The organism is Sorangium sp. So ce1014 (assembly GCF_051521505.1).
In the GTDB taxonomy this organism is placed as follows: Bacteria; Myxococcota_A; Polyangia; order Polyangiales; family Polyangiaceae; genus Sorangium.
The window spans coordinates 12,301,514-12,479,487 of record NZ_CP150356.1 but is presented as its reverse complement, the minus strand read 5'-3'; the positions used below and the strand labels follow the sequence as shown (position 1 = coordinate 12,479,487).

At 71.5% G+C, this 177,974-nt stretch carries 128 protein-coding genes and 2 pseudogenes; 60 read left to right on the top strand and 70 right to left on the bottom strand.

Annotation, left to right across the window (positions count from 1 at the left end; genetic code table 11):
- Positions 1–800 precede the first annotated feature (800 nt).
- The 11 genes from WME75_RS46965 (at position 801) to WME75_RS46915 (ending at position 14,299) form a co-directional block, all read left to right on the top strand.
- Complete coding sequence (locus tag WME75_RS46965; RefSeq protein WP_437485107.1) at positions 801–1,874, top strand: hypothetical protein; 1,074 nt, start codon at positions 801–803, stop codon at positions 1,872–1,874.
- 139 nt (positions 1,875–2,013) lie between these two features.
- Positions 2,014–2,610, top strand: a complete 597-nt coding sequence (miaE, locus tag WME75_RS46960; RefSeq protein WP_437485105.1) for a tRNA isopentenyl-2-thiomethyl-A-37 hydroxylase MiaE — start codon at positions 2,014–2,016, stop codon at positions 2,608–2,610.
- A 6-nt stretch (positions 2,611–2,616) separates the two neighbouring features.
- A complete protein-coding gene (locus WME75_RS46955) occupies positions 2,617–4,074 on the top strand; it encodes a hypothetical protein (RefSeq protein WP_437485103.1) in 1,458 nt (485 codons plus the stop codon).
- Positions 4,075–4,330: 256 nt separating this feature from the next.
- Positions 4,331–4,807 carry an ATP synthase F0 subunit B gene (locus tag WME75_RS46950; RefSeq protein ID WP_437485101.1) on the top strand — a complete coding sequence of 159 codons (477 nt, stop codon included), beginning with the start codon at positions 4,331–4,333 and terminating at the stop codon, positions 4,805–4,807.
- Positions 4,804–5,811 (top strand): F0F1 ATP synthase subunit B family protein, encoded by a 1,008-nt coding sequence (locus WME75_RS46945; RefSeq protein ID WP_437485099.1) that lies wholly within the window; start codon positions 4,804–4,806, stop codon positions 5,809–5,811. The genes WME75_RS46950 and WME75_RS46945 overlap by 4 nt, the downstream gene beginning before the upstream one ends.
- The gene (gene atpH / locus WME75_RS46940; protein WP_437485097.1) at positions 5,808–6,350 is read left to right on the top strand and encodes an ATP synthase F1 subunit delta; all 543 of its coding nucleotides are present in this window, start codon (positions 5,808–5,810) and stop codon (positions 6,348–6,350) included. Before WME75_RS46945 ends, atpH begins: the two co-directional genes overlap by 4 nt.
- A gap of 117 nt (positions 6,351–6,467) precedes the next feature.
- Positions 6,468–8,366 (top strand): F0F1 ATP synthase subunit alpha, encoded by a 1,899-nt coding sequence (atpA, locus tag WME75_RS46935; RefSeq protein ID WP_437485095.1) that lies wholly within the window; start codon positions 6,468–6,470, stop codon positions 8,364–8,366.
- 6 nt (positions 8,367–8,372) lie between these two features.
- A complete protein-coding gene (atpG, locus tag WME75_RS46930) occupies positions 8,373–9,362 on the top strand; it encodes an ATP synthase F1 subunit gamma (RefSeq protein WP_437485093.1) in 990 nt (329 codons plus the stop codon).
- A gap of 209 nt (positions 9,363–9,571) precedes the next feature.
- Positions 9,572–10,177, top strand: coding sequence for an L-threonylcarbamoyladenylate synthase (locus WME75_RS46925; protein ID WP_437485091.1), 606 nt, complete (start codon positions 9,572–9,574; stop codon positions 10,175–10,177).
- 541 nt (positions 10,178–10,718) lie between these two features.
- Positions 10,719–12,089 (top strand): hypothetical protein, encoded by a 1,371-nt coding sequence (locus WME75_RS46920; RefSeq protein WP_437485089.1) that lies wholly within the window; start codon positions 10,719–10,721, stop codon positions 12,087–12,089.
- A complete protein-coding gene (locus tag WME75_RS46915) occupies positions 12,014–14,299 on the top strand; it encodes a tetratricopeptide repeat protein (protein WP_437485087.1) in 2,286 nt (761 codons plus the stop codon). Before WME75_RS46920 ends, WME75_RS46915 begins: the two co-directional genes overlap by 76 nt.
- 59 nt (positions 14,300–14,358) lie before the next feature.
- On the opposite strand, the gene WME75_RS46910 is transcribed toward WME75_RS46915, so the two are convergent.
- Together WME75_RS46910 and WME75_RS46905 are read right to left on the bottom strand one after the other, a co-directional pair.
- Positions 14,359–15,297 carry a DNA-methyltransferase gene (locus tag WME75_RS46910; RefSeq protein WP_437485085.1) on the bottom strand — a complete coding sequence of 313 codons (939 nt, stop codon included), beginning with the start codon at positions 15,295–15,297 and terminating at the stop codon, positions 14,359–14,361.
- A complete protein-coding gene (locus WME75_RS46905) occupies positions 15,294–16,178 on the bottom strand; it encodes a penicillin-insensitive murein endopeptidase (RefSeq protein WP_437485084.1) in 885 nt (294 codons plus the stop codon). The genes WME75_RS46910 and WME75_RS46905 overlap by 4 nt, the downstream gene beginning before the upstream one ends.
- Positions 16,179–16,434: 256 nt before the next feature.
- Here WME75_RS46905 and WME75_RS46900 point away from each other — a divergent pair, with 256 nt between their 5' ends.
- Positions 16,435–18,015, top strand: coding sequence for a hypothetical protein (locus WME75_RS46900; RefSeq protein ID WP_437485082.1), 1,581 nt, complete (start codon positions 16,435–16,437; stop codon positions 18,013–18,015).
- Between the two features lie 195 nt (positions 18,016–18,210).
- Here WME75_RS46900 and WME75_RS46895 read toward each other — a convergent pair whose 3' ends face one another.
- Positions 18,211–19,254, bottom strand: a complete 1,044-nt coding sequence (locus tag WME75_RS46895; RefSeq protein ID WP_437485080.1) for a hypothetical protein — start codon at positions 19,252–19,254, stop codon at positions 18,211–18,213.
- On the opposite strand from WME75_RS46895, the gene WME75_RS46890 reads away from it, so the two are divergent.
- From WME75_RS46890 to WME75_RS46860, 7 genes are all read left to right on the top strand, one after another.
- Positions 19,214–24,748: a tetratricopeptide repeat protein gene (locus WME75_RS46890; RefSeq protein ID WP_437485078.1), complete on the top strand. Its 5,535-nt coding sequence runs from the start codon at positions 19,214–19,216 to the stop codon at positions 24,746–24,748. The genes WME75_RS46895 and WME75_RS46890 overlap by 41 nt on opposite strands.
- Before the next feature lie 165 nt (positions 24,749–24,913).
- Entirely contained in the window at positions 24,914–26,416 is a 1,503-nt protein-coding gene (locus WME75_RS46885; RefSeq protein WP_437485076.1) for a protein kinase domain-containing protein, read from the top strand.
- A 170-nt stretch (positions 26,417–26,586) separates the two neighbouring features.
- Positions 26,587–28,980, top strand: a complete 2,394-nt coding sequence (locus WME75_RS46880) for a hypothetical protein (protein WP_437485074.1) — start codon at positions 26,587–26,589, stop codon at positions 28,978–28,980.
- Positions 28,981–29,087: 107 nt separating this feature from the next.
- A complete protein-coding gene (locus WME75_RS46875; protein ID WP_437485072.1) occupies positions 29,088–31,175 on the top strand; it encodes a serine/threonine-protein kinase in 2,088 nt (695 codons plus the stop codon).
- Positions 31,176–31,264: 89 nt separating this feature from the next.
- A complete protein-coding gene (locus tag WME75_RS46870; protein WP_437485070.1) occupies positions 31,265–32,377 on the top strand; it encodes a serine/threonine-protein kinase in 1,113 nt (370 codons plus the stop codon).
- An 8-nt stretch (positions 32,378–32,385) separates the two neighbouring features.
- Positions 32,386–32,997, top strand: a complete 612-nt coding sequence (locus tag WME75_RS46865; protein ID WP_437485068.1) for a hypothetical protein — start codon at positions 32,386–32,388, stop codon at positions 32,995–32,997.
- Between the two features lie 8 nt (positions 32,998–33,005).
- Positions 33,006–33,977: an MBL fold metallo-hydrolase gene (locus WME75_RS46860; RefSeq protein WP_437485066.1), complete on the top strand. Its 972-nt coding sequence runs from the start codon at positions 33,006–33,008 to the stop codon at positions 33,975–33,977.
- Here WME75_RS46860 and mobA read toward each other — a convergent pair.
- The gene (gene mobA / locus WME75_RS46855; protein ID WP_437485064.1) at positions 33,956–34,648 is read right to left on the bottom strand and encodes a molybdenum cofactor guanylyltransferase; all 693 of its coding nucleotides are present in this window, start codon (positions 34,646–34,648) and stop codon (positions 33,956–33,958) included. The two genes, WME75_RS46860 and mobA, sit on opposite strands and share 22 nt — an antisense overlap.
- 189 nt (positions 34,649–34,837) lie before the next feature.
- On the opposite strand from mobA, the gene WME75_RS46850 reads away from it, so the two are divergent.
- The 3 genes from WME75_RS46850 (at position 34,838) to WME75_RS46840 (ending at position 38,493) form a co-directional block, all read left to right on the top strand.
- Entirely contained in the window at positions 34,838–35,818 is a 981-nt protein-coding gene (locus tag WME75_RS46850; protein ID WP_437485062.1) for a deoxyhypusine synthase family protein, read from the top strand.
- 144 nt (positions 35,819–35,962) lie between these two features.
- A complete protein-coding gene (locus WME75_RS46845; RefSeq protein WP_437485060.1) occupies positions 35,963–37,006 on the top strand; it encodes an NAD-dependent epimerase/dehydratase family protein in 1,044 nt (347 codons plus the stop codon).
- A gap of 239 nt (positions 37,007–37,245) precedes the next feature.
- Positions 37,246–38,493: a CapA family protein gene (locus WME75_RS46840; protein WP_437485058.1), complete on the top strand. Its 1,248-nt coding sequence runs from the start codon at positions 37,246–37,248 to the stop codon at positions 38,491–38,493.
- A 222-nt stretch (positions 38,494–38,715) separates the two neighbouring features.
- On the opposite strand, the gene WME75_RS46835 is transcribed toward WME75_RS46840, so the two are convergent.
- Both WME75_RS46835 and WME75_RS46830 read right to left on the bottom strand, forming a co-directional pair.
- The gene (locus WME75_RS46835; RefSeq protein WP_437485056.1) at positions 38,716–39,009 is read right to left on the bottom strand and encodes a type II toxin-antitoxin system RelE/ParE family toxin; all 294 of its coding nucleotides are present in this window, start codon (positions 39,007–39,009) and stop codon (positions 38,716–38,718) included.
- Positions 39,006–39,863: a zinc-binding dehydrogenase gene (locus WME75_RS46830; RefSeq protein ID WP_437485054.1), complete on the bottom strand. Its 858-nt coding sequence runs from the start codon at positions 39,861–39,863 to the stop codon at positions 39,006–39,008. The genes WME75_RS46835 and WME75_RS46830 overlap by 4 nt, the downstream gene beginning before the upstream one ends.
- 281 nt (positions 39,864–40,144) lie before the next feature.
- Here WME75_RS46830 and WME75_RS46825 point away from each other — a divergent pair, with 281 nt between their 5' ends.
- From WME75_RS46825 to WME75_RS46800, 6 genes are all read left to right on the top strand, one after another.
- A complete protein-coding gene (locus tag WME75_RS46825; protein WP_437485053.1) occupies positions 40,145–41,620 on the top strand; it encodes a hypothetical protein in 1,476 nt (491 codons plus the stop codon).
- 18 nt (positions 41,621–41,638) lie between these two features.
- Positions 41,639–42,094, top strand: coding sequence for a hypothetical protein (locus WME75_RS46820; protein ID WP_437485051.1), 456 nt, complete (start codon positions 41,639–41,641; stop codon positions 42,092–42,094).
- Between the two features lie 23 nt (positions 42,095–42,117).
- A complete protein-coding gene (locus WME75_RS46815; RefSeq protein ID WP_437485049.1) occupies positions 42,118–42,393 on the top strand; it encodes a hypothetical protein in 276 nt (91 codons plus the stop codon).
- 235 nt (positions 42,394–42,628) lie between these two features.
- Positions 42,629–42,958, top strand: coding sequence for an ArsR/SmtB family transcription factor (locus WME75_RS46810; RefSeq protein ID WP_437485047.1), 330 nt, complete (start codon positions 42,629–42,631; stop codon positions 42,956–42,958).
- A 10-nt stretch (positions 42,959–42,968) separates the two neighbouring features.
- The gene (locus tag WME75_RS46805) at positions 42,969–43,478 is read left to right on the top strand and encodes an SRPBCC family protein (protein ID WP_437485045.1); all 510 of its coding nucleotides are present in this window, start codon (positions 42,969–42,971) and stop codon (positions 43,476–43,478) included.
- Positions 43,479–43,602: 124 nt separating this feature from the next.
- Positions 43,603–44,271, top strand: coding sequence for a glutathione S-transferase family protein (locus WME75_RS46800; protein ID WP_437485044.1), 669 nt, complete (start codon positions 43,603–43,605; stop codon positions 44,269–44,271).
- A gap of 160 nt (positions 44,272–44,431) precedes the next feature.
- Here the strand turns inward: WME75_RS46800 and WME75_RS46795 are convergent, their stop codons facing one another.
- The 5 genes from WME75_RS46795 to WME75_RS46775 all read right to left on the bottom strand — a co-directional run bounded on the left by WME75_RS46795 (position 44,432) and on the right by WME75_RS46775 (position 47,990).
- The gene (locus WME75_RS46795; RefSeq protein WP_437485042.1) at positions 44,432–45,013 is read right to left on the bottom strand and encodes a hypothetical protein; all 582 of its coding nucleotides are present in this window, start codon (positions 45,011–45,013) and stop codon (positions 44,432–44,434) included.
- Between the two features lie 878 nt (positions 45,014–45,891).
- Entirely contained in the window at positions 45,892–46,206 is a 315-nt protein-coding gene (locus tag WME75_RS46790; RefSeq protein ID WP_437485040.1) for an SDR family oxidoreductase, read from the bottom strand.
- A complete protein-coding gene (locus WME75_RS46785; protein WP_437485038.1) occupies positions 46,203–46,709 on the bottom strand; it encodes a hypothetical protein in 507 nt (168 codons plus the stop codon). The genes WME75_RS46790 and WME75_RS46785 overlap by 4 nt, the downstream gene beginning before the upstream one ends.
- A gap of 858 nt (positions 46,710–47,567) precedes the next feature.
- On the bottom strand, positions 47,568–47,723 hold the full coding sequence (locus WME75_RS46780; protein ID WP_437485036.1) for a hypothetical protein: 156 nt from the start codon (positions 47,721–47,723) through the stop codon (positions 47,568–47,570).
- 24 nt (positions 47,724–47,747) lie between these two features.
- Positions 47,748–47,990, bottom strand: coding sequence for a hypothetical protein (locus WME75_RS46775; protein ID WP_437485034.1), 243 nt, complete (start codon positions 47,988–47,990; stop codon positions 47,748–47,750).
- Positions 47,991–48,454: 464 nt separating this feature from the next.
- Between WME75_RS46775 and WME75_RS46770 the strand changes: the two genes are divergently transcribed.
- Entirely contained in the window at positions 48,455–49,120 is a 666-nt protein-coding gene (locus tag WME75_RS46770) for a dihydrofolate reductase family protein (protein ID WP_437485032.1), read from the top strand.
- Between the two features lie 142 nt (positions 49,121–49,262).
- Here the strand turns inward: WME75_RS46770 and WME75_RS46765 are convergent, their stop codons facing one another.
- From WME75_RS46765 to WME75_RS46700, 14 genes are all read right to left on the bottom strand, one after another.
- Positions 49,263–50,105 (bottom strand): hypothetical protein, encoded by an 843-nt coding sequence (locus WME75_RS46765; protein WP_437485031.1) that lies wholly within the window; start codon positions 50,103–50,105, stop codon positions 49,263–49,265.
- Between the two features lie 64 nt (positions 50,106–50,169).
- Positions 50,170–52,020, bottom strand: a complete 1,851-nt coding sequence (locus WME75_RS46760; RefSeq protein WP_437485029.1) for a vWA domain-containing protein — start codon at positions 52,018–52,020, stop codon at positions 50,170–50,172.
- Between the two features lie 134 nt (positions 52,021–52,154).
- Positions 52,155–53,831, bottom strand: coding sequence for a serine/threonine-protein kinase (locus tag WME75_RS46755; RefSeq protein ID WP_437485027.1), 1,677 nt, complete (start codon positions 53,829–53,831; stop codon positions 52,155–52,157).
- A gap of 150 nt (positions 53,832–53,981) precedes the next feature.
- A complete protein-coding gene (locus WME75_RS46750; RefSeq protein ID WP_437485025.1) occupies positions 53,982–58,058 on the bottom strand; it encodes a kelch repeat-containing protein in 4,077 nt (1,358 codons plus the stop codon).
- Between the two features lie 38 nt (positions 58,059–58,096).
- Positions 58,097–60,418: a kelch repeat-containing protein gene (locus WME75_RS46745; RefSeq protein ID WP_437485022.1), complete on the bottom strand. Its 2,322-nt coding sequence runs from the start codon at positions 60,416–60,418 to the stop codon at positions 58,097–58,099.
- A 140-nt stretch (positions 60,419–60,558) separates the two neighbouring features.
- Entirely contained in the window at positions 60,559–61,524 is a 966-nt protein-coding gene (gene gspC, locus WME75_RS46740; protein ID WP_437485020.1) for a type II secretion system protein GspC, read from the bottom strand.
- A 216-nt stretch (positions 61,525–61,740) separates the two neighbouring features.
- The gene (locus WME75_RS46735; protein ID WP_437485019.1) at positions 61,741–63,294 is read right to left on the bottom strand and encodes a BNR repeat-containing protein; all 1,554 of its coding nucleotides are present in this window, start codon (positions 63,292–63,294) and stop codon (positions 61,741–61,743) included.
- Positions 63,295–63,506: 212 nt separating this feature from the next.
- Positions 63,507–64,736, bottom strand: a complete 1,230-nt coding sequence (locus tag WME75_RS46730; RefSeq protein WP_437485017.1) for a molybdopterin molybdotransferase MoeA — start codon at positions 64,734–64,736, stop codon at positions 63,507–63,509.
- A gap of 40 nt (positions 64,737–64,776) precedes the next feature.
- Positions 64,777–65,361, bottom strand: a complete 585-nt coding sequence (locus WME75_RS46725; protein ID WP_437485015.1) for a Uma2 family endonuclease — start codon at positions 65,359–65,361, stop codon at positions 64,777–64,779.
- 116 nt (positions 65,362–65,477) lie between these two features.
- The gene (locus WME75_RS46720; protein WP_437485013.1) at positions 65,478–67,382 is read right to left on the bottom strand and encodes a DUF2330 domain-containing protein; all 1,905 of its coding nucleotides are present in this window, start codon (positions 67,380–67,382) and stop codon (positions 65,478–65,480) included.
- A 256-nt stretch (positions 67,383–67,638) separates the two neighbouring features.
- Positions 67,639–68,724 carry an ABC transporter ATP-binding protein gene (locus tag WME75_RS46715; RefSeq protein ID WP_437485011.1) on the bottom strand — a complete coding sequence of 362 codons (1,086 nt, stop codon included), beginning with the start codon at positions 68,722–68,724 and terminating at the stop codon, positions 67,639–67,641.
- 82 nt (positions 68,725–68,806) lie between these two features.
- Positions 68,807–69,685 (bottom strand): ABC transporter permease, encoded by an 879-nt coding sequence (locus WME75_RS46710; RefSeq protein WP_437485009.1) that lies wholly within the window; start codon positions 69,683–69,685, stop codon positions 68,807–68,809.
- A 13-nt stretch (positions 69,686–69,698) separates the two neighbouring features.
- The gene (locus WME75_RS46705) at positions 69,699–70,784 is read right to left on the bottom strand and encodes a polyamine ABC transporter substrate-binding protein (RefSeq protein ID WP_437485007.1); all 1,086 of its coding nucleotides are present in this window, start codon (positions 70,782–70,784) and stop codon (positions 69,699–69,701) included.
- A 60-nt stretch (positions 70,785–70,844) separates the two neighbouring features.
- Entirely contained in the window at positions 70,845–71,690 is an 846-nt protein-coding gene (locus tag WME75_RS46700) for an ABC transporter permease (RefSeq protein WP_437485005.1), read from the bottom strand.
- Between the two features lie 332 nt (positions 71,691–72,022).
- Between WME75_RS46700 and WME75_RS46695 the strand changes: the two genes are divergently transcribed.
- From WME75_RS46695 to xylB, 7 genes are all read left to right on the top strand, one after another.
- Positions 72,023–72,472 carry a DUF2203 domain-containing protein gene (locus WME75_RS46695; protein WP_437485003.1) on the top strand — a complete coding sequence of 150 codons (450 nt, stop codon included), beginning with the start codon at positions 72,023–72,025 and terminating at the stop codon, positions 72,470–72,472.
- Between the two features lie 13 nt (positions 72,473–72,485).
- On the top strand, positions 72,486–73,064 hold the full coding sequence (folE, locus tag WME75_RS46690) for a GTP cyclohydrolase I (protein ID WP_437485001.1): 579 nt from the start codon (positions 72,486–72,488) through the stop codon (positions 73,062–73,064).
- Positions 73,061–73,747, top strand: a complete 687-nt coding sequence (locus WME75_RS46685) for an SDR family NAD(P)-dependent oxidoreductase (protein ID WP_437484999.1) — start codon at positions 73,061–73,063, stop codon at positions 73,745–73,747. The genes folE and WME75_RS46685 overlap by 4 nt, the downstream gene beginning before the upstream one ends.
- Before the next feature lie 144 nt (positions 73,748–73,891).
- Positions 73,892–74,557: an LON peptidase substrate-binding domain-containing protein gene (locus WME75_RS46680; protein WP_437484996.1), complete on the top strand. Its 666-nt coding sequence runs from the start codon at positions 73,892–73,894 to the stop codon at positions 74,555–74,557.
- A gap of 135 nt (positions 74,558–74,692) precedes the next feature.
- Positions 74,693–75,679 (top strand): hypothetical protein, encoded by a 987-nt coding sequence (locus WME75_RS46675; protein WP_437484995.1) that lies wholly within the window; start codon positions 74,693–74,695, stop codon positions 75,677–75,679.
- Positions 75,680–75,832: 153 nt separating this feature from the next.
- The gene (locus WME75_RS46670) at positions 75,833–76,843 is read left to right on the top strand and encodes a zinc-dependent alcohol dehydrogenase family protein (RefSeq protein WP_437484993.1); all 1,011 of its coding nucleotides are present in this window, start codon (positions 75,833–75,835) and stop codon (positions 76,841–76,843) included.
- A 36-nt stretch (positions 76,844–76,879) separates the two neighbouring features.
- On the top strand, positions 76,880–78,436 hold the full coding sequence (gene xylB, locus WME75_RS46665) for a xylulokinase (RefSeq protein ID WP_437484991.1): 1,557 nt from the start codon (positions 76,880–76,882) through the stop codon (positions 78,434–78,436).
- A gap of 204 nt (positions 78,437–78,640) precedes the next feature.
- Here xylB and WME75_RS46660 read toward each other — a convergent pair whose 3' ends face one another.
- The 29 genes and pseudogenes from WME75_RS46660 to WME75_RS46520 all read right to left on the bottom strand — a co-directional run bounded on the left by WME75_RS46660 (position 78,641) and on the right by WME75_RS46520 (position 121,413).
- Complete coding sequence (locus tag WME75_RS46660) at positions 78,641–79,450, bottom strand: metallophosphoesterase family protein (protein WP_437484989.1); 810 nt, start codon at positions 79,448–79,450, stop codon at positions 78,641–78,643.
- 6 nt (positions 79,451–79,456) lie between these two features.
- Complete coding sequence (locus WME75_RS46655) at positions 79,457–80,410, bottom strand: diacylglycerol/lipid kinase family protein (RefSeq protein WP_437484987.1); 954 nt, start codon at positions 80,408–80,410, stop codon at positions 79,457–79,459.
- Positions 80,411–80,699: 289 nt separating this feature from the next.
- Complete coding sequence (locus WME75_RS46650) at positions 80,700–82,469, bottom strand: sensor histidine kinase (RefSeq protein WP_437484985.1); 1,770 nt, start codon at positions 82,467–82,469, stop codon at positions 80,700–80,702.
- A 68-nt stretch (positions 82,470–82,537) separates the two neighbouring features.
- Positions 82,538–83,194: a hypothetical protein gene (locus WME75_RS46645; RefSeq protein ID WP_437484984.1), complete on the bottom strand. Its 657-nt coding sequence runs from the start codon at positions 83,192–83,194 to the stop codon at positions 82,538–82,540.
- Positions 83,195–83,309: 115 nt separating this feature from the next.
- Positions 83,310–83,612, bottom strand: a pseudogene (locus WME75_RS46640) (hypothetical protein); the annotation flags it as partial.
- Positions 83,613–83,934: 322 nt separating this feature from the next.
- A complete protein-coding gene (locus WME75_RS46635) occupies positions 83,935–85,644 on the bottom strand; it encodes a cytochrome-c peroxidase (protein ID WP_437484981.1) in 1,710 nt (569 codons plus the stop codon).
- 382 nt (positions 85,645–86,026) lie between these two features.
- Positions 86,027–86,986, bottom strand: a complete 960-nt coding sequence (locus WME75_RS46630) for a hypothetical protein (RefSeq protein WP_437484980.1) — start codon at positions 86,984–86,986, stop codon at positions 86,027–86,029.
- Between the two features lie 477 nt (positions 86,987–87,463).
- Positions 87,464–89,977, bottom strand: coding sequence for an RHS repeat domain-containing protein (locus WME75_RS46625; RefSeq protein ID WP_437484979.1), 2,514 nt, complete (start codon positions 89,975–89,977; stop codon positions 87,464–87,466).
- Between the two features lie 34 nt (positions 89,978–90,011).
- On the bottom strand, positions 90,012–90,521 hold the full coding sequence (locus WME75_RS46620; protein WP_437484978.1) for a hypothetical protein: 510 nt from the start codon (positions 90,519–90,521) through the stop codon (positions 90,012–90,014).
- Between the two features lie 11 nt (positions 90,522–90,532).
- Positions 90,533–97,291, bottom strand: coding sequence for an RHS repeat-associated core domain-containing protein (locus WME75_RS46615; protein ID WP_437484977.1), 6,759 nt, complete (start codon positions 97,289–97,291; stop codon positions 90,533–90,535).
- A 315-nt stretch (positions 97,292–97,606) separates the two neighbouring features.
- A complete protein-coding gene (locus WME75_RS46610) occupies positions 97,607–97,867 on the bottom strand; it encodes a hypothetical protein (protein ID WP_437484976.1) in 261 nt (86 codons plus the stop codon).
- Between the two features lie 343 nt (positions 97,868–98,210).
- Complete coding sequence (locus tag WME75_RS46605; RefSeq protein ID WP_437484975.1) at positions 98,211–99,059, bottom strand: carbohydrate ABC transporter permease; 849 nt, start codon at positions 99,057–99,059, stop codon at positions 98,211–98,213.
- Positions 99,056–99,937: a carbohydrate ABC transporter permease gene (locus tag WME75_RS46600; RefSeq protein WP_437484974.1), complete on the bottom strand. Its 882-nt coding sequence runs from the start codon at positions 99,935–99,937 to the stop codon at positions 99,056–99,058. Before WME75_RS46600 ends, WME75_RS46605 begins: the two co-directional genes overlap by 4 nt.
- Positions 99,934–101,286, bottom strand: coding sequence for an ABC transporter substrate-binding protein (locus tag WME75_RS46595; RefSeq protein WP_437484973.1), 1,353 nt, complete (start codon positions 101,284–101,286; stop codon positions 99,934–99,936). Before WME75_RS46595 ends, WME75_RS46600 begins: the two co-directional genes overlap by 4 nt.
- Positions 101,287–101,323: 37 nt before the next feature.
- On the bottom strand, positions 101,324–102,448 hold the full coding sequence (locus WME75_RS46590) for an ABC transporter ATP-binding protein (protein ID WP_437484972.1): 1,125 nt from the start codon (positions 102,446–102,448) through the stop codon (positions 101,324–101,326).
- 9 nt (positions 102,449–102,457) lie between these two features.
- Positions 102,458–103,279 carry an HAD family hydrolase gene (locus tag WME75_RS46585; protein ID WP_437484971.1) on the bottom strand — a complete coding sequence of 274 codons (822 nt, stop codon included), beginning with the start codon at positions 103,277–103,279 and terminating at the stop codon, positions 102,458–102,460.
- Positions 103,280–103,473: 194 nt separating this feature from the next.
- Complete coding sequence (locus WME75_RS46580) at positions 103,474–104,805, bottom strand: aspartate kinase (RefSeq protein WP_437484970.1); 1,332 nt, start codon at positions 104,803–104,805, stop codon at positions 103,474–103,476.
- A gap of 125 nt (positions 104,806–104,930) precedes the next feature.
- Positions 104,931–106,184 carry a YkgJ family cysteine cluster protein gene (locus WME75_RS46575; RefSeq protein WP_437484969.1) on the bottom strand — a complete coding sequence of 418 codons (1,254 nt, stop codon included), beginning with the start codon at positions 106,182–106,184 and terminating at the stop codon, positions 104,931–104,933.
- A gap of 565 nt (positions 106,185–106,749) precedes the next feature.
- Positions 106,750–108,336 carry an MSCRAMM family protein gene (locus tag WME75_RS46570; protein WP_437484967.1) on the bottom strand — a complete coding sequence of 529 codons (1,587 nt, stop codon included), beginning with the start codon at positions 108,334–108,336 and terminating at the stop codon, positions 106,750–106,752.
- Positions 108,337–108,602: 266 nt separating this feature from the next.
- Positions 108,603–109,073, bottom strand: coding sequence for a hypothetical protein (locus WME75_RS46565; protein WP_437484965.1), 471 nt, complete (start codon positions 109,071–109,073; stop codon positions 108,603–108,605).
- 743 nt (positions 109,074–109,816) lie between these two features.
- The gene (locus WME75_RS46560; protein ID WP_437484963.1) at positions 109,817–113,308 is read right to left on the bottom strand and encodes a DUF4215 domain-containing protein; all 3,492 of its coding nucleotides are present in this window, start codon (positions 113,306–113,308) and stop codon (positions 109,817–109,819) included.
- A gap of 138 nt (positions 113,309–113,446) precedes the next feature.
- Positions 113,447–114,088 (bottom strand): NAD(P)-dependent oxidoreductase, encoded by a 642-nt coding sequence (locus WME75_RS46555; protein ID WP_437484961.1) that lies wholly within the window; start codon positions 114,086–114,088, stop codon positions 113,447–113,449.
- Between the two features lie 264 nt (positions 114,089–114,352).
- Positions 114,353–115,126 (bottom strand): endonuclease/exonuclease/phosphatase family protein, encoded by a 774-nt coding sequence (locus WME75_RS46550; RefSeq protein ID WP_437484959.1) that lies wholly within the window; start codon positions 115,124–115,126, stop codon positions 114,353–114,355.
- Between the two features lie 18 nt (positions 115,127–115,144).
- The gene (locus WME75_RS46545) at positions 115,145–116,383 is read right to left on the bottom strand and encodes a phospholipase D-like domain-containing protein (protein WP_437484957.1); all 1,239 of its coding nucleotides are present in this window, start codon (positions 116,381–116,383) and stop codon (positions 115,145–115,147) included.
- Positions 116,384–116,482: 99 nt separating this feature from the next.
- Positions 116,483–117,049, bottom strand: coding sequence for a cytochrome c maturation protein CcmE (locus tag WME75_RS46540; protein ID WP_437484955.1), 567 nt, complete (start codon positions 117,047–117,049; stop codon positions 116,483–116,485).
- Between the two features lie 125 nt (positions 117,050–117,174).
- On the bottom strand, positions 117,175–117,828 hold the full coding sequence (locus WME75_RS46535; RefSeq protein ID WP_437484954.1) for a hypothetical protein: 654 nt from the start codon (positions 117,826–117,828) through the stop codon (positions 117,175–117,177).
- A gap of 511 nt (positions 117,829–118,339) precedes the next feature.
- Positions 118,340–119,905 carry an RNA polymerase sigma factor gene (locus WME75_RS46530; RefSeq protein ID WP_437484952.1) on the bottom strand — a complete coding sequence of 522 codons (1,566 nt, stop codon included), beginning with the start codon at positions 119,903–119,905 and terminating at the stop codon, positions 118,340–118,342.
- A gap of 106 nt (positions 119,906–120,011) precedes the next feature.
- Complete coding sequence (locus WME75_RS46525; protein ID WP_437484950.1) at positions 120,012–120,548, bottom strand: RNA polymerase sigma factor; 537 nt, start codon at positions 120,546–120,548, stop codon at positions 120,012–120,014.
- 400 nt (positions 120,549–120,948) lie between these two features.
- Positions 120,949–121,413 carry a hypothetical protein gene (locus tag WME75_RS46520; protein ID WP_437484948.1) on the bottom strand — a complete coding sequence of 155 codons (465 nt, stop codon included), beginning with the start codon at positions 121,411–121,413 and terminating at the stop codon, positions 120,949–120,951.
- A gap of 832 nt (positions 121,414–122,245) precedes the next feature.
- Here WME75_RS46520 and WME75_RS46515 point away from each other — a divergent pair.
- Positions 122,246–123,457: a hypothetical protein gene (locus WME75_RS46515; protein WP_437484946.1), complete on the top strand. Its 1,212-nt coding sequence runs from the start codon at positions 122,246–122,248 to the stop codon at positions 123,455–123,457.
- 159 nt (positions 123,458–123,616) lie between these two features.
- Here the strand turns inward: WME75_RS46515 and WME75_RS46510 are convergent, their stop codons facing one another.
- From WME75_RS46510 to WME75_RS46500, 3 genes are all read right to left on the bottom strand, one after another.
- On the bottom strand, positions 123,617–124,687 hold the full coding sequence (locus WME75_RS46510; protein ID WP_437484944.1) for a hypothetical protein: 1,071 nt from the start codon (positions 124,685–124,687) through the stop codon (positions 123,617–123,619).
- Positions 124,688–124,953: 266 nt separating this feature from the next.
- A complete protein-coding gene (locus WME75_RS46505; protein ID WP_437484943.1) occupies positions 124,954–125,400 on the bottom strand; it encodes a hypothetical protein in 447 nt (148 codons plus the stop codon).
- Positions 125,401–125,632: 232 nt separating this feature from the next.
- Positions 125,633–125,923 carry a hypothetical protein gene (locus tag WME75_RS46500; RefSeq protein WP_437484941.1) on the bottom strand — a complete coding sequence of 97 codons (291 nt, stop codon included), beginning with the start codon at positions 125,921–125,923 and terminating at the stop codon, positions 125,633–125,635.
- A gap of 148 nt (positions 125,924–126,071) precedes the next feature.
- On the opposite strand from WME75_RS46500, the gene WME75_RS46495 reads away from it, so the two are divergent.
- Positions 126,072–126,857, top strand: a complete 786-nt coding sequence (locus tag WME75_RS46495; protein WP_437484939.1) for a right-handed parallel beta-helix repeat-containing protein — start codon at positions 126,072–126,074, stop codon at positions 126,855–126,857.
- A 316-nt stretch (positions 126,858–127,173) separates the two neighbouring features.
- On the opposite strand, the gene WME75_RS46490 is transcribed toward WME75_RS46495, so the two are convergent.
- Entirely contained in the window at positions 127,174–127,464 is a 291-nt protein-coding gene (locus WME75_RS46490) for a hypothetical protein (RefSeq protein ID WP_437484937.1), read from the bottom strand.
- A gap of 544 nt (positions 127,465–128,008) precedes the next feature.
- On the bottom strand, positions 128,009–128,782 hold the full coding sequence (locus WME75_RS46485; RefSeq protein WP_437484936.1) for a phosphoenolpyruvate--protein phosphotransferase: 774 nt from the start codon (positions 128,780–128,782) through the stop codon (positions 128,009–128,011).
- Positions 128,783–129,298: 516 nt separating this feature from the next.
- Between WME75_RS46485 and WME75_RS46480 the strand changes: the two genes are divergently transcribed.
- The 3 genes from WME75_RS46480 (at position 129,299) to WME75_RS46470 (ending at position 135,525) form a co-directional block, all read left to right on the top strand.
- Entirely contained in the window at positions 129,299–132,808 is a 3,510-nt protein-coding gene (locus tag WME75_RS46480) for a hypothetical protein (protein ID WP_437484934.1), read from the top strand.
- A gap of 132 nt (positions 132,809–132,940) precedes the next feature.
- Complete coding sequence (locus WME75_RS46475) at positions 132,941–134,104, top strand: acyl-CoA dehydrogenase family protein (RefSeq protein WP_437484932.1); 1,164 nt, start codon at positions 132,941–132,943, stop codon at positions 134,102–134,104.
- A 230-nt stretch (positions 134,105–134,334) separates the two neighbouring features.
- On the top strand, positions 134,335–135,525 hold the full coding sequence (locus tag WME75_RS46470; RefSeq protein WP_437484930.1) for a glycosyltransferase: 1,191 nt from the start codon (positions 134,335–134,337) through the stop codon (positions 135,523–135,525).
- 121 nt (positions 135,526–135,646) lie between these two features.
- Here WME75_RS46470 and chrA read toward each other — a convergent pair whose 3' ends face one another.
- From chrA to WME75_RS46455, 3 genes are all read right to left on the bottom strand, one after another.
- Positions 135,647–136,834, bottom strand: coding sequence for a chromate efflux transporter (gene chrA / locus WME75_RS46465; protein ID WP_437484928.1), 1,188 nt, complete (start codon positions 136,832–136,834; stop codon positions 135,647–135,649).
- 101 nt (positions 136,835–136,935) lie between these two features.
- Positions 136,936–139,101 carry a VWA domain-containing protein gene (locus WME75_RS46460; protein ID WP_437484926.1) on the bottom strand — a complete coding sequence of 722 codons (2,166 nt, stop codon included), beginning with the start codon at positions 139,099–139,101 and terminating at the stop codon, positions 136,936–136,938.
- 231 nt (positions 139,102–139,332) lie between these two features.
- On the bottom strand, positions 139,333–139,527 hold the full coding sequence (locus WME75_RS46455; protein WP_437484925.1) for a DUF5522 domain-containing protein: 195 nt from the start codon (positions 139,525–139,527) through the stop codon (positions 139,333–139,335).
- Between the two features lie 132 nt (positions 139,528–139,659).
- Here WME75_RS46455 and WME75_RS46450 point away from each other — a divergent pair, with 132 nt between their 5' ends.
- Positions 139,660–141,621, top strand: coding sequence for a hypothetical protein (locus WME75_RS46450; protein WP_437484923.1), 1,962 nt, complete (start codon positions 139,660–139,662; stop codon positions 141,619–141,621).
- 35 nt (positions 141,622–141,656) lie between these two features.
- Here the strand turns inward: WME75_RS46450 and efp are convergent, their stop codons facing one another.
- On the bottom strand, positions 141,657–142,220 hold the full coding sequence (efp, locus tag WME75_RS46445) for an elongation factor P (protein ID WP_437484921.1): 564 nt from the start codon (positions 142,218–142,220) through the stop codon (positions 141,657–141,659).
- Positions 142,221–142,405: 185 nt separating this feature from the next.
- On the opposite strand from efp, the gene WME75_RS46440 reads away from it, so the two are divergent.
- Positions 142,406–143,266 carry a tetratricopeptide repeat protein gene (locus WME75_RS46440; RefSeq protein ID WP_437484919.1) on the top strand — a complete coding sequence of 287 codons (861 nt, stop codon included), beginning with the start codon at positions 142,406–142,408 and terminating at the stop codon, positions 143,264–143,266.
- A gap of 55 nt (positions 143,267–143,321) precedes the next feature.
- Here the strand turns inward: WME75_RS46440 and WME75_RS46435 are convergent, their stop codons facing one another.
- Both WME75_RS46435 and htpG read right to left on the bottom strand, forming a co-directional pair.
- A complete protein-coding gene (locus WME75_RS46435; RefSeq protein ID WP_437484917.1) occupies positions 143,322–144,344 on the bottom strand; it encodes a hypothetical protein in 1,023 nt (340 codons plus the stop codon).
- 170 nt (positions 144,345–144,514) lie between these two features.
- Entirely contained in the window at positions 144,515–146,506 is a 1,992-nt protein-coding gene (gene htpG, locus WME75_RS46430) for a molecular chaperone HtpG (protein ID WP_437484915.1), read from the bottom strand.
- A 387-nt stretch (positions 146,507–146,893) separates the two neighbouring features.
- Between htpG and WME75_RS46425 the strand changes: the two genes are divergently transcribed.
- Complete coding sequence (locus WME75_RS46425; RefSeq protein ID WP_437484913.1) at positions 146,894–148,045, top strand: hypothetical protein; 1,152 nt, start codon at positions 146,894–146,896, stop codon at positions 148,043–148,045.
- A 207-nt stretch (positions 148,046–148,252) separates the two neighbouring features.
- Entirely contained in the window at positions 148,253–149,050 is a 798-nt protein-coding gene (gene hisN / locus WME75_RS46420; protein WP_437484911.1) for a histidinol-phosphatase, read from the top strand.
- A 43-nt stretch (positions 149,051–149,093) separates the two neighbouring features.
- Here the strand turns inward: hisN and WME75_RS46415 are convergent, their stop codons facing one another.
- Positions 149,094–149,789 (bottom strand): TetR/AcrR family transcriptional regulator, encoded by a 696-nt coding sequence (locus WME75_RS46415; protein WP_437484909.1) that lies wholly within the window; start codon positions 149,787–149,789, stop codon positions 149,094–149,096.
- Between the two features lie 117 nt (positions 149,790–149,906).
- Here WME75_RS46415 and WME75_RS46410 point away from each other — a divergent pair, with 117 nt between their 5' ends.
- The 3 genes from WME75_RS46410 (at position 149,907) to WME75_RS46400 (ending at position 154,387) form a co-directional block, all read left to right on the top strand.
- A complete protein-coding gene (locus WME75_RS46410) occupies positions 149,907–150,530 on the top strand; it encodes a hypothetical protein (RefSeq protein ID WP_437484907.1) in 624 nt (207 codons plus the stop codon).
- A gap of 397 nt (positions 150,531–150,927) precedes the next feature.
- Positions 150,928–152,514: a serine/threonine protein kinase gene (locus WME75_RS46405; protein WP_437484906.1), complete on the top strand. Its 1,587-nt coding sequence runs from the start codon at positions 150,928–150,930 to the stop codon at positions 152,512–152,514.
- A 58-nt stretch (positions 152,515–152,572) separates the two neighbouring features.
- Positions 152,573–154,387 carry a PEGA domain-containing protein gene (locus tag WME75_RS46400; protein ID WP_437484902.1) on the top strand — a complete coding sequence of 605 codons (1,815 nt, stop codon included), beginning with the start codon at positions 152,573–152,575 and terminating at the stop codon, positions 154,385–154,387.
- 57 nt (positions 154,388–154,444) lie between these two features.
- Here the strand turns inward: WME75_RS46400 and WME75_RS46395 are convergent, their stop codons facing one another.
- From WME75_RS46395 to WME75_RS46385, 3 genes and pseudogenes are all read right to left on the bottom strand, one after another.
- Positions 154,445–156,361 (bottom strand): OmpA family protein, encoded by a 1,917-nt coding sequence (locus WME75_RS46395; RefSeq protein ID WP_437495078.1) that lies wholly within the window; start codon positions 156,359–156,361, stop codon positions 154,445–154,447.
- 14 nt (positions 156,362–156,375) lie between these two features.
- Positions 156,376–158,379 (bottom strand): thrombospondin type 3 repeat-containing protein, encoded by a 2,004-nt coding sequence (locus WME75_RS46390; RefSeq protein WP_437495076.1) that lies wholly within the window; start codon positions 158,377–158,379, stop codon positions 156,376–156,378.
- Positions 158,380–158,409: 30 nt separating this feature from the next.
- Positions 158,410–158,517 (bottom strand): annotated as a pseudogene (locus WME75_RS46385) (hypothetical protein); the annotation flags it as partial.
- A gap of 1,319 nt (positions 158,518–159,836) precedes the next feature.
- Between WME75_RS46385 and WME75_RS46380 the strand changes: the two are divergent.
- From WME75_RS46380 to WME75_RS46345, 8 genes are all read left to right on the top strand, one after another.
- Entirely contained in the window at positions 159,837–163,403 is a 3,567-nt protein-coding gene (locus WME75_RS46380; RefSeq protein WP_437484901.1) for a Kelch repeat-containing protein, read from the top strand.
- Between the two features lie 280 nt (positions 163,404–163,683).
- On the top strand, positions 163,684–165,927 hold the full coding sequence (locus tag WME75_RS46375; protein WP_437484899.1) for a type VI secretion system Vgr family protein: 2,244 nt from the start codon (positions 163,684–163,686) through the stop codon (positions 165,925–165,927).
- Between the two features lie 10 nt (positions 165,928–165,937).
- Positions 165,938–167,233: a TIGR02270 family protein gene (locus tag WME75_RS46370; RefSeq protein ID WP_437484897.1), complete on the top strand. Its 1,296-nt coding sequence runs from the start codon at positions 165,938–165,940 to the stop codon at positions 167,231–167,233.
- 3 nt (positions 167,234–167,236) lie between these two features.
- Positions 167,237–168,370 (top strand): DUF2169 family type VI secretion system accessory protein, encoded by a 1,134-nt coding sequence (locus WME75_RS46365; RefSeq protein WP_437484895.1) that lies wholly within the window; start codon positions 167,237–167,239, stop codon positions 168,368–168,370.
- Between the two features lies 1 nt (position 168,371).
- A complete protein-coding gene (locus tag WME75_RS46360) occupies positions 168,372–169,445 on the top strand; it encodes a hypothetical protein (protein WP_437484893.1) in 1,074 nt (357 codons plus the stop codon).
- Between the two features lie 32 nt (positions 169,446–169,477).
- Complete coding sequence (locus WME75_RS46355) at positions 169,478–171,109, top strand: PAAR-like domain-containing protein (RefSeq protein WP_437484891.1); 1,632 nt, start codon at positions 169,478–169,480, stop codon at positions 171,107–171,109.
- Between the two features lie 8 nt (positions 171,110–171,117).
- Complete coding sequence (locus tag WME75_RS46350; protein ID WP_437484889.1) at positions 171,118–172,116, top strand: hypothetical protein; 999 nt, start codon at positions 171,118–171,120, stop codon at positions 172,114–172,116.
- 177 nt (positions 172,117–172,293) lie between these two features.
- Positions 172,294–172,743 carry a DUF6484 domain-containing protein gene (locus tag WME75_RS46345; protein ID WP_437495074.1) on the top strand — a complete coding sequence of 150 codons (450 nt, stop codon included), beginning with the start codon at positions 172,294–172,296 and terminating at the stop codon, positions 172,741–172,743.
- An 8-nt stretch (positions 172,744–172,751) separates the two neighbouring features.
- Here the strand turns inward: WME75_RS46345 and WME75_RS46340 are convergent, their stop codons facing one another.
- Positions 172,752–175,010 (bottom strand): DUF2169 domain-containing protein, encoded by a 2,259-nt coding sequence (locus tag WME75_RS46340; protein ID WP_437484888.1) that lies wholly within the window; start codon positions 175,008–175,010, stop codon positions 172,752–172,754.
- A gap of 255 nt (positions 175,011–175,265) precedes the next feature.
- Here WME75_RS46340 and WME75_RS46335 point away from each other — a divergent pair, with 255 nt between their 5' ends.
- The 4 genes from WME75_RS46335 to WME75_RS46320 all read left to right on the top strand — a co-directional run bounded on the left by WME75_RS46335 (position 175,266) and on the right by WME75_RS46320 (position 177,851).
- On the top strand, positions 175,266–176,063 hold the full coding sequence (locus WME75_RS46335; protein ID WP_437484886.1) for a hypothetical protein: 798 nt from the start codon (positions 175,266–175,268) through the stop codon (positions 176,061–176,063).
- A gap of 386 nt (positions 176,064–176,449) precedes the next feature.
- Entirely contained in the window at positions 176,450–176,833 is a 384-nt protein-coding gene (locus tag WME75_RS46330; protein ID WP_437484884.1) for a (2Fe-2S) ferredoxin domain-containing protein, read from the top strand.
- Positions 176,834–176,847: 14 nt separating this feature from the next.
- Positions 176,848–177,291, top strand: a complete 444-nt coding sequence (locus WME75_RS46325) for a hypothetical protein (RefSeq protein WP_437484882.1) — start codon at positions 176,848–176,850, stop codon at positions 177,289–177,291.
- A 2-nt stretch (positions 177,292–177,293) separates the two neighbouring features.
- Positions 177,294–177,851, top strand: a complete 558-nt coding sequence (locus WME75_RS46320) for an isochorismatase family protein (RefSeq protein ID WP_437484880.1) — start codon at positions 177,294–177,296, stop codon at positions 177,849–177,851.
- Positions 177,852–177,974: the final 123 nt, after the last annotated feature.

The following is a 177,974-nucleotide window of genomic DNA, read 5'->3' as shown; positions in this document are numbered from 1 at the left end:
CGCTGCTCTGAAGTCCGCTCCACGAAAATAGGTTTCGGGGGCGACCGAAGAACCGTCGCCCCCAACTTATCCACAGGTCTCACAGCGAGGACTCGCCTCTAACTCCTGGAGATCTCTATGTTATTCTGAATGTAATCGAAGGGCGTGTCGACTTTTCAACAGTCCGCCCACGGCCGCTTCGCCCTCGGGAAATCGTCCGCATGCCTCCACAGAATGCGGGTCGATGGTACGGCCCCACTGCACCGGCGCCGGGCTCAGTCTCAGCCGAGCACGCCGATCGAGGTGGGGGTGCAACCGTCGCGTCGAGGTCCATTGCATTGGAAGACAGATCGGCACAGCCGTCCCCCATACCGCCTCACAGAGCTCGGTAGCCCGCAGCGCCCCTTTCGAGGCCACCCTTTGGAGGACCCGGTGCGGCACAGGACCGCCCCGAGGACGAATCCGAGGTAGCACCGGGTGAGTCCGGGCGTCTATCCCCAACTGCGAAACTTGATTCAAGTATCGAATATAACTGGTGTAAATTCAGTCCGTGGCGCACTGCGAAAACGGGTTCGCGTCCGTTGCGCTCTGGCCCTCGGACACAAGGCGCCAAAACTCCCGACACGGGTCGGTGATTTTCACGACGCGCTCACGATGGCAGAGCAAAACCCGCTCATCTCGTCGTCAAGAGACTAAAAGGGGCGGATTTTCCTGCTTTTTTAGGAATGCGGAGGCCGTCCAGCACAGAGCGACCGGCCGGAAGCCATTTTCGGGGGCCGAGAATTTGCCCCCAGGGCCCCGGTCTGGGGTATGGCGAAGCGATGGCGTCGGGGATCCGGTTGACAAGGGGGGCACTCCTCGCTCATCGGCCGGAGCGGCCGTCGTGCCGGTCGGCGAGCGCCGCGCGGGCCAAGGCCCTCTCGGCAGCCGGCGCGCTCGCGCTGGCCGCGGCCGCGGGGCCGGCGGCGGCCGAGGAGCTGCCGCCCCAGCTCGCCTACGCCTACGGCGAGAACGAGACGCCCCGCGCGGCGGCCCTCGGCGGCGCGCTGCGCGCCCTCGGGAACGGGACCTCGGCCGTTTTCCTGAACCCGTCCGCCATGGTGGAGACCCGCGTCTACCACCTCCAGGCGCTCTTCCAGGGCAGCCCGGAGGCCGGCCGGCACACCTACGGCGGCGTCGTCGTCGACTCGGTCACAGGCAAGCTCGCGGGGGCGATCTCCTTCGTGGGCGGCTTCGTCGACGGCGACGGGATCGACCGGTCGTTCCTCGACGCGCGCGCGGCCCTCGCCTACCCCATCAGCGAGCGCCTCTTCGTCGGGGTCACCGGCCGCTACGCCAAGATCACGCAGGACGGGACGCTGCGCGAGGGGGGCCTCGGCGACAGCTACGTCTCGCGCGGGCTGCGCGAACGGGAAGACGGAAAGGTCGTCGGCCGGCACTCCTTCGTCGACGAGTTCACGTTCGACGCCGCCCTCACCGTCAAGGCGACCGACAACCTCTACATCGCCGCCGTCGGGCAGAACCTCACCTACCCGGACCACGGGCTGCTCCCCACGACGGTCGGCGGCGGCATCGGGTTCGGCACCGAAGACCTCTCGATCGAGGTCGACGGGCTCGCCGACCTCAACTCCTACCGCGACACAACCTACCGCCTCATGGCGGGCGGCGAGTACCTCGTCGCCGATCGCTTCCCGCTCCGCGCCGGCTACCGCTTCGACCAGGGCGCCGACCAGCACGCGCTGTCGCTCGGCGCCGCCTACGTGGGCCCACAGTTCGCCGTCGAGGGCACCGTGCGGCGGGCGCTCGCCGGCGGCGGGCCCACCACGTTCGTCGTCGGGCTCTCGTACCACCTCGAATCGAGCGGGCTGACCCGAGCGACGTCCGACGGCTTCTAGTCCCCTCGTCCTGACGGCGCCTCCGGCGCGCGGCGGCGGGCGCGAGCGCGTCGCGCGGCCCGACCGCAGGCCGCCGCGCCCCCGTCGAGGCCCGCCTCCCCCTTCTCGCCGCGCCGCGCCTGCTCTAGGTCGGCCCCACGTGCTGTGCCTGACCCTACCGACCGATCCACGCTGGGCTGACGTGGCGCTCGCCGACCTGCCGGCGCTCCTGACCGACCACGCCCACTGCGAGATGAAGGCGGCGTCCAACGCCCTGTCCCTCGCCGCGCGCTGGCCGTCGATCCCGCGCCTCGCGCGGGCGCTCGTCGATCTCGCCGAGGAGGAGCTCCGGCACTTCCGCGCGCTGCTCGACGTGATCGAGCAGCGCGGCCTCGCGCTCGGCAAGCCGGAGACCGACGTCTACGCGAGCGAGCTGCGCAAGGCGGCCTCCAGCACCTGCGCGCGCAACGCGAAGGCCGCGCTCATCGATCGGCTGCTCGTCGGCGCCCTCATCGAGGCCCGCTCCTGCGAGCGCTTCCGGCTGCTCGCCGACGGGCTCGCGGCGCGCGCGCACGAGCTCGCGCCGCTCTACGAGGAGCTCTTCGCGTCGGAGGCCCGGCACTACCGGACCCTCGTCGACCTCGCCGTCGAGATCGCCGGCGACGAGGGCGCGACGCGGGGCCGGCTGGCCGAGCTCGCGCGCGCCGAGGGCGAGATCGCCGGGCGGCTCGGGACGGCACCCGCGGTGCACGGGTAGGTGACCATGGACATCGATCTGATCCGCCTCGATCAGGACGTCGCTCGGGCGGCGCGCGCGTGGCGCGCGGCGCTCGACGACCTCACCCGGCGCGGCCCGGCCCCGCCCGCCGCCGACAAGGACAGCCCGAGCGCCGCCGAGGCGAGGGCCCGGCTCGAGAACCCGCTCGACCCGTTCCGTCGCGTCAGCGCGCGGACGACCTACCTCGAGCTCACCGGCAAGACCCCCGGCCTCGGCGCGGAGCTCGGGCTCGCGAGCCCGGCGTCGCCCGCCGCGCCGGACCCGCTCGGCCTCGCCGCCCCGCTCGCGGACTGGGTCTGCCTGCTGACCCTGGAGCGGGTCGTCTGGGCCGATCGCGTCCGGCTCGCCGCCGCATGGCACGCGGCGTCGCTCACGATCGACCTGCCCGAGCCGGCGCGCGTGTCGCCCCACGAGGCGCGGCTCCGGCTGCTCGCCGACCCGACCGACGCAGGCCGGCAGACCTTCGCCGAGGTGCTCGCCCGCGGATCCGGAGCGGTCGCCGACGCCGCCCGCGTCCTCGTCGAGCGGCGGCACGAGGCGGCGCGGCTGCTCGCGGAGGACGGCCTCCGCGCCATCGAGATCCCCTGCGATCCTCCGGGCGCCGCGCTCGGCGCCGCCGAGGCGCTGCTGCACCGGACCGAGCCGATGCTGCAGCCCGAGCCGACCTGGTACGGCGCGCTCGGACGCGCCGTGGGCCGGGACGCCGCGTCGGGATGGCCCGCGCGGCTCAGCTCCCGGTGGATCGAGGAGCTGTTCCGCCCGACGAAGCTCACCGAAGGCCTCGCGATCGATCTCGGATCGCTGCCGCGCCCGCTCGGCGCGGCCTCGTTCGCGCGCGCGCTCGCCCGCTTCGGCGCGGCGCTCGCGGTCGCCTCGGGGCGCGGACCGTTCGCGCTCGCCCACGCGCCGTTCGATCTACGGCGCGCGCGGCGCGCCGCGCTGTTCGGCGGCCTCGTCGCCGATCCCATCTTCTGCGCCCGCGCGCTCGGGCTCGGCCAGGGCCGCGCGCTCGATCAGGCGCGCGCGACCGCCCGCAGCCTCCTCCTCTCGCTCCGCCTCGACGCCGCGACCGTGGCGCTCGTGCTCCGCTCGGGCCAGGACGGAGACGGGCACGTGCTGCTCCGGGCCGCGCGCGACCGCAGGGATCGCTTCGAGGAGGCGACCGCGCGCGCGCTCGGCGCGCCGATCCCGGGAGCGCTCGCCGGCGTCGTCCCGGCGCTCGATCCCGGCGCGGCCACCCGCCTCGCCGGGGCGCTCCTGGCCGCGCGCGATCGGCGCGACCTGATCGAGCGCTTCGACGAGGACTGGTTCCGCAATCCGCGCGCCGCCGAGGCCCTCCGCGACGAGGACAGCGCGGCGCGCTCGCCGGCGTCGCGGCGCGCCGGCGAGGCCGATCTCGAGGCGGGCCTCGGCGAGCTCTTGCGGTCGCTCGCGCACCTCTAGCCTGGCGTCTCCTCCCACGCCCGACGAACCGCGCGCGGCGAGGCGCGTGCTCGCGCCGACGAGCGAGCGCGGCGCGCGGCGAACGCCGGAGTTCGCGGGCGCATCGCGCCTCGACGAGGCGGGCCCCTCCGCCCTGCCGAGAGCCCTTCCAGCTTTGACTGACACGTGCTAGGTGCCGGCTCGCGAAACCGCCCCTCCCGGGGGGCGCGCGGCGCGCAGCTCCCGCTGCGCCGCCCTCGTCGCCGAACAAGCACCCGTGAACCCGAACGCAATGCACCCTCTCCTCGCGTCCGGCGCCATCGCCGTCGACTTCGATCTGACGTTCCTTGCGCAGGTCGTCCTGTTCTCGACGTTCATCGTCGTGCTCAAGCCGCTGCTGTTCGATCCGCTGCTCCGCGTCTTCGAGGAGCGCGAGCGGCGCACCGACGGCGCCAAGCGGGAAGCGCGCGAGATGGACGAGCGCGCGGGCGAGCTGCTCACCCGCTACGAGACCGAGATCGAGAAGGTCCGGCGCGAGGCGGGGGTCGAGCGCGAGCGGCTCCGCGCCGAGACCGCGAAGATCGAGGCGCAGATCATGACCGAGGCCCGCGTCGAGACCGCGCGCATCCTCGAGGACGGCAAGGCGAAGATCGCGGCCGAGGTCGCCCGCATGCGCGGCGAGCTCGCCGCCGCCCAGCCCGCGCTCGCGGCGGAGATCGCCGCCAGCATGCTCGGTCGCGAGGTGCGCCAGTGAAGAAGCCGCTCCGCCGCTCATCGCTCGCCCTCGGCCTGGCCGCGGCGCTCGCCGCGGGCACGGCCCTCGCGCAGGAGCCGGCCGCGCAGCCGGCGATGCCTCCCGGGCACCCGCCCGTCGGGGCCCAGCCGGCCCAGCCCGGGGCAGCCCAGCCGGGCTCGCCGCAGGTGCTGCCCCGCCCGCGGGATGCGCAGCCCGGCCGGCCGCTCGGCCCGGGCGGCCGCCCGCTCCCGCCCGGCCACGGGCTCCGGCCGCCGCAGGGCGGCATGCAGCGCGCGCGCCCGGCGCCGCCGCCGGCGCCCGCGGAGCACGCGTCTCACGGGGAGGAGCACTGCCCCGGGCACGGCCCGACGGATCCGCCGCCGCACGTCAACTGGTGGCAGGGGCTCATCGGCGTGAACAACGAGGCGGCCGCCAAGGGCGGCATCCACTCGCTGCTCTGGCGCTACAACAACGAGAAGAACCCCTGCGACCCGAAGAACCAGCCGCCGCCGTTCCTCGCCTCGGTCCTGAACGTCGGCCTGCTCGGGCTCATCCTTGTCCGCTTCGGGAGGAAGCCGATCGCCGAGGCGCTGAAGAAGCGCAAGCAGACGATCATGCAGGAGCTCGACACCGCGTCGCGCCTCAAGCAGGAGGCCGAGAAGCGGCTCGATGACTACGAGGACAAGCTCACGCGCCTCGAGGAGACGCTCGCGGAGCTCAAGGCCGAGCACGCGGCGCAGGCCGAGCTCGAGAAGGCCCACGTGCTCGCCGAGGCGGAGCAGCGCCGCGTCCGGATGCGGCGCGACGCCGAGTTCCGCATCGAGCAAGAGCTCAAGTCGGCGCACGCCATGCTCCTCCAGGAGGCGGTGCAGAGCGCCGTCGCCGCCGCCGAGGCGCTGCTCCGGCAGCGCGTCGGCGCCGAGGACCTCGATCGGGCCAACGAAGAGTACCTGAAGGCCATCCCCGCGGCCGTCTCCGCCGGCGCGACCCGCGGGGCCCAGACCACCGGAGCAGCGATATGAGCTACGAGGCCGTCGCCCGACGCTACGGGCGCGCGATCTTCGAGATCGGCAAGGAAACCGGCACCCTGGCGGCCCTCGCCCGGGAGCTCGGGGACGCCAGCGCGACGTACGCGGCGAGCGAGGAGCTCCGCCTGGTCCTCGACAACCCGCTCATCCCGGAGGCCCAGCGCGAGGAGGTGCTCCGCGAGGTCGGCGCCCGCGCCGGCCTCGCGGACGTGACGAAGAACACCCTGCTCCTGCTCGCGCGTCGCCGGCGGCTCGCGGCGCTGCCCGAGATCGCCCGGCAGCTCGCGCTCCTCGTCGATCGAGAGCAGAACCTCGGCCGGGCCGTCGTCACGAGCGCGGGCCCGCTGAGCGACGGCTACCTCGACCGCCTCCGGGCCGAGCTCGAGAGGGCCACCGGCAGGAAGATCTCGATCATCCACAAGCAGGATCCCTCGCTCATCGCGGGCGTGGTCACCCAGATCGACGATCAGGTGATCGACGGCAGCCTCCGGACCCGGCTGTCGACCTTCCGTGACAACCTGCTCCGAACCTGAGGGGGACGCGAGCGCGCGCCCCTGTTTCACACGAGGTCGGGGCTCGGCGTTCGCCGCCCCCTTGCCTTGACCGACGTTGATTCCGAAGCCCAAGCGTCTCCGGAAAGAGGACTCCGCATGCAGCTCCGCGCCGAAGAGATCTCTCAGATCATCAAGAAGCAAATCCAGAACATCGACAAGGCCGCTCAGGTCACCGAGACGGGCACCGTGCTCACGGTGGGCGACGGCATCGCCCGCGTGCATGGCCTGAGCCGCGCGATGGCCGGCGAGCTCATCGAGTTCACCGGCTCGGACGGGGGCAGCCTGATGGGGCTCGTGCTGAACCTCGAGCAGGACAACGTGGGCGCCGCCCTCTTCGGCGACACGAGCATGATCAAGGAGGGCGACTCCGTGAGGCGCACCGGGCGCATCATGGAGGTGCCCGTCGGCGAGGCGACCCTCGGGCGCGTCGTCAACGCGCTCGGCATGCCGATCGACGGCAAGGGGCCGCTCGACACGAAGGAGCGCCGCCGCGTCGAGGTGAAGGCGCCCGGCATCATCCAGCGCCAGCCGGTCACCGAGCCGATGCAGACCGGCATCAAGGCGATCGACGCGATGATCCCTGTCGGCCGCGGCCAGCGCGAGCTCATCATCGGCGACCGGCAGGTGGGCAAGACCGCCGTCGCCGTCGACGCGATCCTCAACCAGAAGGGCAAGGGCGTCGTCTGCGTCTACGTCGCGATCGGCCAGAAGCTGTCGACGGTGCGCCAGGTCGTGGACCGGCTCGATGCGCACGGCGCGCTGGAGTACACGATCATCGTCGCCGCGACGGCGAGCGAGACCGCGCCGCTCCAGTTCATCGCGCCGTACACCGGCGTGACCATCGGCGAGTACTTCCGCGACAGCGGGCGCCACGCGCTGTGCATCTACGACGACCTGTCGAAGCAGGCGGTCGCGTACCGCCAGCTCTCGCTGCTGCTCCGCCGCCCGCCGGGCCGCGAGGCGTACCCGGGCGACGTCTTCTACCTCCACTCCCGGCTCCTCGAGCGCGCGGCGAAGATGGCCGACATCTTCTACGTCGTGGCGAAGGGCACGAAGATCGAGGGCGGCGACCCGGCGTACCGCGGCGTCGACGGCAAGGCGCACGTCGGCGCGCACGGGATGCACCTGGCGAAGGACTCGCTCTGGAAGACGGTCGACGCGGCCGTCTTCGAGAAGCTCGAGCTCTCGCGCAAGGAAGAGAAGAAGGACGAGATCAAGAAGCTCGAGCAGCAGCTCTCGGACAAGGCGAAGGCGAGCGACTACGAGATCGTCCGCGATCCGAAGTCGGGCGGCTCGCTCACGGCGCTGCCGATCATCGAGACGCAGGCCGGCGACGTGTCGGCGTACATCCCGACCAACGTCATCAGCATCACGGACGGGCAGATCTTCCTCGAGGCCGACCTCTTCTACTCCGGCGTCCGCCCGGCCATCAACGTCGGCATCTCGGTCAGCCGGGTCGGCGGCAACGCGCAGATCAAGGCGATGAAGTCGATCGCCGGGACGCTCCGGCTCGACCTCGCGCAGTACCGCGCCATGGCGGCGTTCTCCCAGTTCGCCTCCGATCTCGACGCGAAGACGCGCGCGCAGCTCGAGCGCGGCGCGCGCCTCACCGAGATCCTGAAGCAGGGTCAGTACGTGCCGCTCGCCGTCGAGAAGCAGATCCTCATCATCTACGCCGGCACGCAGGGCCTGCTCGACGACCTGCCGGTGAGCTCGCTCTCGCGCTTCGAGGACGAGCTCTACAAGTTCATCGATAGCAAGCACGCCCAGATCTTCACGGACATCCGGGAGAAGAAGGCCCTCGACGACGACCTCAAGTCCCGGATGACGAAGGCCATCGAGGCCTACAAGAAGCGGTTCGTGATGGACGCGAGCGGCGCGAAGGCCTCTGGCGCCGCCGAGGCCGCGGACGAGGCGAGCGACGAGGACGAGCCGCCGGCGCCCAAGGCGAAGTCGAAGAGCGGGAAGAGCGCCTCGAAGGCCCAGGAAAAGTAGGCAACCGTGCCCAGCCTCAAGTCCATTCGCAAGCGGATCTCGAGCGTCAAGTCGACGCAGAAGATCACCCGCGCCATGAAGATGGTCGCGGGCGCCAAGCTCAACAAGGCGCAGCTGCGCATCACCGAGCTCCGGCCCTACGCCGTGAAGGTGCAGGAGGTGCTCTGGGAGATCACGCGCGACGCCGTCACGGCTGCCGCGGCGGCTGTCGCGGCGGATGCGGCGGCGGGGACCGGGGCGGAGGGCGAGGCGAGCGCGCTCACGGGGAGCGACGGGGCGCCGCATCCGCTGCTCGTGGCCCGCCCGGAGCGGCGCGTGCTGCTCCTCGTGCTCACGAGCGACCGCGGCCTCTGCGGCGCCTTCAACACGAACATCAACAAGCGCGCCGAGCGCGAGTGGAAGAGCCGGACCGAGGCCGGTCAGGAGGTCCAGCTCGCGATCATCGGCCGCAAGGGGCGCGACTACTTCAACCGCCGCAGCGCGCCCATTCTCGAGTACCTGCCCGGCGTCTGGGACAAGCTCAGCCTGGAGACGGCCCAGGCCGTCGGCGCGAAGCTCCTCACCCCGTTCAACAAGAACGAGATCGACGCGATCTACCTCGTCTACAACGAGTTCAAGAGCGCCATCACGCAGACCGTCGTCGTCGAACGGCTCCTGCCCGCCGGCGGGCCGGCGCAGGAACAGACGCAGGAGCAGGGAGGCGAGGGCGGCCACGCCTCGCCCTCCGGCGCGACGTCGGAGTTCCTCTACGAGCCGGACAAGGGCGCGCTCCTGGAGCGGCTCGTCCCGATGTACCTGGACATCTCGATCCTGCGCGCGCTCTACGAGTCGATGGCCAGCGAGCTCGGCGCCAAGCTCACGGCGATGGATGCCGCGAACAAGAACGCCAAGGAGATGATCGACAGCCTGACGCTCGAGTACAACAAGGCGCGGCAGGCGGCGATCACCAAGGAGCTCATGGAGATCATCGGCGGCAGCGAGGCGCTCAAGGAGTAGCGCCGCACGTCGGCGGCCCTGTCAGGGCCCCTGACGGCCTCCGCGCGCGCGCCTTGCCCAGCCGCCCAGCGCGCAATCAGCTCGTCTCTCGGGGTCTCGCCCCCGCCCCTTTTCACCCCAGCTCCCGCTCCTCGGCTATCCAGCGCCGGCCGCTCCTCGCGCGGCCAGCACTGGCCGAGCCGGTCCGGCGGCCCCATGGTGTCGGTCCCGTGCTTCAGCCCATCAACGCCGATCATCCGGAACCGCGCAAGATCGCGCGAGCGATCGACCTCATCCAGAAGGGGGAGGTCATCGGTTACCCGACCGACACCGTCTACGGGTTCGGGTGCGACCTGATGAACAAGCAGGCGATCGAGCGCGTTTACCAGATCAAGGGGATGCGCCAGAACAAGAACCTGGCGTTCATCTGCCCCGATCTGAGCGACATCGCGCGCTACGCGATCGTCGAGAACCAGGCGTACCGCATCCTCAAGCGCTTCCTGCCCGGGCCGTACACGTTCATCCTCCCCGCCACGCGCGAGGTGCCGAAGTACGTGCACCTCAAGCAGAAGACGGTCGGCATCCGGGTGCCGAACCACCCTGTCGCGCTCGCGCTCGTCCGCGCGCTCGGGCGGCCGCTCATCAGCACCACCGCCGCGCCCCCGGGCGAGGATCCGATCATCGATCCCGGCGAGATCGACGACCGGTTCCCGGGGCTCGCGCTCGTCCTCGACGCGGGGACCGGCGGGCTGGTGCCGACGACCGTGGTCGACCTGAGCCAGGGCGATGTGCAGGTCGTCCGCGTGGGCGCGGGACCGATCGACGATCTCGTCTGACAAGGGACCGCGCTCGGTGGAGATCCGGCCCGCGCGGCGCTCGAGGCGTCGCCGCGACGACTCCGGTGGGATGGGGGTCGCGGGCTCAGCGCCACGTTGCGCGCGTCGAGGAGAAGGTGCCGATCGTTGCAACGCTTGATGCAAGCGTTGAAACGGCCTTCTCGGACGCCAAGGGGACCCTCTCACGCGTTGAGAACGATGACTCGGCGCCAGAGTGAGCCATCTCAAGCGTTGAAGTGGACGTCTGGGCGCCAGAGTGAGCCATCTCAAGCGTTGCAATGCGCCACTCGGTGACCGAGCGGGCCCTTCCAAGCCTTGAAACCGGCGTCTGCGCCTCCCGGGACGGCTTTTCAACGGCGGGATGCCGCGGCGGCGCGCGATCCGAGCGGAGTTGCCGGGCGCAGCAGAAGGAGGTCGCCCCGAGGGGGAACGCGGCGCCGCACACCGCGCCCCTCGTGCGAGAGCCGTGCGGCCTGGCTCCGTCGCCCGCCGCGCGGAGGCGGCGCCGGTGCTCCGGTGCTGGCTCTGCTAAGGTCGAGCCGTGTCGCGCCGGGCCATCTGGGAGACCGTCTACAAGCGATTCGACCCGTTCCGTCCGGCGGACAAGCCGGCGTGGCGGGCCGAGCGGGTGCGGAGCCCCGCGAGCCGGATCGTCCAGCGTGTGGCCATGCCGTTCGGAGACACGCGGGCGCTCGTCACCGGCACGACCGGCACCGGGAAGTCGACCGAGCTCCTCCGCATCGCCGAGGCGCGCAGCGGCCAGGACTTCGTCATCGTGCTCGACCTGCACCGCCATTTCGCCGAGGTCGTCGGCGACGAGCAGGCCCTGCGCAACGTGGGCGCCTGGGAGGTCGTGTTCCTCGCAGGCCTGGCGCTCGTCCGGGCGGCCAGCGAGCTCCTCCCCTACCCCATCCCCCCCTCGCACGTCACCGATCTCTCGGCCGCATGGGAGAAGGTCGCGCGCGCCACCGAGACGCCCGGAGCGCAGGCCGCCGTGGACGCGGGCGCGCTGGCGAAGGCGATGGTGGTGCTGGCCTCGGCAGGCCTGCCGCTGCTCGGCGCGCCCGCCGCGGCGGCAGGAGCGGTCGGGCTCAAGGTGCTCGAAGCCGCGTCCGGCGCGCTCAAGTGGAACCTGCCCATCGGCCAGGCTGCACGGCGGAGGCGCGACCAGGACGCCGAGATGCAGACGCTGCTCCAGGCCGTGAACGTCCTCATCGGGCACGTGCAATCGAAGGCGATGCGGATCCTGCTGCTCATCGATGGGCTGGACCGGATCGTCGAGCTCGATCGGGCGGAGGCGCTGTTCATCGAGTCGGAGATGATCGCGCAGCTCGAGTGCCGCGTGGTCGTGAGCGGCCCGTTCGCGCTGCGGTCGAGCCCCGTGGCGAGCGCGATCCCGCGCTTCAACCTGATCCTGCCGCTCGTCAACGAGCCGGTCATGGATCACCGCGATCCGACGCAGCGCGGGCCCGGGCTCGATTTCTTCTGCGAGCTCTACGCGCGGCGCACCGCCGACCTGGGCGCGCCGGATCTCGTTGCTCGGCCGGAGCTGGAGCGGCTCGCCTATTACTCCGGCGGCAGGGCGCGCGATTTCGTGAAGCTGGTCCGGGCGCTCGCCGAGCAGGCCTGGCTCGAGGACGCGCCGCACGCGACGCCGGCGCTCGTCGACGCGGTGCTCGACAGCATGCGCCGGCTGCTCGAGACCGGCCTCGATGAAGGCCATATCGAGGTGCTCGAGGCGGTGATGGCGAACTCGCGGCACCGCATCCCCTCCGACGAAAGGGCGCGGGAGCTCCTCACGTACGGCCACCTCCTGCCTTACCCGAACGAGTCCGAATGGTATTACCCCCACCCGCTCCTGACGATGCACCTGCTCCGGCCGATCGCGCGCTCCACGAGCGGCTCCGCCTGATCTTGCGGCTGGGCGAGGCGGGCGTCCTCGTCCTCGTCGATGGGGCGCGGGCCGAGCGGCTCGGGTCGCTCGTGCGGGCCCTCGTGGCGCACGAGCCGGGGCTCCTGGTGCACACGGACGCGACGCAGCTCGCCCGCGCGCCCAAGGGGGCGGCGGTCGTGCTCGTGCCGGACGCGGCGCAGGCGGGATGGCTGAACCTGGAGCGGCCGATCCTGGCGGAGCGGGCGCTGCGGGTGATCCTGTTCAGCGACGCGGCGACCTCGGCGGCGCTGGCGAGGAAGGCGCCGGATTTCTTCCACTGGATCTCGCACCGGCTGGAGTGCCCGGAAGGGCCCTGGCCGCCGGCGGTCTGGTCGATCCGAGCGGCGAACGAGTGGGGCTGGGGGATGTTCTGGGGAGGGGGAGAAAGAGATCTCGACGGGGCGTTCGCGGCGGCGCTGCCAGCGAGCACGCGGGTGCGCGTGTCCGCGACGGCGCCGTATGCGGCGCTGGTCGAGGCGATCCGGGCGGCGGACGACGCCTGGATCGAAGCCTGCGAGGTCGACAGCTTCTTCGAGCTGCGCCGCCTGCGCTGGGCGCTCGTGGAGGCCGGGCGGAGAGAGCCGCTCGTGACCGCGCGGGTCGTGGCGCGCGGTCGCGCCGTGACGCTCGGCGCCGGCACGACGGGCCTGCTGGAGATGGACTCACGTCGGATGCCGCTCGCGCAGGCGATAAAGGAGCTAGAGGCCGCGGGAGCCGAGAGCGCTGGACGGCTCGCGGCGCTCCTCGATTTCGAGCGCAGCGCGGTCACGACGGCCGTCAGCCTGCTCGAGGCCGGCCTCCCGCAGGCGCGATTCGATGACGTCACGCGCGCAGCAGGTGATCCCGTGCAGCGGCTATGGCCGCTCTGCAGCGCGCATGGCGTCTCGCCGGCGAGCGGACCGGGGACGTCCCTGCTGCGCACGAACTTCGTGCCTCGGCGGGATCTCCATTTCCAGTGCGAGGAGCTCGTCTCCGAGCGCCGCTGGCTCGACGCTGCTCGCGGCGCCATCGCGTCGGGGGATCCGATCGTGGCCGTCCACTGGGCGCAGCGCGCGCTGGCGGAGGACCGCGGCAGCGTCGATGCCGCTCGCACGCTGGGTGTCGCGCTGGCTGAAGGAGGGCAGCTGGGCAGGGCCCGGGAGATCCTGCGCGCCGTTTTCGGCGAGGGCGAGCAGGAGGAGCACGTAACGCTGATCGACGAGTTGGTCGGTGTGATTCAGTCGACTGATCTCCTGGGAGCCCGCCAGCAGATCGAAGAGGCGCTGACACTCTTGGACGATCACGACGTCGAGCCCTCCCCTGGAGACGCGGGCATGCTTCGCCGGCTGGCTCAGCTGCGCGTCGCCGCAGGCGATCTGACCGGCGCGCGCACGAGGCTGGAGGAGGCCTCATCTCTCCTTATGAGGATGCACGGGACCGAGGAGCATCCACGCGTCGCAGCCTCCCTGCGCGACCTCGCCCGCGTCCTCTTCGCTCAAGGGGAAGTGCCGCGCGCACGCGAGCTCCTGGAGCAGGCGCTCCGCGTCGAGACGAAGGCTTACGGAGACGAGCATCCGCGCGTCGCAGCCTCCCTGCGCGATCTCGCCCGCGTCCTCCTCGCGCAATCGGATCCTCGTGGGGCGCGCGAGCTCCTGGAGCGGGCGCTGCACATCCAGCTGCGGGTCTACGGGACGGGGGAGCACCGCGGTGTCGCCGATTCGCTTCACCAGCTCGCCCGGGTCCTCTTCGCGCAAGGCGAGCTGGCGGGCGCGCGTCAGCTGCTGGAGCAAGAGCTGCAGATCAGGATGAAGGTCGATGGGGCGAACGCTCCCGAGGACATCAGCGCCTCGCTCGAGACGCTTTCCATGGTGCTCCTGTCCCAGGGCAACCTCGGTGGAGCGCGCGAGGCGATCGAGCGCGCGCTCCCGATGCTCGAGCGCATTCACGGGACCGCCGGGCACCCCGAGGTGGCCGTCATGGAGGGGAACCTGAGCTCCGTGCTCCTGGCCCTGGGCGAAACGGAACGCGGCCTCGCGCTGCGCCGTCGAGCCTACGAGACGCTGCGCGTTCAGCTCGGATCCGATCATTCGTTGACACGCGACCTGGGAAAGCGGCTTCCACGCGCGGTCAACCAGGCCGACGCTGCGGAGCCTCATGCCGTCGAGGCCGTAAACCGCACACCGGGAGCACGCGACGCGCCAGGCTCGTGAAGGCGCCTGGTCCAGCACGCCGAGCTGCGCTCACCGGGTCGCCTCACGCCATTCGGCCGCTAGGGCACGGCGCCGCCGTCGCCCGGCGCCGCCGGGAGCTCGTGGACCGCATACGCGACCCCCTCGCGGTCGAGCCGCTCGCGCGCCGTCGCGAAGGCGAGCGGGCTCCTGTCGCCGCCCACGAAGCGACGGCCGAGCCGCGCCGCGGCGACGAGCGTGGTGCCGCTGCCGCACATGAGATCCGCGACGGTCGCGCCGGGCGCGGACGACGCGCGGACGATGCGTTCCAGCAGCCGCACCGGCTTCTGCGTGGGGTAGCCGGTGGCCTCGCGGCGCAGCGGGGTGTTGGCGACCATCCCGGGGATGTCGGTCCACACGCTCCCGAGCCGGCGGCCCTCGTCGGCGTAGTACCGGTACGCCTTGCCGCCGAGGACGCGCTCGCGATAGAGGCGGCCGTCGTCGTCGCGGTGCTTGAAATGCATCGCGAGGCTCGTCTCGGCGAAGGGCTCGCGGAGCGTCGGATCCGCGGCGTTGTAGACGACCTGGCCGCGCTCGCTCGCGGCGCGGGCATAGAGGAGGATCGTCTGGTGCGTGACGGAGAACCCGCGCGCGCCGCGGCCGCCGTTGCCCGGAGCCCAGATGATCTCGCCGAGGAACGCGCCGCGGCCGAAGAGGCGATCGCACGCGACCTTCGCGTCGTGCACCGCGCGGTGATCGAGGTGCAAATACAGCGTCGCGCCCTCGGCCATGCGATCGCGGATGGCCTCGAGGCGCGGGGCGAGCATCGCGACGAGGGCGTCGGCGCTCGCGCGATCGTCGTACGCGTCGGGGCCGCTCTCCGGCCTGCGCCGCCCGCGCGCCTGGCCGCGCGCCGCCCGCGCGGTCATCGTCGTCCCGACGCCGAAGGGAGGGTCGAGGTAGACGAGATCGAACCGCACCTCGGAGGGGAGCGCGGCGCAGACGTCGGCGGCGTCGCCAAGCGCGAAGAGGTGGCTCACAGCGCGCTGTCGGGAGCCGCCACGCGGGAGCCCGCAGCGGCGCCTCCGGGCAGGAGGTCGTCGAGGAGCGCGGCGGCGAGGTCGTCGTCCGACGGCGCGACGAGCTGCGGGACCGCAGGGAGCCACGGCCAGTAAGGGCCGCCGCCGAGGCAGCCGGACAGGAAATCGTCCGGCGCGCACGCGACGCGGAGGTGGATGTGATCAGCGTGCGCCGTGCTGTCGCCCGGCTGGAGCAGCACGCTCTCGGCGTACCAGATGAGCTCCGGGTCCTCGCCGAGCGCGCGGGCGTACTCGATGATCAGCGCCTCGATCCAGCGGGCCAGGAAGAGCCACTGGACGTGCGCGTCGGGCGAGCGGACGAGCGACTTCACGAGCAGCCACTCCCGCTCGACGTCGAGACGGACGTACCCGTCTGCGCCGGACGAGTCGCCGAGCCGCGCGAGCCCGTCCGGCCCGAACTCGACGAAGCCGGGCGAGCGCACCGAGCGGCCGTCCGGGGTGAGCGCGTACAGCAGGAGATCCGCGTCACGCCCGGTGCGGTGGGACCGGTGCCCCCGGGTGGCGCCGCCGTGGCGCGCGGAGAGATCGCCGACGAAGAGCGGCTCGCCGCCAGGCCGCGCGCGCGCCACCTCCGCGGCGGCGCGCTGGACGGCGGCGACAAGCCCCGCCGTCCCCCACCGGACGCCGTTGCTGCGGAGCAGGCGGTAGCCCTCGCCCTGCCTCGGCAGCTCGACGGCATCGGTGATGACGCCGTGGTGCGGGACGCCGATCGAGCCGCGGAGCGCAGGGGCGAGCGGCGTGGGCGACGCGCCGACGCAGGCCGCGCAGCAGAGCGCGACGAGCCCGAGGAGGAAGGGGGTGAAAAGAGCACGGCTGGGCATGACGAAGATCCGACGCGCCTTCGGCCCCCGCCGCGCCCGCCCGCGCTGGAGGCCCGCGGCGACGCCCCGGCGTCGCTCTCGCCGGCGATACCCTCGCCGGCGCCGGAGGGAAAGTTCTCGTGGATGCGGCCCCGCCCGCCGCGCCCGCGCGCTCCGGATCGACAGCAGAGGCCGGGCCGGACCGGCGCGCTCCGGCGTCGAGCAGACGCGCCACCCCCTGCCCGCACGCCGCGATCAGCGCTAACACCCACCGCCCATGGAGCCCAACCACCGCGCCCCCCCGGGGAACACGAGCGCGGATCGCCGCCCGCCCACGTCGGATCGACGCCCGCCCACGCCGACGGCGGATCGACGCCCAAAGGCGGAGGACGAACCCGAGGGCGTCGCCTGGAAGGGAGCCCTCGCCATCGCGCTCGCCGTCGGAGGCCTCGTGGTGTGGCGCGCCTGCTCGACACCGGATCGCGCCGCGAGCGACGCCGCCGCCGCGCCGAGCGCGATCCCCGGGGCGAGCGATCCGGGCGATCCCGCCGCGAGCGCGGCGAAGGCGCCGCGCTGCGCGGCCGCGAGCGCGGCGCCGTTCGTCATCGGCGACGCGCCGCCGCCCGCGCGCGGGCCCGACGGCGCGGGCGGCGGCGCGGCGGACAGCGCCGAGGACCTCGCGCCGTTCGCCGTCGAGGTCGGCCGCGGAGCGGCGTTCGCCGGCGGGTTCGCCGTGGGCGCCCAGCGGGAGGCGGAGGGCGGGACCGTCGCGATGGTGGCCACGCTCTCGGCCGACGGCGCGCAGGGAAAGCTCATCCGGCTCGCGCGATCGCGGGGCGACATGGATCCGCCTGTCGTCGCCGGCGCAGGCGGCGCGATCCTCGCCGCGATGCTCGAGCCGAACGCCGGCGGGCGCGCCATCAAGGTCGCCAGGGTCGAAGGGGAGCACGTCACCTGGGGGGCCGAGCTCGCCGAGGGGCGGGACGAGTCGCTCGCGCTCGACATCGCCGCGTCCGGCGAGCGCGCGGTCATCGTCTGGGACGACGTGACCCGCGACGGCAAGCGGTCGCGGATCATGCTCGCGTCCGCCGACGTGGGCACGCTGCGCTCCGTCACCTCGGCCCGCCCCGTCTCCCAGCCGAGCACCGACGCGGAGATGCCGCGCGTGATCGGCCGGCCGGGCGGCTACTGGCTCGCGTACATCGCGCGCGCCGAGGAGCCGGCGCGAAAGGCCGCGACCGAGCCGAGCGACGGCAACGAGGACACCGCCGCGGCTGGCGAGACGATCACCCACCAGTGGCTCGAGGTGGTCCCGCTCGACGAGACCGGCGCGCTCACCTCCACGCCGCGCGCGGTCACGCCCAGGGACGGGCACGTGCTCGCCTACGACCTGACGCTCAGCGACGACGACGGCCTCCTCCTGGCCTTCCGCGACGACGACACCCCGAGCGGCTCGATCGGAGGGCGCATCAGCGCCGTGCTTGTGCGGCTCGGCGGCGCGAGCGAGCCGCGCGTGCTCGTCGGCGGCGCGGGCGAGCAGGACGCCCCGCCCGAGGCGGCGCTGGGCGTGGGCGCCGGGGTCCCGGCGCTCCTCCCCAGCGCTCGAGGGACAGGCCCCGGCGGCGCGCGCGAGGGCGCCGCGGCATGGCTCTCGATCGCGAACGCTTCCGGGCCGACGCAGCTCGCGGCGCTCACCGCGAGGGGCGAGCTCGCAGACGGGCTGCACGCAGAGCCGGCGCTCGGGCGCGGCGAGCCCATCGCGGCCTCCGCAGAGGCGCTGCTCGTGGCGCACCCGGCCGGAAAGGCGATGAAGCTCGGCGTGCTGCGCTGCACGATGACAGCGCCACCCAACAAGTAGACCCGCACCGGATCGGCAAGCGCGGCGTCGCTCGCGCGGGCACCTGGACTGTGGATTGAGAGCGCGCGGATGTGTAGCATCCGCTGCGGTGGCCCACGGTGATGATCCGCAAGACGGAGCGTCGCGCCGGCCTGGTTTCCCTAGCTTGCCCGGAACGCCGGACGAAGCTGGCTGGGAAGCCAACGCCGGCAACGCTCAAATGACGCGCGCAAGCGCGCAACCGCATCCGGGCGCGAAGACGCTGCTCGTCGGCACAGGCACGCCGAAGCTCGGCGCGCTGCCGAACGCGAACGCGCCGCCGGAAGGCGAACCGCCGCCGGCCGCGCACGCGCCGGCGACCGCGACGCCGCTGCCGAGCGCGGCGGCGGCGACCGCGACGCCGATGCCGAACGCGACGGCGGCGACCGCGACGCCGCTGCCGAGCGCGACGGCGACCGCGACCCCGCTGCCGAACGCGACGGCGGCGACCGCGACCCCGCTGCCGAGCGCGGCGGCGACCGCGACCCCGCTGCCGAGTGCGACGGCGACCGCGACCCCGCTGCCGAATGTGACGGCGACCGCGACCCCGCTGCCGAGTGCGACGGCGACCGCGACCCCGCTGCCGAGTGCGACGGCGACCGCGACCCCGCTGCCGAATGTGACGGCGACCGCGACCCCGCTGCCGTCGCCGAGCGCGCCGGAGGACGCGAGCCCGCTGCCGCCACCGAACCCGCCGGCAGGTGCGAGCGCGCTGCCGCCACCGAACCCGCCGCCGCCGCCGAGCGCGCCGCCGCCGGGGCCGAATCGGACGCCGGTCCCGAGCGTGGCGCCGGCAGGACCGAGCAGGCCGCCGCCGCTGATCCGCCGCAAGGACGGCAGCGTCGCCAGCGGCTCGATGCCGCCGCCGCTGGCGCCGCCGTCGAGGCCCCCGCCTCCGCTGCCGAGCGGCGCGCCCAGGGCGCAAGCGTCGGGGCCCGGCTCCAGCCAGGCCGGCGCTCCGGCGTCCGCGTCCCGCGAAGAGCTGCCGCCGCCGCCGGTCCGCTCGCCTCGAGGCCCGGCCCAGCGCCCGCCGAACCCGAACCGCGCCGCAACGCACCCCGGGGGCAGGCCGGCGCCGAGCTCCCAGCCGGGCGTACCCACCCAGGCATCGCCGGCGACCGTCGCCTTCGACCCGACCGCGACGCCGATGCCCATCTCGGTCGACCCGACCGCGACGCCGATGCCCATCTCGGTCGACCCGAGCTCGTCGCCCACGCCCATCTCGGTCGAGTCGATCGAGCCGATCGCGGCGCCAGAGCCTCCCGCCGCGCCGCCCGCCGCGCCCGCGCCGGCGCCGCCCGCCGCGCTTGCGCCACCCGCGCCGCCCGCCCCGCTTGCGCCGCCCGCGCCGCCCGCCACGCTCACGCCCGCCACGCTCACGCCCGCCGTCCCGCCCGTTCAGCCGTCTCCGGCGACGGCGCGCTCGGTGGCGAGCGCGCCGCTCCCCGCGAACCCGCGCTCGGCCGCGAGCGCGCCGCTCCCGGCGAACCCGCGCTCGGCCGCGAGCGCGCCCGAGCCGCCCCCGCAGAGCACGCCGGACCTCGTCACGGAGCTCCAGCAGCGCGCCGAGCGGCGCAAGAGCAGCGATCCGGTCGGCGCGGCGCGCGCCCTCGTGGAGCTCGGCATCCACGAAGAGCGCGTGCTCAGAGACCCCACCGCCGCGCGCCGGTCCTACGAGCAGGCGCGGCAGCTGTCCCGCAAGCTCGAGCCCGCGCTCTCGCGGGTCCATCGCCTGCTCGACGCGCGCACCGAGCTCGCCGTCGCGCTCGAGGTCGTCGAGGACAAGCTCCGCGTCGCCGAGACCGACGCCCTCCGGGCCGACCTCCTCGCCGAGCGGGCGCGCCTGCTCCAGGCGCTCGGACGGACACCGGAGAGCTGCGACGCCTTCACCGAGGCGCTGCGGCTCGTCCCGCTCCACGCCGCGTCGCTGCGCGGGCTGGAGATCGCCCTCCGTCGCGAGAGCGCGCGCGGCACCGAGCAGGCCGCCAAGGACCTCGCGGTGCACCTCGATCGCCTCTCCGACGCCTACGCCCCCGGGCGCGGACGCCCGGACGGCGACAGCCAGCTCACCGCCTGGGTCCACGTCGAGCGCGCCGCCGTGCTCGATCGGAAGCTCCACAAGCCGGAGCTCGCCCTCGCGTCCCTCGAGGGCGCGATCGCGTTCGATCCAGGGCCCGGCCCCGTGCGGGAGGCGCTCCGCCGTCACCTCGTGCACCACGACGGCATCGTCGGCCTCGTCGGCGCGCTCTCCCTGGAGGCCGAGCACGAGCGCGACGACGAGCGCGCGTCGCGGCTGCTCTACACGGCGGCGCGGCTGCTCATCGACAAGATCCGCTCCCCGGCCGACGCGGTGCCCCTGCTGATGCGCGCCTCCGCGCGCGCCCCGGCCGGCTCGCCGACGGCGCGGCGCGTGGTCGGCGAGCTGATCCGCCTGCTCGAGGCGAGCGGCGCGCTCGAGCTCGCCGCCAGCGTGCGGCAGAAGGAGCTCGCGCTCCTCACCGACAACGAGGCGATCGTCCACGAGCACGTCCGCCTCGCGGAGCTCTACGACACCCTCGGCGACGCGGAGCAGGCCGCGCTCCACGCGACGCGCGCGCTCGCGCTCGATCCCGAGGACAGCTCGACGCGGGAGCGGCTCGACCGGGCCCTCCAGCGCCTCGGCCACCACGCCGAGCGCGTGGAGGTGTGGACCGCCGTCGCCAACGCGGACCGGCCCACGCACGTCCGCGTCGCGGCGCTCCTGCGCGCCGCCGACATCTCCGAGCACCACCTGAAGCGGCGCGACGAGGCGCTCGCCATCCTGCGCGCCGCGTGGGCGATCGACCCGGGCAACAGCTCCGTCTTCGACGCGCTCTCGGCCCTGCTCGCGCCGGCCCCCCTGGCCGTCGAGGAGGATCCTCGCGGCGTGCAGGCGCGGCTCGACCTCTACACGCAGGCCGCCGGCGCGACGGAGGACCCCGCGCGCAAGATCGGGCTGCTCGAGAAGCTCGTCTCCATCTGGGAGGACGAGCTCGCCCAGCCCGCCCGCGCCGTGGAGGAGATCGAGAAGATCCTCGAGATCGACCCGGAGCGGCGCGCCGCGATCCTCGCGCTGCAGCGCAACGCCGCGCGGGCAGGCGACGCGCAGCGGCTCGCGCGCGCGCTCTGCGCCGAGGCCGATCTCACGGAGAGCCCGGGCCAGCAGCGCAGGCTCCTCCTGCGCGCCGCCGACGTGACCGAGCTCCGGCTCGGCGATCGCGACCGGGCCTCGGCCCTCGTCGACCGCGCCCTCGCGATCGATCCGTCGGATCCCGACGCCCTTCGCGCGCGCGTCCGCCTCGACGAGCGCGCCGGCCGGTACGAGGAGGCGCGCCGCGCGCTGCTCAAGCTCATCCAGCGCGATCCCGCGACCGACGCGGCGTTCAGCCTGTGGCTCGAGGTGGCGTCGCTCGACGAGCGGCGCCTCAAGCGGCCGCACAGCGCCGTCGAGTCGTACCGGGAGGCGGCGCGGAAGCGGCCCTCCCACCCGCTGCCCCGGATCGAGATCGCGCGGCTGCTCCGCGAGACAGGCAACTACGAGAAGCTCGTCGAGGTGCTGAGCTCGCTCGCCGACGAGACGCAGCGGCCCGACGACCACGCCCGGCTGCTCTTCCAGGCGGCCGAGGTGCAGGAGCTCGCGCTCGGCCGCGATCAGGACGCGCTGCGCCTCCTCGCCCGCGCCGACGCCGCGCTCGCCAGCAGCCAGCCCGACCCGGCGATCCTCGACGCCATGGAGCGCATCTACGTCCGCGCCGGCGGCGCCGGCTTCGGCGTGGGCCTCGGCGCGCCCGCGGCGCAGCGGCCGGCGTTCGGCGCGCGCGCGGCGTCCAGCCTGCCGGGGATGTCCCACTCCATGATCGCGAGCGAGCTCGCGGGGCTCTACGCGCGCTGGCTCGAGCGCAAGCCGCCGGCGCTCGTCGATCACGCGCTCCGGATCTCCCTCGCGCTGGTCCTCGCCGAGAACAGCCCGCGCCAGGCCGTCGAGATCCTGGAGGGGCTCGTCGCCGTGGTGCCGAACCACGTCCCCGCGCTCCGCATGCTGGAGCAGCTCTACCGGCTCCTCGAGGCGCCGACGTCGCTCGCGACGGTCCTCCGCGCCGAGGCCGACGTGCTCACCTCCACGATCGCGCGCGGCGGCGCCCTCTGGGAGCTCGCGTCGCTCGAGGAGCAGCTCGGGCCGGGCGCCGCGCTCGAGGCGCTCGCGCGCATCGTCAAGGAGGCGCCGCGGGACGCGGCCGCGCACCTGGCGATCCTGCGCATCGCCGGCAAGGACGGCCCCTCCGATCCAGCCGGAGCGCGGGTGCAGGTCCTCTTCGCCAGCGCCCTCCGCGACAGCCGGGAGCTGACGAGCGATCCCATCGCGCGCGCCCTCTACAGCATCGAGGAGGCGCTCCTCGCGGAGGCGCAGGCCGACGCGGACCCCGCCGCCGCCCACGCCGCCCTCGCCGGCTTCCGCAGCGCCCTCTCGCTGTGGCCGGAGAGCCTCCTCGCGGCCCGCGGGCTCGACCGGCTCGCGCAGCGCCTCGGCGACCGCGCGGGCGTGGTCACCGCCCAGCTCGCGCTCGCCGACCTCGTCCTCGGGGAGCCCGCGCGCGCGATGCACCTCGTGCGCGCGGCGGAGCTCACCGCCGACGACGCGTCCCCCGAGGGCGCCGCGCGCGCGCTCGAGCTGTACGAGAGCGCGCTGCGCGCGGATCCGGGCTGCGTCGCCGCGGCGCGCGCGCTCGCCCAGCGGCTCGCGGGCGACCCCCACCGGCTCGCCGACCGCCTCGGCGAGGCGCTCGGCAAGGCCGCGAGCCGCGAGGCGATCTCGCTGCTCGGCAACGAGATCGCCCGGTCGGTGCTGCAGCACCACGGCCGCCCGGGCGCGATCGACCCCGGCGTGGGCATCGCGGCCGTCCGGCGCGTCATCGCGACGATCCCGAACGACGCGGCGGCGCTGCTCCTCCTCGCCCGGCTGCTCACCGCGCAGCGCGTCTGGCTGGAGGCCCGCGACGCCCTGAAGCGCGCCGTGGCCGCGGCGACCGACGCCGAGACAAAGATCGCGGCGCAGTTCCTGATCGCCGATCTGTACGAGGGGCCGCTCGCGAACCCGGCGCTCGCCCAGGACGCGCTCCAGGCGGTCCTGTCGCTCGACGCGCAGAACCGGCCCGCGCTGGAGCGGCTGCACAAGCTCGGCGTCACGCGCGGCGACCACGCGCTCGCGCTGCGCGCGCTCGGGCGCCTCGTCGAGCTCTCGCCCGACGCGGGCGCGCGCGTCGAGGCCGACCTCCGCCTCGCCGACGCCCACCGCGACGCCGGCGACACGGCGGGGATGGTCCGCACGCTCTGCGACGCGATCGTGAGCGCGCCGAGCGGCGACACGCGCGGGTGGACGGCGCTCGCCCGCCTCTACCGCGTCGAGACGAGCGAGGGGGCGGCGGCTTACGCCAAGGCGCTCGCGCAGCTGCTCGAGCTCGCCGGGACCCGCCGCGTGCCGCTCGATCCGCGCTGGCTGACGACGCTCGGCCTGCTCGAGTCGACGCTGCTCGTCCGGCCGCGCGACGGGCTCGCGCGCCTCCAGCAGGCCGTCGCCCTCCCGGGCGCCCCGCCGGAGTCGCGCACCGCCCTCGGCCGCGGCCTCGAGGCCGCGGGGCGCAACGCGGAGGCGGTCCAGGTGCTGCGGGACGTCCTCACGGCCGACCCGGAGGTCATCACGCGGCTGCCGGACATGGGCCCCGCGCTCGCCGCGCTCGAGGCGGCGCTCGCCAAGGACGGGCGCGCCGAGGAGCGGGTCACCGTGGAGGAGGTCCGCGCCTGCCTCGGCGAGGTGACGCCCGATCGCATGCTCCGGCTCAGGGGCCGGCGCGTCCCGTCGGAGGCGCCGTACGCCGGGGCCTTCGCCGGCCCCGAGATCGGCCGGCTGCTCCTCCCGGAGGCCCGGAGCTCGTGGATCGACGTGGCGCTCGCGATCGCGCCGATCGCCGCCAAGGCGATCCGCTTCGAGCTGAGCAACCTCGGCGTCAGCTCGCGCGAGCGGATCGGCCCGCGCGACAACCACCCGACGCGGCAGCTCGCCGAGCGGGTCGGCCGGGCGCTCGGCATCGAGGCGTTCGAGCTCTACCTCGTCCCCTCGTGGCAGGGCGCCGCCCGCGTCTTCCCGGGCGATCCCCCTGCCCTCGTCGCGCCGACCTCGTTCACCGAGCTCCCGGAGCTCGAGCAGACCTTCGCGCTCGCGCGCCTCTTCGCGCGCGTCGCGGTCGGCTTCACGTTCCTCGACGAGATCCCGGCCGAGGCCACCGACGGCCTGCTGCTCGCGGCGATCCGCACGATCGATCCAGGCTTCGGCACGGGCGCCGTCTCGCCCGCGCGCGAGCACGCCACCCAGCAGATGCTCCCCGGCGTGCAGCGGGCGATCGGCCGCCGGCAGCGCAAGATGCTCGAGGAGGTCGCGTCGACCGTCGCCGTGTCCTACGACGCGCGCGCGTTCGTCATCGGCCTGCGCCGGAGCGAGTACCGCATCGGCTATCTGCTCTGCGGCGACGCGCTCGCCGCGATCGACTACCTCCGCCGGTACGATCGCGACATCGCCCGCTCGACCGAGGAGCCGCGCCTGCTCCTGCAGCACCCGGTGTCGAACGAGCTCCTGCGCTACGCGCTCTCGGCCGACGCCTACGCCGAGCGCCGCCGCGCAGGCTCGGTGTGGCCAGCCGTGTAGACGTACTCACCAGCTCATCTCCAACGACAGCAGCGCACACACACATCGCGTCTCCCGGGCTCGGCGCGCTGCGTCTCTCGCATATTTGTCCGACCTGAGCGGCGTTATGGCGTGTCCGGCGCGTGGCGCCGGCCGCGCGGACGGCGCGTGGTATCCTGTCTGCGCGTGACCAATCACCTGGTCCCGGGCGCCCTGGTGGCGAGTCGCTACCGGGTCGATCGCCAGCTGGCCGAGGGAGGCATGGGGGTCATCTGGGCCGCCACCCACCTCGCGAGCGGCGAGCGTGTGGCGTTGAAGCTGTTGCGCCCCGGCGCGACGGAGGACGCCTCGATCCGCCGGCGCCTCCTCCGGGAAGCGCGCGCGGCGGCCGCGGTCGATCACCCGAACGTGCCGTCCATCCACGACGTGCTGGAGCTCGACGACGGGACCCCGTTCCTTGTCATGGATCTGCTCGAGGGGGAGTCGCTCCGCGACAAGCTCGTGCGAGAAGCGCAGATCCCCCTCCCCGAGCTGTCGCGCATCCTCTTGCCGGTCATCTCGGCGGTCGGCACCGCGCACGCTCTGGGCATCGTCCACCGCGATCTCAAGCCCGACAACATCTTCCTGCTCGCGCCCGACGTGGCCGCGTCGCAGGGCGCGCCCGGGCCCGACCCCCGCGCCGCCGGGGAGCACTGCAGCGCCGCGCCGGTGCCCGGTGTCCCGGACGAGCGGCATGACGACGCGAGCGCCCGGGTCAGGGTGCTCGATTTCGGCATCGCCAAGCTCACCGCAGCGCACGGCGAGACCGGCTGGACCTCGGGGCGCACAAGCACCGGCGAGATGCTCGGGACCCCATATTACATGTCGCCCGAGCAGATCCTCGGCGAGCACGACGTCGATCACCGCGCCGACATCTGGTCGCTCGGCGTCATCCTCTACGAGTGCCTCACCTCGGTCCGGCCCACCGAGGCCGAGAACATGGGCAAGGTGCTGAAGCGGATCCTCACCGGGACCATCCGGCCGATCGGGGAGATCGCGCCCGGGCTGTCCGCCGACGTCGCGGCGATGATCGATCGCATGCTCAGCCCGGACCGCGCGCAGCGCCCCGCGGATCTCCGCGAGGTCGGCGCGCTCCTCGCGCGCCACGCGGCCGCCGCGCTCCGCCCGTTCGGGCCCCCCGCGGCGCCGCGAGAGCCGGAGGGCGACGCGCACGCGCCCGAGGCCCGCATCAGCGGACCTGTCTCGGCCAGCGCCGCCGATCTGGACGGGGAGGCCTCGACCGCGACGCTGCGCGCGGGCAGCCTCCTGCCAGCGCCCCCGTCGAGCTCTCCGCTGTCCGCGCGCCGCGCCGGCGCGGTCGCCCTCGAGGCGCCGCGAGGCGACGCGGCGCGCTTCGATCGCCCGCCGCCGGCGGCGTCCGGCGATGCCGCCGCGCTCGTGGACGAGGGAGCGGCCGCCTCGCCGGCGAGGGAGCGCGGCGCGATGGGCGCGGGGCTCAAGCTCATCGCCGCCGGCGTGCTCCTCGCCGCCGGAGCAGGCCTGTCGCTGCTTCGCTGTTCGACCTCCGGGTCACAGGAGGCGCCGCGCCTCTTCCTCGTCCCGCCGGCGGCCAGCGCGCCGAACGACACCGACGCGCCGCCGAGCAACGAGGTGCGCAAGCCAACTCCGGATCAACCGGAGATGCCTTAAGGGAAAACCCCGAAGCCCCGAAGCCCGAAGCCCCGAAGCCTGAAGATCAAACATAAGGCTCTCCCTGACCGCTGTCGTGACGGGCTGAGACGGCGTTCGGGCAGAGTCGGATTCCTGTTGCGCCGGCTCCTGGACAGGGTGACGTTCTCTCACCTGCTCAGGAGAGAGGCATGCCTACCGAAGTCATCGTCCGGATCCGTTCCCCCCACGGGATCGTCGACCTGCCTGGCACGGTGGATGCCGTAGGGCCGGCCGCGTCCTCCGCTTTCGAAGAGCGCAAGTCCACGCCGGGCATTCACCTGCTCGCAGCGGCGGTGAGCGACAGCGACTATGCCATCTCGCTGCAGGCGCCGGTGCCCGCCGAGAGCCTCGCGGCGCTCCGGGAGCGCGAGGGCAAGGCGGTGCTCATCGCGTTTGCCGGGCGCTCGCCGGTGCGCCGGCGGCTAGAGGCCGTGGCCGTCTCCTCCGTCGAGGTCGTCCCGGATCCGGGCGTGGCGTCGCATGCGGCCCCGATCGATCTGACCGCCGGGCGCGAGGGCGCCGCGCCGCTCTGGCTGCTGCCCGTCGGGGTGTTCAGCGCGAGCCCGACCCACGGCCCCGACGGGTCCGCCGCCCGGGACACCCTCGTCACCGCCGCGCGGTGGATCTCCTCGAGGCGGACGAGCACCTTCACGCAGCTCTTCCCGCCGAGCGCGTTCCATCCGGAGGAGCCGGTGCGCAAGGAGCGGCTCTCGGCGGGCCGGGGCATGGCGCTCCTGGATCAGGCGCGCGCGGCGCTCGAGCTCGCGGTCGTGGGCGGCGAGGAGGCGAAGCGCGACCCGGTGGGGGCCGCGACCCTCCGCTCGGCGGCGGTGACCGTCCTGTCGCACCTCATCGCGACGTCGCTGGACGACCGCGGCTTCTCGTCGGTCGCCGAGCGCGCCGCCGAGCTGATCTTCGCGCTCATCGACGAGGAGGCGGGCGACGAGGCGGCCCGGCCGGCGCTGCGCGCCCACGCGATCCACCTGCTCCAGCTGCGCGCCCCGGCGCTCACGGCGGCCCAGCAGGAGCGCGCGCGGGGGCTCGTCCGCGGGCTGCTCCGCGAGGCGCCGCCCTATGACGAGCTCACGGGGCCGTGGAGCTTCGCCGTGTGCAGCGCCTCGGAGTTCCACGAGGGCGAGTGCCGCATCCTCGAGTCGACCCACGGCTTCAAGCAGGTCGCGCTCCCGCCCGAGACGCCCCCGTCGCCGAGCGGATCGAGCCCTTACCGCGCCTTCGAGGCCCCCTTCAAGACGCCCGCCGGCGAGCCCATCCGCGTCTTTGCCCGCACGGCCACGCCGCGCGACGAGAACCTCGAGATGGGGATGACGTTCTTCATCGGATTGCTCATCAACCGGCACGCCCAGCTCGGCGCCTTCGACCTCCGCGCGGCCGCGGTGAAGGTGCGGCAGGAGGGCTACAAGCTGATGATGAACTCGCAATGCGCGGGGCTCACCACGCGCTTTGCCATCTCCCAGATGTTCCCCGACGCGGACATCTACTCTTCGTGGGATTCGACGTATTTCCATGTCGGGTCGGACGGCGTGGTCAGCTCCTCCGAGGGGATCGATTGCTTCGTCGCCGCGCTGCGCGGGATGAGCGAGCGCGCGTCGCACACCGAGCTGGACGCCCGCGTCCGGAAGGCGCAGTGGCGCCACCCCCAGGCGCAGGTCTCCGGGTTCTCGCAGTTCGTCGGGCCTTCGCACCCGCTCGTCGTCGCCCGCTACTCCGACGTGAACCGCGACGGGCGCGCCGATTACTACGACGGCTTCCTCGACTTCCAGCTCACCGAGATCGCCGAGGACATCGAGGGCTCGATGACGCCGCGCGACCCGGGGGTGAGCGCGTCGCAGATCAGCGGCGACGCCGCGGCGGGCCTCAACTGGGCGGCGGGCAGCCTCAATCGCGTCGCGCAGTACTCGGACATCTGGGCCGGGCTCGCGGGCCAGAGCGAGCTCTACTATGCCTTCCAGTCGGGGGGCTTCTACAGCCACCGCGAGCCGCCGCACGACGTGCCCACCGGCAAGGCCGCGCAGCAGGACCTCGGGCGGCTCCCGGCCGTCACCCGCTATCAGGAGGCCGAGGGCGCGCTCGGCGGCCTCTCGGTCGAGGTCATGTTCCACAGCCACCTGAGCCACGCGGCCCAGGAGCTGAAACGCCTGCTCTGCGCGGCCGACGCCATGCGCCGCGCCTTCGATCTCGGCCATCTCTCCGGCGGAGAGGCGCTGTCGACGCCGCGGGGCCAGCGCTGCGCCATGCTCCTCACGATGGCCGGTCTCCTGGAGTTCCCCGCGGATCAGAACTTCATCGACGGCCTGTGGTCGATGGCGCTCAAGGCGCTGCGGCTCCCGCAGGTCTCGCGCAGCGCGGTGCGCGCCTGCATCACCGACGAGGATCACGAGATGTCGAACTACTACGGATCGCGGCGCGGGCTGGGCCAGCTCCTGGCAGCCCTCGAGAAGAGCGATCCGGTCAGCTTCGAGCAGCTCGGCGCCGACGACCCGCTCGTGGGCCGGCTCACCGAGCTCGACCCCGGCGGCGCCTGACGAGGGCGCGTCCGTTGACACGATTGCCCCGATTCACTCGATTCACCTGATTGACACGAGCGCGCGATGCTTGAGGCCGCCTGGTCATCGTCGTACACTCGACGGGAATGAGGTTATCGCAGGCCATCGCTCGGATCGGGCTGAAGCCGGGGGACGATCCGGGGCTGCGCCAGCACAAACGGATTCTCACGCTCACGGCCGTGCTCAAGGCGGGCGCGTGTCCCGTCTGGGTGGTCGCCTACGCGGCGAGCGGGGATGTTCGCTCGGCGGCGATCCCGCTCGGCTACGTGATTTGCACTGTCCTGAGCCTCGTCCACTTCGGCCGGACCAAGGCGTTCTCCGGGTTCCGCTTCCGCCAGGCGCTGCTCATCTTCGCGCTGCCGTTCCTCATGCACGCGAGCCGGGGAGGGTTCGTCGCCTCGAGCGGCGTCGTCCTGTGGGCGCTCCTCGCGCCGCTGACCTTCCTGCTGTTTCACGGGTCGCGGGCGTCCATCCCCTGGTTCACCGCCTACGCGCTCCTCGTGGTGATCGCCGGCGCCGTCGATCCCCTGCTCTCGGCGCACGCGCCGGCGACGCCCCCGGCCCTCATCGCCTGCTTCTTCGCGATGAACATCCTCACGGTGTCGGCCATCGCCTACGCCGCGGTGCAGTACTTCGCGCGCCAGCTCGCGGAGGAGCAGGAGAAGCTCGCGGAGCTCGCCGCCTCCTCGGCGCAGGCGCTCGACGACGTGGCGACGTGGTCCTCCGCCGCGGCGACGCAGGTCGCCGAGGCCATCGGGGCGCTCGAGGTCGCGGTGTGGAAGGCCGAGGAGCAGCGGATGGTCAGCCTCACCGAGACGACCACCGAGGCCCCGTCGACCGAGTCGGTCCGCAGCGCCGCGCTCACCAGGCAGTCGTTCCTGCGGTCGTCGGATGTCGTGGTCCCCGTCGTCGGCCTGTCGGGCGACATCCACGGCGCCCTGGTCGTCGTCGGGAGCCGCCTTGTGTGGAGCGACACGACGAAGCGGCTCGTCGACTCGTTCGCTCACCACCTCGGCAGCGCGCTCGAGCTGTCGCGCCTGCGCAAGGAGCTCGCCGGCGCGGCGGAGCGCCGGAGAGCGACCCTCGAGGACATGGTGGATCGCGGGATCGACGTCCTGCACATCTGCCCGCGCTGCCACCGCTGCTACGACCAAAACACGCAGCAGTGCAGCGACGACGGCGCCCCGCTGACCATGCCGCGGCCGTTCCCTTACCGCATCGCGGGGCGATATCGCCTGACCCGGGTCGTCGCGGAGGGCGGCATGGGCCGGGTGTTCCAGGCCCAGGACGAGCGGCTCGGGCGCAAGGTCGCCGTCAAGGCCATCCGGACAGAGCTCTTCCACAACGACGATGTGCGCGCGCGCTTCGAGCGCGAGGCGCGCCTCGTCGCGCGCATCCAGCACCCGTCGGTCGTCGAGGTGTACGACTCGGGCGAGATCGAGGACGGCTCGCTCTATATCGTGATGGAGTGGCTGGACGGCTGCAATCTGGCGCACGCCATGCAGCACAACGGGCCCGGGACGCCGCCCCAGGTCGCGCTGCTGCTGCGCGAGGGGGCGTCGGCGCTCGGGGCCGCGCACGCGGCGGGGCTCGTGCATCGCGACGTGAAGCCGGAGAACATCCACCTGGTCCCGTCGACGTCCCCGGGCGGTTTCCGCGTCAAGATCCTCGATTTCGGCATCGCCAAGGAGATGTCGGCCGACGTCGGCGTGACGTCCGTGGGCCTGTTCCTGGGGACGCCGCTGTACATGGCCCCCGAGCAGGCGAGCGGCAAGCCGGTGGACGCGCGCTGCGATATCTACTCCTTCGCGGCGGTCGCCTATCAGGCGCTCACCGGGCGGCGCGTCGTGGCCGGAGACGAGCACGCCACCGTCCTGTCGAGCCTCTCGCGCGCTGTCCCGCCGCCTGTCTCCTCGCTCCTCCCGGGGACGCCGCCGGCGGTCGACGACGCGTTCACCACGGCGCTCGCCCTGTCGCCCGACGAGCGCCCGGGCGACATCGAGGCGTGGGCGAGCTCGTTCATCGACCAGCTCGACGGGCTGCCCCGGCGGTGCCGGGGCTGGCGCGTCTCGGGCGCCACGCACAACCTGGACGACTTCAGCCTCGTCGAGACGGTCCGGATCAACGAGCAGCCCGCGGCGAAGCTCGCGTCGGAGACGCCGCGCGCGCCGTGAGCGCGCTGTAGCCCCCGTTGCCCCGCGGCGCGGGAGGTGGGGCCTTGCAAAGAGGGCGGTGGAGGGGCTATGCCCGGAACGGGACCTCCATGCTGTGCCCTCGTTGCCACCGGCGGTACGCGGAAAACCACCGCTTCTGCCCGCATGACGGGGAGAAGCTGGTCCAGAGCCTCGACATCCGGCGGATCCGGTCGAGGCCCACCGAGCACGTGGGCTCCGTCGTCGCCGAGCGGTACCGGGTGCGGGGCCTGATCGGCAGCGGCGCCATGGCGCAGGTGTTCCTGGCGGAGGACACGCAGAGCGGCGGCGCGCCCGTCGCGCTGAAGCTGCTGGAGCCGAGGCTCCGCCGCGTGCCCAAGCTGAAGGCGCGGTTCCTCCTCGAGGCCAAGGCCGCGGCCACGGTCGAGCACCCGAACATCGTCGCGGTCCTCGACGTCGGTCTTCATGAAGAGTCGCCGTACCTCGTGATGGAGTTCCTCTTCGGAGAGTCGCTGAGCTCGCTGCTCGTGCGCGAGAAGCGGCTGTCTCCGGAGGCCGGCGTCCCCATCCTCCTGCAGGCCGCCGCCGGGCTCGGCGCGGCCCACCGCGCGGGGATCGTCCACCGCGACGTGAAGCCTGCCAACGTGTTCCTCGTGGGCGAGAAGGGGGACACCTGGACGGCCAAGGTCGTCGACTTCGGGTTTGCCAAGCTGTACGAGCACTCGGGGCTCACCCAGGCCGGGGTGACGGTCGGCACCCTGGAGTACATGGCGCCGGAACAGACCGTCAGCGATCCGCCCGACGCGCGCACGGACGTCTACGGCTTCGGAATGCTCATGTACCGGATGTTCTCCGGCCGGCTCCCCTTCAGCGTCACGCGGAGCTCGTCCCCGGCGCTGGCGCCTGCGCCGGCCATGGAAGATGCCATGGTGCTGGCCCATCAGCTCACGACGCCGCCCCCGCCGCCCAACCTGGGTGGGGGCCCGGTGGCGAGCGCGCTCGAGGCGGTGATCATGAAATGCCTGCGCAAGCGGCCGGAGAACCGGTATCCCTCGATGGAGGCGCTCTGCGAGGATCTCGGCCGGCTCGGCCGGCCGGGCGCGCTGGCGGCGAACGCGCCGATCGCCTCGCCCGACGTGTACGCCCCGCAGACGCCCTATGGAGAGCACGCGGCGCGATTCCTGTACAAGCAGCTCGGCCGGGTGTTCGGCGAAGCGCCGTAAGCCGCGACATGCCCCGAGCGCGCCGCATCGCCCGACGCCGCGCCCCCGCGCTGGCCGCCTGCGCCGCCGTCCTCGGCTGGCCGCTCGCGCACGCGGCGCCTGAAGGGCCGCGTCAGGCCGCCGCGACCGCCGCCGCCACCGAGCCCGGCATCCGCCTCACGGCGGCCTGGCTCTTCGTCCAGCTCGTACCGAGCCCCGGGCTGTGGATCGGACCGGGCGAGGCGCACCTCGGGATCCGCTGGCAGGTGACGCCGCTGCTCTACTCGTTCGGGATCAACCGCAAGCTCTCGCCGTGGCGCGCGTTCGTCGTGGAGCCGCTCACGCGCCACGCCGGCTCGATCGAGCTCTTCGGCTCTCCCGAGTACATCGCCCGTCCGGGCGCGCTCGGCGAGCGCTGGATGCTCCGGGGCGGTGTCCGCGCCTATTTTCCGCTCCTCCACCGGGGAGACTACATGTCCTGCTCGCTCGGCGGCTCGGCGGTCTACGCGCGCGAGCGGCTGGGCGCCTCGTACGAGGCGGGGGTCTATACCCTCTTCGGCGCCCTGGGCGTCCAGGTGACCCATACGCCGACAGCCGCCTTGCGATCGACGATGTTCACGCTCAGCATTCGATATTTCTGACGCCGCGCATGGCCCCGCGCCCCTCCTCGCCGCCTGCTCGACTGCTCGCCGCGGCGCTCCTCGCGCTCGCGGGCCTTTCGTGCAGCGTGCCCGCGCGCATCCTCGAGGGCAACGTGGCGAGGCTGTTCGCGAGCCCGCGGGCCGTGCCGGGCAAGGTGCGCGCGCCTTACCGGCCCGAGGCGCGGCTCGCGGTCCTCTGGGTCGGGCACGCGACCGCGCTCGTGCAGATCGACGACAAGCTCATCCTGACGGACCCCGTCTTCACAGACACCGTGGGGCTCATCGTGAAGCGGCTCGTCGAGCCGGGGCTCGACCCGGAGGACCTGCCGCCCATCGACGCCGTCCTCATCTCGCACATGCACTTCGACCACCTCTCGCTCGGCTCGCTGTCCCTGATCGAGCCGAAGGTCCGGACGCTGCTCGTGCCCCGGGGCGGGCTCGTCTACGTGCCCAATTACCGCTTCGATTCGGTCGAGGTCCCGACCTGGACGACGTGGCGGCAAGGCGATCTGAAGGTCACGGCGGTCCCGGTGCGGCACTCCGGTTATCGCTACGGGCTGGACCGGGACTGGATGACGGAGAGCTTCACGGGCTATGTCGTCGAGTACCACGGGATCACCGTCTACTTCGGCGGCGATACCGCCTATGATCGCGATCTCTTCGTGAAGACGCGCGCGCGATTCCCCACGATCGATCTGGCCCTCATGCCGATCGCGCCGGTCGGGCCGCGCGAGTTCATGGAGACAAAGCATGTCGATCCGGCGGAGGCGGTCCAGGCGTACCTCGATCTCGGGGCGCGGCGGATGATGGCCATCCATTTCGACACCTTCATCAACAGCACCGACACGCTCGGCGAGGCGCCGCGCGAGCTCCGGCGCGTCATGGCGGCGCGCGGGCTCGGGCCGGATCAGGTGGTCCTGCCCCGACACGGCGAGCAGCGGATCCTGATCGCGAGGGATCAGCCCGGCGGCGCGCCGTAGAGCTCGCGCAGCGCCGCCGCGTAGTCCTCGGGCGTGTTGACGTTGCGCAGCGATCGCAGGTTTGGATCGGCGGCGCGGAGCCCCGGATCCTCGAGCAGCAGCTCCGGCCCCGCGACCCGCGTGCGCGCCCGCTCGAGCAGGGTGGTCAGCCGCAGCTGGCCCTCGGCGAGCAGGGCCTCCGCCTCGCCGCGCACCGAGCAGGCGTACACCGCGCAGAGCGGGTGATGGCGGCCGTCCGCCCGCGGCACGGCGATGGCAGGGCCGCCCGCCTGGAGCTCCGCGAGGCGCCGCACGAGCGCGGGGTGCAGGAAGGGGGCGTCGGTCGAGGTGACGACCGCCCGCTCGGCCAGCGGCGCGACCGCCTCGAGCCCGACCGCGATGCCCTGCATCGGCCCGCGGCCCTCCACCGGATCGCGCACGAGCAGCACCCCGTCCGGCAGCGGCGGCAGCGCCTGCCCCGGCGCCGCGACAACCGCGATCGGCCAGGCCGCCTCGCCGAGGCGCCGCACGACCCGCTGGAGGAGCGCCTCGCCCCCGAACGGCAGCCACGCCTTGGGGCGCCCCATCCGGCGGCTCTGCCCGCCGCACAGCACCACGCCCGCGAGCCCGGCGACGCGGCCCGCCCGCTCGCCATCCTCCGCGGGCGCTGTCACGGTCTGCTCCTGTGTCATGGATCCACCCGCCCCGGAGCATGGACCCGCGCCCCCGCGCCGGCCACCGCCGCCGGCTCGCCCGGCTCGTCCTCGCCACCGGATGTCCTGTGTCACGACACAGACAGGTCGTGCCACAGATCGACGTGCGTGCTATGGGGCAGCTCGCCTGTTCAGGCGATCCCTCCGAACCTACAGAGTAATGAAGCCATGAGCCAGACCAGGGGCCCCGTATCCGAGTTCATTCGACACCACTATCGGCACTTCAACGCCGCCGCGCTGGTCGACGCCGCGGCCGGATACGAGCGCCACCTCGCGGACGGGGGCAAGATGCTCGTGTCGCTCGCAGGCGCGATGAGCACCGCCGAGCTGGGGGTCTCCCTCGCCGAGATGATCCGCCAGGGGAAGGTGGACATCATCTCGTGCACCGGCGCCAACCTCGAGGAGGACATCATGAACCTCGTGGCGCACAAGCATTACAAGCGGATCCCCGGCTGGCGCGACCTCACGCCGGCGCAGGAGTGGGAGCTCCTCGAGAGCGGGCTCAACCGCGTCACGGACACCTGCATCCCCGAGGAAGAGGCTTTCCGGAAGATCCAGCACAGGGTGGTCGAGCTCTGGAAGGACGCCGACGCCCGGGGCGAGCGCTTCTTTCCCCACGAGTTCATGTACAAGCTGCTCCAGAGCGGCGTGATGGCGGGCGACTACGAGATCGATCCCAAGGACTCCTGGATGATCGCGGCCGCCGAGCGTAACCTCCCGATCGTGGTGCCCGGCTGGGAAGACTCGACGATGGGCAACATCTTCGCCAGCTACGTCGTGAAGGGAGAGCTCAAGGCGACGACGATGAAGAGCGGCATCGAGTACATGACCTCGCTCGCCGCCTGGTACCGCGCGAGCTCCGGCGGCAAGGGCGTCGGCTTCTTCCAGATCGGGGGCGGCATCGCGGGCGACTTCCCCATCTGCGTCGTGCCCATGATGTACCAGGATCTCGGCTGGAAAGACGTCCCCTTCTGGTCCTATTTCTGCCAGATCAGCGACTCGACGACGTCCTACGGCTCGTACAGCGGCGCCGTTCCCAACGAGAAGATCACCTGGGGAAAGCTCGGCATCGACACCCCCAAGCACATCATCGAGAGCGACGCCACCATCGTGGCGCCGCTCATCTTCGCCTACGTGCTCGGGTTGTAGCGCGACGCAGACCCATGCACACGGCGAGCGCGGCGCCGGCGATCACGGCGCCGGCGCCGCGCGCTCGTCAACGGTCATGATCCGGAGCGCCGGACGCGCCGGAGCCTCGTGAAACACACGCATTGAAGGGAGTTACAGTCCTCGATGGCACAGCAGAAGGTCTTCATCACGGGCGGTTCGGGCTTCTTGGGGATCAACCTCGTACGCTACCTGCTCGATCGCGGGTTCGGGGTCGTGTCGTTCGACGTCCTCCCCTTCGACTATCCGGAGAAGGACCGGGTGGTCGCCGCGCAGGGGGATATCCGCGACGGTCGCGCGGTGGAAGCGGCGATGACGGGCGCCGACCTCGTCGTCCACACGGCCGCGGCCCTGCCGCTCTACACGCCCGACGAGATCCACACGACGGACGTGGAGGGGACCCGGACGGTCATGGATACGGCCCTCCGGCTCGGCGTGAAGCGCGCGGTCCATATCTCCTCGACGGCGGTCTATGGCATCCCCGATCATCACCCCCTCGCCGAGACCGATCGCCTCGTGGGCGTGGGGCCGTACGGGCAGGCGAAGATCCAGGCGGAGATGGTGTGCCTCGAGGCGCGCGCCCGGGGGCTCGTGACCTCCATCCTTCGACCGAAGTCGTTCATCGGGCCAGAGCGGCTCGGCGTCTTTGCGCTGCTCTACGACTGGGCGCTCGACGGGCACAACTTCCCGATGATCGGCGACGGCAACAACCGCTATCAGCTCCTCGACGTCGAGGATCTCTGCGAGGCGATCTACCGCTGCCTGACGCTCGACGCGTCCGCGGTGAACGACACGTTCAACATCGGCGCGAAGGAGTTCACCACGATGAAGGAGGACTACCAGGCCGTGCTCGATCGAGCAGGCTTCGGGAAGCGGATCATCCCGCTGCCCGCCGCGCCCGCGATCCTGTCCCTCCGGGCGCTGGAGGCGCTCAAGGTGTCTCCCCTGTACAAGTGGGTTTACGAGACCGCCTCGAAGGATTCGTTCGTGTCGATCGACAAGGCGGAGGAGAAGCTCGGCTTCACGCCGAAGTACTCCAACAAGGACGCGTTGCTCCGGAACCTCGAGTGGTACAGCAGCCACCGTGACAGCTTCGCGTCCCAGTCGGGGATCACGCACCGCGTCCCCTGGAAGCAGGGCGCGCTCGGGCTCGCGAAGAAGCTCTTCTAGCGCCTCGGGCAGCTCTCCCGGCCGCGCCGCGCCCCGCGCGCGGCCGCGCCGCCTCGGTCCTCCTGGTCTTCAAGGCATTCACGTCGAGCCTCCTGGCGTTCAAGGCATTCACGTCGAGCGACAGGCGGCGCTCGGGTGCGGAGGTCAACGCCGCTGGGGGATCGGACAGGTCTGCCCGATCGGGATTCTTGGATGCGGCGGTGCCCCGGTGGATAATGCGCGCCGAGAAGCCGCTCGAGATGCGCCCCGCCCCTTTCTTCCTCGCGATGTGCGCCGCGGCCGCGCAGATCGGCTGCGAGCAGCCCGCGAACGTCGGCGCCGGGCTCGCCCCACCGCCCGCCGTCGCGCCGGCTGCGCGCCGCGACGCCTCCGCGGCGCCCCGCGACACGCCCGCCGCCGCCACCGCATCGCCCGCCGCGCCGCCCGCGCCGCCCGCGCCGGCCGACGCGATCACGCTCCTCGCGGGCGGCGATGTCTGCCTCGGCAAGGCGCTCGGCCAGGAGCTGCTCCGCAACCCGGCGCACGACCCGTTCGCCCCGGTCGCGGCGCTGCTCGCCTCCGCCGACGTGCGCTTCGTCAACCTCGAGAACCAGCTCAGCGACCAGGGCGGGGAGACCCAGCACCGGCTCCAGCCGCTCGTGTTCACGGGCCCGCCGGCCGGCGCGGACGTGCTCGCGCGCGCCGGCATCAGCGTTGTGTCGCTCGCGAACAACCACATGTGGGACTACGGCAAGAGCGCGTTCCTCGAGACGCTCGGCCACCTGGAGCGCGTGGGCGTCGCCTACGTGGGCGCCGGCCGGACGCGGCTCCAGGCGTACGCGCCGGCCATCATCGAGCGCCGCGGCTTCCGCGTGGCGCTGCTCGCCGTGACGGGCATCTGGAACCAGGGCTCGCTCTGGCAGCACCCGGGGCGGGAGTTCGTCGCGGCCGCGGAGCGGGACGGGCTCGCCGCCGCGGTGCGCGCCGCGCGCAAGCAGCCCGGGGTGGACGCGGTCATCGTGAGCTACCACGGCGGCACCGAGTACCTGGACACGCCGCTGCCCCAGGCGCGCGCGCTCGCCGGCGCCGCCATCGACGCGGGCGCCGACGCCTTCGTCGGCCATCACCCGCACGTGCTCCAGGGCATCGAGCTCCGCCGCGGCCGGCCCATCTTCTACAGCCTCGGCAACTTCATCATGAAGGTGAAGAGGACCGGCCCCGCGCCCGAGCTCGCGATGCTCGCGCGCCTGCGCCTGCGGCGGGGCGCCCCGCCCCTCGCCGAGATCTGCCCGGTGCGCAGCGAGGGCCTCGGGACCGTCCCGCTCGCCGCCGACCCGCGGCGCGCCGAGACCGAGGCGGCGTTCGCCGAGCGGATGCGCCGCGTCTCGGCGTTCGTCAAGGGCGAGCCGGCGATTGGCCCCTTCGCCGCCGACGGCTGCGCCCCGCTCGAGCCGGCCGCTGAGGCGGCCCCCGCCTCGCCGTCGAGGGTCGCCGGCCCGATCCGCTGAGCGATGCTTTGCGGCCCTGCCGCGGGCACGCGCGCGAATCGCGCGGCACCGTCGGTCGGCGCCGGTTGTTGGGCGTTATCACGCGCCGGGCTCCTCCTCCGAAAGCGGTGGCCGCTCGAATCTCGCGCGCTCGGACGCTGCGAGGACGTCGCAGTCACACGCGGCCGGAGGCCGTCCGATGCAGTGCCCTGCTGGGCAAATGGCTGCCATTCCGGGATCCGCTCACGCCCGGCGCTTCCACTCGCGAGGATGTCGGCGGCCGTGAATCACTCCAACGACGACAATGGCGTTGGGCAGAATCCGGTAGAAGACCGCGTATGGGAAGCGCTCAACGAGCGCCCGTCGGATGTCTCGATACAGCGGCGGGTACGCGAGCGGTGCGCTCCGAAGGCGCTTGATAGCATCATCCAGCTCTCGTCGGAAGACGGCGCCGAGCCCAGACCGCTGCTCCTCGTACCAGCGGAAGGTCTCGATGGCTTCGGTGCGAGCTTCGGCGAGGAAGACAACGCGGCTCACGACTCGCCGGTGGTCATCTCGGCACGGACGTCCTCCCAGGAGGCACCGATGGGGCCTTCGAGCTCGAGGCGATCCAGGCGGCGATCGAGCTCAGCGCGAAGCTCGGAGCTCAGGGGAAGATCGTCCGAAGAGAGGCTTCGCCAGAGGTCATCGATCAGGTCGAGCTTCTCGTCGGCGGTGAGCTTGGAGAGGTCGAGCGCAGGCTTGCCCATGGTCGGATCCTGCACCAGAAGGGCCGGCGACGCCAGCACACGCGAGCCTGGGCGGCGTCGATGGCCCCCGCCGTCTGCGGGCGTGGCGCCGGCCCCCTTGAGGTCGGCGGGTGCCGGCCGCCGCTGCGGCCACCGGCGCCCTGGCGCTGGGCAGCCTGGAAAGAGAAGCGGACCGAAAGGGCGCGATGGACGCAAGGGAAAGAGGAGATTGGTGGTCATGTCAGCCTTCCTCGCCACCCGCCTGCCGCTATCCCTCCCCGTCGTCGCGATTCGTCGAGCAATAAGGCTCCATGGAGACATGGGGGAGCACAGGAGAGCGGGCGTGAGGACTGCCAGGAATGGATTCTGCGAGCCAGGCCCGGGCTCCGAGGAGATGTACACGCCCATCGGCGTCAACAGGCGCTTACAGGCGCCGAACGTGCTCGTTCCGACCGTGTCGAACACGTAGTCATAGCCCTGGTCATCGCGGGTAAAGTCCGCTTGCTCATGGTGGATGACCCTGTCGGCCCCCAGCGACCTCAAAAGCTCCAGGTTCTTTGTGTTCCCCACCGCCGTCACGGTGGCGCCCAGGTGCACGGACATCTGCAGCGGCGCGGATCCGATCGCCCCGGTAGCCCCGTTGATCAGCACCCCGCGCACCATGTGTGACCTCCTGATTCAAGGTGTTGCTGCTGCGGCGTTTCAGATGCGGCTCAAGCGCATTGTGCGCTGGATCACGGCGGAGCGCGCTGAATTTTCGTCTGTCACCGTAGCTGTGTATGGTAAACGTGGCACTCGCGAATCCGCAGGGGAGCGACGTGCGACGTCGGCCTTCCGCACAGGGGTCTGCGGACAGGGAGAAGACCATGTTGATGGGTGGTAAATCTCGGCGCCGAGCGCACGCGTCGCGCCTGGCGCGCGTCTCGAGTGCTGCCTTCGGAGGCGTGCTCGTCACAGCATCTCTCGCGCACGCGCAGAGCCCTGCCGCCGGCGCCGCCCCGGGGACCGCAGCATCGCCCGCCGCGACCGGGGCAACCGCAGCATCGCCCGCCGCGACCGGAGCGGCGGCCGCCACGACGGGAGCGGCAACCGCGGAGCCCGCGACGAGCGGAGAGGCGACCCTCCTCGAGCGGCTCGCCGCGGCGGAGAGGCTGGCGGCGGAGGCGAACGAGCGAGCGACGGAGGCGAGCAAGCGAGCGGCAGAGCTCGCGAAGCGCCTCTCGACGGTCGAGGAAGCGCAGGTGTCACCGCAGGAAGACGCCAGCAGGGACCTTCTCCGGATCTACGGGTTCATCGACGTCGGCGTTCAGCGCACCTGGATCAAGGAGACGCTCATCACGTCCAGTATCCCGCAGGCGAACGCCTTGAACTTCGTCGTCGGGAACTTGAACCTCTATCTCGACGCGCAGCCCCACGACCACTTCAACTTCCTCGGGGAGCTGCGGTTCACGACCGCGCCCGCCGGCACGCCGGTCGCGGTGACGCCGCCGCCCGGCGTGACGCGCCGGGTGGGCACGCAGCCGTACGGGAGCATCGACACGACAAAGCTCGACACATCCATGGTCTATGGCGGGCTCGTCTCGATCGAGCGCGCCCACATCGACTGGACGCGCTTCAACCTCTTCAAGCTGCGCGCCGGGCAGTTCTTCACCCCGATCGGCATCTACAACGTCGATCACGGCAGCCCGGTGCTCATCACCGTCGACAACCCCTATTTCATCGTATCAAGCCTCTTCCCCACGCGACAGACCGGCGTCATGGCCTACGGCAGCGTGTTCGCGGGCCCGTGGGAGCTCGGATATGACGCCTACGTGAGCAACGGGCGCAACGAGAGCGCACCGTTCGCCTTCGACGACAACCGCGGCTTCGGCGGCCGCCTGCACGCCAGCTACGAGGACCCCGGCAAGCTGACGCTGAAGCTCGGGGCCTCGTTCCTGACGGACAGGGCGCGGGACTGGGTCGCCGACACAAAGCCCGACTCGCCCGAGCCGGACGTCCGCGCGACGTGGGCTTTCCGGGAGTACATCGCGGGGGGAGATGTGTCGCTCGACGTCGGGAAGACGCGCCTCCGGGCGGAGGCGATGGTCGTCCGCGTGATCTACGATCAGGGTGCCCGGCGGGAGATAGCACCCGGAATGTACGACGTGGACGCCTGGCGGACCTCGGCTTATCTCCTGGCGGCGCACCGGATGAATTTTTTGAACATGGAACCGTTCATCCTGGGCGCCACGCTGTACGGGCCGTTCTTCGGGACCGATACCTTGCTGCAGATTGGCGGCGGCCTGAACTTCTACATCACCCCGGACGTCACGCTTCGAACCCAGGTGAGGCAGGTGTTCTTCACCTCCTTGCGCGAGGAGACCGAGGCGCCGGGGGTTGACACCACGTCCATGATGGCACGTCTGATCTTGGCCTTCTGAGAGAGGCTCGACGCAACGATGAAGCGTTCATCCCTTCTGCTCCTCCTGGCCCTGCTCATCATGAGCCCGCCCGCCTCGTCCCTCGCTGTCGAGGAAGAGATCGCCGTGGTCGCCAACCAGGCCAACCCTGCGCGAGCGGCGGGGCGCGACACGCTCCGCCCGATCTTCCAGACGACGCGCACGGAGTGGTACGGCCGGTCGGTGATGCCGTTGAACCTCCCCGACGACTCCTCGCTGCGGCAGCGCTTCGACAGGGCGGTGCTGGGCCTCGCTCCCGATGGCGTCGCCCGATACTGGATCGACCGCAAGATCCGCGGCGGCGAGCGGCCGCCGCGCAAGGTGTCGAGTCCGGGCGCCGTCCTCCGCGCGGTGGCCGAGGAAGAGGGCGGCGTCGGGTACGTGGCCGCCAGCGACGTCAACGCCTCCGTCAAGGTGATCGCGCGCATCCGCGACGGCCAGGTCATACCGCCGTGAGCCTGCGGAGAGAGGAACGAATCATGGATATCTACCTGTCTCGCCTCACGCCGCCCACCCGCTCTCGGGCCCTCGTCGTCGTGCTCGGCGCCGTCTGCGCGGCGATGCTCGTGGGATGCTGGGATACGGACCCCTGTGATCCGGGCCAGATCGTCGCCTGGCATACGTGCATGGTTCCTTTGCCGCCAACCGGCTCCACGGGCAGTGATGGAACCACGGGCAGCGGCGGCGCCGCGGGCGGCGGCGGTGCCGCGGGCGGCGGCGGCGCCGCGGAGCTTCGGTCAGGACCTCGCCGATAAGCCGCTCCCCTATCGCACTTCCCGTTCCTCGGCGGAGGTGACGGCTCCTCGACCATCGGGCGCAGCCGCTCGAGCGCGCGATCCCGGCCTGCGGAGATGCCGTCGAGGAACACTCGGGCTTCCTCGATCCGCCGCGGCTCGAGCGCGTACAGGACCTCGCGCCCGCGCCGCTCGTGCGTCACGAGGTGTTCGACCTTCGCTTGACTTCCGGGAGCCGATCCACAACCATATGGTTGTGGATTCGTTGAGCACGACCCTGGCCGCCCTGAGCGACGCCACCCGGCGCGCGATCCTCGTGCGGCTCAAGACGGGGCCCGCGTCGGTGCACGAGCTGGCGCAGCCGTTTCAGATCTCGCAACAGGCCATCTCCAAGCACCTGGCAACCCTGGAACGAGCGGGTCTGATCGAGAAGCGGCGCGACGGACGGCAGCACGTTTGCCAGCTCAATCCCGCGCCGATGCAGGAGGTGGCGACCTGGGTCGAGCAGTACCGGCAGCACTGGGAGGAGGCGTTCGGCCGCCTGGACGACCTCCTGCACGAGCTGCATCCGCCAAAGAAAAGGTGATCACGTCACGATGCAATTTTCTCAAACCCCTCATGAGCCCACGGTCCTCATCGAGCGCACGTTCGATTTTCCGCGCGACCTGGTGTTCGATGCGTGGACGAACCCCGACCTGCTGGCGCGCTGGTTCGCGCCGCGGGGGTGCACCATCCGCTTCGCGCGGATCGACATCCGACCGGGAGGAGGCTTCCACTCGTGCATCCACAACCCGCAGTTCGGCGATTGCTGGACCGTCGGTGTCTACCGCGAGGTCGTGCGGCCGGAGCGGCTCGCGTTCACCCTGCGGATCGCTGACGCGAACGGGAATCCCGTCTCCTCCGAGAGCCAGGGGCACGAGCGGGACTGGCCCGAGGAGACGCTCGTGTCGATCACCTTCATCGAGCGAAACGGGCGGACGCTGGTGAGGCTCGAGCAGAACGTGAGCGAGGCGCTCGCTCGCCGGACCGGCGCGCACCCGAGCTGGCTCCAGATGCTGGACGCGCTCGGCGAGGAGCTGGCGAGGGGCGCGCAGAGGCCCGGCTAGAACATCGATCAGGCTGATTTCGTGAAAATCTCGGGCGCTCCGATGGAACGCTCGACGGTCTCGCCGGACCATGACCGCTTGCAGACACGAACCGCTCGCAGACACGCGAAGCAATAAGGCCACCATGACGACACCGATCCTCTACGCCCACCCCTTCTCGTCCTACTCCCAGAAGGCCTTCATCGCCTTCCATGAAAAGGACGTCCCTTTCGAGCTGCGCCTGCTGGAGCCTTCCAACCCGCAGGCCGGCGCCGAGCTGGCGGCGCGCTGGCCGCTCGGCAAGTTCCCCGTGCTCACGGTCGGCGACCTCACCCTGTGGGAGGCGACCATCGTGGTCGAGTGGCTCGACCAGACGCATCCGGATCCTGCCCGCCTGATCCCGCCCGATCCGGCCGCCGCACTCCAGGTGCGGATGTTCGACCGCGTCTTCGACAACTACGTCATGAATACGATGCAGGTGATCGTGAACAACCGCATCCGCGAGATGCAGTCCAACCCGCGCGATGAGTACGGGGAAGTTCAGGCCCGCGCCGCCCTGGACAAGGTCTACGCCTGGCTCGACGGCCAGCTCGCCGGCCGCACCTGGGCGACAGGCGACGCCTTTACCCTCGCCGACTGCGCCGCCGCCCCGTCGCTGTTCTACGCCGACTGGGTCCACCCCTTCGACGACCGCCCCAACCTCCGCGCCTACTACCGCCGCCTGCGCGAGCGCCCGTCCGTCGATCGCGCTGTCGAGGGCGGCCGCCCCTATCGCCACTACTTCCCGGGCGGCGCGCCGACCGATCGCGATTAGCTCCAGAGCTCTGGCGCAATGCGCTGATGCGGATCTCCGGGCCAACCTGCAAGACACACCAGCAGGGTACAGCCTGATGCATCCCCTCCTATAATCCCAAGAGTTTCACGGGTCACGGCGTGCTCACGGAGAACTTCGCCGTACGCTGTCATGAACCGAATCAGCCGTCTTGACGCCCGCCGACCGCGGGCGCGGGGACCGCCGCCGCCTCGGGCGCCGTCGAGCGCTTGTAGCGGCGGATCGCCGATTCCCCGATCGCCCGGGTCGCGGCGGTCGCGGCGAGCGCCCCTGTCGCCACGGCGAAGGCCGGGTTCATCGTCGCCGCGAGGACAGCCATCGGAGCGGCGGCGCTGGCGGCGCAAGTCGCCACCACGGCCGCGATCTCCTTCACGCGGTCGGATTCGTCGATGTCCTTCCCGAAGAGCAGCGCTATCTCGAGGATCAGGTAAAGGTGCATCCTGGTGAGGATGGATGTGCCGGCGACGAACCCCAGGCCCTCGTACATGACGCCGAACCCGGGGATGATGGCGGGCGTATGGACGATGCCGCCCGCGGCGAACGCGATCGCCGCGGTCGATCCGACCAGGTGGCGCGCCTGCTGCTCGGGTGACTCGTCCGGATACATGCGCCGCACGCGGTCCGCCACCTGGCGGACACGGGACTTTCGGAGCCTCAGGACGAAGTAGAGAAAATCATCGGTGAGCAGGCTCTGCTGACCCGCATGCTGCTGCGCGACTGCCATGGGTTGCTCCTTTACAGGCCGCTACAGGAACGCATCAAACGGATTATGTCCTGACCAGGAGAACATCGGCGCAACGCCGTTCCTCTGCACGCCAGCGGCGATCGCTGCCGCAGAGCGCCGCGGCAGCTTCCGCGCTGGCCCTTGCGGATAGAGGATCGGCGCCACGGCAGACGGCGTTGCGTTCACACGTGATGGCTAGGACACCGAACAGGTTGAAATCGCCGAGAAAAATGAACCACAGAGGGCACAGATTTTTTCATTTTTGTTCCTCTATGTCCTCCGTGTCTCTGTGGTTCAAGTCTCTTCATTCCCGGACGTTTCAAGCTGATCAGTGCTCCAGCCGAGATCCTCCCGGCGACTTCTCTCTCATGCTCGGCCGCCCTGCGAGAGCTGTACCGGTTCTCGTCCACCGCTGCGCCGCACGGCGAGCCCACCGACGTTCCGGGTCGCTCACCCAACCGTGGGCCGCCCTGCTGCAAGAGCACCGTCGTGCGCCGCAAGCGTAGCTGCCGTCCCGGTGCGGCCAGGGCAAGACGCGCCCGCTGCCGTTCCGGAAGGCGACGAGGTTCGTGCCCGTCGAGACGCGCAGGGACGCGGGGCGCGCCTCGCGCCGCGCGAGATCGACGAGCCGCGTCTCCGAGAGGAGTTCGAGCAGGCGGATCCGCCCGTCGTGGGCATGGCCGGCGGACGACCCGAGCCGGGTGAACACCGGCGTCGACGTGGTCCCGGGAAACAAGGTCGACGAATATTACGCGTTCCTCCACAAGATCGGCGCGAGCCAGCAGCGGCGGGGCCGTCCAGCGGCGCGAGCCTGGGGCCACGCGGGACGCCCGACGGGGATGCCGCCGAGCGCGCTCATGATGCCCTGCCGCGTCCTCTCAGCCCTTCGCGCCCGGCGGAGCGCCCGGCGCGCCCTCCGGCTCGGGGAGGGTCCAGATGTCGCCCCAGGGCGGCTGGCCGCCGTCGACGCCGTAGACCGCGCCCGTGATGAAGTCGTTCTGGTCGCTGGCGAGGAAGACGATGAGCCGCGAGACCTCCTCGGGGGTGGCGCGGCGCTTGAGCGGGGTGGCGCGCCGCGCCACGTCGTCGGCCTGGAGCCCCGCGCGCCCCATGAGCTTCAGGGCGGCCTCCCTGGTGGCGGCCGTGGCCTTCTTCACGCAACCGCCCTCACGGGCATCGGCGTCGTCGCTCATGGTGGACGAACGATGCCGAGCGGTTGGGAGAATACCTCATCGACCGTCGCGGCCATCGCTGGATTGAGGGCTCTCCCAAGCCGCCATTCATCCATGGCCATGGCCAGGGTCTTGAAAATCACCTGAGGGTTGGCCGGGTGCTGCTCCACGAGGATGGTGCGGCCGCCGATCTCCCCCACGATGGTCGTCGTGTGGACATTGGCGCTGTTGGCGAAGAGCAACACCGTCCCAGGCTCGAACCGGCGCGCCGTGACCTGGAGAATCAGGTCGTCTGGATCCGTGACCGCGATGGTATCGGTATCCCTGACTTCGAGAGGAATGCGGGTGTCAGGGCCATAGAGCTCCGCCCTGAGGTTCCTGGCAAAGTCGGTGCACAGCTTGTTGCGGGTCCTCCGCGCCGCCCGGTCGACGGCCGCCACCACGTCCTGATGGTTGATCTGCACGCGGTGATGCTGGAACAACCGCCGGATCGTCTCGCTATTTCGCGCGGTGACCTCCCGCATGAGCCGCTGCGTCCGCGCCTGTGGGCCTTCGGCGAATGGCATCCAGTCCGTACGGTTCCCCGGCACCCTCTGCAACGGAAACCTCTCTTGGATCTGGGGAGCTCTCCGGTTGTACGCCTGGTATGCATCCACCAACCCTCCCAACGCACCCCCGAGCAGCGCACCCGGAACCTGGCCCACGTAAGCGCCGGCCAGCGCCCCGATCTGCATATAGCGAGGCTGGGCCGCGGACGTCGCGGGAGCCTCATTGGGCGCATCCTTACCGCCGACCCCACGAGCGACCGGGCTCGCCCCGCGGCTCGCCTTCGACTGCACCGCTGACGCGCCCATCGCCGGCTGTACCGCTCTGCCGAGCGCGACCGTGGCCGGGTGCGGCGGACGCGACGACATCGCCGTAGCCCGCTGCACCGCCCCGCCTCGCGCCACCGTGGCCGGGTGCGGCGGCCGAGCTCCTGGCCCCGTCTTCTGCTGAGCCACCGTGGCCGGGTGCGGCGGCCGCTCTCGTGCCCCCGACTTCTGCTGAGCCACCGTGGCCGGGTGCGGCGGTCTCTCCGCCACTCCCCCGAACGGCCTCTTCGGCTGAGCCGCCACCGCCGGATGAGGCGGCTCCGTCATCACGGGGTCGTTGGGCTTTCTGGGCGGCATACGCTTCGATTAGGGTCCTACGCGGCGTTACGCGGGGCCAACTTTGCGTGACGCGGCGCGAAGCGGGGCGCCGGCTCGATCATCTGCGGGTGAGCCGAGGGGGTACGAACCGGTGGCCTGGGTAACGGTTCATACCGGGAGCCTGGGTAGCGCACCATCGGTGAGCTGCTCAACAAGCACAGGCTGATTCGGCCCACGGATGCTGACTATTGATTACCCCGCGCCCCGGCGGACCAGGGCCCGCAGGTGCGGCGAGAGGGCACGGCCCGAGAAGAAGAGGTCCCGGAACCAGCGCTGCGCCGGGTCGTCGTCGTGGCGCTGCGACCACAGGGCCACGACCTGCGCGGCGGGCAGCTCGAAGGAGCGCACCTTCCTGCCGCTCTTGACCGTCGACTACCTGCGGGTCGGTATTGCATGGCGCCCTGCCATGCGCTCGGCGCCCGCGGCGTGCACGACCGTACCGCCGCGCCATGCCTCGATGGACGCCGAACTGCCCGTCCCGACCAGGAGCGCGCCGAGCGCGCTCTGCGGGAGCGCGAACGCGGTGCGCAGCAAGGGCCACGCGACGCCGAGCACCGCGTCGGGCAGGCCGAGGCTCACGACCCCCACGTAGGTGAGGACCAGGAGCGGCGGCACGCGGGCGGCCTCTCCGCAGGCACCCCGCAGGCACTGGATCGATGCGTCTTCCTCAATGGATGCATACGTCGGCGAGATTGCATCTTTCCACCGGCCCGCCACCGGCGTGAAGGCGGCCCTTCGATGGGCAGATCTGTTGTGTCTGCGCGGCTATCAGCCCGTGCGCGTCACTGCGGAGGACGCCAGTGTCACCCGGGTTCAGCCGCCGGCCCGCAGCTCGACGATCAGCTCGTCACAGACGGCGATCCACGGATCGGCCGGATTGCACACCCACCCGCCGATCACGGGTCCGCCCTACGCGCGACCACCCAACTATTTGAATACACAGCATTTTTGTGCGACGACCGACCCGCGAAGAAAAATCTCTTCGGCGTGTCGATCCAGCCCCGGCTCGTTCGTCGCTTCACCAGGAGACGGTCGTCACAACGGTCGCAGGCGATGCCTGCGCAAGAGGAGCTACGCCCATGTCAAAGGTTCGGGTAAACGCATTTGGAATCGCTGTCGATGGTTACGGCGCCGGTCCCGACCAAGATCTGGCCAATCCGATGGGCGTCGGAGGGATGGCGCTGCACCAGTGGGTCCTCGGCACGAAGACGTTCCAGAAAATGAGCGCCGACTTTGCTGGATCGCTGATCGGTGACAAGGTCGGCCGAGGAGGCGTCGACGACGACTTCGCCGCACGCGGCTTCGAGAACATCGGCGCCTGGATCATGGGCCGCAACATGTTCGGGCCGACGCGGGGCCCCTGGTCCGACGACGGTTGGAAGGGATGGTGGGGCAAGAACCCGCCCTACCACGTACCCGTCTTCGTGCTCACGCACCATGCTCGTGCGCCCATCACGATGGAGGGCGGAACGACGTTCCACTTCGTCACCGATGACATCCATGCAGCGCTGAACCGCGCAAAGGAGGCGGCTCAGGGCAAGGACGTCCGGCTCGGCGGGGGAGTTGCCACCGTTCGCCAGTACCTCACCGCCGGGCTGATCGACGAGATCCACCTCGTGATCTCCCCCGTGCTCCTGGGCAGGGGCGAGCACCTCCTCGCCGGCATCGATGCGGTGAGCCTCGGCTACAAGTGCACGGAGCACGCCTCCACGGACCACGCCACCCATGTCGTCCTGACGAAGTAGCCGTACACCCAGGAGAAGCGCGCTATGAAAGTCATGGTGATCGTCAAGGCCACGAAGGAGTCCGAGGTGGGAAGTGACCCGGATGAGCTCACGGCATGCCGCCCGCCCCGGGGCGGGGGCGCCGGCATGTCTGCCTTCCTCCTCAGGCACCCCCGCGCCGCGCGCCGTTCACCTCGTCGACCGCCTCGAGCGCGCTCTCGATCTCGCGGACGAGCTCGTCCGCCGCCTGCTGCTCCCTGTCGGCGCGCGCCTCCACGGCCGACGCGTCGAGGCGCAGCTCCACCCGCCGCAGCACCTCCGCGACCCGCTTGCCCTCGGTCGAGGCGGCGTCCACACGCCGCCGCTTCAGCGCGCCCAGCGCGGCCTCCACAGCCGGCACGAGCGGCGCGGCCACGACCGGGTCCGCAGCCTTCAGCTTGGCCCGCGTGCGGTTCGCGAGCTCGATCAGCTGGCCGAACGGCGAGCGGGCGCGCCGGCGATGCACCGCCCACCCCACCGAGGCGAGCACGCCGAGCCCGAGGAGCACGGCGGCGCCCTGCACGTAAGGCGCGACCGCGGGCGGGACGGGCGGGACCAGCGCGTCCGGCACCTCGACGGTGATGCCCCCGTGGAGACAGCCGCTCAGCTCCTGCGCCGTCTGGAGCCGCGTGCGCGCGAGCGGCAGCAGCCGCAGCGGCAGGCACGGCGCCTCCACGCCCGCGAGCGCGCACGCGGGCGCCGGATCGCCGGTCGCGATGGCGTGGACCTCGTGGCTCACAGGGTCGCGGCTCGTCACGTGAAAGCCGCCCTGCGCGAAGTCGACAAGCCCGCCGCTGTCGACCGAGGCGCCGCCGGGCGCCCCCGCGGGCCAGGTCGTCGTCGCCGCGTCGATGACCGAGGCGTCCGTCGAGCAAACGAGCTTGCCGCGAAGGACGATCTCGCCGCCCGGCGCCACGTCGACGTGCTGCGCCGCGCGGTCGCGCCGGAGAGGGAAGGTCTGCGTCATGTCCGCACCTCCAAGGTGCCGGTGGCTCGCCGCGCTCGAGACATCGTGGCCATGCGCCCAGCCCTCAGCGGAGGTGCGCCCGCGAGGCGGTCTCGAGGAGCATCGCGAGCACCAGCGGCTCGCCCAGGCCGCCCGCGGCGCCCGTGTGGCTGCGGAGGCGCGCGAGGCGGTCGGCGTCCTTCAGGAACAGCGGCTCGCCGAGCGCGCCGGCCGCGGCGCGCAGGATGCCCTCCCGCTCGGAGAGCAGCGCGGCGGCGCGGGTGCGATCGCCGAGCGCGATCTGCCGGGCAGCCTCGGACAGGGTCTCGCCGGCGGCGAAGCCCTGGATCGTCCGGGCGACCGACGGATCGACGCTCGCGGCGCTGTCGGCGTCGCCGGTCGCAACCGCGACCCGGAGCGGCGCCTCGTCGACGACGTTCTTCTTCGCGACCCGATCCTTGTACTTGAGCTCGATCGACGCAAGGGTCCGCGCATCCGCGCCGGCGGGCAAGCCGAGCTTGAGGAGCAGCGCGTGGCCGTCGTCGCGCGAGAACGCCGGGATGAAGAACCGCATCCCGCCCTCGGCGTCGTCCTCGCGATCCTTCGAGATGCGATCCCGCCTCTGCGCCTGCGCGTCCGCGGCCACCTCGATCGCCCGCACGCGCGCCGCCTCGGCGTCGCTCAGCCGGCGCGACCCGTAGACCTGGAGCAGCTTCACGTCCGGCTTCAGCCGCACCCGGAGCTCGACCGCGGTCGCGACCGGATCGAGCCGCTTGTCGAGCTCGGTCGCGAGCGCCGGGGCGATCTGATCCGGGTCGCGCAGGTAGTAGTACCCGCCGGCCCCGTCGCTCGCGATGCCGCTCATGAGCGCGCCGTCGTAGTCGGCGCCGAGCCCGAAGGTGCTCGTCTGGACGCCGCCCTGGAAGGCGTCGAGCGCGAGCCTGGACAGCCGCTCCGAGCTCGTGATCCCGGCGTTCGCGCGCCCGTCGGAGAGCAGCAGCACGACCTTCACGGCGCCGTCGGAGATGCCCGGCCGGGCGGCCTGCGCGTAGCCGAGCTCCAGGCCGCGGCCGATGTTGGTCCCGCCGCCCTCGGTGATGCCGGCGATCGTGGCCTTGATCGCCGTGCGCCGGGCCCCGACGGGCCCGTCGGGGATTGTCACCGCGGCGTCGCTCGAGAAGGTGACCAGCGAGAAGTCGTCGTTCGCGTCGAGCTTGTCGACGAGCGCCTGCGCCGCGTCGCGCGCCCGCGCCATCGGCTCGCCCTTCATGGAGCCGCTCACGTCGAGCACGAGGTGCACCGACAGGTGCGGCCGCGCCGCGGGCGCCTGCGCCGTGGAGCGGAGCGCGACGCGCACGTGCACCGGGCCGCCGCCCGGCGGGACCTTCGCGCGCTCGAGGTCGGTGCGCAGGGCGAGCGTCACGCCCTTCGGGACGTCGATCGCGGGCGCGTACCGGGCGCCGACGTCGCTCACGAGCTCGCGCTCGCCGGCCGGGATGATGCCGCGCGCGACGGCCGACTCGAACGCCGCGAGGTGTCCGCCGCCGGGGCGGTACGTGGTGGCGAAGCGGCCGTTCGGGTCGAGGGCAGCCTCGCGGGCCGCGCCCCCCGCCGCGCCCTCGCTCCCTCCCGCCGCGGCGGTGGGGGCGGCGGCGGGCGGCGGCAGGCCGCCGGTGCCAGCGACCCCCTTCCGGAGCCTCTCGACGTCCCCGGGCGCGGCGGGCGCCCGCGCCGCCTCGAGCTTGTCCCTCGCCGCCGGCTCCCCGCGCTGCGCCTCCGAGGTCTCCAGCGACGCCGTCGCCGGAGACGGCCCGGAGGGCGCCGGTGCTTCGGACGACCCCCTGGGGCTACACGCGCTCCCTCCCGCCGAGAGCCCCAGCAGCAACGCGCCGCCGAGGAGCGCACGCTTCGCCCACGCCATTCCGAGCTCGCCCATGATCTTCTCCCTCCCCGCGGACCGAGCGGGTGCTCGGTCAGACGGGCCAGCGCCCCTTCCGTTCTGTCGCTCCGCTCCCGGGACGGCGCCGGCGCCGCCGTGATGCCGCCGAGGATATCCGCGTAGCTCGCCCGCTACTCGATGAAGCGCGGGGGCATGAGCGGATCGTGCGCGATCGCGGCGGCGGATGCGGCGCTCGGCGCGCCGGTCGGCGCAACGCTCGGCGCGCGGGCGGGTGCGGCGGCAGGGGCCGACCTCACCGTCGCCGCGGGCCGGAGTCTCCTCGCCGGAGCGCGCTTCCGGGGAGACGGCAGCTCCAGCTTCGGGGGGAGCGAGCCCGCCTCGGTGATGGAAACGTCGCGCTCGATCTCGGATCTGCCCTTGAAGACACGCACCTTGTGGAGGCTCCCGAGCGCGCCCGCGAGCTCGACCGTGCCGTCCTTCAGGGGCGCGGGCACCCCGTCGACCTCCACCGAGGCGTCCGCGGGGACGATCGCCAGCTCGACCCGGTGCTGGACGGGCGCGCGCAGGGCCGCCGAGGGCGCCGCGCGCTGGACGGCGGAGAGCGCCGTCGTGACCTCGCGGGAGACGAGGTGCATGCCGGTCATGGCCGCGCTCGCCCGGGCGCCCTCACGGTGCGTCACGACCCAGCCGAAGCCCGCCACGAGCAGCGCGGCGACCGCGACGTGCGCCTTGATCCAGCGACGCCGCGGCGCAGGCGCCCCCTGGCTCACCCGCGGCGCCTCGTCCGTCTCGAGCGCAGGCGCCGTCGCGCCGTCGCTCGACGGGTCTCTCCAGCGCTCCGCGGGGCTCCTCGGCGCCGCGACCGCAGGGCTGCCCCGCCGGTGCACGCGCGGGCCCGCCCGGAGCCTGAGCCTCGGCGCGACCGTCCGGCGCTCCGACGGCGAGAGCGGGACCAGCATGCCCTCGTCGAGCGAGAGCGGGTCGTCCCCGAGGAGCGGCCTGATCGCGTCGAGCATCACCGACGCGCACGGATACCGGGCGACGGGCTGGTACTGGAGCGCGCCGTCGACGATCGCGGCGATCTCGGGCGTGACCCACGGCGCGAACGCCTGGACGGGCGCCGGCAACTCGGCGACCAGGGTGGCGATGAGATCGCCGAAGGCCTCGATGTCCTCGGTCGGCGTGCGCCCCGCGAGCGAGTGATAGAGCACGATCCCGAGCGCCCAGATGTCGGTCCGGTGATCGATGTCCTTGATGCCCCGCGCCTGCTCCGGGGACATGTAGCGGGGCGTCCCGATCATGCTCCCGGACCGGGTGAGCCCCGTCGTATCCCGGCGCGGCTCGTGGGCCAGCTTGATCTTGGCGATGCCGAAGTCGAGCAGCTTCACGATGAGCCCGGCGCCCTCCTCGCGCCGCGCGAGGAACAGGTTGGCGGGCTTGATGTCGCGGTGCACGACGCCGGCGTCGTGCGCCTTCTGCAGGCCGACGCAGGCCTGCGCCACGATCCGGAGCGCGAGCCGCGGGGGCAGCGGGCCGAGGCGCGAGACGAGCTGCGCGAGATCCTCGCCGCGGAGGAGCTCCATCACCAGGAACGGCGAGCCCGTCTCCGGATCCGCGCCCGTGTCGAGCACGCGGACGATGTGCTCGGTCTGGATGGCGCCCGCGGCCCTCGCCTCGCGCTCGAACCGCTCCAGCGCAGACCGGCTGCGGACGATGTCCGTGTTCATGATCTTCACGGCGACGCGGCGACCCTGCTCCGCGTCGTTGGCCTCGTAGACAGCCCCCATCCCTCCTCGGCCGAGGAGCCGGACCAGGGTGTACCTGCCGCTCAAGGTCTTGCCGTCCACAAGAAAGGTTTCCTCTAGAAGATGTAGTCGGGGTCTCAATCCAGATGCTACCTCGACCCGCGAATCCGGAGCACCCGCGCTCCACCGTTGGATCTTTGCATTCTCACGCGCCGGGGTCTGACCGGGTGCCGGCCGGCCGCGCGCAGCGTGTCAGAACGTGTAACGCACGCCGATCTTGGGCGCGATGACGACCATCACCTCGCCGGCGAGCGGCTCCTCTTCGAACCTGGCGAAGAACCCGCGCTCGTCGTCGATCCTGCCGTAGACGCCCTCCGGGGGGTTGGTCCACACGGGCTCCTTCAGCCGGACCAGGACCGCCGCCGCGAGGCCGGCCGTCACCTCGAGGTGATCGCCGAGGCGCAGGCCGCCGCGCAGCTCAGGCGACATCACGAAGAACCTCGCGGGGGCCTGCGCCTCGACCGAATCGATATGGAATTCCACGCTGCTGCTGGAGGTGAACGTGCCGCTGCGCTCGTCGCGCACCGTGCCGAGCAGGGCACCGGCGCCGAGCCGCGCCGAGAAGCGGTGGCGGTCGCCGAGCGACAGGCCGGCCCAGCCGCCCGCCAGAAAACCGCGGAGCGCGAGGGCATCGTCGGCCTCGCCGGAGCTCTCCGGCAGGCGATCCTGGATCTCCAGCGCCGTGCGCCGGGCGGTCACGGTCTGGTGCACCTGGAGATAGCCGCTCGTCACGCCGAAGCCGAAGCCGGACCGGAGCTCGTAGCCCGCGTGGACCGCGCCGAGTCCGCCTGCGCCGACGCCCAGCGAGCAGGACCCCCTGCACTGGCCCGCGGCGCCGCCACCGAACGTCGGCAGGAACGCCGGGGCCGCGTCGAGCTCGACGAGGAACCGCCCCGGCGGGCGCCCGAGCGCCACGCGCTCGAGCACGACGGGGACGACCACGCGCGCGTCGCGGGCGAGGATCGCCTCGCGCCGCGCGGTGACGAAGCCGCCCGCGGCGACCTCGATCCGGTGCCGGCCGGGGCTCAGGCGCCCCTCCCAGATGCCGCTGCCGAGCGGCACGCCGTCGACGGTGACGCTCGCGCACACCGGCGTGGGCTCGATCCGGAGCGTCGCGCTCAGCTCCTCGGCGCGCAGGGCGAGGGGCGTCGTCTGCTTCAGCCGGATGAGCACGGAGGCGGGCATGGTCCCGAGATCCCCCGCGCCGCGCAGCTCCACCGTGTGCCGGCCGGGCGAGAGCGGCCCCTCCCACGGCGTCTTGCCGACGGTGTAGCCGTCGACGAGCACGTCGAGCGCCTCGCCCCTCTGCTCCGTGACGCGCAGGCGCCCCGACTCCACGAGCTTCTGGAGGCGCGACAGGATGCGGACCACCTGCCCTCCGGCGACGTCGACGCGGGTCTCGAACGGCTCGAAGCCCTCCTTGTAGACGCGGACCACGTGGCTGCCCGCGCCGACGCGCAGCGGGGCGGGCAGCGGATAGTCGCCGCGGTGCTGGCCGTCGACAAGGATCGAGGCGCCGATCTCGGCGTCCGCGACGTCGACGGTGCCGACCAGCCCGCGCAGCCGCACGACGGCCTGCTGCGCGGCGTTCCTGGTGTCCACCGGCAGCCGCTGCGAGAAGTCGCGGAGCAGGATCTCGAAGAGCGCGAGCGCCTCGTCGTAGCGGCGGAGCTGCTGGAGGCACAGCGCCGCGCTCGAGGTGGCGCTCCAGGTCGGATAGAGCTGCCGCGACGCGAGGAACTCGGCGAGCGCCGCCTCCCAGGCCCCCTGGCGGTACCGCTCGTGGCCACGCTCGAAGTGGGCGCGCGCCTCGGCGATGGGATCGTCGACGGGCGGGGCATCCGCGGCGTCCGGGAGCGGCGCGGCGGCGGACGGCGCCGCGAGAGGCGCGGCGGCGGACGGCGCCGCGGGAGGCGCGGCTGCGGACGGCGCCGCGGGAGGCGCGGCTGCGGACGGCGCCGCGGGAGGCGCCGCGGGAGGCGCCGCGGGAGGCGCCGCGGGAGGCGCCGCGGAGGAGGTCGGAGGCGCGGCCGGCTGAGCGAGCGCGGTGGCCTCCGCGCCGAAGACGGCGGCGAGAGCGAAGAGGGTGAAGAACGCGCCGGCGGCGCGGCGACGCCGCCGGCGCGCGGCGACGAGCGCGAGGAACAGCACACCTGTGGCGCACCCCGCGACGGGGGCGACCCTGCCCGGCCCGGCGCTGCAGCCGGCCGCGGCGCCCGGCGCGGGTGGGGGCGAGACGCAGTGGCCTCGCAGGTTGCAGACGAAGCCCGGCACGCAGTCGTCGAGCGAGGCGCAGCTCTGCCGGCAGGCGCCGCGCCCGGAATCGCAGCGATAAGCGATGCACTCGAACTTCTCCGCCTCGGGGCACGCGGACGACGCCAGGGTGCACCGCGCCGGCTCGACGCCGCTGGTCGCGTCCACGCATGCGGCCGGCGCGCAGATCGTGCCGACCTTCGCCGGGGTGCCTGCCTCGCTGCAGTACCCCTCAGCTCCCTGGGCGCTGCAGGTACCGCAGGGACAGGGCGCATCGCAGCAGATCCCGTCGACGCAGACGTCGGGGGATAAACAAGCGGACCCAGCGGTGCATGGCTCCCCCCGAGCCAAGCCGAACCGCTCGGCCTTGGCGAGCGCGGCCTCAGTGTGCGCTCCCCCTGCCACCAGCACCTCGCCGTTCGACAACCGCGTGGCGGTATGCCCGCTGCGCGCGTAGCTCATTGAGCTCGTGAATGACCACGTGTCGATCGCCGGGTCGTACCGCTCCGCGCTTCTATTGAAGATGCGCTCGCCGTAACCGCCCGCCACGAGGACCATGCCGGCTGGTAGCAGCGTCGCGGTGTGGCCCTGCCGCGCGCGGTTCATCGTCCTCGTGGGCGTCCAGCGGCCGGTCTCCGGATCGTATCGCTCCGCGCTCGCGAACTCGGTGGAAGCACCCTGGCGGCCGCCCGCCACCAGGACCTCGCCATTCGGCAGCAACGTCATCGTGAAATTGGCGCGCGCCTGGTCCATCGAAGCCGTGACCTCCCACAGGTCGGCCGCGGGGTCGTACAGCTCCGCGGCGGCGAACGCGTTGGAAACGTAATATCCGCCTGCCACGAGGACCTTGCCGCTCGAGAGCAGCGTCGCCCCGTGCTCAACGTGCGCGTAGTTCATCGGAGCCGTGAGCTCCCACCGGTCGGTCTCGGGGTCGTACAGCTCCGCGCTCTCGGGATCGATGTCGCCCTGGTCGCCCCCCACCCCGAGGACCTTGCCGCTCGAGAGCAGCGTCGCCGTGTGCGCGACGCGCGCGCGATGCATTGGCGTCGCGTCTGTCCATGCGCCGGTCTTCGGGTCATACAGCTCCGCGCTCTCGAGAACGAGGCCACGATCCTGGAAACCAGCCTGCTCGCCGCCGGCCACGAGGACCTCGCCGCTCGCCAGCAGCGTCGCCGTGTGCCCGCCGCGCGCGTGCTTCATGCTCCCCGTGAAGCTCCAGGTGTCGGCCGCCGGGTCGTACAGCTCCGCGCTGTCGAACGTGAGGGTCGTCTCTTCACCGAGGCGGATGTCCCAGCCGCCCGCCACGAGGACGAGGCCGTTCGGCAACAGCGTCGCAGTATGATCGCTCCGCGCAACGTTCATCGCGCCGGCGGTCAGCACCCACTCCGGGTCGACGAGCACCGCCTCGCCGCCCGCGTCCACCGAGAGCTCGATGCGCGAGCCCCGCGCCCTGAGCGCCATGGCGACAGGCCGCCCCGAGGCCGCATAGGCCCGCGGCGCAGAGACGCGCAGCACGGCAGCCCCCCTTCCCGCCTCGACGAGCTCCACCGCATCGCCGCGCGTGCGCAGCGTCACGCCCTCCACCTGCCACGCCGCGACCACCTCGCCGCGCGCGATGCCTTCGTCGAGCAGCAGCCACTCCTCCACGCCGTGATCGGTCGCGGACCAGAACGACGTCCCCCCGCTCCGCCGGTAGGCCACGGCCTGCCCCACCGGGGTGCCCTCCCCCGAGGCGCCGAGCTCTCGCACCCGCACCTCGACCCCTTCCGGCATACGGAACCGGATGGGCTCGCTGCCCTCCCGGGGCAGCACCACGTGAGGCCGCGACGGTCTCCCGCTCACCTCTGCCGGGCCCAGATGAAACCCCTCCTCGCCGCCGACGAACGCCGCGCGTGCCTCGAGCACGGCGGCTGCCTGGTCCGGGAACTGGCGGTGCAGGGCGGCGCCGGACGCAGGCGGCGCCGGCTCGGCGCTGCAGCCGGAGAGGGATGCGGAGACCCAGAGCAGCAGGGTCAAGCGCCGCAGGACGCACCTGAGTAGGCCGCGCGGGGACATCAGGAGTCCTCCCCCCGTGGCGTCGGTCTCCCCCGGGACCCCGAGGCTCTCCGCTGCGCGACGGCGAGGAGCGCGAGGACCACCGCGCCGAGGCCGCCCCGTACGGCGCCCGCCGCCGCGACGGCTGGCCCGGCGCTGCAACCCGCGTTCGCAGCGGGCGGCGACGGACGCACGCAATGGCCGGAAAAGTCGCATGCATGGCCTGGCACGCAGTCCTGCAGCGAGCTGCACGTGACCTTGCAGGTGCCGCCGGCCTGATCGCAATGGTAGGGCGCGCAGGCCACGACCTCCCTGGCCTCGCTGCTCAGGCCCGCGCAGCTGGCCCCATCGGCGAGGCAGAGGACAGGCCTCATGCTGTGCGTCTCGTCGCTGCACTGCGCCAGAGCGCACACGTCGCCCTTGGGCACGGCGGAGCAGGCGCCGAGCCCGTCGCACGATCCATCACAGCCCTCGAGCGCACATTCACCGCGAGCATCCCGGCCCTTCGGCTGCAGGACGCAGCGGCCGAGTGATGAGCGCAGGGCGCACGTGTGGCAGGGCTCGGAGCACCGCGATTCGCAGCAGACGCCGTCGACGCAGGCGGAGAGCCCGCAATCGGCGTCCGACGCGCACTCGGTGCCGAGGATCGGGTACCGCTCCGGATACACCGAAGCGCCGACCAGCAGCACGTCGCCGTTCAGCAACCGTGTCGCGGAGTGATCCCTGTACGTGGCGTTCGTGGGTGCCGTGGGGGTCCAGGTGTCGGTCTCCGGGTCGTACAGCTCCGCGTTCCCCACGGACCCGTCGCCCACGTTGAAGGGCTCCCCCACAACCAGGACCTTGCCATTATACAACATCGTCGCGCTGAACAGGCCGTGACTCCCGTTCATCCGGCGCGTGGGGGACCAGGTGCCAGCTGCCGGATCGTACCGCTGCGCTCCCCCAGAGCTCACCACGAGGATCTCGCCGTTGTGCAGCTGCGCCATGGTCACGGGGCGTCCGCCGCCTCCGGTCATCGAACCCGTGAGCGTCCAGGTGTCGGTCACCGGGTCGTACAGCTCCGCGTTGCGGAGAGAAGCGTCTCTCCCGGGCGACCCTCCTGCCACGAGGACCTTACCGCTCGACAGCAAGAGCGCCGCAGCATGGTCACTGCGAGCGGTGCTCATCGATGCCGCGGGGGTCCAGGTGTCGGTCTCCGGGTCGTACAGCTCCGCGCCGGAAAGAGTGCTGGATATCGTCCCTCCGCCCGCCACGAGGACCTTGCCGTCCCGCAGCAGCGTCGCGGTGTGATACATCCGTGACGTGGTCATGGATGCTCTGGACGTCCACGCGTCGGTCATGGGGTCGTAGAGCACGGTGTCGACCGGCCCCCTCTCGACTCCCTCGACCGTGGAGAGGATGCCGTACTCGTCCCGACCCCCGACCACGAGGACCTCGCCGTCCTGCAACAGCGTCGCGGTGTGAAAGAAGCGCCCTACGGGCATCGGGCTCACGAGGCTCCAGGTGTCGTCTGTCGGGTCATACAGCTCCGCGCTGGCGAAAGCGGCGCCCCAGTCGTGACCTCCCGCCAGCAGGACCTTGCCGTTCAGCAGCCGCGTCGCGGTGTGCCAATTCCTGGGTGCAACGTTCATTCGGCCCGCCGGCTCCCACGCGGGATCCACGAGCACCGCCTCGCCGCCCGCGTCGCCCACGTCGACCGACAGCTCGATGCGCGCGCCGCGCACCCGGAGCGCCGGCGCGACAGCCCGCCCCGAGGCCGCATGGGCGCGCGGCGCCGTCACGCGCAGCACAGGCGCCCCGCTCTCCTCGTCCACGAGCTCCACCGCCGCGCCGCGCTCGCGCAGCAGCGCCCCCTCCACCTCCCACGCCGCCACCACCTCGCCGCCCTGCGCGACGCCCGCCTCGAGCAGCAGCCACTCTTCCACGCCCCCCTCGGTCGCCGTCCAGAACGACGTCCCGCCCGCGCGCCGGTAGCTCACCGCGCGCTCGGCCACCGCGCCCTCGCCCGCGGCGCCGAGCTCCCTCACCCGGATCTCCCCGCCGCCCGCGAGGCGGAACCGGATCACGCCGCTCCCGTCGCGGGGCAGCTCCACCTCCGGCCGCGCAGCCCGGACCCAGGCCCCGCCCGGCTCGGTCGCCGCCAGCCGGAACCCGCCCGCCGCCGGCGCGAACGCCTCGCGCGCCGACAGCACGGCGTCCGCGTGCGCCGGGAAGCGCAGGCGCAGCGCCGCGGCCGAGGTGTCCTCCGGCTCCGCCCCGCAGCCGCCGAGGAGCAGCGCGGCTGCGAAGAGGGGTGATGGCGTCGCGAGCGATCGTCTCGATGAAAAGGATGTTGCCGGCAAGGCGCGTCTCGTGGCGCCCAGTAGAGCAGGCTTGCCCCGACGCGCCTAGCCTCCCGCCGCGACGGCGCGATCGCGCCATCGCGCCATCGCGGTCGGCACGACCGCGACGCTGTCGCCGGGGACCTGGCCGCCACCTCGCGTCAGCGGATGTTGACCTTGAGCCTCACCGGGCGGCCGTCGCGCTCGACGACGACGGACAGGCTCTTGTCGGACTGCATGCGCGTGTAGGCCATCATGGCCTTCTGCGGGTCGGTCAGGTCGATGCTGTTGATCGACTTCACGAGATCGCCGCTCTGCAGCCCGAATGACTCGAGCACCGAGCCGGGCTTGATATGCATCTTCAGCCCGACCACCTGGTTGTCCCGCATCTCCGGGATCGCCGCCGAGGTGTTCGTCACGATCTCAGGATTCTCGAAGATCTTCGCGGCGGCCGATCGATCGATGTCGAACTCCGTCTCGCTCACGCGCTTCATGCGCGAGGCGATCTCGGGCGGGACGTCGCTCCTGCCGGACGCGCGGGACGGGCGCTCGCGGGGCGGCTCCGGCGCCCTGGGCTGCGACTCGGGCGCCTTCTTGCCGTCATTGTCGCCCTTCTTGCCGAGCTGCATCTGGCAGCGCGCGCCCCCCGACGTCATCCACACCCGGTCCCAGGCGATGTGCTCGACCTTTCTGCCGGCGATCTGCCCGCCGCGCCGCCCGAGCGCCGTGCGTCCGCCTTCCGCCTCGACGGCCGCGAACGACCATTCCGGGTCCTCGGACACCGCGATCAGCACGACGCGGCCTGTGTCGCAAGGAGGCGCGAGGTAGGGGTCGAGGCTGGAGAGCGCCGCCTGCCCGGCGAGCGCCTCGCTCGGCCGGGGCACGAGCGGCCCTGTGATCGAGTCGAACGGATTGCGCTCCAGGATCGGCGCCGCGCTCGGCGAGGGGTCCTCGGAGAGCGGCTCCTCGACGAGCGCTGTCGCCCGGGGAGCGGGAGGGGCGCCGTCCCGCGCGATCTGGTGGGCGATGAGGTGAGATACCCCGGAGGCTTGATAATACGCGGAGACCGCGACCATCCCTCCCAGGATGAATACGAATCCGCGCTTGACGAACGCGTCGGGGCTCATTGGTAACGCTCCTCCTGGCGGGAGCGCGCCGGGGCTCGCAGCGCGCGTGTCCCTTGCCGCCGCGGCGGTCGCGGCAGTGCACGCCCTCGCCACCGGCAACACCGCGCGTGAGGACGAGCACCGAGCGTGCCCGCTCAGGGGTGGATCGCGGCGTGCCGGCGGGAGTCCGGCCCGGGCGGGCGCGCGCTCAGGGCGGAGGAGCGTTCCTCGCGCGGCTCACCGGAGGGCGTACTCCAGGCCCCAGATGTTCACCGAGCCCCGCTCCGGATAGTACACGGTGAGCTCGTCCGAGGTCTCGAGCCGGGCGGTGTCGATCAGGGGATCGGAGAAGAAGCGGCCCGAGTCGGAGGCGTCGAGGAGCGTCCAGGTCGCATAGCCGTCGCTCGGCGAGGCGCCGGCGATGCGCAGATCGGGGAGGATCGCGTAGACGTTCTCGGTGGAGGAGATCGCGAGCTTGCCCCGGAAGTTCTCGATGACGCGCAGGCCGAGGCCGTGTCGCGCCCAGGTCCCCTCGGGTCCCCGGACGTAGTGGAAGAACTCGCTGCGCGCCCGGGCATTCGTGAAGTTCGCGTTGTCGGCCTCGGCGTCGGGGAGGTGCGAGAGCAGCACGTGGACCCGGCCGCTCGCGTCGACCGCCATGTGCTCCTGGTTGATGAGCCCTCGGTTCTGGCCGATGGTCCCCACGGAGAGGCCCGCCGTGCTCCGGGCGACGAAGGAGGCGCCGGTGGTCGCGACCTTGTCACCCGCGTTGTTGTGCCAGGTGCGCCCGTGATCATCGCTGTAGATGTACAGGAGGCCGTGGTTCGTTGTCGCGTTGGGCGTGTCGCGCCAGCACCAGGCCGCGTGCAGGCGCGAGCCGCCGCGCGTGTACGCGAGGCCGTGCAGGTAGGCGTTGATGCTGGCGTCCGTCCCCTCGATGTACTCGCCGAGCGCGCTCCAGGCGTGCGTCGTCGTGTCGTACTCCCACAGGTGCTCGTCGCCGCTCCCGCTCTCGCCGATCCGCGCGCTCAGGAGCAGCTTGTTGCCGCCGGGCTCGGTGACGAACCGCGGGTACGTCACGAGGTGCACGGGGGTCGTTCCGACAAGCGCGCTCGAGACGGCGCTGAAGCTCGCGGCGGCCCAGGCTGTGCCCTCCGGGTCGGTCAGCAGGCCGGCGATCGAGCGGCGGTAGTGCAGCGTGCTGCCGTGGTGATCGAAGGCGAGGTGAAGCGTGCCGTCCCCCGGCGCGATCCCGAGAGAGATCGTGTTGTGGGCGTCGTCGGCGCTGAGCCGGTGGTCCTTGAAGTCGAACTTCTGCCATGCCCCGCCGTCCCCTCCTGGGCTGGCCGGCAGCTGCCGGCGCGCGAGGACGACATTGCGGCTCGTGTTCCAGAAGGCCGTGTACTGATAGCCGCCGAACGACACGATCGCGTCCTGCTGGAAGGATTCGCCGTTGAGGTAACCACCATAAGACACCACGGTGAGCCCCGACTCCGCGAGCTTCCCCTCGGCGAGCTTGACGATCCCGGGCGCGACGGCCTCCGCGCCGCCGCCGCCGCCGGAGGTCGTGGCGCTCGTGGTCGTGCCGCTCGCGGCCGTGTCGCCGCCCGCGCCGGTGACTGCGGGGATCGTCGCTCCTGTCGCGCCGCCGGCGTTCGCGCCGCCTCCGCCGGCGCCCCCGCCTGAGGTGGAGCCTTCGGGGGTCGTGTCGCGCTCGCCGTCGCTGCAGCTCGCCAGGCAGCCGGCCGATACGAGGATAAGCAGAACGGAGAAAGGAAGGCGGAGGGTCATGTGTCTTGCCCGAGGGTACTGCCGTTCAGCGGCGGCACCAAGCGCCACGGGCGCCGGCCGAGCCGGTCAGCGACGCTTCGCCTCGCCAGCCTGCGTTCGCGGTGCACACGGACGGACCATGAAGATCCTGATGCTGAGTGGCACGTTGTTCGTCGGCCGCCCCCTCGCCGAGTCCAGGGCTCCGGCCTCGACCGACCCTCGCCCGCCTCGCCTCACGCGTCGTAGAGCAGCACCTCGACCTCGGCGCCCTCTCCAACCGCCGCATCCTCGGCTCGCACGATGACCACGCCGTCCGCGCGCGTCGTCGACGACAGGATGGACGCGCCGCTCGTCGCCATCGGAAACACCCGGTCCCCCTCGACACGCACCCTCACGTAATCGACGCGCCCCGGCTGCGAGGCGATCTCGCTCGCCACCACGCACCGCGTCCGCCGGTGCGGCCACGCGCGCGACAGGCCGCCCAGGGCGCGGATCGAGGGCCCGGCGAAGAACTCGTAGGCGCAGAGGCACGACACCGGGTTTCCCGGCAGCAGGAACACCGGGCGCTCGCCCTCCAGAAACCCGAACCCGGCGGGCTTCGCCGGGCGCATCGCGACGCCGTGGACCGCCACCTCACCCAGCTCCGCGAGCACGAGCGGGGCGTGGTCCTCCGAGCCGACCGACGACCCGCCCGAGACAAGCACCACCTCCCCGCCGGCCGCCGCGAGGGCGCTCCGGACGGCCTCGCGCCGGTCGGGGACGTACGCGACGGCGACGTCCTCGACGCCGTCGCGGCGCGCGAGCGCCGTGAGCACAAGGCTGTTCGTGTCGACGATGCACGCCCCGCTCGGCATGCTCCCCGGCGGCAGGAGCTCGTCGCCCGTGATCAGGATCTGCACCGACGGCCTCCGCACCACGCGCACCTCGGCGACCCCGGTCGAGGCGAGCACGCCGACGTCCTGCGGGCGCAGCCGGCGCCCGGCCGGCACGACCTCCGCGCCCTCCAGCACGTCCTCGCCGATCGACGCGACGTGCTTGCCGGCCGGCACGGGCGCGCGCACCCGCACGACCGCCGCCCCGTCCCGGCCCGCCGCCTCCTCCGCGTGCTCCGCCATCAGCACCGCGTCGGCCCCCTCGGGCACCGGCGCGCCGGTCGTGATCCGCACCGCCTCGCCCCGGCGGATCGCCCCCGCGTGAGGGCGCCCGGGGAACGAGGCGCCCACGAGCGCGAGCTCGACCGGCGCGCCGGCGGCCGCGCCGGAGGTCGCCTCGCCGGCGAGCGCGTAGCCGTCCATGGCCGCCCGGGCGAAGTGCGGCACGCTCACCCGGGCCAGCACGCGCTCGGCCGCGACCCGCCCCGCCGACCGGGCGATCGGCACCGGCTCGTCGCCGAGCCGCCGGATCCGCTGCTCCAGCAGCTCGATCGCCCGCGCGACCGCCGTCTGCTCGCGAAATCCTCGCATCCGGACGTCGCGCATCAGGGCTCCGTGAACCGACGGCCCCTCAGCCCGCGGCGGAGGTCTCGAGCGCGCCGCGGTAGACCTCGTCGACGTCGAGCGCGCCGTCGATCGACGCGAGCCTCGCGCGCTCGCCCGGCCCGGCCTCGTAGAGCGTCCACGAGTCGTCCTCGTTGCGCCGGAAGACCTCGATCCTCCGGTGCGCCTGCGAGACGAGCACGTACTCCTTCAGCGACGGGATGCGGCGGTAGTGCGCGAACTTCTCTCCCCGATCGTACGCCTCCGAGGAGTCCGACAGCACCTCGACGAGCACCAGCGGGTTGACCGCCGCGTCCTTGTCCTCCGGATCGCGCACCAGCTGGCCGCAGACGACGCTCACGTCCGGGTAGGTCGCGAGCCCCGTCGCGAGCACGCGCACGCGGAGGTCGGACGAGAACACCTCGCAGGGGCGGCGGTGGAGCTGCGCGCCGAGCGCCACCGTCACCCGGGCCGCGAGCCGCGCGTGCTCCGGCGTGCCGCCGGCCATGGCGAAGATCTCGCCCCCGAGAAACTCGTGCTTTGTCGGGCTCGCCCGCTCCTGCTCGAGGTACTCGGCGTAGGGGAAGGAGAGCTTGCGGGCGGGTGCGTTCACGTCATGGCCTCCCGCGGGAGTATGCCACGAGAAGCCCCCCTCCGGCACCGCCCGCTCCCGCCGCGGCGCCGCCCGCCCGCGCCTTACCGTCAGCTTACCGCCGGCTTACCGTCAGCTTACCGCCGGCTGCTCCTCCGGGGCCGGCTCGCGCGCCGGAGCGGCGCGATCAGCGCGAACACCCCGAGCGCCATGACCGACAGCTTCGGCCCCCGCTTCTTCCGGGCGCTCGGCTGCCGCTCGCCCGCGATCGAGCAGTCCTCCGACTCGGCGGAGTCATCGGAGCCCCCGCTGCAGCCGTCATCCTCCGCGTAATACTCGTCCTCGGACTCGCTCGTGTCGCCGCTGCAGCCGTCGTCTTCCGCGTAATACTCGTCCTCGGACTCGCTCGTGTCGCCGCTGCAGCCGTCGTCCTCCGCGTAATACTCGTCCTCGGACTCGCTCGTGTCGCCGCTGCAGCCGTCGTCCTCCGCGTAGTACTCGTCCTCGGGCGCAGGCTCGCTCGTGTCGCCGCTGCAGCCGTCGTCCTCGTACTCCTCGTCGTAATAGTCGTCTTCGCCCTGCGGCTCGGTGTCGTCCACGACGACCGTATCGGCGGTGCCGGCGCAGCCGCAGCCCATGTCGGCGACCGGCTCGTCGTCGTAATAATAGTCGTCGACGATACCCCCACCCGATGAGCCGCCGGTCGTGCTCGATTCGCCGGTGCTCGGCCCGCCGCCCAGGCCCCCGGGTCCGCCCACGCCCGACGAGCCGCTCGCGCCGCTCGCGCCGCTCGCGCCGCCCGCGCCGATCTCGCTGGAGCACGCGTCCAGGCGGATGGCGCCGGCCTTCACGATCGGCGAGACGGACGCACCGGCCCCGAACGTCAGCGGCCAGTCCGCGCCGGCCTGCCCGGCAGCGAGCCGGAGCGAGACGCGGGTGAGCCACACCGACGACGGCGCGAGCCCGGAGAGCCCGACCGCGAGATCGTCGGCGACCGGGCCGCAGCGCAGGAGATCGGGATCCGTCTCGTCCCTCCGGGGCGACTCCGCGCAGTCGAGCGACCCGTCGACCACCCCGAGCGCGGCGCGCGGGCAGCTCGCGGCGACCGCGAGGCTCGACTCCAGCGCGGCCGCGGCCACCGCGGCGCACGCTCCCGGGCCGTCGCCGGCGTCGCCGTACGCGCTCGCGCGCGCGAAATAGGCCGCGATCACGCTGTCCACGCTGTCGCTGCCGATGGCGATACGGCGGCTCAGCGCCCCGTGGCCCGCGCCCTCGACGAGCGCGCCGTGGAGCCCCGCCTGGCCGAGGGCCTCGGCGCGCAGCGCCTCGTAATCGCTGCGTTGCGCGCCCGCGTCCCAGCTCAGCGAGGCCGGCGGGAGCGTCACCGGCGCCGCGCCCGTCAGCGCGCCCCGGCCGTCGCCGAGGAGCCACGCGGTCACGCGCACGTCGCCCTCGCCCGCCCTGGCCAGCGACAGCGGCAGGCGCGGCTCGCCGCCGCTCATGGCGATGCGCAGCGTCCGCGTGATCGCCGGCCCGCCGGGCGCATCGAACCGGGCCGCCGCGAAGCGCATCCCCTGCAGCTCGCCGAGCTGCGCGGCCGTCTCGGAGGAGAGCGCGAGCCCCGCCGACTCCGCCCAGCGCGCGACCGCGACCGCATCCTCGAGCACCGTCACCTCGAGCGGCTCGAGCGTCGCCTCGTGCGCGAGCTGCCCGACCGTATGGAACGGGCCCGGCGCGCCCTCCTCCCCGGGGCAGTGCGGGGCGACGCCCTCGGGCGGGAGCACGCGCGGCGCGGTGGCCGCCTCGAGCGCCTCGAACCACGCGTCCGAGCTCACATCGAGCGCCGCGAGCGGCGGCACCGGCACGACGACCGCCACGGGCCCGCGCGCCCCGTCGAACCGCAGGCTCGTCCAGAGCGTCGTGCGCTCCGGCCCCGCCGCGACGGCGACGCGCTGCTCGACGGACGCCTGTCCGGCGCCGGGCAGCCATGCCCCCGCGGCGAGGACGTCGCCGGGGAACGAGAAGAGGACCGCAGGAACCACAAGCGCAAGCGACCGTCGGGGCATGCGAGGCCGATTGGCAAGCAGCATGCCCTTCATCGTACGCGGCATTCGAGCCCGACTTCCACGCTGTCGCGTCCGGATGAGAACCGCGGTTCACGGCGCCCCGGCGCCACACCGGCTCCCCGCCGGCGGCGGCGCGCGCAATGGCCGGCGTGGCACGGCGGGCCGCCGGCGTACCTCCCGAGCGCGCGGCCGCGCGTACGGCGCGCTCGCGCGAGCGCCGGCCCGCGGCGGGTCACTCCTCGTGGACGATGACGATGTCGTCGGGGTGGAGGTGGCAGAACACCCTGTCGCCGGCGTGCAGCGCGGCCTGGACGGAGCTCTCGTTGGCCACCACGGCCGTGAGCGCGAGCCCGGAGTCGGTCCGGAGGCGCAGCTGGTCGGTGGCGCCCTTGAACAGCTCGTCCTCGACGTGCGCCTCGAAGCAGTTCTCCAGGTCGCCGTGCCGCTCCTTGCGGAGCGCGATCTTCTCGGGCCGGATGGAGATGAGCGCGCTCTCGGCCCCGCCCGCGAGGTGCTCGGCGTTGACGAGGAGCTCGATGTCTCCGTCGAGCCGGACCCGCGCGCGCTCGCCGCTCCGCGAGAGGACGGTCGCCCGGAGGATGTTGGCCTGACCGATGAAGCTCGCGACGAACGTGGTCTTCGGGCGATGGTAGATCTGCGACGCGTCGCCGAGCTGCTCGATCCGCCCCTTGTTGATCACGGCGATGCGGTCGCTCATGGTGAGCGCCTCTTCCTGGTCGTGGGTCACGAACACGAACGTGATCCCGAGCTTCTTCTGGAGCTGCTTGAGCTCCACCTGCATGGCGTGCCGGAGCTTCGCGTCGAGCGCGGAGAGGGGCTCGTCGAGGAGCAGCACCTTCGGGCGGCAGACGATGGCCCGCGCGAGCGCGACCCGCTGCCGCTGCCCGCCGGAGAGCTGCGACGGCTTGCGCTGCTCCATGCCCCCGAGCGACACCATCGCGACCGCGGCGCGGACCCGCTCGGCCAGCTCTTGCTTCGGGACCTTCTTCATCCGCAAGCCGAAGCTGATGTTCTCCTGCACGGTCATGTGAGGAAACAGCGCGTAGCTCTGGAACACCTGGTTGACGTCCCGCCGGTAGGGCGGCTCGTGCGTGACGTCCTTTCCGTCGAGCAGGACGGCGCCGCTCGTCGGCGTCTCGAAGCCCGAGATCATCCGGAGCAGCGTCGTCTTCCCGCACCCCGAGGGGCCGAGGAGGGTGATGAACTCGCCCGCCTTGATCTGGAGATCGACCTCGCTCACGGCGTGGAAGCTGCCGAATCGCTTGGTGACCGCGCGGAGCTCGACCATCACGTCCATCAATTTACCTCGAGGAATGAGCAGGACGACTCGGCGGCGCCGACGACCGAACGAGGCTCACCGAAGACCCGCAATGAAATCATCACCCTTCCTGCTCCTTGCGCAGGCCAAGCAGGAAGAACAGCGAGAACAGGAGCAGCAGCGTCATCCCGAGCGCGGCGCCGAACGGCCAGTCGCGCGCCTGCCCGAACTGGTTCTGGATGACATTGCCGATCATCGGCACGCGCGACCCACCCATGAGATCCGTGATCGCGAACATCCCGAGCGCCGGGATGAACACGAGCAGGACGCCCGCGAGGATCCCCGGGCGCGTGAGCGGGACGATGACGTGCGAGAAGGCGGACACGGGCCCCGCGCCCAGATCGAACGCCGCCTCGATGAGCGCGTTGTCGAGCTTCTCGACGCTCCCGTAGATCGGCAGGATCATGAACGGCAAATAAGAATAGACGAGCCCGATGACCACCGCCGTCGGCGTGTACATGATGTCGAGCGGCGCCGAGATGATCTGCAGGTAGAGCAAGAGCCCGTTGAGGAGCCCCTCCGACTTGAGGATCGACATCCACGCATACGTCCGGATGAGGAAGCTGGTCCAGAACGGCACCATCACCAGCATGAGCAGCCTGTTCCGGACGCCCTCCCGGGCCCGCCCGATGAAGTACGCCACCGGATAGCCCGCCACGAGGCAGATCACCGTCGTGATGGCGGCATACTTCATCGAGCTCAGCAGGATCTTGAGGTAGGTCGCGTCGAAGACCCGCGCGTAGCTCGACAGCGAGAGCTCGAAGACCACCTGCCCGAGCTCGTCCCGCTCGCAGAAGCTGTAGACGAGCATGATCGCGGTGGGCGCCACGACGAAGGCGAACAGCCAGAGCAACAGCGGGGCGAGCAGCAGCCACCCGCGGACCCCCGGCCTGCGCCGCGGGCCCTGGAGCTCGATGACCTGCCCGGTGGCCGTGTTCATGACGCCCCGCCGCTCACTGCGATGCCTTGAGGTCCGTCACCAGCTTGTCCACGTCCGCCGCCGCCTTCCCGATGTCGTGGAAGGTCTCCATCCCCGCGAGGGGCGGGTAGCTCGCCGGGTTGGCGAGCTGCTCGGGCGTGAGCAGCTTGCGCGCCTCCGTGTTCGGGTTCGTGTAGGGGAACTTGTCCGAGATGAGCTTGCTGACCTCCGGACGGAGGATGTAGTTCATGAACATCTCCGCGCCGATCTTGTTCTCGGCGTTCTCGGGGATCGCCAGGCTGTCGATCGCCTTGTGCGCCCCCTCGGTCGGCAGGATGAACTGGAACTTGTTCTTGTTCTCCTGGTAGAGCAGGGCCGCCTCGCCGCTCCAGAGGACGCCGATGTCGACGTCGCCGTTGAGCAGCGCCGTCTTCGGGCTGTCGGAGTCGAACACCTTCACGAGCTTGATCCACTCCGCCAGGGTCGGCTTGATCTTCGCGAGGTTCTCCGGCGTCACGTCGTTGGCGTTCATCCCCATCGTCACCATCACCCAGGACACGATCTCGCGGGCGTCGTTCAGGGCCACGATGCGCCCCTTGTACTTCGGCTGGAACACGTCCTTGTAGCCCTTCACGGGCTCCTTCACCTTCTCGGTGTTGACGACGATGCCGACCGTCGTGCCCATCCACGGGACCGTGTACTTGAGCTCCGGATCGTGCGGCTGGTTCCTGAACGCGGGCGCGATGTTCTTCAGGTTCGGGATGCGCGCCTGATCGAGCGGCTGTAGCTTCTTCTGCTTGACGAGCGCCTCGATCGCGTACTCCGAAGGCTGGATGAGGTCGTACCGGGTGCTCCCCGCGAGGAGCTTCGACAGCATCTCCTCGTTCGAGGCGTAGGTCTCGTAGTTGACCTTGATCCCCGTCTCCTTCGTGAAGCCGTCCAGGATCTCCTGCGGGATGTACTCGGACCACCCGAAGAGGTTGAGCTCGCCGCCGGCCTTCGGCTCGGGCGCGCTGCCCGAGCCGGTCGACTGGGGCGCCGGGCCCTCCTTCTTCCCGCAGCCGAGCAGGGCCACGAGGGGGAGGAACATCAGGATGAGGAGCGCTGAGATGCGTTTCATTGGCCTATTCCTTGTCTTGCCTGCGCCGGCGCAGGCGCTCGCGCCGCGCGTCGGTCCCCTTCAGCTCTCGTCGGGGAGCCGCCTCGCGGTGCCCTTCAGCGACTCGGCGAACACGACGAGCATCGCGGTCGCGACGATGAACACGGTCGAGATCGTGTTCAGCATCGGGTTCAAACCGACCTTCGCCATGCCGAACACCTTGATCGGCAAGGTCTCGGACTTGGGCCCGCGCGTGAAATACGTGACGATGAGCTCGTCCATCGACAGCGTGAACGACATCAGCGCACCGGAGATGATCGCGGGCAGAAGGTAAGGCACCATGATCAGGAAGAACGCCTTGAGCGGCGTCGCCCCGAGGTCCAGGGCGGCCTCCTCGAGGGACGGGTCGAGCCCCGCGAGCCGCGCCTGGACGGCGATGAGCACGAACGGGAAACAGAAGGTGACGTGCGAGATGATGACCGTCGTGAAGCCGAGCTCGAGCTCCACCGTCTTGAAGAAGATGAGCAGGCTGATCCCCATGATGATCTCCGGGATGATCATGGGGATGAAGATCAGCGCGGTGATCGACCGGAGCGCAGGGAACCTGTACCGGTAGAGCAGGAAGGCGCCCGCCGTGCCGAGGACGACCGAGAACGCCGTGGTGATCGCCGCGATGATCACGCTGTTGCTCAGCGACTCGATGAGCGGCGACCGGCGCTCGTCCCCGAGGTGCGCGACGAGCTCGTCAAAGAGCTGCCCATACCACTTGAAGGTGAACCCCTCCCACACCACGCTCATCCGCGAGTCGTTGAACGAGTAGACGACGAGGAGCAGGATCGGGAGATACAGGTAAATGAGCACGAGCCCGCTCCAGCCGCAGAGGAGCAGATTCGACAGCTTGATGCCCGACATCGTCCGGAGTCGCATGCGGCGGCCTCGCAATCTTGCAGGATCGCTGCGCGAGCTTATCGCTCGAGGAACGCCGGTTGCAACACATTGCCGGGTGAAGGGGCGGACACCGCGGAGCGGAACGCGGCCACCCTGGCTGTCGTTCTTCGCGACCTCCGCGACGCGCCGGCGCGTGGGTCATCGCAGGCGACGTGGCCGCGCGTCCGCGACGCGCGGGCCCGGCAGCGGCCGCGGCCGCGTGGACCCGCCCGCGCGGCGCATCCTTCCGGACAAGCCCTTGACACCGCACTCTCCTCCGCTTACCGGCCCTGCATGACCGGGTTGTCGCGCCGCCTTTCAGGTGAGGTCCCGTGAACACTCCCCGCATCTGGACGATCGAAGAGGCGAACGCGCTCGTCCCGGAGCTCGCGTCGCTGATCCGCCGGCAGCTCGCCCTGGCGAGCGATATCGAGCGCAGCTGGCAGGAGCTCGTGCACGCCGTGGAGAGCCCGGCGGTGACGCCCGACCAGCTCATCGAGCTGGCGCGCAGCGGCAGCGAGCAGGCGCGGGCGCGCGAGCGCGAGCTCTCGGAGAAGATCGCGGCGTACGAGTCCGGGTGGCAGGAGGTCGAGGAGCTCGGGGTCGTCGTGAAGGACCAGCGGATCGGGCTCTGCGACTTCTATGGCCGCCTCGACGGCGCCCTCGTCTGGCTCTGCTGGCGCTACGGCGAGCCGGCGGTCGACCACTACCACGGGCTCGAGGCCGGCTACGCCGGGCGCAGGCCGATCACCGCCGCCACGCGCCGGCAGCTGCTCAACTGATGACGGGGCCCCGGTGATCGATCGGCAGAGAGCAGCCCGGGCGATCGAGGAGTTCCTCCGCGCCCTCGGGCGCGACCTCGAGGGGGAGCTCGCGGGCACGGGCGAGCGCGTCGCCGACGCATGGGCCGACGATCTGATCGAGGGCGAGGCCATCGACGCGGCCGCGGTGCTCCGCGAGGGCGCCATGGAGACGGGCCCCTTCGAGCGCGGCCTCGTCGTCGCGCGCGAGCTCTCGGTGACCACGATGTGCCCCCACCACCTGCTGCCGGGGCACGGCACCGGGATCGTCGCCTACCTGCCGGGCGCGCGGGTCGCCGGCATCGGCACGATCGCGCACGTGCTCGACGCGCTCGCGCGACGGCTGACCCTGCAGGAGCGCATCGGCGGGCAGCTCGTCGAGCTGCTCGTCAGCGAGCTCGGCGCGCGCGGCGCGCTGTGCAAGCTCACGCTGACCCACACCTGCCTCATCGCCCGCGGCGAGCGCAAGGCGGGCGCCGTCATCGAGACCGTCGCGGTCGCCGGCGCGTTCGCCGATCCGGGCCCGGAGCGCGATCTCGCCTTCGCCGCCGCGCTCTCCGGGGGGCGGGCGTGAGCGGCGTCGCGGTCGTCACGGGGCCGAGCCGCGGCATCGGCCGCGCGACGGCGCTCGCGCTCGCGCGCCGCGGCCTGTCCATCGCGCTGCTCGGCCGCCCGAGCCCGCGCCTCGACGCGGTCACCGACCAGGTCCGCCGGCTCGACGTCGCCGCGCTGCCGGTCCCCTGCGACGTCGCCTCCGAGGAGCAGGTGGCGCGCGCCTCCGCCGAGGTCGTGGCGTGGCTCGGCGCGCCCCGCGTCGTCGTGAACAACGCGGGCGTCGTGCGCCGCGGGACGCGGGTCCACGAGACCGCGCCCGCCGCCTGGGACGAGGTGATCGCCGTCAACCTGCGCGGCCCCTTCCTCATCGCGCGCGCCTTCCTCCCGGCCATGCTGGCGCAGGGCCGCGGCCGGCTCGTCCACGTCGGCAGCATCTCCTCGACCCTCGCGTCCCCGGGCAACGCCTCGTACGCCGCCTCCAAGTGGGGCCTCGTCGGCCTCTCGAAGAGCCTGGCCGAGGAGCTGCGCGGGACGGGGCTCCAGTCCATCGCCGTGCTCCCCGGCTCGGTCGACACCGACATGCTCGCCGGGAGCGGCTTCCCCCCGCAGATGAGCGCCGACGACGTGGCGCAGCTCATCGTGTACGCCGCGCTCGACGCCCCCGACGCCGTGACCGGCTCGGCGCTCGAGATGTTCGGCTGACGGGGCGCGGCCGAGGAGGCTCGGCTGGCGCGCCCCGGCGTCGTCGATCCCCGGCCGACCGCGCACGCGGCCCGGCCTGCCCGCCGAGGCCGATGTACGTGGGGCCGCCACACCCGCTCCTCCCGGCGTGCTAGCCTACGACTCGTGGAAACGACGCCTCCGCGACCGGGCGACCTCAACGCGGCCTTGCTCGATCTCCCGCTGTTCCCGCTGCCGCAGACGGTGCTCTTCCCCGGCGCCCTCCTGCCGCTCCACATTTTCGAGCCGCGCTATCGGGCGCTCGTCCGCGACGCGCTCGAGACGCACCGCATCCTCTCGGTCGTCCTCATCACGGACACCCGCGCGGTCGACGCGCACGGCCACCCGGCGATCGCGGGGGTGGCCGGCGCGGGCGAGATCGTCGATCACGCCGAGCTGCCGGGGGGCCGCTACAACATCGTGCTGCGAGGCCGCGCCCGCGTCCGCCTGGCGGAGCGCCCGTTCGTGCCGCCGTACCGCACGGCCGCGGCGACCGTCCTCGAGGACGAGCCCGGGGAGGTCCCGGCCCCGGATCACGCCGCGCTCATCTCCACCGCGGCCTCGTTCTCCTCGCTCGTCCGCGAGCGGGATCGCAATTTCGAGTTCCGGCTCCCGCGCGACGCGGCCACCTCGCTCATCGCGGACCTCTGCGCCCACCACCTGATCCTCGACGCCCGGGAGCGGCAGGCGGTGCTGGAGACCCTCGACGTCGTCGCGCGGGTGCGCCGGGTGACCGAGGCGCTCGCGCTCCAGCAGCTCGCGCTCGCCTCGGCGGCGCGCGACGTCAACTAGCGCCTCGCCCCGCGGCCGGGGCCGGCGCGGATGGGCCCGATTGCGCGCCGCCGGAGCGCTTTACCTGAACACGAGTCCAGAAGCGGCTCCGGAGCGGGGTGCGGTCGTCCCAAGATAGAGTAGGCTGCGCCGCCTATGGCGACCTCTCGTTCAACGGAACCTTCAGCCCCGATCATCGTCAAGCACCCGGGGTGTCCCCAGTGGGGACTCGGATACCTCGTCGAGGAGCGCGACGAGAAGCGCTTCTACGATTTCGAAGACGGCCACAATCACTCCATCGCCAAGGCTTTCTGGTCGAAGCTCGAGCCGGTGCAGCTCGGCGACGACGAAGCGAACGCGCTCGAGGCCAGGATCCGCGGTCTCCGCGATCGGCCGTCGTCCGCCGCCAGGAAGCAGCGCGCGCGCGTTGTCGCGCCGCCGCTCACGAGCTTCGACGAGCAGGTCACGAGCTTCGAGACGCAGTTCGAGGGCGGGTTCGGGGGCCCGCACTTCGTCGCCGAGGAGCGCGGCGCCGTCGGGGCCCACGCGCCCGAGGGCGGGAAGAAGAAGAGCAAGGCCTTCAAGCAGGGCGCCATCGAGACCGCGCGCGCGCTCCTCAGCAAGGGCGAGCTCGAGGCGCTCCTCGCGGCGGGCAACCTCACCGATTTCATGGAGCGGATCACCAAGGTCCACAAGGCGGCGACCGGCCTCCTGCACCCGCTCGGCGACCTCATCCCCTTCAACAAGATGCCGGCCGAGCACCACCGCGCCTATGCCGAGGCGGTCGTCGATCTCCTCTATGGCGCGGACGACTACCCCGTGCGCTTCGACCGGTTCGCCGGCGTGCTCGCGGCGGCCAAGGTCGCCACGTGGCCGCTCACGACGATCCTGAGCGCGCTCGTTTACCCGGGCGAGCACGTCTTCGTGAAGCCCTCCTTCTTCGAGAAGCAGGCCGTCGTGCTCGGCTTCAACCTCGCCTACGATCGCGTGCCGACCGCCGAGGGCTATGCCCGGATGCAGTCGCTCGCGCGCGACCTCGAGCGGCGCCTGCGCGAGCGCAGCCTCGCCCCGCGCGATCTGATGGACGTCTACGCGTTCCTCTGGCGCACGATCTCCCCGCCCAAGCAGTCCGCGAAGTCCTGACATCCCGCGTCAGCCTGCCCTGCGCGACGGCGCGCGGGGTGGCGCTCGACGGATCTCGACGCGCGGCCGCGGCGCGCCTATGCGACGGCCACGAGAGGGCCTCGCAGCGAGCAGCCGCGCGCTGCCTCCGCGGCGGCCCGAGGAGGGTCTCGCATGAAGGCAGCCGTGCTCGAAGCCGTGAAGAAGATCGCCGTACGCAACGACGTGGCGCCGCCGCAGATCGGCCCGCGCGACGTCCTCGTCCGGGCGAAGGCGTGCGGCATCTGCGGGACCGACGTGCACATCTGGGAGGGCGATTTCTTCCCGACGTTCCCGCTGATCCCGGGGCACGAGCTCGCCGGCGAGGTGGCCGCCGTGGGCGACGAGGTCGAGGGCCTCCGGCCCGGCGATCGGGTGATGGTCGACCCGACGGTGACCTGCGAGGAGTGCCATTTCTGCATGATCAACCGGCAGAACCACTGCCTGAAGTGGAACGCCGTGGGCGTGACCCGCGACGGCGGCTTCGCCGAGCTCGTCCGGGTGCCCGCGAAGAACTGTTATCGCTTCGAGCGCGTCTCGTTCGCCGAGGCGGCGTTCTGCGAGCCGCTCGCGTGCGTCGTCTTCGGCCAGGATCGCGCGCGCATCGAGATCGGCTCGGAGGTCCTGGTCCTCGGCGCCGGCCCGATCGGCCAGCTCCACCTCCAGGCGAGCCGCGCGAACGGCGCGGCCGCGGTCACCGTGGTCGACGTCGTCGAGTCGAAGCTCGATCTGGCGCGCCAGCACGGCGCGACCGAGGTGGTCCTCGCCGACAACGCGCTCGCGGCGAAGCTCAAGAAGATCGCGCCCTACGGCTTCGACGTCGTGATCGACGCGACCGGCATCGCGCGGGTCCTCGGCGACTCGCTCCAGTACGTCAAGAATGGCGGCCGGTACCTCGTGTTCGGCGTGTGTGGGCCGCACGACAAGGTCGAGATCTCGCCGTTCGAGGTGTACCGGCGCGATCTCGAGATCATCGGCAGCTTCGCGATCAGGAGGACGTACGACCGGGCATTCAAGCTGATGGAGCGCGGGGCCGTCGACGTGAAGCGGCTCCTCTCCGAGGCGATGCCCGTCGAGGAGCTCCAGCGCGGGCTGGAGATGATGAAGAAGGGCACCGCGCCCATGAAGCTCCAGATCGTGTTCTAGCCGCTCACTTTCACTTTACGAAAAAGGACGCTCTTCATGGCCATCGTGATCGGAATCGACGTCGGGACCAGCGGCCTCAAGGCCATCGCAGTCGAAACGGAGCGCGGCGCGGCGGTCGCGTCGGCGCACCGCGAATACCCGCTCTCCACGCCGCACGCCGGGTGGGCCGAGCAGGATCCCGAGGACTTCGCCGCGGCGGCGCTGAGCGCCCTCGGCGAGCTCGCCCGCGCCCTCGGCCCGCGCCGGGACGAGGTGCGCGCGATCGGGCTGACGGGGCAGATGCACTCGGCGGTCTTGCTGGACGAGCAGCAGGCCGTCATCCGGCCGGCGATCCTGTGGTGCGACACGCGCACGACGGCCGAGTGCGAGGCGATCCGCGCCAACCCGAAGGTCGGCGACGCGGGGCTCGCGCGCCTCGTCGGCAACCGCGCGCTCGAGGGGTTCACGCTGCCGAAGCTGCTCTGGCTGCGGGAGCACGAGCCCGAGGCGTTCGCCCGCGTGCGCGCGGTGCTGATGCCGAAGGATTTCGTGGGTTTGCGGCTGACGGGCGAGCTCGGGACGGACGACAGCGACGCGAGCGGCACGCTGGCGTTCTCGCCGGGGGATCGCTCCTTCAGCGCCGAGCTCCTCGAGGCGGTCGGGGTCCCGCGCGGGGTGTTCCCGCGGTCTGCGCCCTCGACCGCGCCGCTCGGCCAGCTCACGTCCGAGGTCGCGACCGCGACGGGGCTGCCGGCGGGCACGCTCGTCGTGCGGGGCGCCGCGGACAACGCGGCGGGCGCGGTGGGGCTCGGCATCGTGCGCAGCGGCCGGGCGATGGCGTCGGTCGGCACGAGCGGCGTGATCCTCGCGCACACCGACTCCTGGATCGTGGAGCCCGAGATGCGGCTCCACAGCTTCTGCCACGCGGTCCCGGGCCGGTTTTACCTGATGGGGGTGATGCTCGCCGCCGGCGGCGCGCTCCGCTGGTACCGCGACGTCCTCGGCGACGGCGAGCGCCTGGCGGCCGAGCTCCGCAAGGTCGATCCGTACGAGATCATCGCCGACACGGCGTCGACGGCGCGCCCCGGCGCGGGCGGCGTCGTCTTCCTGCCGTACCTGATGGGCGAGCGCACGCCGCACAACGACGCGGCGGCGCGCGGCGCGTTCGTGGGGCTGAGCGCCCGGACGACGAAGGCCGACGTCTCGCGCGCGGTGCTGGAGGGCATCACGTTCGGGCTCGCGGACTCGCTGGATCTGATGCGCGGCGTCGGGCAGGCGAACGGCGCGGCGGCGGTCACGATCGACGAGATCCGGCTGACCGGCGGCGGGGCGCGCAGCGCGTTCTGGCGCCAGCTGATGGCCGACGTCTTCGAGGCGCCGGTGGCGATCACCACGTCGACCGAGGGGCCGGCCTACGGCGCGGCGCTCCTCGGCGCGGCGGGCGCGGGGCTGTTCTCGTCGGTCGAGGAGGCGGCGGACGCGTTCGTCCATGTCGTCTCGCGCGTCGCGCCGGATCCGGCGCGCGCGGCGCGCTACCGGGAGATCCACGCGGTGTACCGGGGGCTCTACAACGACCTGCGCGGGCGGTTCCGGGAGCTCGGGAAGCTCGCGTGATCGGGTGAAGGGAACCGAGGCGCCACGGCGCGGTAGGTGCCGGGCGCCTACCGTTCACTCGACCCATCCGACAGCACACGGTGGTGCTGTCATCCGAACATGAAGGCCGGAAGGCGGGGAAGAAACTACCAAGGATCTTCCCGACTTCCTGCCTTCATGTGAAACCGCTCTGGGCCAATGACAGCACCGCCCAGCGCGCCAGGCCTACGCCGCCCGCACCCACCCTCGCGCCGTCTCCTCGAAATGCTCGGCGCCCCCGATCCTGAAGACGCTGCTCTCCGGCTCCCAGAAATTCCGCTCGATATCGATCTTGTGCCCGCTTATCCGGATCACGTTGAACGCGTTCTGCTCCCCGCGCCCGCGCGTCGAGGTCGCCGTGCCGGCCTGGATGATGAGCGATGAGTGGCCGCCGGCCTCGAACCGCTCCGCCGAGTGCCCCGTATGGCTCAGGTGCAGATGACCGGACAGGATGACGTCGACGCCGCAGCCCGCGATCGCCGCCATCGCCTGCCGCGCGCGCCCGACGATCGTATGCGGCGAGCTCTCGGGCAGATCGAACGGATGATGCGTGACCACGATCTTCGTGATCTCGGGGCCGAGATCGCACATCCTCGCCTTGATCCCCTGGATCTGATGTTCGTTGATGCGCCCGTCCTTGATCGTCAGCGACCGCGCGGTGTTGATGCCCAGGACGGCGATCTCGGCGTCGAGATGGAACGGCGAGAGGTCGTCCGTGATGTGGCTCCGGTACCTGTTCAGCGGGCGAAAAAACCTGTCGAACAGGTTGTAGAGCGGGACATCATGGTTGCCAGGCACCACGATCTGCGGCGAGGGCAGCGCGTCGAGGAAGGCGCGCGCCTCGGCGAACTCGGCGCTGCGCGCCCGCTGGGTCAGATCGCCCGAGATCACGACCACGTGCGGCTCGAGCCCCCCTATCCTCTGGATCAGCGGGCGGAGGATGTCCTTGTTGACTCGGCCGAAGTGCAGATCCGACAGGTGCACGAGCGTGCGCATGATGAATCACCCCCCCAGCGCGGCGACAGGATCCGATGCGCCCTCCTGCCGTCGTGAGCCCGCGCTGACGTCGGAGGACAGGGGCACGATGACGCTGAGCGCTTCAGGCCGCGTGCGATAGCACAGCGGCGGCGTCATCTTGAGGATCTCGCCGTCCGCGGCCACGTGGAGGCGACGCCGATGCGGCGCCTCCACCCGGAGCTCCGTCGTGCGCAAGATGCTGAAATCGCTCGCCTTCTGGATGCGCCCGGCGAGGGCGCTGGCGATGAGCTTGACCCTGGAGAGGCGGCTGTCCGCGTGCGCGACGCACACGCCGAGCTCGCCCGAGCCCGGCGGGCGCTGGCGGGCGAGATCGACGTCGCCGAGCTTGAAGTCGTTGTTGGCCACGAACACGAACGGCGTGTCCAGCTGGAGCTCTTGCCCGTCCAGGAGGAGCCGGAGACGGACGCCCTCGTGCCGCCGGATCCCCGAGACGGTCGCCAGCGCCAGGGCGAGCCACTTGTTCAGCCCGCTCCGCTTCCGGAGCGCCTCGCGGTCGCGCACGATGCTCGGGTAGATGCCCAGCGTCGAGTTGTTCACGAAGACACGGCCGTTGACCTCGCCCAGGTCGACCCGGACGCGCCGCCCCTCGACAAGCGTGCGCACGGCGCCCTCGAGGGTCAGCGGAACGCCGAGGTACTTGGCGAAATGGTTCACCGTCCCGAGCGGCAAGACCCCCATCGTCTTGTCGGTGTCGGCGATCGCGGCGGCGACCGTGTTCATCGTGCCATCGCCGCCGCCCGCCACGACGAGGTCGTGAGGCCCCCGCGCCGCGCGGCGGGCGAGCTCCCCCATGTGCTGGCCCTTCTCGGCGTACAGCATCTCGGCGTCCAAGCCGCTCTCTTTCAGGAGCTCCCCGAGCCGCACGCGCTGCTCCGCCGCGCGGTTCGACCGGGAAGAGCAGTTCAACAGGACAGCCACGGATCGAGGCATCACCACCGCATTTCCAGCAAGAGGGCCAGCGCTCGCGCTCACCGATCCTCGATGAAGCGGATCGCGCGCAACGTTCACCGCTGCGAAGCAATCCGCGCGCCCGACCTGCCCGCCCATCGCCCCGCTCATCGCGCCGGCGAATGCGGCCGCCGGCCGGCTGCGCCGCTCCAGGCCGCCTCACGCGGCGCGGAGCGTGGCAGATCGCCACACTGGCTGCCGCTGGCTGCCGCTGGCTGCCGCGGGTCGCCGGGTCGCACGGCGCTGCGGCCGGGCCTCCTCAGCGCACGCCGCTCCCGGCGTCCGGCTCGCTCCGCGGCCAGGTGAAGAAGAACGTGGCTCCGGCGCCCTTCTCCGATTCGACCCACGCTCGGCCGCCCTTGCTGAGCACGATCTTCTGGACGATCGAGAGCCCGATCCCCGTCCCCTCGATGTTGTCGCGCGGATTCAGGGTCTGGAAGATCTCCCAGACCTTCTGGTGGTACTGCGGGGCGATCCCCGGCCCGTTGTCCTTCACCGAGAACTCCCAGAGCTCGCCCAGATCCCGCCCCCGCACCTCGACGCGCGCGTCGGGGCGATCGGCATACTTCAGGGCGTTGCCGATCAGGTTCAGGAAGACCTGCTCGAGGGGAACCCGCTCCGCGAGGAGCGCCGGCATGCCCGCCGCGATCTCGATCGACGCGCCCTCGGGGACCGTGAGCAGCGCGAGGACGTCGTCGAGGAGCTTCCGGACGTCCACGCTCTCGGGCCTGTCGCGCAGGCGTCCGGCGCGCGAGTAGCGCAGGATCCCGTCGATGAGCGCCTCGAGCCGGACCACGCGCGAGCGCAGCAGCTCCATGTGCTGGCGCGTCTCGGGCGACGCCTTGTCCACGAGATCGTCCTCGATCCACTGCGAGAGGTTCGCGATGGCGCGGAGGGGCGCCTTCAGATCGTGGCTCGCCACGTAGGCGAAGCGGTCGAGCTCCTTGTTGCTCCGCTCCAGCGCCTGGATGAGCTCCTGCGCCCGCCGGAACAGGTGCGCGTTGTCCATCGCGATGCCGGCCTGAGCCGCGAGGCCGACCACCAGCCGCTCCGCCCGCTCGGTGAAGACGCCCCGCGCCGAGTGCCCGAAGAACAGCCCCCCGATGACGCTCCCGGAACGGGAGACCACCGGCACGGCCAGGTAGCTGACGACCGGCAAGTGGCCTCTCGGCATGCCGTTGTAAGGAGGGTTGTTCCCGTAGCGCGGATCCTGCGTGACATCGTCGAGGCGCACCACGCCCTCTCCGATGAAGGTCGGCGCGAACACGTCCGTGTTCCGCGGCATCGGGAACCCGGAGAAGTGCTCCCGGGGCACGCCGGAGATCGTGTAGAGCGTGTAGCTCTTCCCCTCGGCGCTCGTGACATTGTAGAAGAACGCGCCGAACTGGGCGCCGCTCAGCCGGGTGGCCGCGTCGGTCACCGCCTGCACGAGCTTCTCCAGATCCAGCTCGGCGGCGAGCTGCTTGCCCGCCCGATTGAGCAGCTCGAGCGTCTCCCCCTCTTCCTGGAGCCGGTCCTCGGTCCGCTTGCGCTCGGTGATGTCGAGGACGACGGTCCCGACGCCGATGACATGCCCGTCCCTCGCTCGCACAGGGGCGTAGTTGACCAGCCAGGAGCGCGGCTGATCCGACGCCCGCGTCTTCCCCGTCACCTCGGCGGTGAACGCCTCCCCCGTCTCCAGGGCGCGCCGGAGCGGGGCGACGATCGCGTCCCCCATCTCCGGGAGCAGCTCGGGCAGGGTCCTGCCGAGGTGCGCCTCGAGGGGGATCCCGTTGATGTCGGCCAGCGCCTGGTTGAGCCGCACGACGCGGAGGTCGCGGTCGATCACCCCGAGCCCGGCGGTCGTCGCCTGGAAGAAGGCGTCGATCAGCGCGCAGTCGGCAAGAGACCCGCGCAGCGCATCGCGCTCCTGGTCGAGCGGAGCGGCCTCCGGCCCGGTGCGCCGGACCGGCGCGGGCTCTGCCGCCGCGGGCTCCAGCAAAGGCGAGGCCGGCTCGGCGGGCTCGCCCCTTGTCTGTTGCGAAGGCATGTTCTCGATGGACCTCGTGGGCACAGGCTGTCCGCGCCCGAACGTAGCGCTCGCGCGGCCGGAAGGGATCACCTCGCGAGCGCGGCGAGGCGGCGGAGCTGCTGCGCCGCGAGCTCGGCGCCGTGGACGAGGCCCTGGAGCAGGTGGGCGACGGCGCAGTCCTTCGCCGCCCGGGTGGCGCGCGCCGGGCGCGCCGCGAACCACGCGAGCTCGCTCGCGGCCGCCTCGACGAGGGGCCGGCGCGTCGAGAGCCACCGCGCGCACCACGCCGCGAGGAGCGTGTCGCCCTCCGCCGCGGCGACGTACTGGATCAGCTCGACGAGGTCGACGCCGTGGCGCATCCCGAGGAGCGTGCCGCGGTAGGACCTCTCGGCGCTCAGCAGCTGATCGGCGATGTGATCGCGCAGCACCGAGAAGGCCTGGCCCACCGCGCTCCCGCCCACGCTGACGGGCAGCCCGCGCTCGCCGAGGAGCGAGGGGAGCTCCGACAGCACGGCCTCCGCGTGGGCCGAGACCGCCCGCAGAGCGTGCGCCGGCGGCACATCGCCGAGACGCTCCGCCTCGACGAGCGGATGCGCCTTCGCCGAGCGCTCCGTCTGGAACAGCTCGCGGACGAGGTTTGCGAGGAAGGTGCGCCCCCTCGGGCTCTCCTCCTGCGGTCCGGACTCGTCCCCTACCCCGCGGCCCTCGCCGTCCGATGCCCCGCTGCCCTGAAGTTCCTGCATGTTCGTCCCCTCTCCCCTCCTCACGCCGAGGTCAGGATCCGCTCGCGGCGCGCCGCGTGCCTGTCCCGCTCGCGCGCCTCGGCGCCCTCTTCGCGGCCGTCCCCCGCCCGGCGCTCGCCGCGGCGTTCCGCTTGCGGGTCGCGGCCGCCTTCTTCGCCGCCGCGCTCCTCGCGGAGGCCGGCCGCGCCTTGGACGCGGCGCCGCCCTTGCGGCCTCCCTCCTTCGCCGGCTCCTTGTTCACCGGTTTGCCCACCCCCGAGCCCGACTTCTTCCCTCCGCCGGTCATCTTGTTGACGGTCGCCCAGGCCCGCCGCTCGGCCTCCTCTTCCGGCACGCCGCGCTTCTCGTATCCCTCCTCGATGTGCTCGGCCTGTCGCTTCTGCTTGCCTGTGTAGCTGGATTTGTCGCCTCTCGGCATGGTCTCCTCCTTGCGAGCTCGCGCCTCCGCGCGGTCCCGCTTCTCCGCCGGAAGCCCCGGCTCGCCCTGTCGTGAGCAGAGAAGACAAGACCGTGCCTGTGGCTCGGATCCATCGAACCGCGGTGTCTGCCCCGAGGTCGGAGCAACCGCTGTGCCGTCCGGGGGCGCCGCGACGTTCCCTGACGCGCGTCCGGATTTCCCGTCGGTTGCGGCGCTGGCGTCGCGCTGGTCGGAAGATCACGGGGCGCGATCGTGGCAATCGGCCCCGGGTGATGAGGAACGCCTCAATCGGGTCGCGCGGGGAGCGCGGCGGGGCCAGCGCTCAGAGGGACTCGAGATAGGCGACGAGATCGTCGACCTGCACGGAGGTCAGACCGGAGACGTCGCCGTGATCGTCGCCTCCGCACGCGGGATCGAAGCGATCGCGGAGCGTCGCGGCGCAGCCGTCGTGCATGAACGGGGCGCGCCCGGAGATGCCGATGAGCGAGGGCACCTGGAGGAGCTCGCCGGTCCCGACATCCTCGTTCCGGTTGTTGGTGAGCATCGGGCCGCTGTGGCAGTCGGCGCAGGCCACCTTCTTGTCATGGAAGAGCGCCGCGCCGCGCGACACGGCGGCCTCGTCCTCGGGCGGCGACGCCGGGAAGGCGGGCAGGCTGTCGATGTAACGGGCCATCAGGTCGAGCCGCCGGGCGCCGGGCTTCGGGCCGCCCATGCGGGAGACGAACACCTCGCCCATCAGGCCCGCGAGGTCCTGCATATCGCCGCTCCAGTGGAGGGGCGCCGTCTGCAGGATGCCGCCGCCCATGGCCTGCGTCCGCCGCAGGCCCACGGGATCGAAGTTCCACGTCTGCCCGTCCTCGTGTCCCTCGGGGTGGCACGACGCGCACGCGACGGCGCTGGAGCCGTTCGGCGGGCGATGGAACATCTCGTGGCCTGTGTCTCTCACGCTCTCGCCCGGCAGCGCGATGGTGCGCCCGCCGAGCACCTCCAGGGCGGCCGGCTCGCGCAGCTGCACGACGACCGCGCCCCGGCCGTCGAACGCCACGGCGACCGGCTGCCCGCTCAGCGGCTGCGAGGTGACCTCGGGATTGCAGTTGGTTGTCGCGGCGCTGTTCGTCATGTCGCCGACCGTCGTGGTCACGACCACGTTGTTGCCGGCCCCCACGATGGCGAGGCGCGCGCCGTCGGGCGCGACCGCGATATCGACCGGCAGCGAGACGCCCGGGATCGCGGCCGCAGGCGGCGCGGTGGTCGGTGAGTCGGGAGCGTCCGCCGGGTCGATCCTGCTGATCGTGCCGTGCACGATGTTCCCATCGCAGTCGGCCGCCTGGTAATAACCGCCCGGCGCGAGGGTGACCTGTGACGACATCGCGCGCTGGTGGACCATCATCGCGCCGCCGCCTGGGCGCGGCGTCATGCGCCAGGCCACGGAAGGCGCGTAGTCCGAGGAGCGGATCCCGGTCGAGCGGAAGGCGGGGAGCGCGCGGCGCGAGAGCACCTCGCCGTCCGGGCCCACGACCAGCGTCTCTGCGGACTTGAAGCGGCTGACGAGGAGCCGGTCGCCGTCGACCACGACGTCGCGCAGGTCGGCGGCGGGGCGGAGCTTCCGGACGGCGGGGCCGCCGGAGGCCGGGAGCGTCACGAGCTCGCCGCCGGCGCAGGCGACGTGGACGGCGTCGAGGGAGGCGTCGAAGGCGACCCCGCGGGGCGCGCGGCAGACCTCCCTGCGCGCGACGACCGACCGCGTCTCGATATCGAGGGTCGCCACGGCCCCGGCGCGCCGGAGCGCCACGTGGACCCGGCCGCTCGCGTCCTCGACGAGCCGCCCCGGCTCGTCGCCGCGCTCCAGCGCGACCGCCGCCACCTCGTCGCCGTCGAGATCGACGATCCAGACGCGGTCGCGGTCGGCGTCCGCCGCCACCGCCGTGCGACCGTCGCGGGCGATGAGCAGCGTCCCGCCGCTGATGGCCGGCGGCGGCACCTCCGTCACCGTGATCCGCGGATCAGAGCCCTCGATACCGAAGTTGGGCATCGGTGCGGGGCCCTCCGACCCGCAGGCCCCGAGGAATGACGAGAAAGCGCTCGTGGACACGAGCCCTACCAGGACAAGAGAACGAGATAGTGGCTGACGCATGGGTTCCTCCGTTCGTCGCGCGCGCGAGCTCAGCAAGAAGGATTCCAGGGAGATGTCGAGATTTCGACGGCGGAAAGCGCCGAGCGTGGCGCGCGGCGCGCAGGGGCCGGAGGCCGGCGCGGGAGGTCGGAGCGGGAGGCCGGAGGCCGGAGCGGGAGGGGTGTTCTCGGGGGTGGTGTGAACGAGGGCGCGCGCGGCGTGGCGGGCGGCGGGCGATCCGAGTGCGACTCGGCGGTGCCGGGAGCAGCGGCGCGCGCTCCCGGCGGAGGGCGATCTCGGTTCAGACCGGGGTGTCGTCGCCTTCGAGCGGATCCTCCTCGTCCGGCGGCGTGCCGCCCCCAGCCGTGCCGCCCCCGGCGGCGGCGCCGCCGGCCGTCTCGGCGGTCTTCTTCCGGATCTTGCGGCTGAACAGCCTCCGGGTCGCGATGGGCACGAGCCGCGGAATGGTCGGATCCTGCTCGTTGGCGCGCTCGAACACCCGCACGATCTGCTCGAGCAGGATCAGGTTGATACCGTCGGTCCGGTCGAGATCGCCGCTCGTGACCTTCTGTCCTGCGGGGCGCGCGGCGGCGGTCTTCGCCACCTGGGTCAGCTCCTCGGCCGCCTCGTCGAGACGCTCGACGTAGTCCTGGTCGAGCCGCATCAGCCTGGCGCGCACGGCGAGCGGGCCCTTCTTCTGCGCGAGGTAGCGCTTGCCGAGCGCGGCGAGTTGGGCGAGCCCGCGCGCGAGCGCGGCGGGGTCTTCTGCCGTGCCGACCGCCTGCGAGAGCTCCTCGCGCGCCTCCTTGCTCGAGCCGGCGACGCCGCGCAGGACCTCGTAGGCCTGATCGCGCAGGAGCAGGGCGCGCGAGAGCCGCTCGCGCAGCGCCGCGTCCCTTGTGGCGCGCGAGGCGTCCTTCTTCTGCCCGGCGCTCTCGTGCGCGTCGAGCAGGCGCTCCAGCGCGAGCGCCTGCTCGACGGCGAGCGCGAGCAGCTCCGGCGAGAAGCCGCGCAGCTTCTCCCGCTTGTCATTCGAGGCGCCTGACCAGCACGCGTGCGCCGTCGCATAGAGGCGGCGCATATCGGTCAATACGCGCGAGGAGGCGATCTGTCGGCCCCGCTCGACGAGCCGGGCCTCGGTCGTGCCGTCGAGCAAGGCCTCGAGGAGCCCTGGCTCCGGCTTGCCCAGCTTCGCGGCCAGGGCTTCGAGCGTCGGATCGTTGTCGTCTGTCTCTTCGGGAGGAGAGGTAGGTTTGGCCATGACCAAAGGCTAGACGCGTGCGGAAAGGGACGTCGAGGGGATCGCAAGTTTTGGTCGTCGAGCCGGCCAGCGCCTGCGGGAGCCTGTCTCTTGGCGACGACGGCGCGGCGCGTGTCGCGCGGCGCCGCGCCGCCGGCATCGAGGCGGAGGCCGTCGTCACGCCGCGAGGAGCCATCGTCATCCGAGGCGGAGCTCGCCGTCATCCGAGGCGGAGCTCGCCGTCATCCGGCCGGGAGTCGTCGTGCTACGGGCTGGAGCCATCGTCGTACGGGCTCGGGCCGTCGTCATCCGGCCGGGAACCGTCGGCATCCATGGTGTGACCCGTCGGCATCCGGCCGGAGGCCGCCGTCATCCGTGGTGTGACCCGTCGGCATCCGGCAGGAGACCGCCGTCATCCGTGGTGCGACCCGTCGTCATCCGGCCGGAGGCCGCCGTCATCCGTGGTGTGACCCGTCGTCATCCGGCCGGAGGCCGCCGTCATCCGTGATGTGACCCGTCGTCATCCGGACCGGCGCCCGCGTGCTCCGGCGAGACGGTCACCGGCTGCGGCGCGTACCCGGACGAGGTGCCGGTCGTGCCCACATCGACAGGCGCCGTCGTGGCGCCGACCTCCGCGGCCTCCGGGGCCTTCGCAGGCTCGCGCGAGCGCCACGGGGGCGGAGGACCTACGACACTGACCTGGCCTCGATACCGGGATGGAGTGGCTCCGTCATCCCCGAGCACCCCTGGGGCTTGCGACCCCACAGTCGCCTGCGGCTCTTCCTGGTACCCGCTCGGATCCACGTAGCTCAGCGGGCGATAGCTCACGTAGCTGTACGGGTTCCAGCTCTGACCGGCGAGCGGTGCCCGCACGATCGGATCGGTCGACAAGAACCGACCGATCCTCGGGTCAAACATCCTCCCCTTCATGTTGACGAGGCCGAGCTCCTCGTCGCCCTCGTGCCCTGTGAACCCCCGCGTCGTCTCGCTGGAGAACGACGCCGGCACGGGCTCCCCCCACACCGGGTCTCTCCGCTGGCCGAACGGATCGTAGCTCCGCCGCTCGACCACGTCGCCGTCTTCGTCGGTGAGCGCATCGACCGAGCCGAGGTGGTCGACATGGACGTAGCGCGTGCCGGCCGCGGCGCCCCCTCGGGTCACGATCGCCACCAGCCGCTCCGGCGAGTGGACGTGGTACCGATGCTCGGCGCTTCCCGCCGCCGCTTCGGTGACCCGCTCGTACAGATCGCCGAAGTACAGCGTCTCCTTGTCCGGCGTGGTCTTGCGGATTCGCTGCTGGTCGCCGTCGTAGGCGAACGAGACGGTGCTCGCGCCCTGCGTGATGGTCTCCGGCAGGTCGAACGGCGTGTAACGCACCGTCACGCCGCCCGGGCGCGCGATCTGGTGGCCGACGGCGTCGTAGCTGAAGCGGTCCGTGCCCGCGCCGGTGACGGCGTGCGGGTGCAGCGGGTCGTCGTAGGCGAGCGTGCCGACATCCGACTTGAAGGTGAGATTGCCGTCGGGCGCGATCTCGTAGCGGAGCGCGCACGGCACCGACGCGCTGTCGGTGGCGCTGAAGTACGCGCACGTCAGCCGCTCCAGCGCGTCATGGCGGAAGCGCTCGGTCCGGTGCGTCGGCTGGAGCGCGTCGGTCCGGAGCGTGAGGCTCCGCCGCGCGTCATAGTCGTACGACAGGTCTTGCACCTCGGCCGTGCCGCGCCGGGTGACGAGGCTCTCCAGGCGTTGCTTGTCGGCGAAGTAGCTCCGCTCCGTGACGGTGCCGTTGCCGAACGCCTCCTCTCGGTAGCGGCCTGCGCTGTCGACGTCGGTCAGGCGCCAGTAGGCAGAGCGCGTCGCGGCGTCGCGCACCGCGAGCACGTGGCCGTGGGCGTCGTGGTCGTGGGCCACGACGAACGGTGCCGCGCCGGCCGGCGTGGGGTACGTGATGGTCTCGACGCGGCCGAGCTCGTCGTAGTCGAGCCTGCTCTCCAGGGCCGCGCTCTCTCCGTCGATGCGGAGCGTCACCGTCTCGAGATTGCTCTCCGCGTTGTAGGTGTACGTCTTCTGTCCATCGGGGCTCGCGAGCGCCTCGAGCTTGCCGATGCCGTTCGCCGCCGTATCCCACGTCCACGTTGTCGTCCGCTGCTCGGTGCCGTGCTCGTCCAGGCGCGCTCGGGCGCGCCCGAGAGGATCGTACTCGAACGTCGTGACTCGCCCGAGCGCGTCGGTCGAGGTGACGAGCTCCCCGAAGCCATCGTTCGTGGACACCGTCGTGCCCCGATCGGGATCCTCGCGCCGCCGGACGCGGCCGAATGCGTCATGGGTCGTGGTCGTAACCGCGCCGCCCGGATCGGTGACGGCGTGCAGCGCGCCGAACGGGCCGTACCCATAACGCGTGACGCCCAGCGCCGCGTCGGTGACGGCCACCGGCCGTCCCAGCGGGTCCTTCTCGACCGCGGTCACGTGACCGAGCGCGTCGGTGACCTCGACGCGCAAGGCGTCGTGGTCGGTCTCCACGACCGCGTTCCACGGCGTCGTGTGCCGCACCTCGCGGCCCAACGCGTCGTGCTCGTAGGCGTCGTGCAGGAGTTCGCCTTCGGGCGTCCCCTCGCGAGCCGGCACCGAGCGCCGCGCGATGTGCTCGCCGAGTGCGTCGTACGCGATCTCTTGCATCAAGCGCGGAAGCTCGTCCCTGGCGCCCTCCACAAAAGACCCGTACCAGAACCACCGGCTCGGGCGGCCCAGGCTGTCGTATTCGACCGTATCGTCGGCACCGCCGGGCGTCGTGGTCCGCTGCGTCACGCGCCAACCGTCCTGGTCCGGGCCGCCGTCCTTGCCGAAGTCGTCCCGCGTGTAGACGACATCGAGCTTCGTATCCGGGATGCCTTCGTCGCTGTCCGTCGACTCGGTGTCAATCTCGCCATAGTCCGTCGTCGTGCGCGTGAGCAGGCGACACTGCGAGCGCCCCGCGGCCGCGCTGCACGCCTGCTCCGTCGCCAGCTGGCCGAGCACCCACCGCTCGGCGCGAACCTGCCTATTGCGACACCTAACGATCGGCTGGTATAGGTCCATTGCAACTGCCGGGCGCAACCAGGCCCGAATCCGCCATCCGCGTCCATGCCTGCTCATAATAGCCGGGACAAAAAACAATGAACGACGCTGCAGGATCCAGAAGCTCGTCCGGCTCTAACTCGGGTTCATCAATCCAGTCGGCCCACATTCCGAGGCCTAGCGCCTTTGAGTTGAAGCCGTCTTTGGGATCAAGCTGCGGGTCTCGTAGCAGAGCCCACATGCGCACGTCCCGTGCCGGATGAGCAAACAGTCGATAACCATCATAATCCAAGTCAGTGCCGCAGCCTCGCGCGACACTGACCGCATCGCACGATCCGCGCTCATCATACGACACGAACAGTCCTAGGCTCTCGAAGTAGTCTTCTTCCAAGCCGTACGCGTTCCTTTTGAAGCGCTTGGGCGCGATCGATAAGGTGCGCTCAACATCCGCGCGAGGCATCCCGAAGCGGATTCGATCGACGCCTTCGTGTGGGTAAACAATCATGGTTCTTCGGCTCACTGGTTCGCCCTCCAGAATGCCTCTCCCATCTGCTGGATTGCGCCTTCGTATTTCATCCCGAATAGCGACCGGATGTTGTGGACGTCCATCATCATCGCGTCGAGATACCGTCCCTGTGCGATCAGCGCCTGCTGCTGCGTACGGTACGCAGCAGCAGCAGCCCCACCGCTGCCATGACTAGCAGTCATTGCATGGTCGACCGTATCCATCCATATTGTCGGCGAATTCCCACGTGTAGTACCAGCCATTCGCGCGTCGCGGGTCGCCGCCCACGACGGCATGTGATGTACCTCGCCGCGCAGGCCCCCACCAGTAGCTGCTGCTCGCACCGATGAGTACGAGCCTCCGAGCTGCGGTACCCCCCTTCCGGCCCCCGCCGCCACCGCCGACCCCTCCGCCGCCGCCCCCAACCCTCTTCCCGCGCCGAAGACGGTGGCCGCCGCGAGGATCACCGACCTCGTCCCCGCCGCGCCCGCTTCCCGGTAGTCGCCTCGGTCGATCGCGAGCGCGGTGTCCGCGGCGCCCTGCCCGATGTGGAAGAGCGGGTTCACGGCGTTCAGCGCGCCGAGGAGCCCGTCCTGGTCGTAGCCCTGCCAGAGCGCGCCGCCTAGCTCGTATCCGCCGTAGATCCCGAACGTCAGCGCATTGAGCACCAGCGACCGCGCGATGCCGAAGCCGAGGTCGCCCGTGCCCTCCGCGGCGCCCAGCAAGGTCTGGCCCACGATGGTGCCCGGGCCGCCGGCGCCGGCGTGCTCCGGCGAGACGGTCACCGGCTGCGGCACGTACCCGGACGAGGTGCCGGTCGTGCCCACGTCGACAGGCGCCGTCGTGGCGCCGACCTCCAAGGGCTCGCGACTGGGGCTCGCGGCGATGACCGTCACGGACTCGCGATTGGGTCTCGCAGGCCGAACTCCTTGGATCGTTACCGAACACCCTCGCACACAAGGGGTGACGACTCCGTCGCTCCCGTGGACCGCTGAAATTGGCAATCCCCCGGCGGCCTGGGGCTCCTCCTGAAACCCGCTCGGATCCACGTAGTTGAGCGCGCTGTTGCGCACGTAGCTGTACGGGTTCCAGCTCTGGCCCGAGAGCGGCGCCTGCACGATCGGATCGGTCGTCAAGAACCGACCGATCCTCGGGTCAAACATCCTCCCCTTCATGTTGACGAGGCCGAGCTCCTCGTCGCCCTCGTGCCCTGTGAACCCCCGCGTCGTCTCGCTGGAGAACGACGCCGGCACGGGCTGTCCCCACACCGGGTCTCTCCGCTGGCCGAACGGATCGTAGCTCCGCCGCTCGACCACGTCGCCGTCTTCGTCGGTGAGCGCATCGACCGAGCCGAGGTGGTCGACATGGACGTAGCGCGTGCCGGCCGCGGCGCCCCCTCGGGTCACGATCGCCACCAGCCGCTCCGGCGAGTGGACGTGGTACCGATGCTCGGCGCTTCCCGCCGCCGCGTCGGTGACCCGCTCGTACAGATCGCCGAAGTACAGCGTCTCCTTGTCCGGCGTGGTCTTGCGGATCCGCTGCTGGTCGCCGTCGTAGGCGAACGAGACGGTGCTCGCGCCCTGCGCGATGGTCTCCGGCAGGTCGAACGGCGTGTAACGCACCGTCACGCCGCCCGGGCGCGCGATCTGGTGGCCGACGGCGTCGTAGCTGAAGCGGTCCGTGCCCGCGCCGGTGACGGCGTGCGGGTGCAGCGGGTCGTCGTAGGCGAGCGTGCCGACATCCGACTTGAAGGTGAGATTGCCGTCGGGCGCGACCTCGTAGCGGAGCGCGCACGGCACCGACGCGCTGTCGGTGGCGCTGAAGTACGCGCACGTCAGCCGCTCCAGCGCGTCATGGCGGAAGCGCTCGGTCCGATGCTGTGGCTGCAGCGCATCGGTCCGGAGCGTGAGGCTCCGCCGCGCGTCGTAGTCATACGACAGGTCTTGCACCTCGGCCGTGCCGCGCCGGGTGACGAGGCTCTCCAGGCGTTGCTTGTCGACGAAGTAGCTCCGCTCCGTGATGGTGCCGTTGCCGAACGCCTCCTCGCGGAAGCGTCCCGCGTCGTCCACATCGGTCAGGCGCCAGTAGGCAGAGCGCGTCGCGGCGTCGCGCACGGCGAGCACGTGGCCGTGGGCGTCGTGGTCGTGAGCCACGACGAACGGCGCCGCGCCGGCCGGGGCGGGGTAGGTGATCGTCGCGACGCGACCCAGGTCGTCATAGTCGAGCCTGCTCTCCAGGGCCGCGCGCTCCCCCTCGATGCGGAGCGTCACCGTCTCGAGCTTGCTCTCCGCGTTGTAGGTGTACGTCTTCTGTCCATCGGGGCTCGCGAGCGCCTCGAGCTTGCCGATGCCGTTCGCCGCCGTATCCCAGATCCACGTGGTCGTCCGCCGCTCCGCGCCGTGCTCGTCCAGGCGCGATCGGGCGCGCCCGAGAGGATCGTACTCGAACGTCGTGACTCGCCCGAGCGCGTCGGTCGAGGTGACGAGCTCCCCGAAGCCATCGTTCGTGGACACCGTCGTGCCCCGATCCGGATCCTCGCGCCGCCGGACGCGGCCGAATGCGTCGTGGGTCGTGGTCGTAACCGCGCCGCCCGGAGCGGTGACCGTCGTCAGCACCCCGAACGGGCCGTAGCCATAACGCGTGACGCCCAGCGCCGCGTCGGTGACGGCCACCGGCCGTCCCAGCGGGTCCTTCTCGACCGCGGTCACGTGACCGAGCGCATCGGTGACCTCGACGCGCAAGGCGTCGTGGTCGGTCTCCACGACCGCGTTCCACGGCGTCGTGTGCTGCACCTCGCGGCCCACCGCGTCGTGCTCGTAGACGTCGTGCAGGATCTCGTCTTCGGGCGTGCCCTCGCGAGCCGGCACCGAGCGCCGCGCGATGTGCTCGCCGAGTGCGTCGTACGCGATCTCTTGCATCAAGCGCGGAAGCTCGTCCCTGGCGCCCTCCACGGAAGGTCCGTGCCACAACCACCGGATCGGACGGCCCAGGCTGTCGTATTCGACCGCATCGTCGGCGCCGCCGGTCGTCGTGGTCCGCTGCGTCACGCGCCAACCGTCCTGGTCCGGGCCGCCGTCCTTTGTGCGCGACAGCTCGATCGTCGTCTGCGTCCCATCGGGCCGAATCTCGAGCCCGAGGCGGCCGAAGCCGTCGTATCTCCACTCGGTCACGAGCCCGTTCGGATCGACCCGCTCGACGAGCACGCCGAGCCCCTCATCGAGCTCCACGCGCGTGGTGTGGCCGGCCGCGTTGACGTGCGTCTCGGGGAAGATCCCCTCGGGGTCGTACGTCGTGCTCCACGCCCGGTGGTGGCCGAACGCGTCGTCCGCCGTCACCCCCGTGACGTTCCCGAAGTCGTCCCGCGTGTACACGACATCGAGCTTCGTATCCGGGATGCCTTCGTCGCTGTCCGTGGACTCGGTGTCAATCTCGCCATAATCCGTCGTCGTTCGCGTGAGCAGGCGACACTGCGAGCGCCCCGCGGCCGCGCTGCACGCCTGCTCCGTCGCCAGCTGGCCGAGCACCCAGCGCTCTGTGTCGTTTTTGTAGGTGCGCGTGATGTCGAGCGTCAGGTCGACATCGCGGGTCGACACCTCCTCGGTGATCACGTTGCCGAACGCGTCGAAGTCCGTCACCTCCGCCAGCGTGTCGCGCAGGATCGTCGCCCCGTCCCCGTCGCCCGACGCGACCTGCTCGACGTACGCCTCCACGGTGGGCGCCTCGCCGTTCTCCGGCGGAACCACCCCTTGCGCTCGCCGGGTCCGGCGCTCGGTCGGGAGCGTGAAATAGCTCGCGCCCTCGTTCGTCGGAACGAGCGTCCGCTTCACGTCGAGGAACGAGAGCTCGATCCGGTCCGGCCTGGGTTGGCCCGGCAGCCCCGGAGCCCAGCGCCGCTGCTGCTTCACCTGCCCCGTGAACGGGAAGACCTCGAGCTCCTCATCGAACGTGACGTTGTCGTACCGCTCGGCCGTCCCGGCGCGGGTGTCGAGATCGACGACGATTCGCTCCCCGAACCCCAGAAACCCCCGCCCGAGGCGGTGGTAGCGCCCATCGCGGTAGCGCACCTCGAAGCGCCGCGGCCGGTCCGCGCCGTTGTTGACGGCGTAGCCGCTGACGACCCGCCGAGGCCCCACCGCGCAGCGGCGCGGGTAATCGCAGTCGTTCGCCGCGTCGTCGCGAGAGACGTAGAGCATGCCCTCCCGCTCCGGATCTCCCGCGGCGGTGTCGTTCGTGATCGAGGCGTCGGTGAGATGGCCGTACGCGACGCTCACGTTCGGCACGAAGCCCGGCTCGCCCGGCTCGTGCGCGTTCATCCCGTCGGACACGGCGACGAGGAGATCCTGATCGGCCGCGAGGTTCTGGAAGATCGTGAATCCGCCGTCGATCGGCAGCACCACATCCTGGGCCCCGTCGCCGTTGATATCCCCGACCCTCGGCCCGTGCGGCTCGGCGAGCGTGACGGCCGCCCCGACCGCCGCCTCGAACGGGATCTTCGGGTCGACGAGCGCGAACGTCGGCCCGTCGCGCGCGCCCGTGGCCTGCAGGACGGCCCACGACGGCAGCGCGAGGGATGAGCCCGGCAGCATGCCCGGTGGCACCGGCATCAGCAAATCCTGCATTCCATCGTTGTTGTAGTCCAGGGGTGTCGCGAGCTTGAAGAACGTGTCCTGTGCGCCGAGCTCCGCCGGGTCAAGGGCGAGGCTGTCGTCGAGGTCCTCCGGGTCAAGGCTCACGATGAAGCCCACCTGGCCGAGGCTCTCGACCCCCGGCGTGGCGAACGTCGCCCCCGTGTTGAGGTACGTGCGGAGCCCGCGGTAGCTGAAGCCGGATTGCACGGCGTCGGGCAAGCCGTCCCCGTTCACGTCGAGAAATACGACGCGCCCCCCGATCTGAGGGAGCTTCGTGTCGAACACTTCCCAGCTGCCGTCGTGCCGGCGGGTGAGCGCGGCCCACGTCGACGCGGGGAACATCGCGCCATCGCTGAACGTCAGCACGGTCGCCACGACCAGATCGACCTTGCTGTCCGCGTTGAGGTCGAGCGTCTGGATCTCCATCTCGCAGGGAAACCCGTTGAGCGGCTCGAGCGACTCCCCCGCGCGGTCGAACCCCGCCGGCGTCCCGTCGCGCTCGGGCTTCCAGCGGTGGACGAGCCACGTCGCGTCGAGCGGGTTCAGGGTCAGCTCGCGGCTGTGATCGTCACACTGGATCAGATCGGGCACGCCGTCGCCGTCCACGTCGGCGAGGTGCATCGCGCCCCCGGGCAGGCTCAATCCCGGCGGCGTGGGACGGACGCCGAGCGGGAACGGCCGGCGGATGCCGGTATCGTGGACCTCGAAGGTGCGGTCCGGCCGGGCCAGGAGCACATGCCAGGTGTCGGTGGCGTCGTGAACGTCGTGCAGCAGGATATCTGTCCTGCCATCCTGGTTGTAATCGATGCTCGTCCCGAGCTCGGGCTGAAGGAAAGCCGGATCGGCGGCCTCGAACGACGGGTCGACAACGGGCCAGTCCTCGAAGAGCGCCAGGGTCGCCGGCTCCGGGTACGGCACGGCCGCGCCCGGCCCTCGATTGCGCGCGACGAGCCAGCCGGTGATCGGATTGCGGGGCGTGCTCAGCCCCGCGACCGTGTCCGGGAGCACGAGGTCGTCGAGCCCGTCGCCGTCGATGTCGAGGAGCATCGGGCTCGCCTTTCTGGAGGTCGGCCTGGCGACGCTCGTCGCGATCCGCTGGAACCCCGCCTCGCCGCGGCTGTACTGAAATCGCGTGGGGGGCTTGCACACGCCGTCGCCCGCGCACTCCTCGACTTCGGTCAAGCGCGTCCGCCGCGTCGTCTCGCTCACCTCGTACGTGAACCCGTAGCGCCGCACAAGCGTGTTGTCCGGCCCGAGCATCTGGATCTCGTCGAGGCGCAGCGCGCTCTGGAGCGCCATGCCGCCGGCGTAATGACCTCGGACCTCGGCCGGCTCCTTCGTCGCATACACAAACTGCACTGCCCGCGAGGGATCGAGCTCCGGCTCTCCCTCGAAGCTCGTGTATCGGATCTCATCGAGCGCGTACTCCGCCGTGAAGCCCCCCTCGGCATTGGCGAGACAGTAGTCGTACGTCATGGCGTTGCCGCGCCCGTCGCGCGCCTTGGTGGCGAGCCACGCGCGCGGGGCGCCACCCAGCGCGAGCGGCTTGCCGCTGTCGCCGCTGCCGTACTCGATGACAAGCCCGGACGGCATCATCGCCTCGAAAAAGAGCGCCTCCGCGGGCGCCTGCCCTTCCTCGGCATGGTGGCCGACCACCTTGACCCTCGTGTCGGGCAGCGTCCTGTACTCGATGGTCCCGGGCGCTCGCCCCACCGCGACAAGCCGCTTGCTGTCGAGGCAGAGCGCGTCGTCCCCGTCGTACCGGACGCCGCGGATCTCCCCGTCCTGGGCCAGGCTCTTCGGACACCGCGTGATCGCCGACAGCCCGGCGATCGAGAACCCCGCCCCGAGGGCGCCTTCGCCGCCGCCGCTATCGAATTGGAGGGCGAGCCGCGGCTCCACGCCCGCGCGTCCCGGGACCGAGACGAGCGGCATGACGTACGTCGCCTCTCCCGTGCTCGTGACCGAGAACGTCCCCGCCATGGCGCCGGCAGCGACGGTCTTGACCCCCGGTGCGCGTCCGGCGCTCACGGGATCGCTCGGGTCGCGCGTCCGGCAGGCGATGGTGCTGTGAGGATGAACCGGCGGGCGCTCCGGCATGCACGTACAGCCCGCCTGCGCGAGCACGCAGATCACGAACATCGCGAGCGGGATCCACGCCCGACAGACCCTCCGCATCCAGGGCGGGCTCGACCCCCGCACAGCACGTCGCAGAATCGGCGCCATGGCGACCTCCCTCGCGGATAGGAGCGCATGATGCCGCAGCGCATGTCAAGCACCCTCCGGGCACCTGGGATCGACGTAGATGCGGCTTTTCTGGGATGGGATGCTTCGATCACTCCATTGGGCAGCCGTTCCGCGTCGCCGGGCAGCCGTTCCGCCCCGCCGGCAGTCCGTACCGTGTCGTCACGCGCGCGGCGTGAGATCGCGCCCTTCGCCGTCAGCAGCAGGTCGCTGTCAGCGGTAGGTGCCGAATCCCATCTCGTGCTCGATCTTGACCAGCTTGTTGTACAGGCCGATCACGAGCAGGGACGGCACCCACTGGCCGACGAAGTTCGCAATCTGCTTCTTGCCGGCCAGCATGAAGCCGGCCGAGACCAGCATCGAGCCGATCGCCAGCCCGAGGTAAGCGCCGGACGGGACCCTGCCGGTCCTCTCCTCGATCTTCGTCGTGACCTTGCCCTCTTCCTTCTTCATCATTGGTTCGGTCGTCGTCATCGTGGATCTCCTTCCGCGGCGCCCGGCCGGCGCTGCGCTTGCCGCTGCGAGCCGGTGCGACGACCGGGCCAGAAACGAGGGCGTCCGGACGGGAACAAACAGCGCAGCGATTCCCCTCGATCCGACCCCGCCGCGCGCCGCGCTTCGAGCCGATCGCCGGCCCGGCGAGGCGCAGGGCGACCACGCGAGCTCCGATAACGGGCTCGGCCACGCCCGGCCGCTCACTGCCACGTCGATGCACACGGTCGATGCACACGCCGGCCGGGCAAACCGCGCTATCACCGGCGGCTCGGCGGCCTCCGACACAGGCCGTGCTCGGGCGCCTGATCCGCTCCAGACCCGCTCAGACCCGCGCCGTCACCGCGCGCAGGAGCTGCCGTTGCGCCGCCGCGAACACGAGGAGCACCGGCAGGCTCAGGAGGACGTTGCCGGCCATCACGAGGTGCCAGCGGACCCCCGTCCCCTGCTCCCGCAGCAGGGCAATCGCGAGCGGCAGCGTGCGCACCTGATCGTCGGTCGTCATGACGAGCGGCCAGAAGTAATCGTTGTAGTGAAAGACGAAGCTGAACAGGAACAGCGCCGAGAGCGTCGGCCGGAGCATCGGGCCGAGGATCAGATAGATGATCCTGAGCTCGCCCGCCCCATCCATCCTGGCCGCCTCGATGATCTCGTCAGGGACCGAGAGCAGCGCCTGGCGCACAAGGAACGTCCCGAGCGCGCTGACCCCGAAGGGGAGGATCAGCGCCGCGAACGTGTTCACGAGGCCGGCCGCGCCGAGCATCGTGAACACGGGGACGAACGTCACCTGCGCCGGGATGAGCAGACACGAGAGCACAAGGACGAACGCGGCGTTCCGCCCGACGAACCGGAGCTTCGCGAGGGCATAGCCGGCCGGGAGCGCCAGCGCGATCTGCAGGAGCGCGATGGCCGTCGCCATGAAAACGGTGTTGACGAAATACCGCATCACCGGCACCGCCTGGAGCACCTCGCGGTACGCGCCGAGCTGGATCGCCTGCGGCAGCGGGTACGCCGGAGCACGGGTGATCTCGGGCAGCGTCTTCAGCGAGGTGATCGTCATCCACGCGTACGGCCCGAGCCACACGACGGCCACCACGAGGAGCACGACGTCCGAGATGAGCCGGCGCGCACCGGAGCGCCCCGCGGCCGCGCCGCCGCTGCGCAGCGCCGTCATGACGGCCGCCTCCCCTCGCGCGGCGCGCCCGCGCGGAGCGCCCAGAGCTGCAGGACCGTCAGGAGGAGCAAAAACCCGAAGAAGATCACGATCATCGCGCTCGCCCGGCCGACCCGCAGGTTCACGAAGACATGCTCGTAGATGGCGTAAACGAAGAGGGTCGTCGACCGGACCGGTCCCCCCTGCGTCATCACGCGGATCACATCGAACGCCTGGAAGGAGAGGATGAGGCTCGTCGTCGCCACGAAGGCGGCGCTCGGGCGGAGCAGCGGCCACGTCACATGGCGGAACCGCCGCCACGGGCCGGCGCCGTCGAGCGCCGCCGCCTCGTGCAGCGCGCGGGGGATGTCCTGGAGGCCCGCCAGGAAGATGACCATCGCATACCCGGTGATCTTCCAGACGCTCACCGCGGCCAGCGCGAGCAGCGCCGACCGGGGGTCGCCGAGCCAGCTCATCGTCGGGAGGCCGAGCCCGCGGAGCGCCGCCGAGAAGACCCCGTCGGCGTCGAGGATCCACATCCAGAGGAGCGCCACCGCGACCCACGACACGACATAGGCGCTGAACACCGCGCCCCGCACGAAGGCATAGACAGGCCCCGGCCGATCGAGCGCCACCGCCAGCGCGAGCCCGAGCGAGCCGGAGAGCGTCACAACGACGGCGCTGTAGCCGAGCGTGCGGAGGAGCGTGCCCATGAGCTCGCCGCTCCCGGCGAGGACCTCGTAGTTCCGCAGCCCGACGTAACGCGGCGGCGTGAGCAGGTCCCACGCGTAGAAGCTGTTCCTGGCCGCGAGCAGGAGCGGGACCAGGAAGAACACGGCCAGGAAGGCCGCGGTCGGCAGGAGGAGCAGATAAGGCGAGAAGGGGTGCCTGGGCTTCATCGCTCGCGCGCCACGCGGACGGCCTCGGAGAGGGTCTCGGCGGCGTCGCGCTGGGCGAGCACCGCCTCTTCGAGCCGAGGCTGCACCGCCTCGCGCTGGACGCGGAACAGGTCCGGAGACCAGGGCCAGGGCGCCGCGTGCGCGAGCTGGTCCACGGCGACGCGGTCGTTCGGGTGCGCGGCGTAGTAGCCGCCCCGCGTGAGCTCCTCGAGGCCGCGCCGCGAGACGGGCATGTAGCCCGTCCGCGTCGCCCACGCGTTCGCCTGCGACGGCTGCATCATCCAGCGCAGGAACGCGAACGCCGCCTCCTGCGCCGCCGGCGCCGCGCCCCGCGGCATCACGAACATCGTCCCGCCCGTGGGCACCGAGGAGCGCACGTCGCGCGGCAGCGGGGCCGCGCCGACCTCGAATTTCCCCGCGCCCGCCTGGCCCGCGTTCTCCTCCAGGTACCGGAGGAACGCGGTCGAGGTCCAGATCATCGCGACCCGGCCCGAGAGGAAGTCGGTGTTCGTCACCTGCCACGCGTTGTAGTCGCGCCCCGGCGGCGGCTTCATCGTGCGGTCCTCGTGCACGAGCGTCTGCCAGAACCGGAGCGCGCGCACGCCCGCCTCGCCGCCGAACGCCGGCGCGCCGTCCGGGCCGAGGAGCTCGCCGCCCGCCTGCCCCACGAGCGCCGCCCAGAACCACCAGTCGATCGGGCACTCGAACCCCCACCGCCGCGTTCCGACACCGTCGCGCACGACGAGCCGCGCCGCCGCCGCGCGGAGCTCGTCCCAGGTCGACGGCGGCGACAGCCCGAGCTCGCGGAACACATCGCGGTTGTAATAGGCGATCGGCGTCGACCGGTTGAACGGCAGGCACACGAGCGGGCGCTCGCCCCCGCCGACGAACGTCCCCGCCTGGCCGAGCGCCTCGACAACGTCGAGGTCGGCGTGCCCGGCGCCGGGCGCGCCGAGGAACCGATCGAGCGGCTCGAGCACGCCCGCCTCGGCCAGGTAAGGCACCACCTCGCCGACGACGTGCGTCAGCGCGGGCGCCGCGCGCGCCGCGAGCGCGGTCCGCAGCTTGGCGAGCGCCTCGAAGTAGTCGCCCTGGTACACCGCGTCGATGCGGTAGCGGCCCTGCTCGCGGTGGAACTTGTCGATGAGCGACAGCAGCACCTCGCGGTTCTTGCCGCCGTAGGCGAACCACAGCGAGGCCTCGATGCGCCCGTCCGGCGCGCGCCGCGCGCAGCCGGTCGCGCCGGACGCGGCCGCGGCGATCGACGCGGCGAGCGCCCGGAGCGCGTCGCGCCGCGAGCAGGAGGCGCTCGCCCCGGACCGCGCCGCGCCGCGCGCGCGCCCGCTCACGAGGCGGCCTCCCCGCGCACGGCGCGGCCTCGTCCGCTCATGACGCGGCCCGCGGCGGGGCGATCCGCGCGCCGGAGCCCGCGTCGAACCAGAGCACGGCGCGCGGATCGAGCCGCGCGCGCACCGCCTCGCCGGGCGCGGGCGTCGCGAAGCCGTGCGCCCGCGCGCGCAGCCGCGTCCCGCCGGCGTCGAGGTACAGGTACGTCTCGGCGCCGAGCGGCTCGGCGATCACGACGCGCGCCTCGACCTCCACCTCGCCCCGCGCCGCGGCCCCGGCGTCGCCCCACGCCCCCGCGTCTCCCGGCCCCGGCGCGACGCGCAGGTGCTCGGGCCGCACGCCCGCGATGGCCCGGTCGGGCAGCGCCATCCCCGGCGGGGCGGGCAGCGAGAGCGCCGCGCCCTCGTACCGATCGCCGGCGCGCTCGAGCGGGATCAGGTTGATCGCCGGCGTGCCCAGGAACCCGGCCACGAAGGTGTTCGCCGGCGCCTCGTAGATGGCGCGCGGCGGGCCGACCTGCTGGAGCTCGCCGGCGCGCAGCACGGCGATGCGATCGCCCAGGGTCATCGCCTCGATCTGGTCGTGGGTCACGTAGACCGACGTCGTGCCGAGGCGGCGCACGAGCGCCGCGAGCTCGACCCGGAGCTCGGCCCGCAGCGCGGCGTCCAGGTTCGAGAGCGGCTCGTCGAAGAGGAACGCCGCGGGGGCGCGCACGATCGCGCGGCCCATGGCCACGCGCTGGCGCTCGCCGCCCGAGAGCTCGCCGGGGCGCCGGTCGAGCAGGTGGCCGATGCCGAGCAGCGCCGCCGCCTCCTCGACGCGGCGCGCCCGCTCCGCCCGCGCGACCCCGCGCATCCTGAGCGGGAAGCCCAGGATGTCGCGCGCGGTCATGTGCGGGTACAGGGCGTATCCCTGGAAGACCATGGCCACGTCGCGGTCCTCCGGCGCGACGCGGCTGACGTCGCGCCCGCCGATCGAGATCGCGCCGCCGTCGGGGCTGTCGAGGCCCGCGATCAGCCGGAGCGCCGTGGATTTGCCGCAGCCGGAGGGGCCGACGAGGACGAGCAGCTCGCCGTCCTCGACCTCGAGATCCAGGCCGGCGAGGGCGGGGCGCTCGGCGTTGGGGAAGCGGCGGGTCAGGCCGCGGAGCGAGAGGGTGGCCATGGCGGCAGCTCAGGTGGCGAGCAGGACGAGCCCGGGGATCGTGTCCGCGACCGCGAGCAGCTTGGGGCTCGGGGAGACCGCGACGGGCACCCGCGCGGTCCTCAGCAGGGCGGCGTCGTACGCGCTGTCGCCGAAGGCCGCAAGCACCGCGAGCTCGGGGAACATGCGCTCGAGGGCGCGGATCTTCCCGTCGCCGTAGGTCGCGACCGCGCCGAGCTCGGGGGCGAGCCGGCCCTCGCGGACGGCCGGGGTCATGGCGGCGATCCGCTCGGGCGCGATGCCGAGCCGCCGGACGGCGCGCTCGATCACGGCGCGCGGGGAGGCGGACACGACGTACACCGGGACGCCGCGCGACCGCGCCCAGTCGAGGATCGGCAGGAGCGCCGGCCGGATCCGCCCTGCGTGGCCCTTCTCCTCGAGCACGCGGTCGACAAGCGCGGCGAGCTCGTCCTCGCGCCACCCCGCGAAGGCCCAGGCCATCATCGCGAAGGCCCGGTCCTCCGGGTAGCGCTCGGCGGTGAACGCCGCGTAGAGCGCGCCGGCGATCTCGTGCGCGCCGCCCTCCGCGGCGACGCCGAACGCCTCGGCCTCGCGGCGCAGCGCCGCCTCGGCCTCGGGCCGCGCGCAGCGCCCGGCGAGGAACGCCTCGAAGACGTCGACGCCCACGTCCCCCTCCCAGAGGGTGCCGTCCGCGTCGAACGCGAGGGCGCCCGGGCCGACGGCTCCGTGCGCAGCCTCGATCCTCCGCAGGATGTCGGTCGTGCTCTCGCGCGGGATGGATGGTGATGAGGATGCCGCCGCCGCGCCGCCGTCGAGGTGTGCCGCTGTCATGGTCTCCCGGGGCCGGACGCCGGGTCCGGCCGAGGGCTACGCCTACTGCGGCGCCCGCGTCGCGTCACGCCTGTCAACGTCCCGTCACCCGGGCGGCGGCCGGCCGCATCGAGCCATCGCTGCGCCGCGGCGCGACCTCGCCCTCTTCGAGGAGCGCCGCCGCGCCTTTTCCTTGAATCGAAGGGGAAGGGGCGTTACCGCGCCCTCTCGAAGAGAGAGCGGTGCAGCACCGCGACCGCGGCCGCGACGCTCGCGTCCTCGATGACCATCGACAGGTTGATGCTGCCCATCGCGTAGCTCAGCATCTCGACGTTGACGCCGGCCTCGGCCATCGCGTCGAGCACCTGCGCGGCGACGCCCTTCCGGTTGGGCAGGCCCTGGCCGACGATCACGAGCGTCGTCCGGTTGGGCAGGACCTCGCAGCCGCCGAACCGCTCGAGCTCGGGCAGCGCGCGGCTGAGCTTCCCGAGGTCGTCGGTGGTCATCGAGACCGACACCTCGGACGTGGTGATCACGTCGATCACGACCTCGTGCCGGGCCAGCACGGCGAGGACCTGCGCGAGGAAGCCGACCTCGCCGAACATCCGGGTCGAGCTGATCTTGAGCACGACCTGCCGCTCGCGGTACGCGATGCTTGTCACGGGCGGGGACGCGGCGTCGGTGTTGAAGTCGATGACCGTGCCGGGGTGATCCGGCCGGTTCGTGTTGAGCACCCGCACCGGGATGCCCTTCTCCATGGCGGGCAGGAGCGTGGAGGGGTGCAGGACGCGGGAGCCGAAGAACGCGAGCTCCGCGGCCTCGTCGAAGCGCATCGTGGGGATGTTCCGGGCCGTCTTCACGACGCTCGGATCGGCGGTCATCACGCCGTCGGTGTCGCTCCAGATCTGCGCCTCCTCGGCGCCGAGGCCCGCGGCGAGCAGCGTGGCCGTGAGGTCGCTCCCGTTGCGGCCCACGGTCGTGATCTCGCCGGCCTCGTTGCGGCCGACGAAGCCGGTGACGATCGGGACGACGCCCTCGGGGACGCGCTCGGCGAACATGGCCTTCACCCGGGCGTCGAAGCCGGGCAGCGGGCGCGCGCGGCCGAAGCTCGCGTCGGTGATGAAGCCGAGGTCCCAGACGTCGTAGGCGCGGGCCGGCACGCCGCTCCGGGCGAAGAAGTCCGCGATGCAGCGGACGGCCAGGCGCTCTCCGAAGCTCGCGATGTAGTCGAGGCTCCTCGGGCTGAGCTCCTTGACGAGGCTGATGCCGCGCAAGAGGTCCGCGATCTCCTCGTAGAAGGGCGCGAGGAGGTCGGGCGCGCAGCCGAGCGACTCGGCGACCGCGCGCTGCTTGCTCACCGGGACGGAGGGGTCGAACCGCCCGGTGGCGGCGAGCCTGGCCGCGTTGATCAGCGCGTCGGTCATGCCCTTGTGGGCGGAGCTCACGACGACGGGGCGGCGGTCCAGACGGGCTCTGACGATGTGAAGGACCTTCTCGATCTGCGCGCGGCTCTCGACCGAGCTGCCGCCGAACTTCATGACGATCATGCGCGTGCCTCCATGGGCCTGGCGGCCCGGTGGGCGCGGAAGGATAGTCATGCTCGGCCGGTAAGCGAGCCCCGCGAACACCTGACGCGCTGAGCTAGCCCTGGTGGGATCTCTGACGCACGGGACTAGGCCTCGGTCGCCAGGAGGGCCCGGAAGCTCTCGCGCTTCGTGAGGAGGAGCCAGCGCAGGTTCTTCATGAGCTTGCCTTGCTCCGAGAGGGCGGCGTGGCTCAGGAGAGTGAGCTCGGCGACGCTGATGCCCTCCCGGACGTCCTCCAGGGAGACCTTGACCCGGCCGTCCGCCGCAGCGCGGCAGCGGGCGAAGCGGGAGATCACGACGGTGGCGAGCGACAGGTCGAGCACGGCGGCCAGGAGGTGCCGGGGCGCCGAGAAGATGTGGCGGCGCTGGAGCACGACGCGCAGGTAGTCCTTGACGACGGTCCCCTCGTCGCCGGCGAGGAAGCGATCGACCGTCCTCACCCGCTGCAGCTTGAACGGCCTGGGGATGAACAGCAGGTCGACGGTGCCTCGCCCGAGCATCCAGGCGACCTTGTTCCCGAAGCTGCGCAGCGCCTGGAGCTCCGTCCACGAGGCCTTCTCGACGCGGTGGGCCTCCCGGACCCGCGACGGATAGCAGAGGTTGCCGAGGAGATAGCCGAACAGCACCCGGGCGTAGAAAGAGGGCCTCTTGCGCGGCTCGAGCGGCGCGGGCGCCTCGGCGCTCGCGTGCGCGAGGGCGGCGTCGACCGACGCGTCCGCGGCGCGGCCTCCGCCCTGGGGGAGGGCACGCTCGAAGGCGGCTGTCCAGTCGTAGAGCCGCGCCAGCGTCGACGCCGGCGAGGCGTCGGTCGCGAGCTGGTCTTCCCAGTGCTTCACGGCGCGCAGGTACTGCGGCTGGGGGAGGATGACCCCGCTCAGCGTCGCCAGCGCCTTCGACATCCGCTCGGCGTCGCCGCGCTGCTGGAGCTTGGCCTTGAGCTGGCGGTCGACGGGCTTGCCGTAGTTGTCGCGGATCGACGGGCAGAGCTGGGAGAGCTGCGCGACGACGACGTCCTTCTCATCGCGGACGAACCCGAAGGGGAACGCCTGGCACGATTTCGGGATGTACTCGTGGCCAAACCGCTTCTGCATGCTGCAGAGCATGTCGTCGTCGAGGAAGACGCACTGGAGCCGGTGGTCCTTCTCCCGCATGGGCAGGACGCCGCGCGAGATGACGAGGGCCCCCTCGTCCCCGGCGCGCTCCCGCACCCAGGGCTCGGCGAGGTAGCGCGTGGCTTCGTCGCTGCTGAAACGGATGTTCCACGGCAGCCGGCAGCACCGAGCTGGGCAGTCGCGGCACTCGAACTTCTGGTTCGGCGGAGAGGAGAGCTTCGTCGCCATGGGGCGGCGGACGATACAACGCGACGGCGAGCCGCGCTCTCGATCCGCGTCCGGCGCCTGCGCCGGCCGGTCCACCCGCCGGCCCCCGGCCGCGCCGGGCCAAGCGAGCGTGGGGGCTCAGGCGTGGCAGGACGCGACAGCCGGGAAAGCGACAGACAAAAGTACAGCGCCGCCGGGGCCTCAGGGGGGGCGGAGGCCGCGCGGCGGAGCTGGTCTCCCATGAAGCACTGACCATGCCATCCGGAGGATCCTTAGAACCCGCCAGAATTGCGGCAATGCGTCGTGGACATCCCCTCCATGTTTCGATTCTGAAACGCCACGATCTCAGCGTTGAACGATTGTAAGGACCATTTTCTTACCACTGCATTTCGCTGCGGGCGCAATACTTACAGTCCTTCCCGACTTTTCTCTCGGTGGGACACATGGTGGCGTACACGGCACCACGAGCGCCGTGCCCCTACCAAGGAGAAACAGGATGCGGGGATGAAGAGCTCGTCGGCCGGAACGCGAGCCGGCCGTCCGGAGGGCTTCGCCTCGGGACGGCCGCGAGCTCGCCGGCTTCGCGTCACTTGGGCCGCGCGTTCGCGGTCTCCTGGGCTTTCTCGCTCGGCGGATCGACCACGTTCAGATCCATCGTCGCGACCTCGCCCGGCTTCACCCGCACCGCGCCCCCGGTGATGGTCGACCCGACGCTGACCATGTAGGCCCCGGGCGGCAGCGCGGACACGCGGAACGAGCCGTCCTCCGCGGTGACCGGGTAGTACATGGCGATGGTCTCGTCCGAGACGAGCAGCGTGGCCAGCTCGACGCGGACCCCCTGGAGCGGCTTGCCGCCCGCCGTGACGCGGCCGCGGAGCTCGCCCGTGCCCTCGGGCGGCAGGGTGATGTCCTGCTTCATCTCTTTCCCCTCAGAGATGGAGAAATTGATGAGCTTCGACCGCCCGTCGAGCTGCGCCAGCAGGCGGATCGCGCCCGCCGGGATCTGGTCGAAATGGAAGCGCCCCTCCGCGTCGCTCACCGTGCTCACGAAGCCGATCGCCCGGTGCAACAGCGAGAGCCAGACGCCGGCGCGCGGCTCTCCGTCGGCGCCGCGCACCACGCCGGAGAGGCTGCCGCCGGGCGACATCACGAGGTTCAGCGGCGCGAGTCCGTCGCAGTCCGCGGCATCGACGTTGAGCGTGCTCACGGCGTTCGCGCCGTCGTAGCCGCGGACGGCGATCTTGCCCTTCGGCACGTTGGACAGGACGAACGAGCCGTCGTCCTCCGTCTGCGCCTGGGCGGCGGCCTCCAAGGCGATATTGCTCATCTCGCCAGCGGCGATCAGCGACTCCGCGTCGACGAACACCCCTGGCTGGGGGGCGCCGGACGGGTCCACCGCGCGCCCGGTCAGGGTACATCCCTTGGAGAGGGTCAGCTCCATCTTCTCGACGTCGCCGGACCGCACCGTGACGGGAGAGGAGAACGTCGGCGCGTGGTCCGCCGCCGCTGCCCTCACGAAGATCTGCCATGACGGCAGCTGAGCGATGCGGAAGGAGCCGTCCGGGCTCTCGAACATGCGGGAGAACAGGGGCGGCGACGCGGGGTCTTCCTCCGTCGCGGCCGAGAGCACGTCGATGGCGAACCGCTGCACGGGCTCCCCCCGCTCGTCGAGCACGCGCCCCTCGATGGCGCCGCTCTTCGGGAGCACCAGGCCCACAGTCTGGCCGGTGTGCGCCGTGGTCGCCGAGGTCCCGTACCCCTCGACGCTGGCGCTCAGCTGATACATCCCCTCCGGGAGCGTGAGCTCGAACCGGCCGCTGTCATCGCTCTTCGCGGAGGCCGCGGTCGAGAGCACGTTGCCGGCGATCTCGAAGGCCATCGCGACGACCGTCGCGCCCGCGACGGCGCTGCCGTCTGTTCCGTACACCTGACCGCTGATCGTGGGTCGCGCCTCGGGCCGGGCCTCGGGGGAGCGGCGAACGAGCGTCCTGTTGCGGTAGCGGACGTGCTTCTCCGCGCCGGCGGCCGGCGCCCTCGCGCCGGTGACCTCTCCGCCGCTCGTCCGCAGGAGGAGAAAGAGGGCGACGCCAGCGAGGGCCGCCGAGAGCAGCCCGATAGCCACCCATAGTGGCCGGCGCGAGGGTCTCCGTTGCGAGGTATCGAGTTTCATCATTGTTCCTCCAGATGAGTTGACCTGGCCAAAGCTCTCGGCCGGAAGCTCGACAGAGAGAGAGAGAAAGAAAGAGGGGCGCCGACGGTTGCCGACGCCCCTCCTCCTCCGCGCGACGCGACCGGAGAGCGCCTCCTGTCCTGCCCGGGGCCTGTCGTGTGAGCTTTCTGCAGGAAGTCGCTCGCCGATCGGTCGCGCGCTGAGCGCCGCTCCCTCGTCCGGCGTGGCGCCGGCCCTGGAACCGCTACGGCGCTGCTACTCGACCCGCGCTAGATCGCTTTGAGCGAGAGCTGCTGGGCGAAACCGAACGGGGTGAACTTGCAGAGCCCCTTGCCCGTGCCGTACTCGTCCAGCGCCACGACAAGATGGAAGAGTTTCTTCAGCTGCCCGTTCGCGTCGAAGCCATTGCCGTCAATAAGCGAGATCATCGAGACCGATTGAAGATCGGCGCCGTACTCATTGCAGTTCAAGAACTGCGACGACGACATGTGCTCGATGACGCTCAGGGTAGTAGACGTGCTATAGACGCCCGGCAAGCTGTTGGCCCACCTCGTCTTGTAGACGCAGCCGAGATCGTACCCACTATCCTCCTCGAGAAACATGTTCACCCAGTGACCGGCAGGCTTCTCTACGCCGCCTCTGGCGACGAACACCTTATACACCGGATGCATGGCCATGGCGCTGCCCGAAACCGACATGACCGTAGCGAAAGCGAGCGCCCAACGAGCAATCTTCTTCATGAGAAATACCTCCGAGGAATCGAATCTGTGGTGAAGTTTGATGCAGATACCTATCCAGATCGTCAGCCAAGGGATCCATGCCCCGGGGCCTGCGCCAGGAGAGCGGTGCCCGACGGGTGCGACGCGCGTTGTCGTCGGCCCGTCATGGCCACGCCCCCGGAGGAACCCGCCCCGAGGTCATGCCGCGAACAACAGGAGACTATTCTCCCCACGGATTCACGCAAGCACTTTTGACTGGCATCTTTCCCGTCGAAAACACGACGGAGATAGAACCAGAGAGAATAACGACACTCCTCGATTATGCTCTCATGCCCTCTGCCTTGAACGCACCCCATGATGCTCCCACATCCAGCTGAAATATCACGCACCTACGCCGCGAAAGGCGCTGTGCGGCGGCCCTGCGAAGAGCGGTGCAGGCCGTGCGTGGCCACAAGATCGCCGGCGCAGGCGCGCGCCGGACGCGAGAGGAAGGAACACGGGGAATCCGCGCGGGGCCCTCGCGCTCGATTCACGAGGCGCCTTGTGGGTCCTGCCCCCCCATGGGACGCCGATGAGCACCGCGGAGCCACACCGCAGGGCGGCGCGACGGAGCGCGGCAGTCCCGCGATGATGGCATATCGAGAACTCGATTCGTCGCGGCGCGCCGGGTTCGTCCCGGCCTCCCGGCGGCGCCCGGAGCGGGCGCGCGGCGTGCCGGCTGGACGTGGGGCGCGAAGGCCCCGGACCCCCGGCGGCGCCGCCCGTCAGCGGAGCGTGACGGCCAGCCGGTAATCGAAGAGGGCCGCGGAGCCCGAGGCGCCCGACGCGGCGCGGACGCGGAGGAAGTACGTTCCCGCCGGGAGCGCGTGCGCCCCGGGGTGGCGCGGGGCGTCCCCGGTGCCGTCGAGGATCGAGCAGCTCCCCCGGCCGCCGTCGTCGTCGTCCGCGATGAGCGAGCCCTCCGCGTCGAGCAGCGAGAGCCGGCTGTCCATCTCGAGCGACTCGCACGTCTCCGCGCCGCCCTCGACGATCTCCGCGCGGATCGACCGGCCCTCGGGGAGGTCCACGGCGTAGACGTCGAAGTCGTCGCGCTCCCGCGTGCCAGCGATGAACACATCGGAGCCGACTGGCCCGTTCGCGTCGGCGGTGGTGCCGTTCGGCTCCTCCTCGACGCCCGCGGGCGCGAGGATCTTCGCCTGGAGGAGATAGAGCGGGATCGCCGCGCCGCCGTCGCGCGCCGCCGCCTCGACGTCGTATTCGCCGGCAGGCAGCCCCACGACGAGCGCCGAGCAGCCGCCGATGCCGCCCGCATACTCGGCGTCAGAGAGCCCCTCGTCGGTCGCGACCGGAGCCCCCTCCACGTCGAGCACGCGGAGCGTCGTGAGAATACCGCCCTCGCAGCCCGCGGCGGTGCCGTCGAGGACCTCGAGGCGCACGACCGAGGCGGCTGACAAGCTCAGGTGGAATACGTCCCTGTCGCCGCCCGCGGCGAGGCTCGCCGCGACGAGCGCGTCGCCCGCGATCACGAGCCCGCTCGCCCCCGCCTCGGCGGGGGTGTCGTTCGGCTCGATCTCCGCCGTCACCGCCTCGAGCTGGCAGGCGGCGCTGCACCCGTCGCCGCCCGCGGCATTGCCGTCGTCGCACCCCTCCGGCGCGTCGCGGAGACCGTCGCCGCAGACCGCGACCCGCTCGCAGCGCGGACCGCAGAGCGCGCCGCCGTCGCACTCCTCCGCGCCCTCGCGCACGCCGTTGCCGCACGAGGCGTCGAGCGAGACGCGCAGCGTGTAGCGAGCCGCCGGCAGCTCGGGGAAGCCGCGGACGCGGACATAGTACGTCCCCGGCTCCAGGCCGCGCGCCGCGGCGCCGCCCGGGCTCGTCGAGTCGATGAGCGAGCAGGCGCCGATACCGCCATCGTCGTCGGACGCGAGCACGGTCACGCCGTCCGCCGCGAGGAGCGAGAGGGCGGTGTCGACGCTGTCGGCGCAGCGCGCGGGGCCGCTCGAGTCGAAGGTCTCGACCCGGAGGTCGGAGACGGTCGTGAGCCGCAAGGCGAAGAGATCGACATCGCTCTCCGGCTCGATCGCGCCGGACACGAGCGCTCCCGGCGCCACAGCGCCGTTCGCGTCGGCCTCGGCGAGGGTCGAGTTGGGCTCGATCTCGTCCGTCGCCCCCTCGAGCCGGCACGCGGCGTCACAGCCGTCCCCGCCTCCGGTGTTGCCGTCGTCGCAGACCTCGGGAGCGTCGATGAAGCCGTCGCCGCACACAGGGATGCGCTGGCACGCCGGCCCGCACGCGGCGCCGCCGTCGCACTCCTCCAGGCCCTCGACGAGGCCGTCGCCGCAGACGGTCGTCGTCCGAGCGCGCAGGGTATATCCGGCGATGTAGCCCCCAGCGAACTCCTCGACGCGCACATAATAGGTGCCCGGCAAGGCGATGGCGGCCTGGATGCGCGAGCAGGTGTCCTCGCCGCCGTCGTCGTCCTCGGCCATCACGTCGCCATCCGGCGAAAGGAGCTGCATCACCGTATCGATGTCGCGGCAGGAGGTCGGTCCGGACGCGTCGAACGTCTCCACCTCGAGGTCGGCGACGCCGGGGACGTCGATGGCAAAATAGTCGACCTCGCCCGTCGGATAGATCGACGCGGTGAACAGCGCGCCCATCGCGGTCGCCTGCCCCGGGGTCGCCTGCTCCAGCGCGTCGTTCGGCTCGACCTCCGGGAGCGTCCCCTCGAGCTCGCACGCGGCGCTGCAGCCGTCTCCGCTCTCGGTGTCGCCGTCGTCGCACGTCTCGGCGCCGTCGACGGATCCATCGCCGCACACCTGGATCCGCGCGCACTCCGGGGAACACCCCTCGCCGCCGTCGCACGCCTCGGCCCCCTCGACCACGCCATCGCCGCAGAGCGCGGTGAACACGACAAGGAGGTTGTAACCGGGGATCGTGGCGTCGCTGGTGAACTCCTCGACGGTCACGTAATACGTGCCCGCCTGGAGCTGGGTCGCCCAGGGGGCGACGCTCGCGTCGATGAGCGAGCAGGCCTCGGGGCCGCTGTCGTCGTCGCTCGCCAGCACCGTCGCGCCGTCCACGTCGAGCAGCTGGAGGAAGGTGTCGACCCCCTGGACGCACGCGCTCAGGGTCCCGGGGCTGAACGTGGCGAGCAGGATCTCCGCGCGATTCGGCACCTCGAGGGCGAAGACGTCGACGTCGCCGAGCGGCTCGATCGCCCCGGAGACGAGCGCGTTCGGCCGGAGCGCGGCGCGCTCGTCGGCCTCCGCGGCGATGTTGTTCGGCTCGACCTCGGACAGCGGGGTGTCCAGCTCGCACGCCGCGCTGCACCCGTCGCCGCCGGTCGTGTTCCCGTCGTCGCAGAGCTCCGGGCCCTCCAGCGCGCCGTCGCCGCACACCGAGGTGTCCAGCGTGAGCGAGAGCGTGTAGTCGAACGTCGCGGGCGCCGCTGCAGGGGAGATCTGCACGCTGACGAGGTACTCACCAGGGCTCAGCTTCTCCAGCACAAGAGACGAACAGTAGTTGTCGCCGGCGATATCGTCGTGGTCCGCGAGGGTCGCCAGGCTCGCGTCGACGATCGTCACGTAGGTATCGACGCCGAGCGATCTGCACGTCGTGCCCAGCGGGCCGTCGAGCGTCTCTGCCCTGATGCGCCCGACCGACCCGTCGGGGACGGTCACAGAGAACACGTCCACATCGCCTTCGGGATCGATGAACGCGCGGATCCGGCCGTCGGGCGCGATCGAGAAGGCGTCATTGGCCGACGTGAAGCCGTCGTTCGGCTCGACCTCGCACCCGGGCTCCACCTGACATGCGCGCGAGCAGCAATCGCCGTCCTCGCTGCCGCCGTCGTCGCAGGTCTCCGCGCCGCCCAGCGCGCCGTTGCCGCACCCGGCGGTGCACGTGCTCGGCGCCCCGGCGCATGCGAATCCGGGCTCGATCGCGCAGCCCGGGTCGCACCCGTCGCCGGCCGTCCGATTCCCGTCGTCGCACCCCTCGGCGGGCGCGCCGACGGCCCCGTCGCCACACACCGCGCCGGGCGCGCCGCCGCTGCCCCCATCGCCGCCGCTGCCGCCTTCGCCGCCCTCGCCGCCTCCGCCGCCAGCGCCGTCTTCGCCGCCGGCGCCGCCGCCGCCGGCGGGGGGCGCATCAATCTTGCTGCGGTCCGCGGCGACGAGCAGCTCGCACCCGCTCAGGGCCGGAGCCGCCAGACCAAGGAGCAACGGGAGCGCGGTCCTGCGATCGAAAATCATGAAGTCTGAGGCCTCGGCTCGGCGCGATCATGGCAATCGCGGCTATCACGGTAGGAGCGTTACACGCGCTCCGATGCGCCGCGGCCGGCAGCAGACCGAAGCCCCGCCGTTGCGTCAAGGGACAGCGCGCGCCGTGCCTCAGTACGTCACGACGACCCTCTTGCGCAGGTACTCGTCGCTGTCGATCTGGGAGAGCATGAAATGCGCCACGTCCTCGCGCGAGATCGTGGGGCCACCAAAGAAGTAGCCGCCGAGCGGCAGGTGGTCGACGCTGGCGCGGTACTCCTTGGTGAGCCGTCCATCCGTGAGCTTGGAGGGGCGCACGACGGTCCAGGTCACATCGCTCCGGCGGACGGCCTCTTCCATGCGCATCATGTCGGAATGCCGGTTGCGGCGCAGCGGCTTGACCAGGAGGCGGAACCAGAGCGCGCTCTGCTGCTCCTCGTCGATGCCCGCCGAGGTGACGGCGATCAGGCGGCGGACGCCGTGCTCCTTCATCGCGCCGAGGACATTGGAGATGCCCTCGGAGTAGACGCGCGTCGGACCCATGCCTCGCGCCCCGAGGGCGGAGAGGACGGCGTCGTGGCCGGGCACGGCGCGCGACACCTGCTCGGCATCCATGATGTCGCCCCGGAGCGCGCGCAGCCGCTCGTGGTGCGGGACAGGGAGGGTGGCCGGCGTGCGCGCGAAGGCGGAGACCTCGTGGCCAGCCTCCAGGGCCTGACGGACCAGCGCGGCGCCCGTGCCCCCGGTCGCCCCCAAGATCAGCAGTCTGCTCATGTGCCGCCAGCCTACTCGGTCTGCCGCGGCGGGTTCAACACGCGCGTCGTGACGCGCCGCAGAGGCGCGCTGTCGCTCACGCTCGCCGCGTGAGCGAATCCTGGGTGTGCTCACAAGACGACACTGGCAACCCCCGACTCACCGATACGAAGGCCCCCCGAACCTCGTTCTGCGTCGTGAAGCCGCAGGCGCGCCGCCGGGGGCGGTACGCCGGCCTCATCCATCGAGATCTGCCGGGGATCCGGGCGAGCGGCGCTCCGCCCGTCAGGCGCCGAGCCGCAGCCACGCGACAACGCCGTGGTGATCCGAGCCGGAGAACGGCGCCCGCTCGCAGCGCGTGATCGTCCACCCCTCCCCCGGTTGAACGAAGACATAATCGATGCGGCGCAGCGGCAGGCCCGCCGGCCAGGTGCCGCCGGCCTTGCCGGGGTGCGCCTGCGTCCAGGCGTCGAGCCAGCAGCCGTCTCCGGCGCTCGCCTGGAGATAACAGACCGCCTCCTCGCTCGGGAGCGCGTTGAAGTCGCCCATCAGCACGGCGCCGAGGCTCCCCGACTTCTCGCGCTCGCGCGCGGCGAAGCGGACGAGCTCGCGCACGGTGCGCGCCCGCGCGCGCTTCGACAGCGAGAGGTGGGTGACGAGCACGTCGATCACCGCGCCCGCGTGCCGGATCGCGGCGCGTAGGACCACGCGCTGGCTGTCGCGCTCGAACGGGTCCTCGCGATCGAGCGTGAGCGCCTCCAGGGAGTGATCGAGCACCTCGATGTCCTCCCTGCAGAGCAGCGCGACCCCCTCGCACTCGCCGCCCGCGGCGACCCGGCCGGGCGCGAACCAGGCCCTGTATCCGCCGGCGAGCCGCGCGAGCTCGCCGGCCTGGCCGAGCTCGCCGCTCGCGCCCGGCGCGTGCACCTCCTGGAGCCCGATGAGGCCGGGGCGCAGATCGCTGATGAGCCGGGCCAGCATCGTCCGGCGCCGCTCCCAGAGGGCGGCTCCCCCCCAGATGTTCTGGGTCAGAATGACGAGGTCGTGATCCTGGCTCAAATGCCTCCTCCTCGGGCGTCAATCCGGGGATGTCTTGACCAGCTTGTCGAGCAGGCTCAAGGCCCCGTGAGCGAGCCAGTCAGCGGCCTTGCCCTGGAGCGACCGCGCCGCGAGCGAGCCCCGGGTCACCGGCCGCGAGTCCGCCCTGTCCCTCGAGAACAGGTCCGCCACCTGCGCGACGAACGCCGGATCGAACACGAAGAGATTCACCTCGTTGACGGCGCTCAGGCTGCTCGGGTTCGCGTTGAACGTGCCTATCGTGCACCAGTCGTCGTCGACCAGCGCGAACTTCGAGTGCATGACGTCCCGCTGGTACTCGAAGAGCTTGAAGCCGCGATCGAGCCACGCGGCGTGCTCGGCGCGCGCGGCGCGCTGGATGATCGGCAGGTCGGTCTCGCCGGGGAGGAGGATCTGGACGTCGACGCCGCGCGAGGCGGCGTCGACGAGATCCTTGAGCATCCCGGCGGGCGGGAAGAAATAGGCGTTCTCGATCCAGACGCGCTCCCTCGAGCGCCGGATCGCCTCGCGGTAGCGGGAATAGACCCGGGCGTTGTCGTCCGGCGTGTCCGCGACGAGCTCGAGATCCGCGTACTTGCGCCCCGTCGCGAAGTCGCGCAGCCCCTCGGAGCCGCCGTCGGCCTCGCGCCAGCGCTGCTCGAAGAGGAAGGCGAAATCGTCGACGCAGGGGCCCTCGAGACGCATACAGACGTCGTGCCACCCCTTGCCTCCGCGCCGCGTGGGCAGCCACTCGTCTCCCCACGCGGCGCCGCCGGTGTAGGCGTTGTCGTCGATCACGATGACGCGCGAGTGGTCGCGCGGCAGGAGCCCGCCGCGGGCGAGCCCGGACGCCATCGGGCGGTAAGCGCGGACCTCGATGTCGCGGCGCCGGAGCTCGTCGAAGAACGGGGCGTCGGTCTCGTGGGAGCCGAGCGGATCGTAGAGGAGCCGCGTGCGCACGCCGCGCGCCGCGGCCCGCCCCATGATGTCCCCGAACGAGCTCCCGAGCAGATCGTCGCGGTAGATGTACGTCTCGATGTCGACGCGCCGCTCTGCGCGCTCGACGTCGCGGAAGATCGACCCCAGCACCGCCTCCATGTCGGGCAGCAGGGCGAGCGTGTGCTGCGCCGTCAGGATGGGGCCGATGGGATTCGACGCGCGGGCGCTGGCGGCGCCGCGGCCGGAGGGCGGCTCGCCCGGAACAGGCGAGCTGCGTCCGTCGCCGACGGGGCTCAGCAACCGGCGGTCACGGGGGATCATCGTCGCAGTGTGGAGGATGCGCGGGTGAAGGCGAGCGCTACCGGGTCTGCCAGGGCTGCGCCGCGCGCGGGCGCAGGGGCAGCGGACGGGCGCGTCCGCTCACTTGAGCGAGAGCGGCCCCTCGACGGCCGCGGCGCCGCCCTTCATCTCGTGCGAGTTGGGATCGTACTTCGAGGTGCACTTCGCCATCACGAGGCTCGCCTCGAAGTTGCCGTCCTGCTGGAGCGTGCCCTCGACGGTCACCTGGACGCCGCCGCTCGGAACATCGCGGAAGGTGTCGGGAATGACGCACTGGGCGTAGCGCACCGGCAGCGGCGCCTGCGTGCCGTGGATCTGGAAGCGGTACTCGCAGGGGGTGTCGCGCTTGGCCAGCGTGCCGGGCACGAGCTCGCCCTCGACGCGGACCTTGCGGCCGGCGAGCTTTTCCTTCGAGGCGAGCAGCTGATCGACCGGCGTCGCGTAGACGGCCGCTTCCTTGAAGCCGACGAGGAACAGGGAGACGAGCGCGCCCACCATGACGAGCAGCGTCGCGAGCAGGCCGAGGCTGCGCGACGCGCGCGGCTTGTTCGGCGGGCTCGCCGCGGCGGGCTTCACCACCGCGGGCGTGTCCTGCTGCTCCACCAGAGACAGCGCCTGAGCCAACTCTTCATCCAGCTTCTTGCTCATCGTGGGGACCCTTCAGGCACAGGCTAGCCCGCGCCCCCACAGGCTAGCCCGCGCCCCACGACCGGTCGAGCGCCACCTGCACGGCCCGAGCCCGGCCGGCGGCGCCCCCGCGGCGGTCGACAGCCCTACCGGACTTGTCCCTCGCGAGCGGACTCGACGAACTGGCGCGCCTGCTCGCGGAGGGTCGAGACGCTCGCGGCGTCGTCGGTCGTGAAGAGCACGCGGAGCCCGTCCGCCGCCTCGACGACCCTGCCGCGCGCGCCCATGCGGGCCATGTCGAACAGGCGGCAGCGCGTCACGAGGTCCTCCGACGGTTGCTGCCCCGCCTGGCGGAGCGCGCCGAGGTGCGCGTCGAGCCGGCGAGCGAGCATGTCGAGCGACGTCGCGCTGGCGCCGGGGCTCGGCGTCATCACGATCTGCACGCCGCCCGGGATATCCTCCGCGGTGACGCTCGTCGACGCCGAGATCTCCTCGCAGACCTCGTGCTCGTCCAGGCCGCCCGCGGCCCCGTGGTGCGTCCGGTCCTCCTCGGTGGGCTCGGTGGGGCGCCGACCGAGCTCGTCCCGGCGGGGCTCCGGCGCGCGCTCCGGCGCGGCGCCCGGCGGACGCTGATCGGCGGAGTACGGCTGCGGCTCGGCGGCGTAGGGCGCCTCGGACTCGAACGTTGGCGTCCTGCCGATCGGCTGGGCCGGCCGCCGCTCGCCGCCGCACCCGGAGGCGAGCGCGAGGAGCGCGACGGCGCCCAGAGTTACGTGCATGCGGTGAATCGACGCGTTCATGGAGGCCTCCTGGTGGGCTCTGGCGCAGGTCGGTTCCCCGCCCCGCGCGACATCGACCCGGGTTGAGCGGGCTGCGCGGGCCGGCGCCCGATCCGATCGGACGGGCTCCTGGGGTTTTCCCGGCCGGCCTGGATCGGGCGGCGAACGCCGGCTCGGCAATCCTGCTCGCGCGAGTCGCTCAGCGCTGCTGCGCTGCAGGTGCCGTGCCGGCTGGCGGGATCTCGAGGCGCGCATCCTGCCGGCGGGTACCGGCACCGCGCTGCACGCCCTGCCGCGCAGCGAGGCCACCACGCGGACGAGGACGACACCGGCGAGCGCTGCCGGAGCATGAGCTGCCGCGGCGGCCTCAAGCGCGGCCGGTCGGGCGGGCTGGAGCTGCCCGGTCGGGCTGCATGGAGGGATTGCTTGAGAAAAGGCCAGCTTAGCCCGCTCCAGGAAGAGATCCTCGCCGCCCTCTTCCGTCAAAGGCGGGCCAACGTCCGCCTTCGCCCGAGGCAGCGAGCCTGGGCCCTCATGGGCCGTTCATGGCCGCCTCGATGGCGGGGAGAAACATGGCGTCAGGGAACGCCGCGCGGAACCGCTCGGCTCGCGCGCCGGCGTCGGCGCGCCGCCCGGCCTGGACGAGGGCCTGGATGGCCAGCGCCTCGCGCTGCTGGGCTCTCGGGCTGCGCGGATAGTTCCGCTCATGCAGGGCCAGCACGTCGAGCGCCTCGGTCGCCTTTCCTTCGCTGAGCGCGAGGCCGGCGCTGCTGAGCAAGGCGCTCTCCTCGGTCGTGTCGTGCTCGCCGGGCGGAGCCGCCTTGCGGGAGGGGGCGCGTGACGGCGCCCCGACCGCCACGTCCACGGCCGCCGGGGGTCCAGCGTTCACGACGGCGTCGGCCGTGGCGAGCCCGCCCGCGGCGCGCTCGCCGCGCCCGATTGCGGCGCGCTCGGCTCGCTCGGGAGCGGCGCCTTCGACCTCGGCGCGGACGAACACCACCGGCGCCGCAGCAGGCGGGAGCGCGGCATAGAGCACGCCGGCGCCCACCCCGGCTCCCCCGAGGAACAGAGACGCACCTGCCTTGATGAGCCTGGATCGCGCGATCGAGATGACCGGCGGCGTGCACTTCTCCCCGGTGGCGCCGGCGGCCTCCACCGCGTTCCCGGGACGGCGCCGGTCGGGCGAGAAGGCAGCTGCATGGGGCTGTGCTGCCGGGCTCCCGGAGAGGCCGTCCGTGCCGCGGCCCAGCCCTCCGGTCGAGGCGAGCGACCGGTGGAGCCGCGCCCACAGCGGTCCGGCGAGCTCCTGCGAAAGGTCAGCCCGGATCCCGCCTGCATCGAGCAGCATGGGTCTGTCGGCCAGCGCGAACGGCGCCAGGGCGAAGCGCAGGCCACGAAGACCGAGCGCGTCCGGGTCCCGCGCGGAGAGCCGTTTGACCGCGGCCGTGAACTCGTTGCGGGCGCGTCTCAGCCGATCCCACGCGGTGTTCACGGGGATCTGGAGGGCCTGCGCGATATCGCGCATGTCGCTCCCCTCGAGGTCGTAGAGCACGAACACCGCTCGTCGTTCGCTCTCGATGCGCTGGATGAGCTCGCGGACGATACGCTGCGTCTCGGCCTGTGCGACCCGGCGCTCCGCGTCGAGCCCGGGGTCCGCGAGCTCGATGGGCTCGGCATCGTCGAGCGCGAGCAGCTCCCGCTGGTTCCGGGCGAGCTGCCGGTGGCGAAGGGCGACATGCGCGCTGATGCCCGCGACCCACGATTTGAGCGACAGGCGAGGATCGTGGTCCTTGAGGCGCCGGTGAACGACGAGAAACACCTCGTGAGCGACATCGTGAAGATCCCGAGACGCAACGCCGAGCCGCCAGAGCACCACGAGGACGTACGGGAACAAGGTCTGGTAGACCTCCTCGAACGAGGGCCGCGGGGACGCCCCGATGGCCGGCGCAGGATCCCGATCGGGTGCAGCAGCGGGCTCTGGGTCGGGCGCGGGCGTCATCTCCGCGGCGGGCGCAGGCGCCGCCTCCGGGGCGGGTGCAGGCGCAGGCGCCGGGTCGGACGCAGGCGAGGGCGCTGGGCGTGTTCGGGGCTCTTTCATGGATAGGTAGTCCGGCGAGACCGCCCGGATCGTTGCGAAATCGTACACCGGCGCGACACGACCGGCCGAGCGGGTACCGAGCGGAGGCCTCACCCCGGCGGCAGTGTCACAGAACGGCGCCCTCACTGAACGGCAGCCTCGGCGAGGCGAGCCTCTCGGCCAGCGCCCTCCTGGCACAACGCAGCCGGCTGGCGGCTGAATGGGGGTTCATGCCGCCCGCTCGTGCCCAGGCCACGAGGCTGAGGCGCCCGGCCGCCGCGAGGAGGACCTCGCGATGGCCCACGGAGAGCGCGGCGACCTCGCGGAGCGCGGCGCGGGCGAGGAGCTCGCCCTCGATCTCGACATGCGCCTGGCCGTCGAGCGCGAGGGGCGCGCCGCACAGGATCGCGCGGCGGACGTAGGCGCTCTCGCGGTAATGGGACACCTGGCGCCAAACGATGCCGTGCAGCCAGGCGCGCACCGCGTGGCGCGGGTGCCGCAGCGGGTCCGGGCGGTACCTGCATACTCGGATGGCTTCCCAGGCGCCGAGGAGCACCGTCTGGAGGAGATCCGCTCGGTCGCGGGCGGGAACGCGGAGGGAGCGGAGCAGGAGGGCGACGAACGGTCGCTCGGCCCAGAGGGCCTCGATCGACGGCGAGACCACCGGATGGAGCGCCTCGTTCGGCGCGCTGCGTGCGCGGCGGCGCGTCCGGGATCCCGGCGCATCGGAGGACAAGCGGCGGCCCTCCCGCCGGGGAGGGATCGGCAATGGGGTCTTCATCGGAGCGGTTTCCGGGACTGCCCTGCTTCTCGCTGAACAATCGACGGGCCCGCGTCATCTTGGGGCGCCGGAGCCGGCCTCCGTTCTGCGCGGCGAGCTCTTCGCCAACGCACACCCCCCGGCCGATGTCGACTACTGCGGACTCTCCTCGTCCTTCAAACCCAGAGTGGACACTCGATGCTCCCTTCCGCATGGCACCGTCCCACTCCACGGACGTGGGCCCGCTGCTTGCGTCGGTCGCACAAAAACCGAGACATCTGTGTGTTCATCGCCGGAGCTCCCGTTAGGTGCAGCTACGAGGGTGGAACTCCTGATTGAGAGCGCGCGCGCAGAACGCGGCTTTCTGCGCCGCGCGCTGCCAGTCCGGTCCGAACAGAGACCCCATGGATCGAAGAGCGAGCGGGCCGAGCTCGGGCGACCGCTCACCGCCCGAGAGCGCAGCGGAACCCAGTTCGCGGAGTCGCCGCATCCGCTCGATGTCTTCCGCGGTGATGGCCGTAGGCCCGTGCAGGCGACCGCGCATCTGCTCCACCATCGCCCCCTCGGCGGCGGTCAGGGTGTTTTCCCACGCCACGGGATCCACCTGGAGCTCGGCGTCGCCGCGCTCGATCGCGTCGGCGAGGATGCGGATGTAGCCGGCGGCGTAGACCGTGGTCATGGTTGCCCAATCGAGCAGATCCTCGTCCTCTTCGCTGAGCAGAGGCTCTTCGTCGTCGTCGTTGGTGAGGGGCTGATCCGGGTGAGGCATGCCCGGAGTCTAGTTCAGTCTCACGATGCGGAAAGGTGCGGCGGCGTCACCTCGTCCGAGGACGGTCTGGAGCGCGATAAGAGAAGGTCACCGCGCACCAGACCGCGCCTGGCTCCCCTCGTCTGCTGATGGGGGCGCACGGCCAGGCGGACTCCTGGCGCCGCACCTCGCTCGGTCCGCTCGCCCCTCGTGCGGGGCAGGCGGGGCAGACACCCTGGCATGACGTTCGCGCTGTAACTCCCGCGCAACGCTCACCGTTGCGCCGGAGGTGGCTCCGCGCAGCAGGATCGCCCCGGCCGTGGCTGCCCTCCTGGGAGCGCCAGCTTGCGGGGTGGCGGACGAAGCGAGTGATCCAGATCGGAGCGACGTGGAAGACGTCGAGCGGCGCGCTGCGTGCGCGGCGGCGCGTCCGGGATCCGGGCGTATCGGAGGATAGGCGGCGGCCCTCCCGCCGGGGCGGGTTCGGCAACGGGGTCTTCATCGGAGCGGTTTCCGGAACGGCCCCGCTTCTCGCTGCAAAATCGGCCTGTGCGCGTCCCGTCGGACGCCAGAGCGCTCGTTCCGGCGGCAGCCTGGAGGACGGGCGCACGACGCGGACAGCTCGGCTCCCTCATGAGGGGCAACGCGGGCGGTCGCCTGGCGAAAGATGAGAAAGATATCTCGCTCTTGGTAATGCGATCGAATCGGAGGTGGTCTGCCCCGGGTTTGGTCTGGCGGCGCCCTGAGGTTCCCTGGTAACGTGGCCGCACTTACCTCGGCGCGCCCTCGACAGCGCCGCAGTTCATGAGGAGAGGCGATGGCAACGCGGGCGCGACGTTGGCGGCGTGGGATCGTGGCGGTTTGCTGTGCGAGCACGCTCGGGCTCGGGATCGGGGTCGCGTCCGGTGGATGCGGGACGCCGACCTCGTACGTGTGCCCGTATGATGAGGACCAGGGACCCAAGGGAACGCCTTGTGAGGTGCTCGAGCCCCCCGACGCCGGCGGAGCTGGCGGGTGCGGCGATGGCGGCGGTGGCGGCGATGACTGCGCGGCCGAGGACGACAAGGACGTCGCCATCGCGCCCGATTTCGGCGACCTGATCCCGGCGGCAGAGGTCTGCGCAGGGCAGTGCGTACCGAAGGAGCCGCTCGGGTGGTCCGAGCCGGCGCTGCTCTGGATCGGCTCCCCCGACGGCGTGCCGAGTTGCCCTGCGACCGCGCCGATCGTCGGCTACGAGGGCTACGCGGATTTCGCGGATCCGGCCCCGCACCAGTGCCCCGCGTGCGCGTGCGATCCGCCGGAGGCGACGTGCGAGGTGCCCGCGGAATGGAATGCCTACGCCAGCTTCCCTTGCGGCGGCCCCGAGGCTCCGGCGATCTCGTTCGCTGCCCCGGATGGCTGGGACGGGACCTGCACCTCGGCGAACGCCGTCGAGGCCGGGCGGAGCTGCGATGGCACCCCGTGCGTGCAGTCGCTCGCGATCCAGGCGCCTCGCGTCGTTTCCGCAGGTTGCGCACCGAGGGTCGCGGAGGCGCCGGAGAACCCCGACGAGCCCGCCAACGCTGGGAGCTTCACGCTCGTCGCCCGGGCGTGTACCGGAAACGCGTCCCCCCCGTGCGCGGATCCGGGCATGACCTGCACGCCGGCACCGCCGATCGGCGACGCCGCGCCGCCGGAGGGGTTTCTCACGTGCATCCACCACGAGGGAGAGCAGGACTGCCCCGCCATGTACCCGGACCGGCACGTCTTCTTCGCCGGCGTCAAGGACACACGCGCCTGCGCGCCTTGCGGCTGCACCGAGCCCACCGGAGCGACCTGCAGCGTCCTGGCCTCCGCGTTCAGAGACGAAGGGTGCTCGCAGCTCGTCGTGGCGGGTGTGGTGGGCACTGGCGACGCACCGTTCTGCGGTACCATCACGCCAGGCACGGCGCTCGGAAGCAAGTCGGTGAGCGTCGTGAACCTCGATCCCGGACAATGCGAACCGTTCGGCGGCGAACCGGTCGGCAGCATCGCGCCGACCGCGGCGGCGACGTTCTGCTGTCACCGCAGTTCTATACCGGCCTGAGCCAGCGGCTCGTTCCGGGCGCAGCAGCGGCCTCGCCAGTGGGGGTGGCAGGCCGTGAGGGGCGCGCCCGCGACCCCCGTGTGCTGCACGCGCTCGCAACCGCCTCATGGGAATAGCTCCCTCGGGCGCGTCCGATGCTTCGCGAAATCGCACGGAGGTTCAGAAGAAAGCGACCAGACGGAGCGCCAATGCCTCCGAGACGGGCGCCGCCTTCCACCCTGCTCCATGGAGCAAACGATAGGACGGCCGGACTGTGTTGATCGAGAGGTCGCCCGTGAGCTGCGCTGCGAGGCGGGCCGAAAGCGGCACCTCAAGCCCCGCACGAAGCCCGAGCGCTGCGTAGGGCAGCGCGCGCTCCCTGCCGGTGCTCTCCCGGGCGTGCCACACCCCGCCTGCCGTGGCGACGGCGCAGCCGAAGAACCAGTCCGCGTGACCGCAGGGAACGAGCGAGCCGCTCAGCGCCGAGATGGTCCAGCCGCGGTAGGGCTCGCCGTCGATCGGAAGATCCCCGCGGGCCTCCAGCGAGAGCGAGAACCTCTCCCAGCGAGCGCCGGCGAACCCCGAGAACCCGACCGCCACCGACGGCGCCACGCCGGCGCCGAGCAGCACCCCGGCGCCCAGCTGCAGCCGCGGGCGATCCGGCGGCGGCCTCGGGCGCGGAACGGGTCGGGCCGGCGCAGCGACCGGGTGGGGCGGCTTCGAGGCCGGCGCCCTGGGCGGCGGGTCCGGCGAGACGGGTGGAGCGGCGTCCCCCGGCGCCGACGGGGGCTGCGGCCCTGAGGGCGGCGAGGTGGAAGCGCTCCCCGGTGCAGGCCGTGGTGGCAGCAACGGGCGCATGACGACGCTGAGGGAGAGGCCGATGTCCTCCACGAGCACGCCACAGATCGGGCTCGAGAGCTCCTGGCGGCCGAGCTCCCGGCCATCGCGGTCATGAAGCGCGATCTCTCCCTGGAACGCCGGCCCCTTGCGCTGGATGACCACCTCGACGTGCCACGCGCCGTCGGGCACGAACGGGTCGACCCCGCCGAGCTGGCTCGCGACGATCCCCCGGAGGCTCGGCTCCTCGGGGCACCCCTCGGTGCCAGGCCCCCGCGTGTAGGACAGGCGCGCGCCGCGCGGCGCGACCTGCGCGAGCGCCACGGGCGCCGCCAGGAAGAGCGATGCGGCGAGCGGCAGCGCGGCGCGTTTCGTCCTCCGGATCCGGCGGCGGAGGAGGAGCGGGCCGGACATGAGCGGAACTCCCTCCTCCGTCATCCGTCGTCATCCGTCGCCATCCATACTATTTCCGGGAAGGTCCCCCGGATTGTTGAGAAATCGTGCGCCGGAGCCGAAAAAGAATGCAGGAGGTTGACCGCCGACATCTCCCCCCAACCTGAGAGATATGTCACCTGGGATTGGGACTGCGGCGGTGTCGCGAGGTGACCGGCGAACGGCGTCGTCCTCGCGCGATGAATGGGAGGCCCGGTCGCCTGTCGGCGGGCATGCGAGGAGCAGCGCTATCCGATCGGCTCAGGCTCGGGCTCGGCCTCGGCCCTCTTCCTGGCGCTGGCGGCGCGGGCCCGCTGTTCGGCGCGCCGCTCTTCTTCCGCCGCGTCCTCGTACGGCGAGAGCAGCCGGTCGCGCAGGAGCGCGTGCGTCTCGTCCTTGTCGTCGTCGTACTCGGCATGGACCCGGACCAGGAGCGTGCCGTAGGCCTCGTGCCACGCCTCGACCGCCTTGACGGCCGGATCCGCGGCCTTCGCCTCGGTGACGCCGAGCTTCTTGCCGTACAGCTCCGTCCAGCGCTGCAGGCGGCCTACCTCCGCCGAGAGGCCGAGGCGCTCGACCGCCGCCTTCACGTCCTTGCCGTCGAGCGCCTTGATCATCGCGCTCATGCGCACCCACTGCTGGGAGTAGACGAGACGGATGAAGTCGGTGCCCGACGACAGCACCTCCGAGCGCACCAGCAGCGCATCGCGACGGCGCGCCGCCTCGTCATCCGTCAGCGGCAGGAGCGGCTAGGACGAGCAAGGCCCATCCCGCGCCGCCACCCGCCCGCCGGCGACCTCCGCACCCGCGTCGAGGGACCGCCCCGGCGGCGCTCCCCGCCCCCTCGCGCACGAACCGGACCACGCGGGCACACGTTGGCCCTCGCGTGGCATCCCGTCGCACCGTGCTCCTGCGCCCGCTCGCGCCCTACGCCGCCTCGAGCTCCGCTGGGTCGCGCGCCCGCGCGATGGGAGGCGCCTCGGTGGGCAGCTTGAGGGCCATGAGGATGGCGGTGATGACCTCGGGCTGCGTGATGTCGCCGATCACACGCCGGCGCCCGCCGCATGGACACGCGAGCACATCTTCCAAGTAGACGCGTTTCAGAAGCGACGCCCAGTCGATACGGGCGAACACGGGCCGCACCACGCCGTCGCCGAGGCTCGTCGCGGCGGCTCGCGGCCCTTCGGGTGGCGCCTCGGAGCGCGCGGCGCTCGGCACACCGCTCGGCTTAATCCTGCGCTCCGCATAGGGGCGGCCATGCAACCGCGGCAGGATGCATGTCTCGAGCGTCGAAATACTGCTCCACGATTTGTTTTGTGGCGTACTAGTGCTCCACTGCTGGCCGCCTTACAGCAGGAGACAAGACGTGAAAACGATGAAGATGGTTTCGCTGGTCGTTGCGAGTGCAATTTTCTTGCCCAGCTCGGCCCTGGCCGATGATGGCGCGATCCCGATCGACGCGGCTTGTGCGGCGGTCGGATGCGGCGCCGGCGACGCGCCCGGGTTTCCCGTGACACTCACAACCCCGGGCAGCTATGTTCTGAGCTCGGACCTCGTCGTGCCCTCCGGACAGACCGGCGTCACGTTGATCGCTGGTTCATCCCTCGACCTGAACGGTTTCGCGATCCGTGGGCCGGTTGTCTGCACCGGCGAACCCGTGACCAGCTGCTCGGGCACGCTGACTGGCGTCGGGCTGAATCTTGGAAGCAGGGGCCGGGCCTACGGAGGCCGAATCGAGGGCTTCGGCAGCCACGGCGTCTCGACCGGCGCTGACGCGCGCCTCTACGATCTCATCGTCGCGCAGAACGGGGGCCACGGGGTGGTGCTATCAACCAACGCCTCTATCGAGCGGAGCACGATCGTCCGCAACCTCTTGAGCGGGGTGAGGGGCACCTCGGGTGGCGGGGATGTCGAGGTCTCGCGCTCGACCATTCGGGGAAACGGCCAGTACGGCCTTGACATAAGCTCAGGCCTCGTGCTCCAGAATCGGGTAATAAGCAACGGTTTTGAGGGCCTTGTATCTAATTCGGGCGACAGCAACGCGTCCTATGCGCTGAACTTCTTCAATCGCAACAACGGATCCGGAGCGGAGGTGACTGGAGGCCTCGCCATTGGCTGCAACACAATGAACTCTACGGCGGTCTGTCCCTGATGGCCGACGTGGCGTTCCTGGCTGGAACCCACACGCCCTGTCAAGCGACAGTAACTTCTGACCCCCTTACGACAGTAAAACTGCCCCCCCTCCCGCGCTCCTGGATCACCTGGCCGGCGCGGCGTTCCCGCCGAGCGTCTAGGACGAGCAAGGTCCATCCCGCGCCGCCACCCGCCCACCGGCGACCTCCGCACCCGCGTCGAGGGACCGCCCCGGCGGCGCTCCCCGCCCCCTCGCGCACGAACCGGACCACGCGGGCACACGTTGGCCCTCGCGTGGCATCCCGTCGCACCGTGCTCCTGCGCCCGCTCGCGCCCTACGCCGCCTCGAGCTCCGCTGGGTCGCGCGCCCGCGCGATGGGAGGCGCCTCGGTGGGCAGCTTGAGGGCCGTGAGCATGGCGGTGATGACCTCGGGCTGCGTGATGTCGCCGATCACACACCGGCGCCCGCCGCATGGACACGCGAGCACATCTTCCAAATAGACGCGTTTCAGAAGCGACGCCCAGTCGATACGGGCGAACACGGGCCGCACCACGCCGTCGCCGAGGCTCGTCGCGGCGGCGCGCGGCCCTTGGGGTGGCACCTCGGAGCGCGCGGCGCTCGGCACACCGCTCGTCTCCGCCAGAATGGTCGGCGCGGCGCGCTCCTTCTTCTTCTTCGATCGCTTCTTCGTTGTCGAACGGGCTGGCTCGCGACGATCTGCCGGAGGCTCGGCTCCTCGGGGCACCCCGCGGTGCCAGGCCCCCGCGTGTAGGACAGGCGCGCGCCGCGCGGCGCGACCTGCGCGAGCGCCACGGGCGCCGCCAGGAAGAGCGATGCGGCGAGCGACAGCGCGGCGCGTTTCATCCTCCGGATCCGGTGGCGGAGGAGGAGCGGGCCGGACATGAGCGGAGCTCCCTCCTCCGTCATCCGTCGTCATCCGTCGCCATCCATACTATTTCCGGGAAGGTCCCCCGGATTGTTGAGAAATCGTGCGCCGGAGCCGAAAAAGAATGCACGAGGTTGACCGCCGACATTTCCCCCGAACCTGAGAGAGATGTCACCTGGGATTGGGACTGCGGCGGTGTCGCGAGGTGACCGGCGAACGGCGTCGTCCTCGCGCGATGAAGGGGAGGCCCGGTCGCCTGCCGGCGGGCATGCGAGGAGCAGCGCTATCCGATCGGCTCAGGCTCGGCCTCGGCCCTCTTCCTGGCGCTGGCGGCGCGGGCGCGCTGTTCGGCGCGCCGCTCTTCTTCCGCCGCGTCCTCGTACGGCGAGAGCAGCCGGTCGCGGAGGAGCGCGTGTGTCTCGTCCTTGTCGTCGTCGTACTCGGCATGGACCCGGACCAGGAGCGTGCCGTAGGCCTCGTGCCACACCTCGATCGCCTTGACGGCCGGATCCGCGGCCTTCGCCTCGGTGACGCCGAGCTTCTTGCCGTACAGCTCCGTCCAGCGCTGCAGGCGGCCTACCTCGGCCGAGAGGCCGAGGCGCTCGACCGCCGCCTTCACGTCCTTGCCGTCGAGCGCCTTGATCATCGCGCTCATGCGCACCCACTGCTGGGAGTAGACGAGACGGATGAAGTCGGTGCCCGACGACAGCACCTCCGAGCGCACCAGCAGCGCGTCGCGACGGCGCGCCGCCTCGTCATCCGTCAGCGGCAGGATGGCGTCGTGATCGAACACGCGCTCGATGCTGGCGAGCTGGCTGCTGAACCCTCCGATGCACCGGTCGGTGCCGCGATCGATCTCCACCATCGTGGCGTCGATGCTCCCGAGCGCCTCGAGGGCCTCGGTGGACACAATGACGAACTGGACCGCTGCGTCGACCTTGGCAGCGAGCTTGATCTTCTTCGATTTCAAGGCCTCCCGGTGAGCGGCGAGCTTGGTACCTGCAATGATGCACCCGCTCGGCGTGAGCCGGCGGGCGAGAAATGCGGCTTTTCCCATAAGATCCGACTACCAAGCTCGCAATGACCCGGCAAGGCGGCAGCACGCTTTCCACGCGCCGCCGGGTGGTGGGGGCATTTGCCCAGAGAGATGTCGCATGAAGGCGGGAAGATCATTGATGATTTTCTTCCCGTCTTCCCGCCTTCATGTTCAAATGACCCCACTACCCGCCGCCGCACGCCGGCCGGCGTCCCCCCACGCCCCGCCGCACGCCGGCCGGCGTCCCCCCACGCCCCGCCGCACGCCGGCCGGCGTCCCCCCACGCCCCGCCGCACGCCGGCCGGCGTCCCCCCACGCCCCGCCGCACGCCGGCCGGCGTCCCCCACGCGCCGCCGCAGCCTCGAGACAGCGAGATCGTCGTCGTTCCTCCCCGATTCCACGCCTCCCGTTATGATTTTCCTCGGGTTTCTGCCTGCTCGCCTCTAGGCTCGGCCGCCGCCCCGAGCGGCCGAGCCGCGAGAGAGGCCGAGCGTGCGAAGGATGCGACGTCCCCGATCCCCCCTCTCCCTCCGATCCGTGATCCCTGCCCTGCTCGTGCCGCTCGCCTGCGGCGCGGGGGCGTGCTCCGGCGGCGTTCTGCGGGACTCGACCGCACAGACCGGCGCCGCGGTGCACGCGCCCGGCAGCAGCCCGGCCCCGGCCCCGGAAAGCGCGCCCGCGACCGGCGCTCCCGCGACCGCCCTCGCGAGCTCGGCTCCCCCGGGCCGCACGCCGGTCGGCGCACCCGAGGTCGAGCCCCTCCCGTTCCTCATCGAGCCGTCGCTCGACGGCCGCTCGGTGCTGTTCCTCTCGAAGGCGTCGTCGGACCGGTCCGGCTGGGTCCGGCGCCTCGACGCCGCGACCGGCGAGCTCGGGCCGCCGCTCCCGCTCGTCGACGAGGACCTCGCCGGCGCCCTCTCCTCGCCCGGCGGGAGCACCACGCTGCTCACCTCGAAGGACGGCGAGATCTGCGCGACGGCGTTCCTCCCCGGCGAGACCTCGGCCGCGTCCCGCTCGTGCGCGAGAGCCCGCGCGCACGCGGCGGCGGCCGTGGGCGAGCGCGTCGCGCTGATCGAGCTCGAGATCGCCGATCCCGCGAAGCGCGACAGGGGCACCGCGAAGGCGCAGCGCGCGGCGCGCCAGCGCCCCGCCCCGGCGAAGACCGCCCGCAAGGCGCCGGCCCGCAAGACGCCCGCGGCGAGCCGACCCGAAAAGACGACCGGCGCGCGCGGCGCGGCGGTCGCGAAGAAGAAGCGCGGCGCGGATCGAGGGCGCGAAGGCCGGCCCAGGAAGGACCCCCGCGCGGCGCCCCGGCCGAAGCGGCCGGACCCGCTGCCCGAGGTCGAGGTGCGGGTCCGCTGGATCTCGCCGGCCGGCGGGATCGCGGCCACGTCGTCGCCCACCGGGCTCCGGTTCCGGCCGCCGCTCGACGGCATGGGGCTCATCGACGCCGGCGGGAGGCCGGGCGCGCTCGATCTGCTCTACTACGCGGCGAGCGCGAAGAAGACGAGCACGTCATGGCTCGGGAGCGCGCAGATCGCCTTCGCGTCGCTCGGAGAGGACGGCAAGCTCGACCCGAGCCGGCGCGCCGTCGTGGCCGAGGGGGATCTCGACTACGGCACGCTGCGCGGCCACCTGGATCCGCGCCTCGTGACGGCAAGCGCGGGCGCCGTGGTCGTCGACGTCACCGGCCGCAACGGGGCCTGCCAGGCGACGCGCGTCGCGCCCTCGCTCCAGCGGCTCCCCGCCGGCGCCGCGCCCAGGGCGGTCTGCGCCGTGGATCCGGCGCGCCTCGCCGACGCGACCCCGCTCGCGCCGGCCGAGATCGACGCGCTCGCGCGCATCGCCGCGAGCGGCGCCCGGCGCGCCACAGGGCAGCCGGCGTACGACCCGGGGCTCGCCGCGTGGGCGGGAGATCGCGCCTACTTCCAGACGACCTCCGGCGAGCTCTTCTCGGCGTCGCGCGCCGACGGGCAGCCGCGCCGCGAGCCGGACCCGTTCCCGGCGCGGCGCGCGCGCATCGCGTGGGGCGCGCTCGCGACCGACGGCGAGGGGCTCGCCTTCGCCGCGGGGCAGCTCCACCGGCTCGACCCGCGCGGGCCGATCTCGGCGGCGACGGCGCCGGACGGGATCGGCGCCGCGCCGCCGGGGGGCGCGCCGGGCACGCCGGTCGGCGAGCCGGAGCGCCCCGCCGACAGGCGGCGCGCCGCGCGCATCGGAGCGTCCTGGTGGCTCGCGAGGACCGACGTCGTGCGGCTCGTGCCCGAGCCCTTCGTGGTGCCCGCGCTGCGGGGGCGCGCCCACGAGGGCGGCACGGCGCTCGTCGGCGGGCGCGAGCGGGGGCTCTTTCTCGAGGTGCTCGGCGATCGGCTCCAGATCACCGGCATCGACGCCTCGGGCGCGCTCGCCGGGCCGGGCGCGCTCGCGCCGGCGGCGCCCCACGCCGCCGCCGCAGGCCCCGCGGCGCCCCACGCCGCCGCCGCAGGCCCCGCGGCGCCCACCGTCGCGATCGCGTCGCCGGTGCGCGCGGGGTTCGACGCGTGCGAGCGCCGGGGCGGCGGGGCCCTCGTCGCCGGCGTGAGCGCCGCGGATCCGCGCAGGGTCGTGGCGCTCTCGATCGACGCGCTCGGCCGGCCCGGCGCGGCGCGCGAGACGTCGCTGCCGCTCGCCGAGGGCGACCTCGCGGTGCGGCTCGTCGCCCTGCCCGAGGGGGGCGCGCTGCTCAGCGACGCGGCCCGGCGCCACGTGGTCTGGCTGGACGACGACGGCGCGGAGCTCGCGTCGCAGCCGTGGCCGGAGGACGACACCGGCGCGCTCTGCGTCGACGGGCAGCCGGCGCGGCGCGCGGTCCCGGCGCCTTCGCCGGGCGCCTTCGTGACCGTGCCGGAGCTCGCCGCCCCCGGCGCCTGCGTGGTGGGCGACGTCGTCTGGGCCGCCGACGGCAGCCTGCGGTGGTTCGGGAGCGCGGTGAACGGCCTCGACGCGCAGGCCGAGGCGGGCGTCGCGCGCCCCGCGCTGCCCGAGAGCGCGGTCGCGGCGGTGCGCCCGGCCGCGGGAGAGCCGACAGAGGCGCCCGCCCCCGCGCTGCCGGCCGCGCCCGCGTGCCCCGCGGACATGGTCGCCATCGAGGGCGGCCGCTTCTGCATCGATCGCTTCGAGGCGATGCTCGTCGACGGCGCCACGGGACAGGCGCTCTCGCCCGACTACCCGTCGACCCCGAACCTCCTCGAGCTCACGCTCGCCGAGTGGTCGACCGGCCGGCGGCGGATCGGCGACGTCCACGCCCGCGCCTTCCCGCTGCCCCTGCTCCCCGGCTGGCAGCGCGGCCGGACGATCGCCGCCCTGGCCCGCTCCCGGTCCGGGGCGCGGCCGAGCGGCTACGCGACCGGCCTCGTCGCCGAGAGCTCCTGCGCCGCCGCGGGCAAGCGGCTCTGCTCGGTCGAGGAGTTCGTCACGGCGTGCCGCGGCGAGGACGACACCCTGTACCCGTACGGCGACACGTTCGAGGAGGGCGCGTGCAATGTCTTCCGGCCAGCGCACCCCGCCTCCCTGCTCCATGGCAACGCGTCGATCGGCCACCTGGACCCCCGGCTGAACCGCGTGCGCAGCGCCCGAGAGCCCCTGCTGCGCGAGACGGGCGGGAGCCCCCGGTGCAGGAGCCGCTGGGGCAGCGACGCGGTCTACGATCTCGTGGGCAACCTCGATGAGTGGGTGGACGAGCCGGGCGGCGCGTTCGCCGGCGGCTTCTACGCGCGCTCGACCCGGTCCGGCTGCGAGGCGCTCATCACGGCCCACCCGAGGAGCTACCTCGATTACTCGACCGGCGTCCGCTGCTGCCAGGACGGGCCCGCGCCGGCGGCGACAGAGAGGGAGTCGCCGCCGCCGGCGCCCGCGGCGCCCGCCGGCTCAGCGCCGCGGCCGCGCGGGCATCTGCCGGAGCAACCCGGTCACGGCGAACGCGGCGGAGATCACCAGGAGCACGTGGATCCAGTCGTTCATGGGCCGCACGGCGAGCACGGCGAGCAGCCAGATCATCAGCGACACTAGGGCCACGCCCCAGAGCACCATATCGGTCCAGTGTTTCATTCGGCCCCTTTCGAGAGGGTTCGTCCAGGGATGAAGCGAATCGCGTGCCACGCCGTCGCGGGTGCGCGCTTCCACGTGCTACGTTGGGCGGCGATGAGCGCGTCCTCCTCCACCATGGAAAGCGATCTGGAAAACCCGACGGAAGAGCACCGGATGCTGCGGCAAATGGTGCGGGATTTCGCCCGTGAGGTCGTCGAGCCGCAGGCCGACGAGCACGACCGGAGCGCGACCCTCAACATCCCCCTGATGCAGCGGCTGGGCGAGCTCGGCCTGCTCGGCGTGACGGTGCCCTCGGAGTACGGGGGCGCGGGCATGGACGCGGTCGCCGCCGTGATCGTCCACCACGAGCTCGCAAAGAGCGACCCCGGGTTCACGCTCGCGTATCTCGCCCACGCGATGCTGTTCGTGAACAACTTCTTCCACGCCGGCAACGACGAGCAGCGCGCGCGGTACCTGCCGAAGGTGCTCTCCGGCGAGTGGATCGGCGCGATGGGCATGACCGAGCCCACGAGCGGGACAGACGTGCTCGGCATGAAGACGTTCGCCCGGCGCGACGGGGATCGGTTCATCCTGAAAGGGCGCAAGGCGCTCATCACGAACGCCCCCGAAGCCCGGATCTTCCTGGTCTATGCGACCATCGAGGGCAGGGTCACGACCTTCGTGGTGGAGCGCGAGTTCCCCGGGTTCTCGACGGACGAGAAGACGCCGAAGATGGGAATGCGCGCCAGCACGATGAGCGAGCTCATCTTCGATGACTGCGTGGTGCCCGCCCGGAACGTCCTGGGCCAGGAGGGGGGCGGGATCCGCAACATGATGAGGAACCTGGAGCTGGAGCGCCTCACCCTGGCCGCCATGAGCCTCGGAATCGCGGATCGCTGCATGGACATCATGATCCAGTACGCAGGAGAGCGGAGGAGCTTTGGCAAGCCCATCGCCGAGCACGGGCAGATCCAGCGCTACATCGCGGAGAGCTACGCCAAGACCGAGGCGGCGCGCGCCCTCATCTACTCGGTGGCCCGCGGCGTCAGCCCCGACCGGAGAAACCGCCTCGGGACGGACGCGGCGAAGCTCTTCGCGGCGCCGGTGGGCAAGGAGGTGGCCGACAACGCCATGCAGGTGCTCGGCGGCTGGGGCTACTGCACCGAGTACAAGGTGGAGCGGTTCTTCCGCGACGCGAAGCTGCTCGAGATCGGCGGCGGTACGCTCGAGTCCCATCAAAAGAACATCACGCGAGAGCTGATCGGCCGCATGGGCTGACGCTGCCCGGCCGCACGGCCCCGCTCGCCACGGCCCGGCGCGCGTGGGTCGGCGACGGTCCCTCCGGTGAAGGGCGACGTCGCCGGGGGATCCGCGGCGTGTCGTGGGGAGTCGCTCCCAGGCGGCAGGGGGCGCGGTGAGGTCCTGTCACGCCCCGGTCGCGAAAAGGCAGCGCTGGATTTGCGGTCCGGCCATCGAGGCGCCACGCGCCTCGGTCAGCATCGCCATCCATGGATTGGGGAGCTCTGGCGACGGTCGCGCCGACGGCGCTGTCATCCACCCTCTACGCGACGCTTCAGGCCTCCTTCCTCTGGAGGATCGGCCGGCGTCGGCTCGAGGCGCCGCGCGGCGCGCCGCGGCCGCTCGCGGCGACCCCGGTCGTCAGCGTCCTCAAGCCTGTCGCCGGCGTCGATGACGAGCTCGCCGGCAACCTCGAGTCCTTCGCTCACCTCGATTACCCCTGTTACGAGCTCGTCTTCGGCGTCGCCTCCCGTGAAGACCCGGCGGTGCCGGTGATCCAGGCCTTCATCGCGGCGCACCCCGAGGTGAGGGCGCGGCTCTGCCTGACGGATCCGAGCGAGGCGTTGAACCCGAAGGTGGCGCAGCTCCTCGAGCTCGCGCGCAGGGCCGAGGGCAGCGTCCTCGTCATCTCGGACGCGAACGTGCGTGTCCGCCCGGACTACCTCCATGCGCTGCTGTCGAGCTTGATGCGGCCCGGCGTGGGGCTCGTCTCGAGCCTGGTCGTGGGCACGGGGGAGCGCACGCTCGGCGCGGTGGTCGAGAACGCGCAGCTCGGGGCGTTCATCGCGCCCGGAGTCGTCGCCGCCGCCGAGCTCGCGGGGCGGTCGATCAGCGTGGGCAAGTCGATGGCGATGCGGCGGATCGATCTCGAGCGGGTGGGCGGGTTCGAGAGCGTGGCCAGCGTGCTGGCGGAGGACGACGTGCTCGGGCAGCGCTTCAGCGCGCGCGGGTTCGTTGTCGACCTCTGCCTGGATCCGGTCGAGAACCGCAATACGAGCGGCTCGCTCATGCGCACGCTGGATCGGCACACCCGCTGGGCGAAGATGCGGCGCGCGCTCGTTCCTCGCTGCTTCGCGGCGGAGCCGTTCAGCTCGCCGCTGCTCATCGCCTGGCTGACATTGCTCCTCAGCCCGACGCGCTTCGCCCTGGAAATCTGGCTGTTCGCCTGGGCGCTGCAGAGCCTGGGGAGTTTCCTGGCCCTGAGGGCGCTGCGGCCGGCGCGCTTCAACCTGACGCTTGTGGCGGCGGAGCCGCTGCGGACGCTGTGCTGGTTCTTCTGCTGGCTGAACGCCTGCTCGAGCCGGCGGGTCGCCTGGCGAGGCAACGCGTTCTACCTCGGGGCCGGGTCGACGCTGGTGGCCGCGGAGGAGCCCGTCTCCGTACGATCGCCGGCCAGATAGAGGATCGCGGGCGAGAGGCGCAAGGGAACAGAGATAGAATGATATTCTTCTCCCCCCTTGCGCCCCTTGCGCCCCTCTTCCCATGAGTCGATTTTAGCGGAATTTCAATGCGATCGGCGTTCTAGAGATGAACGGAGAGGACGCCGAGCGCCGCGCCGGCCAGGATGAGCCAGAGCGAGCTCACGCGGTAACGAACGAGGAGGAGCGCCGCGACGAGGGCCAGGGCGCCGGTGAGCCAGTCGACCACCGCCGCGCGGGCGAGGCGGTAGGAGACGACCGCCATCAGCGCGAGCGACGCCGCGTTCACGCCGTCAAGGAAGGCCGAGGCCACGGCCGAACGGCGGAGGCGGGGGATCAGCGGGCCGCTCAGCGCGACGAAGAAGAACGCCGGAAGGAAGATGCCCACCGTGGCGACCAGAGCGCCCGGGACGCGGCCAAGGAGATATCCGATGAACGTCGCCGTCGTGAAGACGGGACCGGGCGTCACCTGGCCGACCGCCACCGCGTCGAGCAGCTGCGCCTCGGTCATCCACCCGTATCGCTCGACGAGGTCCGCGCGGAGGAACGCGAGGAGCACGTAGCCGCTCCCGAAGAGGACCGAGCCCACCTTGAGAAAGAACAGGAACAGGGGCAGGAGCCCGAACGGGACGGCCGCGGCCGCGGCCGTCGCGGCGCCCCCGACGAGCGGGACCGCAAAGGCCGCCACGCCGGGAGACGGGCCCGCAGGACGCCCGGCCGCGAGCCGGTGCGCCACCGCGAGCGCGCCGGCGCCGGCCAGGACCGCGAGCTCGTGGACGCCGAGCAGGTTCGCGCCCGCGCAGAGCGCCGCGAGGCCCATCGAGCGCTTCGAGCGCAAGCCGGCGCGGCCGAGACCCCAGAGCGCCTGGACCACCACCGCGATGATCACCGGCTTCACCCCGTAGAGGAGCGCCGACATCTCCGGCACGGCGCCGAACCGGACATAGCCCCACGCGAACCCGAGCGTGATGAGCGCCGCCGGGACAATGAAGCACGCGCCGGCCACGAGCAGCCCCGCCCAGCCGGCACGGCGGTGCCCGATGTGGATCGCGAGCTCGGTCGAGCTGGGTCCCGGGATCAGGTTCGTCACACCGTAGAGATCGAGGAAGTCCTCGCGCGTCATCCAGCCGCGCCGGCGGACCACCTCGTCCTCCATCATCGCGACATGGGCCGCGGGGCCGCCGAAGGCCGTGGCGCCCAGCCGGAAGAAGAGCCGCGCGAGCTCCCAGAGCGCCGCGCCGCGGGTCTCCCCGGGCGCCCGGCCCCCCCCGCTGACCGAGCCTTCGACCATGACCGTGATGTACCAGAAGCGGGCCACGAACGGCCTCGAGAGCGCCGCCAGGGCGACCGCTCGGCGGCTCCGGGCGCGTGCCGGCGAGCGCCGGCCGCTCGTCACTGGATGGGGGGCTCCGGGATCTCCGGCGGAACGAGGAAGAAGACCTTGCGGGTGCTCAGCGTGGTCACGCCGTCGCCGGTGACGACGATGTTCGCCGTGAACACCTGCGGCTTCGTCGTCGGGGGCACCGAGACGTTGACCTTCGGGATCACGTCGAAGCAGACCGTCGGCCCCGGGAACACGTTGGCGAAGGTGTCCGCGACGCGGTCGAGGTTCCTGTCCACGACCCTGAGGTCGGAGGTGCAGGGCTCCGGAGCCATGTTGTTCGCGATGATCCTGTCGACGAACGCGCTCACGGCGTCGACCGAGTCGGTCTCGTCGTCCTGCTCCGCCGCCGAGATGTCGAGCGTGATGTAGGTCGTGAGCACCTTGATCGCCTGCACGACAGCCAGGCTCAGGCCGGCGCCGCTGCTGGCGACCTGGAACACGAGCGGGCACTTGCCGTGGGCGGCCGCCACGCCCCTCCCGTCCGCGCCGGTGCAGCACTGGTCGACCGCGCACCCCGCCGGGCGGTTGCCCTCAGGCCCCCACGCCGTCGGCGGAACCACCGAGCCCGTCGCCAGCGCGCCGGCCGTGAACTCGGCCGTCGCCTCGCTCTCGTCGGAGGTCGTCACCATGCCGATGAGGCGGCCGCCCAGGCCGGTCACCGCGTTCAGCGCCTGCGTGTAGTCCGGTGACGAGTGCGTCGAGTAGTTGTACTCCACCATCCTCCCGTTGTGGCTCGGCGCGTCGGAGATCATCACCACGATGGGCAGCGAACCGGCGCGGAAGCCCACACCGCCGAGGATTCCGACCGACTCGCCTGCCGGGATCGCGCTCGGCGGCGCGGTCATCGGGTTGAACGCAGGCACGCTGGAGCCTCCCGCGTTCGTGCCCACCCCGGTGGCGATCTGATAGAGAGCCTCCCAGCCGCTCTCCGGAATATCGCCGCCACCCGCGGCCGAGAGGGAGTTCACCGCGGACTGCACCGATTCCCGCCCTTCCGGCGTGAGGACGCTCATCACCCGGTGCTGCAGATAGAACGGCCGATCGGTGAACTCCCCGTACGGACGGCTCGGAAAGTCCCTGTAGTGAGTCACCCCGAGGCCGATGCTCGGGATCTCCTCGGCGAGCTGCTCGATGATCTCCTGGAGCCTCTCCCTCAAGCTCGCGATCACATCGTCCATCGAGTCGGTGGTATCCATCGCGAACACCACGTCGGCCTGCGAGATGTTGGTCGAGAAATCGAGCGTGTCCTGCGCCGGATCCGGATCGGCCCGATAGGGCACGACGAACACGAAGTCCCCGTTGGCCTGCGGGTTATCCAGGTCGTCGTTCGGGTTCGTGCCGGCGGAGTGCTCGATGAGGTCGCTCACGCCGTCCTCGTCCGTGTCCTCGCTCGCGATGCTGGACTCGCCCGGGTCGAGCACGCCGTCGCAGTTGACGTCCTCGAGCTGGTCGAGGAGGCCGTCGTTGTCGCTGTCCAGATCGAAGAAATCGCCCCCGCCGTCGTTGTCGCTGTCGATGGGCGGATGTTCGCGCTCGCCCTCGCCCCGCTCGACCGAATCGGGCCGGCAGTCATCGTCCGAGTCGAGATCCCGGAACGCCGGGATCCCATCGCGGTCGGCGTCGAGATGTCGCTCGAACCGATCCAGGATGCCGTCCTTATCGGAGTCGGTGTCGCGGAAGTCAGGCCACCTGTCGCCGTCGGTATTCACCGGGTCGAGCGGGTCCGCTCCCAGCTCGTCCTTGTCGAAGAGGCTGTCACCGTCATCGTCGAGGTCCGCGTAATCGGCCCTGCCGTCGCCGTCGAGGTCGTCCTCGCCGTCCTCTCCGTCGGGGCGACCGTTGTTGTCGGAGTCCTCGTCGCGAAAATCGGGCACGCCATCGCTGTCGCTGTCAGGCGGCCCGGTTTGCCCCAGGCGGAGGGCGCCCTCGACCTCATCGGACACGCCGTCGTCGTCCGAGTCGGTGTCCTCGAAATCCGGCACGCCGTCGTCGTCCGTGTCGACCGCCTCGTCGCGCCCCTCCTGCGCGTCGCTGATGCCATCGTCATCCGTGTCCTCGTTCGTCAGCTCCGGGTCGACCGCCGGCGGCGGCGTTTTGTCGTCCGGCGCGGCGTCGCAGCCGACAGGCACCGAGAGCAAGAGGCAGTAGAGCAGAGGGCGAAGACTGCGACACATAGGAACTCCTGCGCGAGCGTGGGATGCGAAATCCTAGACGCTTCGCACAATCCGGATCAACCGGCATTCCCTCGCGAGCGCGAGCCTCCACCGTCATCGACAGCACGCCGACGTGTGGCGCAGAGATCGCCGCGGACCGGCGGCACGTGCGAGCCGCGCAACAGAGACCGCCATATCGCCTCATGCGTTGACGGCGGAACGCCGCGCTCCGCCGCGGGCGCGGCCTCTGCTTCAGAGACGCTTCAGGCGAGGTGCCATGACGGTTATCGATTCCGTCGGCGCGCTCTCACGATAAGGGCAATGACGGCATTTCGAGTTACAGCAGTATCCCCGCTTCAGGTGATACGCCTCCGTGAACACCACCCGGCCTCCCTCGAGGTAATAGTCTTCGCCTTCGATGGCCCTGGGAGGTTTCGGCCCGCGCATCTGCCCTCGATCAAGCTACTCCGAAACGCGCGCCGGCGCCATCCGCCCCGGGGCGCGCCGGCGCCACGACGCCCGCGCGCCGCCCGTGCTACGCCTGCGCCGCCCGCCGCTGCTCCGGCGGGTCCGCCCGCGATGCCCGATCGATCCTGCTCGAAGCTCCTCCGCGCCCTGCTCCCGCTCCTCGCCGCCACCGGCTGCGACGGCTGCCCGAGCTCCAAGCCCTACACGCCCTACACGCTCGGCTCGGCGGCGCCCTCCGGCTCCCCGCCCCCGCTGAGCGGCGTCCGCCCCGGCGCCCCGGACCTCGATGCCAACGCCGGCGCGCCCGACGCCGGCGCGCCCGACGCCGCCGCCCCGCCCCGGTTCGCGGCCGTGCCGAGCGTCCCGGCGCCCGAGGGCGGCAAGCGGTGGCCCCTCGACGGCGGCGCCGTTGTCGCCGCGCCGACCGGGCGCACCTTCGAGACCGGCCTCCTCCTCGACCTCGACGGGGACGGCGCGCGCGATCTCGTCGCCTGGACGCGGGCGCCCGACGGCCTGCGCGGCGAGCTCCTTGTCGCGCCCGCCGCGCGGCCCCAGGCGCTGCGCACGCTCACCGCGCTCCCAGGCGATCTCGCCGCGCAGGGGTGCACCCCGCGCGTCGGCCTCAGCCAGATCGGCCCCTCGACGCTCGCCCTCGATTTCGCGCCGCAGTGCGCCGATCCGCAGCGCGCCGCCGGCGCGGGCGCCACGCGCTGGATCGCCGTGATCCGCCTGCCCGGGTCCGCCGCGGGCACGGGCGCGCCGCCGGAGCTCGCCCTGGAGCTCCGCCTCCGCGCGCCGCCGCCGGCGGAAGCGCTCTCCGCCGCCCTCGAGGTCGTCGACCACGACGCGGACGGCCGCGACGACCTCGTCGTCTCCGTCGGAATCGAAGGCGCGCTGCGCCCGTTCCCCGCCCCGGCGGGCGCCGCCTCCGAGCTCCGCGCCCCGCTCGTCTTCCTCGATCGCCCCGCCGGCCTGTCGCGCGACGCGGCGCAGCCCGGCGAGACGCTGCGCGCCCTCGCCGCCTCCCTGCTCCGCGACGCGCGCGGCAAGTCCACCGCGCCGGCCGTGGCCGCCTCCGCCCAGCGGCTGCGCCGGCTCCACGCGCTCCTCTGCGCGGACGCCGCGGGCGGCGGCGGCGCCATCGCCGGCCGCGACGCCGCGCGCGCCGGCGAGGCCCGCGTCTGGACGGGCGCCGGCCCGGTGCGCTGCGGTGAGCCGGGGCTCGCGGCGGCGATCGACCACGCCGAGGCGGTCGCGGCGTCGACGCGAGGCGCGCCGCTCGCGGCCGTCGCGGCGCTCGACCGCGGCGGCGCCGAGCCCCGCACCAAGGAGGAAGGCAAGCTCCTCGCGAAGCTCGCGCCGCCGGTGACCCCGAGCGCCGTGTACCGCACCGCCGCCGCCCCGCAGCCGACCCGGCCCGGCGCCTTCGGCCCGCTCGCGTTCGAGGCGAGCGGCGCCCTGCTCGTCCGGACCGCGCAGGGCGTCGTCCGCGTCGACCCCGCGGCGTCCACCGAGTCCGCGACGGACATCCCCCCCTGGCCCACCGCCGTCCGCGCCGGGCCCGCGGAGCTCGTCGCCGTCGAGCGGCGCTGCGACGCGCCCACGCTGCTCGCGCTCTTCCGCAGCTCGCCCGACGCCGTCGGCGAGATGGAGGTCCCCCTCCCGCTGCTCCGCGGCCAGGGGCCCCGCGCCCGGGCGGGCGCGGCCTCGCCCGAGCGCTGCGCCGGGACCGAGCGGCTGCCGTACTCCCCGCTCGCCGCGTCCGAGGGCGGCTTCGACATCGCCCTCGGCGCCGCGCTCGTCTCGATCGACCTGCGCGCGGCGGCGCCGGCCTCGTCCGCGCTCTCGTTCCCGCTCACCACGCCCGCCCCGCAGGGCGCGGCGCGGTCGCCGGACGGCACGACGCTCGCGGTCCCCGCCGCCGGCGGGCTCCTCGTGGCGACGGCCGGCGGCGCCGCGCGCCTCTGGTCGGGCGGCGACCTCGCGCAGGCGACCGCGTGCGCGCCGGCCAACGGAGGCGCCCGCGTCGCGTGCGTCGCCGGCGCGGCCGCGGTGATCTTCGAGGCGAAGTGACCCCCGCGGCCGTGGCCCCGGGGGTCAGCCGAGGGTCAGCCCTTGTTGACGCGCTCCAGGTACTTGCCGTCGGCCGTGTCGATCTTGATCCACTCGCCCTCCTTCACGAAGAGCGGGACGTTCACGGTCGCGCCGGTCGACACCGTGGCGGGCTTCGTGGCGCCGCTCGCCGTGTCGCCCTTCACGCCCGGCTCGCTGTTCACGATCTGGAGCACCACGTGCGGGGGCATGCTGACGCCGATCGGCTGCCCGTTGAACAGGGTCACATCGATTGACATCCCGTCGCTCAGCCACTTCGAATCGTCGCCGATCTTCTCGCCGGGGACCGTGAGCTGCTCGCCGGTCGCCGCGTCCATGAACACGAAGTCGGTGCCCTCGGGATAGATGTACTGGAGGCTGCGCTCCTCCACGTCCGCCGGCTCCAGCTTCTCGCCCGATTTGTACGTGCGCTCGAGCACCGCGCCCGTCGCCATGTTCCGGATCTTGACGCGGGTGAACGCCTGCCCCTTTCCCGGCTTGACGAACTGGAAGTCGATGACCGAGTAGGGCTGGCCGTCGACCATCATCTTGAGGCCTTTTCGGATGTCGCTTGTGTCCATGGGCAGAGCTTCCTGGTAGCGTAAGGGCGGCCTGTCGGCGAGGCCGGGGATCCGCGTCATCGGCCCCCTGGCGCGGCCCGGGAGTCCGCCTTCGCGGCCTCCGGGGCGCGGCTGAGGGGTCCGCGTCGCGGCCCCCTTAGCACGAGCGCGGCCCCCTGCACAGCGCACGGTTTCAGGACCTGAAAATGCACGACTTCGACGACGAGCTCCGGGAGATCAAGCGTGAGATCGTGGAATCCCGTGGGCTCATCATCAAGACGAACAACCTCACGAACGCCCTCGCGGCGGACCTGAAGAGCATCTCCAAGCGCCAGATGGTGTACGAGCGGCGCGCCTTCTGGAACAGCGCGAGCGCGAACCTGCTCTTCGTGATCGTGGTGATCGGCGTGGTCAAGCTCGCCTGGGACGCGCGCGTCGACGCCGTCCAGGCCGAGACGAAGGGCGCCCGGGACCGCATCGCGAAGCACGAGGCGGATCTCAAGGAGATGCAGCAGCGGAGCGACGCGCGCGCCAAGGCCGAGAGCGACGCCGCGGCCTTCTACGAGCTCATCCGTGCCGAGCGGCGGCAGGAGGTGCTCGAGGGGTTCGAGGCGCTGCGCAAGGCGCCGCTCACCCGGGCCGAGCTCGCCTTCTTCACGGACTCGGTCGACAAGGCGCGCGCGGAGCTCTCGATCAAATCGTACCAGACGGGCCTCGATCACATGCGGACGGGCCGCTGGCACGAGGCCGCGGTCGCCTTCGAGGACGCGATCCGCCAGAAGGAGACCGCGGCGCACACCCCGTCGGCCCGCCTCAACCTGGCGCGCGCCTACCGCCGGCTGAACCGGCAGCGCGACGCGATCCCGCTGCTCATGACGCTCTCCGAGGCGTCGCCCGACCGCGAGGTCATGGATGACGCGACCTTCCTCCTCGCCGAGTGCCTCCTCGACATCCAGGCCTGGAACGACGCGAAGACGACGCTGCGGTCGTTCATTCGCCGCTTCCCGGACAGCGCGTACATCAACGACGCGCGCCTCGCGCTGGCCGACGTCTCGCTCCGGCACTGACGCCGCCGCGCCCGGCGCTGACGCCCGCCGTCGGGCGCCGGCGCGGCGCGGCGCCTCAGGACGGGGGGCGCACGTCGATCTGGCGCGGCTCGTTCTTCTTCTTGAACCAGCTGGATCGGAGCTGGCGGCGGAGGCCTGACGCGAACAGGCAATCGCGGAACGCGTTCTGCTGGAACGTCACCGCGCTGTGCGCGAGCGCGGTCTCGATGAAGATCGCGCGGCCGTTCAGGAGCTGCTTGCGCGAGAGCTCGCCCGGGCGGCGCTCGTGCAGGCAGGCGACGCCCCGGGCCTCGAGCGCGCGCTCGAGCTCGAGGTTGAGCCGCCGCACGTCGCCCGCGACGAAGTGGCTGATGAGCTTGTGCCTGTCCCGCCCCGACCTGTCCTTCCGGGCGAGCACCCAGTCGCGGAACGCGTCGACTTCCCCGTACAGCGCGTCGAACAGGTACACCTCGTTCACCTCGCAGCCGCCGTGGCGGAGGCACGCGGCCGCGACGCGGTACCCGCCCGAGTGCGCCGACAGGCAGAGCATCCCGAGCTTCGCCTGCCGCGGGACGGCGCAGTCGCCGAGCGCCCGCCGCGCGGACGGGCCCGCGAGCACCGCCGCGAGCTCGCCGCACAGCCGCCGGAGGCCGCCCGGCTGCCCCAGCTGGCCCGGGGGCGACTCGGCGGCGTTCACCGCGCCCTGTGGCACGACGAGCACCGCGTTCTGCTTGCTCTCGTGGAGCTGCTCGCGGAGCTTGTGCGCCGCGATGGCCCGCTCCGCGGTCGTGACGTGACCGTGGAAGTGCATCACGAGGTCGAGCTCACCGCTCTCCGGCGCGCGGTAGTGGGCCGGCACGAAGACCAGCACCGTCGCGTCCCTGTACGGGGCCCCGTCGCAGGGAAACGGCGCGTGCGACAGCTCGAGCTTCAGCGTCACGCCGAGGTCCGAGGCCTCGACGCGCTTCACCTTCGAGGCCCCCCTGGCGAGCGCCGGCGCCGGCCCGAAGAGCCCCGGCGCGGCCACCGCGCCTGCCGCCGCGCCGAGCGCATGGAGAAAGGTCCGACGGCTGAGCGAGGGAGTTGCGAAGCGGGACATCCTGGCGACCTCGTCCGATGCCACCCGCGCGTACCCCGGGCGCCCGATCCGGGCCAAGAAACCGAGAGGACGCCGGCGCCCGGAAGCAAGAACGCCAAGAGAACTTCTCCCCTTGGCGTGCTTGGCGTTCTTGGCGTCTCGGCGGCTTCCTCTTCAGCTCGCCCGCCGCTTCATGGCTGGCTGCTGACCGCCGCCGTGCTCACCTGAGCGAGGAGGTCCTGGATGCGCCGGACGAGCTTCGCCGGCTCCTGCACCACGCCCTCGACGAGGAGGGCCTGGTCGAGGAGGAGCTCGGACCACTGCTGCACCCGCTCCGAGCCGGGCTCGCGCCCTGCCAGGATGTTGAGGTTCTTCACCACCGGGTGGCCCGGGTTGAGCTCCAGGATCCGCTTGGATTCCTCGGTGCTCTGGTCGATGAGCTTCATGATCCGCTCGAGGTTCGCCCCTGGGTCGCCCTCGGCGGCGACGAGGCAGCTCGCGCTGTCGGTCAGGCGCCGCGAGATGCGCACGTCCTTCACCCGGTCGCCCAGCGCCGCCTTGACCGCCGCCACGGCCGCGTCCACGGGCTCCTCCGGCTGGTCCTTCTTCTCCGGCTCGCCGCCGAGGTCGACGTCGCCGTGCGTCACGCTCTTGAGGCGGCGCTTGTCGAACTCGTTCAGCGCCTTCACCAGCCACTCGTCGACCGGATCCACGAGGAAGAGCACGTCGTAGCCGCGCTTCCGGAACGCCTCGAGGTGCGGGCTCTGCTCCACCGCGCGGCGGCCGAGCCCCGTCACGTAGTAGATCTCCTTCTGCCCCTCCGGCATCTTCTCCACGTAGTCGCGGAGCGAGATGAACTTGCCGTCCTCCGTGTTCATCGACTCGAACCTGCAGAGCTCGGCGATCGCGTCCTTGTTCTTCCAGTCGCTGGTGGCCCCTTCCTTGACGACCCGGCCGAACTCCTTCCAGAAGGTCGCGTAGCGCTCGGGATCCGACTCGGAGAGGTCCTTCAGCGACTTGAGCACCTGCTTGACGATCTGCTGCTCGATCTGGGAGAGCGTGCGGTTCTCCTGGAGCATCTCGCGCGAGACGTTCAGCGAGAGGTCCTCGGAGTCGACGACGCCGCGCACGAAGCGCAGGTACATCGGCGTGAGCTTGTCGCACTCCTCGACGATGAGGACCCGCTTCGCGTAGAGGCGCATCGCCCTGCGGTCCTTGTGGAACATGTCCGCCGCCGCCTTCTCGGGCACGTAGAGCAGGGCGTGGAACTGCACGGGCGCGTCGATCGACAGGTGCACCGTGAGCAGCGGCTTGTCGCCCTCGTGGCCGCCGGTCACGTGCCGGAAGAACTCCGCGTGCTGCTCCTCGGTGATCTGCGACTTGGGCAGCGTCCAGAGGGCGGCCGAGCGGTTCGCGACCTCGTCGTTCACCTTGATGGGGAAATGAACGAAGTCGGAGTACTTGCGGATGATCTCCTTGACCCGCCAGGTCTTCGTGTACTCGCGCGCGTCCTCCTTGAGGTGGAGGACGATCTTCGTGCCGGGGTGCTCGCGGTCGCCGGGGGCCACCGTGAAGGAGCCCGCGCCGGACGAGCGCCACAGGACGGGCTCGGCGCCCGGCAGCATCGAGCGGGTCTGCACGTCGACGCGCGAGGCGACCATGAACGCGGCGTAGAAGCCGACGCCGAACTGGCCGATGAGCTGGAGCTTGCCGCCGTCCTTCTTCTGCTTCGCGGTCTCGGCGTTGGCTTTCAGGAACTCCAGCGACCCCGAGCGGGCGATGGTGCCGAGGTTCTCCACCACCTCGTCGCGGGTCATCCCGATGCCGTTGTCCTCGATGGTGAGGGTCCGGGCGTCGTCGTCGAGCGTGATGAGGATCGCGGGCTCGCCGGCCTGCTCGGCGACGCCTTCGCGCGTGAGGGCCAGGAAGCGGCCCTTGTCGAGGGCGTCCGACGCGTTCGAGATGAGCTCGCGCAGGAAGACCTCCTGGTTCGCGTAGAGCGAGTTGATGACCAGCGCGAGGATCTGCTGCACCTCGGCCTGGAAGGGGAGCTCGACCGCGCCGGCCGCCGGGGCCTCCTCGGACGCGGTCGACGCGGGCGGCTGGGGGCTCGGAGCCGCGCCCGTGGGCTCGGCAGAGGGCGTGGCACCGCTGGTTTCGGGGTTCTGGCTTTCCGTGTTCATCTCGGCGACCAAATGGATCCGATTTTCGAAAGGGCAATCCCCTGGCGCGCTGCGGAGCGACCTGCGGACCCCGCCGCGGGGCGTCACCTTGCTCGGCGCTCCCCCTCTCCACGGCGCGCGCTCGCGAGGCGGCTCACGCAGCGGGGCTCACCAGCGATGGCGCTCGCTGCCGAGGTGGGGGCTCACGGGGTCACAGGTCGAGACCTGCCCCGAGGTCGGGCGCTGCGCGCCGGGCCCTGACGTTCAGGTCGCTGCACCGCAATCCCCGCATCCTCGCTCGGTTTTTCCGGAGGGTAAGGGTTTCGTCAGAAGGGCGGCGGCGCTAGATTCACCGAGATTGTACCCTCGCCGTCGGGGAGATCCGTTGTGGTAGCATTTCTCCGTGCAGTGGTCCGCGTTATCCCGATCGTCGGGGTAGTGGCGCTCGCGGGGTGCGGCGATCGGGGCAAGACGGCGGGCAACGAGAACGTGAAGCGCCCGCCCGCTCGGATGGAGTTCGACGGCTACGTTTACGTCCCGGCCGAGACGAGCGATTTCAAGATCCTCGAGCGCGTGCGGGCGCAGACGCGCTCGGTGTTCACGGGGCTGCGGCGGTCCCGGGTGATGGTGAGCCGGCGCGAGGTCCAGGGCGCGACAACGGACAACCTCGTCAAGGAGGCCGTGACCGTCGTCGATACGGCGTCGGGGCAGCGCAACATCGCGCTCCGCGTGCGCTACCGCTTCGTCGGCCGGCCGGAGGTCGCGAACAGCATCGACGATCGCAAGGAGATCGCGCTCGGGCTCCTGCACCGGGAGGACGACGCCGTCGCGGAGCGCGTGCTCCAGGAGTGCACGGCGAGCCCCGAGCAGAGGAAGGGGGGCAGCAGCGCCGTCGGCCTCGACTTCGACCCGTCCCTCCCGAGCTGCAAGGCCGCGATGGACGCGGAGCAGGCGGCGATCGACGCCGCGCGCGCGAAGGTGCCCGAGCTCGCCGGGGGGTCGGCCGAGGACACCGTGGTCACGGTCGAGGAGGTGCGGCGCCTGTACATCCCGACCCGGGTGACGGTCGAGCTCCGCGACCGGAAGCGGGGCGAGATCGCGCCGCGCTACGTCCCGCTGGACCGCCCCGAGGAGCCGGAGGGGGACGCGCGGATCGCGACCGCGGAGCCTTCCGGCGTCGAGCGTCCCGAGGAGTCCGGCGCCGAGCGTCCCGAGGAGCCCGGCGCCGAGCGTCCCGAGGGGCTCGAGCCGGCGGCGGTGATCATCGATCCGGATCTCGTGACGCGGCGGACGCCCGAGGAGCAGGCGCTGGCGGCCGAGGGCGCGCTGCTGCCGAACCTGCCCGCCGCCGGCGGCGCGAGCATTGAGGGCGGCAGGAGGCGGTTGCCCGCGGTCGTGGGCCCCGCGGCGGCGCAGGCGCAGCAGCGCAAGGTGGAGCCCGCGGGCGAGCGCTTCGAGATCCCGTTCGAGACGCTGGCCGATCCGAAGTTCCTGGTGGTGTGGCTGAGCCTCCTGATGGCGTACCCCATCCTCCGGGGCGATCCGCGGAAGCGGCGCTGACGCGGCGCCAACGCGTCGCCGCCGGGCGCGGACGCCGATGTCCTGGAGGGCGTCCCCGCCGCGGGGTTCGAGCCGCCCGGGTGAGGTGGGCGTGACGGCGCACCGGGCCTGAGCCTCGCGCCGCGCCCGTTGCGGTGCGCGCGCGCAGCGCGTACTGGATCGGGCCCTGGGGTTCGCTCCGCGGGGACCTCGAGGAGGACGGGGACGATGACGCCTTCCCAGGAACTTGTCGATCTGGCCGAGCGTCTGGCGGACGCGAGCGGCGCCGTGATCCGGCGGTATTTCCGCAAGGGCATCGAGGCCGACGACAAGGCGGACGCGAGCCCGGTCACGGTCGCGGATCGCGAGGCCGAGGCGGCGATACGGGAGCTGCTCGCGGCGCGCGCGCCGGGCCACGGGATCGTGGGAGAGGAGTTTGGCCGCGAGAACGACGGGGCGGAGCTCGTGTGGGTGCTCGATCCCATCGACGGGACGAAGGCGTTCCTCACGGGCAAGCCGCTCTTCGGCACGCTCATCGCCCTGCTGCACCGGGGGAGGCCGGTGCTCGGCGTCATCGACCAGCCCGTGCTCGGCGATCGCTGGCTCGGCGCCCTGGGCCGGCCGACGCTCTGGAACGGCAGCCCGGCGCGCGTCCGCGCCTGCGCAGGGCTCTCCCTGGCGCGCCTCTCCACCACGGGCCCGCAGTACTTCCCGCCCGCGGCGGCGCGCGCCTTCGGGGCGGTCGCGGCCCGGGCGAAGCTCCTGAGCTACGGCGGCGACTGCTACCAGTACGGCCTCGTGGCGAGCGGCAGCATCGACGTGGTCGTCGAGCACGGCCTCAAGCTCCACGACTTCGCGGCGCTCGTCCCCGTGATCACCGGCGCCGGCGGGATCATGACCGACTGGGAGGGGCGCCCGCTCGACGCCGCGAGCGCCGGCGATGTGGTGGCCGCCGGCGATCCGCGCGCCCACGCCGAGGTGCTCGCCGCGCTCCGCGCCGGCCTGCCGGAGCGGGACGCTCGCTGACGCTGCGAGGGCGCGGGCCGAGGCGGCGCGACCGGCCCGTGCCTCATGCCCGGAGCCCTCGGTGCTGGAGGGCGAGGGCGTTCTTCAGCACCGGGTCCAGCGCTGCGCCGAGCGTCACGAAGCCGCTGAGCCAGGACAGGAGCGCCGCGAAGTAGAGGGCGAACACGTTGTGCGCCGCGGCGAGCGGGTCGATGTCGCAGCCCACCTCGCCGCGCGCCTGGGCGTCGCGCACGAGCCCCGCGATGCGGTGCAGGAACGCGAACGTGAGGGCGTTCAGCCGCTCTCCGTTCGGGCCTGACGCGCCGGGGAAGGCCTTCACGAACGCCTGCGACACGACCGGCTGCTCGCCGTACATCGCGAACAGCTGCTGGAACACGTGGAGCAGCTGGGGCAGCAGGGGCTCTCTCCGCGGCAGCGTCTCGAACGCCGCGTCGACCGCGGCCGCGAGCCGGTCGTGCATCACCATCATGAGCAGGTCGGCCTTGTCGCGCGCGTGCACGAACACCGTCCCCGCCGCGACCTCGGCGCGCTCCGCCACCGCCTTGGTCGTCGTGCCGTCGTAACCGAGCTCGGTGAAGAGCGTCCACGCGGCGTCCCGGATCCGGCGGCGGGTGTCGAGCTTCTGCTGGGCGCGACCGCCGCGCTCGGACGCCGGCGCGGACGGCGCCAGGGCGACCGGAGCTCGCGGCGCCGCGGCTCGCTTCCGGCGTTTCGTCGCGCCTGGAATGACCTTGCTCATCGACAGGGCACTCTGTTGCCGCGGATGCCTCCCCGTCAAGCGGCGATCTCCTTGACAGAACGAGCGCAAAAAAATGACTATGGTCATTGACTGAAGTCATCGAACGAGGGTGGTGCCATGGCTCTGGTGCATTACGACGAAGGCCTCACGATGCGGGAGGCGCGGGCGCTCTACTTCGACGTGAACCGCTTCGGCGCGGACGGCGGGTACGGCGACGCGTGGGTCGACTTCAAGCTCGGACCGCTCCCCGTCCCGTTCCCGAACACCCGGGCGCGCGTGCGCGCCGTGCGTTACCACGACCTGCACCACGTGCTGACGGGCTACGACACGAACGCGATCGGCGAGTTCGAGATCTCGGCCTGGGAGCTCGGCGCCGGCTGCAAGGGCTTCGTGGCGGCCTGGCAGCTCAACCTGGGCGGCCTCTTCGCGGGGCTGCTCTCGGCCCCGCGCCGGACGGTCCGCGCGTTCTTCCGCGGCCGCCGCAGCGAGAGCCTGTATGGCCGTCCCTTCGAGGAGCTGCTCGACCGAGAGGTCGGGGAGCTGCGCAGGGAGATGCGCGTGGACGGGCCATCAGCCAGCCCGGCGGCGATCGACGTGCTCTGGCTGGTGCTCGCAAGCCTCGCGGGGATCGTGGTCGGCGTCCTCGGGTTCGCGACCGTGCTCGTCGTGGCGCCGATCGGGATCGTGAACCTCGCGCTGCGCCGGCACCGCGCGCGCAGCGCCGCGGAAGCCGGGGCCTGAGGGCCGGGAATTGCGATGATCCCGCGGCATCTCGCGTTCCGAACGGCTCGGTTCGGCGTGTTCCACCGGAACAGCCTCTCCGACGCCTTCAAAAGGTCGCACGCCGCCGCACGGCGCCTCTCCGAGCCGCCCGTCGAGCTTCTTGCCGGCGGCTGACCGCCTCCCGAGCCGACCGCACCACGCGAGGACGACGACACAGTGCGCGCCGATGTCGGTGGCGGCGGGATAGGAGCCGAGGCCGCCGCTATGGCGACGGATCGACGTGAGCTCGCTTCATCCGCGCGTCGGTGCACTTTCTCGCGAACGTTCAGGATGAACACAACAGAACCGGCTACATCCAGCTGCGCACTCCGATCCGTTGCGACCAGTATGGAAAGTACGTAACGTTGCTGGCTACATGATCGGCACGCTCATCGAGGGGAAGTATCGGATCCTCCGTCAGCTGGGCGCCGGCGCGATGGGGGCGGTGTACCAGGCCGAGCACACCGGGACCGGGCGCCGCGTCGCACTGAAGGTCATCACGGGCGAGCTCGGCAACCGCCAAGACATCATCGACCGCTTCTGGCGCGAGGCACGTGCCGCCGGGAGGATCGACACGCAGCACATCACCCAGGTCCTGGACAGCGGCGTCGATCGCGACAGGAACCTTCCCTACCTGGTAATGGAGCTGCTTTCCGGCGAGGACTTCCTGGGCTTCGTCAAGAAGACGGGCCCCATCGCTCCGGAGGTCGCCCTCCGTCTCATAGCGCAGGCGTGCCTCGGTTTGCGGAAGGCGCATGATGCAGGCGTCGTCCACCGTGACATCAAGCCCGCGAACCTCTTCCTGGCGAGGCGCGACGCCGGCGAGATCATCGTCAAGATCCTCGACTTCGGCATCGCCAAGGTGGTGATGGATCAGGCGCAAGAGACCGAGACGGCAGGGCTCACCAAGACGGGCAGCCTGCTCGGCTCGCCGCTGTACATGTCGCCGGAGCAGGCGCTCGGCAGCAAGCACATCGATCACCGATCCGATCTCTGGTCGCTCGGGATCTCGCTCTACCAGGCGCTCTCCGGCCGCACGCCGTTCGATCACATCACGGCGATGGGGCAGCTCGTCGTCGAGATCAACTACGGCCGGCTGGCGCCGGTGCAAGAGCGCGCGCCCTGGGTGCCGCCCGAGGTGGCGGCCATCGTGGATCGCGCACTCCAGCGCAAGCCGAGCGAGCGGTTCCAAAGCGCAACGGAGATGCTCGATGCGATCACGCCACTCTTGCCGCAAGGGTGGACGCTCACGGAGAGCATGCTCGTGCCCGTACCGGAGGCGCTGCGGACGCGCGTCGCGCCGCGGCTCATGGTGTCGTCATCGCCGTCCTTGCCGGAGGTACCGGTACCGACGTTCCTACCGCAGGACCAGCAGGCGCCCCAGGCCTCTCCGCATCCCGGACAGACGACCGGCGCGATGGCACGGTCCCAGGCCACGCCGCCGCGCACCTCGCCAGCCAGGACGCTGCTGGCCGTCGGGGCCGCGGCCCTCGTCACGGCAGGCGTCGTCGCAGGCGGCTACCTGGCGGTTCGTCGCTCGCTCGATCTCGCCGGCGCCATGCGGGCACAGGCTTGGGTCGCCGATACGATCAAGGCTGCGCTTCCTGCGCCATCGCCAAGCCCCGCGCCTGTGCCGGAACCGAAAGCCCCTGCGATCCCGGCAGAGCCGCCAACGCGGACGGTCCAGCTCAGGATCGTGCCGGCGCATGCCTCCGTGGAGGTGGACGGCAAGCTGGTGCCATCGAAGAACGGCATCGTCGAGCTCAGCGGCGAGCTTGGCAGCATTCGCCGCGTGCGCGTCTTCATCGCGCCCCGTTACTCGACGGAGAAGAGCGTGGTGGTAACGGCGGAGGGCCCGATGCCGGAAACCGTCGTCATGCCCTTCTCGCCGGTCGGAGGAACTCCCCAGGCCGGCAGCGGAACGGCGCAGACACCGCGGTCGGAGCGGCGCAAGTTCGAATAGGCGAGCCTGGCGTGGCACGCCGCTCCCGGAGACGAGGATCAGGATGGCGCGAGTTCCCATGCGAGGTGCGGTTGCTGCAATGCTCTGGGCCGCGCTCGTCGCGGCGCATTCAGCGCGCGCGCAGGAGTCGGCCGGTGCTCCCGGCACGAGCGCGCCTCGAGAGCACGGCGAGGAGCCGGAGGAAACTGCGCCGTCCGAAGAGCAGAAGGAGCAGGCGCGCTGGCACTTCGAGAAGGGGCTCGCGCTGGAGGAGCAGCAGGCGTGGGCAGCAGCGGCCGCGGAGTTCAAGATCTCGCGCAAGCTGTACCCGACGAGGAACGCGACGTTCCTCGCAGCCCGGTGCCTGCAGCGACTCCAGCGCTATGACGAATCGCTCGAGATGTACGAGGCGTTCCTGCGCGAGTTCTCCAACCTGCCGCCGGACGACATGGCCGCAGCGCAGGCGTCCGTCGATGAGTTGCGCGCGCTCGTCGGAACGCTGGACATCATCGGGGCGAAGCCCGGCGCGGCGATCGTGGTCGACGGCGTCGACCGGGGCGACTATCCGCCGGTCAACCCCATCCGAGTCGGCGCGGGGATCCACACGGTGCGCATCCTCAAGGAGGGGTATGCACCGTTTGAGACGCGCGTGGAGGTGGCTGGCGGGCGCACCGAACCGGTCCCGGTGAAGCTCGTCGTCCTCGCGGAGTCGGGCCGCCTGAAGGTCACGGAGCGCTCCGGCCTCAAGCTCGACGTGCTCGTAGATGGCGAGATCGTAGGGCAAACGCCGTGGGAGGGATTGTTGTCGGTGGGCCATCACTCGGTCGTTCTGCGCGGGGAGAAGAGCCTAGGGACAGGGCCAGCCGCCGCGCGGGTCGAGGCGAGACAGCTGACGAGCCTCTCGCTACGCGCCGAGGAGCTCGAGGCCATGCTGAGCGTCGATCCGACTCCGGCCGGGGCGACGGTGTTCATCGACGGGGTCTCGGTGGGCGGAGGTTCGTGGGAAGGCGCGCTCAGGGCTGGCGCGCATCGCGTTGAGGTGCGGGAAGATGGGTTCAAGCCCGTGACGCGGCAGCTGCCCCTCGCGCGCGGGCAGCGGGCGGAGCTTCCGATCGTGCTCGAGCGCGACGAGGACGCGGCGCGCTGGCAGGAGCCGTCGAAGCTCACGTTCGATGTGTCCGTGGGCCTCCCGCTGACGTGGTCCCTCGGCGGCGATGTGGCCGGCGCGTGCGGCGACACGTGCTCACGCTCCGTCGGCATCGGTGGGCTCGGGCTGTTCCACGCGGGTTACGAGCTCGGCTGGAGGATGGGGTTCGGCGTGACGCTCGGGTATCTCGTCGCGTTCCAGAAAGCGACCAACCCTGCGGGGGCCATCACACCGCTGAGCCGCGACACCTCGGCGGCGTCGTTCGGCCCGGCGCAGGGCGAGGCGGTCGATCGGCTCCGGCTCCACGGGCTCGTCGCGGGCGGGGCGGTGAGCTATCGCAGGGGAGATCGCTTCCCGATCCTGGGTCGCTTCGGCCTGGGCGCGGTGCTCGGGTCCGTGCGAGCTCGGCGCGAGCTCGCGGAGCTCAAGGAGGCGACGACCGACGGTGCCGTGGTCGAGGTCCATCCGGCGGAGCACACCGCCACGGCGAGCTACTTCTATCTCTCGCCGGAGGCGCGTGTCGGCGTGCGGCTCGGCGAGCGGTTCGAGCTCAGCGCGGGCGCGCAGGTGCTCCTGCTCTTCGCCTTGTCGCAGCCGCGCTTCGACGACCGGAAAGAGATCGGCTTGAGCCATCATCAACTCGACGGAGGGCGCAAGGCCGGACTCGGCACCTACCCGGCCGACGCGCTCACGGGAAGCCCTGTGTTCCTGATCGCCCCGAGCATCGGCGCGCGTTACGCGTTCTGAGATCTCGGCGCAGCAGGGTGTGGCGCGCGCCGGTCGCGTCGCACCCGCGCGCCTGCGTCACGGCGACTCCTCGAGGATGAAGAGCTGCACGCGCCTGTTCTTCTCACGCCCCTCCTGGGTGCGGTTCGACGCGATGGGATCGCTGTCGCCGTAGCTCTTCGCGACGAGCTTCTCCTTGGGGACACCGGCCTCGATGAGCCACAGGCGAACGGACTCGGCGCGCTCCTGGGCGATGCGCATGTTGAACTCGGGATCGCCTTCCTGATCGGCGTGGCCTCGGACCTCGACGCGCTTGATCTCCGGTCGCTGCTCGAGCAGGTCGCGCACCGCGGTGAGCACCTCGTCGGGCACCGGCTCGGCCGTCTCGTGCCTTTCGCGGCCGTACATGACGAAGCGGATGGGCCGGAGGAGCGCGATCTCCTTGCCGTAGATGCGGACGCCCCTCGGGCAGCCGTTCTGCTGCGGATCGGGATCGCGCTCTCCCCTGTCGCGGGGGCACGCGTCCTCCGGCGGCTTGATGCCATCCCCGTCGACGTCCTCCGGGCAGCCGTTGCGCGCCCGGTCCGGGCTGCTCTCGCCCGCAAGGGCGGGGCAGGCGTCCACGCGATCGAGGACCCCGTCGCCGTCTCGATCCGGAGGACAGCCGTTGCTGCCGCGTTGCTCGCTGGCCGCGCCGACGATGTCGGGGCACGCGTCGGCGGCGTCGGCGATGCCATCGCCGTCTCGATCCGGAGGGCAGCCGTTCTTCGTAGGATCGAGGCTCGACGAGCCGGCGGCGGCGGGGCAGGCGTCGGCGACGTCGAGGACGCCGTCGCCGTCTCGATCGGCCTTCGGGCAGCCGTGCCGCCCGCGATCGTCGCTCGCGACGCCGCGCGCGTCGGGGCACGCGTCGGCGACGTCGGCGATGCCGTCGCCGTCGCGATCGCGCGGGGCGTGCTGCGCGGACGCGGACACGGGCTCCCCCGCGGAGACGGGTGACCACGCGGCGAGCGCGAGGACGCGGAACGTGGGCGTGCCGATCGCCTCGGTGAGCCCTGGCCCGCCGGCGGCGCCGAGCTCCACGCCGCCGGGGAGCCGCACGCGCGCGCCGAGCAGGGCCTCGGCGTTCACGCCGCCCGACCGGACGGAGATGTTGGCTTCCGGGACGGAGAGCATGGGCTCCCCGTTGAACGGGATCGCGCCGTAGAGCTCTGGCCCGATCCGGAGCAGGCCGTCCGCGAGCGCGACCGCGACGCCGCCGCCGAAGGTGAACGTGTTCGGGTTCTCCGAGCCGCGCAGCACCGCACCCGCCATCATGGTCCACACGAGGTCCACGGGCGCCGTCACCTCGCCGCCGACGATGAGGTGGGGTGCGACGCGGACCGCGCCTTCGCCAGCGTAGGCGTCGGGGGAGCCGGTCGGCAGGAAGACGTAGGCGCCGAGCGCGGCCTGAAACGGCGCGCGCTCCGCGCCGAGCCACCGCCAGCGGGCGCCGAGCCGGAGGTCGCCGAGCGCGGCGGAGGACGGGGGATGGAACGAGACCTCGGCACTGTCCGGGTCCTCGCCCGCCTGCACGACGGCGAGCGGCATGTCGAGCGAGATGAGGACACGATCCCAGAGCGCGAGCGACGCGTCGAGGCGCAGAAAGCCCTGCGAGGAGACGACCGCCGCGGAATCCGGGGCGAAGAGCTGGAGCGGGTTGCGCGCGTAATCGAACATCAGCAGTGCGCGCGGAACGAGGTGCCCGCTGGCCGACGGCGACGGCACGCCGAAGAGCGCGTCGCCTGCGGGAGAGGGCTCGAGCTGCTGGAGGGCGAGATTGCCGGCCACGCGCGGGGGCGCGGGGGTCTGCGCGGCCCCGACGCGCGGCACGGCGAGCGCGGTGAGGGCGGCGAGGGCGCACGCGCAGGAGCCGAGGTGGCGGACGCGCCGGCGGCGGTGAGGACGGCGCGGGAAGGGAGCGGAGGGCATGCGCGCGGGGGGCGTGAGGGGCATGGAGTTCACGGCGATCACCGGGAGGGAGCGCGGGGGCTGCGCCGGGGGCGGCGGCGAGCTGCGAGGAGCGAGGCCGCGGCGACCGCGGCGACCGCGGCGAGCGGCTGCGAGGAGAGGCGGTCGGGCGCGGCGAAGCGGCACGAGAAGCCGCCGCCGCCGAGATCGAGGTGCAGCCGAGGGGGCGAGCCGCCAGCGGAGGCGGCCGAGGAATCTCCGCCGGCAGCGCCGGCACCGCCGGCGCCGCCGGCGCCCGGATCCGACGGATCGCAGGCGTCGCCCATGCCGTCGCCGTCCGAGTCCTCCTGGCCGGGGTTGCGTGCCGCGGCGCAGTTGTCGCAGGCGTCGCCGACGTCGTCGTCGTCCTCGTCTTCTTGCAAGGGGTTATCGGCTTCTCGGCAATTGTCGCAGGCGTCGCCGAGCGCATCGCCGTCGGAGTCCGTCTGCTCGGCGTTGGCGAGGCCCTCGCAGTTGTCGACCTCGTCGAGGACGCCGTCGCCGTCCCGATCCGGGTCGCAGGCGTCGCCGAGCTCGTCGTGGTCGAGATTGGCCTGGTCGGGGTTTGGGACCGTAGGGCAGTTGTCGGGGACGTCATTCAGGATGCCGTCGCTGTCCCAGTCGTCGTTGCATGCGTCGCCCACGCCGTCTCCGTCGGTGTCGGCCTGGTCGGGGTTCACCGCGTAGGTACAGTTGTCCGCGGGATCGAGGACACCATCGTTGTCCAGATCGTCGTCGCAGATATCGCCGAACTGGTCGCCGTCGCCGTTCTGCTGCTCGGCGTTCGCGCCGAGGGCGCAATTGTCGGGTTCGTTGGGTACGCCGTCGCCGTCGTAGTCCTGATCGGGATCGCACGCGTCGCCCCACGCGTCGCCCGGTTTGCTGTCCTTCTGGCTCGGGTTCTCATCGAAGCGGCAGTTATCACGGCCGTCCAGGATGCCGTCGTCGTCTGAATCCGGATCGAGGAAGTCGAGGACACCGTCGTCGTTCGCGTCGAACGGAGGCGTGTGAAGGTCGGAGTCTCCCGCCTCGTTCATATCCGAGAGGCCGTCGCCGTCGCTGTCCAGATCGAGCGCATCGATGTCCCCGTCACCGTCCGTGTCCGGGAATTCCGGCATCATGCCCGTCGTGTAGATCCCAGCTTCGATGCCGTCCGAGATGGTGTCACGGTCGGAGTCCTCCTCGAGCACGACCATGCCCATATCCTTTTCGTCGGCGCTGGGAATGCCGTCACCATCCGCGTCATCGTCGCAAGGATCTCCGAGCAAATCGCCATCAGCGTTTGCCTGATCGGTATTCGGATACCCAACACAGTTATCAAAAAGATCCACTACATCATCGCCATCCATGTCCGTGTCACACTCGTCACCCAACCCATCGTCATCAAGATCCGCCTGATCGGAATTCGGACTCTCCACGCAATTATCGTCAACATCTAACTCACCGTCACCATCCCGATCTTCGTCACACTCGTCACCCAACCCATCGTCATCAAGATCCGTCTGATCGGGATTCGGACTCTCCACGCAATTATCGTCAATATCTAACTCACCGTCACCATCCCGATCTTCGTCACACTCGTCACCCAACCCATCGTCATCAAGATCCGTCTGATCGGGATTCGGACTCTCCACGCAATTATCGTCAACGTTTCGATCTCCGTCACCATCCAGATCATCATCACAAGCATCACCCTGCTCATCCCCATCCATATTTTCCTGATCATTAGCAACAAGCGGGCAATTGTCACTCCTATCCTTAACACGATCATCATCATCGTCATCATCACACACATCTCCGGCGCCGTCACGATCGTTGTCACCCTGGCCACCTTCCTCAACAGATGGACCATTCGAAATATAGGGACAATTATCACAGGCGTTCCCTACATCATCATCATCATCATCCTCCTGTCTTTCGTTACGAACCAACCGACAGTTATCTTCCACATCCGGCACCGAATCATTATCATCATCTACATCACAAGCATCACCACTTGCCTGAAACCCATCACCATCTTCCACAGAATCACCATCTGTGTTTACCTGATCAACATTAGCCACACGGGCACAATTGTCACAAACATCTCCATAACCATCCTCATCATAATCACCCTGCCCCGGATTAGGGAGACTGCAGTTATCCACGCAGTCAGGGATCATGTCCCCATCCGAATCCTCATTTGGATTTTCCGGGTTACACGCTGCTCTTGCGGACCGAAGCCCTACGACAAGACCCAGCAAACACAAAACCACAACCCCAACGCCGAATCGGAACGCCTGCAAAATCGAGCGCCCAATCCACTCCGAAGTCGAAGCACGTGAGTCTACCCGAGCACCGCGCGCCATCACCATCACAGCCCCCTTAAAACCACTCACCACTGTGCTCGCCAACCAATTCACCTAGTACAAAAGTAGCCATTGGGGCACCCAACGCCATCATCACATACGCACACCTGATCAACGCATTCGCCGAGGGCACCGCAACCCAATGTTTCGCAGGAGGGCGATTCAGCACGACAATACATATTTCCACGCCCATCGACTCCGGTACACTCCGCCCTACCCGAGCAGTTCGGGCTTGATGCCGAACACGGCTCCACGCACGCACTAATTCCACCGTTCACCGGGACGCACCGGTAGCTATCGGGGCAATCAGCGTCGCCGCAACACTCGGGATATCGACAAACTCCCAGCGTGTCACAACGATAGTTGTACGGATACCGATCGCCAGGGCAACTCCCTGGCGGGTCTGGGCAGCAGTCCGCATCGGTTTCACATGTCTTGCGGCAGGTCGGCTGAGCCGTGATTCCCCCATTGCCGATGCATGAGCCGCCTCCCGCGCTGCCGGTGCCCCCACTGGTCGACGTCGCCTCGCCTGCCGATGTCGCCGCGCTCGTCGATGTCGACCCTCCTGCCTCAGCGGCCCCGCTCCCGGTGCCCGCGCCTCCACTCCCTCCCGAGCCCGATGCGCTGCTCGGGGGATCGCCGCTGCACGACATCGATGCCAAAGCCGCCACGCAGAGGACGGGCATCATGAAACCCGGTTTGAACATGCCGCTCTCTCATTCCTTTACGAGTCCCGGCGGGCGCTATCGCGCGGTTCCACCGGCTCATGACGTGAATGTTTCTGCTGCCGCAAATGAAAATCGGAGAGTCGCTGACGGCGCTATCGTTTGCCCGCTGTACATAATGAGTCGGAAGCCTGTTGTCGGGCTCCGAGCGCGCTCCAGGAAACCTTCTCGCCTCGGCAGGGTATCCTGCCCGACGCGCGCTTCGCAAGATGCTCCTCTTCCTACGTTACCGGTGTCGGAACGCGCCGGTCCGTCCACGGCTCTTGAGCGCTGCTCGCGTCCGCCGTGAGCGAAACGGACGCCACCCGCGGCAGCGATCGCGGCCGTTCAGGTTCCGAGGAGGATCCGTGCAGCCCGGCGCCACCGAGTTCTGTTACAGTGGCGGCCGTCGGGGGGATCACTCCCGGCATGCGGGCGGAGATCATGATCCTGAAGCCATCGATGTCTCTGCGCTTCGCGAGCAGGCACCGCATCGCTGTCGCCCTCGTCGCGGCGGCTCTCTCCTGGGGCTGTTCAGACTCCACGGTGCCTCCCGCACCGTCGCGGAGCAGCATCGACGCGACCCACGTCGACGTGGGTGACGGCCACGACCGTCTGGCCGCGCTCCGTGCGCGGTTCTCCACGGCGTTCCCCGGCGCCTCTCCGGCGGCGCGCCTGGAGCGCGCGACCGACGGAACCCTCCGCATGCGCTTCGCGCCCCCGAGCACCGGCGCGACACGGGCGACCGCCGCCGTCGAACTGCCGTACCGCGCGTCGGGGCCGGTCCGGCTACGCGACAGAGCATCCGGCCTATCGATCGCCTTCGCCCTCGACGGCGCGTCGGACACGGCGATCGCGATCGCGGATGGAATCGCCGTCTACCCCACCACCCTCTCCGGCGAGCGCGTCGACGTCGTGCATGTCGTCGGCCGCGCGGGCACGGAGGACTTCGTCGCCTTCGAGCACGAGCCTCTCCGGCCGGAGCTCCGTTACCTCGTCGATCTCGGAGGCGCTGCGGCGCTGCGCCTCGTGGCGCGTACCCTCGAGTTCCTCGACGAGGGCGGCGCGCCGCGCCTCCGGGTCACCGCACCTTACGTCATCGACGCACGCGGCGCGCGGCACGATGCGGATCTCAGCGTCAGCGGCTGCGCGTTCGACTCGGACCCTCGGCCGCCGTGGGGACGACCGCTCGTGGCCCCGGGGGCGCGCGCTTGCACGGTGACGGTGACGTGGCCACGCGCCTCGATCGCGTACCCGGCGCTCGTGGATCCACGGTGGGAACTGACGCAGTCCCTACGCGAGGCGCGGACCCACCACGCGGCGACGCTGCTCGATCCCGGGACATCTGCTAGTCCGGTGCTCATCACCGGCGGGTTCGGCGAGGACCACGCGGCGCTGAGCACGGCGGAGCTCTACGAGCCGCTCAGCCGCACCTTCGCCACGACCGCATCCATGAGCCACGCGCGCGGCAATCACACGGCCACGCACCTGGGCAGCACCACGGGCGGCGCCGTGCTCATCGCCGGCGGCAGCGTCGACCAGGACGGGCCGCCCTTCACGGTGGTCGACCCGCTGGAGCGTTACGATGCGACGAGTGGCCGGTTCTCGGTGGTCGGAGCCGGTCCCGAGTCCGATCGGGTGCCTCGGCTGTGGCACACCGCGACGCGCTTCGCGGAAGGCAAGGTGCTCATCGCAGGCGGAACCGACGGCACCGGGCAGTCGCTGCCCAACGCACTCGTCTACGCGAACGACGTGCCCAGGATCACCACGACCGTGCCCCTGCCCCTGGGCGCCGCGCGCGCCGGTCACGCCGCCGCGCTGCTCGCCGCGGACGATGCGCCGCAGGGCGACGTGCTGCTCGCGGGAGGTCTGGTCGCCGGCTTCGCGCAATCCTCGGGGGAGATCTTCAACGCGACCGAGGAGGCATTCGAGCGCCTCGAGGATCGACCGGACGCGGGGCTGTTCTCGTCGATGCTGCTGCCGCGCGCGTTCCACACCGCGACGCGGCTCGCGAGCGGCGAGGTCCTGCTGGTCGGCGGCGTGAACGCGGCGTCCGAGCCGCTCGCGTGGGACAGCGCCGAGCGCTTCATCGACCGGGGCACCGAGATCGACGGGGCGCGCGAGCGCGGCTTCAGGAGGCAGCGGATCGCCATGAGAGCGCGGCGCGCCCACCACGCCGCGACGCTCATGCCTTCCGGCGGCGTCGTCGTCACCGGCGGGCTCGGGGCGCTCGCGGGGAGCAGCGCGCCCGACGCGGAGCTCGCGCTCGCCGACGTCTTCAGCCTGGAAACGATCGACTTCACGGCGCTCCCCGACATGCCGATCCCGACCACGAACCACACGGCGACCCTGGTGAACGCCGGCGGTTCGTCGAACGCGGGAGGCAGCCTTCTGGTCGCCGGCGGCGGCGCCGCCGCGAAGGCCTCGGCCTTCCGCCTGCTCCATGAGCTCGGCGCGCCCTGTACGCGGGGGGTCGAGTGCGAGTCCGGCTACTGCGTCGACGGGGTGTGCTGCGACCGGGCGTGCACCGCCGAGTGCGAGGCGTGCAGCGCCGCCGTCAAGACCGACAGCGCCGAGGCGAACAGCGGGCGGTGCGGCAACGCCAGGCGCGGAACGCCGACGACCGTGACTTGCGTCGACGGGGTGAAGACGACGAGCGAATGCGACGGCGACGGCAATTCCGTGCCCGTCCGCTCGACGAGCTGCGCGCCGTTCGTGTGTGATGCCGCTGGCAAGGAGTGCAGCACCGCATGCCGGACGAGCGCCGAGTGCGCCCCCGGTGACGGCTGGTGCAGCCATGAGCCCGGGATCGTCTCGGTTCCCAACGGGTGTCCGCTCAACGCCGAGGTGGACGCGGCTGGCGCCGGCGGCTCAGCGGAAACGAGCGGCGCAGGCGGCTCGGGCGGCGCAGCCGGTTCCGGAGGAACGGGCGGCGCGACCAGCTCCGGAGGGACGAGCAGCACAGCCGGCTCGGGCGGCTCGGGCGGCATATCCGGTGCGAGTGGTTCGGGTGGCGAGGCCGGCTCGGAAGAAACCGGAGCCGCCGGCACGGGCGGAGCCGCCGGCGGCGCGGGCAGCGGCCTCAGCTCGAGCGGCGCTGGGGGTGCAGGCGGTGCGGCCGGCGCAGGGGGCGTCGGCGGGGTCGGTGGGGAGGGCGGCGCGGGCGATGCCCCGGGCACCTGCGTCTGCAAGCAGCCGCTCGGCGCGCCGTGTAAGAACGCGGAGGAGTGCGTCAGCAATCTCTGCGTCGACGGCTACTGCTGCAACTCCGAGTGCGGCCAGTGCGAGGCCTGCGATGTCCCTGGCCTCGCCGGCTTCTGCACGACCATCGGCACGAAGACATCGCCCGAAGCGCCGCGGCCTGGCCGTGAGCCCTGCGGCGGAGAGCTGGAGTGCCAGGGCGTATGCGACGGAACCTACAACGACCGGTGCTATTATGAACCAGTAGGGGCGCCCTGCAGGGAGCCCGCATGCCAGGACGGGATCGCGGTGAGCTACGAGTGCACGGAGGCGCACGCCTGCGTGCAAGCGAAGGAGAGCCCGTGCGGCGCGTACAGGTGCGCGGACACGGTGTGCGGGGACAGCTGCACATTGCGCGAGGAGCACTGCACAACGGACGCCGTCTGCGTCGGCGGCAAGTGCCTCGCGATCTCAGAAGACACGTGCGACGGCGACAACCTCACGCTGGTCACGCCTCGGGGGGAGGAGAAGGGCTGCGGCGTCTACCGGTGCAAGGCGGGCGCGCATGCCTGCGCCAACCCGTGCAACGACTACACGGACTGCATTGACGGCTTCGTCTGCAACCACGCCGGAGAGTGCGTTCCAGCGCCGAGCAGGCGAGAGGAGCTCTCCTCGTGCAGCCTGTCCAACCAGACCGGCCGGAGCGAGCGCTGGCTCTGGGCACTGGTCGTCCTGGTGCTCTCGGCGCGCCGGAGCGGACGGTCGCGACCGGGCACGACGGCGTCGGCGCGAGCGAGCGCCGGCCCGATGATCTGAACCTCGCTCGTGGGGTGGAGGCGCCCCTCGTCCGGCGCCAACCTCCACGCACGGCTGACCCTCCGCCCAAGCTGGAAGGAATCCGTGTGCCGCCCAGAGAGGAGGATAGTAACCCCGGGCGGCGGCAGCACAGCCTGGTTCTCCGCGGAGCGCTTCGCCATCCGATGCACGCAAGCCGGCAGGGGTATGCGGATGGGCCTGGGAGCGCGACACTACGGACCGGCGCGCCGCCCGCACGATTCCGCTAGCGCCGCGGCGCGGCCTCCTGGATCATGTGTGCATGGCTACGTCTGATCCGCTCGACGTGCTCCGCCACACCGAGGTCACGGTCGCTTCCGGGGATCGACTGGACGTCCGGCACTTTCACATCTCGGAGCGAATGAGCGCGCTGTTCGAGCTCTCGCTCGTCGTTGTCAGCGAGAACGCGGACATCGATTTCGATGCCGTCGTCGGCCAGCCCATGACCTTCACGCTGCGCCAGGGCACCGCCGAGCGCGGCGTGCGCACATGGACGGGCATCTGCAGCCACATCGAGCAGGTGGCAGCCGAGGAGCTCGGCGTGTCCACCTACAAGCTCGTCATGGTGCCGGTGCTGTGGCTTTTGACCCAGCGGCGGAACCACCGCATGTTCCAGCTCCAGTCGGAGCTCGACATTGCGCGCGTGCTCCTCGCCGAGTGGAACATCCCGACGTCGGAGCGCATCTCCGGCACGTACAAGAAGCGCAAGTACCGCGTCCAGTACGGCGAGAGCGACTTCACGTTCCTCTGCCGGATGCTTGAGGACGCGGGCATCAGCTTCTACTTCCAGACGGACGACGGCGAGACCAGGCTGGTCCTGGACGACGCTCCGCAGACGAACGCCTCGCGGGCCCCTGCGATCACGTTCCGCGACAACCCGACCGACGCCAACCGGGAGCACGTGACAAATGTGCGCGTCAGCCGCCGGATCCGACCCGGCAAGTACACCATGCGCGATCACGACTATCGCCGGATGCCAGAGTACGTGCTCCGCAGCTCGGCCCAGACGCAGGAGCCGCTCGAAGGGCATCTCGAGCGGTACCACTACGTTCCGGGGGCCTTCCTCTACGAGAGCGACAAGGGACAGCCCACGCCCGTGGCCGACGACCGAGGGCGCTACCGGACCGACGAGAGAGAGGCGGTCGCCCTGGCGCAGCGCAGGCTCGCTGCGAAGCGCGTCGATGCGAGGACCGTCGCCTTCGATACGAACACGATCGATCTCGCGCCGGGCACCGTCGTCTCCTTCCTCGATCACCCGAAGAGCGAGCTGTCCCCGGGCAGCGCGTTCCTCGTGACGAGCGCCACGCTGAGCGGCGAGCGCAGCGGCGAGTGGTCCTGCACCTGCGAGGCGGTAAGCGCGGGCCTCGCCTACAGGCCGCCGCTCGTCACCCCGAAGCCGAAGACGAGCGGCGTGGAGAGCGCGACGGTGGTCGGCCCGCCCGGCGAGGAGATCCACACCGACGAGTTCGGCCGGGTGCGGGTCCACTTCCACTGGGACCGCGAGTCGAAGATGAACGAGCGCTCCTCGTGCTGGATCCACGTGAGCCAGCCGTGGTCCGGCGCGGGCTTCGGCGGCACGAACCTCCCGCGCGTCGGCCAGGAAGTGATCGTCGACTTCCTCGGCGGCGATCCCGACCGGCCCATCATCGTCGGCCGTGTCTACACGAACGTCCAGAAGACGCCGTACAAGCTGCCCGACAACAAGACCCAGAGCGGCTGGCAGAGCCGTTCCTCGCCGGGCGGTGGCGCGGACAACTACAACGAGATCATGTTCGAGGACAGGAAGGGCCAGGAGCTCATCCGCATGCAGGCGGAGAAGAACCTCGACAAGCTCGTGAAGAACGACGAGTCAGTGAAAATCGGGCACGATCGCACGAAGCAGGTCGGGCACGATGACGCGCTCACGGTAGGGAACGATCGGACGCGGAGCGTCGGGCACGACGAGACCGTGAGCATCGGCAACGATCGTACCCGGCTGGTTGGGAACAATGAGAGCGTCACGATCGGCAACAGCCGCACGAAATCGGTCGGGGTGAACGAGTCGCTGTTCGTGGGGGTCAACCAAAACGAGCAGATCGGCGCCAACCGTTCGGTGCAGGTGGGGGCGAACCACACCGAGGCGATCGGCGCGAACATGAGCGTGAGCGTCGGCATGGCGAAGACGGAGACGGTGGCGCTCGCATCGGCCGAGACAGTCGGTGCGGCAAAGACGCTGACTGTGGGCGGGGCCTACGCGATCACGGTGGGCGGGGCGATGGCGACAAACGTCGCCCTCGTGCAGACGGAGAACGTCGGGGTGAGCAAGACGGTCACTGTCGGCGACAAGATAACTATCACCTGTGGGGCCAGCACCATCATCATGGACAAGGAGGGCATGATCTCCGTCTCAGGCAAGGACATCAGCGTTACCGCAATGGGCGTCGTGAACGTGAATGCCACGGGCGACGTGAACGTGGAAAGTGCGGCCAATGTCAACGTGAAAGCCCCCAAGATCCACATGAACTGAGCAGGGCCACGTGAGAAGAATCCTGAGCGACATTGTAGAGCGGCACGCCGACGAGGCAGCTTTTCTCTGGCACCGGCGAGAGCGAGCGGCCCGATCGACCCTCTTCAATCTGCGGAGCCTGAACGAGCTCGACGCACGTCTCACCGCCAACCTGGATGGGCTCGTGCTCGCAGGGGTCGAGGGGCTCCAGATCGCGATCGCCGCATTCGAACGCGCGACCCGAGACACGGAGGGGCCAGACGGCGAGCTCTTCACAGCATCCTATGTCGCCGCCGAAATCCAGGACAACCTCGCCCTCGCAAAGCTCATCGCATTCGCACAGCACAGGCCGCGCCACGAACGCGCCCTGATCTCCGCACTCGAGTGGCTTGAAGGACGCACTGCGAAGCGCGTGATCTCCGAGCTCCTCTCGAATGACTGTCCACCGGTGCTGCATCGTCTTGGCATCGACGCCTCCGCAGCGAGGCGAGAAGATCCCGGCGCTCCGCTCGGGCGCGCGCTAGGCGCCAGCGACCCGGAACTCCGCGCTTCCGCGTACAGGGCAGCCGGACACCTGGGGCGCAGAGATCTGCTGACCGCGCTGCGCCTCGCGGCCCGCGACCCGAACGATTGCGGGAGCCCCTGGGCCGCATGGGCCGCAGCGCTGCTCGGTGATCACGGCAGCGTGAGTGTCCTGTGGGCTGCTGCCGAGACCGCGCATGGCGACTTCCGCCTCCCGGCAGCGGATCTTGCGGCGCGGATCGACGAGCCGCGCAACGCTATGGCGAAGATCTCGGCGCTGTCCGCCTCCGAGCATACGCTTCCAGCGGCGCTCGCTAGTGCCGCGGCCCGGGGAGATCCTTCGTGCATCCCGTGGGTGCTCGAGATTGTCGCTAGATGCCCGGCGCTCGCGCGGCATGGGTCGTCTGTCTACTTGACAATCACGGGCGTGAAGGCTGATGCTCCGCTCTTTCAGCGAGAGCCCTCCCGGCATCCGTACGAGCCCGAGTTGGAATATCACCTCAGCGACGCCGGCCACGAGCTGCCGGCCCCCGTGGGCGGCGAGTTGGAGGCGCACTGGGCGATCGCCCGACGCCACCTTCGCGAGGGGGTGCGGTATTTGGGAGGGCATCCTCTCTCGCCCGCTTGGCTCCGAGAGTGCCTCTACGCGGGCCTGCAACCATGGCGGGCATCTGCGGCGCTCGAACTCTCTCTCGGCTCGCTGGATACGCGGCTGTTTCCCGTGCTCGCACCGGGAATGACGCAGAAGGCGCTCCTCGACGAGGCCACGTGCCATCGGGGAGAGTTCCTGTGTACGGATGGTTAGTCCATGGAACTGATCAACGGTACCAAGCTCGCTCTCGACGCGATCCAGGCACTCGACAAACACGGGCAACCCTGGCTGGTGGTCATAGCCAAGGGAACCTACCGCATACCTGCGCCCAACAACGTTCCGGAGCTCGACAAAACGCAACGAGGTCTTTTGACCAAAGATGTCTTCGAGGGAGAAGAGGGTCTATCGGCGCCTCTATTCGAAGCCGATTTTGCTCCTATCAAGCCGGCGTGTGACGTCATCATCAAGGGTTCCGCTCACGCGCCGCATGGCAAGCCGGTAACGGAACTGGACGTCGGCGTCATGGTCGGCCCCATCAAGAAGATCGTGCGCGTGGTGGGCGATCGGCGCTGGATTAGGGTGCTCGGCGGGTACAAGCCCAGCATGCCCGAGCCGTTCGTCGGGATGCCGCTATCCTACGGCCGCGCGTTCGGCGGGCTGTTCGACGGCGCGGCGATCGGCTCTGATGATCCGGGAGACTTCCTCGCGCACCCCGCTAACCTCGTCGGCTGCGGCTACGCTCGCGGCAAGCTCCTCGGGCAGATCGAGGGCCGCGCGGTCCCCAACCTGGAGTCTCCTGATAGCCCCATCCAAGACCCTAAGACGCTATATGCGCCCGTCTCGCTCGGCCCCGTCGCGCGCAACTGGGCGCCGCGCCTTACGTTCGCTGGTACCTACGATCAGCGCTGGCAGGACGAGATATACCCCCTCTTGCCGCCCGACTTTGACGAGCGGTTCTACCAGTGCGCGCCAGCGGATCAGCAGATGCCGTATCCCCGGGGAGGGGAGGAGGTGACGATGCTCAACCTGTTTGCCGGTGGCGGTCTGACGCGCTTTTGCCTGCCCGATCTCACGCTCCCGATGATCGCGCTCTCCAGGCGCCGCACACAGGCCCTGCTCTCCCCGAAGGTCGACACGCTCGCCATCGACGCCGACGTGGGCACGTTTGATCTCGTCTGGCGGGCCCGTATGCCCTTGCAACGCAGCGTGCGCGAGGTCCTCGTCGTCGCTGCGGGCAGCATCTGCAAGCGTTGGTGGAAGAGCCGCGTGTTCGGGAGCGGCGACTGCGGGTGCGGCGGGATCGAGACTAGGGACGAGGACCTTGCGCCCGTCACGGAGGTCCTCGCCTGACATGCCCTCACGGACGCCTCTCTTCGTCATCTCGGCCGGCGTCGTGTGCAGTGTGGGCCTGAGCGCCCCCGCCGCCAGCGCCGCCATTCGCGCGTCCCTCAGCCGCTTCAAGGAGACCCATTTCGTCGATGATGCGGAACACCCCGTCTTCGGCGCCCCTGTCCCGTCCGACCGGCTCGGGCTGCCCGGGGGCGCTGGCGGCCTGCTCCTCGGAGGTGAGGACAAGCTCGTGCGCATGTTCCTCCTCGCAGCCACCGAGTGCCTGCGCGGCGCCGACACCGTCGATCTCGCGCGGACCCCCTTACTGATGCTCGGCCCCGAAAACACCCGCCCTGGCGTCTCGGAGGACGCCTTACAGCGGCGGCTGGTAGCCTGCGAGGAGGCGCTTGGCCGCACGCTCCACACCGAGAGCCGCATCAGCGCCACAGGCCGTCCTGGTCTGGTCGATGCCTTAGCCCGCGCCCACGAGCTCCTTGCGAGCCGGGCCGTGCGCTCGGTCCTCGTCGCCAGCACGGATAGCTTGCTCGACGCCGAGGAGGTCAACGACGCGCTGGCGGGCGAGCGGCTGCGCACGAGCGACAATTCGGACGGATTCATCCCCGGCGAGGGCGCGGCGTGCGTGCTCGTGACGCGCACGGGGCCGGGCGAGGAGAAGGGGCGATCACCGCTGCTCACCGTGGCAGGGCTGGGGACGGCGGAGGAGCCCGATAGGTGGATCGACGGCCGGCCCAACGTGGGGCGCGGCCTCGCTCAGGCGATGCGCCAGGCACTGAGGCACGCGGACGTCGCCGCGGACGGGGTCGATTATCGACTAAGCGACTGCTCCGGCGAGTCGTTCTTCTTCGACGAGGCCGCCTATGCCTGGGGGCGCGTGCTGCGCGCGCCGAGCCCGCCGGGGCACGTCCAGATCCTCGTCGCGTCGAGCATCGGCGAGATCGGCGCGGCCGCCGGACCGCTCATGCTGGCCCTCGCGCTAGACGCCGCGCGCAAGCGCTGGGCCCCCGGCCCGGTCTCCCTCGTGCATCTCTCAGGCAGCGGCAGCGCGCGCGCGGCGCTGGTCGCGGTGGCCTCGTGAGCACAAGCCGGACAGGTTAGGAGTAGACGGGCATGCCTCATTTCGTCTTTGCCAACGGCAACGAGATCGCATCGAAGAGCGCCGACGGCGCCTCGCTCGCGTGCCAGCCGGACGTGTGCTTCTCCCCCGGCGCGCCGCTGCCCGGCCTGCCCGTCCCCTATCCCAACTCGGTCTTCGCCCGCGATCTCGACAACCTCTCGCGTACGGTGTTCATCAAAGGCACCGGCGCAGCGCTCGAGGACAAGAGCTATTTCTCTACCAGCTACGGCGACGAGCCGGCGACCCCTGGCCTCAAGAAGGGTGTCATCACCGGCACCATCAAGGGCAAGGCGTACTTCCGATCGTGGTCAATGGACGTGAAGGTTGAGGGCCTCGGTGTCGCCCGCCACATGGACACGGTGACGCACAATCACGTGAACCAACCTAACGCGATGGTGCAGAAATATCGCAGCGTCTGGGACAAAGCCCCTTCCTGCGAGCAGGACCGCAAACAGGTCGAGAAGAACTGCACGCCGAAGGACCAGTCCAAGAAGCCGAAACGCAAGGGGCTCGTACAGAGGCTCGGTAAAGTCGCCTCGGTGCCGGACGAGATGGCGCGGAAGGCGTATCTTTACAAGAGGACCGCCGCCAACGCGTGGGTGGACGACTACTGCGACGGACTCTGGATCAAACCCTCGAACAAGGTCGAGGAGTTCAAGAAGGCCAAGGCGGAGATCGAGAAGTTCCTGAACCAGGACATGTGGTCGCTGGCGCAGTCGGCGTTCGGCGAGCTCATGGAGCTCGCGAAGGCGCAGCTGAGCCCGTGGTTCCTCCTGAAGAAGGCCGGCGGGCTCGCGCTCCGGTCCGTGCTGAAGGAAGGTGGCGCGCTGGCCGCTGGCGCAACCGGCGTCGGGCTCGTCGTCTCGGCCGGATTGACCGCTTGGACCATCGCGGATGTGATCAGCACGGCCACCGAGATTGCCGAGGCGATCGGGCCTGAGGGCCTCGAGATTCTGGCGGACCTCAAGGCGGTCGAGTTCATCGAGAAGATGCTCAAGGACAAGCTGAAGCAGTGGAAGGAAAACCCGACCCAGTTCATGGCGGACGCAATGACGGCCCTGGCTGCCGCCGATGCGTGCACCCGGGCCCGCAAGTGCATGCTGGTCCCCTACGACAAGACAATCCCGGCCTCGGAGGCCGCGCGCTCCGGCGCGGGCTGCTGCCCCGGGCAGACGGGGCACCATGTGATGCCGGGGTCGATGTTCGGGCGGCGCTCGAACGGGACGAGGGACCCGGCCTTCGCGACCGCATGCGCGGGTGGGTACGATCACGGGAATGCCCCAACCATCTGCTTGGAGGGCACGACTGCCTATCATGGCAGCCACGGGGTCGCGCACTCGCAGCTACGGAGCAAGATCGAGAAATACCAGGCAAAGCAGGAGCTCGCGAAGAAGGCGGGGGTCCCTGGGGCCAACCCGGACCGCATGTCATATAGTGACGCGAAGGACGCTGCGCTCGACGCGATCATGTTCGTGGCCCCCCATTGCAGCCGCAAATGCCTGGAAGCCCGGCTCGACGCCTATTACACGAACTGCAACAAAGGCAATGAGAAGAACCTAAAGCCGTCGTACGGCGGCGGCCGCTCGCTGGACACATCGGACGACGGGAATGACAATAATATCTAGGTGTCCGAATGATCTCGATCGATGAGTTCAAGAAACATCTCCTCGGCTTCAACGTACTCGGATGCACGGTCCGGAGCAGGGACGTCTTCTGTTTCGTCGCGCAGGAGGACTACACGGAGTGGCCCGACTGGGATGGCGGCGAGCCGCCGGAGGACGAGGAGCTCGAGAAGCGCCTGATCCCATTTATCCGGAGCAAGCCGGAGGGGCGGCGATGGAGCGCAGCCAAGCTGAGGGGGTTTAACGGGATCCTGATCGGCTTCAGCCCCGCCCCTCCGAAGCCGCAGGTAATCGCGGCCGGCGTGAGCGGAGGAGTCTACGCCACCGGCTCCGGCGACTCCCACATGGAAAAAATCTCCCTCGTCGACGAGGGCGGCCCAAGGCGCGGGGCCATCCTGAAGCTCAAGACGATCGGCGAGCACCTGTACGTCGCCGGGAACAACCGGACGCTCGGCCGCCGAGAGGGCGATCACCGGTGGCTCGCCTACTCCGATCGGATCCCCGAGCCGAAAGGGCGTACGCCTGAAGGCTTCGACGACATCGACGGCTTCGACGAGGGCGACATCTACGCAGTGGGCGGCGCCGGTGACGTCTTCCATTTCGATGGCACGACCTTTCGCCGGTGTGCGTTCCCCAGCAACCAGCTGCTCACGTCGCTGTGCTGCGCGGCCGATGGAAGCGTCTATGTGGGCGCGCTCCACGGCCATGTCTTCAAGGGTCGCGGCGACTCGTGGCGGCAGATCCATCACGGCAACATGACGATCCCGTTCCGGGACATGGTCCCGTACCAAGGCCGCGTCTTTTGCACCAGCGATTATGGTCTCTGGGTCATTGAGGGTGACAAGCTCCGCGAGGCCCCCGTCGGCCCCGAGGTGAAGATCTGCTCGGGGAACCTCTCCGCACGGGATGGGGTGCTCCTCGTGGCCGGCCACGGCGGCGCAGCGTTCTGCGAGGACGGTCGATGGAGCGTCATCTTCCACAGCGGCGCGATGACCGCCGCGGCCAAATGAGGGGCTCGACCCCGGCGTTTGCCACCTGTACAACGACACTGTGGAGATTGAGTGCATATGAGCCAAGGGGAACGAGCAGGCGACGGCCGGCAGGCGCTGGCGGAGCTCGCAGAGACGGCGGACGAGCGTGACTCCTTGCCCGGAGAGCATGAGGCATCTCCATCGCTCGTGGAGCAGATCCTCGCCCAGAACACCGCTCGGTCGTTGCCGCCGCTCGCCAGCCGCATCGACGGAGTTGTGGTGGGCCGTGTTGTAGGCGTTGAAACCTCCGGGGTCGTAGCTGTGACGTTCCCGGGCGCGCCCGAGCACGGGTTGGGTGCGCGCGCCATGACGAGGATCGGCGAGGAGGACCTGGGGCGCGAGGTGGCGCTGATGTTTGAGGAGAGCGACCCGCAGCGCCCGGTCGTGGTGGGCAAGATGGTCTCGCCGCTCGCGGCTGGGCAGGCCGAGGCGACGGCCGACGGGCAGCGGATCGAGATTAAAGCTGAGGAAGAACTCGTCCTGCGCTGCGGTGAATCGAGCATCACGCTAACTCGCGCCGGTAAGATCGTCATCCGCGGCGCGTACGTGCTCTCGCGTTCGTCCGGCGTGAATCGGATCCAGGGCGGGTCGGTCGAGATCAACTAACGCAAGGCTCAGCTCGCCGCACGCAGAGCATCGATCTCGCTCCGCGCCTGCTTGCTAAGCCGCACGTCCTTCACCATGCGCTCGATCCATACGCGGTGGATGTGCAACCACGCGCCCTCCGGAAGACCGCGCTCGACGAGCGCTCCAGCGAGTGCGCCGCGCTCGGCCGCCTCGGCGAGACGCGCGTAATCGCTCACTGCAATGGGGCCGCGCTTCGCTTCCAGCGCGGCGACGTAGGCGCCATCGTAGTCCGAGAGCAGCCTCTTCCTATTGCGCGCAGCTTCGTCGCGGATCCGGTCGAGCCAGTGCGCGTGAACGCGCTGCCATCTCACCTCGTCGAGCTCCTCGACGCGCAAAATGTCGCCGGTCGAGCCCTCGTCGCATGCCAGGCGTGCTGCGATCGCACCGCACCGCTGGGGCGGGTACGCCTCGAAGGCGACCTCCGGAACGGGCTCGTCAACCGCCCCCGGTTCGTCCTGCCCGCCGGCTGTTGCGGCCGCTGTACCTCCGGTGGACTTCGCAGCAGGCGCCACGGCGGACGCCTCGATCGCGCCGAGCACCGGCGGCGGCGCGGGTGGCTCGCGCACCGGTGATGACGCCGGCGCGGGCCAGCGCTCCGCGCGCCCGGCTCCGTCCACCGCCGCAGCGGCCACGTACCGAGCCTGCGACGTCGCGCTCGCAGGCGGCGACTGCACAGACGGGGGCATCGGCTCCGCGGTTGGTGCGGACAGCGGCGGCGGCGCGTACTGGCGAGGCGGCTCCGGGGACATGGTCCACGGCGGCACCGACGCAGGCTGACTCGGCGGCACGGCAGCAGGTGAGTTCGAGCTCGCCCCCCAGCGCACACTGCTCACCGGCGCCGGTGTGCCCCCCTGCGGATCCGGGCGGCGCGATGGAGGCGCCCCCTCCCCATCGCCGCGCGCCGACGCCGGCACGAACGGCAGTCCCACAGTGCTTGACCGAGGTGGGATGCCGCGCTCGGGCACGCCCTGCCCCTGCGTGGAGGCGAACGGCAGCATCACCGACGATACCGTTAGCCCGAGCGCCTCGGTCTTCTCGAGAGGATTCTCGGGGAGCGCCGGCGTGCTCGCGCGCACGCTCGGCGGTGCGCGGTGGTCAGCCGTGATCGCTGCCGATGCGGGCGCGGCCTTGCCGGCCGTCGCCAGCGTCGGGACGGAGCTCGAGCCCCGCGCTGCGCCGCCAGAGAACGGCAGCGCGAGGGACGAGAGCAGGACGGCATTCGGCTCGAGCGTGCCCTCCACGCCGCGCTCGTCGTGTGCCCGCGCGGAGGGCGCCGCATCCGGTGTACCCGGTCCGCTCACGACCACGCGACCAGGGCGGTCTGGTCGATCGAGCAGCACGTGCGCACGCCACACGAGCATCGCGAGCCCGCGATCCGAGTCGATGACCAGCGTGTCGCAGCGCAGCTGGAGCCGCTGTGGGCCGGAACCATGATCGACCATCACGGCGGGCGCAACGGGCGCGAGCCGCGTCGACAGGCGCGCAAAGCGCGGGTGCAAATTTTCGAGGTAGATCACCTCCTCACCGAACGGCTGCGCGCGTTGCTGATCGGGCGGCGCGGCGTTGAAGTACGCCAGATCGAGGTCGTCGGGGAGCGGCCTCTCGTACCACCGGCTCGGTTCCCACCAGGCAGCGTGCCGCTGAAGGCACGCCACGCGCGAGGGCCACTTCGGCGCGATCGGACCGAAGCCCACCGGCGGGACGATGTCGCTGCGCGACGTGAGCCGAAGCCCGACAGGCAACAGATTGGGCGCCGGCACTCGGCCGGAGAGGTCAGCCCGCGCCGCGCTACCGAGCGGCCTGCCGGCTGGATTGCTTGTACCCGAGCCGCCGGCTGCGCGCTCCCACACCAGCGGCATGGTCGTGAAGGGTGCTGGATCGCCGAGCAATCCATCGCGGCCGAAATACCGATCGCCCACCACCTGAATCGACTTGTCGATCTCGCCGGCCACGAGCCGCGCCACGAGCGACGGCACGGGTCGTCCCTCCGGCGCGTACGCACGCCCGGCGACGAGCACCTCGGGGCGCTTCTTGAACGGCACCAGCTCCGATGCGAGCGCCAGACCGTCGCCCTCGCCCGTGTACACGTCGGCCTCGACGACAGGCACCTGCGTCGCAGCGAGCGGCGAAATCTCGGGCCGCAGCTCGAACGTCGTCTTACACACCACCGTGAACGCGAAGCTGCCATGCCGCGGCTGCCACCCGACCTTCGCCACGCCGAGGGCACACTCCGAGATCAGATCCATGCCGCACCTCGCAACCTGGCTGCACTCGTATGACCTCCGGCGTCAAGCTCGTGCGCGCCATACCTCGCGCCGCGGAATCACGAGCATGTCGAGACCAGCAGCCCTGTCGCCGCCGACCAGCTCCCCTCCCCAGGCTCGCGCCAGCGCACGAATACCGCGCGCACCGCGTCTTGCGCGGCAACGCCACACGGACGATCCTGGCCGGACACACTGCGGCCCTCTTGGGCCGCGCTTCCCCGAATGAAGGAGGAATGGATGGCTTCGAAACTGGTGACCGATAGAGAGAAGTCCAGCCGCGCGGTGGCTGCCTCTGCCGCGACGCACGCCGACGAGATCGCAAAAGGCTTCTCGGCCGAGCTCGCGCCGCACCTGAAATCCGGCGAAGCCATGCCCGACGTCGCGCTCCTCGTGCGGCTCATGGCGCGCCGGATCGCCGCGGACACGGCGGCGCTCGTGGCGGCCGACGATGCGCACGAGCACGAGCTCGCAGACGACGCCGCGCCGCGCGAGGCGCGCGACGAGGCCGCGGCGCGGCTGCGCTCGGCGCTCGTCGACGGGCGCGCGGCCATCGACGCGGCCTTCGGTCCGGCGGGGCTGCGCAAGCTCCGGCTCGACGGCGCAGTCCCGGAGGATCCCTCGGTGCTCGTCACGATCGGTGAGCGCGTCGTGAAGGCGCTGCGCGATGCGGACATCAAGCTCCCGAAGCCGAGGCGGGCGTCGATGAAGGTCGACCGCGCCGCGCTCGCCGGCGAGATCGACGCCGAGCTGCCGGCGCTCAGGAAGGCGCTCGCGAAGGCCGCGACCGAGGAGCGCGAGAAGGAGGCGACGCTACGCGCGAAGCAGCTCGCCATGCGCAAGAGCGACCGGAGCTTTGGGCAGGGCGCCGCGTGGCTCGCCACGAGCTGCACCTTCGCGGGCCTCGAGGACCTCGCCGCCAAGGTGCGCCCGTCCGGCCGGCGGCCCGGCCGGACCGCGGTCGAGGAGGAAGGGGAACCCGAGGAAACGGCGCCGCCCGAGGCGCCCGCGGAGCCCACGACGTCCGCAGACATCTGACCTACCGATCACGCACCGGTCGCGACGCACACGCGCCGTTCGCCACGCGCCGCTCGCTGTCGTGCGCGCTGCACACGCTCCGCAAAATCGTCGCACCGCCGCCCAGAAACGCGATGTTCCCGCGGCACACCGCGCTCCGAACCGCTCCCATCGCCCTCCGTCGCGAGCGCGTCCCGTCCGGAGCCCTCCGAACCGCCCCCGCAGCCGCATCACCGCCTTCCGGCGCGCTCCCCAGCCTCGTTGCCGCCGGAGCATGGCCTTCCGGGCGCCTCGTCGTGCTCCTCGCAACTCTCCAGCGCAGCTTCGCAGCTCGCTCCCCTCCCCCGCCCCATCCCTTCACCCGCCCCAGCTTGACCTGGCGCCCGCCACGCACGAGGATTCGCCCCGTGCCCCAGCGAAAACGCTACCTCTTCGTCTGCGTCAACCGCCGCCCGGACGGGGTCCCCAAGGGCTCCTGCGCCCAGCGCGGCGCCGAGGGCATCCACGCGCAGCTCAAGGCCGCCCTCGCCGAGCGCGGCCTCGCGAAGCTCGAGGTGCGCGCCTGCTCCGCCAGCTGCCTCGACGTCTGCTGGGTCGGCCCCGTCATCGCCGTCGAGCCGGACGGCTACTTCTACGGGCGCGTGACCCCCGCGGACATCCCGGAGATCGTCGACGCCCTCGCCGCGGGCCGCCGCGTCGAGCGGCTCGTGCTCCCGCCCGAGGACTTCACGGAGGCCACGGCCGGCCCGCCGCTGCCGGCGCCGCCCCGCGGCGCGCCCCCGGAGGCGTGATGGGCGGAGGCGTGATGCGCGGCTTCGAGTTCTGCGAGACCATGGCCGGGAGCTTCCACCTCGTCGAGTCCCCCGCCGACGAGCGGCCCATGTCGTTCACCATCCGCGCGCGCTCGCGCGGCCTCCTCGCCTTCCTGCGCAGGCCCGAGGTCGAGATCGAGGGCGAGATCGACGCCGAGGGGTTCGCCGATCACCGCTACCTGTCCGGGCGGCTCGGCCTCGATCTCGCGCGCACCGGCACCCTGCCCTACTCCTTCGAGTTCACCGCGAACGACGGCCGCCGCTGCGCGTTCGCCGGCCGGAAGACCGTGCGCCCGGGCGATCTCCTCGAGTCGATGACCCTCCTGCCCGGCGTCCTCGTCGGCGACGGGGGCGCCGTCATCGGCGAGGCGCTCCTCCGCTTCGACCTGCGGAGCGACCTGCTCCGGTTCTTGAGGAGCTTCCGGACCACGAGGTAGCCATGCGAAGGATCGAGCCCTCCACCAGCGCGGTCATCCTCATCGACGTCCAGGAGAAGCTCGCGGCCGCGATGCCGGCGCCCCAGATGGACGCCCTGACCCGCGCCGCGTCGGTGCTGATCGAGGCGGCGCGGCGGCTCGGCGCGGCGGTCATCGCGACCGAGCAGTACCCCGCCGGGCTCGGGCGCACGGTCGCGCCCATCGCCGAGAAGCTCGCCCAGGCGGGCGCGCCGGTCATCCACAAGATGGAGTTCTCCGCCTGCGACGCGCTCGATTTCGAGCGCGCCTTCAACGAGCGCGCGCCCCGCGCCGCCATCGTCGTCGGCATGGAGGCGCACGTCTGCGTCTTCCAGACCGTGCGCGAGCTCGCCGCGCGCGGCGTCGCGGTCCACGTGCCGCTCGACGGCGTCGCCTCGCGCCGCGACGACCACCGGCTCGCCGGCCTCGACCTCTGCCGCGCCGCAGGCGCCACCATCACCACCGCCGAGACCGTCGTCTTCGACTGGCTCAGGGTCGCCGGAACGGACGACTTCAAGCACCTGTCGAAGCTCATCCGCTGAGAACCCTGCGATCTCTGCCGGGCGCCGCGGCGACGAGGTCGCCGTGTCAGTTTGTCAGCCGCCGGCTCGGACGTTGTCAGACCCGTGCTCATCTGGACACGCCGGCGCCGCCTGTGACATGGT

Excerpts from the sequence above, each read along its gene's own strand:
- WME75_RS46965 (WP_437485107.1), top strand. The coding sequence starts at position 801 with ATGGCGTCGGGGATCCGGTTGACAAGGGGGGCACTCCTCGCTCATCGG.
- WME75_RS46955 (WP_437485103.1), top strand. The coding sequence starts at position 2,617 with ATGGACATCGATCTGATCCGCCTCGATCAGGACGTCGCTCGGGCGGCG.
- atpH (WP_437485097.1), top strand. The coding sequence starts at position 5,808 with ATGAGCTACGAGGCCGTCGCCCGACGCTACGGGCGCGCGATCTTCGAG.
- atpA (WP_437485095.1), top strand. The coding sequence starts at position 6,468 with ATGCAGCTCCGCGCCGAAGAGATCTCTCAGATCATCAAGAAGCAAATC.
- WME75_RS46915 (WP_437485087.1), top strand. The coding sequence starts at position 12,014 with ATGGTATTACCCCCACCCGCTCCTGACGATGCACCTGCTCCGGCCGAT.
- WME75_RS46905 (WP_437485084.1), bottom strand. The coding sequence starts at position 16,178 with ATGCCCAGCCGTGCTCTTTTCACCCCCTTCCTCCTCGGGCTCGTCGCG.
- WME75_RS46900 (WP_437485082.1), top strand. The coding sequence starts at position 16,435 with ATGGAGCCCAACCACCGCGCCCCCCCGGGGAACACGAGCGCGGATCGC.
- WME75_RS46890 (WP_437485078.1), top strand. The coding sequence starts at position 19,214 with ATGCCCATCTCGGTCGACCCGAGCTCGTCGCCCACGCCCATCTCGGTC.
- WME75_RS46895 (WP_437485080.1), bottom strand. The coding sequence starts at position 19,254 with ATGGGCGTGGGCGACGAGCTCGGGTCGACCGAGATGGGCATCGGCGTC.
- WME75_RS46880 (WP_437485074.1), top strand. The coding sequence starts at position 26,587 with ATGCCTACCGAAGTCATCGTCCGGATCCGTTCCCCCCACGGGATCGTC.
- WME75_RS46875 (WP_437485072.1), top strand. The coding sequence starts at position 29,088 with ATGAGGTTATCGCAGGCCATCGCTCGGATCGGGCTGAAGCCGGGGGAC.
- WME75_RS46870 (WP_437485070.1), top strand. The coding sequence starts at position 31,265 with ATGCTGTGCCCTCGTTGCCACCGGCGGTACGCGGAAAACCACCGCTTC.
- WME75_RS46865 (WP_437485068.1), top strand. The coding sequence starts at position 32,386 with ATGCCCCGAGCGCGCCGCATCGCCCGACGCCGCGCCCCCGCGCTGGCC.
- WME75_RS46860 (WP_437485066.1), top strand. The coding sequence starts at position 33,006 with ATGGCCCCGCGCCCCTCCTCGCCGCCTGCTCGACTGCTCGCCGCGGCG.
- mobA (WP_437485064.1), bottom strand. The coding sequence starts at position 34,648 with ATGACACAGGAGCAGACCGTGACAGCGCCCGCGGAGGATGGCGAGCGG.
- WME75_RS46850 (WP_437485062.1), top strand. The coding sequence starts at position 34,838 with ATGAGCCAGACCAGGGGCCCCGTATCCGAGTTCATTCGACACCACTAT.
- WME75_RS46845 (WP_437485060.1), top strand. The coding sequence starts at position 35,963 with ATGGCACAGCAGAAGGTCTTCATCACGGGCGGTTCGGGCTTCTTGGGG.
- WME75_RS46840 (WP_437485058.1), top strand. The coding sequence starts at position 37,246 with ATGCGCCCCGCCCCTTTCTTCCTCGCGATGTGCGCCGCGGCCGCGCAG.
- WME75_RS46830 (WP_437485054.1), bottom strand. The coding sequence starts at position 39,863 with ATGGTGCGCGGGGTGCTGATCAACGGGGCTACCGGGGCGATCGGATCC.
- WME75_RS46820 (WP_437485051.1), top strand. The coding sequence starts at position 41,639 with ATGAAGCGTTCATCCCTTCTGCTCCTCCTGGCCCTGCTCATCATGAGC.
- WME75_RS46815 (WP_437485049.1), top strand. The coding sequence starts at position 42,118 with ATGGATATCTACCTGTCTCGCCTCACGCCGCCCACCCGCTCTCGGGCC.
- WME75_RS46805 (WP_437485045.1), top strand. The coding sequence starts at position 42,969 with ATGCAATTTTCTCAAACCCCTCATGAGCCCACGGTCCTCATCGAGCGC.
- WME75_RS46800 (WP_437485044.1), top strand. The coding sequence starts at position 43,603 with ATGACGACACCGATCCTCTACGCCCACCCCTTCTCGTCCTACTCCCAG.
- WME75_RS46795 (WP_437485042.1), bottom strand. The coding sequence starts at position 45,013 with ATGGCAGTCGCGCAGCAGCATGCGGGTCAGCAGAGCCTGCTCACCGAT.
- WME75_RS46790 (WP_437485040.1), bottom strand. The coding sequence starts at position 46,206 with ATGAGCGACGACGCCGATGCCCGTGAGGGCGGTTGCGTGAAGAAGGCC.
- WME75_RS46785 (WP_437485038.1), bottom strand. The coding sequence starts at position 46,709 with ATGCGGGAGGTCACCGCGCGAAATAGCGAGACGATCCGGCGGTTGTTC.
- WME75_RS46770 (WP_437485032.1), top strand. The coding sequence starts at position 48,455 with ATGTCAAAGGTTCGGGTAAACGCATTTGGAATCGCTGTCGATGGTTAC.
- WME75_RS46765 (WP_437485031.1), bottom strand. The coding sequence starts at position 50,105 with ATGACGCAGACCTTCCCTCTCCGGCGCGACCGCGCGGCGCAGCACGTC.
- WME75_RS46760 (WP_437485029.1), bottom strand. The coding sequence starts at position 52,020 with ATGGGCGAGCTCGGAATGGCGTGGGCGAAGCGTGCGCTCCTCGGCGGC.
- gspC (WP_437485020.1), bottom strand. The coding sequence starts at position 61,524 with ATGAGCCCCGACGCGTTCGTCAAGCGCGGATTCGTATTCATCCTGGGA.
- WME75_RS46735 (WP_437485019.1), bottom strand. The coding sequence starts at position 63,294 with ATGACCCTCCGCCTTCCTTTCTCCGTTCTGCTTATCCTCGTATCGGCC.
- WME75_RS46730 (WP_437485017.1), bottom strand. The coding sequence starts at position 64,736 with ATGCGAGGATTTCGCGAGCAGACGGCGGTCGCGCGGGCGATCGAGCTG.
- WME75_RS46715 (WP_437485011.1), bottom strand. The coding sequence starts at position 68,724 with ATGGACGTGATGGTCGAGCTCCGCGCGGTCACCAAGCGATTCGGCAGC.
- WME75_RS46710 (WP_437485009.1), bottom strand. The coding sequence starts at position 69,685 with ATGAACACGGCCACCGGGCAGGTCATCGAGCTCCAGGGCCCGCGGCGC.
- WME75_RS46705 (WP_437485007.1), bottom strand. The coding sequence starts at position 70,784 with ATGAAACGCATCTCAGCGCTCCTCATCCTGATGTTCCTCCCCCTCGTG.
- WME75_RS46700 (WP_437485005.1), bottom strand. The coding sequence starts at position 71,690 with ATGCGACTCCGGACGATGTCGGGCATCAAGCTGTCGAATCTGCTCCTC.
- WME75_RS46675 (WP_437484995.1), top strand. The coding sequence starts at position 74,693 with ATGGCGACCTCTCGTTCAACGGAACCTTCAGCCCCGATCATCGTCAAG.
- WME75_RS46670 (WP_437484993.1), top strand. The coding sequence starts at position 75,833 with ATGAAGGCAGCCGTGCTCGAAGCCGTGAAGAAGATCGCCGTACGCAAC.
- xylB (WP_437484991.1), top strand. The coding sequence starts at position 76,880 with ATGGCCATCGTGATCGGAATCGACGTCGGGACCAGCGGCCTCAAGGCC.
- WME75_RS46660 (WP_437484989.1), bottom strand. The coding sequence starts at position 79,450 with ATGCGCACGCTCGTGCACCTGTCGGATCTGCACTTCGGCCGAGTCAAC.
- WME75_RS46650 (WP_437484985.1), bottom strand. The coding sequence starts at position 82,469 with ATGCCTTCGCAACAGACAAGGGGCGAGCCCGCCGAGCCGGCCTCGCCT.
- WME75_RS46645 (WP_437484984.1), bottom strand. The coding sequence starts at position 83,194 with ATGCAGGAACTTCAGGGCAGCGGGGCATCGGACGGCGAGGGCCGCGGG.
- WME75_RS46635 (WP_437484981.1), bottom strand. The coding sequence starts at position 85,644 with ATGCCCAACTTCGGTATCGAGGGCTCTGATCCGCGGATCACGGTGACG.
- WME75_RS46630 (WP_437484980.1), bottom strand. The coding sequence starts at position 86,986 with ATGGCCAAACCTACCTCTCCTCCCGAAGAGACAGACGACAACGATCCG.
- WME75_RS46620 (WP_437484978.1), bottom strand. The coding sequence starts at position 90,521 with ATGATTGTTTACCCACACGAAGGCGTCGATCGAATCCGCTTCGGGATG.
- WME75_RS46615 (WP_437484977.1), bottom strand. The coding sequence starts at position 97,291 with ATGTTCGTGATCTGCGTGCTCGCGCAGGCGGGCTGTACGTGCATGCCG.
- WME75_RS46610 (WP_437484976.1), bottom strand. The coding sequence starts at position 97,867 with ATGACGACGACCGAACCAATGATGAAGAAGGAAGAGGGCAAGGTCACG.
- WME75_RS46605 (WP_437484975.1), bottom strand. The coding sequence starts at position 99,059 with ATGACGGCGCTGCGCAGCGGCGGCGCGGCCGCGGGGCGCTCCGGTGCG.
- WME75_RS46600 (WP_437484974.1), bottom strand. The coding sequence starts at position 99,937 with ATGAAGCCCAGGCACCCCTTCTCGCCTTATCTGCTCCTCCTGCCGACC.
- WME75_RS46590 (WP_437484972.1), bottom strand. The coding sequence starts at position 102,448 with ATGGCCACCCTCTCGCTCCGCGGCCTGACCCGCCGCTTCCCCAACGCC.
- WME75_RS46585 (WP_437484971.1), bottom strand. The coding sequence starts at position 103,279 with ATGACAGCGGCACACCTCGACGGCGGCGCGGCGGCGGCATCCTCATCA.
- WME75_RS46580 (WP_437484970.1), bottom strand. The coding sequence starts at position 104,805 with ATGATCGTCATGAAGTTCGGCGGCAGCTCGGTCGAGAGCCGCGCGCAG.
- WME75_RS46575 (WP_437484969.1), bottom strand. The coding sequence starts at position 106,184 with ATGGCGACGAAGCTCTCCTCTCCGCCGAACCAGAAGTTCGAGTGCCGC.
- WME75_RS46570 (WP_437484967.1), bottom strand. The coding sequence starts at position 108,336 with ATGATGAAACTCGATACCTCGCAACGGAGACCCTCGCGCCGGCCACTA.
- WME75_RS46565 (WP_437484965.1), bottom strand. The coding sequence starts at position 109,073 with ATGAAGAAGATTGCTCGTTGGGCGCTCGCTTTCGCTACGGTCATGTCG.
- WME75_RS46560 (WP_437484963.1), bottom strand. The coding sequence starts at position 113,308 with ATGATTTTCGATCGCAGGACCGCGCTCCCGTTGCTCCTTGGTCTGGCG.
- WME75_RS46555 (WP_437484961.1), bottom strand. The coding sequence starts at position 114,088 with ATGAGCAGACTGCTGATCTTGGGGGCGACCGGGGGCACGGGCGCCGCG.
- WME75_RS46545 (WP_437484957.1), bottom strand. The coding sequence starts at position 116,383 with ATGATCCCCCGTGACCGCCGGTTGCTGAGCCCCGTCGGCGACGGACGC.
- WME75_RS46540 (WP_437484955.1), bottom strand. The coding sequence starts at position 117,049 with ATGAGCAAGAAGCTGGATGAAGAGTTGGCTCAGGCGCTGTCTCTGGTG.
- WME75_RS46535 (WP_437484954.1), bottom strand. The coding sequence starts at position 117,828 with ATGAACGCGTCGATTCACCGCATGCACGTAACTCTGGGCGCCGTCGCG.
- WME75_RS46530 (WP_437484952.1), bottom strand. The coding sequence starts at position 119,905 with ATGAAAGAGCCCCGAACACGCCCAGCGCCCTCGCCTGCGTCCGACCCG.
- WME75_RS46520 (WP_437484948.1), bottom strand. The coding sequence starts at position 121,413 with ATGCCTCACCCGGATCAGCCCCTCACCAACGACGACGACGAAGAGCCT.
- WME75_RS46510 (WP_437484944.1), bottom strand. The coding sequence starts at position 124,687 with ATGTCCGGCCCGCTCCTCCTCCGCCGCCGGATCCGGAGGACGAAACGC.
- WME75_RS46485 (WP_437484936.1), bottom strand. The coding sequence starts at position 128,782 with ATGGGAAAAGCCGCATTTCTCGCCCGCCGGCTCACGCCGAGCGGGTGC.
- WME75_RS46475 (WP_437484932.1), top strand. The coding sequence starts at position 132,941 with ATGAGCGCGTCCTCCTCCACCATGGAAAGCGATCTGGAAAACCCGACG.
- WME75_RS46470 (WP_437484930.1), top strand. The coding sequence starts at position 134,335 with ATGGATTGGGGAGCTCTGGCGACGGTCGCGCCGACGGCGCTGTCATCC.
- chrA (WP_437484928.1), bottom strand. The coding sequence starts at position 136,834 with ATGGTCGAAGGCTCGGTCAGCGGGGGGGGCCGGGCGCCCGGGGAGACC.
- WME75_RS46460 (WP_437484926.1), bottom strand. The coding sequence starts at position 139,101 with ATGTGTCGCAGTCTTCGCCCTCTGCTCTACTGCCTCTTGCTCTCGGTG.
- WME75_RS46455 (WP_437484925.1), bottom strand. The coding sequence starts at position 139,527 with ATGCGCGGGCCGAAACCTCCCAGGGCCATCGAAGGCGAAGACTATTAC.
- WME75_RS46450 (WP_437484923.1), top strand. The coding sequence starts at position 139,660 with ATGCCCGATCGATCCTGCTCGAAGCTCCTCCGCGCCCTGCTCCCGCTC.
- efp (WP_437484921.1), bottom strand. The coding sequence starts at position 142,220 with ATGGACACAAGCGACATCCGAAAAGGCCTCAAGATGATGGTCGACGGC.
- WME75_RS46440 (WP_437484919.1), top strand. The coding sequence starts at position 142,406 with ATGCACGACTTCGACGACGAGCTCCGGGAGATCAAGCGTGAGATCGTG.
- WME75_RS46435 (WP_437484917.1), bottom strand. The coding sequence starts at position 144,344 with ATGTCCCGCTTCGCAACTCCCTCGCTCAGCCGTCGGACCTTTCTCCAT.
- htpG (WP_437484915.1), bottom strand. The coding sequence starts at position 146,506 with ATGAACACGGAAAGCCAGAACCCCGAAACCAGCGGTGCCACGCCCTCT.
- hisN (WP_437484911.1), top strand. The coding sequence starts at position 148,253 with ATGACGCCTTCCCAGGAACTTGTCGATCTGGCCGAGCGTCTGGCGGAC.
- WME75_RS46415 (WP_437484909.1), bottom strand. The coding sequence starts at position 149,789 with ATGAGCAAGGTCATTCCAGGCGCGACGAAACGCCGGAAGCGAGCCGCG.
- WME75_RS46410 (WP_437484907.1), top strand. The coding sequence starts at position 149,907 with ATGGCTCTGGTGCATTACGACGAAGGCCTCACGATGCGGGAGGCGCGG.
- WME75_RS46405 (WP_437484906.1), top strand. The coding sequence starts at position 150,928 with ATGATCGGCACGCTCATCGAGGGGAAGTATCGGATCCTCCGTCAGCTG.
- WME75_RS46400 (WP_437484902.1), top strand. The coding sequence starts at position 152,573 with ATGCGAGGTGCGGTTGCTGCAATGCTCTGGGCCGCGCTCGTCGCGGCG.
- WME75_RS46395 (WP_437495078.1), bottom strand. The coding sequence starts at position 156,361 with ATGCCCCTCACGCCCCCCGCGCGCATGCCCTCCGCTCCCTTCCCGCGC.
- WME75_RS46380 (WP_437484901.1), top strand. The coding sequence starts at position 159,837 with ATGCGGGCGGAGATCATGATCCTGAAGCCATCGATGTCTCTGCGCTTC.
- WME75_RS46375 (WP_437484899.1), top strand. The coding sequence starts at position 163,684 with ATGGCTACGTCTGATCCGCTCGACGTGCTCCGCCACACCGAGGTCACG.
- WME75_RS46365 (WP_437484895.1), top strand. The coding sequence starts at position 167,237 with ATGGAACTGATCAACGGTACCAAGCTCGCTCTCGACGCGATCCAGGCA.
- WME75_RS46360 (WP_437484893.1), top strand. The coding sequence starts at position 168,372 with ATGCCCTCACGGACGCCTCTCTTCGTCATCTCGGCCGGCGTCGTGTGC.
- WME75_RS46355 (WP_437484891.1), top strand. The coding sequence starts at position 169,478 with ATGCCTCATTTCGTCTTTGCCAACGGCAACGAGATCGCATCGAAGAGC.
- WME75_RS46350 (WP_437484889.1), top strand. The coding sequence starts at position 171,118 with ATGATCTCGATCGATGAGTTCAAGAAACATCTCCTCGGCTTCAACGTA.
- WME75_RS46340 (WP_437484888.1), bottom strand. The coding sequence starts at position 175,010 with ATGGATCTGATCTCGGAGTGTGCCCTCGGCGTGGCGAAGGTCGGGTGG.
- WME75_RS46335 (WP_437484886.1), top strand. The coding sequence starts at position 175,266 with ATGGCTTCGAAACTGGTGACCGATAGAGAGAAGTCCAGCCGCGCGGTG.
- WME75_RS46325 (WP_437484882.1), top strand. The coding sequence starts at position 176,848 with ATGCGCGGCTTCGAGTTCTGCGAGACCATGGCCGGGAGCTTCCACCTC.
- WME75_RS46320 (WP_437484880.1), top strand. The coding sequence starts at position 177,294 with ATGCGAAGGATCGAGCCCTCCACCAGCGCGGTCATCCTCATCGACGTC.